General features: G+C 67.8%; 200 protein-coding genes, 1 tRNA gene and 2 riboswitches (2 of these 203 running past the window's edge). Of the genes, 90 read left to right on the forward strand and 111 right to left on the reverse strand.

The genetic code is table 11. From position 1 onward, the window contains the following. The 7 genes from N8888_RS13365 to N8888_RS13395 all read right to left on the reverse strand — a co-directional run. Window positions 1-419, reverse strand: the 5' portion of a protein-coding gene (locus N8888_RS13365) for a rhomboid family intramembrane serine protease (protein WP_197572535.1). Its footprint begins 256 nt before the window's first position; 419 of the gene's 675 nt are visible here — the first part of the coding sequence; its start codon is at window positions 417-419; the stop codon falls past the left edge of the window. A 93-nt stretch (window positions 420-512) separates the two neighbouring features. After that, complete coding sequence (locus N8888_RS13370; RefSeq protein ID WP_253118674.1) at window positions 513-941, reverse strand: MGMT family protein; 429 nt, start codon at window positions 939-941, stop codon at window positions 513-515. Next, window positions 848-1768: a DMT family transporter gene (locus N8888_RS13375; protein ID WP_197572721.1), complete on the reverse strand. Its 921-nt coding sequence runs from the start codon at window positions 1766-1768 to the stop codon at window positions 848-850. Before N8888_RS13375 ends, N8888_RS13370 begins: the two co-directional genes overlap by 94 nt. A gap of 84 nt (window positions 1769-1852) precedes the next feature. Continuing rightward, complete coding sequence (gene gorA / locus N8888_RS13380; protein ID WP_065181838.1) at window positions 1853-3211, reverse strand: glutathione-disulfide reductase; 1359 nt, start codon at window positions 3209-3211, stop codon at window positions 1853-1855. After that, window positions 3208-4458, reverse strand: a complete 1251-nt coding sequence (locus N8888_RS13385; RefSeq protein ID WP_263175210.1) for an NAD(P)/FAD-dependent oxidoreductase — start codon at window positions 4456-4458, stop codon at window positions 3208-3210. The genes gorA and N8888_RS13385 overlap by 4 nt, the downstream gene beginning before the upstream one ends. Window positions 4459-4461: 3 nt before the next feature. Next, window positions 4462-5706 (reverse strand): DUF418 domain-containing protein, encoded by a 1245-nt coding sequence (locus N8888_RS13390; RefSeq protein ID WP_263175211.1) that lies wholly within the window; start codon window positions 5704-5706, stop codon window positions 4462-4464. 99 nt (window positions 5707-5805) lie between these two features. Next, a complete protein-coding gene (locus N8888_RS13395) occupies window positions 5806-6288 on the reverse strand; it encodes an FKBP-type peptidyl-prolyl cis-trans isomerase (RefSeq protein ID WP_053516805.1) in 483 nt (160 codons plus the stop codon). A gap of 111 nt (window positions 6289-6399) precedes the next feature. On the opposite strand from N8888_RS13395, the gene N8888_RS13400 reads away from it, so the two are divergent. Next, window positions 6400-6939, forward strand: coding sequence for a C40 family peptidase (locus N8888_RS13400; protein WP_263175212.1), 540 nt, complete (start codon window positions 6400-6402; stop codon window positions 6937-6939). 131 nt (window positions 6940-7070) lie between these two features. Continuing rightward, entirely contained in the window at window positions 7071-7844 is a 774-nt protein-coding gene (locus N8888_RS13405; RefSeq protein WP_429001022.1) for a C40 family peptidase, read from the forward strand. Window positions 7845-8026: 182 nt separating this feature from the next. On the opposite strand, the gene N8888_RS13410 is transcribed toward N8888_RS13405, so the two are convergent. Next, on the reverse strand, window positions 8027-9361 hold the full coding sequence (locus N8888_RS13410; protein ID WP_263175213.1) for a dicarboxylate/amino acid:cation symporter: 1335 nt from the start codon (window positions 9359-9361) through the stop codon (window positions 8027-8029). 154 nt (window positions 9362-9515) lie between these two features. Between N8888_RS13410 and N8888_RS13415 the strand changes: the two genes are divergently transcribed. The 4 genes from N8888_RS13415 (at window position 9516) to N8888_RS13430 (ending at window position 13775) form a co-directional block, all read left to right on the forward strand. Continuing rightward, on the forward strand, window positions 9516-11222 hold the full coding sequence (locus tag N8888_RS13415; protein WP_053516800.1) for an alkaline phosphatase: 1707 nt from the start codon (window positions 9516-9518) through the stop codon (window positions 11220-11222). A gap of 101 nt (window positions 11223-11323) precedes the next feature. Continuing rightward, a complete protein-coding gene (tilS, locus tag N8888_RS13420; protein ID WP_197572518.1) occupies window positions 11324-12610 on the forward strand; it encodes a tRNA lysidine(34) synthetase TilS in 1287 nt (428 codons plus the stop codon). A gap of 36 nt (window positions 12611-12646) precedes the next feature. After that, complete coding sequence (locus N8888_RS13425) at window positions 12647-12907, forward strand: exodeoxyribonuclease VII small subunit (protein WP_065174877.1); 261 nt, start codon at window positions 12647-12649, stop codon at window positions 12905-12907. Then, on the forward strand, window positions 12897-13775 hold the full coding sequence (locus tag N8888_RS13430; protein WP_197572519.1) for a polyprenyl synthetase family protein: 879 nt from the start codon (window positions 12897-12899) through the stop codon (window positions 13773-13775). The genes N8888_RS13425 and N8888_RS13430 overlap by 11 nt, the downstream gene beginning before the upstream one ends. A gap of 62 nt (window positions 13776-13837) precedes the next feature. Here the strand turns inward: N8888_RS13430 and N8888_RS13435 are convergent, their stop codons facing one another. Further along, window positions 13838-14212 carry a DUF4870 domain-containing protein gene (locus N8888_RS13435; RefSeq protein ID WP_053516791.1) on the reverse strand — a complete coding sequence of 125 codons (375 nt, stop codon included), beginning with the start codon at window positions 14210-14212 and terminating at the stop codon, window positions 13838-13840. Window positions 14213-14299: 87 nt separating this feature from the next. After that, window positions 14300-15667 carry a metalloprotease PmbA gene (pmbA, locus tag N8888_RS13440; RefSeq protein ID WP_263175214.1) on the reverse strand — a complete coding sequence of 456 codons (1368 nt, stop codon included), beginning with the start codon at window positions 15665-15667 and terminating at the stop codon, window positions 14300-14302. Window positions 15668-15734: 67 nt separating this feature from the next. On the opposite strand from pmbA, the gene yjgA reads away from it, so the two are divergent. After that, window positions 15735-16325 (forward strand): ribosome biogenesis factor YjgA, encoded by a 591-nt coding sequence (yjgA, locus tag N8888_RS13445; protein ID WP_263175215.1) that lies wholly within the window; start codon window positions 15735-15737, stop codon window positions 16323-16325. Window positions 16326-16366: 41 nt separating this feature from the next. On the opposite strand, the gene tldD is transcribed toward yjgA, so the two are convergent. The 4 genes from tldD to N8888_RS13465 are packed head-to-tail and all read right to left on the reverse strand — an operon-like array spanning window position 16367 to window position 23846. Next, the gene (gene tldD / locus N8888_RS13450) at window positions 16367-17812 is read right to left on the reverse strand and encodes a metalloprotease TldD (RefSeq protein ID WP_065174873.1); all 1446 of its coding nucleotides are present in this window, start codon (window positions 17810-17812) and stop codon (window positions 16367-16369) included. A 60-nt stretch (window positions 17813-17872) separates the two neighbouring features. Beyond that, window positions 17873-21727, reverse strand: coding sequence for a YhdP family protein (locus tag N8888_RS13455; RefSeq protein WP_263175216.1), 3855 nt, complete (start codon window positions 21725-21727; stop codon window positions 17873-17875). 30 nt (window positions 21728-21757) lie between these two features. After that, window positions 21758-23245: a ribonuclease G gene (rng, locus tag N8888_RS13460; protein WP_053516779.1), complete on the reverse strand. Its 1488-nt coding sequence runs from the start codon at window positions 23243-23245 to the stop codon at window positions 21758-21760. After that, a complete protein-coding gene (locus N8888_RS13465) occupies window positions 23238-23846 on the reverse strand; it encodes a Maf family nucleotide pyrophosphatase (RefSeq protein WP_053516777.1) in 609 nt (202 codons plus the stop codon). The genes rng and N8888_RS13465 overlap by 8 nt, the downstream gene beginning before the upstream one ends. 129 nt (window positions 23847-23975) lie before the next feature. Between N8888_RS13465 and N8888_RS13470 the strand changes: the two genes are divergently transcribed. The 4 genes from N8888_RS13470 (at window position 23976) to N8888_RS13485 (ending at window position 30172) form a co-directional block, all read left to right on the forward strand. Further along, window positions 23976-24710, forward strand: coding sequence for an SIMPL domain-containing protein (locus N8888_RS13470; RefSeq protein WP_053516775.1), 735 nt, complete (start codon window positions 23976-23978; stop codon window positions 24708-24710). 254 nt (window positions 24711-24964) lie between these two features. Continuing rightward, entirely contained in the window at window positions 24965-25615 is a 651-nt protein-coding gene (locus N8888_RS13475; protein WP_065174870.1) for an energy transducer TonB, read from the forward strand. Window positions 25616-25810: 195 nt separating this feature from the next. Further along, complete coding sequence (locus N8888_RS13480) at window positions 25811-28618, forward strand: TonB-dependent receptor (protein ID WP_065174869.1); 2808 nt, start codon at window positions 25811-25813, stop codon at window positions 28616-28618. Window positions 28619-28747: 129 nt separating this feature from the next. Continuing rightward, window positions 28748-30172 carry a basic amino acid/polyamine antiporter gene (locus N8888_RS13485; RefSeq protein ID WP_111186401.1) on the forward strand — a complete coding sequence of 475 codons (1425 nt, stop codon included), beginning with the start codon at window positions 28748-28750 and terminating at the stop codon, window positions 30170-30172. A 42-nt stretch (window positions 30173-30214) separates the two neighbouring features. Here N8888_RS13485 and N8888_RS13490 read toward each other — a convergent pair. The 8 genes from N8888_RS13490 to N8888_RS13525 form a co-directional block, all read right to left on the reverse strand. Beyond that, window positions 30215-30291 (reverse strand) — tRNA-Asn (locus N8888_RS13490). Between the two features lie 22 nt (window positions 30292-30313). Then, window positions 30314-30784 carry a 23S rRNA (pseudouridine(1915)-N(3))-methyltransferase RlmH gene (rlmH, locus tag N8888_RS13495; protein WP_019662111.1) on the reverse strand — a complete coding sequence of 157 codons (471 nt, stop codon included), beginning with the start codon at window positions 30782-30784 and terminating at the stop codon, window positions 30314-30316. Window positions 30785-30848: 64 nt separating this feature from the next. After that, window positions 30849-31259, reverse strand: coding sequence for a ribosome silencing factor (gene rsfS, locus N8888_RS13500; protein WP_053520119.1), 411 nt, complete (start codon window positions 31257-31259; stop codon window positions 30849-30851). A 58-nt stretch (window positions 31260-31317) separates the two neighbouring features. After that, window positions 31318-31983, reverse strand: a complete 666-nt coding sequence (gene nadD / locus N8888_RS13505; protein WP_053520120.1) for a nicotinate-nucleotide adenylyltransferase — start codon at window positions 31981-31983, stop codon at window positions 31318-31320. Window positions 31984-31986: 3 nt separating this feature from the next. Continuing rightward, window positions 31987-33024 carry a DNA polymerase III subunit delta gene (gene holA / locus N8888_RS13510; RefSeq protein WP_053520121.1) on the reverse strand — a complete coding sequence of 346 codons (1038 nt, stop codon included), beginning with the start codon at window positions 33022-33024 and terminating at the stop codon, window positions 31987-31989. An 11-nt stretch (window positions 33025-33035) separates the two neighbouring features. Further along, complete coding sequence (gene lptE / locus N8888_RS13515) at window positions 33036-33620, reverse strand: LPS-assembly lipoprotein LptE (RefSeq protein WP_053520122.1); 585 nt, start codon at window positions 33618-33620, stop codon at window positions 33036-33038. Window positions 33621-33758: 138 nt separating this feature from the next. Further along, window positions 33759-36401 carry a leucine--tRNA ligase gene (leuS, locus tag N8888_RS13520; protein WP_263175217.1) on the reverse strand — a complete coding sequence of 881 codons (2643 nt, stop codon included), beginning with the start codon at window positions 36399-36401 and terminating at the stop codon, window positions 33759-33761. Between the two features lie 105 nt (window positions 36402-36506). Further along, complete coding sequence (locus N8888_RS13525; protein ID WP_065181828.1) at window positions 36507-37109, reverse strand: DUF998 domain-containing protein; 603 nt, start codon at window positions 37107-37109, stop codon at window positions 36507-36509. A 123-nt stretch (window positions 37110-37232) separates the two neighbouring features. Between N8888_RS13525 and trxA the strand changes: the two genes are divergently transcribed. The 13 genes from trxA to rnfB all read left to right on the forward strand — a co-directional run bounded on the left by trxA (window position 37233) and on the right by rnfB (window position 50977). Further along, window positions 37233-38090, forward strand: coding sequence for a thioredoxin (trxA, locus tag N8888_RS13530; RefSeq protein WP_053520124.1), 858 nt, complete (start codon window positions 37233-37235; stop codon window positions 38088-38090). Between the two features lie 154 nt (window positions 38091-38244). Continuing rightward, the gene (locus N8888_RS13535; RefSeq protein WP_231108664.1) at window positions 38245-39909 is read left to right on the forward strand and encodes a FecR family protein; all 1665 of its coding nucleotides are present in this window, start codon (window positions 38245-38247) and stop codon (window positions 39907-39909) included. Next, window positions 39906-41531 (forward strand): CHASE2 domain-containing protein, encoded by a 1626-nt coding sequence (locus N8888_RS13540; protein WP_263175218.1) that lies wholly within the window; start codon window positions 39906-39908, stop codon window positions 41529-41531. Before N8888_RS13535 ends, N8888_RS13540 begins: the two co-directional genes overlap by 4 nt. An 81-nt stretch (window positions 41532-41612) precedes the next feature. Continuing rightward, window positions 41613-42065, forward strand: coding sequence for a DUF4442 domain-containing protein (locus N8888_RS13545; protein WP_053520130.1), 453 nt, complete (start codon window positions 41613-41615; stop codon window positions 42063-42065). Between the two features lie 54 nt (window positions 42066-42119). After that, entirely contained in the window at window positions 42120-42803 is a 684-nt protein-coding gene (locus tag N8888_RS13550; RefSeq protein WP_263175219.1) for a DUF502 domain-containing protein, read from the forward strand. Next, on the forward strand, window positions 42800-43585 hold the full coding sequence (locus tag N8888_RS13555; protein ID WP_263175220.1) for a queuosine precursor transporter: 786 nt from the start codon (window positions 42800-42802) through the stop codon (window positions 43583-43585). Before N8888_RS13550 ends, N8888_RS13555 begins: the two co-directional genes overlap by 4 nt. Before the next feature lie 94 nt (window positions 43586-43679). Further along, entirely contained in the window at window positions 43680-45611 is a 1932-nt protein-coding gene (locus N8888_RS13560) for a DUF885 domain-containing protein (RefSeq protein WP_263175221.1), read from the forward strand. A gap of 16 nt (window positions 45612-45627) precedes the next feature. Continuing rightward, window positions 45628-46698, forward strand: coding sequence for a serine hydrolase domain-containing protein (locus N8888_RS13565; RefSeq protein WP_263175222.1), 1071 nt, complete (start codon window positions 45628-45630; stop codon window positions 46696-46698). Further along, on the forward strand, window positions 46695-47099 hold the full coding sequence (gene gloA2 / locus N8888_RS13570; protein WP_053519946.1) for an SMU1112c/YaeR family gloxylase I-like metalloprotein: 405 nt from the start codon (window positions 46695-46697) through the stop codon (window positions 47097-47099). Before N8888_RS13565 ends, gloA2 begins: the two co-directional genes overlap by 4 nt. A 148-nt stretch (window positions 47100-47247) precedes the next feature. Beyond that, window positions 47248-47691, forward strand: a complete 444-nt coding sequence (locus N8888_RS13575; protein WP_053519945.1) for a DUF2147 domain-containing protein — start codon at window positions 47248-47250, stop codon at window positions 47689-47691. Between the two features lie 102 nt (window positions 47692-47793). After that, complete coding sequence (metG, locus tag N8888_RS13580; RefSeq protein ID WP_263175223.1) at window positions 47794-49872, forward strand: methionine--tRNA ligase; 2079 nt, start codon at window positions 47794-47796, stop codon at window positions 49870-49872. Window positions 49873-49947: 75 nt separating this feature from the next. Continuing rightward, the gene (locus N8888_RS13585; protein ID WP_053519943.1) at window positions 49948-50538 is read left to right on the forward strand and encodes an HAD family hydrolase; all 591 of its coding nucleotides are present in this window, start codon (window positions 49948-49950) and stop codon (window positions 50536-50538) included. Between the two features lie 25 nt (window positions 50539-50563). Further along, window positions 50564-50977, forward strand: coding sequence for an Rnf electron transport complex subunit RnfB (gene rnfB, locus N8888_RS13590; RefSeq protein WP_080375344.1), 414 nt, complete (start codon window positions 50564-50566; stop codon window positions 50975-50977). A 49-nt stretch (window positions 50978-51026) separates the two neighbouring features. Here the strand turns inward: rnfB and N8888_RS13595 are convergent, their stop codons facing one another. Continuing rightward, window positions 51027-51374: a RidA family protein gene (locus tag N8888_RS13595; protein WP_049426796.1), complete on the reverse strand. Its 348-nt coding sequence runs from the start codon at window positions 51372-51374 to the stop codon at window positions 51027-51029. 158 nt (window positions 51375-51532) lie between these two features. On the opposite strand from N8888_RS13595, the gene mprF reads away from it, so the two are divergent. Continuing rightward, entirely contained in the window at window positions 51533-54097 is a 2565-nt protein-coding gene (gene mprF, locus N8888_RS13600) for a bifunctional lysylphosphatidylglycerol flippase/synthetase MprF (protein ID WP_065174859.1), read from the forward strand. Window positions 54098-54149: 52 nt separating this feature from the next. Here mprF and N8888_RS13605 read toward each other — a convergent pair whose 3' ends face one another. From N8888_RS13605 to N8888_RS13620, 4 genes are all read right to left on the reverse strand, one after another. Beyond that, complete coding sequence (locus N8888_RS13605; RefSeq protein WP_253118657.1) at window positions 54150-55493, reverse strand: virulence factor family protein; 1344 nt, start codon at window positions 55491-55493, stop codon at window positions 54150-54152. Window positions 55494-55586: 93 nt separating this feature from the next. Further along, on the reverse strand, window positions 55587-56204 hold the full coding sequence (locus tag N8888_RS13610; protein WP_053519940.1) for a DUF998 domain-containing protein: 618 nt from the start codon (window positions 56202-56204) through the stop codon (window positions 55587-55589). After that, window positions 56201-56374: an oxidoreductase-like domain-containing protein gene (locus tag N8888_RS13615; protein ID WP_065174857.1), complete on the reverse strand. Its 174-nt coding sequence runs from the start codon at window positions 56372-56374 to the stop codon at window positions 56201-56203. The genes N8888_RS13610 and N8888_RS13615 overlap by 4 nt, the downstream gene beginning before the upstream one ends. Before the next feature lie 50 nt (window positions 56375-56424). Beyond that, entirely contained in the window at window positions 56425-57027 is a 603-nt protein-coding gene (locus N8888_RS13620; protein WP_263175224.1) for an HD domain-containing protein, read from the reverse strand. Window positions 57028-57256: 229 nt separating this feature from the next. Between N8888_RS13620 and N8888_RS13625 the strand changes: the two genes are divergently transcribed. Beyond that, on the forward strand, window positions 57257-58405 hold the full coding sequence (locus tag N8888_RS13625; protein ID WP_263175225.1) for a transglutaminase domain-containing protein: 1149 nt from the start codon (window positions 57257-57259) through the stop codon (window positions 58403-58405). Window positions 58406-58412: 7 nt separating this feature from the next. Here the strand turns inward: N8888_RS13625 and N8888_RS13630 are convergent, their stop codons facing one another. Further along, window positions 58413-58748, reverse strand: coding sequence for a zinc ribbon domain-containing protein YjdM (locus tag N8888_RS13630; RefSeq protein ID WP_053519938.1), 336 nt, complete (start codon window positions 58746-58748; stop codon window positions 58413-58415). 167 nt (window positions 58749-58915) lie between these two features. On the opposite strand from N8888_RS13630, the gene N8888_RS13635 reads away from it, so the two are divergent. The 3 genes from N8888_RS13635 (at window position 58916) to N8888_RS13645 (ending at window position 60994) form a co-directional block, all read left to right on the forward strand. Further along, on the forward strand, window positions 58916-60277 hold the full coding sequence (locus N8888_RS13635) for an Hsp70 family protein (RefSeq protein ID WP_263175226.1): 1362 nt from the start codon (window positions 58916-58918) through the stop codon (window positions 60275-60277). A 265-nt stretch (window positions 60278-60542) separates the two neighbouring features. Then, window positions 60543-60800, forward strand: a complete 258-nt coding sequence (locus N8888_RS13640) for a YkgJ family cysteine cluster protein (RefSeq protein ID WP_430542988.1) — start codon at window positions 60543-60545, stop codon at window positions 60798-60800. Between the two features lie 11 nt (window positions 60801-60811). Then, window positions 60812-60994 (forward strand): hypothetical protein, encoded by a 183-nt coding sequence (locus N8888_RS13645; RefSeq protein WP_053519936.1) that lies wholly within the window; start codon window positions 60812-60814, stop codon window positions 60992-60994. A gap of 48 nt (window positions 60995-61042) precedes the next feature. Here N8888_RS13645 and N8888_RS13650 read toward each other — a convergent pair whose 3' ends face one another. From N8888_RS13650 to N8888_RS13660, 3 genes are read right to left on the reverse strand one after another with little or no spacing between them, the layout of a single operon-like run. Continuing rightward, complete coding sequence (locus N8888_RS13650) at window positions 61043-61924, reverse strand: DUF4097 family beta strand repeat-containing protein (RefSeq protein WP_053519561.1); 882 nt, start codon at window positions 61922-61924, stop codon at window positions 61043-61045. An 8-nt stretch (window positions 61925-61932) separates the two neighbouring features. After that, window positions 61933-62466 carry a hypothetical protein gene (locus N8888_RS13655; RefSeq protein ID WP_053519560.1) on the reverse strand — a complete coding sequence of 178 codons (534 nt, stop codon included), beginning with the start codon at window positions 62464-62466 and terminating at the stop codon, window positions 61933-61935. Beyond that, a complete protein-coding gene (locus tag N8888_RS13660; protein WP_065174854.1) occupies window positions 62463-63041 on the reverse strand; it encodes an RNA polymerase sigma factor in 579 nt (192 codons plus the stop codon). Before N8888_RS13660 ends, N8888_RS13655 begins: the two co-directional genes overlap by 4 nt. Before the next feature lie 124 nt (window positions 63042-63165). Here N8888_RS13660 and N8888_RS13665 point away from each other — a divergent pair, with 124 nt between their 5' ends. After that, window positions 63166-63345, forward strand: a complete 180-nt coding sequence (locus tag N8888_RS13665) for a hypothetical protein (protein ID WP_053519558.1) — start codon at window positions 63166-63168, stop codon at window positions 63343-63345. Between the two features lie 35 nt (window positions 63346-63380). Continuing rightward, window positions 63381-63974: a mechanosensitive ion channel family protein gene (locus N8888_RS13670; RefSeq protein WP_080375333.1), complete on the forward strand. Its 594-nt coding sequence runs from the start codon at window positions 63381-63383 to the stop codon at window positions 63972-63974. A 10-nt stretch (window positions 63975-63984) separates the two neighbouring features. On the opposite strand, the gene N8888_RS13675 is transcribed toward N8888_RS13670, so the two are convergent. Both N8888_RS13675 and N8888_RS13680 read right to left on the reverse strand, forming a co-directional pair. Next, window positions 63985-64251 (reverse strand): DksA/TraR family C4-type zinc finger protein, encoded by a 267-nt coding sequence (locus N8888_RS13675; protein WP_053519557.1) that lies wholly within the window; start codon window positions 64249-64251, stop codon window positions 63985-63987. A gap of 125 nt (window positions 64252-64376) precedes the next feature. After that, window positions 64377-64934, reverse strand: a complete 558-nt coding sequence (locus N8888_RS13680) for a DUF2058 domain-containing protein (protein WP_053519556.1) — start codon at window positions 64932-64934, stop codon at window positions 64377-64379. Between the two features lie 63 nt (window positions 64935-64997). Here N8888_RS13680 and N8888_RS13685 point away from each other — a divergent pair, with 63 nt between their 5' ends. Genes N8888_RS13685 through N8888_RS13695 form a run of 3 tightly spaced genes read left to right on the forward strand, consistent with a single transcriptional unit; the run spans window position 64998 to window position 67856 of the window. After that, window positions 64998-65498, forward strand: coding sequence for a M48 metallopeptidase family protein (locus tag N8888_RS13685; RefSeq protein WP_053519555.1), 501 nt, complete (start codon window positions 64998-65000; stop codon window positions 65496-65498). A 48-nt stretch (window positions 65499-65546) separates the two neighbouring features. Continuing rightward, complete coding sequence (locus N8888_RS13690) at window positions 65547-66245, forward strand: RNA pseudouridine synthase (RefSeq protein WP_065181817.1); 699 nt, start codon at window positions 65547-65549, stop codon at window positions 66243-66245. Window positions 66246-66287: 42 nt separating this feature from the next. Next, window positions 66288-67856 (forward strand): phospholipase D family protein, encoded by a 1569-nt coding sequence (locus N8888_RS13695; RefSeq protein ID WP_263175228.1) that lies wholly within the window; start codon window positions 66288-66290, stop codon window positions 67854-67856. A 3-nt stretch (window positions 67857-67859) separates the two neighbouring features. On the opposite strand, the gene N8888_RS13700 is transcribed toward N8888_RS13695, so the two are convergent. Continuing rightward, window positions 67860-68942: an HDOD domain-containing protein gene (locus tag N8888_RS13700; RefSeq protein ID WP_065174851.1), complete on the reverse strand. Its 1083-nt coding sequence runs from the start codon at window positions 68940-68942 to the stop codon at window positions 67860-67862. Window positions 68943-69222: 280 nt separating this feature from the next. Between N8888_RS13700 and N8888_RS13705 the strand changes: the two genes are divergently transcribed. Further along, window positions 69223-70320, forward strand: coding sequence for a Glu/Leu/Phe/Val dehydrogenase dimerization domain-containing protein (locus N8888_RS13705; protein ID WP_053519551.1), 1098 nt, complete (start codon window positions 69223-69225; stop codon window positions 70318-70320). A gap of 58 nt (window positions 70321-70378) precedes the next feature. On the opposite strand, the gene N8888_RS13710 is transcribed toward N8888_RS13705, so the two are convergent. Continuing rightward, on the reverse strand, window positions 70379-73207 hold the full coding sequence (locus N8888_RS13710; RefSeq protein ID WP_263175229.1) for an autotransporter serine protease: 2829 nt from the start codon (window positions 73205-73207) through the stop codon (window positions 70379-70381). A 182-nt stretch (window positions 73208-73389) separates the two neighbouring features. Here N8888_RS13710 and N8888_RS13715 point away from each other — a divergent pair, with 182 nt between their 5' ends. The 3 genes from N8888_RS13715 (at window position 73390) to N8888_RS13725 (ending at window position 75586) form a co-directional block, all read left to right on the forward strand. Next, complete coding sequence (locus tag N8888_RS13715) at window positions 73390-74565, forward strand: thiolase family protein (RefSeq protein WP_053519550.1); 1176 nt, start codon at window positions 73390-73392, stop codon at window positions 74563-74565. A gap of 122 nt (window positions 74566-74687) precedes the next feature. After that, entirely contained in the window at window positions 74688-75029 is a 342-nt protein-coding gene (locus N8888_RS13720; RefSeq protein ID WP_053519549.1) for a hypothetical protein, read from the forward strand. A gap of 146 nt (window positions 75030-75175) precedes the next feature. Continuing rightward, window positions 75176-75586, forward strand: coding sequence for a hypothetical protein (locus tag N8888_RS13725; RefSeq protein ID WP_053519548.1), 411 nt, complete (start codon window positions 75176-75178; stop codon window positions 75584-75586). Window positions 75587-75645: 59 nt separating this feature from the next. Here the strand turns inward: N8888_RS13725 and N8888_RS13730 are convergent, their stop codons facing one another. Further along, window positions 75646-77283: an acyl-CoA dehydrogenase family protein gene (locus N8888_RS13730; protein ID WP_263175230.1), complete on the reverse strand. Its 1638-nt coding sequence runs from the start codon at window positions 77281-77283 to the stop codon at window positions 75646-75648. A gap of 112 nt (window positions 77284-77395) precedes the next feature. On the opposite strand from N8888_RS13730, the gene N8888_RS13735 reads away from it, so the two are divergent. The 4 genes from N8888_RS13735 to pdeM are packed head-to-tail and all read left to right on the forward strand — an operon-like array spanning window position 77396 to window position 83085. Beyond that, window positions 77396-78394, forward strand: a complete 999-nt coding sequence (locus tag N8888_RS13735) for a ligase-associated DNA damage response exonuclease (protein ID WP_197571803.1) — start codon at window positions 77396-77398, stop codon at window positions 78392-78394. Further along, window positions 78391-79998 carry an ATP-dependent DNA ligase gene (locus N8888_RS13740; protein ID WP_263175231.1) on the forward strand — a complete coding sequence of 536 codons (1608 nt, stop codon included), beginning with the start codon at window positions 78391-78393 and terminating at the stop codon, window positions 79996-79998. The genes N8888_RS13735 and N8888_RS13740 overlap by 4 nt, the downstream gene beginning before the upstream one ends. Beyond that, a complete protein-coding gene (locus N8888_RS13745; protein WP_263175232.1) occupies window positions 79995-82454 on the forward strand; it encodes a ligase-associated DNA damage response DEXH box helicase in 2460 nt (819 codons plus the stop codon). The genes N8888_RS13740 and N8888_RS13745 overlap by 4 nt, the downstream gene beginning before the upstream one ends. Next, a complete protein-coding gene (gene pdeM, locus N8888_RS13750) occupies window positions 82444-83085 on the forward strand; it encodes a ligase-associated DNA damage response endonuclease PdeM (protein ID WP_263175233.1) in 642 nt (213 codons plus the stop codon). Before N8888_RS13745 ends, pdeM begins: the two co-directional genes overlap by 11 nt. Before the next feature lie 18 nt (window positions 83086-83103). Here the strand turns inward: pdeM and N8888_RS13755 are convergent, their stop codons facing one another. From N8888_RS13755 to rlmD, 9 genes are all read right to left on the reverse strand, one after another. Continuing rightward, on the reverse strand, window positions 83104-83376 hold the full coding sequence (locus N8888_RS13755; protein WP_053519542.1) for a hypothetical protein: 273 nt from the start codon (window positions 83374-83376) through the stop codon (window positions 83104-83106). 178 nt (window positions 83377-83554) lie between these two features. Then, complete coding sequence (locus tag N8888_RS13760; RefSeq protein ID WP_263175234.1) at window positions 83555-84823, reverse strand: FAD-dependent oxidoreductase; 1269 nt, start codon at window positions 84821-84823, stop codon at window positions 83555-83557. A gap of 221 nt (window positions 84824-85044) precedes the next feature. Further along, on the reverse strand, window positions 85045-85251 hold the full coding sequence (locus tag N8888_RS13765; RefSeq protein ID WP_005410590.1) for a cold-shock protein: 207 nt from the start codon (window positions 85249-85251) through the stop codon (window positions 85045-85047). 88 nt (window positions 85252-85339) lie between these two features. Continuing rightward, a complete protein-coding gene (locus tag N8888_RS13770) occupies window positions 85340-86086 on the reverse strand; it encodes an S-methyl-5'-thioinosine phosphorylase (protein ID WP_053520226.1) in 747 nt (248 codons plus the stop codon). Window positions 86087-86168: 82 nt separating this feature from the next. Then, entirely contained in the window at window positions 86169-86723 is a 555-nt protein-coding gene (locus tag N8888_RS13775) for a hypoxanthine-guanine phosphoribosyltransferase (protein ID WP_053520227.1), read from the reverse strand. Further along, on the reverse strand, window positions 86723-87730 hold the full coding sequence (gene nagZ, locus N8888_RS13780; protein ID WP_111186713.1) for a beta-N-acetylhexosaminidase: 1008 nt from the start codon (window positions 87728-87730) through the stop codon (window positions 86723-86725). The genes N8888_RS13775 and nagZ overlap by 1 nt, the downstream gene beginning before the upstream one ends. Before the next feature lie 102 nt (window positions 87731-87832). Then, the gene (locus N8888_RS13785; RefSeq protein WP_253118649.1) at window positions 87833-88525 is read right to left on the reverse strand and encodes a DsbA family oxidoreductase; all 693 of its coding nucleotides are present in this window, start codon (window positions 88523-88525) and stop codon (window positions 87833-87835) included. A 49-nt stretch (window positions 88526-88574) separates the two neighbouring features. Then, a complete protein-coding gene (locus tag N8888_RS13790) occupies window positions 88575-89060 on the reverse strand; it encodes a CYTH domain-containing protein (RefSeq protein WP_197571814.1) in 486 nt (161 codons plus the stop codon). Window positions 89061-89093: 33 nt separating this feature from the next. Next, window positions 89094-90428, reverse strand: a complete 1335-nt coding sequence (rlmD, locus tag N8888_RS13795) for a 23S rRNA (uracil(1939)-C(5))-methyltransferase RlmD (RefSeq protein ID WP_065181808.1) — start codon at window positions 90426-90428, stop codon at window positions 89094-89096. 129 nt (window positions 90429-90557) lie between these two features. Here rlmD and N8888_RS13800 point away from each other — a divergent pair, with 129 nt between their 5' ends. Beyond that, window positions 90558-91286 carry a response regulator gene (locus N8888_RS13800; RefSeq protein ID WP_053520232.1) on the forward strand — a complete coding sequence of 243 codons (729 nt, stop codon included), beginning with the start codon at window positions 90558-90560 and terminating at the stop codon, window positions 91284-91286. A 98-nt stretch (window positions 91287-91384) separates the two neighbouring features. On the opposite strand, the gene recO is transcribed toward N8888_RS13800, so the two are convergent. The 9 genes from recO to rpoE all read right to left on the reverse strand — a co-directional run bounded on the left by recO (window position 91385) and on the right by rpoE (window position 100034). After that, window positions 91385-92104 carry a DNA repair protein RecO gene (gene recO / locus N8888_RS13805; RefSeq protein WP_053520233.1) on the reverse strand — a complete coding sequence of 240 codons (720 nt, stop codon included), beginning with the start codon at window positions 92102-92104 and terminating at the stop codon, window positions 91385-91387. 18 nt (window positions 92105-92122) lie between these two features. Beyond that, complete coding sequence (gene era, locus N8888_RS13810) at window positions 92123-93019, reverse strand: GTPase Era (RefSeq protein ID WP_053520234.1); 897 nt, start codon at window positions 93017-93019, stop codon at window positions 92123-92125. Then, entirely contained in the window at window positions 93016-93696 is a 681-nt protein-coding gene (gene rnc, locus N8888_RS13815; protein ID WP_053520235.1) for a ribonuclease III, read from the reverse strand. The genes era and rnc overlap by 4 nt, the downstream gene beginning before the upstream one ends. After that, window positions 93686-94069, reverse strand: coding sequence for a DUF4845 domain-containing protein (locus N8888_RS13820; protein WP_053520236.1), 384 nt, complete (start codon window positions 94067-94069; stop codon window positions 93686-93688). Before N8888_RS13820 ends, rnc begins: the two co-directional genes overlap by 11 nt. A 37-nt stretch (window positions 94070-94106) precedes the next feature. Next, window positions 94107-94901 (reverse strand): signal peptidase I, encoded by a 795-nt coding sequence (gene lepB / locus N8888_RS13825; protein WP_053520237.1) that lies wholly within the window; start codon window positions 94899-94901, stop codon window positions 94107-94109. A 54-nt stretch (window positions 94902-94955) separates the two neighbouring features. Continuing rightward, a complete protein-coding gene (gene lepA / locus N8888_RS13830) occupies window positions 94956-96749 on the reverse strand; it encodes a translation elongation factor 4 (RefSeq protein WP_053520238.1) in 1794 nt (597 codons plus the stop codon). A gap of 173 nt (window positions 96750-96922) precedes the next feature. Beyond that, window positions 96923-98455 carry a DegQ family serine endoprotease gene (locus N8888_RS13835; RefSeq protein WP_263175256.1) on the reverse strand — a complete coding sequence of 511 codons (1533 nt, stop codon included), beginning with the start codon at window positions 98453-98455 and terminating at the stop codon, window positions 96923-96925. Between the two features lie 74 nt (window positions 98456-98529). Continuing rightward, window positions 98530-99417 carry a sigma-E factor negative regulatory protein gene (locus tag N8888_RS13840; protein ID WP_053520401.1) on the reverse strand — a complete coding sequence of 296 codons (888 nt, stop codon included), beginning with the start codon at window positions 99415-99417 and terminating at the stop codon, window positions 98530-98532. Beyond that, window positions 99414-100034 carry an RNA polymerase sigma factor RpoE gene (rpoE, locus tag N8888_RS13845; RefSeq protein ID WP_065174837.1) on the reverse strand — a complete coding sequence of 207 codons (621 nt, stop codon included), beginning with the start codon at window positions 100032-100034 and terminating at the stop codon, window positions 99414-99416. The genes N8888_RS13840 and rpoE overlap by 4 nt, the downstream gene beginning before the upstream one ends. A gap of 235 nt (window positions 100035-100269) precedes the next feature. Between rpoE and N8888_RS13850 the strand changes: the two genes are divergently transcribed. From N8888_RS13850 to N8888_RS13870, 5 genes are all read left to right on the forward strand, one after another. Further along, a complete protein-coding gene (locus tag N8888_RS13850) occupies window positions 100270-102333 on the forward strand; it encodes a 3-hydroxyacyl-CoA dehydrogenase NAD-binding domain-containing protein (RefSeq protein WP_053520399.1) in 2064 nt (687 codons plus the stop codon). Between the two features lie 224 nt (window positions 102334-102557). Then, window positions 102558-102809 (forward strand): hypothetical protein, encoded by a 252-nt coding sequence (locus N8888_RS13855; RefSeq protein ID WP_263175260.1) that lies wholly within the window; start codon window positions 102558-102560, stop codon window positions 102807-102809. A gap of 143 nt (window positions 102810-102952) precedes the next feature. Next, window positions 102953-103816: a pirin family protein gene (locus tag N8888_RS13860; RefSeq protein ID WP_053518997.1), complete on the forward strand. Its 864-nt coding sequence runs from the start codon at window positions 102953-102955 to the stop codon at window positions 103814-103816. 121 nt (window positions 103817-103937) lie between these two features. Beyond that, window positions 103938-104657, forward strand: a complete 720-nt coding sequence (aqpZ, locus tag N8888_RS13865; RefSeq protein WP_263175264.1) for an aquaporin Z — start codon at window positions 103938-103940, stop codon at window positions 104655-104657. Window positions 104658-104854: 197 nt separating this feature from the next. Beyond that, window positions 104855-105313 carry a hypothetical protein gene (locus N8888_RS13870; RefSeq protein ID WP_053518999.1) on the forward strand — a complete coding sequence of 153 codons (459 nt, stop codon included), beginning with the start codon at window positions 104855-104857 and terminating at the stop codon, window positions 105311-105313. Window positions 105314-105507: 194 nt separating this feature from the next. Here the strand turns inward: N8888_RS13870 and N8888_RS13875 are convergent, their stop codons facing one another. After that, window positions 105508-106359, reverse strand: coding sequence for a pirin family protein (locus N8888_RS13875; protein ID WP_263175266.1), 852 nt, complete (start codon window positions 106357-106359; stop codon window positions 105508-105510). Window positions 106360-106628: 269 nt separating this feature from the next. Between N8888_RS13875 and N8888_RS13880 the strand changes: the two genes are divergently transcribed. Together N8888_RS13880 and N8888_RS13885 are read left to right on the forward strand one after the other, a co-directional pair. Further along, window positions 106629-108710: a carbon starvation CstA family protein gene (locus N8888_RS13880; protein WP_053519002.1), complete on the forward strand. Its 2082-nt coding sequence runs from the start codon at window positions 106629-106631 to the stop codon at window positions 108708-108710. Continuing rightward, window positions 108710-108934: a YbdD/YjiX family protein gene (locus N8888_RS13885; protein WP_053519004.1), complete on the forward strand. Its 225-nt coding sequence runs from the start codon at window positions 108710-108712 to the stop codon at window positions 108932-108934. The genes N8888_RS13880 and N8888_RS13885 overlap by 1 nt, the downstream gene beginning before the upstream one ends. A gap of 70 nt (window positions 108935-109004) precedes the next feature. Here N8888_RS13885 and N8888_RS13890 read toward each other — a convergent pair whose 3' ends face one another. Continuing rightward, complete coding sequence (locus N8888_RS13890) at window positions 109005-110255, reverse strand: DUF819 family protein (RefSeq protein ID WP_111186347.1); 1251 nt, start codon at window positions 110253-110255, stop codon at window positions 109005-109007. A 131-nt stretch (window positions 110256-110386) separates the two neighbouring features. On the opposite strand from N8888_RS13890, the gene N8888_RS13895 reads away from it, so the two are divergent. Further along, window positions 110387-110773 carry a VOC family protein gene (locus N8888_RS13895; RefSeq protein ID WP_263175269.1) on the forward strand — a complete coding sequence of 129 codons (387 nt, stop codon included), beginning with the start codon at window positions 110387-110389 and terminating at the stop codon, window positions 110771-110773. A gap of 14 nt (window positions 110774-110787) precedes the next feature. On the opposite strand, the gene N8888_RS13900 is transcribed toward N8888_RS13895, so the two are convergent. Beyond that, window positions 110788-112074: a sensor histidine kinase gene (locus N8888_RS13900; RefSeq protein ID WP_065174832.1), complete on the reverse strand. Its 1287-nt coding sequence runs from the start codon at window positions 112072-112074 to the stop codon at window positions 110788-110790. Then, the gene (locus tag N8888_RS13905; protein WP_065174831.1) at window positions 112061-112774 is read right to left on the reverse strand and encodes a response regulator transcription factor; all 714 of its coding nucleotides are present in this window, start codon (window positions 112772-112774) and stop codon (window positions 112061-112063) included. Before N8888_RS13905 ends, N8888_RS13900 begins: the two co-directional genes overlap by 14 nt. Window positions 112775-112905: 131 nt before the next feature. On the opposite strand from N8888_RS13905, the gene N8888_RS13910 reads away from it, so the two are divergent. The 4 genes from N8888_RS13910 (at window position 112906) to N8888_RS13925 (ending at window position 119549) form a co-directional block, all read left to right on the forward strand. After that, complete coding sequence (locus tag N8888_RS13910) at window positions 112906-114609, forward strand: ArnT family glycosyltransferase (protein ID WP_263175272.1); 1704 nt, start codon at window positions 112906-112908, stop codon at window positions 114607-114609. A 111-nt stretch (window positions 114610-114720) separates the two neighbouring features. After that, on the forward strand, window positions 114721-115473 hold the full coding sequence (locus N8888_RS13915) for a phosphatase PAP2 family protein (RefSeq protein ID WP_193396925.1): 753 nt from the start codon (window positions 114721-114723) through the stop codon (window positions 115471-115473). Next, complete coding sequence (locus tag N8888_RS13920; protein WP_053519018.1) at window positions 115470-117119, forward strand: phosphoethanolamine transferase; 1650 nt, start codon at window positions 115470-115472, stop codon at window positions 117117-117119. The genes N8888_RS13915 and N8888_RS13920 overlap by 4 nt, the downstream gene beginning before the upstream one ends. Before the next feature lie 462 nt (window positions 117120-117581). Then, window positions 117582-119549 (forward strand): M2 family metallopeptidase, encoded by a 1968-nt coding sequence (locus N8888_RS13925; RefSeq protein WP_262218603.1) that lies wholly within the window; start codon window positions 117582-117584, stop codon window positions 119547-119549. A 118-nt stretch (window positions 119550-119667) separates the two neighbouring features. Here the strand turns inward: N8888_RS13925 and N8888_RS13930 are convergent, their stop codons facing one another. Further along, complete coding sequence (locus N8888_RS13930; protein ID WP_053519021.1) at window positions 119668-120060, reverse strand: hypothetical protein; 393 nt, start codon at window positions 120058-120060, stop codon at window positions 119668-119670. Window positions 120061-120152: 92 nt separating this feature from the next. Further along, entirely contained in the window at window positions 120153-121379 is a 1227-nt protein-coding gene (locus tag N8888_RS13935; protein ID WP_263175277.1) for a multidrug effflux MFS transporter, read from the reverse strand. A gap of 301 nt (window positions 121380-121680) precedes the next feature. After that, window positions 121681-121783: riboswitch (glycine riboswitch) on the forward strand. Window positions 121784-121845: 62 nt separating this feature from the next. Between N8888_RS13935 and gcvP the strand changes: the two genes are divergently transcribed. After that, window positions 121846-124713 (forward strand): aminomethyl-transferring glycine dehydrogenase, encoded by a 2868-nt coding sequence (gcvP, locus tag N8888_RS13940; RefSeq protein ID WP_065174824.1) that lies wholly within the window; start codon window positions 121846-121848, stop codon window positions 124711-124713. Between the two features lie 83 nt (window positions 124714-124796). Here the strand turns inward: gcvP and N8888_RS13945 are convergent, their stop codons facing one another. The 3 genes from N8888_RS13945 to N8888_RS13955 form a co-directional block, all read right to left on the reverse strand. After that, on the reverse strand, window positions 124797-125207 hold the full coding sequence (locus N8888_RS13945) for a VOC family protein (protein WP_053519027.1): 411 nt from the start codon (window positions 125205-125207) through the stop codon (window positions 124797-124799). 100 nt (window positions 125208-125307) lie between these two features. After that, window positions 125308-126678, reverse strand: coding sequence for an amino acid permease (locus N8888_RS13950; protein ID WP_263175282.1), 1371 nt, complete (start codon window positions 126676-126678; stop codon window positions 125308-125310). Window positions 126679-126760: 82 nt separating this feature from the next. Then, window positions 126761-127471: an AraC family transcriptional regulator gene (locus tag N8888_RS13955; protein ID WP_053519032.1), complete on the reverse strand. Its 711-nt coding sequence runs from the start codon at window positions 127469-127471 to the stop codon at window positions 126761-126763. 113 nt (window positions 127472-127584) lie between these two features. Here N8888_RS13955 and N8888_RS13960 point away from each other — a divergent pair, with 113 nt between their 5' ends. Continuing rightward, a complete protein-coding gene (locus N8888_RS13960; protein ID WP_065182651.1) occupies window positions 127585-129675 on the forward strand; it encodes a catalase in 2091 nt (696 codons plus the stop codon). Between the two features lie 35 nt (window positions 129676-129710). After that, complete coding sequence (locus N8888_RS13965; RefSeq protein ID WP_111186355.1) at window positions 129711-130157, forward strand: hypothetical protein; 447 nt, start codon at window positions 129711-129713, stop codon at window positions 130155-130157. 100 nt (window positions 130158-130257) lie between these two features. Here the strand turns inward: N8888_RS13965 and N8888_RS13970 are convergent, their stop codons facing one another. Beyond that, complete coding sequence (locus N8888_RS13970; RefSeq protein WP_111186356.1) at window positions 130258-131049, reverse strand: hypothetical protein; 792 nt, start codon at window positions 131047-131049, stop codon at window positions 130258-130260. A 108-nt stretch (window positions 131050-131157) separates the two neighbouring features. Between N8888_RS13970 and N8888_RS13975 the strand changes: the two genes are divergently transcribed. Next, window positions 131158-131949: a hypothetical protein gene (locus N8888_RS13975; RefSeq protein ID WP_263175286.1), complete on the forward strand. Its 792-nt coding sequence runs from the start codon at window positions 131158-131160 to the stop codon at window positions 131947-131949. A 55-nt stretch (window positions 131950-132004) separates the two neighbouring features. Here N8888_RS13975 and N8888_RS13980 read toward each other — a convergent pair whose 3' ends face one another. The 5 genes from N8888_RS13980 to hflK form a co-directional block, all read right to left on the reverse strand. Continuing rightward, complete coding sequence (locus N8888_RS13980) at window positions 132005-134131, reverse strand: methyl-accepting chemotaxis protein (RefSeq protein ID WP_263175288.1); 2127 nt, start codon at window positions 134129-134131, stop codon at window positions 132005-132007. Window positions 134132-134320: 189 nt separating this feature from the next. Beyond that, window positions 134321-135613 (reverse strand): adenylosuccinate synthase, encoded by a 1293-nt coding sequence (locus tag N8888_RS13985; protein WP_053518619.1) that lies wholly within the window; start codon window positions 135611-135613, stop codon window positions 134321-134323. Between the two features lie 276 nt (window positions 135614-135889). Continuing rightward, complete coding sequence (locus tag N8888_RS13990) at window positions 135890-136075, reverse strand: DUF2065 domain-containing protein (protein ID WP_053518621.1); 186 nt, start codon at window positions 136073-136075, stop codon at window positions 135890-135892. A gap of 65 nt (window positions 136076-136140) precedes the next feature. Then, the gene (gene hflC, locus N8888_RS13995; protein ID WP_053518623.1) at window positions 136141-137004 is read right to left on the reverse strand and encodes a protease modulator HflC; all 864 of its coding nucleotides are present in this window, start codon (window positions 137002-137004) and stop codon (window positions 136141-136143) included. After that, window positions 137001-138134, reverse strand: a complete 1134-nt coding sequence (gene hflK / locus N8888_RS14000; protein WP_074899529.1) for an FtsH protease activity modulator HflK — start codon at window positions 138132-138134, stop codon at window positions 137001-137003. The genes hflC and hflK overlap by 4 nt, the downstream gene beginning before the upstream one ends. Before the next feature lie 151 nt (window positions 138135-138285). Here hflK and N8888_RS14005 point away from each other — a divergent pair, with 151 nt between their 5' ends. Then, on the forward strand, window positions 138286-139281 hold the full coding sequence (locus N8888_RS14005; RefSeq protein ID WP_053518628.1) for a YhdH/YhfP family quinone oxidoreductase: 996 nt from the start codon (window positions 138286-138288) through the stop codon (window positions 139279-139281). 88 nt (window positions 139282-139369) lie between these two features. After that, window positions 139370-139741, forward strand: a complete 372-nt coding sequence (gene pilH / locus N8888_RS14010) for a twitching motility response regulator PilH (protein ID WP_053518630.1) — start codon at window positions 139370-139372, stop codon at window positions 139739-139741. Between the two features lie 118 nt (window positions 139742-139859). Here the strand turns inward: pilH and N8888_RS14015 are convergent, their stop codons facing one another. Beyond that, window positions 139860-140744, reverse strand: a complete 885-nt coding sequence (locus tag N8888_RS14015) for a DnaJ C-terminal domain-containing protein (RefSeq protein ID WP_053518631.1) — start codon at window positions 140742-140744, stop codon at window positions 139860-139862. A 261-nt stretch (window positions 140745-141005) separates the two neighbouring features. On the opposite strand from N8888_RS14015, the gene N8888_RS14020 reads away from it, so the two are divergent. Together N8888_RS14020 and N8888_RS14025 are read left to right on the forward strand one after the other, a co-directional pair. Then, window positions 141006-141488 (forward strand): peroxiredoxin, encoded by a 483-nt coding sequence (locus N8888_RS14020; protein ID WP_065182640.1) that lies wholly within the window; start codon window positions 141006-141008, stop codon window positions 141486-141488. Between the two features lie 29 nt (window positions 141489-141517). Then, window positions 141518-142093: a ferritin-like domain-containing protein gene (locus tag N8888_RS14025; RefSeq protein WP_197572018.1), complete on the forward strand. Its 576-nt coding sequence runs from the start codon at window positions 141518-141520 to the stop codon at window positions 142091-142093. 43 nt (window positions 142094-142136) lie between these two features. Here the strand turns inward: N8888_RS14025 and pbpC are convergent, their stop codons facing one another. The 7 genes from pbpC to prpB all read right to left on the reverse strand — a co-directional run bounded on the left by pbpC (window position 142137) and on the right by prpB (window position 157255). Then, window positions 142137-144518 (reverse strand): penicillin-binding protein 1C, encoded by a 2382-nt coding sequence (gene pbpC, locus N8888_RS14030; RefSeq protein WP_263175297.1) that lies wholly within the window; start codon window positions 144516-144518, stop codon window positions 142137-142139. 49 nt (window positions 144519-144567) lie between these two features. Then, complete coding sequence (locus N8888_RS14035; RefSeq protein ID WP_263175298.1) at window positions 144568-149475, reverse strand: alpha-2-macroglobulin family protein; 4908 nt, start codon at window positions 149473-149475, stop codon at window positions 144568-144570. A gap of 179 nt (window positions 149476-149654) precedes the next feature. Further along, window positions 149655-151115, reverse strand: a complete 1461-nt coding sequence (locus N8888_RS14040) for a bifunctional 2-methylcitrate dehydratase/aconitate hydratase (protein ID WP_263175299.1) — start codon at window positions 151113-151115, stop codon at window positions 149655-149657. Between the two features lie 99 nt (window positions 151116-151214). Further along, on the reverse strand, window positions 151215-152399 hold the full coding sequence (gene prpF / locus N8888_RS14045) for a 2-methylaconitate cis-trans isomerase PrpF (RefSeq protein WP_263175300.1): 1185 nt from the start codon (window positions 152397-152399) through the stop codon (window positions 151215-151217). A gap of 51 nt (window positions 152400-152450) precedes the next feature. Further along, window positions 152451-155069 carry a Fe/S-dependent 2-methylisocitrate dehydratase AcnD gene (gene acnD / locus N8888_RS14050; protein WP_164151582.1) on the reverse strand — a complete coding sequence of 873 codons (2619 nt, stop codon included), beginning with the start codon at window positions 155067-155069 and terminating at the stop codon, window positions 152451-152453. Window positions 155070-155167: 98 nt separating this feature from the next. Continuing rightward, a complete protein-coding gene (prpC, locus tag N8888_RS14055; protein ID WP_053518648.1) occupies window positions 155168-156325 on the reverse strand; it encodes a bifunctional 2-methylcitrate synthase/citrate synthase in 1158 nt (385 codons plus the stop codon). A 36-nt stretch (window positions 156326-156361) separates the two neighbouring features. Further along, window positions 156362-157255, reverse strand: a complete 894-nt coding sequence (prpB, locus tag N8888_RS14060; RefSeq protein ID WP_053518670.1) for a methylisocitrate lyase — start codon at window positions 157253-157255, stop codon at window positions 156362-156364. Window positions 157256-157410: 155 nt separating this feature from the next. On the opposite strand from prpB, the gene prpR reads away from it, so the two are divergent. After that, window positions 157411-158994 (forward strand): propionate catabolism operon regulatory protein PrpR, encoded by a 1584-nt coding sequence (gene prpR / locus N8888_RS14065; protein ID WP_193396775.1) that lies wholly within the window; start codon window positions 157411-157413, stop codon window positions 158992-158994. 47 nt (window positions 158995-159041) lie between these two features. Here prpR and N8888_RS14070 read toward each other — a convergent pair whose 3' ends face one another. Both N8888_RS14070 and pdxH read right to left on the reverse strand, forming a co-directional pair. Next, window positions 159042-159509 carry an aminoglycoside 6'-N-acetyltransferase AAC(6')-Iap gene (locus N8888_RS14070; RefSeq protein WP_262697082.1) on the reverse strand — a complete coding sequence of 156 codons (468 nt, stop codon included), beginning with the start codon at window positions 159507-159509 and terminating at the stop codon, window positions 159042-159044. After that, window positions 159506-160105, reverse strand: a complete 600-nt coding sequence (gene pdxH, locus N8888_RS14075; protein ID WP_263175306.1) for a pyridoxamine 5'-phosphate oxidase — start codon at window positions 160103-160105, stop codon at window positions 159506-159508. Before pdxH ends, N8888_RS14070 begins: the two co-directional genes overlap by 4 nt. A gap of 40 nt (window positions 160106-160145) precedes the next feature. Between pdxH and N8888_RS14080 the strand changes: the two genes are divergently transcribed. Next, a complete protein-coding gene (locus N8888_RS14080; RefSeq protein ID WP_263175308.1) occupies window positions 160146-160973 on the forward strand; it encodes a kinase in 828 nt (275 codons plus the stop codon). Window positions 160974-160979: 6 nt separating this feature from the next. Here N8888_RS14080 and N8888_RS14085 read toward each other — a convergent pair whose 3' ends face one another. Beyond that, window positions 160980-161183 (reverse strand): dodecin family protein, encoded by a 204-nt coding sequence (locus tag N8888_RS14085; RefSeq protein WP_053518657.1) that lies wholly within the window; start codon window positions 161181-161183, stop codon window positions 160980-160982. A 98-nt stretch (window positions 161184-161281) separates the two neighbouring features. On the opposite strand from N8888_RS14085, the gene N8888_RS14090 reads away from it, so the two are divergent. From N8888_RS14090 to mdtD, 5 genes are all read left to right on the forward strand, one after another. After that, on the forward strand, window positions 161282-161824 hold the full coding sequence (locus N8888_RS14090) for a shikimate kinase (protein WP_065174808.1): 543 nt from the start codon (window positions 161282-161284) through the stop codon (window positions 161822-161824). Next, window positions 161821-162933 (forward strand): 3-dehydroquinate synthase, encoded by a 1113-nt coding sequence (gene aroB / locus N8888_RS14095; RefSeq protein WP_263175310.1) that lies wholly within the window; start codon window positions 161821-161823, stop codon window positions 162931-162933. The genes N8888_RS14090 and aroB overlap by 4 nt, the downstream gene beginning before the upstream one ends. Before the next feature lie 79 nt (window positions 162934-163012). After that, window positions 163013-163252, forward strand: coding sequence for a WGR domain-containing protein (locus N8888_RS14100; protein ID WP_053518663.1), 240 nt, complete (start codon window positions 163013-163015; stop codon window positions 163250-163252). Between the two features lie 36 nt (window positions 163253-163288). Then, window positions 163289-164362, forward strand: a complete 1074-nt coding sequence (hemE, locus tag N8888_RS14105; RefSeq protein WP_164151574.1) for a uroporphyrinogen decarboxylase — start codon at window positions 163289-163291, stop codon at window positions 164360-164362. Window positions 164363-164453: 91 nt separating this feature from the next. Then, entirely contained in the window at window positions 164454-165863 is a 1410-nt protein-coding gene (gene mdtD, locus N8888_RS14110; RefSeq protein ID WP_263175312.1) for a multidrug transporter subunit MdtD, read from the forward strand. Window positions 165864-165884: 21 nt separating this feature from the next. Here the strand turns inward: mdtD and N8888_RS14115 are convergent, their stop codons facing one another. Next, window positions 165885-169415: a hybrid sensor histidine kinase/response regulator gene (locus N8888_RS14115; RefSeq protein WP_065182626.1), complete on the reverse strand. Its 3531-nt coding sequence runs from the start codon at window positions 169413-169415 to the stop codon at window positions 165885-165887. Window positions 169416-169511: 96 nt separating this feature from the next. Further along, on the reverse strand, window positions 169512-173060 hold the full coding sequence (locus N8888_RS14120; RefSeq protein WP_263175314.1) for a sensor histidine kinase: 3549 nt from the start codon (window positions 173058-173060) through the stop codon (window positions 169512-169514). A gap of 164 nt (window positions 173061-173224) precedes the next feature. Here N8888_RS14120 and N8888_RS14125 point away from each other — a divergent pair, with 164 nt between their 5' ends. From N8888_RS14125 to N8888_RS14135, 3 genes are read left to right on the forward strand one after another with little or no spacing between them, the layout of a single operon-like run. After that, window positions 173225-173869 carry a YceI family protein gene (locus N8888_RS14125; RefSeq protein WP_053519879.1) on the forward strand — a complete coding sequence of 215 codons (645 nt, stop codon included), beginning with the start codon at window positions 173225-173227 and terminating at the stop codon, window positions 173867-173869. After that, on the forward strand, window positions 173866-174438 hold the full coding sequence (locus tag N8888_RS14130) for a cytochrome b (RefSeq protein ID WP_053519880.1): 573 nt from the start codon (window positions 173866-173868) through the stop codon (window positions 174436-174438). The genes N8888_RS14125 and N8888_RS14130 overlap by 4 nt, the downstream gene beginning before the upstream one ends. Before the next feature lie 3 nt (window positions 174439-174441). After that, window positions 174442-175014, forward strand: a complete 573-nt coding sequence (locus N8888_RS14135; protein WP_053519881.1) for a YceI family protein — start codon at window positions 174442-174444, stop codon at window positions 175012-175014. A 69-nt stretch (window positions 175015-175083) separates the two neighbouring features. On the opposite strand, the gene N8888_RS14140 is transcribed toward N8888_RS14135, so the two are convergent. After that, window positions 175084-175269, reverse strand: a complete 186-nt coding sequence (locus tag N8888_RS14140; RefSeq protein ID WP_053519891.1) for a thioredoxin domain-containing protein — start codon at window positions 175267-175269, stop codon at window positions 175084-175086. Between the two features lie 141 nt (window positions 175270-175410). On the opposite strand from N8888_RS14140, the gene N8888_RS14145 reads away from it, so the two are divergent. Then, a complete protein-coding gene (locus N8888_RS14145; protein WP_074899552.1) occupies window positions 175411-176793 on the forward strand; it encodes an L-serine ammonia-lyase in 1383 nt (460 codons plus the stop codon). A gap of 74 nt (window positions 176794-176867) precedes the next feature. Further along, entirely contained in the window at window positions 176868-177863 is a 996-nt protein-coding gene (locus N8888_RS14150; RefSeq protein ID WP_065174805.1) for an alpha/beta fold hydrolase, read from the forward strand. Between the two features lie 48 nt (window positions 177864-177911). Here N8888_RS14150 and N8888_RS14155 read toward each other — a convergent pair whose 3' ends face one another. The 3 genes from N8888_RS14155 to metX are packed head-to-tail and all read right to left on the reverse strand — an operon-like array spanning window position 177912 to window position 181239. After that, entirely contained in the window at window positions 177912-178979 is a 1068-nt protein-coding gene (locus tag N8888_RS14155) for a homoserine dehydrogenase family protein (RefSeq protein ID WP_197601062.1), read from the reverse strand. After that, complete coding sequence (locus N8888_RS14160) at window positions 178976-180211, reverse strand: O-succinylhomoserine (thiol)-lyase (protein ID WP_053519885.1); 1236 nt, start codon at window positions 180209-180211, stop codon at window positions 178976-178978. Before N8888_RS14160 ends, N8888_RS14155 begins: the two co-directional genes overlap by 4 nt. Then, the gene (gene metX, locus N8888_RS14165) at window positions 180208-181239 is read right to left on the reverse strand and encodes a homoserine O-succinyltransferase MetX (protein WP_263175319.1); all 1032 of its coding nucleotides are present in this window, start codon (window positions 181237-181239) and stop codon (window positions 180208-180210) included. Before metX ends, N8888_RS14160 begins: the two co-directional genes overlap by 4 nt. Window positions 181240-181316: 77 nt before the next feature. Next, window positions 181317-181435, reverse strand: a riboswitch (SAM riboswitch). Between the two features lie 135 nt (window positions 181436-181570). Between metX and N8888_RS14170 the strand changes: the two genes are divergently transcribed. From N8888_RS14170 to N8888_RS14185, 4 genes are all read left to right on the forward strand, one after another. Continuing rightward, window positions 181571-182455: a peptidoglycan DD-metalloendopeptidase family protein gene (locus N8888_RS14170; RefSeq protein ID WP_263175321.1), complete on the forward strand. Its 885-nt coding sequence runs from the start codon at window positions 181571-181573 to the stop codon at window positions 182453-182455. 66 nt (window positions 182456-182521) lie between these two features. After that, a complete protein-coding gene (locus N8888_RS14175) occupies window positions 182522-184126 on the forward strand; it encodes a peptide chain release factor 3 (RefSeq protein WP_065174802.1) in 1605 nt (534 codons plus the stop codon). Between the two features lie 113 nt (window positions 184127-184239). Continuing rightward, window positions 184240-184878 (forward strand): PAQR family membrane homeostasis protein TrhA, encoded by a 639-nt coding sequence (trhA, locus tag N8888_RS14180; protein WP_053519889.1) that lies wholly within the window; start codon window positions 184240-184242, stop codon window positions 184876-184878. Window positions 184879-184963: 85 nt separating this feature from the next. Next, a complete protein-coding gene (locus N8888_RS14185; protein ID WP_111186378.1) occupies window positions 184964-186937 on the forward strand; it encodes an AsmA family protein in 1974 nt (657 codons plus the stop codon). 427 nt (window positions 186938-187364) lie between these two features. Here N8888_RS14185 and N8888_RS14190 read toward each other — a convergent pair whose 3' ends face one another. From N8888_RS14190 to mtgA, 3 genes are read right to left on the reverse strand one after another with little or no spacing between them, the layout of a single operon-like run. After that, window positions 187365-187796: a CBS domain-containing protein gene (locus N8888_RS14190; protein ID WP_053520201.1), complete on the reverse strand. Its 432-nt coding sequence runs from the start codon at window positions 187794-187796 to the stop codon at window positions 187365-187367. Beyond that, window positions 187756-188775: a glycosyltransferase family 2 protein gene (locus tag N8888_RS14195; RefSeq protein ID WP_065174800.1), complete on the reverse strand. Its 1020-nt coding sequence runs from the start codon at window positions 188773-188775 to the stop codon at window positions 187756-187758. Before N8888_RS14195 ends, N8888_RS14190 begins: the two co-directional genes overlap by 41 nt. 45 nt (window positions 188776-188820) lie before the next feature. Then, window positions 188821-189570 (reverse strand): monofunctional biosynthetic peptidoglycan transglycosylase, encoded by a 750-nt coding sequence (gene mtgA, locus N8888_RS14200; protein WP_053520199.1) that lies wholly within the window; start codon window positions 189568-189570, stop codon window positions 188821-188823. 77 nt (window positions 189571-189647) lie between these two features. On the opposite strand from mtgA, the gene N8888_RS14205 reads away from it, so the two are divergent. The 3 genes from N8888_RS14205 (at window position 189648) to N8888_RS14215 (ending at window position 194636) form a co-directional block, all read left to right on the forward strand. Continuing rightward, window positions 189648-190541: an Hsp33 family molecular chaperone HslO gene (locus N8888_RS14205; RefSeq protein WP_263175326.1), complete on the forward strand. Its 894-nt coding sequence runs from the start codon at window positions 189648-189650 to the stop codon at window positions 190539-190541. A 117-nt stretch (window positions 190542-190658) separates the two neighbouring features. Further along, window positions 190659-191507: an XOO1806 family protein gene (locus N8888_RS14210; protein ID WP_128990771.1), complete on the forward strand. Its 849-nt coding sequence runs from the start codon at window positions 190659-190661 to the stop codon at window positions 191505-191507. Between the two features lie 384 nt (window positions 191508-191891). Then, window positions 191892-194636, forward strand: a complete 2745-nt coding sequence (locus tag N8888_RS14215) for a TonB-dependent receptor (RefSeq protein WP_065174797.1) — start codon at window positions 191892-191894, stop codon at window positions 194634-194636. 139 nt (window positions 194637-194775) lie between these two features. On the opposite strand, the gene N8888_RS14220 is transcribed toward N8888_RS14215, so the two are convergent. Next, the gene (locus N8888_RS14220) at window positions 194776-195378 is read right to left on the reverse strand and encodes a TetR/AcrR family transcriptional regulator (protein ID WP_053520195.1); all 603 of its coding nucleotides are present in this window, start codon (window positions 195376-195378) and stop codon (window positions 194776-194778) included. 141 nt (window positions 195379-195519) lie between these two features. Between N8888_RS14220 and N8888_RS14225 the strand changes: the two genes are divergently transcribed. From N8888_RS14225 to N8888_RS14235, 3 genes are all read left to right on the forward strand, one after another. Continuing rightward, a complete protein-coding gene (locus tag N8888_RS14225; protein WP_065174796.1) occupies window positions 195520-196437 on the forward strand; it encodes an alpha/beta fold hydrolase in 918 nt (305 codons plus the stop codon). After that, window positions 196434-198911: an acyl-CoA dehydrogenase gene (locus tag N8888_RS14230; RefSeq protein ID WP_065174795.1), complete on the forward strand. Its 2478-nt coding sequence runs from the start codon at window positions 196434-196436 to the stop codon at window positions 198909-198911. Before N8888_RS14225 ends, N8888_RS14230 begins: the two co-directional genes overlap by 4 nt. A 74-nt stretch (window positions 198912-198985) precedes the next feature. Beyond that, entirely contained in the window at window positions 198986-199453 is a 468-nt protein-coding gene (locus N8888_RS14235) for a hotdog fold domain-containing protein (protein WP_263175332.1), read from the forward strand. A gap of 472 nt (window positions 199454-199925) precedes the next feature. Here N8888_RS14235 and N8888_RS14240 read toward each other — a convergent pair whose 3' ends face one another. Both N8888_RS14240 and N8888_RS14245 read right to left on the reverse strand, forming a co-directional pair. Next, window positions 199926-200276, reverse strand: a complete 351-nt coding sequence (locus N8888_RS14240) for a DUF1304 domain-containing protein (RefSeq protein WP_263175334.1) — start codon at window positions 200274-200276, stop codon at window positions 199926-199928. A 29-nt stretch (window positions 200277-200305) separates the two neighbouring features. Continuing rightward, on the reverse strand, window positions 200306-201634 hold the full coding sequence (locus N8888_RS14245) for an NTP/NDP exchange transporter (RefSeq protein ID WP_053520263.1): 1329 nt from the start codon (window positions 201632-201634) through the stop codon (window positions 200306-200308). A gap of 284 nt (window positions 201635-201918) precedes the next feature. Between N8888_RS14245 and N8888_RS14250 the strand changes: the two genes are divergently transcribed. Then, window positions 201919-203319: a serine hydrolase domain-containing protein gene (locus N8888_RS14250; protein ID WP_263175336.1), complete on the forward strand. Its 1401-nt coding sequence runs from the start codon at window positions 201919-201921 to the stop codon at window positions 203317-203319. 139 nt (window positions 203320-203458) lie between these two features. Here N8888_RS14250 and N8888_RS14255 read toward each other — a convergent pair whose 3' ends face one another. From N8888_RS14255 to nudE, 10 genes are all read right to left on the reverse strand, one after another. Beyond that, the gene (locus tag N8888_RS14255; RefSeq protein WP_065174792.1) at window positions 203459-203959 is read right to left on the reverse strand and encodes a histone; all 501 of its coding nucleotides are present in this window, start codon (window positions 203957-203959) and stop codon (window positions 203459-203461) included. A gap of 774 nt (window positions 203960-204733) precedes the next feature. Next, the gene (gene gcvH / locus N8888_RS14260) at window positions 204734-205129 is read right to left on the reverse strand and encodes a glycine cleavage system protein GcvH (RefSeq protein ID WP_053520260.1); all 396 of its coding nucleotides are present in this window, start codon (window positions 205127-205129) and stop codon (window positions 204734-204736) included. A gap of 93 nt (window positions 205130-205222) precedes the next feature. Beyond that, the gene (gcvT, locus tag N8888_RS14265) at window positions 205223-206335 is read right to left on the reverse strand and encodes a glycine cleavage system aminomethyltransferase GcvT (RefSeq protein ID WP_193396747.1); all 1113 of its coding nucleotides are present in this window, start codon (window positions 206333-206335) and stop codon (window positions 205223-205225) included. Window positions 206336-206437: 102 nt separating this feature from the next. Next, entirely contained in the window at window positions 206438-206872 is a 435-nt protein-coding gene (locus tag N8888_RS14270; RefSeq protein ID WP_053520258.1) for an NfeD family protein, read from the reverse strand. 1 nt (window position 206873) lies between these two features. Then, entirely contained in the window at window positions 206874-207833 is a 960-nt protein-coding gene (locus N8888_RS14275) for an SPFH domain-containing protein (protein WP_053520257.1), read from the reverse strand. Window positions 207834-207899: 66 nt separating this feature from the next. Then, entirely contained in the window at window positions 207900-208202 is a 303-nt protein-coding gene (locus tag N8888_RS14280) for an Mpo1-like protein (protein WP_053520256.1), read from the reverse strand. Window positions 208203-208270: 68 nt separating this feature from the next. Continuing rightward, window positions 208271-208597 (reverse strand): YnfA family protein, encoded by a 327-nt coding sequence (locus tag N8888_RS14285; protein ID WP_065182615.1) that lies wholly within the window; start codon window positions 208595-208597, stop codon window positions 208271-208273. Beyond that, window positions 208594-209433 (reverse strand): nucleoside triphosphate pyrophosphohydrolase, encoded by an 840-nt coding sequence (mazG, locus tag N8888_RS14290; RefSeq protein ID WP_053520254.1) that lies wholly within the window; start codon window positions 209431-209433, stop codon window positions 208594-208596. The genes N8888_RS14285 and mazG overlap by 4 nt, the downstream gene beginning before the upstream one ends. Window positions 209434-209445: 12 nt before the next feature. Beyond that, window positions 209446-210249: a 3'(2'),5'-bisphosphate nucleotidase CysQ gene (gene cysQ / locus N8888_RS14295; protein ID WP_053520253.1), complete on the reverse strand. Its 804-nt coding sequence runs from the start codon at window positions 210247-210249 to the stop codon at window positions 209446-209448. Then, window positions 210246-210809 carry an ADP compounds hydrolase NudE gene (gene nudE / locus N8888_RS14300; RefSeq protein ID WP_053520252.1) on the reverse strand — a complete coding sequence of 188 codons (564 nt, stop codon included), beginning with the start codon at window positions 210807-210809 and terminating at the stop codon, window positions 210246-210248. Before nudE ends, cysQ begins: the two co-directional genes overlap by 4 nt. 77 nt (window positions 210810-210886) lie before the next feature. Between nudE and bioA the strand changes: the two genes are divergently transcribed. Further along, a complete protein-coding gene (gene bioA / locus N8888_RS14305) occupies window positions 210887-212278 on the forward strand; it encodes an adenosylmethionine--8-amino-7-oxononanoate transaminase (protein WP_262218575.1) in 1392 nt (463 codons plus the stop codon). Further along, window positions 212269-213006, forward strand: a complete 738-nt coding sequence (locus N8888_RS14310) for a 16S rRNA (uracil(1498)-N(3))-methyltransferase (protein WP_111186719.1) — start codon at window positions 212269-212271, stop codon at window positions 213004-213006. The genes bioA and N8888_RS14310 overlap by 10 nt, the downstream gene beginning before the upstream one ends. A gap of 70 nt (window positions 213007-213076) precedes the next feature. Here N8888_RS14310 and N8888_RS14315 read toward each other — a convergent pair whose 3' ends face one another. The 7 genes from N8888_RS14315 to pilG form a co-directional block, all read right to left on the reverse strand. Beyond that, complete coding sequence (locus N8888_RS14315; RefSeq protein WP_053518915.1) at window positions 213077-213541, reverse strand: chemotaxis protein CheW; 465 nt, start codon at window positions 213539-213541, stop codon at window positions 213077-213079. After that, a complete protein-coding gene (locus tag N8888_RS14320) occupies window positions 213538-214857 on the reverse strand; it encodes a chemotaxis protein CheB (RefSeq protein WP_263175344.1) in 1320 nt (439 codons plus the stop codon). The genes N8888_RS14315 and N8888_RS14320 overlap by 4 nt, the downstream gene beginning before the upstream one ends. Continuing rightward, window positions 214844-221386 carry an Hpt domain-containing protein gene (locus tag N8888_RS14325; RefSeq protein WP_263175346.1) on the reverse strand — a complete coding sequence of 2181 codons (6543 nt, stop codon included), beginning with the start codon at window positions 221384-221386 and terminating at the stop codon, window positions 214844-214846. Before N8888_RS14325 ends, N8888_RS14320 begins: the two co-directional genes overlap by 14 nt. A 100-nt stretch (window positions 221387-221486) precedes the next feature. Next, complete coding sequence (locus N8888_RS14330) at window positions 221487-223523, reverse strand: methyl-accepting chemotaxis protein (RefSeq protein WP_053518921.1); 2037 nt, start codon at window positions 223521-223523, stop codon at window positions 221487-221489. Between the two features lie 41 nt (window positions 223524-223564). Then, the gene (locus tag N8888_RS14335; protein WP_053518924.1) at window positions 223565-224095 is read right to left on the reverse strand and encodes a chemotaxis protein CheW; all 531 of its coding nucleotides are present in this window, start codon (window positions 224093-224095) and stop codon (window positions 223565-223567) included. Continuing rightward, window positions 224095-224457, reverse strand: coding sequence for a response regulator (locus tag N8888_RS14340; protein WP_053518925.1), 363 nt, complete (start codon window positions 224455-224457; stop codon window positions 224095-224097). Before N8888_RS14340 ends, N8888_RS14335 begins: the two co-directional genes overlap by 1 nt. Window positions 224458-224475: 18 nt before the next feature. Then, window positions 224476-224877: a twitching motility response regulator PilG gene (gene pilG, locus N8888_RS14345; protein ID WP_005418455.1), complete on the reverse strand. Its 402-nt coding sequence runs from the start codon at window positions 224875-224877 to the stop codon at window positions 224476-224478. Window positions 224878-225118: 241 nt separating this feature from the next. Here pilG and gshB point away from each other — a divergent pair, with 241 nt between their 5' ends. Continuing rightward, window positions 225119-226066 carry a glutathione synthase gene (gene gshB, locus N8888_RS14350; protein WP_263175378.1) on the forward strand — a complete coding sequence of 316 codons (948 nt, stop codon included), beginning with the start codon at window positions 225119-225121 and terminating at the stop codon, window positions 226064-226066. Continuing rightward, on the forward strand, window positions 226066-226950 hold the full coding sequence (locus tag N8888_RS14355; RefSeq protein WP_053518928.1) for an energy transducer TonB: 885 nt from the start codon (window positions 226066-226068) through the stop codon (window positions 226948-226950). Before gshB ends, N8888_RS14355 begins: the two co-directional genes overlap by 1 nt. Window positions 226951-227087: 137 nt before the next feature. On the opposite strand, the gene tsaB is transcribed toward N8888_RS14355, so the two are convergent. Beyond that, window positions 227088-227801 carry a tRNA (adenosine(37)-N6)-threonylcarbamoyltransferase complex dimerization subunit type 1 TsaB gene (gene tsaB, locus N8888_RS14360; protein ID WP_263175380.1) on the reverse strand — a complete coding sequence of 238 codons (714 nt, stop codon included), beginning with the start codon at window positions 227799-227801 and terminating at the stop codon, window positions 227088-227090. A gap of 9 nt (window positions 227802-227810) precedes the next feature. Continuing rightward, on the reverse strand, window positions 227811-229761 hold the 3' portion of the coding sequence (locus tag N8888_RS14365; RefSeq protein ID WP_263175381.1) for a DNA repair helicase YoaA. The gene runs 92 nt beyond the window's last position; the window shows 1951 of its 2043 coding nt (coding positions 93-2043); its start codon lies beyond the right edge, outside the window; the stop codon is at window positions 227811-227813.

A 229761-nucleotide genomic window follows, 5' to 3' on the forward strand; every position in this document is an offset into this window, starting at 1 on the left:
AACATGCCGTACGCCAGCAGCAGGCCGAACACACCACCGGACGCGCCCAGCACCGTGGCCGGATTCTCCAGCAGCGTCCCCACCAGCAGCTGGCAGACGCCGGCGCCGGCCACGCACACCAGGTAGTAGAGCAGGAAGCGCTTCTCGCCCCAGGTCTGTTCCAGCGGCGCACCGAACATGAAAACGGCCAGCATGTTGAAGAACAGGTGGCCGAAGCTGCCGTGCAGGAAGCCGTAGGTCAGCAGCTGCCACGGCTGGAAGTTGCCACCCGGGGAGAACGCATCGAAGCCCTGCTGCAGCGGCTGCAGCATGAACGGCTCGAAGGTCTGGTCGCCGAGCAGGAACGGCTGCTGCAACAGGAACAGGATCGCGTTGGCGATCAGCAGGGCCTTGGTGACGGTTGGCAGTCGCGGGAACATGGGGACACCGGCATGGAACGGTCTCCATCATAGCCGCACCGTCGTGTCGTGTCGGCGACTGCCGCGTGCGGCCCGTTCAGACCCCGGTCGCGCTCAGCCCGGTCCCCACACGGCGGCATCCAGCGCCGCCGCCGGGTCGGACGCCGGCATCCGCACCCGGCCGTTCTCCACCACCACGCCTTCCGCGCGCAGCCGCTGCGACTGTTCCCGCCAGCCCGCCGACCCCTCCGCCATGGCGATGCGCCCGTCAGAGCGCAGCACGCGGTGCCAGGGCAGTGTCGGGTCATCGTTCTGGCCGAGAATGCGTGCCGTCAAGCGTGCCCGCCCCGGCAGGCCCGCGCGCATCGCCACCTGTCCATAGCCCATCACGTGTCCCGGCGGGATCGCGTGGATCACCGCCAGGATGCGCGCGCGCGCCTGGTCCGGCGTCAGCGGCGCAGACGCGTCACCAGCAGCACGCCGAGCAGGACCAGCACGGTGCCGGCGATCTGCGCCGGCCCCATCGGTTCGTCGAGCAGCCATAGGCTCATCACGATGGTGGAAACAGGCCCCAGCATACCGACCTGCGCTGCCAGCGAGGAACCCACGCGCTGCACCGCCAGCATGATCGCCAGCACCGGCAGCACGGTGCAGACCGTGGCGTTGATCAGCGACAGCCACTGCACCGGTGCAGGTGCCTGCCACAGCAGTGGCAGCGGATGGGTGATGGCGAAATGCAGCAGCACCAGACCGCTGGCCACGCAGCTGGCATAGGCGGTCAGACGCACCGCGCCGATCCGTGCCACCACCTGGCCGCTGCCGAACAGGTACAGCGCATAGCTGAGCGCGCTGCCCAGCACCAGCAGGCTGCCGACGATGATCTGCCCGCCCTCCCGCTGCAGATCGTGGCCGAACGCCAGCAGCACCCCCAGGTAGCTCAGCACCAGCGCGACGACCTGCCAGCGCCCTGGCCGCTGCCGCGCCAGCAGCACGTTGATCAGCAGCACCAGCGTCGGGTTGAGGTAGAGGATCAATCGTTCCAGCGTGACGCTGATGTACTGCAGACCCTGGAAATCCAGCAGGCTGGACAGGTAGTAGCCGGTGAACCCCAGCCACAGCACGCGCGCCCGGTCTGCCCACGACAGCGGCTCGACACGGCGCGAAGCCCACACCGCCATCAGTGCGAACAGGGGCAGTGCCATCAGCATGCGCAGCGCCAGCAGCGTGGTCGCATCGACACCGTGGCGCAGGCCGAGCTTGACGATCACCGCCTTGCCGGATGCGGCAACGGCGCCGATCGCCGCCAGGCCGATTCCCCCCAGGGCGATGCGTGGGGATGCGGTGGCGATGCGCGGGGAGGAGCTTGACATGGGAACAGCGGCGGGCCGCGCAGGGCGGCCCGGGGGTGCGTGTGGACGCCCATTGTCGCATGGCCCGACGCGGCAACCGCAGCGTCAGCGCATCAGCACCACTTCCTCTGCGGAGGTCGGGTGGATCGCCACCGTGTCATCGAACTGGGCCTTGGTCGCTCCCATCTTCACCGCCACCGCGAAGCCCTGCAGGATCTCGTCCGCGGCCTCGCCCAGCAGGTGCACCCCCACCACGCGCTCTTCCGGCCCGGCGCAGACCATCTTGAACAGGCTGCGCTGGGTACCGTTGGCCAGTGCCTGCAGCATCGGCCGGAAACGGCTGTGATAGACCGTCACCTGCTTGAAGCAGGCACGCGCCTCCTCCTCACCCATGCCCACCGCCCCCAGCGGCGGATGCGAAAACACCACGCTGGCCACATTCTCATAGTCCATCTTCGACTGTGGGCGGCCACCGAACAGACGGTCCATCAGCCGACGCGATGCAGCCACCGCCACCGGGGTCAGGCCCACCTTGCCCGCGATATCCCCCACGGCATGGATGCTGGGTACCGCCGTGGTCTGCCATTCATCCACCTGCACCTGCTCGTGCTCGCCGATGTCGATGCCCAGCGCCTCCAGGCCCAGGCCCCGGCTGTTGCCACGGCGGCCGGTGGCGAAGAACACCGCGTCGAACACGCTGTCCATGGGGCCATCATGGCCGAAGGCGCGGACGCGCTCACCGTCGCGCTGCAGTTCGCGCAGGCGGTAATCAAAGTAGATGCGCACGCCCTGCTGGCGGAGGTTTTCTGCCAGCTGATCGGTCAGCTCGTAGTCGAAGCGTTCCAGCAGGCGCTTGCCGCGTACCAGCAGGCTCACCCGGCTGCCCAGCGCCTGCAGCAGCCCGGCCAGCTCCACCGCGATGTAGCCGCCGCCGATGATCGCGACCTCGGCCGGGGCCGCACGCAACTCGAAGAAGTCGTCGGATACCAGGCCCAGCTCCGCGCCGGGGATGTCCGGACGCTGCGGGTGCGCTCCGGTGGCGATCAGGATGTGGTCGGCGGTGTAGCGCACCCCGTCGCTGCAGGCCACCGTGTGCGCGTCGAGCAGGTGGCCGCGCGCCGGGATGCGGACGACGCCGGTTTCATCCAGACGCTTGTGGTAGCTGGTATGGATGTTGCTGATATAGGCCTGGCGATGGATCACCAGTTCCTTCCACGACAGTGCCGGTCGTGGCGGCACATCGAAGCCCATCGCGCTTGCCAGGCCGATACGCTCGTGCAGATCGGCGGCCAGCCACATCGCCTTCTTCGGTACGCAGCCAACATTGACGCAGGTCCCGCCCAGTTCACCGGGTTCCAGCAGCGCTACGCGCTTGCCGTACTGCGCGGCACGGATGGCGCCGGCCAGGCCGGCAGAGCCGCCGCCAAGGACGATCAGGTCGTAATCATGTGAAGCCGTGTTCATCGGAATCGCTCGGGTCGGTAAGGGGCAGGATCGATCGCTGGCGTGCGGCCACAGACGAGATCGGCGATCAGCTGGCCGGTGCCGGCACTCATGCTGATGCCGAGCATGCCATGCCCTGCCGCAAGCCAGACGTGAGGATGCGCAGGCGCGCGGCCGATCAACGGTACATCGTCCACGCTCATCGGACGCCAGCCGCACCACTGCTCCTGCAGCTGCGCGCCACGAGGCATGCGCAGGTGGCGATCAGCGGCCAGCTGCAACGTCTGCAGGCGCTGCGCACGCAGCTGCGGGTCGGCACCGGCGAATTCCATCGTGCCCCCCAGTCGCAGCGCGTCGCGCCAGGCGATCACGAACACGGAGTGATCTTTCAGCACCACCGGACGGGCCGGCACCAGCGGCGGGCGTGACCAGGTCAGCGAGTACCCCTTGCCGGGCTGGATCGGCACCCGCAGGTCGAGCAGCCGTGCCCATCGCGGCGACCACGGGCCGGTGGCCAGCACCAGTTCGCGCGCGCGCAGCGTGCGTCCGCCGGCCTGTACCCGGACCCCGTGTACGTCGCCGCTGAAACCCTGCATCTCGACCTGCTCGTCGATCTCGACGCCCTGCGCACGCAGTACCCGCGCCAGCTCCGCAGTGAAACGGTCCGGGCGCAGCTGGGCGTCGCCGGGGAAATGGATCGCACCGGCAAGCCGATCATGGAACGCCGGATTGTCGCGTGCGTAGTGGCCGCCATCGATGCAGCGGGTCGCAATGCCGTGCGCATCCAGCGCCTCGCACTGGGCGATATGCTGATCGAAGCTGCGTGCATCACCGAACACGTAATCCAGGCCGCGCGTCTCGAATTCACAGTCCAGCCCATGGGTTCCCACCCATTCGGCCAGGCGCACACGGGAATCATTCAACAGCGCAGCGCGCGCGCGCGTGGCCTGCAGCCAATGCCGCGCATTGCAGCGCGCGCTGAACTGCAGCAGCCAGCGCCACAGCGCGGGATCGAGGCGGCTGCGCACATACAGTGGCGCGCGTGGGTCGAGCATCCAGCGCAACGCACGCAGCGGCACACCCGGCGCGGCCAGGGGCGGTGCATGACTGGGCGTGACGGTGCCGCAGTTGCCGTACGACGTCGCTGCGCCCACGCGGCCACGATCGATCACCCGTACCTGCCGTCCCTGTCCGCACAACGCCAGCGCAGTCGCCAGGCCGATGGCACCGGCACCGATCACGATCACGTCATCGCGCGCCCCCTGCATCGGTCAGCCCCTTCCAGCCTCGCGGCGCATCGGCGGCCACTGGCGATAGGTCATCGCCCGCCACAGCCACTCCATCGGTCCGAAGCGGAAGCGGCGCAGCCAGGCATGGGAAAGCGCGACTTGCGCGGCGAACAGCAGCACAGCGAAGAGCAGCTGCACGCTGCGCGGCATCACGTCGAAATAGCCCAGGCCATGGTGGTAGAACACCCAGGTGCACAACAGCGACTGCCCCAGGTAGTGGGTCAGCGCCATCCGGCCGACCGGCGCCAGCCAGCCCAGCCGCGCGCGCCACTGCACGATCCAGGCGAGGTAGCCCAGGCACATCGGCAGCGCGCCGATCATCACCAGCGCCATCGCCGAGGTCACACCAAGGTCGTAGGCACCGGGTGCCAGGTAGGGTTTCCAGGCCACACCCAGCACGGTGACCAGCAGGCCCAGCGGCAAGGCGACCCAGCGCAGCGCCGCGAACAGGCGCGGATGGCGTTCCGGCGCGGCCAGCGCGCCACTGCCGGCCAGTCCACTGCCGATCAGGAACATGCCCAGTACCGCCGGGCCGGTGATCAGCAGCGCCCCCATCGACGAACCAAACTCATGCAGGCGCTGGATGCAGGCCTGGATCCAGTTGCCGTGTCCGTAGACCATGCGCTCCCGGGCGATGCTCTGCTGCGCGTCGACCAGCATCTGCTGCGCGTCTTGCGGCGTCGCCAGTGAAACCATGGCACCGAGCAGCATCATCATCGCCGCGCCACCGAGGTAGACGATGACGCCCATCCACGGCAGCCAGCTGCGCGGTGCCTCGCGGCACGCCAGCAGGGGCAGCGACGCCAGCGCGTAGAGCACCAGGATGTCGCCGGACCAGACCAGCAGCGCGTGGCACAGGCCGATCAGCATGAGCCCGGCGCTGCGGCGCAGATAGAACGGAGTGAACTCGCGGCCGGCGGTCTCGGCGCGCTGTGCCATCACTGCGAATCCGGCGCCGAACAGCAGCGAGAACAGGGTGAAGAACTTGCCCTGCACGAACACATAGACGAAGGCGTCGGCCCCGTAATCGATCCCCTGCCAACGCACGTCGATACCGGTGAATGCCAGGTCCAGCGGTCCGCTGAAGGCCTCCATGTTCATCAGCAGGATGCCCAGCAACGCGGCCCCGCGCAGTATGTCCAGCACGGCGATGCGGTCGCCGGAGGCGACCGGCTGCAGGGAAGACGAAGCGCTGTTCACAGGACATCCGGCGGGCAGGTCCTTCATTATGCAGCCCGCCTGCGCGCCGTGGACGAGCGCGCGGTGTTCCAGACATGCAACGGCCCGCCGAAGCGGGCCGTTGCTGCCGTCACGATCGCAGGGCGATCAGTGCGCGTGACCGCCGTCGCCGTGAACGTGGCCGTGCTCGATCTCTTCCTTGCCGGCTTCGCGCACGTCGACGATTTCCACGTCGAAGTGCAGGTCCTTGCCGGCCATCGGATGGTTGAGATCGACGTCGACCACGCTCATGCCGACCTTCTGCACGGTCACCGCACGCGGGCCGAAGTTGGTCTGCAGCACGACCTGCTGGCCCGGCGCCAGCTTGGTATTGCCGAAGTGCTTCTTCGGCACGCGCTGGGACAGGCCTTCGCGGCGCTCGCCATAGGCGTCGGCCGCCGTGACGTCGACACTGAAGGTGGCGCCGGCTTCCTTGTCCATCATGGCGTTTTCCAGGCCCGGGATGATGTTGCCGTGACCGATCAGGATCGCCAGCGGCTCGCCGCGGTCCTTGGACGATTCGATCGGCTCCTGGCCGACTTCGGAAACGGTGTAGTGGAAGCGGACAACGCGGTCTTTTTCGATCTTCATGCGCGACTCTGTCTGGTTCTGCCGGAGGCAGACGGGTTGGGGCGGGTTGTCGCCCGGCGGGGACGCCGCCATCATGACGGCCAATCCAAGGTGGCGCATTATCCGGAGAACATGCACATCACGCCAGTTTCGTCCGGCCCGCGCCGGCTGTCCGCGCCCGCCCTGCTGCTGGTCCTGCCCCTGCTGCTGACCGCCTGCGGCGGCGGCAAGGCCACCCGGACGGCGGCGCCCCCGCCGTCGGCGCACTGGCCGGCGACCACCCCGGACAATCCCGAGGCCGCCAATTCAGTACTGATGCGTGCCATCAGCCTGGTCGGCACGCCCTACCGTTACGGCGGCAACACCCCCGAATCGGGCTTCGACTGCAGTGGCCTGGTCGCCTATGTCTACCGCGAGATGCTGGATCTGAAGCTGCCGCGCACCTCGCGCGACCTGGCCGCCGTACAGGGCCCGAGGATCGATCCGAAGCGTCTGGCCACGGGTGACCTGGTGTTCTTCGGCAGCCGCGGCAACGTCACCCATGTCGGCATCTATGTCGGCGAGGGGCGCTTCGTGCACGCCCCCAGCACCGGCGGCACGGTGCGCCTGGACTCGCTCAGCGGGCCCTACTGGAAGGACCACTACACAGGGGCCAAACGCGTCCTTCGCTAAAATGAACAGGCGACATGTTCAAAATTGAGAATTACGTCACAGTGGAAATAACGGTTTTATAACGGAATTTTTAACTTATCAGTGCTTTTACAGGGCATGATGCCCCATCGTTTTTTTTCTGTGACCGACGCGTGACGACTGACGACCTGACGTGCAAAGGCCAGACCGCCGCTTCCCCGCGTAGTGTCCGCCCTGTTCTTCTGGGCTTGGCACTGTGCCTGACCAGCCTCCCCGCCTGGTCGCAGACCGTTCCCTCACGCGCCGACGCTGCTCCGGTCCCGGCGACCGACAATGGCGTACGTGTGACGGGCAAGACCGACACCGCGGCCCCCCAGCGCAGCCGCACCGATGCAGCCGCCAGTGCCACGCTGGCCGCCCTGCTGCCGCACCTGGCCGCCAACGACACCATTCCGCTGATGGACCGCTCGGCCATGGTCGCCGGCGATCTGAGCCGCCTGCTCGCCAACTACGACACCAGCAGCGCTGCCAATGGCAGCGTTGTCGGCAGCGCCGCCGACAATGGCAAGGTGCAGTCGCTGCTGCGGCGGGCGATGACCCTGCTCGGCACCCCCTATCGCTGGGGTGGCAGCAATCCGGACAGCGGCTTCGACTGCAGCGGCCTGGTCGGCTACGTCTTCCGTTCGGCGCTGGGCATCGAACTGCCGCGCGTCTCCCGCGAGATGGCACACGACAACAACGCCGAGCTGATCAACGACCGTGCCGCCCTGGCCGCGGGTGACCTGGTGTTCTTCGGTCGCAAGGGCCGGGTCGACCACGTCGGCATCTATGTGGGTGACGGCCGCTTCCTGCATGCCCCGAGCGCAGGCAAGGATGTCCGGGTCGACACCCTGCTCAGCGGCTACTGGGGCAACAAGTTCATGCAGGCGCGCCGCGTCGAGCTCTGACGCCGCCTTTCCAGGCACCGCCTGATAGCTGAAAGCCGCTGCCCTGCAGCGGCTTTTTCGTTGCCCGCGGAATGCCTGGGATGCGTCTTCCCTTCCCTGGCCCGGCGGGCACGCCCACAACGAAAAGGCCCGCCAGTCCGGCGGGCCTTCATCTCTCGCATGACAGGCCGCTGCGCGGCGTCTCAGCTGCGTGGCGGCGTAGGGTCCGGGTCATCCACGCCCACGTTGCTGGAGGGATTGTCGTACACCGACTGGTCGAGCAGGCCGGTCTCCTTGGCCACCAGCACCGGCACCAGCATCTGACCGGTCACGTTGGTCATGGTGCGCATCATGTCCAGGATACGGTCGATGGCATACAGGTAACCGATGGTCTCCAGCGGCAGATTGGCGGCACTGAGCACCACGGTGGCCATGATCACGGCCGTACCCGGCACACCGGCAGTACCGAAGCTGCCCAGCACCGAGGCGATCAGCACCACCACGTACTGCTCCGGCGTCAAAGGCACGCCGCTGTACTGGGCGATGAAGACCGCGCACAACGCGGGGTAGATCGCGCCGCAGCCGTCCATCTTGATGCTCGCACCCAGTGGCACCGCGAATGCACCGTAGTCCTTGTTGACGCCCAGGTTGTGGGTGATCGAACGCAGCGCCACCGGCATCGCGGCGAAGCTGGAGGAGCTGACGAAGGCGACCTGCATGCCTGGCGCCGCGCCGCGGAAGAACTTCAGCGGGTTCAGGCCGTGCGCCAGCAGCAGCGCGCTGTAGACGACCACGATGTGCAACGCACAGGCCACGTACAGGGCCAGCACGAAATGCCCCAGCGGCAGCAGCTTTTCGAAACCGTAACTGCCCACCAGGCCGGCAATCAGGCCGAAGGTACCGATCGGGGTGACTTCCAGCACGAAGCGGGTCACCTGGATCATGATGTCGCTCATCTGGCCGACCAGCTTCCGCGCCTCGGTCACCTTCTCGCCCAGCTTGACGATGGCAAAGCCCACCAGGCCGGCGAAGAAGATCACCGGCAGGATCGAGCCCCTGCCAGCGGCCAGCACGGTCTCGCCGGCGGCAGTGACCCGGGTGCCGATGCCGGACAGTGCATAGAAGACGTTGGCCGGCACCACATCCAGCAGCACCTGTACCACGCTGGGAACCTCGCGCGGTACATAGTTGCTGGCCATGGACAGCTGCAGGCCACCGGCACCGGGCTGCAGCACGGTGCCCACGCCCAGGCCCACGCACACCGCCAACGCCGCGGTAATCACGAACCACAGGAAGGTGCGGCCACTGAGCGCTGCAACCGACTTCTGGCCATGCAGTGACGAGATCGCGTTGATGACCGCGAAGAACACCAGCGGCACCGCGATCATCTTGATCAGGGTGACATACAGCTCACCGAGCGGACCGAACCACGTTTCCGCAGCGGGGCCGAGCGCCCAGCCGGCCAGCGCACCAAGCACGAAGCCGCCGACCACGCGCTGCCAGAATGGAATCCGCAGCCAGGCAGAGACCAGCGTCATAGGCAATCCAGAGGGGAAGGAAGGGATGCTGGCACGATAGCCCAAGGCGGCCCGCAGAACGACCGTCCGCCCGGCAAATCAGTGTGTCATCGGCGTGCCTTGCGAGGGCGGGCATAATGAACGTCCCGTTACAGTTTGTGAGATCCCAGCGTCCATGCGCCGTTCCGTCTCCCTGTTGGCCACGTGTGCCACCACCCTGCTGCTCGGCGCCTGCGCCAGCACCACCCCCGCTTCCGCGCCGGCAGGCCTGAAGGTCGCCGTCGAGCCGGTTGCACACCCGGCCGGCGAGACGCCGCAATGGTGGTACCGCAGCGGCGCCGCCCAGGCCGCCGCCAATGGCGCGATGGCCGGCAAGGCCCGGAATGTCATCCTGTTCCTCGGCGACGGCATGAGCCTGACCACCGTGGCCGCTGCGCGCATCTACGAAGGCCAGAAGAAGGGCGGATCGGGTGAAGAGAACCTGCTGTCCTGGGAACGCTTCCCCGCCACCGCGTTCAGCAAGACCTACAACACCGACTCGCAGACCCCTGATTCGGCGGGCACCATGACCGCCATCACCACCGGCGTGAAGACCCACATGGGCGCGATCGGTGTCAGCGCAGGCGCCCGCACCGATTGTGCCGACAGCCTGTCCAAGGGCCTGCTCACCTGGCTGCAGCTGGCCGACAGCGCCGGCCTGGCGACCGGCATCGTGTCCACCGCGCGCCTGACCCACGCCACCCCGGCCGCCACCTACGCGCACTCGCCGGAGCGCAACTGGGAGAATGACACCGATCTGACCGAAGCGGCCAAGGCCGCCGGCTGCAAGGACATCGCCCAGCAGCTGCTGTCCACGTCGCGCTATGGCCGCGGCCCGCTGGTCGCGCTCGGCGGTGGTCGCGGTGAATTCACCACCGTGGAAGAGCGCGATCCGGAATACGACGACAAGGTCGGCCAGCGCCTGGATGGCCGCAGCCTGGTACAGGAATGGCAGCAGGCGCATCCGCAGGGTGCCTACGTGTGGAACAGCAGGCAGCTGGCCGCCGCCGCAAATGCGCCGGCCATCCTCGGCCTGTTCGAGCCGGACCACATGCGCTACGAGTACGAGCGCCCACAGGATCCGGCCGGTGAGCCGAGCCTGGCCGAGCTGACCGCTGCTGCGATCACCAATCTGTCGCGCCATCAGGAAGGTTACGTGCTGATGATCGAAGGCGCTCGCATCGACCATGCCAACCACAGCGGCAATGCCTATCGCGCACTGACCGAAACCGTGGCGATGTCCGATGCGGTGCGGGTGGCGTCGGAAATGACGTCGGCCGACGACACGCTGATCATCGTCACCGCCGACCACTCACACACCCTGAACTTCGTCGGCTACCCCGCACGCGGCAACCCGATCCTGGGCAAGGTGAAGGACAAGGGCGGTGAGGACGGCGCCGGCAAGCTGGACTACGCGCTGGACGGCAACGGCCAGCCTTACACCACCTTGAGCTACGCCAATGGACCGGGCCACACCGGCAGCACCAACCAGCAGCCGGCGGGCAGCAAGCGCTACCCGCACAACCCGAGCAGCTTCGAGCCGGCCAAGGGGCGTCCGGACCTGCATGATGTCGACACCGAGCATCCGGACTACATGCAGGAAGCGCTGGTGCCGATGAAGTCTGAATCGCATGGTGGCGAGGACGTCGGCATCTGGGCGCGCGGTCCCGGCAGCAAGGCGATCCGCGGCACGCTGGAGCAGAACACGATCTATCACATGATCGTGCAGGCAACGCCGGCGCTGCGCGATCGCCTGTGCCAGGCGGGCACCTGCGATGACAAGGGCGTACCGGTGCAACTGCCGGCGCCCAAGGCCTTCGAACGCAGCGTCGACGGAAAGTAACGGCACGGCGGACGCAGTGTGCAGCCGGGCCATGCCCGGCTGCATCCCGCCCGTGAGTCGAAGGCGCGGCGCGACCCCGCCGATCACCCTACACTTCACCCGTGACTGCCTTCCCCGCCCTGGTTTCCCTCGATGCACCGCTGCTGGTCGGCTACAGCGGCGGCTTGGATTCGACCGTCCTGCTGCACTGGCTACGGCGCTGCACGCAGGCGGCCGGCGTGGGACTGCGCGCTGTACACGTACATCACGGGCTGCAGCCCGACGCCGATGCCTGGGTCCAGCATTGCCAGCAGCAGTGCGCGGCCCTGGGAATCGAACTGGTCGTACACCGCGTGCAGGTCGAGACCGGCACCGGTCTGGGCCTGGAGGGTGCAGCCCGGCAGGCGCGTCGCGCTGCTTTCGTCGCCTCTCTGCGCGACGGAGAGACGCTGGCCCTGGCCCAGCATCAGGACGATCAGGCTGAAACTTTCCTGCTGCGCGCGTTGCGCGGTTCCGGTGTTGATGGCCTGGCGGCAATGAGCAGGGACAGCATGCTCGCCGGCCACCGGCTGTGGCGGCCGCTGCTGCAGGTCCCGCGCGACGCTCTGCATGACTATGCGCGGGCCCACGATCTGCACTGGATCGAAGACCCCAGCAACGACGACGCGTACGCCGACCGCAACTTCCTGCGCCTGCAGGTGCTGCCGCTGCTGCGCCAGCGCTGGCCGCACGCCGCAGCGGCCCTGGCCGGCAGTGCCGATCATTGCGCGCGCACCCGTGGCCTTCTGCAGGAAGAGGACACCGAGCTGCTCGCGCACCTGGAAGCAGCCCCGCGCGTGCTGTCCTTGCAGCTGCTGCGGCAGGTATCGCCGGAACGCGCCGCACGCGTCCTGCGCACCTGGGTGGCCAGCCATGGCGCGGCACCGCTGCCGGGGCGGGTGCTGCAGCAGATGCTCGAGGAAATGCTGCCCTCCGCTTGCGACCGGCAGGCGCAGGTGCGCTGGCAGGATCACGTCATCCAGCAATGGCGCGAGCATGCCTATCTGCTGCCGGCCGAGCTGCCTGCCCTGCCCCTGGACTGGCAGGAGGAGTGGGACGGCCGGGTGCCTCTGGCCTTGCCAGATGGCGGCCAGCTGCGCCTGCTGGGCGCCGCGATGTTCCAGCAGCCGATGCAGGTGCGTGCACGGCGTGGCGGCGAGCGCATCGTGCTGCCGGGACGCAGCCACGCACATGCCTTGAAGGACTGCCTGCAGCGTGAACATCTGGCCCCCTGGCGGCGCGCGCAGCTGCCGCTGCTGTTTGCTGACGGCAACCTGCTGGCCGCCGCCGATGTGGTGATCGCCGCACCGCTGCAGGCCTGGCTGCACGCTCACGACGCCCAGCTGCGGTGGCAGCCGGGTGGCTGGTGAATTGACCCCTGCGCGCGTGCCGTCCACACTTGCCGCATGGCCAAGAAGTCCCCCGAAAACGCCTCCCCTGTTGCCCAGTTCGAGCAGTCGCTCGAATCGCTGGAGCAGCTGGTGGAGCAGATGGAAACCGGCGAGCTGAGCCTGGAAGCGTCGCTCAGTGCTTACGAACGTGGCGTGGGCCTGTACCGCCAGTGCCAGCAGGCGCTGGAGCAGGCCGAACTGCGCGTCCGGCTGCTCAGCGATCCGGCACAGCCCGATACGGCAGAACCCTTCGATCCGCCCAGCCATGACGGCTGAGGCGGCGTTCGCGCGCTGGCGCGACCGGATCGAAAGCCTGCTCGATGCCGCCCTGCCCTCGCCGGCCGATGCACCGCAGCGGCTGCACCAGGCCATGCGCCATTCCGTCCTCGGCGGTGGCAAGCGCATGCGTCCGCTGCTGGTCTATGCCACTGGCCAGTTGTTCGGCGCTCAACCGGAAAGGCTCGACGCGGCCGCGATGGCGGTGGAACTGATCCATGCCTATTCGCTGGTGCACGACGACCTGCCGGCAATGGACGACGATGCCCTGCGCCGTGGCAAACCCACCACCCACATCGCCTTCGACGAAGCCACCGCGATCCTGGCCGGCGACGCCCTGCAGACCCGCGCCTTCAGCCTGCTGGCCGAGGCACCACTGCCGGCAACACTGCGCGTGGACTGCCTGCAGGCGCTGGCACACGCCTCCGGTGCCGCCGGCATGTGCGGCGGCCAGGCGCTGGATATCGATGCCACCGGACAGCAGCAGTCGCTGGCCGCGCTGACCCGGATGCATGCGCTCAAGACCGGCGCGCTGATCCGTGCCGCGGTACGCATGGGCGCATTGTGCGGCGATGCGCCGGAGCCGCAGCGGATGCAGCTGGACGCATTCGCCGATGCACTCGGCCTGGCGTTCCAGGTCCGCGATGACATCCTCGATGTCGAAGCCAGCTCCGAGCAGCTGGGCAAGACGGCAGGCAAGGACCAGGCGCAGGACAAGAGTACCTTCCCCGCCCTGCTCGGCATGGAGGGAGCGAAGGCGCAGCTGCGCGAACTGGCGGCCCGCATGCAGGCTGCTCTGGCGGGCTACCACGAAGAGGCCGATGCGCTGCGCGCGCTGGCCAGGCTTGCGGTGGAGCGCGATCACTGACGTGGTGCGCAACGAAAACGCCCGGCAATGCCGGGCGTTTTCATGTCCGCATGCAGCCGGTCTTACTTGATCAGGCGCAATGCGAACGGGTAGCGATAGGCTTCGCCGTTGTTGGCCTTGACCGCGGCAATGATGCAGAACACCAGGCTGACCAGTCCGACGATCGGCATCAGGATCGCGCCGATGACCACGATGGTCAGGATGATGCAGACCACCATCGCGATGGCCACGGTGATCTGGAAGTTCAGCGCTTCCTTGGCCTGGTCGGTGACGAAGGACTTGCCGGCGTCGTCCTTGTTGATCAGCCAGATGATCAGCGCGCCGATGAAGCCGGTGAAGATGCCCAGCAGGTGCGCGGCCAGGGCCATGGTGCGCTGGTCTGCCGGGACATCGGCGGTGACCGGCGGCGGCGGCGGGACGTTATCGAATTCACTCACGACAAAACTCCTTTTCATTGGGTGGTCTTGACCCACCGGCATCAGGCCGGTTGCGTCAGGCGGCCATAGCTTACGCCATCGACGCCATCAATCATTACCGGCGATGGTCATCCGCCCCACCAGGATCGAACCGGTCCGGATGTGCGAGCGCGGATCGACATCGCTGCCCACCGCTTCGATCGCCATGAACATCTCGCGCAGGTTGCCGGCAATGGTGATGCCGTCCACCGGGTACTGGATCTCCCCGTTCTCGACACGGAAGCCACCGGCCCCCCGCGAGTAGTCACCGGTCACACCATTGACACCCTGCCCCATCAGCTCGGTCACCAGCAGGCCGCTGCCCATCTGCCGGGCGATGTCTTCCAGCGGCCCGGCGTTGGCCGCCAGCTGCAGGTTGTGCACGCCGCCGGCATTGGCCGTGGTCTGCAGGCCCAGCTTGCGGGCCGAGTAACTGCCCAGTACGTAGCGCTGCAGCACACCGTCGCGGACCAGTGCCGACGCGCGGGTCGCCACGCCATCGCCGTCGAAGGCGGCCGAGCGCAGGCCGCGGCGCAGGTGCGGCAGCTCGTCGATCTGCATCCAGTCCGGGAACAGTCGCTGTCCGGCGCTGTCCAGCAGGAAGCTGGCCTGGCGGTAAAGCGCGCCACCGGACACGGCCGACAGCAGATGGCCCACCAGACTGCGCGCCACTTCCGGGGCGAACAGCACCGGCATGCTGCCCGTAGCCAGCGAGCGCGGCTGCAGGCGGGCGACGGTACGCGCGGCGGCCTGGCGGCCGACCTGGGCCGGATCTTCCAGGTCCTGCCTGGCCAGCGCGCTGGTGTACCAGCCGTCGCGCTGCATGCCATCGCCCTGGCCGGCGATCAGCGCACAACCGATCGAATGGTGGGTGCCGCGCTCACGGCCAATGAAGCCGTGCGAATTGGCGTACACCGACAGGCTCTGCGAGCTGGACACCGCCGCGCCATCGGAGTTGCGGATCTGCGCGTCGGCCTCGCGCCCGGCGGCCTCGCAGGCCAGCGCCAGGTCCACCGCTTCATCGGCCTGCAGGGCCCAGGGATGCCAGCCGTCCAGGTCGGGAAAGTCCTTGGCCATCAGGCCGGCATCGGCCAGTCCGGCGGCCGGATCATCCTCGGTGTGGCGGGCGATCGCGCAGGCCTGCTCCACGGTGGCCGACAGGCTGGCCTCGTTCAGGTCGCCGGTGCTGGCGCTGCCCTTGCGCTGGCCGAAGTACACGGTCACTGCAATGCCGCGGTCGCGGGTGGACTGTACGGTTTCCACTTCGCCCAGGCGCACATTGACCTCCAGGCCGCGGTCCTCGCTGCAGCTGACCTCGGCTTGGCTGGCCCCCAGCGCACGGGCACGCTCGAGCAGCTGCTGGGAAAGGTCGGCCAGCCGTTCCAGGCGGGCCGGGCTGTCGTCGCCGACAACCACTTCAGGGGCGATCACGTTCAATGCTTTATCCTGTACAGGTTGGGCCCGGCATCACGCCGGGCGACTTTTTTGAAAGCAGGTGTGGACGATGCGCGGACGCGACGAAGAAACCGGTGAATTCCTTGACAAGAGCCGCAAGCAGAAGCGCGGCGAAGCCCTGGAAATCCTGGCCCTGGGTGAGAAGCTGGTGTCGCTGACCCCGGCCCAGCTGGCGCGCCTGCCGATTCCAGAGGATCTGCTGCCGCACATCGCCGAGTGCAAGCGCATCACGGCCCACATCGCCCACAAGCGGCAGCTGGCGTTCCTGGCCAAGCACATGCGCCGCGAGGAAGACGAAACCCTGGAGGCGATCCGCGATGCGCTGGACGCCAACAGCGAAACCTCGCGCCGCGAAGTGGCGATGATGCACCGCGTGGAAGACTGGCGCGAGCGCCTGCTGGACGACGGCGACAAGGCGCTGGCCGCGCTGCTGGACGAGTATCCGCAGGCGGATCGCCAGCAGCTGCGCACGCTGGTGCGCAACGCCCAGGCCGAGAAGGCGAAGAACAAGCCGCCGCGCGCCTACCGCGAGATCTACCAGGTGCTGCGCGGGCTGATGCTGCCGGCCGCGCTTGGCCTGAAGGTCGCCACCGACGACGACACCGGCGCCGATCTGGACGACGCGACCGACGAGGACTGAGTCCCCGCCGGCCGGGGCGCTGGCCGGGGCCGTTGCCATGTTCAGGCCTGGGTGCCGCCGACGGTCAGGCCCTCGATCAGCAGCGAGGGCTGGCCGACACCCACCGGCACGCTCTGCCCGTCCTTGCCGCAGATGCCCACGCCCTCGTCCAGGGCCAGGTCGTTGCCGACCATGCGCACCTTCTGCATGGTTTCCGGGCCGTTGCCGATCAGGGTCGCGCCCTTCACCGGCGTGGTGATGCGGCCATCCTCGATCAGATAGGCCTCGGTGGCCGAGAACACATACTTGCCACTGGTGATGTCGACCTGGCCACCGCCAAAGTTGACCGCGTACAGCCCCTTCTTCACCGAGCGGATCATCTCCTGCGGATCGTGCTGGCCGGCGCGCATGTAGGTATTGGTCATCCGCGGCATGGTCAGGTGCGCGAACGACTCGCGGCGCGCGTTGCCGGTCGGTGCCATGCCCATCAACCGTGCATTGAGGCTGTCCTGCATGTAGCCGACCAGGATGCCGTCCTCGATCAAGGTCGTGCACTGGGTCGGATGGCCTTCATCATCGACGTTCAGCGAGCCGCGACGACCGTCCAGGGTGCCGTCATCGACGATCGTCACCCCCGGGGCCGCCACGCGCTCGCCGATGCGACCGGCGTAGACGCTGGTGCCCTTGCGGTTGAAGTCGCCCTCCAGCCCATGGCCGACCGCTTCATGCAGCAGCACGCCAGGCCAGCCCGGGCCGAGCACCACCGGCATCACACCGGCCGGCGCCGGCACCGCGTCCAGGTTCACCAGCGCCTGGCGCAGCGCCTCGCGGGCGAACGCTTCCGGCCGGCCATCGGCGAACAGTTCTTCGTAGCCATAACGGCCACCACCGCCGGCATAACCGGACTCGCGGCGACCGTTCTGCTCGACGATCACCTGCACGTTCAAGCGCACCAGAGGGCGGACGTCGGCACCCAGAACGCCGTCGCTGCGCGCGATGAGCACGGTGTCAACGCCACCGGACAGGCTGACCATCACCTGCTTCACCCGCGGATCGGCGGCACGCAGATAGCCATCCAGGCGCTTGAGCACTTCAACCTTGGCCTCGTTGCCGAGCCCATCGATCGGATCCAGCGCCGGATACAGCGCGCGTGCATTGCCGCGCAGCAGCGAGCGGCCCGCCTGGGCACCGCCCTCGCGCGAAATCGCGCGTGCCGACTGCGCCGCCGCCAGCAGCGCATCGGCATGGATGTCATCGGAATAGGCGAAGCCGGTTTTCTCGCCGGCAATGGCACGCACGCCGACCCCCTGCTCGATGGAATGGGCACCGTCCTTGACGATGCCGTCTTCCACGCTCCAGCTCTCACGCCGGGCGTGCTGGAAATAGAGGTCGCCGAAATCGACACCGGGGCCGAGCAGCTGGCCGAAGGTGCGCTCCAGTCCAGCGGTATCCAGGCCGCCGGGGCGCAGCAGGCGGTCTTGGGCAAGCGTCAGGGCGATATCAGTCATGGCTCTCGATCTGGGGATGCAGGGGCACTCAGGCAAGCCCCGGGGAATGGGAGGCCGCGCTCAGCGCGACCGCGGCAGGTCGGTCACGGCCGGTGGAAGGGTCGGCGCAGGTGCGGGAGCCGGCGGGGTCCGTTCGCGGCTGCGTTCGATCACCTCCACCTTCGGCTCCTTCCAGGGACCGGTCACCTTGTAGGTACGGGCGCCGATCTCACCCAGCGGCTTGGACAGCACCGCATTGGTCGCCGCCCCCAGCGCCGCCCCGACCGGGCCACCGGCCACTGCGCCGACCACGGTCAGCAGATTGCCGGCACGCGGATTGACGTCGATGGTCTGGTCGAACTGCTGCTGGCGCAGGTCGGCCTGACCGCGGATGGTGATGTTCGCCGCAGGCCCTTCGATCAGCACCTTGTCGGTGCGGGCCACGCCCTGGCCGAACTGCAGGCTGCCCTCGATCTGATTGAACGCGAAGCCCTTGGAGAAGAAATCACGGAAGTCGAACATCAGCCGCCGCGGCAGCTGGGCCACGCTGAGCAGACCCAGCACGCGACCGGCACCGGGGTCCAGTTCCAGCAGCTGACCGTTGCGCGCATGGATATCCAGCTGGCCCTGCAGATTGCCCAGCTGGAAGTCCGACGGCCCGCCATTCCACGACGCCTGCAGCTGCGCCTGGCCGGCGCCGCCACGCAGCTGGCCACCGTAGTCGAGATTCTGCATCAGCGCGCCGAGATCCTCGCTGCGCACCTGCGCGTTCAGCTCGGTGCGGGCGCCGCTGCTGCTGCCCAGCCAGCGGCCGGTGATATCGATCTCCTGGTCGGGCGCGCGGAAGCGCAGGGTCTGCACCTCCAGGCCGTTGCCCCGCGGGCGGGTGCGCAGCACGGCCTGGCCGAGCGCCACCTTGCCGAACTTCAGGTCGGCGATGTCCAGCGCGAACGGCGGCAGTCTGGCCGGATCCATGTCGTTGGCGCCGGCCTGCACCCGGGCCGGTGCCGCTGGCGCACCGGACGCGGCCGGCGGTGACTGCCAGTACACCCGGTCGAGCTGGCCGCTGATGGTGCCGCCCTCGGCATTGGGCACGCTCAGGCGGCCAGCCAGCGAAGGGCCGTCCAAGCGCACATCCAGCGCCTGCGCGCCCGGGCGCAGTTGCAGGCGGGTCTGCTCGAACACCCCTCCGATCAGCATCAAGCGGCCGACCTGCACGTCGATCGCCCGCAACGGCATCGGATCGCCGTCGCCGTCTCCGCCGCGGGCCAGGCCGATCCACTCCAACGCGTCCAGGGTCGGGCTGTGACCGTTGACCGCCAGCCCGCTGGAAGGCGGCTCGCGGTCGACCTGGCCGCTGCCCAGGGTCACCTGCACGCCGGTCTGATTGTTATGGCTGCGCGCGGCCAGGGCCAGGCGCTGGCCAAACGCCACGTCGATGCGGCCATCCCCCATCGGCAGCTGCGCAGTCACGGTGGTGGCCAGTGGCTCGTCGGCGGGCTTGTCCAGCGGGGCGGGAAGATCCAGGCGCGTGCCTGCCAGATCCGAGCGCAGGCGCAGTTCGCTGGGAGGAGCGGGCGCGCCTGGCGCGACCTTCGGCAGGTTGACGGCGATGGTCCAGGGCGAGGTACCGGTGATGTAGGGCTTGAGCCAGGCCATTTCCGGCGCGCGGTCAATCAGCACGCCTGCATCAAGGCGCGCCGAAAGCTCCGACTCGAAGGCCAGCTTCGGGTCACGCACGAACCCACCCGCGCGCAGGCTCAGTTGGCCGTCCTGGCCCAGATGGCGCACCGCCAGTTGCTCGGCGGCAAAACCACCGTTGCCGTAGCGGGCCAACCCACGCATGTTGTCGAATTCCAGCGCGAAGCGCTTCTCCACCAGCTTCACGCCGGCCAGATCGACCGTGCCCTGCAGGTGCCCCCCCCCTTCGTCGGCATGCAGCGGCTGCAGCAGGTCGAAGGTCACCTGCGCCGGCCCGGTGGCGGTCAGGTTGTCCAGCGTCTCGCCGTATTCCTGGTGCAACGGGCTCTGCCGCAGCAGCGCCAGCAGCTTTCCGGCTTCGCTGCGGGTATCGGCACGCACGTACAGCGGCTGCTGGCCGAAATCCTTGATGCCGGCCTCGAAGTGCTGCACCGGCACGCCTGCCAGGTCACCGCGCCCCTGCATGTGGAAGCCAGGACCGATGAAGGCGATGTCGGCGTCAACCTGGCTCATCAGCGGCCAGTCGCGCTGGAAGCGGATGTCGCCGCGGGTGATATGGCCGGTGGCCTCGAACCGCCCGTCGTTGTTGTCGAAGGGCCAGTCGTCGAGGTCACCGGTGACCAGGCCGATACCATCACGCACCTGGCCGCCGGCCAGCGCCATGTCCAGCCAGTCGGTGGCTCCCTTGCTCATCCTGGAATGGATCCAGAAGCGCTTGGCGGCCGTCATCGGTACATCGTCCAGCTTGGCCGCCAGCTGCAGCCACGGACGCGTGCCATTGCCCTGGAACCAGACACCACCGCGCAGATCGGCTGCGTAATCCGTGCCTTCCACACGCAGGGCGGCCGTGCCGATGCGCCAGCCGCCGCCTTCGTCGCGCCACCCCACCACCTGGCCTGCCAGGTGCAGGTCATGGCGCACGCCGAAGCCGGTCGGCCAATCGAACTGAAGCTCGCGCTGCGGCTGCAGCTGCAGGCGGAAGCCATCGGCGTCGCCTTCGAAATGGCCGCCCAGCCCACGCAAGCCAGGTGCGTCACCGACGCTGGCAAAACCCAGCGACTGCAGCTCGCCCTGGGCCCACAGCGGACCGTTGCGCGTGCCGGCCAGCTGCAGTTCCCGCAGATCCAGCTGCGGCTTTGACAGGAACAGCCAGCGCCGCAGGCCAGGTTCCAGGCGGTCACTCAGCGCCAGCGCACGCAGCGCGGTGCCGGCCTGCACCGCCCCGCTGCGGATGCCCAATTGCGTGCCGACCTGCAGTTGCAGTCCATCAAGCTGCTGCGCGCCGGTGTCGTCCACCAGCCGCAGGCGCGGTACCTGCATCGCCCATCCGTCCGCCTGCCGCTGCCAGCGCAGCAGCGCCTGCATGCGCTGCAACTGCAGCCGGGGCACTGCCAGCCCCGGCATCGGTGCGCCGTCGATGCGCAGATCCCGCAGATCCGAATCGGTGGTCAGCGCTACGGGGACGAAATCGCGCAGGGTCAGCCACACATTGAGTTCGCCGCGTCCTTCACGCAGGCGCACGCCCCCGGCCGCCAGCAACGGCGACCAGGCGCGGAAATCGATGGGATCGGCGCCCAGCCATGCCTCGCCGTCGCCACGCACACGGTCCACATCCAGCACGGCGGTCAGCGGAAGTGCGTCGGTCTGGGCCCAGGCCCGCACGCCTACCCGCAGGCGGTCGCCGTTGACGCGCAGGCGCAGATCGACGCGCGGCAATACGGTGTCGATGCCGAGTGCCGGGGCCTGCACGCCCAGCCGGCCGCCGATCACCTGCAGCTCGCCCAGCCGGCGCAGCGCCTCCAGCGGGTCCCCCCCGCTGCTGGGCTGCGGCAGGCCACGCACCGACCAGCGACCGTCCTGGCTCTGCTGCAGATCCAGGGCCAGGCCGCGCAGACGCAGCTCGGTCAACGAACGGCCCGGCAGCAGGCCGCTGTACATCGACACCAGGATTTCAGCCTCGCCGACCGCCAGGCCCTGCCCGGCGCCGATGCGCAGGCCCTTCAGCTGCAGCAGCGGGCCACGACGGGTCCACGCCGTGTCCAGCTGGTCGAAACGGACCGGCTGGCCTGCGCGCTCGCTCAACCAGGCGGCGATCCTGTCGGGGTGTCGCTCGGCCAGCGGCAGCAGCTGGCTGAAGGTGCCCACCAGCAGCGCCAGCCCGACCAGGGCCACCGCACAGGCAGCAATGAGATGACGGCGGATCCTTCGCAGTCGCAGGCGCGGCGGCGCGCTCATCGGCCGCCGCCGACCTTCGGCCGGCGTGGATCAGAGCAGCACAACATCGAACTGCTCCTGCAGGTACTGCTCATCCGCCTGGAAGCGGATGCTCTTGCCGAGGAACTCTTCCAGCTCGGCCACCGCCGCGGATTCCTCATCGGTGATGCGCGCCACCACCTTGGTCGACGCGATCACCAGCAGGCGCGCGGCATCGAACTGGCGCACCGCGCGGGTGATCTCGCGGAAGATCTCGTAGGTGACCGTTTCGGTGGTCTTGATGGTGCCGCGACCGCTGCACTGCGGGCAGGTCTCCGACAGCTGGCGCTCCAGGCTTTCGACCGTGCGCTTGCGGGTCATCTCCACCAGGCCCAGCGGCGAGAAGTCGTAGACCGTGGTCTTGGCATGGTCCCGCGCCAGCGCCTTTTCCAGGGTCCGCAGCACCTGGCGGCGGTGCTCGGCATCGTCCATGTCGATGAAGTCGATGATGATGATGCCGCCGAGATTGCGCAGGCGCAGCTGCCTGGCCACGGCCTGCGCCGCCTCCAGGTTGGTGCGGAACACCGTCTCCTCCAGGTTGCGCTGGCCGAGGAACGACCCGGTGTTGACGTCGATGGTGGTCATCGCTTCGGTCTGGTCGATCACCAGGTAGCCACCGGACTTCAGCGGCACCTGCTTGTCCAGCGCGCGGCCGATCTCGTCCTCCACGCCGAACATGTCGAAGATCGGGCGATCGCCGGAGTACAGCTCCAGCTTCTCGGCCAGCACCGGCATGTACTTGGCCACGAAAGCCTGCAGCTGCGCGAACGTTTCCTTGGAATCGACCTTCACCTTGTCCACGTCCTTGCGGATCAGGTCGCGCACCGAACGCAGCGGCAGGCTCAGGTCTTCATAGATCACGCTGCAGGGGGTGGCGTCGCGGCCGCGGCGCTCCACCACGTTCCAGACCCGCGACAGATAGGCGATGTCCTCGGCGATGGCTTCGGCCGGCTGCCCTTCGGCGTTGGTGCGCACGATGTAGCCGTAGCCGCCGTGCTGTGCCGACAACTCGGTCACCAGCGCCTTCAGACGCGCGCGCTCGGCCTCGTCCTCGATGCGCGCGGACACGCCCACCACTTTCGATTGCGGCAGCAGCACCATGTAGCGCGACGGGATGCTGATCTGCGTGGTCAGCCGCGCGCCCTTGGTACCGATGGGATCCTTCACCACCTGCACCACGATGTCCTGGCCGTCGCGCAGCAGCTCGACGATCGGCACGCTGGCCGGTGGTGGCAGGGTGGTGTTCTCGGTGTCGGCACTGGCCACCGGCGCTGGCCGCACCACGTCGTTGGCATGGAGGAACGCAGCGCGCTCAAGGCCGACCTCGACGAAGGCGGCCTGCATGCCCGGCATCACCCGCTGCACCTTGCCCTTGTAGATGTTGCCGACCACACCCCGGCGCCAGCCGCGCTCGATGTGCAGTTCCTGCAGCATGCCATTCTCGATCACCGCGACCCGGGTCTCGCGTGGGGTCACATTGACCAGGATTTCCTCAGACATCTGCAGCCTCCCTGGCGGCGTTGGCAATGGGAGCCGGCACGCCGCAGCGCGCCAGCAGACGATCGGTGTGCAGCAGCGGCAGCCCCATCACACCGGAGTAGCTGCCGGACAGGTGTTCGATCCAGCGCTCGGCCCCACCCTGGATGGCGTAGGCCCCGGCCTTGTCCAGCGGCTCACCGGTGGCCACATAGGCGGCGATGTCGGCGGTGCCGATCGCAGCGAACGTGACCTCGGACACCACCAGTTCGCTGTCCAGCCCGGCCGCGCCGACCACCACCACGGCCGTCATCACCTGGTGCGTGCGTCCGGCCAGGCGCGCCAGCATTGCCCGGGCATCGGCGGCATCGACCGGCTTGCCGAACACCTCGCCATCAAGCACGACCTCGGTGTCCGAGCCCAGCACCCGTGCGTCCGGGTCGTCGGCCAGCACCCGGGCCAACCCGGCACGCGCCTTGTCGGCCGCAACCCGGCAGACGTACTGTTCGGCGCTTTCACTGGGCGCGCGCTGCTCGACAACCTCCAGGTCAAGCGCCTGGAAGGGGCGTCCGAGTCGGGCCAGCAGCTGGTTGCGTCGGGGGGAGCGGGAAGCAAGATAGAGCATCGGCACAGCATAACCTGAGGCCGCCGCCTGAATCGTCGGCAACCTGCTCCCGCGTGCCTTCAACCCCGAATGGACTCACAGCGCGTTCATCGCTACGACACCACCCTCACGCCACAACAAGGAGATCCCATGCGCCTGACCGCCTCCCCGCTGCTGCTTGCCCTGTCCCTCGCCCTTGGAGCCTCGATGTCCGCCCATGCCGCCCCGCCGCCGCCGATCGCCGCCCCGGCCGAGGGCACCCTGCTGAACATTTCGGCCAACGCCGAAGCGACCCGTGTGCCGGATGTGGCCACCCTGTCGGCCGGCGTGGTCACCCAGGCCGCCGACGGCAACAGCGCCATGCGCCAGAATGCGCAGCAGATGGACAAGGTGCTGGCCGCGATCAAGGCGGCCGGCATCGCCGAGCGCGATGTGCAGACCAGCGGCGTCAGCCTCAACCCGCAGTACCGCTATGCCGACAACGAAGCACCGAAGATCACCGGCTACCAGGCCAGCAACACCGTCAGCCTGAAGGTCCGCGACATCGCCAAGCTGGGCCGGGTGCTCGATGCGCTGGCCGCCCAGGGCGCCAACCAGATCAACGGCCCCAGCTTCGAGATCGACCAGCCGGAGCCGGTCTATGACGAAGCCCGCCTGGCCGCGCTGAAGAAGGCACAGGCGCGCGCCCAGACCTATGCCAAGTCGCTGGGCCTGCAGGTGCGCCGCATCGTCAGCATCTCTGAAAACAGCAACGGCGGCTTCCGCCCGGTGCCGATGATGCGGGCACAGATGGCCTCGGCCGCCATGGACAAGGCCACGCCGGTCGCGCCGGGCGAATCCACCGTTTCGGTCAACCTGGACGTGGTGTTCGAGCTGGGTCGCTGACGACCCGGCACGGCGGGGGCACTGTCCGCCGGACAGCGCCCTGCCCTGATCTGCTGCCCACGGGGCCGGATGCCTTTCCAGCGGAAAGGTCTCCGGCCCCGTTGCGTAGATGAAGGCCAGATCAACATCGCCTGACATGCCTCTAGGCAATGGCGGCCACGACGCGCTAATGCTTGGCTGCCAGCCGCGTGCGGCAAACCCCGATGGCGGCCCTGGTGCGTTGACGTCTTTCGACACTGGCACGGAGGTGGACCATGGTTCGTACGTATCCCGTTGCATCCGCGCACTTCGACCCCGCCCGCATCGCCGCCTGGAGCGCGGCCATCGCACTGCATCTGCTGGCGTTGCTGCTGCTGCTCATCCCCGCCACCTACCAGGCGGTACAGGCCCCGCGTGACACGACCACGGTCCGCTGGATCGAAAAGGTCGAGACACCGGAACCTCCGCCGATCCTGCCCACCGAACCCGAACAGGTGAAGGTCGCCCCCCGCTCCCAGGCGGTGCCGACCGCACCGGCGCTGCCAGCCCCCACCGCAACGGTCGAAGACGCGCCGGGCATCGTCCTGCCGGCCGCCGAACCGACCGCCGTGATGGCGCCGCCGACGCCGACGGCAGCTACGCCGCTGGCGGGAGCCCAGCTGCAGTACCGCAGTGCGCCGCCCCCGGCCTATCCCATCCCCGCGCTGCGCAACCGCGAACAGGGCACGGTCCTGCTGCGCGTGGAAGTGGACAGCAACGGCCAGCCTGTTGCGGTCAGCATCGAACGCAGCAGCGGTTCGCGCAGCCTGGACCAGGCCGCACGCCAACAGGTGCTGCGCCACTGGCGGTTTGAGCCCGCCCAGCATGACGGCGTGGCGGTGCCTGCCATCGGCATGGTGCCGGTGCAGTTCTCGCTGCCCGACTGACCGCTGCACCGGCCCGGCCTCAGGCCGGGCCGGAATCCGCGACCGGGTTTGCGAATCCGCACACCGCCCGTCCGCTCGCTGCCGATTAAGCAAAATTTCACGACTCCGTCACCTGCCGGAAACCTAGATTGGCCCGTCCCGGACCTGATCCGGCGACAGCCCTCAACGCAAGGTTTTCCAGTTAGGAGAGAAGCTGTGAAACACCCGATCCATCGGCCCGCCAGCCGCCGTGACACCCTGGCATCGTCCATCACTCACATCCTTACCGGCAGCACCCTGCTGCTGGCCGGCGCCGTGGTTTCCTCCTCCGCCTTCGCCCAGGAGCAGGCCACCAATCTCGACCGCATCACGGTCACCGGCTCGAACATCCCGCGCACCAATACCGAGACACCGTCCCCGGTGCAGGTGGTGACCCGCCAGGAGATCGACCGCACCGGCAAGACCACGGTCGCCGAATACCTGCAGACCCTGACCGCCGACGGTTCCGGCTCGATTCCCAAGACCTTCGGCAACGGCTTTGCCGGCGGCGGCGCCGGCATCTCCCTGCGTGGCCTCGGCGCCGGCTCGACGCTGGTGCTGTTGAATGGCCGCCGCATGGCCACCTACGGCCTGGCTGACGATGGCCAGAAGGTCTTCACCGATCTGAGCACCATTCCGCTGGATGCGGTGGAGCGCGTGGAAGTTCTGAAGGACGGCGCATCGGCGATCTATGGCTCCGACGCCATCGCCGGCGTGGTCAACATCATCCTGCGCAGCGATTTCCAGGGCGCGATCCTGCGCGGTTCCTACGGCGTCTCCGGCGACGGCGACGGCGATGCCAAGAAGGCGACGCTGACCGCAGGCACCGGCGACCTGGCCACCGATGGCTGGAACGCATTCTTCAGCCTGGACGTCGGCAAGACCGACGCGATCAAGATCGGCGACCGCAAGAACCGCAAGTGGATCGGCACCGGTGACATCCGTCGCTGGGGCTATTCCGCCGCCGACGCGCAGTTCCTGGGCGGTGCCTACCTGTCCGGTGGTACTGCCGGTGGCGTGGGCCCGAACGGCTCGGTGTTCGACGACCGCAATGTCGACGACGACAATCCCGCGTTCCTGGTGGCTCTGCCGGGCTGTGCCAATCTGACCAGCATTCCCGGCCAGACCGATGCGACCGCACAGCAGCAGGGCTGCCTGTGGGATCCGGCGCAGAAGTTCCGTGACCTGAGCCCGGAAGAGAAGTACATCAACGTGTTCGGACGTGCCAGCTTCGCCTTCGGCGAAGGCGGCGAGATCTACACCGAGATCGGCTACTCGAAGAAGGAAACCACCTTCAGCAACACGCCCTCGGGCGTGTCCGGCGGCTGGGGCTATCCGGAAGGACCGGTCAACGCCAACAGCGGTTCCGGTGCCACCGTGCTCGGCCCGGATCATCCGGACAACCCGATTCCCGGCCAGGCCTCGCGCCTGCGCTATTCGGCCTGGGACGTTGGTCCGCGCGTGACCAACAACACCAACGAGTTCAACCGCTTCCTGGTGGGCGTCAAGGGCAACTGGGGCGACTGGAACTATGACACCGCCTACCTGCACTCCGGCACCGACCTGATCAACCGTCGTACCGGCTTCCTGCACTACGACAACGTCCGCTGTGCACTGGCCAACCCGAACTGTGCCGGTGGCGTATGGCGCATCGGCGACAACGCCAACCTCAACTCGCAGGCGCTGTACGATTTCATCTCGCCGGAGATCAGTGCACGCGCCAAGTCCAGCCTGGACATGTTCGACTTCACCGTGTCGCGCAGCCTGATGGACCTCAAGGGTGGCCCGCTCGGCCTGGCGATGGGCACCGAGTGGCGCAAGACCAGCAACAGCCTGACCCCGCAGACGTTCACCGACACCGGCGACATCATCGGCCTGGGCTACTCGGCCTATGACGGTACCCAGAACGTGTACGCCGGATACGTCGAACTGTCCGCGCCGGTGCTGGAACAGCTGGAGCTGTCCGGTGCACTGCGCTACGACAAGTACGAGAGCGGTGAAGGCAAGGCGACGCCGAAGCTGGGCGTGAAGTGGACCCCGGCCGACTGGATCGCGCTGCGCGCCAGCTACGCCGAAGGTTTCCGCGCGCCGAACCCGGCCGAGAACGGCGACGGTGGCCTGGCCGCCTTCTCCAACGCCCGCGACCCGGTGCGCTGCGCCATCAGTGAAGCCGAATGCACCGCACGCTCGGTGGCGATCATCACCCGCCCCAACAGCGACCTGAAGCCGGAGGAATCCAAGAGCTATTCGGTGGGTATCGTGCTGCAGCCGACCTCCTCCACCTCGATGACGGTGGATGCGTGGCAGATCAAGCGCACCAACGAAATCGCCCAGGGCAGCACCGCCGACGCCATTGCCGCCGGCAACGTCCTGCGCGACACCAACCTGCTCAACGGCATTGCCGGCACCGGCAGCATCCTGGCGGTCAACACGCAGTACATCAACGCCGCTTCCACCCGCGTGCGCGGTATCGACACCGATATCCGCCAGACCTTCGATATCGGTCCGGGCCAGCTGGAAATGGATCTGCAGTGGAGCCATGTGCTGAAGTTCGAGCGCACCGATGCCGATGTGACGGTCGACTACGCCGGCACCCACGGCAACTGCGACGTCACCAACTGCATCGGCACGCCGAAGGACCGCATCAACTTCGGCACCACCTGGAGGCAGGGCCCGTGGAGTGTCAGCGGCGTCGCCAACTACATCAGCAAGCTGGAGAACAAGGACCGCCGTGGCGGCGACTACCTGGCGTTCTACGAGGATGGCTCGCCGGTCGAGAAGATCTCCTCGTTCACCACCTTCGACCTGTCCGGTCGTTGGAACATCACCGAAGCCTTTGAACTGAACGCATCGGTGCAGAACGTGTTTGATCGCATCGCACCGCTCGATCCGACCACCTATGGCGGCGTGAACTACAACCCGCTGCACTTCAGCGGAGCCATCGGCCGCTACTTCACGGTCGGTGCCAAGTACACCTTCAACTGATCGTCGCTGCAGCATCACCTTCGGAGGCCCGGGCACATGCCCGGGCCTCCGTCGTTGCAGATGTTGCATGCGGCTTCACGGCACTGCCGCTACTGTGCCCCTGCGGCCGCGCTGCCGCAGGGGAGATTCATGGCTGCGACCTCACAACGGCTGGGCCTGGCTGCACTGACCGCTCTGGTGGTCGGCTCGATGGTCGGCGCCGGCATCTTTTCCCTGCCACAGAACGTGGCGCGCAGCGCCGGTCCGGCCGCCGCGATCATCGGCTGGGCGGTGAGTGGCGCCGGCATGCTGATGCTCGCCTTCGTGTTCCAGGCCCTGGCCAACCGCCGGCCGGACCTCGATACCGGCATCTACGCGTATGCGCGGGAAGGCTTCGGCAACTACATCGGCTTCTCCGCGGCATGGGGCTACTGGGTTGCCTCGGTACTCGGCAACGCCAGCTTCTTCGTGCTGATCTTCAGTGGCCTCGGCCACTTCATGCCGGTGTTCGGTGAAGGCAATACGCCGGCAGCGGTGGCCGCCTCGTCGCTGTTGCTATGGACCGTGCACCTGCTGGTGCTGCGCGGCCTGCGCACTGCCGCCATCGTCAACGGCCTGGTCACGGTGGCCAAGCTGCTGCCCATTGCGTTGTTCCTCATCCTGGCCGCCGGCGCGTTCCGCATGGACGTGTTCGGCGCCGATTTCCTGGGTACCCCCGCACTTGGCGATCTCGGCCAGCAGCTGCGCGGCATGATGCTGGTGACCGTATGGGTGTTCATCGGCATCGAAGGCGCCAGCATCTATTCCCGGCGCGCTGCGCGTCGTGCCGATGTAGGGCGCGCGACCGTGATCGGCTTTCTCGGCGTATGGCTGCTGCTGGTCCTGGTGAGCCTGTTGTCGATGGGCGTGCTGTCGCAGGCCGAGCTGGCCGCCCTGCCCAATCCATCGATGGCCTACGTGCTGCGCGCCATCGTCGGCGAATGGGGCGCGACCGTGATCATCATCGGTTCGATCATCTCGGTGCTTGGCGCCCTGCTGGCCTGGGTACTGCTGTGCGCCGAGGTGCTGTATGCGGCTGCCGGCGACGGCACCATGCCCGCGTTCCTTGGCCGCGAGAATGCGCGCGGCGTGCCGGCCAATGCGCTCTGGCTGAGCAACGGCCTGATCCAGTTGTTCCTGCTGCTGGTGCTGGTGAATTCCGGCAGCTATACCGGCCTGGTACTGCTGGCTGCATCGATGAGCCTGGTGCCCTATTTCCTGTCCACGGCATTCGGCGTGCAGCTGGCCTGGCGTGGTCAGGCCTATGCGGGCGGCGAAGCAGGAATCCGCTGGCGCGACTTCAGCGTCGCGCTGCTGGCGAGCGCATACGCGCTGTGGCTTGTTTATGCCGGTGGCCTGCACAACCTGCTGCTGTCGGTGCTGTTGTATGTACCGGGCGTAGCGCTGTTCACGCTGACCCGTCGCCAGCGTGGCGAACAGGTGTTCACGCCTTGGGAGTGGGTGCTGTTCGGCGCCATCCTGGCCGTTGCGATCGCCACACTGATGGCGTTCTGGCGAGGAGCGCTGACTCTGTAGAGCAAAAAGAAACCTGCATCTCGCGATGCAGGTTTCTGAAAGTGGCGCCCGAAGTTGGACTCGAACCAACGACCCCCTGATTAACAGTCAAGTGCTCTAACCGGCTGAGCTATTCGGGCAGACGAACAGTATAACGGCTCTTCACGCGCGATGGTAGGGGTGATTTGCAATCATTGCGGCGGCCCGGTACAGCTGTTCCGCCACGACCAGCCGCACCAGCATGTGCGGCAGCGTGAGCGGACCAATCGACCACTTCTCGTCGGCCAGTGCCGAAACTTCGGGCGAATGCCCCTCGGGACCGCCGATCAGGAACGCCAGGTCCCTGCCCTGTCCCCGCCAATGCTCCAGGCGCTGCGCCAGCTGTTCGGAACTGAGCTGGCGGCCGGGCACATCCAGCGCCACGACGTAGGCATTCTTCGGCAGCGCGGCGATCACCCGCCGGCCCTCGTCCTCGGTGGCACGGCGTGGATCGCGGCCTTTGCCGCGCAGGCCGGGCTCGATCTCGACCAGCTCGAACGGCAGCCAGTGCGAGAGCCGCTTCTGGTACTCGGCGAACCCCTGCGCGACCCAACTGGGTGCGCGTTCACCGGTGGCGATCAGGCGGGCTTTCATCAGCGCTCCTCGAAAACGTCGACGGCGCCATCGGCGCCGTCGAAGGGATGCATCAACGTGCGGCTCAGGCCACTTCGTCGTCGCTGGACGGCGGCTGGTCACCGACCGTCCACAGGCGCTCGAGGGCGTAGAACTCACGCACGCGCGGCAGCATCACGTGGACGATCACGTCGCCCAGATCGACCAGTACCCACTCGGCTTCGCGCTCGCCCTCAACCCCGAGCGGCATCACGTCGATCTTCTTGGCGAAGCGCACGACCTCGTCGGCGATCGACTTGACGTGGCGGGTCGAAGTACCCGAGACGATCACCAGGTAATCGGCAACGCTGGACCGGCCGCGCACGTCGATCTCGACCAGGTCCTTGGCCTTCAGGTCTTCGGTGGCTTGACGGACACTGGCCAGCAGTTCCGGCACGGACGGCGGCGGGCTGGGCAGATCGACCTTGATGGTCTGGGGCTGGGTCTGGTTGCTCAAAGTGGATCGACTCGATAAACGTGGGGGCGATTATACGGGGATGGCGCGGTCGCGGCATTCACGGTGTTGCCGGATGGTACAGCCGCTGCGCGGCCACGTAGTCGGCCACCGCCGGCGGCAGCAGGGCACGCCAGGGCCCTGCCGCGGCGATCTGCGCGCGCACTGCGCTGGCCGATTCCCCGCGCAACGGATGGTGCAGGCGCAGGATGCGGCCGGCCGGACTGGCAAACAGGTCCTGTTCGCTGTCGGCCCACCGCCCTTCCAGGACACGGCCGAGCTCGCCGTCGACCGAGGCCTGCAGTGGACTGCCCGGCCGCTCCGCCACCACGAAGTGGGCCAGGCCGAACAGCGCCTCCCACTCATGCCAGCCGGGCAGGCCCAGCAGGCTGTCGGCGCCGACCAGCCAGGCCAGGGGCCGGCTGGGACCGAGCTCGCCGCGCAGTTCGCGCAGGGTATCGACGGTGTAGGACGGGCGACCGGGAAAGCGCGCGGCCCGATCCAGTTCGTGCCGGTCCAGCAGCAGCCCCGGCTCGTCGCCGATGGCCAGCGACAGCATCGTGCAGCGCTGTTCGGCGGTCGCGCCGGGAACCGGGCGGTGCGGTGGATCGGCCGCCGGCAGCATCCGCACCGCGACCTGCAGCTCATCGCGCGCGGCGCGCGCGATCGCCAGGTGCCCCAGGTGCACCGGGTCGAAGGTGCCCCCGTAATAGACCCGCAGGCTCATCGATCAGGCCCGGGCCAGCAGCCGCACGGCGCGCGGCTCGGCCACGGCCACCAGCAGGCGCTCCAGCGCCAGCCAGGCGTCGCCGTCGGCGCGCCCCTTGGCGATGCGGTCGACCAGCCCGGCCTCGGCCACGAAACGTTCCCAGCGCTTGCCTTCCGGATGCCGCTGCAGCGCACGCTTGTACGGTGCCTGCCGCGACTCCCAGATGCCGCGCGATTTCATCTCGGCGGCAAGGTTGCCACCGCGCGCCTGCACCCGCGCCAGCCCGGCACCTGCCAGCAGTTCCCGGATCACGATCGGCATCAGCGCGGCCACCGCCTCGCCTTCGCCGCGCAGGCCGGCAAGCATGCGCAGCACCGCCGCCGGTTGCCCGGAGAACGTGGCTTCCACCAGCCGGAATACGTCATAGCGGGCGGCATCGGCCACCAGCGATTCCATCCGTTCCACGTCCAGCGCGTGACCATCGGCCAGCAGCGCCAGCTTGTCGATCTCCTGCGCCGCGGCAAGCAGATTGCCTTCCACGCGCTCGGCCAGGCGCTGCACTGCGGCCGGATCCGCGCGCAGGCCTTTGCTGCGCAGGCGACGCTCGATCCAGTCGGGCAGTTCATGCGGCTTGATCGCCCAGGCCACCGACAGCACGCCGACCCGGCCCACCGCTTCAGCCCACTTGCCCTGGTGCGCCTTGCTCCATTCGTTGGCGGTGATCATCAGCACGACGTCCGGTGCCGGATCGGCGCAGAACCGGCTGATCACCTCGGCGCCGTCCTTGCCCGGCTTGCCACTGGGCAACCGCACTTCCACCAGGCGACGGGCACTGAACAGGCTCGGCGCGTTGAAGCTGGCGTCGAGCTGGCCCCAGTCGAAGTCGCGACCATCGGCGTCGAACACCTCGCGCTCACCGATGCCGGCGGCGCGCGCCCGCGCACGGACCGCGTCGGCGGCTTCCAGCACGCGCAGCGTCTCAGGACCGGCGATCAGGTACACCGGCGACAGCGGGGTATCAGCGCCCTGGCTGGCCAGCTGCTCCGGACGCAGTTCCATGCCGGTCCCGGTCAGGGCTTGATGGCCGGTGCCGGTGTCGGCTCGGCCGGAACCGCAGGATCGACCGGCTTCGGCGCGGACAGGCTGCCCCCCTTCGCGACTTCGGCACGGACCACGCTGTCGATGCGGCGGATGATCGAGGCCGACATTTCCCGGCGCAGTTCATCGGCCAGGATCTCGCGCTCGGTGGTGGTACCGGTCGCGTCGGTGGGCGGCGACACGTAGTCGCGCGACAGTTCGATCACCTGCTGCGGCACCAGTTCGCTGCCATCCTCGCGACGGAAGATGAAGATCACCGCGTAGCGCAGGCTGTATTCCTGCGCACGACCCTGCGAGTCGATCGCGATCGGCAGGTCGCCCCAGCGTTCGGACAACACCTGCAGCTGGGTGCTGGGTTCGTTGCCATCCTCGCTCGCCAGCTTGGCGCCGGACGCCTGCAGACTGCGGTTGAGCAGCTTGACCAGTTCACTGTACGGGGCCGTGGAGACCACCTTCACCGGCGCGGTGTCGGTCGGCAACATCAGCTTGTTGCGCAGATGGAAGCCACAGCCGGCAAGGCCGAGGACAAGAACGAGGGCAAGCAGGAGTCGGGTCATGGAGAACAGTCTGGCGGAGCCGGGCGATCACGGCAACAGACAGCGTGCCCGAGACCGCGTGAACGCAGGGCCATCAACCGCATGCCCCCCGCGTTGCTGGAACACCGGCCGCCGGGAGGGCGGCCGGTGCGGGGTACATCAGGCGGCGACGATGTTCACGATCTTGCCCGGGACGATGATGATCTTGCGCACCGTCAGGCCTTCCATGAACTTCGCTGCATTCGGCTCGGCCAGGGCCAGCGCCTCGACCTGCTCGCGAGCGGCGTCGGCGGCCACTTCGATGGTGCCGCGCAGCTTGCCGTTGACCTGCACGGCCAGGGTCAGCGCGTCGCGCACCAGCGCGCTGGCGTCGGCCTGCGGGAACGGCTGGTCCTCCAGCAGCGTCTCGCCATGGCCAAGCACCTGCCACAGGGCGTGGCTGGCATGCGGGGTGATCGGATTCAGCAGCAGCACGATGGCCTGCAGTGCTTCCTGGCGCACCGCGCGGCCCTGTTCGCTGCCGTCCTCGAACTTGGCCAGCGCGTTCATCAGTTCCATCACCGCAGCGATCGCGGTGTTGAAACTGTGGCGGCGGCCATAGTCGTCGCCGACCTTGCCGATGGTCTCGTGGGTCTTGCGGCGCAGCGCCTTCTGGCCACCGTCCAGCGCGGCCACGTCCAGCGCCGGGGCGGTGCCCTCGGCGGCATGCTTCTGCACCTGGGCCCACAGGCGGCGCAGGAAGCGGGCCATGCCGTCCACGCCGGCCTCGTTCCACTCCAGCGACTGTTCCGGCGGTGCGGCGAACATCGAGAACAGCCGCACGGTGTCGGCGCCATACTTGCCGACCATCGCCTGCGGGTCCACGCCGTTGTTCTTCGACTTGGACATCTTCTCGGTGCCACCGACCACCACCGGCTGACCGTCGGCGATCAGGGTCGCGCCGGTGATGCGGCCGCGCTCGTCACGCTGCACTTCCACGTCGGCGGGATTGATCCAGTCCTTGGAACCGTCCGGGTTCGGACGGTAATAGGTCTCGGCGATCACCATGCCCTGGCACAGCAGATTGCGGGCCGGTTCGTTGCTGTCCACCATCCGCGCGTCACGCAGCAGCTTGTGGTAGAAGCGGAAGTACATCAGATGCAGGATCGCGTGCTCGATGCCACCGATGTACTGGTCCACCGGCAGCCAGTAGTTGCCGCGCTTGTCCACGGCATCACGCGCGCCCGGCGAAGTGTAGCGCGCGTAGTACCAGCTCGACTCCATGAAGGTGTCGAAGGTATCGGTCTCGCGCTCGGCTGCACCGCCGCACTCCGGGCAGGTGGTCTTGCGCCACTCCGGGTCGGTCTTGATCGGCGAACCGGTGCCGGAGAACGCGACGTCCTCCGGCAGCACCACCGGCAGCTGCTCTTCCGGCACCGGTACCGCGCCGCACTTGGCGCAGTAGATCACCGGAATCGGGCAGCCCCAGTAGCGCTGGCGGCTCACGCCCCAGTCGCGCAGGCGGTAGTTGACGCGGCGCTGCCCCTGCGCCTTGCGCTCGAAACGCTCGGCCAGGGCTTCAAAGGCGCCCTGGAAATCCAGCCCGTCGAACTCGGCCGAATTGATCAGTTCGAAGGCACGGTTCTTGTCGCTGTACCAGTCCTGCCAGCGCGCGCCATCCCAATTGCGCTCGTCGTCATTGCGCGGATCCTTCAGCGCGATGACCTGCACGATCGGCAGGCCATACTTGTTGGCCACTTCGTTGTCGCGCTGGTCATGGCCGGGCACGGCCATCACCGCACCGGTGCCGTAGCCCATCAGCACGAAGTTGGCGACCCACACCGGCACCTTCTCGCCGGTGACCGGATGGATGGCGCGCAGGCCGGTATCCATGCCGCGCTTTTCCTGGGTTTCCAGCTCGGCCTCGGACACGCCGCCCTGCTTCATTTCCGACAGCAGCGCGGCCAGTTCCGGATTGTTCTTCGCTGCGTGCAGCGCCAGCGGGTGCTCGGCGGCGATCGAGACGAAGGTCACGCCCATCACGGTGTCCGGGCGGGTGGTGAACACGCGCAGCGGATCCAGCACGCCGCCATCGACGTCACGCACGTCGAACTGGATCTCCAGGCCCTCGGAACGACCGATCCAGTTGCGCTGCATGGTCTTGACCGATTCCGGCCAGCCGTCCAGCTCGTCCAGGCCGTCCAGCAGCTCCTGGGCGTAATCGGTGATGCGCAGGAACCACTGCGGAATCTCACGCTTCTCGACCAGCGCACCGGAACGCCAGCCACGGCCGTCGATGACCTGCTCGTTGGCCAGCACGGTCTGGTCGACCGGGTCCCAGTTCACCACCGCGTTGCGACGGTAGGCCAGGCCCTTGCGCATCAGACGGGTGAACATGCGCTGCTCGTGGACGTAATAGTCCGGGCGGCAGGTGGCGAACTCGCGCGACCAGTCGATGGCATAGCCCAGCGACTTCAGCTGGCTGCGCATGTGGTCGATGTTCTTGTAGGTCCACGCCGCCGGCGCGGTTTTGTTCTTGATCGCCGCGTTTTCCGCCGGCAGGCCGAACGCGTCCCAGCCCATCGGCTGCAGCACGTTGTGGCCGGTCATGCGCTTGTAGCGGCTGATCACGTCACCGATCGTGTAATTGCGCACGTGCCCCATGTGCAGCGCACCGGACGGGTACGGAAGCATCGACAGGCAGTAGTACTTCGGCTTGTCGGAAGTCTCGTCGACCTCGAACGCGCGGGTGGCGTCCCAGTACTGCTGGGCGGCGGATTCAACCTGCTGCGGGTCGTAGGCGTTGGGTTCAGCGCTGGTCATGGAACACGCGGATGCGGCGGCAAAGCGGTACAGCGTACCGCAGTGCGGCAAACGTCTCCAATCCTGTCCGACGGCTGTGGGCCCGGTTGCGGCCCCGCGACCGTCTCAACGGGCCCGCGACAGCGGCAGCGCCAACGCCAGCCAGACCGCCCAGCAGGCGAAGGCCAGCCGCTGCGACAGAGGCGCCGGCAGCACGCCCTGCAGGGCGAAGGCTGCCAACGCGGCAACCACACCACAGGCCAGCGCCACCCCGCCCAATGCCCGGCCCTGTGTGTCGCGCAGGCGCGCCGTGCCCAGCAGCAGGGCGCCGGCAACGAAGCCCAGCACCCATACCATCCAGGCGCTGGCATGCAGCTGGCTGGCCAGCCCGTGCAGGTCATCCACATCCAGCGGCAGCACGCCCATGGCGGCGAACGCCAGGCCGGCCAGCAGCAGCATCTGGCTGCCCACACGCGGGGCCCAGCCCGCGGTGGCCGGCAGCTGCCGGCGCAGGCATTCGGCCACCACCACCGCCAGCAGGCCCGGCAGCATGAAGCCCAGCAGATTGAAGCCCAGGGCATGCGGCATCCCCTGCGCGCCCAGCAACGCCACCGGGTGGCGGGCCTGCGCATAGCCGTCGAGGCCGGCACCGAAGCCGATGACCGCAGCCACGAAGACGAGTGCGGCGATCACGCCCGACAGGCGCAGCAAGGGGGACGGCGACGACATGCAGGCTCCACGACAGCGGCAACAGGAAGGCCGCATTGTCGGCCATTTGCAGCGGCCCGGGTTGAGACGGACAGGTTCCGCCACCATAGAATCCCTCTCCAGATGCCAAGCGATGCCTCCTCCATGACCGAGACGACCTACGTATTCGACGCCACCACTGCGACCTTCGAGGCCGAAGTCCTGCAGAAGTCGCTGCAGACGCCGGTGCTGGTCGATTTCTGGGCCACCTGGTGCGGTCCGTGCAAGACGCTGGGACCGATGCTGGAAAAGCTGGCCGGCGAGTACAACGGCGCCTTTGAGCTGGCCAAGGTCGATGTCGACAAGGAACAGCAGATCGCTGCCGCCTTCCAGATCCGCTCGGTGCCGACCGTGTTCCTGGTCAAGGACGGGCAGCTGGTGGACGGCTTCCCCGGCGCCATCCCGGAGGGCCAACTGCGCGAGTTCCTGGCCCAGCACGGCATCGTCCCCGCCGATGTCGGCGATACGGTCAGCGAGGAGGAAGCACCGCTGGACCCACAGGCACAGGTGGACGTGCTGCGCGCGCAGATCGCCGCCGAACCGGACAAGGACGAGCTGAAGCTCGACCTGGCCCTGGCCCTGCTGCAGATCGGCGGCGTGGATGAAGCCGGTACGCTGATCGACCGCCTGCCGGCCAACCTGGCCACCGACGACCGCGCCGTGCGCGCCCGTGCACGCCTGGCCTTCGCGTCCGCACTCAAGGACGCCCCGGCCGCCGAGGTGCTCGAATCACGCATCGCCGCCGATGGCAGCGACCTCAAGGCGCGCCATCTGCGGGGCGTGCAGCTGCTGCTGGAGGGCCAGGACGAGGCGGCCCTGGCCCAGTTCCTGGAAATGCTGCGGATCGACCGCGGTTTCGAGGACGGATTGCCGCGCAGGACCCTGATCGACGCCTTCAATGTGATCTCCGACGAGGACCTGGTCGGGCAGTACCGCAGGAAGATGGCCTCGCTGCTGTTCTGAACGGAAGCCTGTCCCGTTCAGAATCCCTGCACTGAACGCGGGCGATAATGTGATCGATGGCGGCCGTTCGGCCGCCGCGATCCATTCGGGGGGGATGAGGGTCGGGGCCATTGGGTCTTGCTGCTGCGCCTCCGCATTGCCGGGACTGCAAACTGTGACCTTCGTCCGCACTTCGCCTTTCATTACGCGTCTCCAACGTGTCCTGCTGTGTGCCCTCCTGCTGCTGCCGGCCATCGCCGCCGCACAGGACTGGAACTACCGGGTCCGTCCCGGTGACACCCTCTGGGACCTGGGTGGCCTGTACCTGAAGCCTTCCGTGCCCTGGCAACAGCTGCAGCAGCACAACCGCATCGCCAATCCCTATCAGCTGCCGCCGGGCCAGCTGCTGCGCTTCCCGATCAGCTGGCTGCGCACCGAGCCTGCGCCGGCACGGGTCCTGTCCGTGCGCGGCAAGGTCGGGCTGGTGGGCGGCGATGGCAGCGCCACCCGCGCGGTGCGGGCCGGAGAGCAGCTGCGCATCGGCGACACCGTGGAAACCGAAGGCGACTCCAGCATCACCCTCGAATTCGCCGATGCCTCGCGGTTGCAGCTGCGCGAGTATTCGCGCCTGCGCCTGGACCAGCTCAGCCGCTACGGCCGCACCGGCATGGTCGATACCCGCCTGCGCCTGCAGCAGGGCCGCGCCAGCAACCGGGTCACCCCGGCACGCGGCCCGGCATCGCGCTACATCATCGATGCACCGACGGCGACCAGCAGCGTGCGCGGCACGGTCTTCCGCGTCAGCGCCGGCGATGGCGATGCCGGCCGGATCGGTGCCACCGAAGTGCTGGAAGGACGGGTGCAGGTCGCCAACACCCACGGCCAGCGCCTTGTCCGTCCGGGCCAGGCCAGCCGCAACGCCAGCGCCGACAAGGCGCCCGCCGCCGTGGCCGCGCTGCTGCCGGCGCCGACGCTGCGCCAGGATGAGCTGAGACTGGCCCCCCTGCCGAGCCTGCTGGCCTGGGACCCGGTCGCCGGGGCCGACCACTACCGGGTGGAGGTGGTGCAGGCGGCCACGCCGGAAATCCTGCTGTTCGCCGCCACCACCGCCGACACGCGACTGGCGATCGGCGATCTGCCGCCCGGCGAGCTGCGTGTGCTGCTGCGTGCGGTCGACGCACAGGGCGTGGAGGGCCTGGACGCCAGTGCCGACTTCGAACTCAGCGACCAACCGCCGCCGCCGTTGACCGTCTCTCCGCTGCACGGCCAGACCGTCAACAGCGATCGCCCCCGGTTCCGCTGGACCCAGGCCCCGGGCGCGAGCAGCAGCGTGCTGCAGGTCGCTGCAGAACCGACGTTCACGCAGCCGCTGCAGGAGCAGGCCAGCACCGGTACCGACCTGCGCCTGGCGCAGCCCCTGCCGCCGGGCCAGTACTACTGGCGCGTTGCCTCGCGCGATGACAACGGCCACCAGGGGCGCTATGGACAAGCACTGCCACTGCAGCTGACCAACGAACCGGTGGACCCTGCCCTGCAGCCGCCCGAGGCGGCGCATGGCCAACTGACCCTGCGCTGGCAGGCCGGCAGCGAAGGCCAGCGCTACCGCGTGCAGGTGGATCGTCGTGGCGACTTCGCCAGCCCGATGCTCGATGAAACCGTCGAGCAGCCCCAGGTCAGCTTCAAGCGGCCATGGAGCGGCACCCTGCACGTGCGCGTGCAGTACATCGACGACGACGGGCACGCAGGCGATTTCTCGCCCGCGCAGCAGGTCAAGCTGCCCTGCCGCCTGTGCTACGGCGCCGGCGGCGGCGGTGCGCTGCTGCTCTGGCTGTTGTTATGAGGCGTTCGCCGCTTCCATGGTCCCGACGGATCGCACTGGCCGTGCTGGCCGGTGTGCTGACGGCCGTGGCCAGCCATGGCCAGTGGCTGTGGCGCCAGGATGAAGCGGCCTACGACGCGATGGTCGGCGGCTGGGACTATCGACCCGACCCCAGCGTGCTGATCATCGCCATCGACGAAGGCAGCCTGCAGCGCATCGGCCAATGGCCATGGCCGCGCTCGGTCCATGCGCGCCTGCTTGATCGCCTTACCGACGCCGGCGCCGAACGCATCGCACTGGACCTGATGCTGTCAGAACCCGACCGCCGCGACAGCCGCCAGGACGAAATCCTGGCCGCCGCGATCCGGCGCAATGGCCACGTCGTACTGCCCGTACTGGCGGCGCCGGCAGCCGGCGACCGCATGGCCGAGGAACTGCTGCCCATTCCACTGATCGCGGCCAGCGCTGCGGCGATCGGCCACAGCGATGTCGAAGTGGATGGCGATGGCGTCGCCCGTGGGGTGTACCTGCGCGCCGGCATCGGCCAGCCGCATTGGCCTGCGCTGGGCCTGGCCCTGGCCGGACTGCCCGCCAGCGCGATCGACGGCCTGCCGGATCCCGAGCCGGAGGTCGATTCCCCTTATCAGTGGCGCCGCGACGATTACGTGCGGGTGCGCTACGCCGGCCCGCCGGAACGATTGCCGCAGGTGTCCTATGCCGACGTGCTCGAGGGCCACGTGGACATGGCGATGCTGCATGGGCGCCGCATCGTGGTCGGCATGACCGCCAGCGGCATCGCCCCGCGCCTGCTCACGCCGACCACGCGCGAGTACTGGATGAGCGGCAGCGAGTACCAGGCCAACATCGCCTCGATGCTGCTGCAGGGCAGGCAGATCCACGTCCTGCCACGGCTCTGCCAGGACGCCATCGGTGGCCTGCTGGTGGCGCTGTGCGTGATCCTCCTCGGCCTGCGCCTGCCCTGGCTGACGGCGCTCTGTTCGCTGCCGCTGGCCCCGCTGCTGAGCTGGGCGCTGCTGCGCGCCGGCAACCTGTGGTGGGCACCGGCCAGCGCGATGCTGGGCATCGTGCTGGTGCTGCTGGCCTGGGCGATATGGCGGATCGCGGCCTGGCACCGGCTGGCCAACCGTGATGCGCTGACCGGCCTGGGCAACCGGCTGCGTTTCGAACAGTCGCTGCAGCAGGAATGCGATGCCGCACGGCGCAGCGGCAAGCCGCTCACGCTCGCGCTGATCGACGTCGATCACTTCAAGCACCACAACGACCGTCACGGTCACCAGGTCGGCGATCGCGTACTGCGCGAAGTGGCGCGGCAGATCGCCGCCCACGCGCGTCGCCCGCGCGACAAGGCGGCACGCTACGGCGGTGACGAGTTCGCGCTGGTGCTGCCGGATACGCCGGCCGAGGGCGCGCGGCAGGTGATCGAAGGCCTCATCCAGAGCATCCGCGCCCTGCCCGCACCGGGTGAAGGCCATGGCGGCGGCATCACCCTGACCATCGGCGTCTATACCCGCATCCCCAACGGCGAGCTGCAACCCCACCATTTCGTGGAAGGTGCCGACGCGGCGCTGTACCAGGCCAAGGCCAATGGTCGCGACGGCTACGTGATCGACGCCGCAGGGTGACACGCGCCGCGCCGCGCACAGCTACAACATACGCATGCGAATGGTTAGACTTGGGGCCCGCCCTCCGCCCTCGCGATGCACATGAACGCCCGCCTGTTCCGTTTCGGCATCAACCTGTGGCCGCCCTTCCTGTTCACCGGCATCCACGTCACCCGGGTCAGCCCGGACTACCGGCAGATCGACGTCGAGCTGCGCCAGCGCCCCTGGAACCGCAACTACGTGGGCACCCACTTCGGTGGCAGCCTGTTTGCGATGACCGACCCGTTCTGGATGCTGGGCCTGCTGCATATTCTCGGCCGCGACTACTACGTGTGGGACCGCGCCGGCGCGATCGACTTCCTCAAGCCGGGGCGCGGTACCGTGCGCACATCGTTCCGCATCGACGATGCGCTGCTGGACGAACTGCGCGCCGACGCTGCCGGCGGCGGCAAAGTGCTGCGCTGGTTCAGCAACGAGGTGGTCGACGAAAGCGGCGAGGTGGTCGCCCAGGTGCGCAAGCAGGTCTACCTGCGGCTGAAGCCGCACGCACGCTGATCCCGGCCGCATTCCCCCGCATCATCGGCAAGCGCTGGCCGCTACAATGCGCCCATGTCGCTCGAAGCCCCCTCCCTGGTCCCCCGCCCCTCCCTGCAGCGCCTGTTCCTGACCGGCCTGCTGACCCTGCTGCCGATCTGGCTCACCTGGGTCGTGGTCAAATTCGTGTTCGTGCTGCTGTCGGGCATCTCCAGCCCGCTGGTGGTGCCCCTGTCGGAGCAGATCGCGACCAGCTTCCCGCATTACCTGGGCTGGGTGCGCGCGGAGTGGATCCAGAACACCATCGCGCTGCTGGCGACGCTGCTGGTGATCCTGGCCGTGGGCGTGGCCAGCCGCCGCGTGCTCGGCCAGCGCCTGCTGCGCTGGATCGGTGCGGTGATCAAGCGGATCCCGCTGGCCAGCATCATCTACGACAGCGCCAAGAAGCTGCTGGACATGCTGCAGACCGAACCCGGCAGCACGCAGCGCGTCGTGCTGATCGACTTCCCGCACCGCGACATGAAGTCGGTCGGCCTGGTCACGCGGGTGATCAAGGAACACGGTACCGACCGCGAACTGGCAGCGGTGTACGTGCCGACCACGCCGAACCCGACCTCCGGCTATCTTGAAATCGTGCCGGTGGAACTGCTCACACCCACCGACTGGACCGTGGACCAGGCGATGAGCTTCATCATTTCCGGTGGTGCTGTGGCGCCAGCCAGCGTGCCGTTCACCCGCGCGGGCGACCGCACCGAATGAGCACGACGCCGGTCGAGCGCCCGCTGCAGGACCGCGCGGTCCTGCTGTTCATCGTGCTGGCCGCGTTCTTCTGCGGCAATGCCGTGCTGGCCGAGCTGATCGGAGTGAAGATCTTCGCGCTGGAAGACACGCTCGGCATCGACCCGCTGAACTGGAATCTGTTCGGCCAGACCGGATCGTTGAGCTTCACCGCCGGCACACTGCTGTGGCCGGTGGTGTTCATCATGACCGACACCATCAACGAGTTCTTCGGCAAGCGCGGGGTGCGTTTCATCTCGTGGTTGGCGGTGGTGCTGATCGCCTACGGCTTCCTGTTCGCTTTCGCGGCGATCTCGCTGGCGCCGGCCAGCTGGTGGGTCACCTCGATGAACGCCCATGGCGTGCCCGACTACCAGGCCGCGTTCGCCGCGGTGTTCGGCCAGGGCATGTGGACCATTGCTGGTTCGCTGGTGGCCTTCCTGCTCGGCCAGCTGATCGACGTGGCCGTGTTCCACAGGATCCGGCAGGCCACCGGCGAGCGCCACGTCTGGTTGCGCGCTACCGGTTCCACCGCGGTCTCGCAGCTGGTGGACAGCTTCGTGGTGATCTGGATCGCTTTCGTGCTCGGCCCGCAGCAGTGGCCGACATCGCTGTTCCTTGCGGTGAGCAGCGTCAACTACGTCTACAAGATGGGCTTTGCGATCGCCCTGATTCCCCTGCTGTACCTGATGCGGCGTGCGATCACCCGATACCTGGGTGTCGAGCGCGCGGCCGCGCTTCGCACTGCGGCCGCGGCTGACTGAAGGCCCAGCGGGCGCCAGCTGACTGCGCCCCCGCGCTGGCCGTACGCGGCCGGATCGTGCAAGCTCCACGGTCTGTGTTCCACGGAAGCTCCTGATGCCGTATTCCACCCGCGCCCTGGCCGCCGCCATTGCCGCGTTGTTCCTGTTCAGCGCCGTTCCGTCGGCCGAAGCTGCAAAGAAGAAGGCCAGCCGGCCCGCTGCGACGCAGAGCCGTCCGGCGGCCAAGCCCAAGGCGCGGCCCAGCGCGCGCGCCACCGCACCGGCACGCAGCGCCACCCGCTCCCCCGCGCGCCCGGTCGCCGCCGCCCGCACTGTGCCCAAAACGGTCCAGCTGGAGCGCCTCTATGACGAATACTGGGATGCGTCGATGCGGTTGAACCCGCTGCAGGCGACCTTCCAGGGCGAAACCCGCTACAACGACCAGCTGCCGAACATCCTGTCCGCGGCGTGGCGCCAGCAGTCGCATGACTTCACCGTGGAGTGGCTGGGCAAGGTCGAGAAGATCGGCAGCGACGGCCTGCAGGGCCAGGACCTGCTGAGCTACGAGATCTTCGTGCGCGACGCGCGCGCGACCTTGGCCGCCGAGCCGTATCCCAGCTGGATGATGCCGATCAGCCAGTACTACAACGTCGGCAGCATCATGGCCATTCTCGGTGCCGGCGCGGGTGCGCAGCCGTTCAATACCGTGCAGGACTACGACACCTGGTCGCGCCGCTCGCTGGGCATTCCGGCGCTGTTCGACCAGGCCATCGACAACATGCGCCAGGGCATGAAGGCCGGTGTGGTGCAGCCGCGCGACCTGATGGAAAAAGTGCTGCCGCAGCTGGATGCGGTGATCAAGCCGACCGCCGAGGAAAGCATCTTCTGGTCGCCGATCCGGACCATGCCGGAGTCGATTTCCGCCGAGGACAAGGCGCGCATCAGTGCCGAGTACAAGCGCATGATCGAACTGCGCATCATGCCGTCCTACCGCGCCCTGCGCGGCTTCATCGCCACCGAGTACCTGCCGGCCACGCGGACCAGCAGCGGTCTGGGCGCCCTGCCCAATGGCCAGGCGTGGTACGCCAACCTGATCGTGCAGACCACGGCCAGCGAACAGACACCCGCGCAATGGCATGCGCTCGGCGAACAGCGCGTGCAGGAGCTGCAGGCGCAGATCGCCGCAGTGATGAAGGATGCGAAGCTGCGCGGCACGCCGACCAAGCTTCTGCGCAGCATGCGCAGTGATCGCCAGTTCCAGTATGGCGACGCCAACGCGCTGCTCGGCCGCTACCGCCAGGTGCAGCAGCAGGTCGCCACGCGCCTGCCGCAGGTGCTCGACACGCTGCCGAAGGCTGCCCTGGACATCCGTGCAGTGGAGCCCGAGCGTGCGCTCACCGCGGCCGCGGCCTCCTACCAGCCGACACAGCCCGGCGAGGCCGGGGTGCTGTATGTGAACACCCGCGACCTGCCCAGCCGCAAGCGCTGGAACGTGCCGGTGCAGTACCTGCATGAAGGCATTCCCGGCCACCACGTGCAGTTGGGTCTGCAGCAGGAGCTGGCCAAGCAGCCGCGCTTCCGGCGTGCCGGCGGCGACCTGGCCTTCATCGAAGGCTGGGGCCTGTACTCGGAAACGCTGGGGGAAACGCTGGGCGTCTACACCGATCCCTACGACCGCATCGGCTATCTCTCCTCGCGCCTGCTGCGCGCAGCGCGCGTGGTCGCCGACACCGGCGTGCATGCCCAGGGCTGGAGCAAGCAGCAGGCCGTCGCCTACCTGCAGAAGACCGTGGACATGAGCAGCGATGATGCCAATGCCGAAGTGGAGCGGATCATGGCCCAGCCCGCGCAGGCGCTGTCCAATGTGGCCGGCCTGACGACCCTGCTGGCACTGCGCGACAAGGCCAAGGCACGCCAGGGTGCGGCATTCGACCTGCGCCGTTTCCATGCCGAACTGCTGAAGGACGGCTCGATGCCGCTGGACGTGCTGGAGCGGAAGATGGAACGATGGCTGTCACAACCGCCGGGGTCCGCGCCCACCCCCTGATCGCCACGGAGCCCTCATGCGTCCCGCCACCGTCGTGTTCGCTGCCGTACTGGCCCTGCTGCCGCATGCCGCGCCTGCCGCACCGGCGGTGATGCCGCCGGATGCGGGCATCGATGGCCTGATGCAGGCCTACGATGGCCAGGTGCCGGGAGCAGCGGTACTGGTGCTGCACGACGGGCAGGCGGTGTTCCGCCGCGGGTACGGCCTGGCGGTGGTGGAAGATGGCACCGCGGTGACCGCGGCCAGCAATTTCCGGCTGGCCTCGGTGAGCAAGCAGTTCACCGCCGCCGCCGTGCTGCTGCTGGTGGAAGAGGGCCGCCTGGGCCTGGACCAGCCAGTGCGACGCTGGCTGCCGGAACTTCCCACTGCGGCGTCCTCCGTCACCCTCCGTCACCTGCTGTCGCATACCAGCGGTCTGCCCGACTATGAGGGCCTGATGGACCCCGCCGACAGCCGCCAGGTGCACGATGCGGACGTGCTGGCGCTGCTCGCACGCGAGGACCGGCTGGATTTCACACCGGGCACTGCGTACCGCTACAGCAACAGCGGATATGCGCTGCTGGCGCTGATCGTCGGGCGCGCGTCGGGCCAGGATTTCGCCACCTTCCTGCAGCAGCGGATCTTCGGCCCGCTGCACATGACCCACACCGTCGCCCACCAGGACGGCGTCGATATGGTCACTGCGCGGGCCTACGGCTACAGCTGGCTCGACGGTCGCTGGCAGCGCACCGACCAGAGCACCACCAGTGCCATGCTGGGTGATGGTGGCATCTATTCCTCGCTGGACGACCTCGCCCGCTGGGATGCCGCACTGTACGACGACCGCCTGCTGTCAGCCGCATCGCGGCGGGCCATGTTCAGCCCGGCCACCGCAACCACCGAACCGGACGTACCGCATTACGGCTTCGGCTGGCGCCTCAACGGCCGCATGCAGTGGCACAGCGGCGAAAGCATCGGCTTCCGCAACGTCATCCTGCGCTATCCGGACCGGCATCTGACAGTGATCGTGCTGAGCAACCGCAACGACCCCGAACCCTATCCGCTGGCGCTGAAGATCGCCCAGCGCTGGCTGGACATCCTGCAATGACCGACGATCCGACCGCCCTGCTGGGCATCCATCATGCCGCGCTGATCTGCAGCGACTATGCGCGCTCGAAGGATTTCTACGTGCGCATCCTCGGCCTGCGCGTACTGGCCGAGAACCACCGTGCCGCGCGCGATTCGTGGAAGCTGGACCTGGCACTGCCCGATGGCGGCCAGCTGGAACTGTTCTCGTTCCCGTCACCACCGCCCCGGCCCAGCCGCCCGGAGGCACAGGGCCTGCGTCACCTGGCCTTCCGCGTGGCCGCGCTGGAGCCATTCATCCAGCGCCTGGCCAGCTGCGGCGTGGACTGCGAACCGGTCCGCGTGGACGAATACACCGGCCGCCGCTTCACCTTCTTCGCCGACCCGGACGGCCTGCCGCTGGAACTCTACGAAGTCGGCTGATGGCTTGGGGTCAGATCCCTTTTCCATCGGGAAAGGATCTGGCCCCACTCACCTGCTCGACCCGGCACCCCCTTCCCCATACCCCGCCGAATGGGTATACAGTCGGCGTGTACCGGCACCGTGCCGGAATGAACCCTGGGAGGGGACCATGCGCAAGACCTTCAAGACCCTGCTGCTGGCGCTGCCGCTGTGCCTGGCGGCGCTCTCGGCGCAGGCCGCCGATGGCGCGGCCGGCCGCTGGAAGACCATCGACGACAAGACCGGCCAGGTGAAGTCCATCGTCGAGATCAGCCAGGCCGCCAACGGCACGCTGTCCGGCAAGGTGGTGGACATCCTGCACTCGGACAAGGGTCCGAACCCGGTCTGCGATGGCTGTGAGGGTGCCAACAGGAACAAACCGGTGAAGGGCATGACCATCCTCTGGAACCTGAAGGCCGACGGCGCCAGCAAGTGGTCCGGCGGCACCATCCTCGACCCCGCCAACGGCAAGACCTACAAGTCGAAGATGGAACTGCAGCCGGGTGGCAACAAGCTGGACGTCTCCGGCTGCATCGCCTTCATCTGCCGGGCGCAGACCTGGGTACGCGAGTAAGCCACCGGCCCGTCCGTGCATTCCCGTGACCCGGCCCCGGCCGGGTCACCTCGTTGCGGGCATGCGATAATCTGCGGTTCCCCTCGGCTTCACCCCGCGACCATGACCCGTACCGCGCTCGTCACCACCGCCCTGCCCTACGCCAACGGCCCGCTGCATCTGGGCCATCTGGTCGGCTACATCCAGGCCGACATCTGGGTGCGTGCACGGCGAATGAGCGGCGGCAGGACCTGGTTCGTCTGCGCCGATGACACCCATGGCACGCCGATCATGCTCGCAGCCGAGAAGGCCGGGGTAACCCCGGAGGCCTTCATCGCCAGCATCCAGGCCAGCCACGAACGTGATTTCGCCGAATTCGGCGTGGCCTTCGATCACTACGATTCGACCAATTCGGCAGCCAACCAGGCGCTGACCGAGGCGTTCTACCTGAAGCTGGAAGCGGCCGGCCACATCAGCCGCCGTTCGGTGGCCCAGTTCTACGACCCGGCCAAGGGCATGTTCCTGCCGGACCGCTACATCAAGGGCATCTGCCCGAACTGCGGCAGCGCCGACCAGTACGGCGACAACTGCGAAGTCTGTGGCGCGACCTACAGCCCCACCGATCTGAAGGAGCCGAAATCGGTGATCTCCGGCGCTACGCCCGAGATCCGGGATTCGGAGCACTTCTTCTTCGAGGTCGGCCGCTTCGAGGGCTTCCTGCGCGAATGGCTGGCCGGCGACGTCGCGCTGCCCGGGGTGAAAGCCAAGCTGATGGAGTGGCTGGACGCGGAGGGCGGCCTGCGCGCGTGGGACATCTCGCGTGACGCGCCGTACTTCGGCTTCCAGATCCCGGGCCATCCGGGCAAGTACTTCTACGTCTGGCTGGACGCGCCGATCGGCTACCTGTCCAGCTTCCAGACCCTGTGCGGCACGCTCGGCGAGGATTTCCAAGCCCACCTGCGCGCCGACACCGCCACCGAGCTGCACCACTTCATCGGCAAGGACATCGTCAATTTCCATGGCCTGTTCTGGCCGGCGGTGCTGCACGGCACCGGCCACCGCGCGCCGACCCGCCTGCACGTCAACGGCTATCTGACCGTTGACGGCGCCAAGATGAGCAAGTCGCGCGGCACCTTCGTGATGGCGCGCACCTTCCTCGATGCAGGACTGGAACCGGAAGCGCTGCGCTACTACTACGCGGCCAAGTCCGGCGGTGGCGTCGACGACCTCGACCTGAACCTGGGTGACTTCGTTGCCCGCGTCAACGCTGATCTGGTCGGCAAGTTCGTCAACCTGGCCAGCCGCTGCGCCGGCTTCATCAGCAAGCGTTTCGATGGCCTGCTCGCCGCGCAGCTGCCCGATGCCGCCCAGTACCAGCGCTTCATCGACAGCCTGGCGCCGATCCGCGAAGCCTACGAGCGCAACGATCCGGCGGCGGCGATCCGCCTGACCATGACCCTGGCCGACGAAGCCAACCGCTACATCGACGACGTCAAGCCGTGGGTGATCGCCAAGCAGGAAGGAGCCGACGCGCAGCTGCAGGCCGTGTGCAGCCAGGGCCTGAACCTGTTCCGTGTACTGGTCACCGCACTGAAGCCGGTACTGCCTTCCACCGCCGCCCAGGCCGAGGCGTTCCTGGCCGCGCCAGTGGCCGACTGGACCGACCTGGCGCAGCCGCTGCTGGCCCATCGAATCGCTGACTACACCCCACTGTTCACCCGTATCGACCCGAAGAAGATTGACGCCATGATCGACGCCTCCAAGGACACCCTGCAGCCGACCGCCGCTGCCCCCGCCGCCAAGGCCGACGCTGCCAAGCCGGCGGCTGCCGTGCCGGCCAGTGCCGCAACGGCCAGCGCCGAGGCACCGGCCTACATCGGCATCGACGACTTCGCCAAGCTCGACCTGCGCATCGGCAAGGTGCTGGTGTGCGAGTTCGTGGAGGGTTCGGACAAGCTGCTGCGCTTCGAGCTGGATGCCGGCGAACTGGGCAAACGGCAGATCTTCTCCGGCATCCGTGCCAGCTACGGCGAGCCGGAAGCGCTGGTCGGCCGCAGCGTCGTGTTCATCGCCAACCTGGCCCCGCGCAAGATGCGCTTCGGCCTGAGTGAAGGCATGATCCTGTCGGCAGGTTTCGATGGTGGCGCGCTGGCGCTGCTGGACGCCGACAGCGGCGCGCAGCCGGGTATGCCGGTCCGCTGATGCACTGCGCGGGTGCGGCCACGGCCGCTCCCGCCGGTCACGGCAACGACGGGACGCACCACGGGAGGCATCGGAATGGAACTGGCGCTGTTCGACTTCGACCATACCGTCACCACCTGCGATACCTATGGCCGCTTCCTGCGCCGCGTGGCCACCGCCGAGCAGCTTGCGCAGGCGTGGTGGAAGGTGGGTCCGTGGCTGGCGGCGTACCGGCTGAAACTGATCTCGGCCGAACGCATCCGCGCCCGCGTCACCCGCCTCACCTTCAGCGAGCGCCACGCCGACGACATCGCAGCGCTGGCCACCGGCTTCTCGCGCGAATTCCTGCCCGAGGTGGTGCGCCCGGAAATGCTGGAACAGATCCGCTGGCACAAGGAACAGCAGCACACCGTGGTGGTCGTGTCCGGTTCGCTGGATCTGTACCTGCGTCCCTGGTGCGAAACGCTGGGTCTTGAACTGATCTGCAACCGCCTTGAAAGCCAAGACGGACGCCTGACCGGCCGTTACCACGGCGGCGATTGCGGTCCTCGCAAGGTCGAGCAGATCCGTCGCCGTTTCGATCTGTCGCGTTACACGCGCATCCACGCTTATGGCGACAGCGCAGAGGACCGGCCGATGCTGGCCCTCGCCCACGAACGCTGGTTCCGTGGCAAACCCCTGAAGTGATCCATACGCGCAGCCTTCGCCACGCATGAGCCTGATTCCGCCGCTGACCGAACGCCTGGACCGACTGTTGCCGCAGACGCAATGCGGACAATGCGGCTATGACGGTTGCCGCCCCTATGCGCAGGCGATGGCGCGCGGCGAGGCGGGCGTGGACCGCTGCCCGCCGGGCGGCGATGCGGGCGCGCGTGCACTGGCCCAGGTACTGGGTGTGCCGGCACTGCCGTTTGATCGTACGCGCGGCGAACACAAGGCGCCGCAGGTTGCGGTGATCGTCGAGGCCGACTGCATCGGCTGCACCAAGTGCATCCAGGCCTGCCCGGTGGACGCGATTGTCGGCGGCGCGAAGTACATGCATACCGTGATCGCCGACCTGTGCACGGGCTGCGAGTTGTGCATTCCACCGTGTCCGGTGGACTGCATCGTGCTGCGGGAAAGGTAGCGGTGCCAGCTCCCTTCCGGCAGGAAAGGGAGCTGACACCCGCCCGCCGTTACGGCACGGCCGCCGTCACCACGATCTCGACCTTCCACTCGGCGTGTGCCAGCTTGGCTTCGACCGTGGCACGGGCCGGGGTCGCACCCTCGACCACCCATTCGTCCCATGCCTTGTTCATGCCGTCGAAGTCGGCCATGTCGGCCAGGAACACTTCCGCGCGCAGCACATGCTGGCGATCACTGGCGACCAGTGCCAGCAGCTTGTCGATCTCGGCCAGCACCTGCCGGGTCTGTCCGGTGATGTCCTGGCTGGTGTCCTCCGGAATCTGGCCGGAGAGGTAGGCAACCTTGTTGTACACGGTCATTTCGGACATGCGCGGTCCGACGTCGTAACGCTCCATCATGGGCGTGGCTCCTGCGGGTGATCAGGCCTGCATTGTCCTCCAAACCGGCGGCGGGTGGGGCTCCTGCACCACCGCTGTTCAAATGCCTTCGAGAGGCGCACGATGCGCCACGCCCGCGTTGACACCGCCCTCGCCCTCCCTGCCGCACCCTTGCGCCGATGACCGTCCCTTCCGATCCCGCAACCGCTCCGTCCATCCCGGTCTGGAAGCGGCTGCTTACCATCTTCGTTCCCCTGCTGATCCTGGCCCTGGCCCTGCATGGCCTGGCCGGCGAGTTCGACGAACATGGCTACCGCGCCATCCGCCAGGCGTTCCATGCACTCAGCGCAACGCAGATCGCACTGACCGTGACGCTGGGCCTGGCCAGTTATGCCTGCCTGATCGGCTTCGATGCCATCGGCCTGCGACGCAGCGGCATCCGCGTGCATCCCGCGCGCATCGGTATCACCGCGTTTCTCGCCCACACCCTGGGCCAGACCGTCGGCTTTGCGGCCTTGACCGGCGGCGCGGTGCGCCTGCGGGGCTATCGCGGTGCCGGGCTGGATCTGGCCCAGATCGGCCAGGTCGTGCTGATGAGCACGCTCGGTTTCATGTTCGGTGCATGGCTGTTGATCGGCCTGGCGTTATGCCTGGAACCCTCAGCGGCGGCGCTGGCGCTGCCGTTGGATTCCGGCGCCGTGCGCGCGGTCGGCATTGCCGCCCTGCTCGCCTATCTGGCCACGGTGCTGCTGGTCGGCCGCAGCGGACGCCAGTTCCGTGTGTTCGGCCACGCCCTGTGGCTGCCCGACCGGCTGACCATGCTCGGCGTCACCGCGCTCAGCGTGATCGAACTGGTGCTGGCCAGCGCAGCGTTCTACGTGCTGCTTCCGGACTCCACGCCCACCGGGCTTCCCGGCTTCGTCGGCCTGTACCTGGTGGCGGTGCTGGCAGGCCTGGTCTCGACCGTTCCGGCCGGCCTGGGCGTGTTCGAGTGGAGCCTGCTCAAGCTGCTGCCGCAGGTGGCACCGGCGGCGGTGCTGGCGGCCGCGCTGATCTACCGCGTCACCTACTACGTCCTGCCGCTGCTGCTGGCCACCGTGCTCGCGCTTGCGCCTGCACTGCGGCGACCGCTGCGGGCCAGCGCCGGCGCCACCCGCGCCGGCTGGAACGCGCTGCGCCCCTGGCTGCCGCAGATCATCGCGCTGGCGGCTTTCAGCATCGGCGCCGCCCTGGTCATCGATGGCACCTTGCCGACCCCGCGTCGCCATCTGCTCAATGCATCGCTGCCGATCCTGGAAACATCGCACCTGATCGGCAGTCTTGGCGGTGTCGCCCTGCTGCTGATCGGCCAGGGCCTGGCCCGGCGCAGCCACGCCGCTTGGATGCTGGCGATGGCGGTCTGCGTGATCACGCCGCTGCCGCTGTGGCTGCGCGGCGGTCAACCGTTGATCGCGGTATCGGCCGTACTGGTCGCGATGGCACTGTGGGCCGCACGCCGTGAGTTCTACCGCCAGGGTGCGCTGCTGGATGAGGCATGGTCGTGGCCATGGTTGCGCAACCTGGGGCTGGTCCTGGTCGCGGTCACCTGGCTGCTGTTCTTCACGTACAGCCATGTCGAGTACCAGAACGAACTCTGGTGGCAGTTCGCACTGTCCGGCAACGCACCGCGTGCGCTGCGTGCGCTGCTGGTGGTAGCCATCGCCCTGGTGATGTTCGGCCTCGCCCGCCTGCTGCACAGCACGCGCAGCCCGCTGCCGGCCGCTGACGAAGCCACGCTGCAGGCGTTGGCACCGGTGCTGGCCAGCGCCACCGACACCCAGGCCTGCCTGGTGCTGACCGCCGACAAGGCAGTGCTGCGCGACGATGCCCGGCAGGGCTTCGTGATGATGCAGCGCTACGGCGGCTCGTTGATCGCGATGGGTGATCCGGTCGGCCCGCCGGAGGTCGCACGTGCGTTGATCTGGCGTTTCCGTGAGGAAGCCGACCGCCTCGGCCTGCGCCCGGTGTTCTACCAGGTGGGCGAAGCCTACTGGCAGACCTATCTGGATCTCGGCCTGGGCCTGGTCAAGCTGGGCGAGGAAGCGATCGTGCCGCTGCACGACTTCGGTCTGGAAGGCCGCGAACGCGCCGACCTGCGCCAGGCATGGAACCGGGGCAAGCGCAGTGGCCTGTCGTTCCGGGTGGCGCCGGTGGAAGAGGTCCCCAGCCTGCTGCCGCGCCTGCATGCGATCTCCAATGCCTGGCTGGAAGACAAGTCCGGTGACGAGAAAGGATTCTCGCTGGGCAGCTTCGATCCCGATTACCTGGTGCGGTTCCCGGTCGCGCTGGTCGAGGCCGAAGGTCGGATCGTCGCCTTCGCCAACCTGTGGCAGGCGCCAGCCGGTGCCGAGCTGTCGGTGGACCTGATGCGGCACGTCAGCGACGCGCCGAAAGGCACGATGGATTTCCTGTTCATCGAACTGTTCCTGTGGGGCCGGGCGCAGGGCCATGCGCGTTTCTCGCTGGGCATGGCGCCCCTGTCTGGGCTGGCCCAGCATCGCCTGGCGGGCCGCTGGAATCGTCTTGCCGGCCTGCTGGCACGGCATGGTGAGCGCTTCTATGGTTTCAGTGGCCTGCGCCGCTTCAAGTCGAAGTTCGATCCGCAGTGGCGCCCGCGCTACCTGGCGGCGCCCGGTGGCATGCACCTGCCGGCAGCCCTGCTGGACGCCACCCGCCTGATTTCGCTGGATCCACGCCGCGGCTGAGCCACCCGACCGCCGGGCATGGCCCGGCGCTGCTCCTGCAGGCGTGTGCTGATTACGTGCCGCCCTTGAGGATGACCTCGGCCAGACGATCGTAGTCGCCACCGAAATGGTGGTCGCCAGGCAACCGGATCCTGCGCACGCCCTCGTTCGCAGGCAGGTCCGGACACAGCGCGTCCTCATCCTTGTCGCCATAGACGCACAGGGTCTTGGCCGCCGGCAGCCTGGCCACTTCCGGCGCGATCGGCAGGCCATCGCCGCCACCGCCCAGCCAGTTGCTGACATGGAACTCGAAATCGGCCTTCCGCCCCACGGAGAGCAGCACGATGCGCTCGAGTGCTTCGCGGCTGCCGGCATCGAGCCGGTTGATGGTGGCCGGCAGCACGTCGGCGCCCTGCGAGAAGCCGATCAGCATCACCTTGTCGCGCCGCCATTGCTGGCGGTAGTGGTCGATGATCTTCTGCAGGTCAGCGGCAAACCCCTCCGGCGTGCGTTCGCTCCAGAAATAACGCAGCGAATCGATGCCCACCACGGCCACGCCGTGTTCGGCCAGCGACGAGGCCACGTCCTTGTCCAGTCCCGCCCAGCCGCCATCACCGGAGACGAAGATCGCCAGCGTATCGCCGTCACCGTGCGCGGGGACTTCCACCACGGGCAGGCCCTTCAACGCCGCCGGCGGCGGTGCCAGGCTGATGCCGGCCTGCGCACCGATCACCCGCGCGGCAGCCACCAGTCCCGGCGTGGCATCGCCGCGGGCGCTGCGCTTGAATCCGCGCGCCATCGCGACCTGCTGCACGAACGGACCCGCGCCCTGGCCCCTGCAGCCCATATCGCCGATGGCATTCAACCAGGGAAAGTTCAGTTCGGCCGGTTGCAGCCGCCCCTCCTTGACGCCGTCTCCGCAGACCATGCGTTCGTGGGCATGGTCGGGACAGAAACCGGAGGTCAGCAGGCCGGCGAACACCTGGGTGTCGGCCTGTGCGGCCAGGCTGTAGGCCAGCTCGGCACCCTCACCATCGCCGCCGACCAGCGGCAGGTGATATCCCGGCAGGTGCAGGAACGCCTGCACCCAGCGCGAGAAATTCTCGACGTCGCCAGCACCGAACGAACAGGTGCTGTCGCCTTCGCGTTCAAGCACGCCCCGCAGGTGCGCCACATCCACCGCCGCCACCAGCGCACCGTCGGCACGCAGTGCTTCGATCGGCGCCAGGCTGGCAGCGCCATAGGGACCTTCGTGGAACCAGATCACCACCCGCTGCGGCACTCCCGCCGGCAGATGCACCGGCACCTGCTCGAATCGGCCATGGCTGACCTGCTGCACGGATGCCGCGGCCACCGCCGGCAACGCCGCCAGTGCCATCACCAGTCCCATCGCCCTGCCCAACCCTGCACGCGTCATGTCGCAACCCCAGTGGAATGCGCACACGATACGCCGCCACCGCGTGCACGACACGTACCGGTCACGGCCGTTCGCCGGGCCCGCGGCCAGGGTTCAGGCGCGTGTGCGCGCCAGACCGCGCCGGTACAGGGTGACGGCCAGCCAGAGCAGCCAGCCGACGATCACGGCGATCACCAGCTTCTGCCCCAGCCCGCGCGGCGGCCCGTCACGCCAGAGCACATGCAGCCACAGCAACGCGAAGGCCAGCCAGGCCCAGCCCCACAGCAGGGCAGCACTGCGCTGCCAGCCCGGCTCGCGACGCAGGTACCACGCCTGCAGCAGCATGCCGACGCTGGCACACAGGAAGGCCGTGTTGGCAGCCACGCCATGCACCAGCGGCGCCAGCAGCGGCGTCGCCTGCGGCAGCCAGCTGTCGCCGATGGCGACCGTCGCCAGGCCCAGGGCGGACACGGTGAACAGCAGCGGCGCGGCCGCGCTGCGGCGGGGCCCCACGCTGTGACGATAGAGCGCGATGCCGAGCGCGGCGATCGCCACCGCCAGCAGGCAGTAGGCGGCGCGCAGCGCCAGACCCCAGGGACCGTGCAGGTACAGGCTCAGGGTCGCGCGCATCCAATCCAGATCAGCGCGCGCGAACTGCGTCCACAGGGCCGTCGCCACGAACAACAGGAGCGCCACCAGGGCCAGCAGCGCAGCCGGACGCGCTCCGGTCATGGCGTGGCCTCCGGGTGGCGCGCCTTCCATTCGGCCAACGCCTTGCGGTAACGCTGCAGCTCTTCGGCATACAGATCGAGTACGCACAGCGGGCAGCCGCTGCCGCAGCACTCGTTGGGACCAGGTTCTTCCGGTGCGGTCGGCCGGGGATCAGGATCGGGAACGGACACGGTGGGCGGCGCTACCTTGCAGATGCAGGCCGCCAGTGTAACTGCCCCGCTCAGGTGTCCAGCCGGCGGCGCAGGTTCGCGCGTGCCGCGGCATCCAGGCGCTGGTGGAAGAAGTCGCTGAGGAAGATCCGCGGTGTGCGCAGCAATCCCTGCAGGAAGCGGCGGCGGCCGGCGCGGTACAGGAAACCCGGGACCACCCCCTGGTACTCCTCGGCCACACCACGATCGTAGGCATCGAACACCGGTGCAGGCGCGCCCAGGATCGCCATGTCGCAATCCAGGAACAGCGCCGCTTCGACGTCGACATCCGCAGGACCGAGTTCGCCATGACGGGCAGTCAGCAGGATCAGCTGCTCGACGCGGGCGGCGTCGATTCCCGCCAGCGCAGGCTCCTGCGCGATGGCCTGCACGGCCAGTGCCGCCGAGCGTGCCTCGTTGTCCTTGCGTCCCGCCTCGTAGACCGCATCGTGGTAAAGCGCGGCCAGAAAGACCTCGGCGGGCTGCCGCCAACCCGGTCCATCGGCGACGTCCTGGCAGTGCTGCAGCACCGCGCGCACGTGGCCAAAGTGATGGTACGCGCGTGGCGGCGTGGCATATCGGTCCTGCAACGCCTGCCACTGCGCCGGATCGAGCGGGATCGGGGCGAAGTCCATGCCGGCATGATCCTGCCAGACGCCCCGGCCAGCAAGCTGGACAATAATTCACCACGCACTCGCAGCCGCCGTCCGGCAAGGGCGGAGCACAGTTGTCCACAGCTTTGCCGAGCGCTGGTCCACATCGCCTGTGGATGACCGCGCCGCCGACCGGCGGTCGATGCACGGGCGCACGGGCAGGACTACACTCGGCGGCAGGCGGATGCGCCCGCCGCTGCCGGGAATTGCCATGCAACGTCCTGCCACCCGATTCCTGCTGCTCGCCCTGCTCGCGCTGGCAGCGCCGGCCGCCGTCGCCCTGGACGGTCCTGCCGCCGCACCGGCCGCTCAGTACCGCCCCGCCCCAGCGAGCGTGCCGACCGCAGACGAAGTGCTGGCGATTCCGCCGGCGCTGCGCGCGATGCTGACCCGACAGGTGATCGCGCGCAGCCACTCGCGCGACCAGCGCCTGCAGGCCCTGGTGGAGATGATCTTCGATCGGCAGGGACTGGATCTGCAGTACGACGCCGACGCGACCTATACCGTCGGCGAAGTCTGGCAGTACCGCCGCGCCAACTGCCTGGCATTCACGCTGCTGTTCGTGTCGCTGGCACGCGAGGCCGGCATCCAGGCCCGGGTGCAGGAAGTCGGCAGCGTGGTGTCCTGGTATCAGGAGCAGGACCAGGGCGTGGTCTACAGCGTCGGCCACGTCAATGCCGGGGTCGACGTCGGCGGCCGCTTCGGCACGGTCGATCTGGACCGCAACGTGCTGTACGACCGCCACGGCCCGCAGCCGATCGACCGTGCCCGTGCGTTGGCGCACTTCTACAACAATCGTGGCGCCGAACGCATGGCCAGCGACGATCTGGATGGTGCCCGGGTGTTCTTCGATGCAGCGGTGGCGCAGGACGCGCGATTCGCACCGGCCTGGAACAACCTGGGCGTGCTGGACAACCGGAAGGGAGACACCGTCGGCGCACGTCGTGCGCTGGAAATGGCATTGCGCCTGGACGGCCGTCAGGATGCGGCACTGAACAACGCCAGTGCGCTTTACCGGCGGTTGGGCCTGGTGGCAGCAGCGCAGCAGCTGGAGCGCCGCCTGCGCGCCGTACAGCGCGAGGATCCGTTTACCCAGTACATGCTCGGGGCCCGCGCCGAACGCGCGGGCGACCTGGCGGAGGCCATCCGCTGCTACCGCCGGGCCGTGCGCCTGTACGATGCCGCACACCAGTTCCATTTCGGCCTGGCGAGGGTGTACTTCCTCGCCGGCCAGCTGGCCCGCGCCGACAAGGAACTGACACGGGCCCAGGAACTCGGCGGGGCGCCGCAGCAGGCCCGCTACCAGGCCAAGCTGGACAGCCTGGCCCGCTGGCGGGCGCAGCAGCAGGCCAGGCGCTGAGGGCCCGTCAGGCCTTCTTGAGGAAGCAGGTTTTCAGCACCAGGCCCTTGATCTTGTCCGAGTTGCCTTCGATGTGCTCCGCATCGTCCTCGACCAGCCGGATGTTGCGGATCACCGTGCCCTGCTTGAGCGGAATCGAGGAGCCCTTGACCTTCAGGTCCTTGATCACGGTCACGGTGTCGCCGGCCTGCAGGGTGTTGCCGTTGCTGTCACGCACGACCAGCGCCTGCCCCGCGCCCTCCTCGGCGGTCCATTCGAAGCCGCAATCGGCGCAGATCCACAGCGCGCCATCGGCATAGGTGTTTTCCAGGGTGCACTGCGGACAGGCGGGAACGGACGACATTGCAAGTACCTCAAAATGAATCAACGGCCGCCATTGTAACCGCCCGCTCTTTTCACCCGTTCTCCCGCGGCCGCTCCCCCTGCCCGCCCGAGCTGGCCGGCGGGCGCTTGCAGCGGACCGCAAACTGCAGCAGAGTGCGCGGCCCTTGTCCGTCCCTGGAATTCCGCATGCGCCTCGGCATCGACTTCGGTACCAGCAATTCTGCCGCCGCCATCGTGCACGAGGGCCGCCTGTTGCCGATCCGCTTCGGCGATGCCGAACAGTTCCGCACCAGCGTCTACTTCCCAGGCGTGGTACCCGATCCGGACGACTTCCAGCCCGATACCAGCCAACAGCATGCGCTGGAGCAGATGATCGACAGCGCGGCGCGTGCCGCCCGCGCTGCCGGCCAGGAGCGCCCGCCGCAGGCGCTGCGCCGCGAAGCATTGCGCGCACTGCGCCGCGAATGGATGGAAGCCCGTGCCCGCGAAGCGCGCAGCGCCAGCGACCTGCTGCAGAACGCGATCTACGGCGATGACGCGCTGGAAGCCTATTTCGAGGAGCATGAAGGCAACCTCGTGCAGAGCCCCAAGTCGATGCTCGGCTACAACCTGCACCCGCGCGCGAAGCAGACCATCACCGGCATTGCCGCGCATATCCTTGAGCACATCCGCCTGACCGCCAGCGCGCAGCTCGGCCAGCCGCTGCGCACCGCCCTGCTCGGCCGCCCCGTGCAGTTCCGCAGCTCGATCGGCGAGGCCGGCAACGCGCAGGCGCTGGACATCCTGCGCGAGGCGGCGGCGCAGGCCGGCTTCGACCGCATCGATTTCCTGGAAGAACCTGCCGCAGCGGCGATGCACTATCACGCCGGAAGCGCGACACGGCACCAGGCCGTGATCGTCGACATCGGCGGTGGCACGACCGACATCGCCCATGCCGAAGTGGGGGGACCAGTGCCCCCGCATATCCACCGTGCCTGGGGCATCGCCCGTGGCGGCACCGACATCGACCTGGCCCTGAGCCTGTCCAGCTACATGCCGCTGTTCGGTCGTGGCATCACCCGCGTGCCCGCCCACCACTACGTGGAAGCCGCCACCGTGCAGGACATGACCCGCCAGCGCGACTTCCGCCAGCACAACTACGATGCGGTCGACGCACCCTGGGGCCCGCGCCTGCAGGCACTGCAGGACACCGGCAACACCGCGCGCCTGTACCGTGATGTCGAGCGCGCCAAGATCGCCCTGAGCAGTTCTGCCACGCACCGCAGCACGCTGGACTACATCGGCCGCGACCTGCACGCCGACAGCAGTGCCGAGGGCCTGGCCAGTGCGGCCCATGGCTACCTGGAACAGATCCGCACGCTGCTCGCCCAGGTGCGCAGCGACATCGGCGGCGACCCGGACGCGGTGTTCCTGACCGGTGGCATGTCCCGTGCGGGTTACCTGCGCCAGGCCGTGGCGGACGCGTTTCCGGGTGCCCGGATGGTCCACGGGGAGCCTTCACTCGGGGTGGTACAAGGCCTGGCGCTGGCCGCAGCCAGCCGGGATTAACAAAACGTTACGCAGGGTTTGCTACCCTCGGTAGGCTTGATCCACAGCTGTACCTTCCATCGGCCCTGCCGGTGTGTGTTCCGGGTGCAGCGCGGCCCGCCACGCGGGTCTTGCGGCCGTGCCTTCCTGGCTCGTTCATGGCCGCGCATCACCCGAGCCGCCATCGAGACCCGCTTTGGGCACCCGCCAGGCCCCTGTGGCCTTACAACCTGACGCCGCACCTGCACCCATCGACTGCCGCCGTTGTGACGCGGTCTGTTGCCGGCTGCCGGTACTGCTGCAGCCCGGCGACCACGTGCCCGGCCAGTTCCTCGCGCGCGACGCCCACGGCCAGGCCGTGATGGCGCGCAACGAGGAAGGCTGGTGCGCGGCGATCGATCCCTATCACCTGCGCTGCACGATCTATTCGCAGCGCCCGGCGATCTGCCGCCAGTTTTCGATGGGCGGCGATGACTGCCGCCGCGAGCGGCAGGATTACCTGCGCCAGGCCGATGCCTGTGCGCTTTCCTCCCCTTCCACCTGACAGGAGCAACCATGCCCCGCAAGGCAAAGACCCCCGCGAAGGCTAACAACAGCATCCGTAGCGAACGCAAGGGTGCAGCCGCCAGTACTGTGGTCAGCAGCGACTCGATCGCGTCTGACCTGGCCGCTTTCCGCAAGGCCGGTGGCAAGATCGAAGTGCTGGGTACGACCTGGGCGCTGAAGAAAGCCAGCTGACCCTCCCTGACCGCGGCGGCGCTGCCGCCGCGGCCTGCCGGTCGATGCTCAGCGGTCCAGTCGGACCCGCACGCTGCCCGAATGAGACTGGATGCGGATATCGCCGTCACCGCCCCCCAGCCGCGTGTCGAGATTGCTGCCCGGCCCATAACGCGGCCGCTCCACCGTGCCGGCATCACTGTTGATCGAGCCGCTGAAGCTGTTCACCGACAGCTGCGCCGATACGGTCCGCGGCAACCGCAGATTGACCGATGCGCTCACCGATTCGACGTTGATGCGCCCCCCCGGCGCCAGACCGGCAGCGGCCAGTTCGATGCTGCCTGACACCGTCTCCACCGCCAGGCGCTGGATGCGCCCCGCATCGACATCCACGCGTCCGGACACGGTCTGCGCACCGATGTCGCCGGACACGCCTCCCCCCGCGTCAATGCGGCCGCTGACGGTGTTCACGTCCAGCCGCGGCGTCTGCAGGCGGGCAGTGACGCTGCCGCTGACCGTGTTGAGCTTGGTGTCGCCGCTGCGGCCTGCCGCGGACAGGCTGCCGCTGACCGTATCGGCCTGCAGCCGACGCACATCGATGCCACTGATGTCCTGGCTCGCACTGACGGTGCTGAGCAGCAGTTCCGCCGAGCGCGGCACGTTCAACACCAGGGTGGCCCCGCCATTGTTGCTGCGGCGTGGATATTCCACCTCCCACCGCACGCGGTTGGCACTCTTCTCCTGACGCAGCTGCAGGCCGTCGCTGAGGCTGCCGGTGAGCTGGACCTCGTTGCGGTCCCAGCCGCGCACGGTGACCTTGCCGGCCACGTTGCTCAGTTCAATCCGGCCACCGGTGGCGAGTGCATGGCGTTCGTCGACACGCGTGTCGGCCAGTGCCACAGCCGGTACCAGCAGCAGCGCGGCGCAGCAGAAAAGAAGGGGTCGCATCATGGGTCTCCTCAGGTTGTCAGTCCGGCGGCGGCCTGCGCCGCCTGCCGGGTCAGTTCCAGCCGCAGCGCATAGGTGCGCTTGAGCTGTCCAAGCAGGTGCGGCGCACGTGGATCCTGCGCCATCGCCGCGCGGATCTGCTCCGCGCTGCGGTCGAGTTCGTGCAGGGCCGGTTGCCACTCCGCTGCCCCACCCTGCGGCAGGGAGGCCACCGCCTGCTGGTACTGCTCGGTCATCGCTGCGGCCTGCAGCTGCAGCCCGGAAGGCGCCGGCGTGGCCTGCGGCGGCTGCCACCACGGTGCCACCGCGTAGACCGCCAGGCTGGCGGCCAGCGCCGCGCCCACCGGCAGCCACCAGCGCCGTCGCGGACGCGGCGTCATCGCCACCACCTTGCCTGCTGCCGGGAGCGGTCCGGGGGCGGACCCGCGCGGTGGCAGGCTGGCCGACAGCCGCGCCCAGCCGTCCTCCGGAACGCTGCGCTCGCGGGGCAAGGCGCGCAGGCGCGCGAGCAGATCGTGGTCGTAGTCGGGGTCGTTCATCGTCATGTCATGTCTCCCAGCCGTGCACGCAGCAAGCCACGCGCACGATGCAACTGTGCCTTGGAACTGCCGACAGCCATCTGCAGCTGCTCGGCGATTTCCTGGTGTTTCCAGCCTTCGATGTCGTGCAGCACCAGCACCGCCCGCGCCCGTGGGGGCAGCGTCGCCAGCGCACGTTCCAGGTCGCGCTCCGTGCCGGCGCAGCGGTCATGCACGGCCAGCTCCGGTACACCACCGTCCACGTCATCCAGGCTGTCGTGATCGTGTCCTCCCGCCCGGCCGCGCAGTTCCATCAGCGCGGCATTGACCCCGAGACGATGCAGCCAGGTCGACAGGCTGCTTTCGAAGCGGAACCCGGGCAGTGCCTTCCACGCCTGCAGGAACGCTTCCTGCAGCGCATCCTCCGCACGTGCCTGCTGGCCGCCACACAGCCTCCACAGCACGGCGAACACCCGTGGCGCATGGCGTCGATACAGCAGTTCGTAGGCCGCTGTATCGCCACCGGCTGCCGCCCGTACCAGGGCAGGTTCGTCGACGGCGTCGGAGGCAGCAGGCGGTGCGGGCATGGTGGTGTCGAGCATAGTCCTTGGATGCGCCAGTCCCGCAGAAGGTTTAGATCCGATTCCTGCCAGGCACGATGCAACCTTTTCGGCGGCCGCTGCATCCATGGAGGGTCCTTCGTGAAATACCGTCCGGGAGCCCGCCATGTCCAGCCCATCGTGTGCCGCCCTGCTGGCCGTCGCTGCCTGCGTCGCGCTGCAGGTGCTTGGCCTGTCGCTGCAGCTCCACCCCGAGCGCGGCCGGGCCTGCCTGCAGCAGCAGCGCCAGGAGCTGGTGTGCCTGGCGTGGAGGCCGATGGTCGAATCGCCGGCACGTGCCGGGTAACATCGGCGACCACCACCGCTACCTGCTGTCGCCCCATGATGTTGTCGCTGAAGGATCACCTGCCGGCCTGGACCCATCCCTGGCTGCACAACATGGGCATCGCCCTGCAGATCGCGCTCGTCCTGCTGGCCGCCTGGCTGCTGCGGCTGCTGGCGCGCCGCCTGATCCGCCGATTCGCCGACCACTACACCCTGCCGCCGGAAATGGTGATGGGCGCGCGCCGCATCACCAGTTTCGTGGTCTATTTCAGTGCACTGCTGTACATCCTGAGCCTGCTGGGGGCCTCACCGGCAGTGCTGTGGACGGCATTCACGGGCTTTGCAGCCGTCGGTGCGGTGGCCTTCTTCGCGGCCTGGAGCGTGCTCTCCAACATCTTCTGCACGCTGCTGATCTTCACTACCCGCCCGTTCCGCCTGCATGACTACATCGAGGTGCTGGAGAACGGCGAGAAGCCCGGACTGAAGGGCCGGGTGATCGATGTGAACCTGATCTACACCACGTTGCAGGAGACCGGCGAAGGCCACGAAGGCACGGTGCTGCAGCTGCCGAACAACCTGTTCTTCCAGCGCACCGTACGCCGCTGGCGCGATCCGGCACAGGCGCCGGGCGGCATCCAGGGCGACGGCTGAGCCGCCCACATCAACGCAGCTGGCTGTCTTTGCTGCCGCGACGGTTGTAGCTGCTGTGCGCCTGCTCTTCCTCATCGTGCGCCTGCTGGCAGGCCACGCACAGCCGTACGCCGGGCACGGCGTTGCGCCGCGCCAACGGAATCGGTGCGTCGCATTCCTCGCAGTGCTCCAGACCCGGGCCCTGGCGCAGCTGGCGCCGCGCGCGGGCAATCGCATCGTCTACCGTCGCGTCGATCTGGTCCTGGACCGCGCCATCTCCCGCCCAACCGGTAGCCATGTCCGTCCTCCGCAGGTGTGTGGCCTGATATGGGGACGATACACCCACGGAAAAGGCCGGGCAGTGCCCCGCCCGGCCCGTGCTTCAGCTACCTGTCTGCCCGTGGGGACGCCTGCGGCAGCGACTTACCAGACCAGATCGTCAGGAATCTGGAACTGCGCGTAGTAGGCATCATCTTCGGCGTTGCCGGTGGAGATCTCCTCCGTCGAGCCCGGCTGCCCGTGGTCGACCACGATGGCTTCCGGCGCGCGCTCGCGCACCTTTTCCGCCGCAGCACGGGGCAGCAACGCGTAACCCTCGCCCTGGGCGACGATGACCAGCACGCCCACCGACAGCGCCTTGCGCAGCTTGGGGTCGATCAGCAGGGTGCGGATCGTGCTGCCATCGCTGAAGCGATACTCGTCCTCGCCCTTATGCGGCACGGCATGGGCAGCGATGATCTGCTTTGCCTGCGCCTTCTGCTCGGCCAGCCTGGCCTGTGCGTTGCGCTCGGCGGCCAGGGCACGATCACGCTCGATCTTCTCGGCGCGGGCGCGTTCAGCCTCACGCTGGACCTCGGCCGACGTCGATTCAGCCTTGCCCTGGCGCGCCTTGGCCTGTTCGCGTGCGGCGGCGCTGGCCTGCGACTTCTTGGCCAGGCCGGCCTTGAGCAATTGTTCCTGCAGCGCGTTGGGCTTTGCCATGGTCGGTGCGTACCGCGTGTAATCTTGGATGCCCCCATTCTACCGACGCCCCGCCGCCCCTGCATGGCAGTCCTGAAGTACCTCACCGGTTATCCCGAACCCCTGGTCGCCCAGGTCAGCGAACTGCTGGCGCAGGGCCGGCTCGGCCCGTGGCTGCAGCAGCGCTATCCCGAGCCCCATGAGGTGCGCAGCGACCGCCAGCTCTACGACTACACCCAGGAGCTGAAAGACCGCTACCTGCGCAAGTCGGTACCGCTCAATAAGGTCTGCTACGACAACACGCTGGAAGTGATCAAGCATGCATTGGGCACGCATACCGCCATTTCCCGCGTGCATGGCAGCCGCCTCAAGGCCAGCCGTGAGATCCGCATCGCCACGGTGTTCCGGCAGGCGCCGGCCGCCTTCCTGCGCATGATCGTGGTGCACGAACTGGCGCATCTGAAGGAAGCCGACCACAACAAGGCCTTCTACCAGCTCTGCCAGCACATGGAGCCCGATTACCTGCAGCTGGAATTCGACACCCGGCTGTACCTGACCGAGCTGGCCAACCGCAGCCAGCGCTGACCGCGCGCAGGGGCTACACTGCGCGGCCCCCGCCCGACCTGCCCGCCCATGGAACCGATACGCCTCGACAAACGCTTGTCCGCCCTGCTCGGCATCCCGCGCGGCGAAGCGCGGCGCTACATTGAAGGTGGCTGGGTCACGGTCGATGGCGAGGTGGTCGAACAGCCACAGCGCCCGGTCGATGACACTGCGGTGATCGTGGTCGATGAACAGGCCAATGACAGCAAGGCCGAGCGCGTGGGCATGCTGCTGCACAAGCCGGCTGGTGCTGCCGCCGAAACCCTGTGTGCGCTGGTCAGCAGCAACAGCCACAGCGCTCTGGACGCCAGCGGCATCCGGCCACTGCAGCGCCATTTCCACGGCTTGCAGCTGGCTGCGTCCCTGCCCGCGGCAGACAGCGGCCTGGTCGTGGTCAGCCAGGACCCGGCCACGCTGGCCCACCTGCAGCGCAATCTTGGCCGCACCGAACAGGAGTATCTGGTCGAAGTGGCAGAAGGCGGGCCGGAACGGGGCCCCTGGCTGCTGGCCCGGCTGCAGCAGGAGTCGGGCGGGGCCAAGGTGAGCTGGCAGAGCGAGCAGCGGCTGCGCTTCGCCGGCAAGGGGCTGACGGCCAAGGGCCTGAAGACCGCGGTGGCTGCCGCTGGCCTGCAGGTCACCGCCCTGCGCCGCCTGCGCATCGGCCGGGTGGCACTGGGCCCGCTGCCGCCGGGACAGTGGCGCTACGTGGGCAGCGACGAACGGTTCTGACGCCCGCCGCCGCGCGGCACGCCGATCCACTAGCATGGGGCCATGAGCCCGCCTGCGCCTGTGTGGCGACGCCTGTTGCGCGTCGTTGCGATCATCTTCGCCATCCTCCTGCTGCTGGTCCTGTCCGGACTGCTGCTGGCCGACCACCTGACGCCACAGGCGCACGGTGAGCCGTCGCACGTACTGCCGCTGCAACCGGCGCAGACCCGCATCGACCAGCAGGTCGTGCCGCTGCAGGAGGCGCACCCCGGGCAATCCGGCGTGGCCTTCCTCGGCGATGGCATGGATGCATTCGCGGCGCGCGCGATGATCACCGCGCAGGCCGGGCGCAGTCTGGACCTGCAGTACTACATCTGGCACGACGACCTGATCGGTCACCTGATGGCCAGAGCGCTGCATGACGCCGCCGAGCGCGGGGTGCGCGTGCGCATCCTGCTCGACGACATGAATGCCAAGGACAAGGACGCGCTGATGATGGCGCTGGACCGGCATCCGAACATCGAGATCCGGCTCTACAATCCGTTCCGCAACCGCAGCGGCATCCTGCGCATGGTGGAGATGGTGCAGCGCTTCTTCAGCGTGAACCACCGCATGCACAACAAGAGCTGGATCGCCGATGGCCGTGTTGCCATCGTCGGTGGCCGCAACATCGGCGAGGAGTATTTCAGCGCGCGCACGGATGTGAACTTCCAGGACCTGGACCTGCTGGTCGCCGGCCCTGCCGTTGCACAGGCGAACCGGATATTCGACGACTACTGGAACAGCCCGGCGGCGATTCCGGTCTCCGCGCTGGCCTTCCATACCGACGCGCAGCTTCGCCTTCTGGTGCGTGAGTCCGACCATGAAGCGCAGCGCGATGCTGCCCGGCCCTTTCTTGCGCGCGTGGCCGAATCACGCCATCGGCAGCGTCCCAGCCCCGAGCCGCTGCACTGGAGCAGCACCGTGCGCATCGTCTCGGATCCGCCGATGAAACACCGCAACGACGACCGCGGCAGCTGGCTCGTTACCGGGCTGATCGGTGAACTGGAGTCCGCGCGCAGCAAGGCCTTGTTGATTTCGCCCTACTTCGTGCCGGGCAACGAGGGCCTGGACGGGCTCTCGGCAATGGCGTCGCGCGGCGTGCACGTGGGCATAGTGACCAACTCCCTTGCCGCCAACGACGTTGCGGCCGTGCACGGCGGCTACATGGGCTACCGCGTGCCCCTGCTGAACGCCGGCGTGCACCTGTATGAGCTGAAGGCACAGGGCCAGCCGGGCGATGCAGTCCTGTTCGGCAGCAGCGGGGCCAGCCTGCACACCAAGGCCTTCCTGGTGGACGACCGCCGTGGCTTTGTCGGTTCCTTCAACCTCGACCCGCGCTCGGCCTATCTCAACACCGAAATGGGGGTGCTGTTCGACGATCCCGTGCTGGGCGCGCAGCTGCGCGACGAGTACCTGCGCCTGGCCGACGCCAGGCACAGCTGGTGGCTGGCAGTGGACAACCGCGATCGGCTGCGCTGGCTGGAGCGTGAGCCTCCGCCGCGCTGGGTGGAGGACGAGCCAGGTGCTACGCGGCGCCAGCGCTGGCTGTCGCGGATCATCAGCTGGCTGCCGGTGGAATCGCAGCTGTAGCGCTCAGTGTGCCCTGGCCTCGCCTTCATGCGGGGCGTCGTCCAGTGTTTCCACGCTGCGACCATGCAGGCGCCGCCAGATCCAGCGAAGCGCATGGGGCGGAGCCGACGGCAGCTGCTCCAGCAGGGCCAGCATGCGGCCCTGGGTGGAGTGGCCATGCCGGCACAGCAGGCTCGCCGCCGCCGCTGCGCTGCCCAGCCGCAGGCTGTCGGACAGAGGGCCCGAGGCGTCGGCCGCCAGGGTCTGGTGTACCGGGTCGGGCAGCTCCCAGGCGGCGGCCACCCGCTGTGCCAGCGGCAACGACCACTGCTGCAGCAGCTGCAGGGCCAGGGCCGGCTGCACGTCCTCGCCGCGCGCCTGGGCTTCCTGCAGCAGCTGGCGCATCACCAGCGCCGCACCGAGTCCCTGCACCAGGCCCAGCCACTGCGCAGCGAAGGCATCGCCGGAGTTCACGCTGCGTGCGTGGTCGGCAGCAGCACGCGATGCCAGCAGGGCGTGCTCCCAGGTGATCGTGCTGAACTGCGGGAACCGCTCGCACTGAACCTGCATCACCGGCTGCACCAGCACCGCACTGATGATCTGCCGCACGCCTTCCGTGCCGACCAGGGTCACCGCCCGCTGCAGGCTCTCGACCGGGCGTTCGTGCACCTTGTACGCGGGACTGTTGGCGATACGCAGCAGGTTGCCCGTGAGTACCGGATCCTGGCCGATGATCGCCGCCATCACCCGTGCCGAGGCGGCATCATCGTTGACGGTCTGGATCAGCTGCGGCAGCAGCTGCGGCCGGCGCGGCAGCTGCCGCGTCGCCCAGTCGCGATCCTGCAGCGCGTCCGCCACCGCCTGCGCCAGTCCGGCGCTGGCGGCATCGACAGGGCCGGGCTCGCCCGCCAGTCGCGGGTACAGCGCCAGCGCGTGCAGGCCACGCTGCAGCTGCGCGGCGATCTCTCCCGGGGGCACTGGGTCTCCCTGCAGGCGGGCAGCCGCAGCGGCCACCGCCTGACGCGGCCCCGCCGACAGACGCGACGGCGCCGCGCCGGTCAGCGACGCAAGCCAGCCGCGTACCCTGCGTGCCCAGGCCAGCGTCACCGGCCGTGATCCTGTCGATGTCGTACTGCGCTCGCCATGGCCCGTCTCTGTCTCTTCACACGATCCGGCCACTGGCCATCGACGCAGCATCGGCCGCGCTTTCATCTTCTTTAACCCGCAGTGCCCGTCGACGTCGACGGCAGACACTCGGGGAATGGACTAGAATGGCGCCGCGCGACCCGTCCCCCTGCACCGACGACGTCGCTTTTTTTGTTTTGGGACCCTACCGTTCACTGGTCGTTCGCTGCAGTTCGCCGCCGTTCGCACCATCGGAGACGCCATGCTATTCGAAACCCTCGCCACCACCGGCCACGAACAGGTGGTGTTCTGCCACAGCCATGACGCCGGCCTGAAGGCGATCATCGCCATCCACAACACCACCCTGGGCCCGGCCCTGGGCGGCGTGCGCATGCGTCCCTATGCCAGCACCGACGAAGCGCTGGCCGACGTGCTGCGGCTGAGCCGGACGATGACCTACAAGAATGCGCTGGCCGGCCTCAATGTCGGTGGCGGCAAGGCGGTGATCATCGGCGATCCGAAAGCGGACAAGACCGAAGTCCTGTTCCGCGCCTTCGGTCGCTATGTCGATTCGCTGGGTGGCCGCTACATCACCGCCGAAGACGTCGGTACCGACGTCAACGACATGGAGAACATCTACCTGGAAAGCCAGTTCGTGACCGGCGTCCACCAGGTGCATGGCGGCTCCGGAGATCCCGCACCGTTCACCGCCTACGGCGCGCTGCAGGCGTTGATGGCGTCGATGCGTTTCAAGTTCGGCCACGAGGAAGTGGGCAAGACCAGCATCGCAGTGCAGGGCCTGGGCCACATCGGCATGGAACTGGTCAAGCTGCTGCGCGACCGCGGCGCGAAGCTGTATGTCACCGACCTGGACGCGGCTCTGGTCGATCGCGCAGTCAGCGATTTCGGCGCCGAAGCAGTGAAGCCGGACGAGATCCACGAAGTGAATGCCGACGTCTTCGCGCCGTGCGCGCTGGAAGGCTCGATCAATGCCGACACCCTGCCGCGGATCAAGGCCAAGATCATCTGTGGCACCGCCAACAACCAGCTGTCCAGCCTGGAAATCGGCGATGAACTGCACGCGCGCGGCATCCTGTACGCACCCGATTACGCGGTCAATGCCGGTGGCGTGATGAACGTGTCGCTGGAGATCGATGGCTACAACCGCGAGCGCGCGATGCGCCTGATCCGCAGCATCTACCACAACCTGACACGCATCTTTGAACTGTCGCAGCGCGAGAACATCGCGCCGCAACGTGCGGCCGACCGAATCGCCGAGAGCCGCATCCTGTCGATCGGCAAGCTGAAGATGCCGCTGGGCCGCAGCACCCCGCGCCTGGGCAATCTGCGCGGCGGTTGACCGCCCCTGCCGGGCCTCGGCACGGCGCCCCTCCGGGCGCCGGCAACCCCATGATGGATCAGAACCCGGCGCTGTAACGCAGCGCCGCTTGCCGTGCGTCATCACCGCCGACACGCTGATCGATGCCCAGGCTCAGACGGCCACTCCGTCCCCACCACGACTCCAGCGCAAGCCCGAGCAGGGCGCTGCCACGCGGTGAGTCGGCACCGGGCAACGGTGCCCACGCGTCGACACCGACGAAGCTGGCCTGCCACTCCCCGGCGGCGCCCTGAAGGCGCTGCTGCCATTCGGCGTGCCCGCGCAGCGTCCAGCGTCCCCAGCCACGCTCGCCGCGCAGCCCCGCCAGCAGTTGACTGCGCTGCGCACGATTGGCTTCACCCCGCAGGCCGAAACCGAAGCCGCCGCGCTCGTTGAACGCCGCGGTATCCACCCGCGTGCCACTGGCACCGACATACGGTGTCAACGACGCGCCGACGGTGCCGAAGCGATAGCCGCTTTCGACACTGGCGCTGCTGAATCGACCGCCGTAGCGCGCGGAAACGCCGTAGGCACCTGCACCCAGCAGCAGCTGCCGGTCCAGTTCGCGGGTGAACCGCCCTGCGCCGAACTGCGCCAGTGCATAACCGCGCCCAACGCTCCAGCCGGCATACAGCTGCGCCTGCGCCTGGCGGTCCTGCCCGCGATCACCGTTGAAGGCACTGCCACCGTTGCTGCGTGTTTCACCGAACGCCATGCCCAGCAGGCCATGGCTGCCCAGCGGCACGTCCTGACCGGCCATCCAGCCCCGGCTGTCGGTGGCGCTGCCAGCGAAACTGCCCTGCCCTGCCTCGCCCAACGTGCTCTGCCAGGCACCGCGCAGCGCAGGCAGAGCCTGCACGCGATCGAAACGGGCGGCCACCGCGCGTCGCGACATGTCGATGCTGTCGAAGGTCGCCGCCTCGGCACGCGCGTGGGCCTTGCCGGACAGGCTCTCCAGCGTGGCCGCCAGGCCCGTGCTGCGCTGCAGGCCGGCCGCTGCACCACCGAATGGCGAATCCTGCAACGCGTGGTTGCCGTCCAGTTCGACGAACGCGCCTTCCAGCCGCGCCGCAGTTGTCTGCACACCGGCATCGAGCCCACGCGCAGCGGCGGTGACACTGATCCGGGTCAGGTTCAACCATGCGTTGTTGCTGTCATAGCCATAGCTGGTCTGCAGCAGGGCCAGCCCCTGCAGGCCACTGGATGTGGCCGCGGTGCTGAAGGTGCCGGTCAGGCCGGCTGCAGCATGGATCAGATCCTGCCGGGTACCGTCCTGCGGCACGTAGCCATCGACGAATCCGTGGACGTGCACGCCACCGTCCAGACGGGCGCTGCCGGTGACCTGCAGCGCGTTGGCCCCCAGCGCGATCATCAGCTGTGCGCCGGCCTGCTGAACGTAGTTGCCTTCGATGGTCGCCGTGGTGTTGGCAGTGGTCAGGAACACGCTGCTGCCGTTGGTCACATTGCCGACCACGCGGGGCGTGCCGCCATTGAACTGCAGGCCGCTGGATGATGGATCGGCCTGCGGCAGGATGCTCACGCCGGAACGGATCACGCCGCCGTCGCGCAGCGACAGCACACCGCCTTCGATGCGGGTGGCACCGCTGTAGCTGCTGTTGCCGGTCAACGCCAGCACGCCGGCGCCCTGCTTGACCAAGCCGCCACTGCCGACGATGTCGTTGCTCCAGACCGAACCGGTGGATGCTGCGTCGACATTGGCAATCACGTCGCCCCAGTCGAAACGTCCCGGCCCGTTGATGGCCCTGCCGATGTCGAGCAGGCCGTAGCCGAACACCGGGTCCACGCCGGCGGCGCCGATGTCCTTGGCCGTGCCGAGCAGGGTCTGCCGTACCAGGTTGTTGTCGAAGTACGGATACCGCTCCCACACCAGCGCGGCCGCGCCCGACACCAGAGGTGCGGCGAAGGACGTGCCGTAGTTCCAGAAGTAGCTGGTGCCCGCGTCATCCGGATAGACCGCGCTGCCCGGCGCCGCCAGACAGTAGCGCGCCGCCTGGCCGCAGGCATTGGCGTAACCGGCCAGCGTGTCCGGCGCGTAGGGATCGACGGCCGTGGCCACCAGCCAGCCGCGCTCCAGATCCGCAGCCGGTCGCGAGCCTGCCACGCCCGCCTGGCCCGGCAACGCCGCCAGGCTGCTGGGCTCGCTGCGCGCGTCGTTGCCCGCGGCGAACACCACCAGCCCGCCGTGATTGATGACGAAAGGCCGGTACTCGCCGGCGACCTGGGCGGTGGTGGGCAGGTCGGTCCAGTACAGACCGCCCCAGGAATTGTTCATCACCTTGACGTTGTAGCTGATCAGGTCGCGGTGCACCTGGGCCACTCCGAGGGTGCCGCTGAAGGAATTGCCCTGGCCGCTGCCGTCGTCTGCCGGCGGCTTGTCGGAGATGATCCGCGCCGACACGATCTGCGCACCGGGCGCGATGCCGCCGGGCCAGCGCCCGACCGCTGCGCCCGCGGCCAGGCTGGCGACGGCAGTGCCATGGCCGACCACATCGTCCACGCCCAGATTGTTGCGGGCAGGGTCGATGTAGGTGAGGTTGGCCACTACCCGCCCGTTCAGCGCGGCGGCCGCGCGCAGCACGCCCGAATCGACGATGCCGATGCGCACGCCCCTGCCGGTGGCACCGGTGGCCTGCGCGGCACCCGCATGGGTGACCGACAGGTGCGCATCGAAGGCCGGCTCCAGCGGTTTGGGCGGGGGCGGCGTGGTCGGCGGCGGCGGTGCAGGCGGCGGCGTGGTGGGCGGCGGGTCAACGCGCACGTTGCCACCGCCACCTCCGCCCCCACACGCCGTCAGCGCCATCGCCAGCGCCGCTGCCAGGACCGACCGTGCCATCGTCGTGCGTTCCATCGATTCCATCCCATGAACGTTGGCCCGCCTTCATCCCGGCGGGCATGCGGCGCCATCCAGCGGCAGCCATCCCCGACCCTCTATACTTGGGCCGACCCCCACGCAGTCTGCCGGGAAACCGGAGCGCATCCAACGCCCCCGGTCTCCTTTCCGAACATTGCTTACGCATCAACGAGATTGCCATGTCCAACATCGTCATCGCCGCCGCCAAACGCACCGCCATCGGCTCCTTCCTCGGCCAGTTCAACGGTGTGCCGACCCCGACCCTCGGCGCGGCCGCCATCGCCGCAGCGCTGGAGCAGTCCGGTGTCCCGGCCAGCGACGTTTCCGAAGTCCTGATGGGCTGCGTGCTGCCGGCCAACCTTGGCCAGGCGCCCGCCCGCCAGGCCGCGATCGCCGCCGGCATCCCGCTGTCCGTCGGTGCCAGCACCCTCAACAAGGTGTGCGGCTCGGGCATGAAGACCATCATGCTCGGGCATGACCTGATCAAAGCCGGTTCGGCCAAGGTCGTGGTTGCCGGCGGCATGGAGTCGATGTCCAACGCGCCGCACCTGCTGCCCAACTCGCGCACCGGCAACCGCTTCGGCAACTTCCAGGCGGTGGACCACATGGCCCACGATGGCCTGGTCAACGCCTACGACGGCAAGGCCATGGGTGAATTCGCCGAGTGCGCCGTGGACAAGTACCAGTTCAGCCGCGAGGAGCAGGACGCCTACGCCATCGAATCGGTCAAGCGCGCGCAGGCGGCGCAGGCCAACGGTGCGTTCGCCGACGAGATCGTCGCGGTGAAGGTGGCCACCCGCAAGGGTGAGGTCGAGGTCGACACCGATGAACAGCCCGGCCGCTCGGACATCGCCAAGATTCCGACCCTGCGCCCGGCGTTCAAGAAGGACGGCAGCGTGACCGCTGCCAGCTCGTCCAGCATTTCCGACGGCGCCGCCGCCGTGGTGCTGCTGACCGAGGAAGACGCCAAGGCCCGCGGCATCACCCCGCTGGCACGCATCGTCGGCCACGCCACGCATTCGCAGGAGCCGGAGTGGTTCACCACCGCACCGATCGGCGCCATCCACGCATTGCTGCAGAAGACCGGCTGGTCGCTGGACCAGGTGGATCTGTTCGAAATCAACGAAGCCTTCGCCGTGGTGGCGATGGCCCCGATGCGCGAACTGGGCATTCCCCATGACAAGCTCAACGTGAATGGTGGGGCCTGCGCATTGGGCCATCCGATCGGCGCATCCGGGGCACGCCTGGTGGTGACCCTGGTCAACGCCCTGCGCACGCGCGGTGGCAAGCGCGGCATTGCCACCCTGTGCATCGGTGGTGGCGAGGCGACCGCAATTGCCATCGAATTGATTTAAAAAGGTTTAACTGCGATTTCGCAAAAATGAATGCGGGATCGCTTGACAGCCAAACGTGGCTTGTCATCATGTTGTCGGCGCGCAGTTGCGCGTTGCCTAATCTAACGACGAGGATTCACACAATGAGCATCAACAAGCTGCTGGTCGCGATGTCCCTGGCTCTGGCCCTGGCCGCCTGCTCGAAGCAGGAAGCTGCCCAGGACGCCGCTGCTTCGGCCAACGAAGCCGCCACCGAAGCCCAGGCTGCTGCCGATCAGGCCGCCGCTGCTGGCGCCCAGACCGCCGACGCTGCCCAGCAGGCCGCCGACACCGCCGCCACCGCTGCTGACGCTTCGGCTGACGCCGCTGCCCAGGCTGCTGGCGCCGCTACCGACGCTGCTGCTGAACAGGCCAAGGACGCTGCCAAGGCTGCCGAAGGCACCGCCGAGCAGGCCAAGGACGCTGCTGAAGAAGCCAAGAAGTAATAACTTCTTTCTTCACGCTGTTCTGGAAAAGCCGCTGGTTCGCCAGCGGCTTTTTCTTTGCATCGCGTTCCGCGACCCCGCCTTCACAAGGGCGTGAATAGGCTGGCGTCCCCATCCATTGCCGCAGTGCACTACCGGAGATCGCCATGAAGATCCGCTCGCTGACCCTGTCCCTGCTGGCCGCTTCGCTGCTGATCGGCCTGGCCGCCTGCAAGGGCCCGGAAGCCGAACAGGCCCGCCAGGATGCGCGGCAGGCTGCCGACAGCGCAGGCGCCGCCGCCCGTGACGCAGTCGACCAGGCCGCCGCAGCTACCCGCGAGGCCGCCGACAAGACGGCAGCTGCATCCGAGCAGGCGGCGGCCGATACCCAGCAGGCGCTGGACAAGGCGGCCGACGCTACCGCCAATGCCGCTGACCAGGCCAAGGTCGCCGCCACCGACGCCGCTGCACACGCCAGCGATGCGACCGCGGACGCCGCACAGAAGGTCGCCGACAAGGCGCGTGATGTCGCAAATGACGCGAAGGCGAACGCGGCCAAGGAAGAAGCCAAGCACTGAGCCGCGTCCGGTACTGCAGAGCGCCGCAGCCACGCTGCGGCGCTCTACAGAATTCCACGCTACGGCAGCGCGCGCGCCAGGATTTCCGGCAGGTCCAACCCGGCCGGCAGGGTGCCGAACACCCATCCATGTTCACCGCCGAGCCGGCTGCGGATGAACGCATCCGCCACCGGACTGCGTGCACGCAGCAGCAGTGCCGCCTGCAGCAGCAATGCGGTGCGCTCGCAGAACATCCGCGCCTGCGACTCTTCCGGTGCCGGGGTCGTTACCCAGCGCTGCAGCGCAGCGGCATAGCGCGCATCGCGATCAGCCACCGCCGACAGCTCGCCCTGCAGTGCGGCCAGCGTCTCCGGTTCGCGGGCCAGTGCCCGCAGCACATCCAGGCACTGGATGTTGCCACTGCCTTCCCAGATCGAGTTCAGCGGCGCCTGCCGGTACAGGCGCGGCAGCATTGATTCCTCCACATAGCCCGCGCCGCCCAGGCATTCCTGCGCCTCGTTGACGAAGGTCGCCGCCCGCTTGCACACCCAGTATTTGCCCAGCGCCGTGCCCAGCCTGGCCAGCGCCGCCTCGCCGGCATCGAAGGACGCACGGTCCACCGCACGCGCGATGCGCATCGACAGCACCGTCGCCGCTTCCGATTCCAGTGCGAGGTCGGCCAGCACGTTGGCCATCAACGGATGCTCCACCAGCAACCGGCCGAAGGTGCGGCGGTAGCGGGCATGGTGCAGCGCCTGCGCCAGCGCCATGCGCATTTCCGCTGCGGCACCCAGCATGCAGTCCAGGCGGGTCATCATCACCATGCCGATGATGGTGGCCACGCCACGCCCCTCTTCGCCCACCCGCCACGCCTGCGCGCCGCAGAACTCGACCTCGCTGGACGCGTTGGCCCAATCGCCCAGTTTGTCCTTCAGCCGCACCAGGCGGAATGCATTGCGGTCGCCATCGGCAAGCCGGCGCGGCATCAGCAGACAGGTCAGTCCGCCCGGTGCCTGCGCCAGCACGAGGAAGCCATCGCACATGGGTGCCGAGAAGAACCACTTGTGGCCGACCAGCCGATAGCGCTCGCCGTCGATGGGCTCTGCTCGCGTGGTGTTGGCGCGCACATCCGAGCCCCCCTGCTTCTCGGTCATGCCCATGCCCAGGGTGATGCCGGCCTTGTCGGCCACCGGTACGTCGCGCGGGTCGTACACCGGTGCGGCGGCCTTGCGCGCCCATTCGGCCAGGTTCGGCTGCGACCGCAGCACCGCTACCGCCGCATGGGTCATCGTCAACGGGCAACTGGTACCCGCCTCGGCCTGGTGGTGCAGATAGCTCAGCGCCGCGCGTGCAACATGCGCACCCGGCTGCGGCTCATGCCAGGACAGGCCGGCCACGCCATGCGCCTTCGCGGCGGTCATCAGCTGGTGGTAGGCCGGATGGAACTCCACCGTATCGATGCGATGCCCCTGCGCGTCATGGGTGCGCAGGCGCGGGCGGTCGCGGTTGGCATCGAATCCGAGCCGGTACAGCTCGTCACCGGCCAGCGCACCGTACTGCGCCAGGCGCGGGACGAAGGCTGCGGCGCCTTCGCGATGCACCGCCTCCATCAACGCTGCGTCATCGGTGAACAGCTGGCGCCCGGCGAACGGTGGCGGCTGATTGAGCACCACATGGGTCTCGAAGGGGGCAGTGCTGCTGAAACCCGGTCCACTCATGCGATCCATCCGGCGGCAAGAGGTATGCGATCCGATTGTGCCGCATGCTGCGCCAAGCCCGCGTTCAGGCCGGTTCTCACCCCGTGCACGAGCCGCGCGCCACAGTGCAGCCATGGCAGGCAACGACGATCTTGTGGTGCTGCGCCCGGAAGGGCTGTACTGCGCTGCTGGCGATTTCCACATCGATCCCTGGCGGCCGGTGCCGCGCGCGGTCATCACCCATGGCCATGGTGACCACGCGCGCCCGGGCATGGGCGAATACCACTGCAGCACGGGCAGCGCGCCGATCCTGCGCTGGCGGCTGGGCGACGTGCCGCTGCACGCGCATGCCGAGGGCGCACCCTTTGCGCTGGGCCGGGTGCAGGTGTCGCTGCATCCGGCCGGTCATGTGCTCGGCTCCTCGCAGGTGCGCATCGATGATGGCCGGCAGGTGTGGGTCGCCTCCGGTGACTACAAGCGCCAGCCCGACCCCACCTGTACGCCGTTCGAAGTGGTGCCCTGCGATACCTTCATCACCGAGGCGACCTTCGCCCTGCCCATCTACCGCTGGCCGGACACCGCAGCCGTGGCTGCCGAGATCGCGTCCTGGCGCGAGGAATGCGCGCAGCGCGGTGAAGCCGCCGTCCTGCTCTGCTATGCATTGGGCAAGGCCCAGCGCGTGCTGGCCGAGCTGCTGGCACGGGGCGAACCGCCGGCATGGCTGCACGGTGCCATCGCCAATGGCGTGGCCGTCTATCGCGCTGCGGGCATCCCGATGCTGGACGCGATCGCCGTCGCCGAACAGGGGCGCCAGGCCGATGCGGCCGGACGGCTGATCCTCGCCCCGCCCTCGGCCGCCGGCACGCCCTGGCTGCGCCGCTTCGGGCGCCACCAGCTGGGTTTCGCCTCCGGTTGGATGCAGCTGCGCGGAAACCGCCGGCGCCGCAACGTCGATCGTGGCTTCGTGATTTCCGACCACGCCGACTGGCCCGCGTTGCTGCGTACCATCGAGCAGACCGGCGCACGCCGCGTCATCGCGACGCATGGCAACACCGATGCGCTGATTCCGTTCCTGCGCGAACGCGGCGTCGCCGCGGAGGCTTTCCGCACCGATTTCGGGAGCGAGGAATGAAGGCCTTCGCCGCGCTGTACCAACGCCTTGATCGCAGCACCGCCACGCTGGACAAGCGCGCGGCGCTGGTCGATTACTTCCGTCACGCGCGACCGCACGATGCGGCCTGGGCCCTGTTCCTGCTCAGTGGTGGCAAGGTCGGGGGGGCGCGCCGGAAGATCGCTGCCAGCGGCGAGCTGCGCCGCTGGATCGGCGAGGAAGCCGGACTGCCTGCGTGGCTGGTCGAGGACAGCTATGCGCAGGTCGGCGATCTGGCGGAGACACTGACCCTGCTGCTGGACGACCCAACGGCAATGGCGCCGGACCGCCCTCTGGCCGACTGGATCGAACAGCATCTGCTGGCCGTGGCCAATCAGCCCGAGCCCGAGCGACGTGCAGCCGTGGTCGAGGGCTGGCGCCAGCTGCCCGCGAACGAACGCCTGGTGTTCAACAAGCTGCTGACCGGTGCACTGCGCGTCGGCGTGTCGCAGCGGCTGGTCCAGCAGGCACTGGCCGAACTGTCCGGACTGGACATCGCGCGCATCGCGCAGCGCATGCTGGGCACCTGGGTGCCCTCGCCCACCCTGCTCGCACAGTTGCTGTCGCCGGAAGAACTGCCGCTGGACCGTCAGCAGCCGTATCCGTTCTTCCTCGCTTCGCCGCTGGAAGGTGAGCCCGGTGATCGCCTGGGCAGCATCGACGACTGGCTGCTGGAATGGAAATGGGACGGCATCCGCCTGCAGCTGCTGCGTCGTCGCGGCGAGGTGGCGCTGTGGTCGCGTGGCGAAGAGCGCCTGGACGGCCGGTTCCCCGAGATCGAGCAGGCCGCCGCACTGCTGCCGGAGGGATCGGTGCTGGATGGCGAACTGCTGGCCTGGGATGAGCCGGCCGATCTTCCGAAAGCTTTCACCGCCCTGCAGACCCGCATCCAGCGCCGCAAGCCGGGCGCCACCACGCTGCGTACGACACCGGTGCGGATGCTGGCCTACGACCTGCTCGAACGCGACGGCAACGACCTGCGTGCATTGCCGCTTCAGCAGCGGCGCGTGCAGCTGGCGGAACTGCTCGGCACGCTCGGCGATGCGCGCATCCAGCTGTCGCCGGAGGTGCCCGGCGGGGACTGGGCACGGGCGGCCGCGCTGCGCGACGCGGCGCGCGAGCGCGGCGTGGAGGGCCTGATGCTGAAGCGCCGCAACTCAGCGTATCAGTCCGGCCGGCGCCGTGGTGACTGGTGGAAGTGGAAGGTCGATCCACTCACCATCGATGCCGTGCTGCTGTACGCACAGGCCGGCCATGGCCGGCGCAGCACGCTGTACACCGATTACACCTTCGGCGTATGGGACGGCGATGCGCTGGTTCCGGTGGCCAAGGCCTACTCGGGCCTGGACGATCAGGAAATCCTCGCCCTCGATCGCTGGATCCGCGCCAACACCCGCGAGCGCTTCGGGCCGGTACGCAGCGTCCGCGCCGAGCAGGTGTTCGAACTCGGCTTCGAGGCGGTCAACCGCAGTGCACGGCACAAATCAGGAATCGCCGTGCGTTTTCCGCGCATCCTGCGCTGGCGCCACGACAAGCCGGCCAGCGAGGCCGATCAGCTGGCGACGCTGCAGGCCCTGGCACGATGACGCGGAGCGAGGCCCTGCAGCGGCTGAACGGCTGGTTTGCCAGCCGCGGCTGGAAACCCCTGCCCTTCCAGCGCGCCATGTGGCGTCACTACCTGGCAGGCGAATCGGGCCTGCTGCATACCCCCACCGGCAGCGGCAAGACGCTGGCGATGTTCGGCGGACCGCTGCTGCAGGCGATGATCGCGCCCGCACCCGCACCCGCCCGCCCCAGCGCGGTGCGCCCATTGCAGGTGCTGTGGGTGACCCCGCTGCGTGCCCTGGCCAGCGACACCGCACGCGCACTGCAATCGGTCGTCGATGGCCTGGGCCTGGGGTGGCGCGTGGGCCTGCGCAGCGGCGACGCCAGCCAGCGCGAGCGGCGCCTGGCGCGCGAAGGGCGCATCGACGTGCTGGTGACCACGCCCGAATCACTGGCACTGCTGCTCACCTACCCCGATACCCTGCCACGCATGCATCAGCTGCGCTGCGTGGTGGTCGACGAATGGCATGAACTGCTGGGCAACAAGCGCGGCGTGCTGCTGCAGCTGAATCTTGCACTGCTGCGCGACACCACGCCTGCGTTGCAGCTGTGGGGATTGTCGGCCACGCTGGGCAATCTGCCGCAGGCGCGCGACGTGCTGCTGCCGGACCGGCCGGACGCACCCATCGTCGAAGGCGCGCGCCAGCGTCCGGTCACCGTCAGCAGCCTGCTGCCGGCACCGGGCGAGCGCTTTCCCTGGGCCGGACATCTTGGCCTGGCGCAGCTTCCGCGCGTGCTGGAAGCGCTGATGACCGCGCGCAGCAGTCTGCTGTTCACCAACACGCGGGCGCAGGCCGAACTGTGGCACCAGGCGCTGGCGGCGGTGTGGCCGGAGGATGCCGCCACGCTGGCGTTGCACCACGGTTCGCTGGACCCCGCACTGCGTCAGCAGGTGGAAGACGGCCTGCGCGCCGGTGCGATGCGCTGCGTGGTTGCCACCTCCAGCCTGGATCTGGGCGTCGATTTTCCCGAAGTGGACCAGGTACTGCAGCTTGGCAGTCCGAAGGGCGTGGCGCGGCTGCGCCAGCGCGCCGGCCGTGCCAGGCATCGCCCCGGCGCCAGCGGCAGAATCCTGTGCGTGCCCAGCCATGCGCTGGAACTGGCCGAGTACGCCGCCGTCCGCCGCGCGCTGCGCGACGGCGTGGTTGAAGCCAGGCGACCGCCAACTCTGTCGCTGGACGTGCTCGCCCAGCATGCGGTCAGCCGCGCGTTGGCGGGGGGATTCACCAGCCGCTCGCTGCTGGCGCAGGTGAGGCGCACGCACGCATTCGCGCAGCTGGGCGACGCGCAATGGCAGGCTGTCCTGGACTTCATCGTGCAGGGTGGACGGGCACTGGCGCAGTACCCGGACTTCCACAAGGTCGTGCTCGACGCGGACGGCTACCATCGCGTGCACGACCGCCGCCAGGCCCTGCGCCATCGCTTGTCAATCGGCACCATCAGCAGCGATGGCGCCGTGCGTGTGCAGTTCCTGCGCGGCGGTGGCCTCGGCTCGGTGGAAGAACAGTTCGCCAGCCGCCTGCGCAGAGGCGATCGATTCCAGTTCGCCGGGCGCATGCTGGAGCTGGTGCAGCTGCGCGACATGACCGCCTATGTGCGCCTGGCCCGCAAGGGCGGTGAAGGCACCGTCCCGCGCTGGCAGGGTGGCCAGCTGCCCCTGTCGATGCCGCTCGGGCGCGAACTGGAAGCGGTGCTGTCCGGCGCGGACGACAGCGCCGAGTCGCGCTGGCTGGCCCCTCTGATGGCACTGCAGTCGCGCCTGTCTGCCCGGCCATCGCCTGCGCACCTGCTGCTGGAAGATGTGCGGCGCCGCGAAGGCCAGTTCGTGTTCGTCTATCCCTTTGCCGGACGCCACATCCACGAGGCACTGGCGGCGTTGCTGGCGCTGCGCTGCACGCGCCGGCAGCGCAACAGCATCGGCTATGCCGTCAATGACCACGGGCTGGTGCTGGCACCGACGCAGCCGATCGAGCTGCAGGCGGAGCAATGGAAGGAACTGTTCACGGCCGATCAGCTGCTTGAGGACCTGCGTGCCGCCGTCAATCTGGGCGAGCTCGCGCGACGCCAGTTCCGCGGAATCGCACGCGTCGCTGGCCTGCTGGTACCCAGCCTGCCCGGCGGCGCGCCGCGCTCGCTGCGCCAGCTGCAGGCCTCGGCTGGACTGCTGTACGACGTGCTGCGCGAGCACGACCCCGATCATCTGCTGCTGGCATTGGCCGAGCATGAAGTGCTGCAGGACAGCCTGGATCTGCCGGGCCTGCAGCAGGTGCTCAAACGCATCGGTACGCAGTCACTGTCACTGCAGCATCCCGCCTCGCTGACACCGCTGGGCTTCCCGCTGTGGGCCGAGCGCCTGCGCGGACAGTTCAGCAACGAAGACTGGCGCACCCGCGTGCTGCGTGCCGCACAGCAGCTGGAGCGACGCCATGGCCGATGAGCTGGCCGTGACGCTGGGCGGTGAACCCATGCTGCTGCTCGGTGCGCGCGCACTGTGGTGGCCGGCCCGGCAGGCCTTGCTGATCGCCGACCTGCACCTGGGCAAGGCCGACCTGTTCCGCCGCGCCGGCATCGCGCTGCCGTCCGGCGGCACCCGCGACGACCTGCAGCGCCTGCAGAGGCTGGTGCAGGCCAGGGCCTGCCGCGAGCTGTGGATACTGGGCGATGTACTGCATGGGCCGGCGCATCGTGCGGCGTGGTACCGGCAATGGCTGGGATGGCGAGAGCAGCACTCCGCGCTGGCGGTGCATGTGATACGCGGCAATCATGATCGGCACCTGCCGCACGCGGCGCTGCAGGTGGAGCTGCATGACGAGGTGCAGCTGGGCGCGTTCCTGCTGTGCCATGAACCACGGCACGTGCCCGCAGCGCACGTCATTGCCGGCCATATCCATCCGCAGATCGCACTGCCGGCGCTGCGCCGCCGCTTTCCGGCGTTCTGGCTGCGCGAAGGATTGACGGTGCTGCCGGCATTCTCCGCCTTCACCGGCGGCTGGGTCATCGCACCGGCGCAGGGTGAACGGCGCATCGCCTGTGTCGAACAGGGTCTGGTGGCGATGCCTGGCCGGTAAGGCCAGCGGGCGCGACAGTCAGGCCGGCCGGACGCCCGCCAGCGCCGGCATCAGATGGAAATCGGGCGTGTCGTTGCTTTGCCGGCGCGGCAGTGCCTGGACGGCCGAGAGCATTTCCTGCGCACAGGCGCGGATGTGCGTGTGGTGTTCCGGCAGCGCATGACTGATCAGGCTGCCCACATGGAACTCGAACACATCCTCCAGAACGTCGGGCTGGTCCTCGTGCAGCATCTGCAGCAATCCCCGCAGCTTGCAGATTTCCGATTCCAGCTCTTCGACCGCGAACAACATGGCATCCTCCTCGTGAACTCGCAGCACATCCGGGCCGCAGCAGGCCGCGACGGCGGCGCCACCCGGGCCACGCGATGTTCGAATCACGGAGAGGAAAACGGGCGACGCAGCTGTGGCGTGCTTCACTCTTGTCGCACAGACGCGGTGAGGTAACCGTTAATTCACGTGATGATGCGATTCACGCAGCCGCCGTGGCAGCCTGCGTGGCAAGCGCAACGGGCGGCCGGGCCAGGGCTTCGAGGAAGGCTGGATCCAGAGCAAGCGAACCGAACCAGCCGTGCTGGGTTCCACTGAGCACCCGCAGCATGTGGCCGCGTCCCCCCGGCAGCCGCCCCATCGGGCCAAGCAGCGCGTCGCGCGCCTTGGCCCACGCATCGCGATCGGACTGGAACAGCGGCGTCAGCCAGCGGCTCCAGCGCTGGTACACCGCCACATGCGCACGTCGCTGCGCCTGGTAGGCCTGCAGTGCCGTCTCACCAGCGCCATGCACACGCAGCGCGTCTCGCAGCGCCAGCGCATCGAGCAGCGCCATGTTCACCCCCTGCCCCAGCTGCGGGCTCATCGCGTGCGCTGCATCGCCGACCAGGACCATGCGCCCCTGATGCCAGCGGGTCATCACCGCATCGCGGTAAACCGCCCGGGACAGCTGTCCGGCATCGTGCAGGTGATCGAAGCGTGCGCTGGCCTCGGGCCAGAGCGCATGCAGTTCCTGCAGCCACGGTTGCATGCCTTCATCTTCCCAACGCGCGAAGTCGGCGCGTGGCAGGCTCCAGAAAAAACTCAGGCGCGGCGTGTCATCACCCGGACACGTGCCCACCGGCAACAGGCCGATCATCTTGCGCGCGGCGACGTAGCGTTGGCGCAGCTGCTGCACGTGCGGCCACTCTCCTGCCGGCAGCAGGCACCACAATGCACCCCACGGATAGACGCGGTCGAGGCCAGCGCCGCCGGCAATGGTCGCGCGCAGGGACGACGCTGCGCCGTCGGCCGCCACCACCAGGTCAAACGGGCCATGCGTGCGGCCTTCGTTGTCGCGCAGTTGCCCCCGCGCGGTATCGACCGCGTCGATGGTGGTCCCCGCATGCAGTTGGCCGGCGCCATCGCGGGCCTGGTCCAGCAGCGAGAACAGGGCGCCGCGCTGCATGCCCAGACCGTGCAGGCGGACATCGAGGCCGCCATAGCCCATGTCCATCACCGCACGCCCGCACGGCGTGTCGCCATAAAGCCGATGCACCGGCGCGGCATGCGCGCGCACGGCCTCCAGCAGTCCCATCTGCCACAGCACCTGCAGGCCGCTGGGCTGCAACAGGAAACCGGCGCCGACCGGCCCAGGGGTCGGCACGCGCTCGAAGATCTCCACGTCGTGCCCGTCACGGGTCAGCAGGATGGCCATCGCCTGGCCAGCGGTGCCGTATCCAATCACGGCAATGCGAAGTCGTTCCGTCATCCGCACATTGTGCCCCAGCCGGATCCGGATCGTTCTCCAGGCCGCGCGCGGGCGGGCCGCCCTGCCGGCGAAGTAAAGGAGGAGGCGACGGTCGAAGGCCGGCGCCGGGGGACATTCGCCGGCAGGGCGGCCCGCCCGCGCGCGGCTTGGGTTCGGTCCCATGCGATGGGCGCAAAAAAAAACCCCGCCGGAGCGGGGTTCTCAACGCACTGTCGAGTGGATCACTCGGCCGGCGTGATGTTCGAAGCCTGGGCACCCTTCGGGCCCTGGGTCACGTCATAGGTGACACGCTGGCCTTCCTGCAGGCTGCGGAAGCCCTTGGAGTTGATGGCGGAGAAGTGCGCGAACACGTCGGCGCTGCCATCCTCCGGCGAGATGAAGCCAAATCCCTTGGCGTCGTTGAACCACTTGACGGTACCGTTCGGCATGGTGATGCGAGACCTTATGCAATGAATGGGTGGTGTACGCTGAACCCGCGTACCGGCTGAGTATGCAAAGCTTGCTCGGCGAAGACAATCACCCCCGTGCCAATTCGCCGATCAGTTCCGGAAGTCCATTGCTCGCCGCCTGCACATTGGCCAGCACTTCGGCCATCGTGATCTCCTCGCCATCACCACAGCCCGCGGCCCAGTTCGCCACGATCGCCAGGCACGCGTAATCCAGTCCCAACTCCCGCGCCAGCGCGGCTTCGGGCATTCCGGTCATGCCCACCAGATCGCAGCCATCGCGCCGCATGCGGGCGATTTCCGCGATGGTTTCCAGCCTCGGCCCCTGCGTCGCACCGTAGCAGCCACCGTCATGGACCGTGACACCCGTCACTTTGGCCGCGGCCAGAATCTTGCTCCGCAGCATCGGCGTGTACGGGTGGCCGAAGTCCACATGCAGCACTTCGGTACCCTCTTCTTCACAGATCGTGCTGATCCGGCCCCAGGTGTAGTCGATGATCTGGTCCGGGCAGGCCAGCACGCGCGGCCCGACCTGCTCGGTGATGCCCCCGACGGTGTTCAGCGCCAGCACACGCTGGGCGCCGATCTGCTGCAGCGCAGCCAGATTGGCGCGGTAGTTGATCTTGTGCGGCGGCAGCGAGTGGCCCTCGCCATGGCGCGCAAGGAACGCCACGCGGTTGCCCAGCAGCGTGCCCACGCGCACCGGGCCGGAGGGACGGCCGAAGCGGGTCTCGACCTCGTGGGTCTGCACATCGTCGAGCTTGGCCAGGTTGTAGACACCGGTACCGCCGATCACGGCCAGGGCGATCTGTTGCATCGAAAGCACTCCAGAGAAAGACGAACGCCGGCACCCGAGGATGCCGGCGGCGGCAAAGGACGGTCGCGGACGGCCGTGCCTGTTATTCCTTCATCGCGTAGATGGCCGGCACGCAGCGCAGGGTCTCGTTGACGTCCATGCCGAAACCGAACACGTAACGGTCGGGCAGTTCGATACCGGCGTAGTCAGCTGTCACATCCGGCAGCCCGCGATCGTGCTTCTTCACCGTCATCGCTGCGATGCGCACGTCGGTCGCGCCCTGTTCCAGGCACCAGGTGCGCACGCCCTGCAGGGTGTAGCCCTCATCGAGGATGTCATCGACCAGCAGCACACGGCGGCCGAACAGCGCGGTGGCCGGCTTGTGCTTCCACACCAGGTCGCCGCCGGTGGTTTCACCGCGATAGCGGGTGGCGTGCAGGTAATCGAACTGCACGTCCTGGCCGCGCGCACCCAGCTCCAGCGCCAGCTGGCCGGCGAACGGCAGCGCACCGTGCATGATCGACAGGAACAGTGGCACCTCGCCCTTGTAATCGCGCGCGATGGCGTCGGCGATACCGGCGATGGCCTTGTCGATGGTGGGGCGGTCAACCAGCAGGTCGGCCTGGGCCAGGGCCTGGGAAATGGTGAGGTTCGGCATCAGACGGTTCTTCCAAGGGTTTCAAGCAGACGGGATTGAGTGTCGCCATGGCGGGCATCGGCCAGCAGGCCATCCCAGCCAAGCGCGCCGCGGCCGAGCAGGCCAAGCAGCGCAGCGGTATTGAGGGAGCGTCCCTGCACCGCGTGCAGGGCTTCATCGACCAGCTCCGGATGGCAGACCAGCACGACGTCGCAGCCCGCATCCAGGTGCGCGTGCACGCGTGCCGCAACGCCACCGGCATGGTGCGAAGCGGCCATGCCGATGTCGTCGGAGAACACCACGCCGCGGAAGCCCAGCTCGCCACGCAGCACCTCCTGGATCCAGCGCGGCGAATAGCCGGCCGGTTCCGGCGCCACCTGCGGGTAGATCACGTGCGCCATCATCACGGCGTCGGCACCGGCGGCAACACCGGCCCGGAACGGCACCAGGTCCTGCGCGCGCAGTTCGTCCAGCGTCCGCGGATCGACCGCGGTATCGACATGGGTGTCTTCCAGCACGGTGCCATGGCCGGGAAAATGCTTGAGGGTGGCCGCCATGCCGGCCGCGTGCATGCCGCGTACGTAGGCCTCGGTGAACGCAGCCACGACCTGCGGGTCTTCACTGAAAGCGCGGTTGCCGATCGCAAGGTTGCCACGGCCCAGGTCGACCACCGGGGCAAAGCTCAGGTCCACGCCACTGGCGCGCACTTCGCTGGCCATCAGCCAGGCGTGCTGCTCGGCCAGCGCCAACGCGGCGCCGGGATCCTTCGCATAGCCGGCACCGATCTCCTGCAGCGGCGGCAGATCGCTGTAGCCCTTGCGGAAACGCTGCACGCGACCGCCTTCCTGGTCGACGCAGATCAGCTGCGGGCGCGGCGCGGCCTCGCGGATCGCGGCGCTGAGCTCGCTCACCTGCTGGCGGGAGGCGAAGTTGCGCGTGAACAGCACCACCCCGGCAACGGCATCGTGCTGCAGCCAGTCGCGTTCCTGGGGGGTCAGTTCAGTGCCGGCAACGCCGATCAGCAGCATGGTCGTTCTCCACAACGGGCGCCCGCATGGCGCAGTGCCGCATTGTCGCAGAACCGGCCGTTGGACGCAGGTGGGGGCGTCCATCGCGCGCCCCTCGAAGGATCAGACCCTGCAGCCGTCCGCACCACAGGCGTCGTCGCCACTGCGTCCGGTTGCCGTGCCCTGCTCCGCCGCGATCTGCCGCAGCGCCTGGGCGAAGGCTTCCGGAGGCTGGGCGCCGGAAATCGCCCAGCGGCCGTCGATGACGAAGGTCGGCACCGAGGAAACACCCAGCGCACGGGCCTGGTCCAGTCCCGCTTCAACCTCGGCCAGGCCCCGTGAGGAGGCCAGCATCTGGGCGATCTCTGCCGCATCCAGTCCGCCTGCCACACCGGCCCGGGTCAGCACCTCTGTGTCCGCCAGATTCTGGCCGTGCTCGAAATGGGCGCGGAACAGCGCCTCTCCGACCGCGTCCTGCACACCGTGCTGGCCGGCCAGCCACAGCAGCCGGTGCGCTGGCAGGGTGGTCACCCGCACCTGGCCCTGGCTGAAGTCCATGGGCAGGCCTTCGCCACGGGCGGTGGCCTGGGTCTGGCCGAGAATCTGCTCTGTGCGCTCGACACCGCCGAACTTGCGCGCATACGCCTCGCGCAGCGGCACCGGCGTGGTGCCCGCATCCGGGTCCAGCTGGAACGGCTGCCAGTGGATGTCGAGTGCTGGGGCATCGGCCCCCAGCAACTGCACCCCCTGCTGGAAACGGTGCTTGCCGATCCAGCACCAGGGACAGACCACGTCGGAGTAGATGTCGATTCTCATCCCACCGACATGGGGTCCGGGCGCCCCGAAAAAAGGGGGAATGCCCCTTTCACCAGCGTGAATAGGGATGACTGGCCAGTGCGACGTTGTAGTAGCGCGGGTCGTCGGTGACCTCCGCGCCGGCCCAGTCCGGCAGGGCGATGGCCTGCCCGGCGCTTTCCAGCTCGACTTCGGCCACCACCAGGCCGGCGTTGTCGCCCAGGAACTCATCCACTTCCCAGGTCAGGCCGGCATGCTCGACCAGGTGGCGACGCTTGTCGATCAGGCCCCCCACGCACAGCGCCAGCAGCGCGCGCGCATCCTCCACCGGAATCGGGTAATCAAACTCCTGGCGGGTATGGCCGATCGTGCGCGACTTCAGGTTCAGCGCGGCGTGCTCACCTTCGATGCGCACCCGCACGGACGCGTTCTGGCGGCCGCTGTCGAGCGCGCCCAGATCGTTGATGTAGCCCTGCGCCATCGGAATCACCCGGTGTGCGGCCGCACGCCAGCCGTCGCTGCTGACGAGGAATTTGCGTTCGATCTCGATGCCCATCGCGCCATTATGCGCGATGGGCATGACAGCGGGTCAGCGCTTTTCGAACACCGCGATGCTTTCCACGTGCGCGGTGTGCGGGAACATGTCCATGGCGCCGGCACTGACCAGGCTGAAGCCCTGCTCGTTCACCAGATAACCCGCGTCCCGGGCCAGCGATCCCGGATGGCAGCTGACGTACACGATGCGCTTGAACTGCTTCAACGGCAGCTGCTGCAGCACCTCGATCGCGCCCGAGCGCGGCGGGTCCAGCAACAGCTTGTCGAAGCCCTGGCGCATCCACGGCGTGGCGCGCTGGTCCTGGGTCAGGTCGGCGCTGTAGAACTGGGCGTTGCCCAGCCCGTTGCGCTCGGCGTTCTCACGTGCGCGGGCAACGAGGCCCGCGTCGCCTTCCACGCCCACCACCTCGCGCACTCGGCGCGCCAGCGGCAGGGTGAAGTTGCCCAGCCCGCAGAACAGGTCCAGCACGCGCTCGTCCTCACCCGGCTCCAGCAGATCCAGGGTGTGAGCGATCATCTTCTCGTTGAGCTTGGCATTGACCTGGATGAAATCCAGTGGCCGGAATGCCAGTTCGACATCCCACGGCGCCAGCCGGAACGACAGCGGCACGCCCTGCCCGTCCAGCGGATGGACGGTGTCCACGCCACCGGGTTGCAGGTAGATGGCGAATCCGTGCTGCTGGCCGAAGCTGGCCCATGCGGCGCGGTCGGCATCACTGAGCGGCTGCAGATGACGCACGGTCAGCGCGATGGCCTGGTCACCGCCGATGAACTCGATCTGCGGGATGTCGCGCTTGCCGTCGAGCGACTCGATGAAGGTCGACAGCGCCTGCACCTTGGTGCCCACTTCGGGGATCACGGTCAGGCACTGGCTGAGATCGGCGACGAAGCGCGGGTCCTGTTCACGGAAGCCGACCAGGGTCTTGTCCTTCTTCTCGACGCGGCGCACCGAGAAGCGCCCCTTGCGGCGGTAACCCCAGCTGTCGCCGACCAGCGGTGGCAGCACGCGGCCCGGCTTCACGTGACCGATGCGTTCCAGGTTGTCCATCAGCACGCGCTGCTTGGCAACGATCTGCTGGTCTTCATCCAGGTGCTGCAGCACGCAGCCGGCGCAGGTGCCGAAATGCGGGCACTTCGGCGTCACCCGCTGTGGCGAGGCCTGCAGCACTTCCACGGTGCGTGCTTCGTCGAAATGGCGGCTGCGGGCCGTCTGTTCAGCCATGACCACTTCGCCCGGCAGAGCGCCGCTGATGAAGGTGACCTTGCCACCTTCGCCTTCACGGCGGGCGACGCCGCGACCATCATGGCTGAGGTCGAGGATCTCGGTCTGGAACGGGGTACGGTCGATGCGGGAGCGGGATCGGGCCACGTGGCAACAGGCTGCGGGCGAAAATGGGCGCGTATTGTCGCAGATCCTGACCGGCGGGGCCTGCCGCCGCTTGCGCCAGCCGCCGCCGTGCTTGATGATGTCAACCAGCTGACATGGAGGCAGCCCCTGATGCAGATGACCCCGCGGGCCGGTCGGCCCCGCTTCCTGCTTGTCGAGGACGACATCATCAGCCGCGGGTTTTTCAAGGCGGCGTTGGAAACCCTGCCGGCGGACGTCGATACCGCGGACTCCCTTGCCAGTGCCCTGGCAAGCGCCGAGCCCGGGGCCCACGACCTGTGGCTGATCGACGTCAACCTGCCTGACGGCAATGGCGCGCAGCTGCTGCGCGAACTGCGCCGTTCGCATCCGGACACGCCTGCGCTGGCGCATACCGCCGACGGCGACACGTCCATCCATGCGCGCCTGCGTGAGGCCGGTTTCAGCGACACCCTGGTCAAGCCGCTCGGCCGCGACCAGTTGCTGAAGGCGGTCCGCCGCGCCCTGGTCAACTCGCCGGCCGGCATCGCCGTCGCTCCGGCCCCCGCTGCGATCGAGCTGAACGGGCAGGACTGGGACGAGACCGCCGCTCTGGCCGCTCTCAATGGCCAGCGCAACCACCTGATCGCCCTGCGCGAGCTGTTCCTTGCGGAACTGCCGGGCGTCCGCGATGCGGTGGAGCAGGCCGTGGACCAGCATGATGAACGCCAGCTGCGCAGCCAGCTGCACCGGCTGCAGGCAAGCTGCGGCTTCGTCGGTGCCGCACGGCTGGGCCGCGCGGTGCGCCAGCTGCACCACATGCCGGAGTCGGACCTGGCCCAAGCGGGCTTCCGCGCCGCGGTAGCGGCACTGCTGCACTGAGGGTTGCCCGGCACGGGTGCGCCCTGCCCCGTCAGATATCGAAATCAATCCGGGGTCAGATCCCTTTCCCTGCGGAAGACGGTTCTGACCCCGCCCGCCTACCGCCGGGGGGCCAACTGCTCCAGCAGCTCCCAGGACTTCAGCCCCCGTGGCCCCAGGTGGTGCGCCAGCACCCGCCGCATGGGCAGCCGCAGGCTCGCCAGATCGGCAGGCCCCGGCTCCTCGTCGGCCGCCAGCGCCAACAGCGCCGAACCGGTGGCCGCCGCACTGCGCTCTCCACCGCGCTCGCTGAGCAGCCGTTGCGGCCCTTCCTGCGGATCCAGCGCATAACGCGCTGCCGGATCGATCGGCTGACCATCGCTGGCGCTTTCCAGATCGAAACCGAGCCCCAGTGCGGCAAGCAGCTCGCGCTCGAAGCGGCGCAGCGTCCAGGCCAGTCCGGCGCCCACTGCCAGCCGCGCGCGTGCCTCGCCGTACGCCAGGTACACCTCCGGCAACGGATCCTGGCGTGGCGCCAGCCGCAGCGTCAGTTCACTCAGGTAGAAGCCGGCCAGCATGGCCTGGCCGACCAGCCGCGGCGCCGCGTCCAGCGCTTCGGCGGCACGCAGCTGCGCCAGTTCGCCGCGCTGCTGTGCGCTGAAGCGGATCCACTGCAGCGGCTGCAGGGCCGCGCGCAACACCTGGCCCTTGGCCGTGGACACGCCGCGCGCAAGCAGGCCGATCCGGCCATGCTCCGCGCTCAGCACCTCCACCAGCAGGCTGGTTTCGCGATAGGCCCGTGCATGCAGCACGAACCCCGTGTCGTCCTCGATGATCACCGAAGCGATCGCCGTGGCTTACTCGTAACCGAAGGCCTTCAGCGCGGCCTCGTCGTCGGACCAGCCTTCACGTACGCGCACCCAGGTTTCCAGGAACACCTTGGCACCGAACAGACGCTCCATCTGCAGGCGCGACTTGGCCCCGATCTCCTTCAGGCGCGCGCCCCCCTTGCCGATCACGATGGCCTTCTGGCCTTCCCGCTCGACCCAGATCACCGCGCCGATGCGCAGAAGATTGCCATCCTCGGTGAAGCGCTCGATCTCCACGGTGGTGGCATAGGGCAGCTCCTCGCCAAGCTGGCGCATCAGCTGCTCACGTACCAGTTCACCGGCAAGGAAACGTTGGCTGCGGTCGGTGATCTCGTCCTCGCCGAACATCGGCGGGGCTTCCGGCAGCAGCTCCAGCACGTCACGCACCAGGGCGTCCAGGCCGTTGCGCTTCTGCGCCGAGATCGGATGCACGGCGGCGAAATCACGGCCGGCGGTCACCTCCTGCAGAAACGGCAGCAGCGCGCCCTTGTCCTTCAGGCGATCGATCTTGTTGACCACCAGCACCACCGGGATGCCGGCATCGCGCAGCACGTTGAAGGCCAGGCTGTCTTCGTCATCCCAGCGCCCGGCCTCGATCACCAGCAGGCCTGCATCCACGCCTTCCAGCGAGCCGCGCGCGGCGCGGTTCATCACCCGGTTCATCGCCCGCTTCTGCACCTTGTGCAGGCCCGGGGTATCGACCAGCACCAGCTGGCCTTCCGGATAGGTGGCGATGCCGAGCAGGCGGTGGCGGGTGGTCTGCGGCCGGTTGGAGACGATGCTGACCTTGGCCCCGACCAGGGCATTGGTCAGGGTCGACTTGCCGACGTTCGGGCGGCCGATGACGGCCACGCTGCCGCAATGATGGGAAGTTTGTTCGCTCACTTGGAATCCAGTTGTTCTAGGACGGCTGCAGCCGCCTGTTGTTCGGCAAGCCGCCGCGAGGCGCCTTCGCCCTCGGTGCTGGCGGCCGGGTCGGCCACGTTGCAGCGTACCCGGAAATGTTTGGCGTGGTCGTCACCGGATTCTGACACCAGTTCGTACTGGGGCAACGCCTTCTGCCGGGCCTGCAGCCATTCCTGCAGGCGGGTCTTGGGATCCTTCTCGGGGCGGCCGGTGGCCGGCAGCGCCTCCATCGAGGCCGTGAACCAGGGCAGCACGGTCTCCCGGCACGCGTCAAAACCGGCGTCCAGGTAGATCGCGGCCACCACCGCCTCCAGTGCATCGGCCAGGATCGAGTCGCGGCGGTGCCCGCCCGACTTCATCTCGCCCGCGCCCAGGATCAGCCGTTCGCCCAGCTGCAGGGTACGGGCGATCACTGCCAGCGCCCCTTCACGCACCAGCTCGGCGCGGGCGCGGGTCAGTGCGCCCTCGTCGGCCTTGGGCCAGCGCTGGTACAGCGCCTCGGCGACCATCATGTTGACGATGCTGTCGCCGAGGAATTCCAGGCGCTCGTTATGCGGCACGCCGGCACTGCGATGGGTCAGCGCCTGCTTGAGCAGCGCCGGGTCGCGGAAGGCATGGCCGATCAGGTCGCCACGTTGGATGAATTTACTGGGCACCGCTTCGGGTCAGGTCCTGGGAAGAATCGAATTTGCCAACCACATCGAGGTTGCCGATCAACGGGCGACGCACTTCGTAGTTGACCTTGAGGGTCCAGCCATTGTCGCGGCGATCGAACTTGACGTTGCCCGGCTTCACGTTGTCCGAGTAGTTGATGTACAGCCGCTTGAAGAACAGATCCTGGATCCGTGCCGGCTCCATGCTGGCCACGCCCGGCTGGCTGGCCAGGCTCTTCATCGCCGAGCGTACCGCGTAATACTCCTGGTACATCGGGAACAGCTTCATGCCGATGTAGATGAAGAAGCCAACCACGACCAGGACCACCAGAAACGAGGTCAGGGTGATGCCGCGCTGCGTGTTCATCGTCTTCATTGCGTTCTCCCCAGATACGCGTTGGATGTGAAAATACTCAGTTGATGCCCGAGCCGATCCGCGACGGCTCGAAACCGTCCTTGCAGAACCAGCCCTGGCAGTTCAGCCAGATCAGGAATGCCTTGCCCCGCAGGTTCTCTTCCGGCAGCAGCCCCCAGAAGCGTCCATCATCGCTGTTGTCACGGTTGTCGCCCATCACCAGGTACTTGCCGGCCGGCACCGTCCACTGGCCCTGGCCACGCGGATAGTCGGTCTCCAGCACGGTATGGGTGCGGCCCGGGAGATGCTCGACCAGCAGGTTGGCGCCCTCGCCCTGGCCCTTGTGGCCGGCATAGATGCCCTTGTTGTCGTACTTCACCGGCTCGCCGTTCAGCACCAGGCTGTCGCCCTCGAACACCACGGTGTCACCCGGCACGCCGATCACGCGCTTGATGAAGTTCTCGCCCTTGGCCGGGTCGTTGTCGCCGTGGCCCGGGAAGTGGAACACCACCACATCGCCGCGCGCGGGATCACCCACCGGCACGAAGCGGGTATTGGTGATCGGCAGGCGCAGGCCATAGGCGAACTTGTTGACCAGGATGAAATCACCGATCAGCAGGTTCGGCATCATCGAGCTGGACGGGATCTTGTACGGCTCGGCGATGAAGCTGCGCACGACCAGCACGATCGCCAGCACCGGGAAGAATGCACGCGAGTAATCCACCAGCACCGGCTCGGTGTCGAGCAGGCCTGCACGCTGGGCGCGGCGCCTGGCGAAGTACAGCTTGTCCGCAAGCAGGATCAGGCCCGAGGCCAGGGTCAGCACGACCAGGAGGATCTCAAACAGTTTCATTCAGGGTCCTTTGCAACGTCACCGGACGACCGGCCCCGGAGGGCCGGTGCGCGCTTACTTGTTGTCCATCTGCAGCACGGCCAGGAACGCTTCCTGCGGGATTTCCACGCGGCCGACCTGCTTCATGCGCTTCTTGCCTTCCTTCTGCTTTTCCAGAAGCTTCTTCTTGCGCGAAACGTCGCCACCATAGCACTTGGCCAGCACGTTCTTGCGCATGGCCTTGACCGTGGTACGGGCGATGATCTGCGAGCCGACAGCCGCCTGGATCGCCACGTCGAACATCTGCCGCGGGATCAGGTCCTTCATCTTCTCGCACAGCTCGCGGCCGCGGCGGTCGGCATGGCTGCGGTGGACGATCAGCGACAGCGCATCGACCTTGTCGCCATTGATCAGCACGTCCACGCGCACGAACGGGCCGGCATCGAAGCGCACGAAGTGATAGTCCAGCGACGCGTAGCCGCGGCTGACCGACTTCAGCTTGTCGAAGAAGTCCAGCACCACTTCGGCCATCGGCAGCTCGTAGCTGATCTGCACCTGGCTGCCCAGGTAGTTGATGCCGATCTGGCTGCCGCGCTTTTCCTCGCACAGCTTGATGATGTTGCCGATGTACTCCTCGGGGGTGAGTACGTTGGCACGGATGATCGGCTCGCGGATCTCCTGGACCTGGTTCACCGCCGGCAGCTTGGCCGGGTTGTCCATGTTGATGATCGAGCCATCGGTCTTCAGGACCTCGTACACCACCGTCGGCGCGGTGCTGATCAGGTCCAGGTTGTATTCGCGCTCCAGCCGTTCCTGCACGATCTCCATGTGCAGCATGCCGAGGAAGCCGCAGCGGAAACCGAAGCCCATCGCCTCCGAGCTTTCCGGCTCGAAGCGCAGCGCGGCATCGTTCAGGCGCAGCTTGTCCAGCGCCTCGCGCAGGTCCGGATAGTCCTCGGCGTCGACCGGGAACAGGCCGGCGAACACGCGCGGCTGCATTTCCTGGAAGCCCGGCAGCGGCTTCGGTGCCGGATCACCGGCCAGGGTCAGGGTGTCGCCCACCGGCGCACCATGCACGTCCTTGATGCTGGCCGTGACCCAACCCACCTCACCCGCGCGCAGCGCCGGCAACACCTTGCGCTTGGGGGTGAACACGCCGACGTTGTCGACCTGGTGGTTGCGGCCGGTGGACATCACCTGCAGCTTGTCGCCGGCCTTGATCTCGCCCTGCATGACGCGCACCAGCGAGACCACGCCGAGGTAGTTGTCGAACCAGGAATCGATGATCAGCGCCTGCAGCTTGTCGGTATCGCGCGGCTGCGGCGGCGGAATGCGGTGGACGATGGCCTCCAGCACGTCCTGCACGTTCAGGCCGGTCTTGGCGCTGACCGGCACGGCGTCGGTGGCGTCGATGCCGATCACGGCCTCGATCTCGGCCTTGGCGCGCTCGATGTCGGCCGTAGGCAGGTCGATCTTGTTGATCACCGGCACCACTTCCAGACCCTGCTCCACCGCGGTGTAGCAGTTCGCCACCGACTGCGCTTCCACGCCCTGGGCAGCATCGACCACCAGCAGCGCACCTTCACAGGCGGCCAGCGAGCGGCTGACTTCATACGAGAAATCGACGTGGCCCGGGGTGTCGATGAAGTTCAGATGATAGGTCTGCCCGTCCTTGGCCAGGTACGGCAGCGATACCGACTGCGCCTTGATGGTGATGCCACGCTCGCGCTCGATCGGGTTGGAGTCGAGTACCTGCGCTTCCATCTCGCGGGCCTGCAGGCCACCACAAAGCTGGATGATGCGGTCGGCCAGCGTGGACTTGCCGTGGTCGACGTGGGCGATGATGGAGAAGTTGCGGATGTTCCGCATCGAATCAGATGACATAGGTGGCGGCGGCGCGCGGCGTCGTCAGGGTAACGGTGGATTATCGCACGCCCGGGGCCCGCCCGCGAAAGGCGCCTCGCCGGGCCAGGGCCGGAACGACCGAAGCCCCGCCTGAGCGGGGCTTCGGGGGGCAGCGGCTGCCGGAGCAGCCCCGGTCCTTACTCGCCGGCCTTGACCGCCACGAAGGCGCTGTTGCCGTTGCCGGTGCGGACCAGCAGCATCACCACATCGCCCTTCTTGTAGCTGGACAGCGCGCGGTTCAGCGACTCCACGCCGCTCACCTGGGTGCTGGCCACCTGCAGGATCACCATGCCCGGGGACAGGCCGGCATCCCGGGCGCCCTGCCCCTTGACGCCGGTGATGCGCACGCCCTCGCCCGATTCCAGGCCCAGCTGCTTGCGCTGCGGCGCGGTCAGATCGCTGACGTCCAGGCCCAGCAGGGCATTGGCACCACTCTGCGGAGCGGCATCGGCCCTGGCGGCGGCGGGGCTGCGGGCGCTGGCCTGGTCATCCTCGGCCAGCGCGGTCAGGGTGGCGCTCAGGTCGCGCGGCTTGCCGTCACGGATCACGCCCAGGGTGACCCGGCTGCCCGGGGCCATGGCGCCGATCAGCGGCGGCAGATCGGACCAGCTGTTGACCGGTGCGCCGTTCACGGTGCGGATCACATCCCCCACCTTCACACCGGCGCGGGCGGCCGCCGAATCCGGCACGATCTGGTTGACCAGCGCACCCCGGCTGTCCGGCAGGCCCATGGCCTGCGCCTTCAGGCCGTCGATCTCCTGCACCACCGCGCCCAGCTGGCCGCGGGTGACCCGGCCGGTCTTCTTGATCTGTTCGACCGCGCTCATCGCCAGGTCGATCGGAATCGCGAAGCTGATGCCCATGTAGCCACCGGACGCAGAGAAGATCTGCGAGTTGATGCCGACCACTTCGCCCCGGGTGTTCAGCAGCGGACCGCCGGAGTTGCCCTGGTTGATCGCCACGTCGGTCTGGATGAACGGCACGTAGCGCTGGTCCGGGCCGCCGGTGCTGCGGCCGAGGGCGCTGACCACGCCGGCGGTGACCGAGTGGTCGAGGCCGAACGGCGAGCCGATCGCGACAACCCACTGGCCCGGCTTCAGGCTGTTGGAATCGCCGACACGGACGGTCGGCAGGTTCCTGCCTTCGATCTTCAGCAGGGCGACGTCGTACTGCTGGTCGCTGCCCACCACCTTGGCGGTGAACTCACGGCGATCGCCCAGCTTGACCTTCACCTCGCTGGCGTCGGCTACCACGTGGTAGTTGGTCAGCACGTAGCCGTCGGGCGAAATGATGAAGCCCGACCCCATGCCGCGGCCCTTGATGCTGGGACCGCCGTCGGGGCCGCCCGGCCCCTGCCCCGGCATCGGGAAGTCCGGGCCGAAGAAGCGACGGAAGAACTCCGGCATGTCGTCGTCCCCCATCGGCCCACGCGCCTGGCGGTTGCTGCGGACGATGGTGGTGTCGACGTTGACCACGCCCGGGCCGACCTGCTCGACGAGGTTGGTGAAATCGGGCAGGCCGGTGACCAGCGGCTGCGCCGGAGCGCGCGGCGCGGCCGCGGCCGCGGCCGGCGCGGTCTGGGCAGCCGGGGACGGCGCCTGGGCACAGGCCACCAGCGGCAGGGTCAGGGCCAGCAGGCCGATGGCCTGCGTGCGGAATCGGGGAGTCATCGGACGGCAACCTCCGGATCGGATGGAAGGGAGAAGAAGGGCCCCGCGATCGGCGGGGCGTGGCGGCACCCGGCTCAGTCGCGCGGGCGGGGCGGCGGCGGCAGGTCGTCCTGCAGGCGCGGCTCGAAGGGGTAGAACGTGGCGCTGTCGGCATGCGCCGGGAAGCTGGCGTTGAGCGCGCCCCCCGCGGCCGGAGCCAGGCTGGAGCGCGGCCACGGCCGGGCCTGCAGGCCGGCCACCTCGCCGAACGGCAGGTTGCGGCTGGCACCGGCCGGCACGGTCGGCACCAAGGGCGCCTGGGCGGCGGCCACAGCCCGCTGCGCCCCGTCGTCACGCTGTGCCACCCGCGCAGCCTGCTGGCCGCGGGTGGCACTGGCGCTGGCGCGGCGTGCGTCCTGGCGACGGCTGGCGGCCAATGCGGCCGCCGGAACACTGGCCACCGCCACCACCGCCGGATCGACCGAGGCTTCGGTCACCGTCGCGGGCGATACCGGTGCCGGCGGCAGCTCGGCCTGGCTGGCCACCACCTGGGGTGCCAGCGGCTCTCCGGGAGGGGTCTCCTTCAGCTTCTCGCCGCCGATCAACAGGGCCACCGCAGCGACCGAGGCAGCCAATGCGGCACCGCCCCCCCAGGTACGCCAGCCACTGCGGCGCACCTGCCGGTCCTGAGGCCCGGACCGGGGCGTGGGTTCGGCGGCGATGGCAGAGGCAACCGCGGCGCTGAAGCCGGCGGGCGCAAGCACCGACGCCTGCCCGCGCATCACGTCGCCCAGCAGCTGCCAGCGCTCCTGGCAGCCGGCCAGTTCCGGGTCATGCTCCATGCGGCGCAGCAGGAAGCGGGCCTCGTCGGCCCCCAGCTCGCCATCGACCAGGGCCGACAGCTGTTCCCGATGGCGCTGGTCAAGCCGCAGCCCGGCCGGCGATTGATGATTCTGCGATTCGTTGAATGGATGACTGGTCATACGCGGCTCTTCTCGCGGGTGGCGCTGCCGATGTCCAGCAGCGGCCGGAGTTCGGTGTCGATCGCCTCGCGCGCCCGGAAGATCCGAGAGCGCACGGTGCCGATCGGGCACCCCATCTTCTGCGCGATTTCCTCGTAGCTCAGGCCTTCCACCTCGCGCAGGGTGATCGCCGACCGGAGTTCTTCCGGCAGCGCGTTGACGGCCTTCATCACTGTCTGTTCCAGCTCCTGGCGCATCAACTCGCGTTCGGGCGTGTCGGTGTCGCGCAGGCGCGTGCCGCTGTCGAACTGTTCGGCATCGCCGATGTCGATGTCATCTGTCGGCGGACGTCGATTGTGTGAAGCCAGGTAGTTTTTGGCGGTGTTCACGGCGATCCGATGCAACCAGGTTGAGAACTGGGCATCGCCGCGGAAGCTTCCGATCGCGCGGTAGGCGCGTATGAAAGTGTCCTGGGCGACGTCCTGACATTCACTCCAGTCGGCGATGTAGCGACCGACCAGGGCCACGACCCGATGCTGATACTTGCGCACCAGTACATCGAAAGCCGCGCTCTCGCCGCGCTGCACGCGCCGGACCAGTTCCAGATCCAGCTCCTGTGGTGTTTCAACCTCGGCCATGGGGGGCCGCACTCCTGTCAGCCCAACCGACGTCGGGCAATGAGACTGCCAATCCCGGGAAAAGTTCAGTCGCCGATCACCCGGCGCCGCACCAGCTTTTAACCACTGTTCCGTTAGCGTTCTGTTCCACGGCCATGGATCCGGAACCGCCACTCCCCTGCTATAGGGATTTGACGCGGGGGAAACAACCTCTGGATCATAGCCGCTTCTCCATACACAACCGGATGGAACGTCCATGCTCTCAGGCTTCGATGGTCTCCGCTTCAGCCACTGGCACCCCGAGATCCGCGACGACGGCGTGGTGGTCCTGTCCCTGGATCGTCAGGACAGCAGTGTCAACGCGATGTCGCAGGACGTGCTGCTGGAGCTGGGCGATCTGCTCGAACGCATCGCGCTGGATCCGCCGAAGGGCGTGGTGATCCAGTCCCTGAAGAAGGCCGGCTTCATCGCCGGCGCCGATCTGAAGGAATTCCAGGAGTTCGACCGGCGCGGCACCGTCAACGATGCCATCCGTCGCGGCCAATCCACCTACCAGAAGCTGGCGGAGCTGCCCTGCCCGACCGTTGCAGCCATCCATGGCCACTGCCTGGGTGGCGGCACCGAGCTGGCCCTGGCCTGCCGTTACCGCGTGGCCTCCAACGACAGCAGCACCCGCATCGGGCTGCCGGAAACCCAGTTGGGCATCTTCCCCGGCTGGGGTGGCAGCGCGCGCCTGCCGCAGCTGGTCGGCGCCCCGGCGGCGATGGACATGATGCTGACCGGCCGCACCCTCTCGGCCTCGGCCGCGCGTGGCATCGGCCTGGTCGACAAGGTGGTGGCACCGGCGGTGGTGCTCGACACCGCCGTCGCACTGGCGCTGGCCGGCACCACGCGGCCGTTCAAGCAGCGTGCGCTGGCATGGGCCAGCAACACCTGGCTGGCGCGCAAGGTACTGGCACCGCAGATGATCAAGCAGGTCGCGCGCAAGGCGAAGAAGGACCAGTACCCGGCGCCCTATGCACTGATCAGCACCTGGCAGCGCAGCGCCGGCAAGCCGGTGCAGGCCCGCCTGGATGCCGAACGCCGCGCGGTGGTCAAACTGGCCAGCACGCCGACCGCGCGCAATCTGATCCGCATCTTCTTCCTGACCGAGCGCCTGAAGGGTCTGGGCGGCGGCGATTCCGGCATCCGCCACGTGCACGTGGTCGGCGCCGGCGTGATGGGCGGTGACATCGCCGCGTGGGCGGCCTACAAGGGCTTTGAGGTCACCCTGCAGGATCGCGAGCAGCGCTTCATCGATCCGGCGATGGAACGCGCGCAGGCACTGTTCGCCAGGAAGGTGAAGGACGAGAGCAAGCGTCCGGCGGTGGCGGCGCGGCTGCGGGCGGATCTGGAGGGCAAAGGCGTGGCCGCCGCTGATCTGGTGATCGAGGCGATCATCGAGAACCCGGAGGCCAAGCGCGCGCTGTACCAGACGCTGGAGCCGGGCATGAAGGCCGATGCGCTGCTGACCACCAATACCTCGTCGATTCCGCTGGTGGAACTGCGCGACCACATCCAGCGCCCGGCGCAGTTCGCCGGCCTGCACTACTTCAATCCGGTGGCACAGATGCCGCTGGTGGAAATCATCCATCACGACGGCATGGCCCCGGAGACCGAGCGCCGTCTGGCAGCGTTCTGCAAGGCGCTGGGCAAGTTCCCGGTACCGGTGGCGGGCAGCCCGGGCTTCCTGGTCAACCGCGTGCTGTTCCCGTACATGCTGGAGGCGGCCACCGCCTATGCCGAAGGTATCCCGGGCCCGGTGATCGACAAGGCAGCGGTGAAGTTCGGCATGCCGATGGGCCCCATCGAGTTGATCGACACGGTCGGCCTGGATGTCGCCGCCGGCGTGGGCCGCGAGCTGGCGCCGTTCCTCGGCCTGCAGATTCCGGCGGCACTGCAGACGGTGGAAGCCGACAAGCGCGGCAAGAAGGATGGCCAGGGCATCTACACCTGGGAGAACGGCAAGCCGAAGAAGCCGGATGTCGCCAGCGACTACCAGGCCCCTGCGGACCTGGAAGATCGCCTGATCCTGCCGCTGCTCAACGAAGCCGTGGCCTGCCTGCACGAAGGCGTGGTGGCCGATGCGGACCTGCTGGATGCGGGCGTGATTTTCGGCACCGGATTCGCGCCGTTCCGCGGGGGTCCGATCCAGCACATCCGCGCGGTGGGTGCCGATGCGATCGTCGAGCGCCTGAAGGCGCTGCAGCAGCGTCACGGTGACCGCTTTGCCCCGCGCCCGGGCTGGGACAACCCTGCCCTGCGCGAACCAGTGGTGTGATGTGATCGGCCGGGCCTGCGGCCCGGCACCCGCAGAGGCAACGTCAAGTTCCACAGCAGAAGCCAGAGCCAAAGCGGCTCTGGCTTTTCTGTTTGTCGGGCGGGGCGGTGTCGGGTTGCGGGGACGCCGTAAACCCGTCCCTGGGGGCTTGGCCGCGGCATCCATGCCGCGGACACCCCGCAACCCGACACCGCCCCACCCCCGACAGTTTCCCGGTGACGGTGGTGAATCTCGATTCCGGTGTGGATCACTACGAACTGGTGGGTGTCGACCTTGGTCGCCACCAGGAGCGAAGCGACCGGCGTTTGATGTTGATTTTCTTTTTTCTTCTCCGTGGCTGGACGCACACGGAAACTGTCAGGGGCCGGGCGGGTGGGTTGCGCGGGACCGATGGCGCCATGGATGGCGCCATCGAGCCCCCATGGATGGGTTCACGGCGCGTCCTGCGCAACCCACCCGCCCGGCCCAAACACTGACTCGCATCCTGACCCGCATCCAGCAACCCAGCCACGAGGGGCTGCGCCGTTGGCTGGAACACCCTGTTACCCGCATGGGGCATGTGCCCGTCACGGCCGCATGCCATGCTGGCACTCTTGATCCCTGCCAGCGAGACGCCCGCATGACCACCATCATCGCCCCGCGCGTACACGACATCGGCGGCCTGGAAGTCCGCCGCGCCGTCCCCACCCTGCAGGCCCGCAGCATCGGTTCGTTCGTATTCGTCGACCAGATGGGCCCGGCCGTCCTTACCGCAGGTACCGGCATCGACGTGCGTCCCCATCCGCATATCGGCCTGGCCACCGTCACCTTCCTCTGGTCCGGCGCCATCGGCCACCGCGACACGCTCGGCTCGGACCAGGTGATCCGTCCCGGCGACGTCAACTGGATGACCGCCGGCCGCGGCATCGCGCACTCCGAACGCACGCCCCCGCCGGAGCGCGGTCACGACCATCCGATCCACGGGATGCAGACCTGGGTGGCATTGCCGAAGTCGCACGAGGAAGTGGAGCCGGCGTTCTATCACCACGCCGCCGCGACCCTCCCGGAGCAGCGCCGCAACGGTGCCTGGCTGCGCGTGATCGCAGGCCGCGCCTATGGCGAGGAGTCGCCGGTGAAGGTCTTCGCCGACACGCTCAATGTAGCCATCGACCTCGATCCCGACGCGGAGATCGACATCGATGACGGCCACCGCGAGCGGGCGCTGTACATCCTCGAAGGCCAGGCGCAGCTGGATGGCGTGGACATCCCGGCGCAGCACCTGGTGATTCCCGAGGCCGGCGCGCGCGGCCGGTTGCGCGCGAAGACCCCGCTCAAGGCCATGCTGTTCGGCGGCGAACCGCTGGATGGCCCGCGTCACCTGTGGTGGAACTTCGTTTCCAGCTCCAAGGAGCGCATCGAACAGGCGAAACAGGACTGGGAAGCCGGCCGGTTCGGCAGCATTCCCGGCGACGACAAGGAGTTCATCCCGCTGCCGCAGTACTGAGCATCGCGCGCTGCACACACCCTGAGGTGTATCCCTGCACCGGCCTTTGACGCTATCGTCACTCGCCGGTCACTGAAATGTGACCTGTTTCACATTTTAGTTCATCAAAGGAGTGCAGTTCATGAGCATGGGTAAACGCTTGGCCGCCGAGTTCCTCGGCACTTTCTGGCTGGTTCTGGGTGGCTGTGGCAGTGCGGTACTGGCTGCCAAGTTCGGCGGCGACGGCAATCCGCTGGGCATCGGCTTCCTGGGCGTGGCACTCGCGTTCGGCTTGACCGTGGTCACCGGCGCCTACGCGTTCGGTCACGTGTCCGGCGCGCACTTCAATCCGGCAGTCAGCGTGGGCCTGTGGGCCGGCGGCCGCTTCCCGGCCCGCGACCTGGTGCCGTACATCATCGCCCAGGTCGCGGGCGGCCTGCTGGCCGGCTTCATCCTGCTGCAGATCGCTTCCGGCGCCAGCGGCTTCGCCATCGACGGCAGCCAGGCCGGAGCCTTCGCCAGCAACGGCTACGGTGCGCTGTCGCCCGGCGGGTACAGCGTGGCGGCCGCCTTCCTGTGCGAAGTGGTGCTGACTGCGGTATTTCTGGTCGTGATCATGGGCGCCACCCATGGCAAGGCACCGGCAGGGTTCGCTCCGCTGGCGATCGGTCTGGCATTGACCCTGATCCATCTGATCAGCATCCCGGTCACCAACACGTCGGTGAACCCGGCTCGGTCCACCGCGGTGGCGTTCTTCGCCGGCAGCGGCGCGGTCGGCCAGCTCTGGCTGTTCTGGATCGCCCCCCTGCTGGGCGGCATGATCGGCGGCATCATCTACAAGTGGGTCGGTAACGACCGTTGAGTGCTGCCCGGACCATTGCGGCCGACAGTCGGCCGCAATGGTTACGGTTGTAACCGCAATTTGTGCGGGCACTCACGTTCCGTTAAGGTCTGTTTGACCGCCCGTGCACATGCCGGGCGGGGATGGCATCCGGGGATGGGATGCCACGGCCGCCAGCAGCATGGCGGCGTCACACGACACGCCACCTTGGGGGATGCATGAAGTTCGCGCCTGTTGTCCTGTCGAGCCTGTTGTTTGCTGCGGCCCAGGCCGCCGCGCAGGCACCCGCCGAATGTCCTTCGCTGCCGGCGAGCAGCGGCCTGAAATGGCAGCAGCAGGTGCAGTCGGACTTCCTGCTCTGCCGCGCCAGCACCGAGGATGGACGGGAAGTACTGAGCCTGATGCTGAGCGCACGCGATCCGGCGATTCCGCTCAGCCGCTCGCTGCGCCAGGAAAAAGGCAGTTTCGCCGGCGAGTCACTGTACTGGTACCAGCCCGATCTGGGTGGACAGCAGCCGCCGGGATACGCCGAACGACGCATCAGCGTGATCAAGCTGGACAAGGGCCGGTATGCGCAGATTGCCCTGTACCCGGGCAGCACGCAGGAACTGGGGTCGCTGCAGCAGCTGGCGCAGGGCATGAGCCTGACGCCCTCGGCCGTAGCCGCCGGACGTTGACGGTGATGGGGATGACTGCCTGGCAGCATCCCCGCCGGATCCGACGCGTTGGCAGCAACGCCGGGCATGGCCTGATGGATGTGCGTTGCGCGTGTTGTGCCGGAGATCCGCCGGGCATGGCCCGGCGCTACCGACCTCTTCCGCCGGGCATGGCCCGGCGCTACCGGCTTTCTTCGGAGGGGCGGCGTCGGCCCTCAGAACCTGCCTTCCTGGAAATCGACGAAGGCCTGCATCAGTTCCTGGCGCGTGTTCATCACGAACGGGCCATGCCGCATCACCGGCTCCCGCAGTGGTCGGCCGGCCACCAGAATCAGCCGCGCCCCTTCGCTTCCAGCCGAAACGTGCAGCTGTTCACCGCCACCGAGCACCGCCAGCTCCTGGCGGGCCACATCACGTGCGGCATCCTGCTCGCCGACCGTCATCGCGCCTTCGAAGACATAGGCAAACGCGTTGTGGCCTTCCGGAAGCGTGTAGGTCCAGGCACGATCGGCCTCGAGGCGGACGTCCAGATACAACGGATCGGTGGCCGGCTGCACGATCGGGCCGGTGGTGCCATCGACAGTACCGGCGATCACCTTCACCTCCACGCCCGGCTCCGGCTGCACCACCGGAATGCGTTCCGGCGCGAACTCCTGGTACTTCGGGTCCGTCATCTTCTCGCGCGCGGGCAGGTTCACCCACAGCTGGAAACCGCGCATCTGCCCGCTTTCCTGTTCCGGCATCTCCGAATGCACCAGGCCCCGGCCTGCGGTCATCCACTGCACGCTGCCCGGGGTCAACAGGCCCTCGTTGCCGTGGTTGTCGCGGTGGCGCATGCGTCCGTCCAGCATGTAGGTGACCGTCTCGAAACCGCGGTGCGGATGCTCCGGGAAACCGGCGATGTAGTCTTCGGCGCGGTCCGTACCGAATTCATCCAGCAGCAGGAACGGATCCAGATCCGGCAGCGTCGGGCCGCCGATGACACGGGTCAGGCGCACGCCGGCGCCGTCGGACGTGGGCATGCCACGGATGGTGCGCAGGACGCGGACCGGTTCGGGAAGGCTCATGGCGACTCCTGTTGGATGGATGCCACTGAAGATGGACGCCGCGGCGCCGTCCGCCAATGGATGACGCCGCAACCGATTGTTCCATCCCTGGTGTTCGCCGGGCGTCATGCCGGCGGTTCCACGACACGGATGTCTGCCCGCAGCCCATGCCGCACACGCGGTCACCACCTTCGTACGACCAAAGTACTACCGCCGATGGGCCCCGCACGCATTGACCCTGTAAAGGGCACGCGGGACTCTTTGACTGTCTTTCCGGGAGAGAGCACCTCATGAAAGGGTTTGCCAAACTGGGTTGGGCGGCACTCGCCCTGCTCGGCGCGTTCTGTCTGGGCACCGTGGCCTTGCGCCGCGGCGAACACATCAACGCGCTGTGGATCGTCGTCGCCGCTGTTTCGATCTACCTGATCGCCTATCGCTTCTACAGCCTGTTCATCGCCAACAAGGTGATGCAGGTGGATCCGACCCGGGCTACGCCGGCGGTGATCAACAACGATGGCCTGGACTACGTGCCGACCAACAAGCACGTGCTGTTCGGCCACCACTTCGCGGCCATCGCCGGCGCCGGTCCACTGGTGGGCCCGGTGCTCGCGGCGCAGATGGGCTACCTGCCCGGACTGCTGTGGCTGGTGGTGGGCGTGGTGCTGGCCGGTGCGGTACAGGACTTCATGGTCCTGTTCCTGTCCAGCCGGCGCAACGGCCGCTCACTGGGCGATCTGGTCCGCGAGGAAATGGGACAGGTGCCCGGCACCATCGCGCTGTTCGGCGCGTTCCTGATCATGATCATCATCCTGGCGGTGCTGGCGATGGTGGTGGTCAAGGCGCTGGCGGAAAGCCCGTGGGGCATGTTCACGGTGATAGCCACGATGCCCATCGCGATCCTGATGGGCATCTACATGCGCTACATCCGGCCGGGCAAGATCGGCGAGATCTCGGTGGTGGGCCTGGTGCTGCTGCTGGCCGCGATCTGGTACGGCGGCAAGGTTGCTGCAGATCCGGTGTGGGGCCCGGCCTTCACCTTCACCGGCACGCAGATCACCTGGATGCTGATCGGCTACGGCTTCGTCGCTTCGGTGCTGCCCGTGTGGCTGTTGCTGGCACCGCGCGACTACCTGTCGACCTTCCTCAAGATCGGCACCATCGTCGCTCTGGCCATCGGCATCCTGATCGTGATGCCCGAGCTGAAAATGCCCGCACTGACCCAGTTCGCCGCCAGTGGCGATGGCCCGGTGTGGAAGGGCGGCATGTTCCCGTTCCTGTTCATCACCATTGCCTGCGGCGCGGTATCCGGTTTCCACGCGCTGATTTCCTCGGGCACCACGCCGAAGCTGCTGGCCAATGAATCGCACATGCGCTACATCGGCTATGGCGGCATGCTGATGGAATCGTTCGTGGCGGTGATGGCGCTGGTGGCTGCGTCGATCATCGATCCGGGCATCTACTTCGCGATGAACAGCCCGGCGGCGGTGATCGGTGCCGATGCGGCGTCTGCCGCGCACTACATCACCAACACCTGGGGCTTCACCATCACGCCGGAACAGCTGACCGCCACGGCCGCCGCGATCGGCGAACCGACGATCCTGCACCGCGCCGGTGGTGCTCCGACGCTGGCGGTGGGCATCGCAATGATCCTGCATGAAGCCATTCCCAGCGGCAGCGACGCGATGATGGCGTTCTGGTACCACTTCGCCATCCTGTTCGAAGCGTTGTTCATCCTGACCGCCGTGGATGCGGGCACCCGCGCAGGCCGCTTCATGCTGCAGGATCTGCTGGGCAACTTCATTCCGGCGCTGAAGAAGACCGAGTCGTGGACGGCCAACATCATCGGCACGGCCGGCTGCGTGGCGCTGTGGGGCTACTTGCTCTACACCGGCGTGGTCGATCCGTTCGGCGGCATCCAGACCCTGTGGCCGCTGTTCGGCATCTCCAACCAGATGCTGGCCGGTATCGCGCTGATGCTGGGGACGGTGGTGCTGTTCAAGATGAAGCGTGACCGCTATGCCTGGGTGACCGCAGTACCGGCCACCTGGCTGCTGATCTGCACCACCTATGCCGGCTTCATCAAGATCTTCGACAGCAACCCGGCGCAGGGCTTCCTGGCGCAGGCGCACAAGTTCCAGGCCGCCATCGCCAGCGACACCATCACCGCACCGGCCAAGTCGGTGGCGCAGATGCAGCAGATCGTGGTCAATGCCTACGTCAACACCGGCCTGACCGCGCTGTTCCTGCTGGTGGTGGGTGCGGTGCTGACCTATTCGATCCGCACGATCCTGGCCGCACGCCGCAATCCGCAGCGCAGCGACCGCGAGACCCCGTACGTGGCGCTGAAGCCGCATGAAATGGTGGATCTGTAATGAGCACGCAACTGGTTCCCGTTGGCCAGTACCAGGCGCACCGCCGCGTGTGGCGACGCCTGGTGCAGACGGCACGCCTGTGCTGTGGCATCCCTGATTACGACAACTACGTCCGGCACATGCTGGAGAAGCATCCGGACCAGGAACCGATGGACTACAAGACGTTCTTCCGCGAACGTCAGGAAGCGCGGTACGGCGGACGCAACGGCGGACGCTGCTGCTGAAAGGCATGACGCGGGCGCCGGGCATGAAACCCGGCGCCCGTTGCAGGGAGACGCAGGGCGCGACCCGCGCTCAGCCGTTGGCCATCCACTTCAGGATCAGGCCGGTGACGTAGGCCAGCCCGGTGCCGGTGGCATAGCCCACCGTGCCGAGCAGCACGCCGACCGGTGCCAGTGTCGGATGGAAGGCCGCAGCCACCACCGGCGCCGATGCCGCCGCACCGATGTTGCCCTGCGAACCAATGGCGAAGAAGAACAGCGGTGCACGGACCAGCTTGGCCACGGCCCACAGCACCAGCACGTGGGTCGCCATCCAGATCGCGCCGAGCAGGAACAGCCACGGCCGATCCAGCAGCGACAGCAGGTTCATCTGCATGCCGATGCAGGCGATCAGGAAGTACAGGAACACCGTGCCCAGGCGCGAGGCACCCGCCGCTTCCAGACGACGTGCACGGGTGAAGCTCAGGCCCAGGCCCATCGCGGTGGACAGCAGGATCACCCAGACGAACTGGCTGTCCAGGCTGAACTGGCTGGCCCAGCTCACGTTGGCCTTGAACCAGCCCGACAGCGGCGCGGCGATCGCGTGCGCCAGGCCGACACCGCCCAGGGCAACGCCGACGATCACCATCAGGTCGGTCATGCTGGGAATACGTGCGTTCTGCGCTTCATAGGCGCTGATGCGCGCCTTCATCTCGTCGATGGCACGGGTGTCGGCACCGTTGCGCGTGTCGATCTGCTGCGCGCGGTTGGCCAGGAACAGCAGGATCGCCATCCACAGGCTGGCGCAGGCCACATCGACCACGGCGAACTGCCCGAAGGTCGTGGCATCGGTACCGAAGATCTCGCGCATGGCGACCATGTTGGCGCCACCGCCGATCCAGCTGCCGGCCAGCGCCGCCATGCCAGCCCAGGTGTCACCGGCCACGGTTTCCGGGTGGATCAGCTTCATCACCTGGAACGAGACGATGGCGCCGAGCATGATGCCGGCGGTACCGGCACAGAACACGAGCAGCAGCTTCGGGCCGAGCTTGATGACCCCTTTGAGGTCGATCGACAGGGTCAGCAGGACCAGCGCGGCAGGCAGCAGCACATCGCGTGCGACCGGGTTGTACAGCGACGTGTTGTGGCCATCGATGACACCGGCGGTGTTGTAGATGGCCGGGATGAAGTAACACAGCAGCAGGGCCGGCACCCAGGCGAAGATCTTCTTCAGCAGCGGGGTGGGACCACTGGCGGCCCAGAAGATCAGGGCCAGGGTGGCGGCAATCAGGCCCAGGCCAACGATGTCGTTGCTGATAAGGGCAGTAGCGGGTTCGGTCGGCATGGGATCCTCTGTCGATCGAAAGAGCGGAAAAAAAAGCGCCGCATAAGGCGGCGCGGGTCGAGATTAACACCCTCTTCACGGCGGGTCATGCTGCAGTGCCGGCCTCGCCTTTCCCGAAACGGAGCGTGTCCATGCAACTGGGTGCCTTCTCGGTCAGCCTTTCGGTCAAGGACCTGGCCGCCTCGCGCGCGTTCCATGAGGCGCTGGGCTTCTCGATCACCGGCGGCGATGCGACGCAGAACTGGCTGGTACTGCGCAACAACGGTGTCGTCATCGGCCTGTTCCAGGGCATGTTTGAAGGCAACCTGCTGACCTTCAACCCGGGCTGGGACCAGCACAAGCAGGAACTGCCGCGTTTCCAGGACGTCCGCGAACTGCAGGCAGCGTTGGATGCGCAGGGTATCGCGCTGCAGGTCCGGGCCGATCCCGACAGTGAAGGCCCCGCCTTCCTGCAACTGATGGATCCGGACGGCAACGTGATCCTGGTCGACCAGCATGTGCCGCGGCCGAAGGCCTGACCCCGCGACTGCGATCATCCGCCTGGGCGCGAAGCACCGAAATCCAGCGTGGCCTGCGTCCCGCGCGGCTCGCAGGGCTGCAGCTGCAGGGTCCAGCCAAGGTGCTCGCACAGGCGCGCGATCAGGTCCAGGCCGATCCCGCCACGATCGACACGCTCTCCCCGGGCCATGCGTGCGTGGATCGCAGCGATCTCCTCCGGGCTCATGCCATGCCCCGGGTCCTGCAAGGTCAGCACCGCCGAAGCGCTCAGGCGCAGTTCGATGTGCCCGCGGCCGCTGTTCTCGATCGCGTTGCGCAACAGGTTGCCGATCGCCGCCTGCACCACCGCCAGCGGGGCAACGATGTCCACCGGCGCGGCCTGGATACCGATGCTCAGGTCCTTGTCGCCCAGCAGATGGCGATGATGCTCGACGATGTCCGGCAGCAGCTGGTCCAGTGCGATGCGCTCGGCACGCGCCGCCAGCCGCGCCGGATCGCGCGCAAGCACCAGCAGCAGTTCGATCAGCTGCTCCACGCCCTGCGCGGTGCGCAGCACGCGCTGGATCTGCTGCCGGGCACGGTCTGGCAGGCCCGGCTGCTCCAGTGCCAGCTCGGCGGCGCCGGTCATCACCGCAATCGGGGTGCGCAGCTCATGGCTGGCAGTGCTGATGAACACCCGCTCGCGTTCAACGAACTGCTCGTTGCGTTCGAGGTAGTCATTCAACGCATCGGCGATGGTGTGCAGCTCGGAACTGCCACGCGGGTCGACATCGATGCGCTGGCCCTGCGCGCCCGGCCGCAACGCGCCGATGCGCTGCGCCAGCAGGCTGAGCGGACGCACCATGCGCTCCATGCCGAAGGACGCCATCAGCACGGTGACGAAGATCATGATCACCCCGGCCAGCATCACCCACCGCGTGGCGAACTGCTCAAGGTCGTGGAAGTCGGAGATGTCCAGCACCAGCGCAACGCGCCCCATCGAGTCCGTATCACGCACCATGACCGCCGTTTCGCGGTCCTTCACCATCACCCCGTCATGCAGGCCGGGATGCAGGGTGCGCAGGCTGTCAGGCAGGTTCACCGCGTCGAAACGGTACAGGCTGAGCGTGTCCGAGTCCTGCCATCGATAGTGTGGCTCGTGCTCGACATGCTCGACGATGCTGTCCAGTTCGGAGTTGAGCAGCGCGCGCCAGGCGGCGTGTTCGGCGTGCTCGTGCACATAGTTGCCCACGCTGAACACCGCCAGCGAAAGCAGTGCCAGGTAGCCCAGCAGCCACCACAGCACGCGGCGGTACAGCGGGCCGGGTCTACGCACCTTCATCGTCATTCCTGCCGGCCTCGGCGGCGGTGGGCAAGGCCAACCGGTAGCCGACCCGCGGCAGCGTGTGGATCAGCTTGTCCACGAACGGTCCATCCACGCTGCGGCGCAGTTCGTAGACATGCGAGCGCAGCAGGTCGCCGTCCGGTGGCTCGTCGCCCCACAGGGCGAATTCGAGCTGCTGGCGGGTGACCGCGCCGGGGCTGGCGCGCATCAGCACTTCCAGCAGCTTGCGGCAGGCCGGATACAGATGCAGGACCTGTCCGGCGCGCTGCGCCTCCAGGGTCGCCAGGTCCAGCACCAGATCACCCACCTGCAGCCGCTTGCGGGGGTTGCGTCCCTGTGCCCGCAGCAGCAGGGCCTCCAGCCGCACTTCCAGCTCCGGCAACGCGAACGGCTTGGTCAGGTAGTCATCGGCGCCGGCACGGAAGCCGGCAATCTTGTCCGGCAGTTCGTCGCGTGCGGTCAGCATGATCACCGGCACCTCCGAGCCATGCTCGGCACGCAGGCGGCGAAGCACTTCCGGCCCCTCCATCCGGGGCAGCATCCAGTCCAGGATCACCGCGTCATAGGGATGGCTGCCCGCCAGATGCAGGCCGGTGATGCCATCGGGGGCCACATCCAGCACATGGCCGCGCGACTCGAAGTAGTCGAACAGATTGGCCACCAGCTGCCGGTTGTCCTCGATCACCAACAGGCGCATGCATGAAAGTTCCACGGAAGTTCGTACCATGGTAGCGCCACGCATGTCGGAATGAGGTCGCCCCGGCGATACTCCGACGCTTTTCCCACCCCCGCCGCCTCAAAATGGCCGTTTTGCTCCCGGAGCCTGCCGTGCCCGTAGCCCTGCCCCGCCGTTGGCGCCTGCCCCTGCTCTGGCTGTTGATCATCGCGGCGCTGGCTGCCGGCATCGGCATGCGCCAGCCGCAGCCACCGGACGAACCCCGCTTCGTACTGGCCGCCAGGACCATGGTGGAAAGCGGGGAATGGCTGCTGCCGCACCGTGGCAGCGAGCTGTATGCGGAGAAGCCGCCGGTGTTCATGTGGCTGCAGGCGGCGGCCTACGAAGTGGTAGGCAGCTGGCAGTGGTCGTTCCTGCTGCCTTCGCTGCTGGGGGCCCTGCTCAGTCTGTGGTTGGTGTCGGATCTGGCACGCCGACTGTGGTCGCCGCGCCACTCCCTCTATGCCATCGGCGCCCTGTTCTGCACCCTGCAGTTCGGCCTGATGGCCAAGCGTGCGCAGATCGATATGGTGCTGGTCGGGATGACGACGCTGGCCCTGTGGGGCCTGCTGCGGCATCTGTGCGAGCGACGCAACGTGCCGGCGCTGTGGCTGGCCGGCTTTGCCGCCGGCCTGGGCACGGTGACCAAAGGCGTAGGTTTCCTGCCGCTGCTGATGGTGCTGCCCTGGTTCGGCTGGTGGCTGTACCAGCATCGCCGCGGCCGTCGCATCGAGGGCCCGCACCCGGCGACCCTGCTGTGGCTGATCCCTGCATTCCTGCTCGGCGTGGCCGTCTGGCTGGCCCCGCTGGGCTGGGCCCTGCTGCACGAACCCAGTGCCTCGCTGCAGTCCTATGCGCATGAACTGCTGTTCAAGCAGACCGGCACCCGCTATGCCAACGCCTGGCACCACCGGCAGCCGGTCTGGTACTACCTGCAGGTGATCCTGACACTGTGGCTGCCGGGTGCCCTGTTGCTGCCGGTGCTGGCCCGCCCGTGGTGGCGGCGCCTGCGCCGTGGCGACCGCCGGCAGTGGCTGCTGCTGGGGTGGGCGCTGCTGGTGCTGGTGTTCTTCAGCGCCAGCCCCGGCAAGCGCGAGGTCTACCTGCTGCCGATGCTGCCTGCCGTGGCCCTTGCCGCCGCGCCCCTGCTGCCCGGCCTGCTGCGCAGGCTGTGCGTGCGCCGGTATCTGTTCGGTTACAGCCTGGTGCTGATGCTGGCAACCGCCGTGCTGGGCGTGATGCTGCTCACCGAAAGTCACTGGGCGCAGGCGCAGCTGCAGCGGCGTGCGATGCCCGACACCCTGCTGCCGGTGCTGGGCGACGGCCTGCTGACGTTCGCGATCGCCGTGGCTACCCTGGCCGTGTGGTTGCGCGTGCGGCGCGCCGCCCCCCTGGTACTGCTCACCCACGGCCTGCTGTGGATGCTGTACGGCCTGGTGCTGATTCCGGCGCTCGACCCCTACGCCTCGTCGTCGGCGCTGATGCGCCGGGTCGGCGCGAGGATCGGCCCCGATGCCGAACTGGCACTGGTGGCCTGGCGCGAACAGAACCTGCTGCAGGCCGACCGCGCCGTGCGCGAGTTCGGCTTCAAGCGGCCCTGGCCTGAACAGTGGCACGACGCCGGCCCCTGGCTGGCCGAAGCACCCGACCGGCGCTGGCTGCTGGTACTCGACAAGGCCATGAGTCCCTGCGTGGATGCCGCCCAGGTGATCGACATCGGCGTCGCCAACCGCAACCGCTGGCAGCTGGTGCCCGGCACTGCCTGGGATGCCGGCTGCCACGCCGAGCGGGCCGGCGCCAACGAAGAAGAAGACTGAATCATCCCCCACGCGGGCCGGCGGTTAACCCGGCCCGAACGCAGGTCCGACCCTTCTCCGACATCAACCTGACGAGCATGGCGCCGGTTCATCGTCACGGTGTTTTCCTGCATGTCCGTCCGTCCTCCCGTCTCCGGGGTTGCTTCGGCCTACTCCACGCTGGCATCGCGGTTCGCCGTGACCCACCTGTGGCTTCCACTGCTCATCGTGCTGCCCCTGTTCGCCGTGTTCATGGAGGGGGGAGCCGATCAATGGCTGGCTGACCACCTGTTCCGGTTGGAGGGCGGCCGCTGGGCACTGCAGGACGCGTGGTTCACCCGCTCGCTGGTGCACCGGGGCGGCAAGTGGTTCAGCACCGCCGCGGCGCTGGTGGTGATACTGCTGAGCTTTCACCACTGGCGCCGCGGACGTGATCGCACCCTGCGATGGGCGCTGCTTTATGTCGTAATTGCCCTGGCGCTGGGAACCGGCGGCGTGTCTCTGCTGAAGTCGCTGGTGCCGATGGACTGCCCGTGGGATCTGCTGCGCTACGGCGGCCACCAGCCTTATATCGGGCTTTTCAGCCATCGTCCGGCCGACATGCCGATGACCGCGTGCTTTCCCGCCGGCCATGCCAGTGCCGGCTATGCCTGGCTGAGCCTGTACTTTTTCGCCCTGCTGTGGCGTCCTGCCTGGCGCTGGACCGGCCTGGCACTGGGCCTGGGCAGCGGGCTGCTGTTCGGCATCAGCCAGCAGCTGCGGGGTGCACATTTTCTGTCGCATGACCTTGCCACAGCCCTGCTGTGCTGGCTGCTGTCACTGGGGCTGTACGTTCTGGTCCGCCATCACCTGGACCGCACCAACCGCCTGGAGGCGAACGCATGAATGCTTCGGTCCAACGCTCGTTCCGTGTGCCATCGCTGGCCGTCCTGCGCAGCTGGCGGCCACAGCTGTCCACCGAGGCGTTGATCGCGCTGACCAGCCTGTTCTTCGCCCTGGCCGGCAACGGCCTGTTCTGGCGCAGCGCGATGGCCAGCCACCCGGAGAGCCTGCGCTACGCGGTGTCGCTGCTGCTGTTGCTGCTCGGCACGCATGGCCTGCTGCTGGGCCTGCTGGTCTGGCGCTGGAACGCCAAGGTGGTGATCAGCGCGCTGCTGCTGGTAACGGCCTTCGCCGCCCACTACATGAGCCGTTACCACATCTATCTGGACGCGGACATGCTGCGCAACGTGCTGGCGACCGATCCGAAGGAAAGCCGCGAACTGATGACGGTCTCGCTGCTGTGGCCGGTACTGCTGCTGGCGGCACTGCCGATGGTGCTGGTGTGGCGGGTGCAGCTGCAGCGGCGCAGCTGGGGGCGCAGCCTGCTGTGGCGCCTGGGCTTCCTGGCAGTGGCTGCGGTGACCGCTGTTGGCGGTGCACTGATCTCGTTCCAGGACGTCTCCGCACTGATGCGCAACCAGCGTGAAGTGCGTTACCTCGCCACCCCGGCCAACGTGCTGCTGGGTCTTCCACGTGCACTGCGCGGCGACAACCCGGTGCAGCGCGCGCCGAAACTGCCGATCGGCACCGACGCCAAGGCCACCCCACGCGCTCCGGCAAGCAAACCGCGGCTGCTGGTAATCGTGATGGGCGAGACCGTGCGTGCACAGAACTGGGGCCTCAACGGCGGCCGCAATACCACGCCGGAACTGGCCCAGGCACCGGTGATCAACTTCCCCGACATGCACTCCTGCGGCACCAGCACCGAAGTTTCGCTGCCCTGCCTGTTCTCGCCATGGGGACGCCACGACTACGACGAGAAGAAGATCCGCGCGCACCAGTCGCTGCTGCACGTACTGAACCGCGCCGGCATCGCACCGCTGTGGCGTGACAACCAGTCCGGCTGCAAGGGCGTGTGCGAGGGGCTGGACTTCCAGTCGCTGTCCGATGCGACCACCCCGGGCCTGTGCGCCGACGGCCGCTGCATGGACGAGATCCTGTTGCAGGACCTGGCCACCCAGGTGCGTGCCAAACCCGGCGACCGCGTGGTCGTGCTGCACCAGCTGGGCAACCATGGCCCGGCGTATTTCGAGCGCTATCCGGCCGCCTTTGCCCGCTTCAAGCCAACCTGCGACACCCGTGACATCGGCCGTTGCTCACGCGAAGAGATCACCAACAGCTATGACAATGCCGTGCTGTACACCGATCATTTCCTGAGCAAGACCATCGGCACGCTGCAGGGCATGCAGGACTACGACACGGCGATGATCTACCTGTCCGACCATGGCGAGTCGCTGGGTGAGAAGGGCCTGTACCTGCACGGCGTGCCCTATGCGATCGCCCCGGCCGAGCAGACCCGCGTACCGATGACGATGTGGTTCTCGCCGGGCTTCGCCAGCAGTCGCGGGCTGGACCTGCAATGCGTGCGCAAGCGTTCGGCAGCGTATACCGACCACGACAACCTGTTCCCGTCGGTGCTGGGCCTGATGCAGGTGAAGACGGCGCTGTACGAGCGCGATCGCGACGTGTTCGCCGGCTGCGAGAGCTGAGGGGCGGGGGCGGAAGGGCTTGCAGCCCTGCACCTGCAGAAGCCAAGGCAACGTCAACGTCAAAAGCCGAAGCGGCATTCCGTGGGATGGCGGGTTCACTCCGCTGTTGGTAGGTGAAATTCCGGGGTCAGATCCGTTTTCCTGCGGAAAACGGATCTGACCCCAAGAGCATTTCCGACAGATCGCAGAGAACTGTCGAAGGCGGGGTGGGTCCGGTTGCGGGGGCGTGAGCGCCATGGATGGCGCGACCGAGCCTACAGGGACGTATTTACGGCGTCCCCCGCAACCGGCCCCACCCCGCCGACTCATAGGAAACCCGCTTTTGCTCCGGCCGTTGCCGTCGCAGTTGCTTCTGCGGGTGCAGGGCTGCAAGCCCTGCCGAACCCCACCAACCTTCCCCACTTGCGGTGGGCACGCGCGCCCACTAGCCTTCGGCCGTCGTTCACCACCCAAGGACCGCCCGTGAAACACCGTCATCTCCTGCTGGCCGCTGCTGTCGCCGCCGCCACGCTGGCCCTGGCTGCCTGCAAGAAGGAAGCTTCCCCCGGCGCCGAGAGCGCCGGCAGCAGCGCACCGGCCGGCGAGACCGCCGACCAGTTCGTTGCCCGCATCAATGCCGAATACAAGGCTGCCTATCCGGAGATGACCTCGGCGCAGTGGCTGTCTTCCACCTACATCAACAGCGATTCGGAGCGCATCGCGGCCAAGGCCAACGAGCGTTCACTGACCCAGCTCAACAGCTGGATCGAGCAGGCCGCGAAGTTCGAGGGCCAGCCGATGAGCGCAGACAGCAAGCGTGCGATCCATCTGCTGAAGCTGATGTCCTCGATGCCGGCACCGCGCGACCCGGCCAAGCTGGCCGAGCTGACCCAGATCGCCACCCGCATGGAGGGCAGCTACGGTGCTGGCAAGTACTGCACCGATGCCAACGACCCGGCCTCCTGCCGCCAGCTGGGGGAACTGGAACAGGTGCTGGCACGCAGCCGCGACTACGACGCGCAGCTTGATGCCTGGCAGGGCTGGCACAGCACCACGCGGAACATGCGTGGCGACTACCAGAAGTTCGTCAGCCTGGTGAACGAAGGTGCCAAGGGCATGGGCTTCACCGATGCCGGGCAGATGTGGCGCAGCGGCTATGACATGCCGCCGGAGCAGATCGGGCCGGAAACCGACCGCCTGTGGGAGCAGGTCAAGCCGATGTACGAGCAGCTGCACTGCTACGCGCGCGGCAAGCTGGACAAGACCTACGGCAAGGACAAGGCCGAGGTGGGTAATGGCCTGATCGCCGCGCACCTGCTGGGCAACATGTGGCAGCAGGACTGGTCCAACCTGTGGGACCAGCTGGAGCCCTATCCCGGTGCCGGAAGCCTGGACATCACCGCCGCACTGGAAAAGCAGTACCAGACCAACCTGAGTGCTGCGCTGGCCAAGGCTGGCAGGGATGCCAGCGTCGCGGGCCAGTACAGGGCACAGCGCGAAGCCGAACTGCGTACCGCGAAACAGATGACCGAGCGCGCACAGGATTTCTACGTGTCGCTGGGCATGCCCTCGCTGCCGCAGTCGTACTGGGACAAGACCCAGTTCATCAAGCCTGACGACCGTGACGTGGTCTGCCACGCCAGCGCCTGGGACATGAACATGGAAGGCGATGTGCGCACCAAGATGTGCATCAAGCCGAACGAAGAGAACTTCACCACCATCTATCACGAGCTGGGCCACATCTACTACGACCTGGCCTACAACCCGTTGCCGCCCCTGTTCCAGGGCGGCGCCAACGATGGCTTCCACGAAGCAATCGGCGACACGATCGTGCTGGCGATGACGCCCAAGTACCTGAATTCGATCGGTCTCGTTGATGCACCGCAGGAAAGCCGCGAGGCCGTGATCAACGCGCAGATGCGCATGGCGCTGTCGGGCGTTTCATTCCTGCCCTTCGGCCTGATGATCGACCGCTGGCGCTGGGGCGTGTTTGACGGATCGATCACCGCCGACAACTACAACAAGGCATGGTGGGACCTGAAGGCCAAATACCAGGGCGTTGCCCCGGCCAGCACCCGCGGCGAGGAGTTCTTCGATCCGGGCGCGAAGTACCACGTGCCGGGCAATACGCCGTACACCCGCTACTTCCTCGCCCGCATCCTGCAGTTCCAGTTCTACAAGGGCCTGTGCGATGCATCGGGTTACAAGGGCCCGCTGCACGAGTGCACCTTCTACGGCAACAAGGAAGCCGGCCAGAAGTACTGGGCGATGCTCAGCAAGGGCGCCAGCCAGCCGTGGCAGGCCACGCTGAAGGAGCTGACCGGCACCGACAAGCTGGATGCCGGCCCGATGATCGAGTACTTCAGCCCGGTCAATGAGTGGCTCAAGCAGCAGAACGAAGGCCAGATGTGCGGCTGGCAGGCCAGCGCTGCGGCCCCGGTGGCGAAATGAGAAAAGGGGCGGATCCGCGAGGATCCGCCCCTTTCGTTCCGGTGGCGCCGGGCCATGCCCGGCGGCCTTGATCACACCGCTGCGTTCGCCGCGCATGGCCCGGCGCTACCCACACGGGTCAGCTGTTCTTCTTCGCCGCCATCGCGGCGGCCAGCTCGGCCTTGTATTCCTCGAAGGTCTGGCCCTTCTCCCTGGCCTCGGCCTGCGCGGCATCACGCAGCGCGTCGGAATACATCAGACGCACCGGCGTACCGTTGCGCTCGTGCAGTTCACCGGCCTGCATGATCAACGCCAGCACCTGCGCGGCGCTCTCGCTATGCCCGGCGATACGGCCATCCATGCCCAGCACCCACTCGCCATCGCGGCGCACGACACCTGCCAGCAGCGTGCGCTGCGCATCGCGCAGTTCGGCATGCGGCTCCACCGGCGAAGTCTGGGCAGCGGCCTTGTTGGCAGCCTTCTCTTCCTGGCGGCGGCGCTGGTCGCGACGGGTCTTGGAGGTGGTGGACATGGGGGGCGGCATCGCTACGGGGGGGCGCAAGGATAGCGCACCCCGGCCGTGGCGCCGCTTCACGGGTCGCCCGCCACCGCCCCTGCGGCCGGTCAGAGGTCCGTGACCACGGCCTGCACTGCGCGCTCACGGCGGTGTTCCCAGTACCAGAACACAAACCCGGCGGCGAAGAAGCCGGCCTGGCCCAGCGCCAGATGCAGCGGGCTGGCACTGAGCAGGGGCGAGACGACACCGGCCACCACGGTGCTGACCATCAGCTGCGCGAAGGCCTGCAGCGACGAGGCCAGGCCGCGCTGGTGCGGATACATGTCGAGCACGGCCAGCGCCAGGATCGGGAAGATCAGCGCCATGCCCATGCCGCCCAGGAAAATGGGCAGTACCGCCCACGGCAGCGCGAACTGCGGCGCCAGCACCACGTAGCCGACGTTGAGCAGTGCCGACAGCGCGCACAGGGAGAAGCCGATGGTCACCTGCCGGGTCGGCGTGGTGTGCCCGGCCATGCGCCCGGACAGGAACGCGCCGGCCGTCATGCCACCGATGGTGGGAATGAACAGCCAGGCGAAGTCGCCTTCGCCCAGATGCAGGTGCTGCATCACGAACACCGGCGCGGACGCGATGTACAGGAAAATGCCGCCGAAGCCGATGCTGCCGGCAAGTGCCAGGCGCAGGAAACGCGGGTTGAAGCCGATGCGCACATAGTCACGCAGCAGTGCGCGCGGCGACAGCGGTACCCGCGCCTCCGGCGGATGCGTTTCCGGCAGGAAGCGCGCGGTGGCCACCAGCAGCAGCAGCGAGAACACCACGAGGAACCAGAAGATCAGCGGCCAGCCGGCACCGCTGAGCAGAATCCAGCCACCGATGATCGGGGCGATGGCCGGCGCGATGCCGAACAGCATCGAGACCTGGCTCATCAACCGCTGGGCGTCATGGCCGTGGTACAGGTCACGGATCACCGCGCGGCCGACGATCATGCCCACGCCCGCCGACAGGCCCTGCAGCGCGCGGAACGCCAGCAGGGTCGGCAGATCGGTGGACAGCGCGCAGCCGACCGAGGCCCCGGCAAACACCACCAGGCCGCCGAGAATCACCCGCTTGCGGCCCCAGGCATCGGACAGCGGCCCGTGCGCCAGGCTCATCAGGCCATAGAACAGCAGGTAGACGCTGATGGTCTGCTGGACGGCCACCTCATCCACCGACAGGCGCTGGGCCAGCTGCGGGAAGGCCGGGAAAATGGTGTCGATGGAGAACGGGCCGAACATGGCCAGGCCCGCGAGCAGCAGAGCCATGCGACGGGTGGACGGAGCAACAGCGGCGGTCATGTGAACGGTGTCCGGCAAGGCCATGCGCGGCACGCACGGCGGGCGCCGGTCCCGCTGCAGCAGGGACGGCGCCAGATGAATTCGGGTATCCGCCCATCATAGGCGGGGAATGCGCCCGATGCCATGCAGCACCGCACAAAACGCACGCCCCGGGCCATCGGCCATTCAGGCGCCGGCCCTGCCCGGGCGGCCCCGGCAGCGGGCCATAACCGGCTATAATTGGCGGGCAACACGGTGGGAGAAGCGGAACACCGCTGCCGAAGGCGCAACGCCCGTAATCGCTCAGGCCCGATACCACCCGCAACACAACTCTGGAGAGACCGGTTCGATCCGGCGCCGAAGGGGCACGAAGCTGCGGCCAGCCGCGCTTCCAAACTCTCAGGCAAAAGGACAGAGGGGCGCCCCGCAGCCCGCCATCCGGCGGCTTGTGCCCGTGCGTGTGCCCTTTCCTGACGGATCCTTCGCCATGTCCCAGAACACCCCTTCCCTGCGTGAGCTCGAGCACCACAGTGCGTTCGTCGAGCGCCATATCGGCCCCAATGACGCCGAGATCGCGCAGATGCTCGACGTCGTCGGCCACGCGTCGCTGGATGCGATGACCGATGCCATCGTGCCGGCCAAGATCAAGTCGCCGGCAGCGCTGGCGCTGCCGGAGTCGATCACCGAAGTGGAGGCGCTGGCGAAGATCCGCGCGATCGCCGACAAGAACACCGTGCTGCGCAGCTTCATCGGCCAGGGGTATTACGGCACCCACACGCCGAACGTGATCCTGCGCAACATCCTGGAAAACCCGGCCTGGTACACCGCCTACACCCCGTACCAGGCAGAGATCTCGCAGGGCCGCATGGAAGCGCTGATCAACTTCCAGACCCTGTGCGCCGACCTGACCGGCATGGAGATCGCCAACGCCTCGCTGCTGGACGAAGCCACCGCAGCGGCCGAAGCGATGACCCTGGCCAAGCGTTCGGCCAAGTCGAAGTCGGACACCTTCTTCGTGCACGATGCCGTGCACCCGCAGACCCTGGAGCTGCTGCGCACCCGCGCCGAGCCCATGGGCATCGTGCTGCGCGTCGGCACCCCGGCCGAAGCGCTGGAAGCAGACAGCTTCGGCGTGCTGCTGCAGTATCCGGATACGTTCGGCCAGGTGGCCGACTACCGGGCACTGGTCGAGGCCGTGCATGCACGCGGCGGCCTGGTCGCCGTGGCCACCGATCTGCTGGCGCTGACCCTGCTCGCCGCACCGGGCGAATGGGGCGCGGACATCGTGGTCGGCAACAGCCAGCGTTTCGGCGTGCCGTTCGGCTTCGGTGGCCCGCACGCGGCGTTCATGGCCTGCCGCGATGCCTACAAGCGCTCGATGCCCGGCCGCCTGATCGGCGTCTCGATCGATGCGCAGGGCAACCCGGCCTACCGCCTGACCCTGCAGACCCGCGAGCAGCATATCCGCCGCGAGAAGGCCACCTCCAACATCTGTACCGCACAGGTCCTGCTGGCGGTGATGGCCTCGATGTACGCCGTCTACCACGGTCCGGAAGGCCTGACCCGCATCGCCCGCCGCACCCACCGCCTGGCCGCGATCCTGGCCGCCGCACTGCGCAAGGCCGGCGTGCAGGTTGCTGGCGACTTCTTCGACACCCTGCACGTCACCGGTGTGCACGCCGATGAGATCCACGCCAAGGCGCGCGCCGCCGGCTACAACCTGCGCGCGATCGACAGCGACTCGGTCGGCATCAGCCTGGACGAGACCGCCACCCGCGCCGATGTGGTTGCGCTGGCCGCCGTCTTCGGTGCCCAAGCCGATGTCGATGCACTGGATGCCAGCACCGCCGACGCGCTGCCGGCCGGGCTGCTGCGCCAGTCCGCGTTCCTGACCCATCCGGTGTTCAACACGCACCACAGCGAGCACGAACTGCTGCGCTACCTGCGCTCACTGGCCGACAAGGACCTGGCGATGGACCGCACGATGATCCCGCTGGGCTCGTGCACCATGAAGCTCAACGCCACCGCCGAGATGATCCCGGTGACCTGGCCGGAGTTCTCGCAGATCCATCCGCTGGTGCCGGCCGACCAGGCACTGGGCTACAAGGAACTGATCGAGTCGCTGGAAGCGATGCTGGTCGAATGCACCGGCTACGATGCGGTCAGCCTGCAGCCGAACTCGGGTGCACAAGGCGAGTACGCCGGCCTGCTGGCGATCCGCGCCTACCACCGCTCGCGTGGTGAGGAGCATCGCGACATCTGCCTGATTCCGGATTCGGCCCACGGTACCAACCCGGCCTCGGCACAGATGTGCGGCATGAAGGTGGTGGTCACCAAGACCGATGCCAACGGCAATGTCGATGTCGAGGACATCCGCCTCAACGCCGAGAAGTACAGCGACCGCCTGGCCGCGATCATGATGACCTACCCGTCCACGCACGGCGTGTTCGAGGAGGAGGTGGTCGAGATCTGCGAGATCATCCACAAGCACGGCGGCCAGGTGTACACCGACGGTGCCAACATGAACGCCCTGGTCGGCGTGGCCAAGCCGGGCAAGTGGGGTTCGGACGTTTCCCACCTGAACCTGCACAAGACCTTCTGCATCCCGCACGGCGGCGGCGGCCCGGGCGTCGGCCCGTGCGCGGTCAAGGCGCACCTGGCCCCGTTCCTGCCGGGCAAGCTGGGTGACAACGGCCCCGTCGGCATGGTCAGCGCCGCCAGCTTCGGCAGCGCCTCGATCCTGCCGATCAGCTGGATGTACATCGCGATGATGGGCCGCGAGGGCCTGCGCAAGGCGACCCAGGTCGCGCAGCTCAATGCCAACTACATCGCCAAGCGCCTGGCGCCGCACTTCAGGACGCTGTACACCGGCCGCAACGGCCTGGTGGCGCATGAGTGCATCCTCGATGTGCGCCCGCTGGAGAAGAGCAGCGGCATCGGCGCCGAGGACGTGGCCAAGCGCCTGATCGACTTCGGCTTCCACGCGCCGACGCTGAGCTTCCCGGTGGCCGGCACGCTGATGGTCGAGCCCACCGAAAGCGAGTCGCTGCATGAGCTGGACCGCTTCATCGACGCCATGATCCAGATCCGCGAGGAAATCCGTGCGATCGAGGATGGCCGCCTGGACCGCGAGGACAATCCGCTGAAGAACGCGCCGCACACCGCCACCGCGGTGACGGCCAGCGAGTGGACCCACGCCTACCCGCGCGAGCTGGCCGCCTTCCCGCTGCCCAGCCTGAAGCTGCAGAAGTACTGGCCGCCGGTGGCCCGCGTCGACAACGTCTACGGCGACAAGAACGTGATGTGCGCCTGCATCCCGGTCGACGCCTACAAGGACGATGAAGTCGAAGCGTGATTGACAGAACGGCCCGCGCAAGCGGGCCGTTTTCGTTTACGGTAGCGCCGGGCCATGCCCGGCGAGCGCAGCGGCTGAACCGATCACGGATCCGGCATCTGCCCCAGGCTCAACTGCCAGGACACACCGAACCGGTCCTGCACCCAGCCGTAGCGATTGCTGAAATCGTAGTCGCCCACCGGCATCAGCCAGTGCCCGCCCTCGCCCAGCACGCGCGCCGCGCGCTCGAACTGTTCGGCGCCACCGCACTCGACGAACAGCGAGATCGACGGACTGAAGGTGAAGTCGTGCACATCCAGGCTGTCGAAGCACAGATAGTTGGTGCCGCCGAGCATGAAGGTCGCCTGCCGCACCTGGCCGGGCACTCCCGCCCCTGCGCCGTCGGGATGGCGTTGCAGGGCAAGCAGCCGGAAATCGGCGAACGCCTCGGCGTACAGGGCCAGGGCCGCCTCGGCCTGGCCGGTGAACATCAGGAACGGACGACTGCGCAGCATGGGGTGCTCCAGTTCAGCGGGCCGATGACGGCCCCACGAACAGGATGGCACGCAGGATGTATGCCCGCTGTAGAGCCGAGCCCACGCTCGACTGTACGGATCAGGCCTCGCGCATGCGGCGCGCGATGGCACTGCCGGCCGCGATCGTGGCGGTCAGGGCCACCATCGATAGGAACTGCAGGCGCGTATGCGCCTCGCTCAGCAGCAGGCCGAAGATCAGTGCCAGGATCGCCAGGGCGCAGCAGGTCAGCCACGGGAAACCGGCCATGCGGAACGGCAGGCGCGAGCCGAGGCGGTCCGCACGGCGGCGCAGCACCAGTTGAGAAAGCAGCGACAGCGTCCACACCAGCAGGCAGGTCGAGCCGACGATGTTCAGCAGTACCGGCAGCACCTTGTCCGGGAACAGCAGTTCCATCACCGTCGCGGCAAACCCGAACAGCACGCTGGCCAAAACGGCGATCACCGGTACCTGCCGCGGGTCGGTCCAGCCCAGCACGGCCGGTGCCTCGCGGCGCTGCGCCAGCGAATACATCATCCGCGACGCGCCGTAGAGGTTGGCGTTGAGGGCCGACAGCAGGGCGATCACTGCGATCAGCGTGATGGCCGTGCCCGCCCCCGGAATGCGGGCCGCATCCAGCACCGCGGCGAACGGCGACTTCAGCGCTTCGCTGGTCCACGGCACCACGGCGATGATCACGCTCAGCGAGCCGATGTAGAACACCAGGATGCGCCAGGCCACGGTGCGGATGGCGCGGGCGATGCTGCGCTCGGGATCCTCGGTCTCGGCCGCGGCAACGGCCACGATCTCGGTGCCGCCGAAGGCGAACACCACCACCAGCAGGGCTGCGCCGATACCGGCCAGGCCCTGCGGTGCAAAACCGCCGTGTGCGGTGAAGTTGCTCAGTCCCGGAGAGGTCACCTGCGGCAGCCAGCCCATCAGCAACGCGAAACCGATGGCAATGAACGCCAGGATCGCCGCCACCTTGAGAATGGCGAACCAGAACTCGAACTCACCGAAATTCCTGACCCCCAGCAGGTTGATCGCGGTGAAGAACAGCATGAACGCCAGGGCGGCCATCGGCACCGGAATGGCAGGCCAGACGGTGGCCAGCAGGCCCGCCGCTCCCACGGCCTCGGCGGCGATCACGATCACCAGCTGTACCCACCAGAGCCAGCCGACAGTCGCCCCTGCCGTGGCGCCCATGGCGTCGGCGGCATAGACCGAGAACGCGCCGCTGGTCGGCTTGGCCGCCGCCATTTCGCCCAGTGCGTTCATCACGATGATCACCAGTGCGCCGGCCACCAGGTACGACACCAGCACCGCCGGGCCGGCCGCCTGTACGCCCACACCGGACCCCAGGAACAGGCCCGCGCCGATGGCGCTGCCCAACCCCATCATGATCAGCTGGCGTGGCTTGAGCGAATGGCCCAGGCGGGAGGGCGAGGCAGGCGTAACAGGGCTGGCGGGCATCGGCAGGAGTGGGCGGCGGCTACAGGGGCGTCACCTTACCCTGTCCCGCGCCTGTGGGGATAGGCACAGTGCAGCAGGCCGCTCAGGCCAGCGCCGGCTCGCCGATGCGGGCGCGGTAGGCGCGCGGCGAGAAACCGGTTTCGGCCTTGAACTTGCGGGTGAACGCGCTCTGGTCACTGAACCCGCAGGCCTGGCCGATGCAGGCGATGCTGTCGTCGCCATGCAGCAGATGCATGGCCATCTGGATCCGCAGCCGCGTCAGCACCTGCTGCGGGGTCATCTGGAACACCTTGCGGAAGCTTCGCTCCAGCTTGGACAGCGAGAACCCGGTGATGTCCAGCAATGTCTGCATGCGCACGTTCTCGGCGTAATGCGCGTTGAGATGGGCCAGGGCCAGCCGCAGCTGCTCGTACTGGGTTCCCAGGCTGTCTTTCTGGCCCAGGTCGCGCGAGATGCCGATCAGGCCCTCGATGCTGCCGTCGACCACCAGCGGCCGCTTGCAGGTCAGGCACCAGCCCGGCTCGCGGTTGGCGAACAGGTGCAGCTCCATCAGGTTCTCGATCACCTCGCCGGACAGCACGCGTGCGTCCTGGTCGACATAGTCCGCACTGAGGCCGGTCGGGTAGATCTCGGCCGCGGTACGCCCGATCACGTCCTTGCGCGCGCGCAGGCCCAGCCGCCGCAGCATGGTCTGGTTGACGTGGGTGTAACGGCCCTGGCGGTCCTTTATGAAGAACAGCACGTCCGGGATGGCGTCGAACAGGGCTTCGATGTCGGCAGGCTCGACTCGCATGCGCCAAGCATAGCCGAGGCGCCCTTGTCCGCGCGATCACCTGCGCGGGACCGGGGCTTAACGTCTGGCGCGCGAGGGTAGACGTTGACTTCCCCGCTACAGGACCTGAACCCATGGCCGCCAGCAAGCCCTCCGGCAAGCGCGCACCCGCCCCCTCCCCCGACCATCGCCGTGGCGACGGCGACGAACTGCACCTGCACGCCGGCGGCACGCACCCCCCGATGACCACGGCCCAGGGCATCCCCGTCGCCGACAACCAGAACTCGCTGCGCCAGGGCCCACGAGGCCCCACCCTGCTGGAGGACTTCATCCTCCGCGAGAAGATCACCCACTTCGACCATGAGCGCATCCCGGAGCGCATCGTGCATGCCCGCGGCAGCGCCGCCCACGGCTATTTCGAACTCACTCACTCGCTGGCCAAGTACACCCGTGCGCGCATCCTTGGCGAAGTCGGAAAGAAGACTCCGGTGTTCACCCGCTTTTCCACCGTGGCCGGCGGTGCCGGGTCGGTCGACACCCCCCGCGACGTGCGGGGTTTCGCGGTGAAGTTCTACACCCCTGAAGGCAACTGGGACCTGGTGGGCAACAACATCCCGGTGTTCTTCATCCAGGACGCAATGAAGTTTCCCGACCTGGTGCATGCGGTGAAGATGGAACCGGACCGCGCGTTCCCGCAGGCAGCGAGCGCGCACGACACGTTCTGGGACTTCATTTCGTTGATGCCCGAATCGATGCACATGATCATGTGGGCGATGAGCGACCGCGCCATTCCACGCTCGCTGCGCATGATCGAAGGCTTCGGCGTGCACAGCTTCCGCCTGTTGAACGAGGCCGGCGACTCCACCTTCGTCAAATTCCACTGGCGGCCGAAGCTGGGCATCCAGTCCACGGTGTGGGACGAGGCGTTGAAGCTGCAGGCCGCGGACAACGATTTCCATCGGCGCGACCTGTTCGAGGCGATCGAGCGTGGCGACTTCCCCGAATGGGAACTGGCCGTGCAGCTGTTCACGGAAGAGGAGGCCGACGCATTTCCGTTCGATCACCTGGACCCGACCAAGATCATTCCCGAATCGCTGGTGCCGCTGAAGGTGATCGGGCGCATGGTGCTGGATCGCTGGCCGGACAACTTCTTCGCCGAAACCGAGCAGGTGGCCTTCTGCCCGGCCAACGTGCCGCCCGGCATCGACTTCAGCAACGACCCGCTGCTGCAGGGCCGGTTGTTCTCCTACCTGGATACCCAGCTGATCCGCCTGGGCGGGCCCAACTTCCACCAGATCCCGGTGAATGCGCCAAAGTGCCCGTTTGCCAACCACCAGCGCGATGGGCATATGCAGATGCAGGTGCCCAAGGGCCGCGTGGCCTACGACCCCAGTTCGCTGGAGGACGACAGCCCGCGCGAGACACCGGCCGGATTCCGCAGCCATGCCAGCGCGGATGACGGCCGCAAGGGGCGCACGCGTGCCGAGAGCTTCGCCGACCATTACAGCCAGGCACGGATGTTCTTCCGCAGCCTGGAAGCACCCGAGCAGGCCCATCTGGCCTCGGCGCTGGTGTTCGAGCTGTCCAAGGTGGAAACGCTGAAGGTGCGGGTGCGTACCGTCAGCCACCTGCGCAACATCGACGAAACCCTCGCGCAGCGGGTGGCGGAAGGACTGGCGCTGCCCGCCCTGCCCGACCCGGCGCCCACTGCTACGCCGGCACAGGACATGCCCCCCGCACCGGAAGTCCGCGTGATTGGCCGCAACAAACCCACCCTGCAAGGGCGCTGCATCGGCATCCTGTTTGATGAAGGCTCCGATGCCGGTGTCATCAGCAGCCTGCGCAAGGCCGCAGAGAAGGCCGGCGCGGCGGTGAAGCTGGTGGCTCCCAAGGTGGGCGGCGCCACCCTGAGCAACGGCAAGCTGCAAGCGGCCGACGGGCAACTGGCGGGGACTCCATCGGCGGTGTTCGATGCGGTCGCGATCGTGCTCAGCGAGGAGGCCGGCAAGCGGCTGTCCAGCGACAGCGCGGGGCTGGAATTTGCCAGCACCGCGTGGGCACACCTGAAGGCCATCGGCAGCGATGAAGGAGGCCGGGTGCTTCTCAAGGCGGCGCGCGTGGGCAAGGATGCAGGCATCGTCGACGCGGGCGATGCCGGCGCTTTCCTCGCCGTCGCCGCCACCCGCCAGTGGGCCCGCGAACCGAAGCTGCGGCAACTGGCCTGACCGCCTCACCCCCATCGCCTGCAAGGAGACGTGTCATGCCCCGTGGAGACAAATCCGCCTATACCGACAAGCAGAAGCGCCAGGCCGAACACATCGAGGAAAGCGAGCGCGAGCGTGGTGCCAGTGAGAGCACCGCCGAGCGCATCGCGTGGGCCACCGTGAACAAGCAGGATGGCGGAGGCAAGCGCAGTGGCAGTGCCCGCAAGGGCGCCAAGAAGACTGCGAAGAAGGCGGCGAAGAAAACTGCGAAGAAGGCGGCGAAGAAGGCACCGGCAAAGAAGGCCGCAACGAAGAGCACTGCGGGAAAAGCACCGGCGAAGACTGCCGCAAAGAAGACTGCCGCGAAGAAAGCGCCCGCGAAGAAGTCCACCGCCAGCACGCGCAGTGCAGCCGCAAAGAAGGCAGCGGCAACCCGGGCGGCAAAGAAGGCGGCACGCTCGACCGCCGCGAAGAAGGCGGCGCGCACCCGCGCAGGCGGTTGAGATGCACCCGGCAGCGCAGCGGGCACACGATGCCTGCGGCCCTGCACGGTGACGTGGCGCACGCCGGGCAGCATCAGCACCCGGCGGCGCCACGGCTCAGTCAATCGCCGGCCCGGCCCTTGGGCGCGGGTGCCGCCACGGCCACCGCCTGCAGCTTGCGCACCGCAGCGATCGGAATCGCTTCGGCCCGTCGCTGCTGCGGCCACCAGACGAACAGGAATGCGCTGCTGGAGCCCAACAGGCGCGCGGTGCCGGGCAAGGGCGCCGCGTCGCCGTTCAACTGCAGGCGGATCACTTCCCCACGTCCCTCGTTGCGGATCTGCTGCCCCCGCACCTGCACGTAGTTGGCCGCGCCGATGGCCATGAACGCAGCCACGGCCAGGGTCATCGCCGTCAGCGGCCGCAGACCTACGCCCTCCCAGCTGGTCAGTACCGAGCGCATGAGCACCGCCCGCCATGCCCAGTTGCGTGCGCGCAGTTGCTCGAGCTTGGCCGCATTGCGCATACGTAGCGTTTCCGGCCAGCTCACCAGCAGCACCAGCAGCACGCCCGCAGCCAGCAGCAGTGCATAGGCCGGGTCACGGATGCCGGCCACCAGGAAATCGCTGGGCTGCAGGTAATCCAGAATCGACAGCTCGAATCCCCGGTAGAACCAGAAGCTGCACCACAGCCCCAGCAGCGACACCAGCAGATAGGCAGTGGAGAACAGCAGTGCCGGCTCACGGCGCATGCGGGACAGCGCCTGCATCACCGCCGAGTCATCATCGCCACGGGTCAGCGGCAGCATCGACCAGTCGGTCGCTGCTTCCGGCTCCGGTGGCGCCGCAGCCACCTCGATGCCCTGCACCCGCGGCACATCGCCATAGGTCCCTTCCGGTTCCCTGTTGTCCATGCCCGCTCCCCTTTTCAGCGAGCATCGCCGAAAAAGGTGGCGCGCGGTAGACCACCGGCCTGCGGCATACTCCACGGTGCCGCAGGGCGCAGAGCGGAGGAAAGGGCCATGAAACGATGGACTGGCATGTTGGGGCTGCTGGTGTGGCTCTGCGCCGCGTCACCGGCCGTTTCCGGCAATGCGCGGGCTCCCGCCGCGCCAGCGGACGATGTGGGTACCGCGCAGGCCGTCGCACAGGCTGAAGCGCGTGGCCGGCAGATGTTCGAGCACGACCTGGCGGCCGAGCGCGCAACTGACGCCCTGCTCGAACAGGGCATGCGCGGCGACACCCGGGTAAGGGGCTGGATAACCGAACAGCGCGGCAGCCACTACGAAGTCAGCATGATCGGCGACGGCGCAGTGGTCCTGTATAGGGCCGCCACCGACGCGCAGGGAAGGATGACCGGCGCAACCGAGACTCTGGATGTTCCAGCGGCGCCAACGACCTACCAGGCCGGCGCTGCCGCCGCACGGGCGCTGGCGCTGAACAGCGCCTTCGACGCCTGCGCGCAGACCTACAACAGCGTGGTTCTTCCGGCGCCCGGTACGGCCGCCGATGCGTGGACGGTCTACCTGCTGCCCGCCACCACCGATCCTGCCGTAGTTCCGCTGGGCGGCACGCATCGTCTCGACATCGCCCACGGTCGGATCGTCTTCCGCCGCGCCTTCACCCACAGCTGCATCCAGCTGAAGCGTGCGCCACCCGGTGCGGCGATGTTCATCACCCATCTGCAGGACCCGACACCGACCGAGATCCATGTGTTCTGGAGCCTGTGGGCCCGCTCGCCGATGTACGTCTCCACGGGTAAGGACGTGATCTGGAAGATCGAGGACGGCCGCATCCGCCGCATGCAGGACTGACCGGCCACCACGCGCGAACACGTGGCGGCCCGTACCTTCAGGCGGCTGCCGACGGTCAGGCCGCGCGTGCTGCCACCGTGCGGACTACACCGCTCTGCTCGATATGGAACACCGCGACCGACGCGGTCAGCGCATTGGCCTGCTCTTCCAGCGCGCGGCTGGCGGCAGTGGCTTCTTCCACCAGTGCGGCATTCTGCTGGGTCACCTGATCCATCTGCACCACCACCTGATTGACCTGTTCGATGCCGGCCGCCTGTTCCTTGCTCGCCGCAGCGATGTCACTCATCAGCTGGTTGGTGCGTGCGCTGGCCTGTGCCAAGCGGGCAATGGCTGCTTCCGACTCGACCGTGACCGCCAGACCGCTCTGCACCTTGCCTGCCGCCTCTTCGATGAGTTCCTTGATCTCCTTGGCGGCGATGCCCGCACGCTGCGCCAGCGTGCGCACTTCACTGGCGACCACGGCAAAGCCGCGGCCCTGCTCACCCGCGCGGGCAGCTTCCACCGCAGCGTTCAAGGCCAGGATGTTGGTCTGGAAGGCGATGCCATCGATGACCGTGGAGATTTCCGAGATGCGCGCCGAGGACTGATCGATCTCTCCCATCACAGATGCCATCTGTGCCATTGCCTGTTCGGTGGCCCGCACCGCCGCGCCGGCAGCGTGTGCCTCGCTGTCGGCCTGGCGGGCCAGCTCGGCATTCTGGCGGACGGTCGAGGTCAGTTCTTCCATCGATGCCGCCGCTTCTTCCAGGTTGGCGGCCTGCTGTTCGGTACGGCGCGACAGGTCGCTGTTGCCGGCGGCGAGCTCCTGCGCGGCATTGTTGATGCTGTCGGCAGCGTCCTGGATGCCGCGCACGATGCCGGTCAGCTGGGCCGTGGTGGTGTTGGCATCGTCGCGCATGCGGGCGAACACGCCGTCGTAGTGACCGTCCATGCGCGCAGTGAGGTCGCCCCCGGAGACCGCGCGCAGCACATCGGAGACGTCGGCGATGCTGGCCTGCGAACTGGCCATCATGCCGTTGAGCTGCTCGACCATCGCCCTGAACTGATACTGGAACGCACTGGCATCCCCACGCACGCTGAAATCTCCGGCGCGCGCCGCGCGGACCAGGTCGTCAATCTGGGTGTTGACTGCCAGCAGGCTCTGTTTCACTGCGGCCAGGGTGCGGGTCAGCGTACCCTTCTCGCCGGGATAGTCCGGAAGGTCGCGGCTGAGGTCGCCGATGGCATAGCGCTGCATGACCTCGGCCATCAGCAGTTCCACCTGCACGTGTGATTCCACCAGGCTGTTGGTGGCCTGCACCATGCGCCCGAAATCGCCCGGAAACGCGCTGGCGTCCATGCGGTAGCGGATCGCACCCGCCTCGTGCTGCTCGGCCATGTGCATCTGCGCCCCGATGGCGGCCTGCACGCTCTGCCGCACGCTGGCCATCGCCTCACCCAGCCGGGTCAACTCGTCACGGCCGCCGAGGCGGAATTCCTGGTCCAGCTGGCCCTTGGACAGGCGCTCGGCCAGGTTCACCGCGCGTGCCAGCGGACCGGTCAGGCTGCGACCGATCATCACCGAGGCGGCAATGCCGACCAGCAGGGCCACGCCTCCCAGCACCAGCAACTGCAGCAGACTGCGTTCACCCAGGCGGATCGCCTCGGCGGCGGCCTCGCGGCTTTCCTTCTCTTCGAAGTCGACTCCCTCGGACAACGCCTTGTTCCAGCCGTTGGCCGCTTCCTGCACCGGCCCCAGGGTCAGTGCCACGGCAGCGGGGTAGTCGCCCTGCTCCATCAGTTCGCTGGTCTGCTTGTTGAGCGGGCGCGCAAGGGCGCGCTTGGCCGCGATGGTTTCAGCGATGGCCTTGCCCTCTGCATCGCCCGGCAGGGCCTGATAGGCGGACCAATCCGCCTCGTAGCGCTTGACCAGGTCGGCAATGCGCTTCTCGTCGCTGCCGCGCTCTTCGCCCTGGCGGATCAGCATTTCGCGGCGCACTACCATCATCTGGTTGTTGGCATCGAGCATCTGCGACAGCAGGCGTACCTTGGCCACACTGACGTCGACCACCTGCTGCATCGCGCGCTTCTGCACGACACTGGCGGTGGCGCCGGTGGCCACCACGGCCGCGACCAGCAGCAGCAACAGGCCAAAGCCCAGCCCAAGACGCCAGGCAACCCTGACATTCCTCAAGTAATCCATGGGTACATCCAAAACGGGGGGATGTGGGCATATCGGCGCTCCCCCCCTTACCTTGACCCGTGGCGGCAGGAGGCTTCGGGCTCGGTTCACGTTGGTGAGGCAGGCCGACCCAAAACGAAAAAGCCCCGCTTTCGCGGGGCTTTTTCATCCAGCGACACCGGACCGGGCCCGGCGTGGCCTGGCGGACACTCAGGCGAACGGATCCTGCAGGACCATGGTGTGGTCGCGATCGGGGCCGGTCGAGACGATGCTGATCGGGCAGCCCGCCAGCTCCTCCAGCGAACGCAGGTAGGCGCGCGCGGCCGGCGGCAGGTCATCCCACTGGGTGATGCCGTGGGTGTTCTCGCTCCAGCCCGGGAACTCCAGGTACACCGGGGTGCACTCTTCCCAGCCCTGCGCGTCCAGCGGTGCGTACTCGGTACGCTTGCCGCGGTATTCGTAGGCGATGCAGACCTTCAGCTTCTCCATGCCGTCCAGCACGTCCAGCTTGGTGATGCACAAGCCGCTGATGCCGTTGATGGCCACGGCGCGCTTGAGCGCGACGATATCCATCCAGCCGCAGCGACGCGGACGGCCGGTCGAGGCGCCGTACTCGGCACCGCGGTCGCGGATGCCCTGGCCGATCTCATCGTCCAGTTCGGTCGGGAACGGACCGCCGCCGACGCGGGTGGCATAGGCCTTGGCGATGCCCAGCACGTAGTCGATCGCATCGGCACCCACGCCGGCGCCGGCCAGTGCGCCGCCGACGGTGGTGTTGGAGCTGGTGACGTACGGATAGGTGCCGTGGTCGATGTCCAGCAGCGCGCCCTGCGCGCCTTCGAACAGCACGCGCTTACCCTGCTTGCGCAGGTCGTGCAGGATGCCGGCGACGTCGGACTTCATCGGCTCGACGTACTCGCCGAAGGCAAGTGCCTCGTCGTAGGTCTTCTGGAAGTCGATCGCGTCGGTGTTGAGGTACTTGGTCAGCACGAAGTTGTGGTAATCCAGCGCGGTGCGCAGGAGTTCTTCCAGCTGCTTGGGGTAATGCAGGTCGGCAATGCGGATGCCGCGACGTGCCACCTTGTCTTCGTAGGCCGGGCCGATGCCACGCCCGGTGGTGCCGATCGCCTTGCCGCCGGCAGCGCGTTCGCGCGCCTGGTCCAGGGCGATGTGGTACGGCATGATCAGCGGCGCGGCCGGGGAGATCTTCAGGCGCGAACGCACTTCCACGCCGGAGGTTTCCAGCTCGGCGATTTCCTTCTGCAGCGCGGCCGGCGAGATCACCACGCCGTTGCCGATCAGGCACAGTGCGTCGTCGCGCAGGATGCCGGACGGGATCAGGTGCAGGACGGTCTTCTTGCCGTTGATGACCAGCGTGTGGCCGGCATTGTGGCCGCCCTGGAAGCGCACGACCGCGCCGATTTCCTCAGTGAGCAGATCGACGATCTTGCCCTTGCCTTCATCGCCCCACTGGGCACCCAACACTACGACAGACTGACCCATGACGGGCTCCTCGATTTGTTGCGGCCATCGGGGCCGCGGACGGGTAAACCGTGGCGGGGGTGGCCAGCGCGGTCATGGCGGCTCCAAACGGGGAGCGGCCGGCGATGGATGGCCCAGACACGGAAAAAGCCGAACGGGGGAGGCCCGTCCGGCTTTTGTGCATTATCCGGGTTTCCGGGGTCGGGTGCCACCTTTCCGACGGACGGCTTCACCCAGCGGTCAGGGGCCCGAAACGGGGTCAGATCCCTTTCCTGCGGAAAGGAATATGACCCGCTGCTAATGCCGTGCCCACCACAGCAGGCTCAGGCCGGCCAGCAGGATCAGGCCGCCAAAGCTGCGCAGGGCCGGTCCAGGCAGGTCCAGCAGGCGCTCGGCCATGCGCTTCCAGGCCAGCGGGGCCGCGAACAGGAACAGGCCTTCCAGCACCGCGACCAGGCACACGGCCGCGAACAGGTCTTTCATCGGGAACTCCAGAAATGGCACGGGGCCCGGCATCTGGCCGGGCCCCGTGGGTAGTGCGTGCGACCTCAGCGATCGCTCTTGAGGTACTGCAGGAACGGGTCGTTCTTGTCGAGCACGATCACGCCGTTGCCGTCGGTCATGGAGCCACGGTAGGCCTCCAGGCTGCGGTAGAAGGCGTAGAACGCCGGATCGGCAGAACCGGCCTTGCCATAGATGCGCGCGGCATCGGCATCACCTTCACCGCGCAGGCGCTGGGCATCACGCTCGGCTTCGGCGATCAACACGGTGCTGTCGCGGTCGGCCTGGGCGCGGATCGTCAGCGACTGTTCCTCGCCTTCGGCGCGCAGCTTGGCAGCCTCCTGCTTGCGCTGGGCGCGCATGCGCTCATACACGTCGTTGATGACCTGGCTGTCGGTCGGCAGATCGACCTGCTTGATGCGCAGATCGATCATCTGCATGCCCAGCCCCGCCACCGCCTCGTTGATGCCCTTCAGCTGCTCGGCGATCAGCTCGCTGCGGTCGCCGGACACCAGCTGCTGCAGGGTGCGCGAGTTGATCTGGTTGCGCAGCGAGTCAGTGATGATCGGTGCCAGGCGGGCATTGGCGATGCGCGGATCGCCGCCGGTGGCACGGAAGTAGTCACCCACGTTGGAGATGTAGCCGATCGCGAAGAAGTCGACGCTGACGTCCTTCTGCTCGGCGGTGAAGTAACGCGCAGGGGCGGTATCAAGCACCTGGAAGCGGCGGTCGAAGACCTTCACCGTTTCCACGATCGGCAGCTTGAAGTGCAGGCCCGGCTTGATGTCCGAGCGCACCACCTTGCCCAGGTTCAGGACCATGGCGGTCTGGTCCTCGCGGACCACGTACACCGAGCCCAGCAGGCCCAGCACCACCGCCACGATCACGGCGATCCAGATTGGACTCTTCATCGGCTGCCCTCCTCACGGCCGCTCGGTCGCCCGGTCGGGCGGCCCGTGGGCCGGCCCGGGTCACGGGAAGGTTCCGCTGCCGTGGTACCCGGCAACGAAGGCATCACCACGTCCGGATTCGGCACGCCGGAGGCCGACGTCGCAGGACGGGTATCGCCGGTCATCGGCACGTAGATCAGCTGGCGGCCATCGCCGCCGATCACCTTGCGGTTCTCGCTCAGCACCTGCTGCACCGTTTCCAGCCACAGGCGCTTGCGGGTCACGTCCGGCGCATCCTTGTACTGGGCCTGCAGCAGGCTGAAGCGCTGTGCATCACCCTCGGCCTTGGACACCACGGCCTGCTTGTAGCCTTCGGCGGTGGTACGGGCGCGCGAGGCCTGGCCTCGTGCTTCCGGCACGACCTTGGCAGCGTAGGCCTGGGCTTCGTTGATCAGGCGTTCCTTGACCTGCTGCGCACCGTTGACCTCGTCGAAGGCCGGCTTCACTTCCTCCGGCGGACGGGCGTCCTGCAGGGTCAGGCCGGTGACGGTCAGGCCGGTCTTGAACGCGCGCAGCAGCGCCTGCAGGCGCTCCTCGGCAGCCGCGGCCAGCGGTCCACGGTTGTTCAGCACGGCGTTGAGATCGGCACGGCCGACTTCCTCGCGCACGGCACTCTGGGCGGACTGTTCCAGCACCTGGTTGGCATCGACCGTGCCGAACAGGTACTGCTGCGGATCATCGATGCGGTACTGGACGTTCAACGACACGTTGACGATGTTCTCATCGCGGGTCAGCACCGGAACCTGGATCGAGAAGGTCTTGATCTCGGTCGCGTTGACCTTGGTGACCGACTCGATCGGCCACGGCAGCTTGAAGTTCGGTCCGGGCTGCAGGATGCGCGAGAACTGGCCGAAGCGCAGCACCACGCCACGCTGCTGCTCGCCGATCAGCTGGAAGCTGGAGAACAGCACCAGCAGCACCAGGGCTGCCACCACCCAGCGGACGATGCCGCCATCGAACAGATCCTTCAACGGCCCGGGCAGCCCGCCCCAGCCACCACCATTGCCACCGCCGCGCGACCCGAACGGCCCGCGTCGATTGTCCTCGGGGCCTTGTCCGCCCTTGTTGCCGCCGGGTGTATTCCAGGCCATGCACGCTCCATCAAGATATGGGCTGCGGCGCGGGCCCTTCCCGCGGCGCCAGCCGTGAACCATCACCGATCATACAAGATGGGGCGGATCGGCAGGATCGAAAGGGGGCGAACGGGGTAAGGTGGCGTTTTCCTCGAAGTCAGGCACGCCGATGGTCCCCACCACCCCGTTCACCGCCTTCCGCATCGAGAGCGACGACGCCGGCTACCGCAGCGGCCTGACCCGGCTGGGGGTCGACGACCTCAACCCCGGGCAGGTGCTGATCCGCGCCCGGTGGTCCTCGGTCAATTACAAGGACGCCCTGGCCGGCACCGGCAAGGGCCGGATCCTGCGCCGCTTCCCGCTGGTGGGCGGCATCGATGTGGCCGGCACGGTCGTGGCCTCCACCGACCCCGCCTGGCGCGAGGGCGACGCCGTGCTGGCCACCGGCTGCGGCCTGAGCGAAACCCGCGACGGCGGCTACAGCCAGTACGTGCGGCTGGAGTCGAGTGCGGTGATCGCGCAGCCGCCCGGGCTCAGCCCGCGCGAGGCGATGGTGCTGGGCACGGCCGGTTTCACCGCCGCGTTGGCGCTGCTGCGCCTGCAGGACAATCGGCAGACCCCGGATCTGGGCCCGCTGGCGGTGACCGGCGCCAGCGGTGGCGTGGGTGCCCTGGCGCTGTCGATCTTCAGCCGCGCCGGCTATACCGTGCACGCCGTCAGCGGCAAGCCGGAGCAGGCCCGCTTCCTGCGCGACATCGGCGCCAGCGAGGTTCTGCCACGCGAGGCGTTGGCCGATACCGGCCCGTTGCAGACCGGGCGCTTCGGCGGGGGCCTGGACAATGCCGGCGGCGACATGCTGGCCAGCCTGCTGGCGCAGACCGTGCCCTACGGCAGCGTGGTCAGCGCAGGCCTCGCCGCCAGCCCGAAGCTGGACATGACGGTGATGCCCTTCATCCTGCGTGGCGTATCGTTGCTGGGCGTTTCTTCGGCCAACGCGCCACGCGCCCTGCGCGAAACCGTCTGGGCGCGGTTGGGCGACGACTGGAAGCCGCAGCATCTGCAGCAGATCTGTACGGCGGAAGTCGGCCTGGAGGCGCTGCCGGAGGTGTTCGAGCGCATGCTGGCCGGCGGCTCGCTGGGACGCACGGTGGTACGGATCGACTGAACGTTGCAGGCAGGCGACGGACGGCAGGCGCCGCCCTCCCGCCGGTAATCCGCCCGCACTACACTGCGGGCATTACCTGGGGAACAACATGGCACGCATTCTGATCGTCGACGACTCACCGTCGCAGCTGTTGGGGATACAGCGCATCGTCGAGAAGCTCGGGCACCAGATCCTGACCGCCACAGATGGCGCCGCCGGGGTGGAAGCCGCCCGTGCCGAGCTGCCCGATCTGGTGCTGATGGACGTGGTCATGCCCAACCTCAACGGTTTCCAGGCGACCCGCACCCTCGCCCGCGACGAGGCGACCCGGCACATCCCGGTGATCCTGGTGACCACCAAGGACCAGGACACCGACCGCATGTGGGGCATGCGCCAGGGCGCCAAGGCCTACATCACCAAACCGTTCTCGGAAGATGAGCTGTCCGAGGTGCTGGAGCGGGTGTTCGCCGGGCAGGGCTGAAGCCGCAGCATGCGCGGGTAGCGCCGGGCCATGCCCGGCGAGCGCAGCGGGTCAGGAGCCGCCGGGCATGGCCCGGCGCTACCCTTGGGTTGATTCACCGAGGGCCCTGCACAGGGCGTCAGATTGATTCGCCGAAGGCCTTGGCCAGGTTGCGGTATGCCTTCTTCTGCGCTTCGTCGGTGGCGGCCGGGGCAATGATCTCCAGCTCGACGATCTGATCGCCGTCGGGATTGCCCGGCAGGCCGCGGCCGCGCAGGCGAAGCTTGCGACCGGCTTCGGAATCGGCCGGAATCTTCAGCTCCACCGCGCCGCCCAGCGTGGGCACGCTGATGCTGGTGCCCAGCGCTGCCTGCCAGGGCGTGACCTGCAGCGAATACAGGATGTTGCGGCCATCGACCTCGAACTGCGGGTGTGCGGCGTACTCCACCTCCAGCAGCAGGTTGCCACCGTGGTTGCCCTGCCCCGCCAGACGGATCACCTGGCCGGGACGGATGCCCTTGGGCACGCGCACATCCAGCTGCCTGCCGTTGACGGTGATGCGCAGGCTGTCGCCGTTGTAGGCGGCCTCCAGCGGCACCGACAGCTTGGCGCGGGTATCGCGGTTGGGTGCATGCCCCTGGCTGCTGAATCCCGGGCCCGGTCCCTGGCCACCGCGCTGGCGGGCGAACAGGCTCTCGAAGAAGTCGCTGAAGCCGCCATTGGGGCCACCACCGCCGAACACTTCCTCGAAATTGAAGCCACCGCCACCGTAGTTCGGCGGCACATTGAATTCCTCGCCCGGCCGGTAGCCCTGCGCGCGCAGCTGGTCATAGGCCGCGCGCTTTTCCGGATCGCGCAGCGCCTCATAGGCTTCATTGACCGCCTTGAACCTGTCTTCGGCCCCGGCCTCCTTGCTGACGTCCGGGTGGTACTTGCGTGCCAGCCGGCGGTATGCGGTCTTGATCTCCGCATCACCCGCACTCGGTTCCACCCCCAGGGTGGCGTAATAATCCTTGAATTCCATCCAGCTACCTCGATTCGCTTCGGCCGCGCCGGTGGCGCCGCCCCGGGTTCATTCTACGCGCCGGCGATGCTACGCCGCCCCTCGTGCGGCCCCGGTGAGGCCGACTGATCCTGCGCAATGCGCCTGCCATCGGCCTGCGCCACGCTGTGGCTGGAACCCTGGCGCGTGCCCCCTGAAGATGGGGCCTGCACGCGGGGTTTCCAATGTCTTGACGCCCCTGTCCCATCCCGCCCACTAGCCTGCCCCAGCAAGGAGTCCATCATGACCATCCATGTCGGCGACCGCATTCCGGAAGTGACCCTCAAGCGCATCCGCGAGGGCATCGAGACGCTCGATACGCACTCGCTGTTCGACGCCCGCAAAGTGGTGCTGTTCGCCGTGCCCGGCGCCTTCACCCCCACTTGCTCCGCCCGCCACCTGCCCGGCTTCGTCGAGAAGTTCGAGGCGTTCCGCCAGCGCGGCATCGAGGTCTACTGCATGGCGGTCAACGATCCGTTCGTGATGAAGGCCTGGGCCGCTGACCAGCACGTACCCGAGGGCCTGCTGATGCTGTCCGACGGCAATGCCGAACTGACCCGCGCGCTGGGCCTGGAACTGGATGCCAGTGCTTCGGGCATGGGCATCCGCTCGCGCCGGTTTGCCCTGTACGTGGACGACGGCGTCGTCCGCGCGGCCTGGATCGAGCAGCCCGGGCAGTTCGAAGTGTCCTCTGCCGAATACGTGCTGGAGCACCTGCCCACCTGATCTTCCACCGCAAGAGGAAACGGCCAGCCATGTCCAATACGCCAGCCAACGCCACCACGTCTGCCCACCCGCTTCCCGGCATCAGCGACCGCAAGGTCCTGCGCGAACGCGCGCGGCGCAATATTGAAGATGGCGCGATCACCGAAAGCTACAGTGCCGACCGCAAGGCCGTGATCAAGCTGCTCAACGACGCCCTCGCCACCGAGTATGTCTGCGTGCTGCGCTACTACCGGCATTACTTCACCGCCAAGGGGATGCTGGCCGATGCGGTCAAGGCCGAGTTCCTTGAGCATGCGCAGCAGGAACAGGCGCATGCTGGCAAGCTGGCCGAACGCATCGTCCAGCTCGGCGGCGAGCCGGACCTCAATCCGGACACGCTGAGCGCGCGTTCGCATGCCGAGTACAAGGAGGGCAGCGACCTGCGTGACATGGTCCGCGAGAATCTGGTCGCCGAACGCATCGCCATCGACAGCTACCGCGAGATGATCGACTTCATCGGTGATCGCGACACGACCACCAAGCGCATCCTCGAGGAGATCCTGGCGCAGGAAGAAGAGCACGCCGATGAGTTCGCCGACCTGCTGGACGGGTGGATCGGGGAATAGCGCTGCGCGTATCGGATACCGCGTGCCGGCCGTGGGCCGGCACCTACCGGAGGACGTTGAAACGCACCTGCGTCCACGCGCCATCGACAGCCAGCGCGGTCAGCGTATGGCTACCCGGTTCGGCGAACTCGCGCTGCATCAGCTGAGATCCCCGGGTCTGTGCGATCCAGCGGCCATCCAGCAGCCAGTCCACTGCCTGCTCGCTGCCCAGCGCGCGCAGCTGCAGGCGCACGCCGTGTTCGGCATTGGGCGCGCGCGCCAGCGTGGCCCCGTCATTCAGACCGTCCACGTGCAGCGCCACGCTGGCCTCACGGCCATCGTCGCGGCAGTCCGGTGACAGCGCCGGCAGCTGCGACAGCTCCCGGGTCGCCTTCGGCAGCCACGGCGACAGCAGCGCCGGCCAACGGGCGATTTCGCGCGCCACCTCCTCATGGGGCAGACGACAATCGGCCGAGACGCGCAGACCGGTGCGTGCATCTGCCAGGTAGCGCTGACGGCCCGGTTGCCAACGCCGGGCTTCGCGCTCGGGGAACGTGAGCGGTACGGCGCCGTCGAGCAGGTACGCCGGCATCCGCCGCTGGCACACGGCCGGCGGCAATCCTTCGGCGCGTTCACCGGTCGGCCAGCAGATGTCGCCCTGGCTGACGCTGGCCGGCATCGGTACCGCCGCCGAATCGCCACGCTGGCGCGGCAGACTGTCGACCACCTCGAACATCAGCGGCAGTGCGGTGACCGCGCCGTACTGGCCCGGCAGGGGCGTGCCGTCGGGCCGCCCCACCCATACGCCCACGGTGTAATGCCGCGTGCTGCCGATGGCCCAGGCATCGCGGTAGCCGTAACTGGTCCCGGTCTTCCAGGCAACGCGGGGGCGCCCTCCCACATCGAAGGTGCCCACGCCATACCCCGGACGCGGGTTCGACTCCAGCATCTCGCGTACGATCCAGCTCGCCCCCGGCGACGCCAGCCGCCGCTCGATCATCGGCGCGTCATCGGTGTAGCGCACGCGGCCGGCGATACCGTTGCGGTTCAGTGCGGCGAATGCCCCGACCAGATCTTCCAGCCTCGCGCCGGTGCCACCGAGTATCAGCGAGAGATTGGGGGGGCTGCCCGCGGGAAACCGCAGCTGGATGCCGGCGTGTGACAGGCGCGCGGCAAAGCGCGCGGCGCCGACCCGCTGCAGCAGGTCCACCGAGGGTACGTTGAGCGACAGACGCAACGCACTGGAGGCGCCGATCGGGCCATTGAACGCCATGTCGAAGTTGCCCGGGCGGTAGCTGCCGAAGCTCTGCGGCGCGTCCACCAGCAGGCTCTCCGAGTGGATCAGGCCGTCATCCAGCGCCATCGCGTACAGGAACGGCTTGAGGGTCGAACCCGGCGAGCGCCAGGCCTGCACCATGTCGACGTGGCCCAGGCGCTGGCGGTCGCCGAAGGACAGCGTTCCCACGTAGGCGCGCGCCTGCAGGGTCTGGTTGTCGACCACCAGCAATGCCGCCGACGTCCGCTCCGGCAGGCTCGAGAAATAGCTGGCCACGCGCTCTTCCAGTGTACGCTGCAGGCCGATGTCGATGCTGCTCCGGATGCGCGCCTGGCCGGGGTGTGCCGCATGCAGCCGCTGCGCCAGCAATGCCGCATGCAGCGGCGGTCGCAGCGACCGCGCCACCACGTTCTCGATGCGTGCATCCTCCACCTCATCCGGTGTCCACGCCCCCCGTTCGGCCATGCGTGCCAGCACCTTGTCACGTGCCTTCTGCGCCGCTTCCGGATGGCGGTCCGGGCGCAGGCGGCTGGGTGCCTGTGGCAGCACCGCCAGCAACGCGGCCTCGGCATGTGACAGCTGCGCGGCCGGCTTGCCCAGGTAGGCCCAGCTGGCAGCCTCCACGCCCTCGATGGTGCCGCCGTAGGGCGCACGCTCCAGATACAGGGCCAGGATCTCCCGCTTGGAAAGATGCGCTTCCAGCTGCAGGGCACGCAGCACCTGCTTGAGCTTGCCCCAGGGGGTACGCGAATGCGGGTCGAGGATGCGTGCCACCTGCATGGTCAGGGTCGAGCCACCAGAAACGATGCGTCCGCCGCGCAGCAGCTGGCCGCCGGCACGCAGGATCGCCAGCGGATTGATGCCCGGATGGCGCCAGAACCAGCGGTCCTCGTAGGTCAACAACGCCTGCAGGTACAACGGCGAGACGCTGTCGATCGAGGCCGGATAGCGCCACACGCCCTCGGCATCGGCGAACGCACGCAGTGGCGTGCCGTCGGCAGCCACCACCAGGGTGCTGGTGTCGCGCTGCTTCGGCAGTGGCGGCGGGAAAACGACGTCCAGTACCAGCAGCAGCGTCAGCAGACCCGCCGTTCCCCAGCGCAGCCACGGCCACAGCGGCCGCAGCCGGCGGCGCAGGTCCGCCCGCCGGGTCGTCATCGCGCTCTTCATTGCAGGATGCCAGCAGGACGGGCCGCGCCGTCGCGGCCCGTCCGCGCGGTCACGGCTGCACCACCGTGATCGTGGTCGGGTTGCTGCGGCCGACGCCACGCAGCTGCGGCCGGTACATGTCTTCCACCAGCGGCGGCGGCACCGAGTAGGTGCCCGGGGTCACCGCACGCACCAGGTAGAACACATTGGCCTTTCCGCCGCGCGAGAGCTTGAGCGCAGCCACGTAGCGGTCGTCGCGGAACTCCTCATGCTTGGTATCGGCCGCGTCACCGCGGTCGCTGATGGTGATGCCATCGACCACCACGTCTGCCCACTGCTTGGCATCGCCCAGGTTGAAGTTCTCGATCTCCAGGCCGGCCGGCAGCAGATCGGTCAGCAGCGCATCCGGCATGGTGGTGTCGGCACTGACGGTGACCCGCACGATCAACGCTTCGCCTTCCTTCAGCGGGCGCGGCGACCACGGCTTGCCGTCGGTACCGAAGTAGCTGCGCTCGACACCGATCACACTGTTGTCCGGCGCGGGCGCACTGCGCGGGATGCCCGCCACATCGATGCTGGCGAACATCGGGGGCTGGCCCTGCGGAGTGAAGCGCACTCCGCTGGCCAGTTCGCTGGCGCTGAAGGTGCGGCCGAACAGCTTGCGCTCGCTGATCGATTCACTGTTGCCACCGATCACCAGCTCGCCGGCCACCAGTGCCTTCTGGTTGGCCGCCAGCGCCTTGCCGAGGCGGGCAATGGCGACCTGCTCCTGCGTGCTCAGCCACATCCAGCCGGCGTTGCGGCGCGCATCCAGGCCGCGGCCGAGATCGACCGCACGCGCATCCCATGCCGGCTTCGCCAGCTTGTTCTCGTGGGTCAGCGCGATCATCAGCGCATCATCACGGATCGCGCTGCCGTAGTCGCCGAAGTACGACGGGCGCTCGCTGCTGGACTTGGCGAAGGCAGCTTCCAACGCGGCCTGGCCACGCTTGGCGTCGCCCTGCAGCGACAGCGCCACGCCCAGGTGGACCAGCGACAGGCCGCCGACCGCCTTGCTGCGCTCGTTGTCGTACAGCGTGCGCAGCGTACCCAGCGGCGCACGGTTGACCCGGGCCAGCACGTAGCCGGAATACGCCTGGTTGGCGAACTTCAGTTTCTCGCGCTCATCCTGCCCGTAGAACGGGTTGCCGCCGGACAGCAGATCCTCGCTGAGACGGTTCAGTGCCTTCTGCAGCACGTTGTCCGGTACGGCGAAGCCGGCATCCCGGGCATCAAGCAGGAACTCGGCGATGTACGGGGTCAGCCACGGGTTCACATAACCATCGTCGCCCCACATCGAGAAGTTGCCGTTGGCCACCTGCATCGACGCCAGGCGGCCGAACGCGCCCTCCATGCGTTCGCGGCGGGTCTTGGCATCCAGGCCGTCTGCGCCGAGCATCGACGACGTGGCCTGATCCAGGATCAGCGCAGCGTAGCCCTTGCTGGTGGTCTGCTCGGCGCAGCCATACGGGTAATTCAGCGCGCCCTGCAGAGCACTGGCAAACGGAATCGGGGGCAGCGGGCTGACCAGCAGGCGCGCATTGACCGACTCGGACATCAGGCCATCGGCCAGACCGCTGTCGAGGCTGACCGCCGCCAGCGGGTCGAGCGTGCGTACCTGCGAGCGCAGCACCTGCGGCCATGCCGCACGCACCGGCAGGTCGTAGCGGCGGTCGGCCTTGAAGCCATTGCCTTCCACACGCACCCGCACCTTGGCCACGCTGTGGCCTTCGCGTGCCAACAGCGGGAAGCTCAGCGTGGTCTTCGCATCGGCGTTGAGCTGCACGCTGCGGCTGCCCTCGCCCAGGGCCAGCGGTCCCTCGCTGTCCACGCGCACATTGAACTGGCCGGGCTTGCCGGTGAAGTTCTGCACGTCCAGCGTCACGGTGCTGCGGTCGCCCGGGGCGAGCACGCGCGGCATGCTGGCCTCGGCCAGGATCGGTGCGCGCACCACCGTTTCCACGTCGCGCTTGCCGTACTGGTCATCGCTGTACACCAGCGCCGACACGCGCAGCGTGCCGTTGAAGTCCGGCACCTTGAGGCGGATGCGGGCATTGCCCTTGGCATCAAGCTGTACCGGGCCGGAGAACAGATCCACGGTCTGCACGCGCGCGGTCGGCCGCTTGGCCTGAGGCAGGGACTGCAGCGCCATGTCACCGCCGAACTTCAGCTTGCCGGCGCCGCCGTCGAAGCTCTCGATCACCCGGCTGTAGATGTCATAGGCATCGATGCCGAGGCGGCGCTGGGCGAAGAAGTGCGCGCCGGCATCGGGCACGGGGAAACGGGTGATGTTGAGGATGCCCACATCCACCGCCGACACGGTGACGTGCGCGGCCTTGCCGGCCAGCTGCGGTGCGCTGACCGTCACCGGCAGATCCTGTTCCGGGCGCATCTGCTTCGGCGCCACCAGGCCGACGGCCACGGTGCGGCCCCTGCGGTCCATCGGTACGTGCACCACGCCGACAGCGCGCGCCGGGGTGATCTTGCTCGGCGCACTGCCACCCCGGAACACCAGCGCGGTGATGTAGACATCGTGGCGCTCCCAGTCAGCGGTGACCGGGATGTTGAAGGTGGCACCGGGTTTGGCGTCGATGTCCTGCACGTACAGCATGCGATCGGTCTCGACCATCAGGATGCCCTTGCCGGCATGCGGCGGCGTCACCGTCACCTGCAGGGTGTCGCCCGCCTTGTAGCCGGTCTTGTCCAGGCCCAGCTTGACCTTGTCCGGGCGCGCATCGAGACCGCGATTGTCATCGCCCCAGCTCCAGCCGGCACGGAACGGATAGCGGCTGGTCAGGCCGGTGCCCGGATCGAACACGTCCACCCGGTACTCGCCCCACTCGACCGGGACATCGAACGCCACCGCGCTGCTGCCGGCATCGACCGTGCGGGTTTCCTTGTTCTCGAACCGACGGGTGAAATCGTAGTCCCAACGGTTGTCGTTGAAGGTCCAGTGATAGTCACGCAGCTCGCGCACCAGGGTGATCTTCAGGCCCTTGGCCGGCTGCGGCCGGCCGGCCGCGTCCACGCGCACCAGTTCGAAGCGTGCGTTGCTGTTGGAGTCGGCACCATCGTCGGGGTTGAACAGCGGACGCACGCCGACCAGTGCATTGGCTGGCCACATCACCCGCTTCAGGGTGCGGGTCACGGTCCGCCCACCGGTCTCGTACAGGCTGCCGGACAGCACCACCGCGATCGGCGCCTTGGCCTTGGCCGCTTCTTCCGGCAGCGTCACGTCCTCGCGCAGCTGGCCGTTGGCCGGCAGCGTCGTGTCGATCACGTCCTTGGCCTCGCGCGGCAGCTGCAGGGTCGGGTCGCCGAAGAAGTAGCCCGGCAATCCCTCGACCGGCTGCTGTTCGGCTGCCACAGCCAGGCGCGCGGTGAAGCGGTTGCCGTCAGCCGGCGCGCCGTACAGATACGCGCCATCGGCCTGCAGACGAAGATCTTCGCCCGGCTTGAGCGTCTTCTGCGGGCTGTCCAGGTCCAGCTTCATCCGTTCGGGCAGGAACTCTTCGATGCGCAGGGTCATGCCCTGGATCGCTTCCTTGCTGGCCGGATCAGTACGGAACTCCACCTGCCAGCGTCCCGTCGGCGCCTCGGCCGGGATGACCTGCTCGAAGGCGATGTAGCCCTGCTCGCCCGGCTGCAGGCGGGTCTCGCGGAAGGTCTTGCCGTCGGGCTGCTTCAGGCGCAGGAACACCGGCTGCGACTTGACCGGCTTGCCATCATTGTCGCGCAGCAGCGCGGACAGGCGCACGGTCTCGCCCGGCCGATAGAGGTCGCGGCCGGACCATGCGTAGACATCGAACCAGGCATTGTCACGGCCGGCAACGGCGAACTCGCTCAGGTCCAGGGCCGGCTGGTTGAAGGGCAGGAAGCTGGTATCGCGACCACTGCTGGCCACCAGCACGTGGGTGGCGTCGAGCGTGTAGTTCAGCAGCGCATTGCCGTTGCCATCGGTACTGCCCTTGAGCACCACCTCGCCTTTGCCGTCGAGCACGCGCAGCTCGACGTTCTTCAGCGGTGCTCCGTCCTTCAGTCCGGCGGTGTGGACGAACAGCTTGTCCTTGTAGGCGCGCGTGTGCAGGCCGATGTCGCTGACCGAGAAGAACGCGGTGTCGAACTCGCCCTCGTAATCGCCCGTGCGCTTGAGCAGTGCGAAGTACAGGCCCGGCTCCTGCAGCTCCTTGATGTCCTGGGTTGGCAGGTAGGTCAGCACCCGCTCGTTCTGCTTGCCGCCGAGGATGAAGCGGTTGACGTAGACCGGCTCGGCCAACGCATTGATCGGGCTGCGCTCGTAGTCGCTGCTCAGTTCCCAGCTGCCACGACGGCCGCCGCGCTGGTACTGGCTGAAGAAGGTCGGCAGATCCTTCTCGCGCACGCGCAGGAATTCGACGTCGACCTCGGGAACATTCACGGAGACAACCGGCAGGCCGCGGCTGTCCTTGGCCGGCAGCACGCTGCCCTGCGAGGCGAAGCCGGCCACCGGCTTCAATTCGCCACTGAACACCTTCTGCTTCAGCTCCTTGCCCAGCCGGCTGCCATCGGCGGCCAGCAGGTCCGGCGATACCACCAGGCTGAACTCCTTGCCGGCTTCGACGAACGGATAGCGCAGGGTCAGTCCGTCATCGGACAGGGTCCAGCTGCTGTCGTCGGTGCCGACCTTCTCCTCGAAGCGCACCAGCGTGTCGAAATCCTGCGTGCCGACCAGCGGGCGCGAGAACTCCAGCGCCAGCGACAGGCCGTCATTCTTCTGGTCCGGGTAGGCGCGCAGCAGGGTGAAATCCTTCACCTGCTCGGCCTGGGTGGCAATGGCCTCGCCACTGGCCTTGGGCAGCTGCCCGCTGTCGTTGCGGCAACCGGCCAGACCCAGCAACAGGCCTCCTGCCAGTACCGCCGCCGCCCATCCCCACCGCTTGCGCCGTGCCGGACCGCTCATGTCGTCACTCCTTGATCGAGGCGGCCATTATAGGCGCGCCGCGTCAAGGTGTTGGCGCGGATCCGGCAGGAACACATCGGAACGGTAACGCCGGGCCATGCCCGGCGGTCCCGGTAGCGGCCAACCTTGGTTGGCGTTGGGCCCGTGCCAACCAAGGTTGGTACCTACCAAGGCGCGCCCTACCCCGGCCGGTACAGATCCACGTAGTCGGTCACCGGCATGGCCGCCAGCGCCACCGGGTCCAGCGAGGCCGCCAGGATGCGCTGCTGCTGGGTGGTAGGGAACCGATGGGCCAGATGCCGCCGGAACTTGTCCATCAACAGGGGCATGCCCTCGTCGCGTCGCCGGGCGTGGCCGAGCGGGTACTCGACCAGGACCTCCGGCAGTTCGCTGCCGTCGTTGAAGCGGACGGTCAGGCCGTTGGCGATGCTGCGCTTGTCCGGGTCCAGGTAATCCGCGCTGAGCTGCGGGTCTTCGTGGCAGGTCATTCGCGCGCGCAGCGCATCGATGCGGGGGTCAGCAGCAACATCGTCCTCGTAGTCCTCAGCCACCAGCCGCCCATGCAGCAGCGCGATGGCGACCATGTACTGCACGCAGTGGTCGCGGTCGGCCGGATTGTGCAGCGGGCCGCGCTTGTCGATGATGCGGATGCAGGCCTCCTGCGTGCGGATGGCGATATGCGCGATGTCATCGACGCTGCGCCGGCCTGTCCGCAGCTGCGCGTGCAGCGCGACCGCGGCCTCCACTGCGGTCTGGCCGTGGAACTCGGCGGGAAAACTGATCTTGAACAGCACGTTCTCCATCACGTAGCTGCCCAGCGGCCGCCCCAGCGTCACCGCCTGACCATGCATGGAGACCGCTTCGAAGCCCCAGGTGGGAGCGCTCAACACGCTGGGATACCCCATCTCGCCGCTGGCCGCCATCAGCGCCAGGCGCACGCCGCGACTGGTGGCATCGCCGGCGGCCCAGCTCTTGCGCGAACCGGTGTTGGGCGCATGCCGGTAGGTCCGCAGCGCCTGGCCATCGACCCAGGCCAGCGACAGCGCATTGAGCATGCGCTCGCGATCCAGCCCAAGCAGGCGGGCGACCACGGCGGTGGTGGCGACCTTCACCAGCACCACGTGGTCCAGCCCGACCCGGTTGAAGGAATTCTCCAGAGCCAGCACGCCCTGGATCTCGTGCGCCTTGATCATCGCCACCAGCACATCGTGCACGGTCGGCGGTGGACGACGCAGGGCCGCGGCATTGCGCCCCAGCCAATCGCAGACGGCCAAGATGCCGCCGAGATTATCCGACGGATGACCCCACTCGGCGGCCAGCCAGGTGTCGTTGAAGTCGAGCCAGCGCACCATCGCGCCGATATTGAACGCCGCCTGCACCGGATCCAGCACGTAGTGCGTTCCCGGCACGCGCGCGCCGTTGGTCACGCTGATGCCCGGCACCAGGGGCCCGAGCAGCTTGCTGCAGGCCGGGAAGGACAGCGCTTCCAGGCCGCAACCGAGGGTATCCAGCAGGCAGTAATGCGCGGTCTGGAATGCCAGTGGCGAGTCGATGCGCACGTTGCGCACGTAATCGACGATGTCCTCCAGCAGCGCATCCCACGCGGCACGTTCGTTGGACGGGGTGTGGCTCTCGGACATCGTCTGTTCTCCGCTAACGCCGGACCACGCCCGGCGGTTCATGGGCGGGCCCTGCCGCGCTCGCCGGGCATGGCCCGGCGCTACCGCCATGGTCCCGCGTTACAAGGTGTCGGCCGGTACCCGCACGCTGCCTTCCATCAATACACGGGCGCTGCGGCTCATGATGGCCTTGGTCACTGTCCACTGGCCGTCAACGAGACCGGCCTGGGCGCCCACGCGCAGCGTGCCGGACGGATGCCCGAAGGTCACCGCCTCGCGCTGGCCACCGCCGGCGGCACGGTTGACCAGCGTGCCCGGAATCGCAGCAGCGGTACCGATCGCCACAGCGGCAGTGCCCATCATCGCGTGGTGCAGCTTGCCCATCGACAGCGCACGCGCATGCAGATCGATGGCCGATGCCGGGATTGCCTTGCCGCTGGACGATACATAGTCCTGTGCCGGTGCCACGAACGCCACTTTCGGCGTGTGCTGGCGGGTCGCCGCCTCTTCCAGCGTCGAGATCAGGCCCATGCGCAGCGCACCGTGTGCACGGATGCTCTCGAACTTCTGCAGGGCAACCTTGTCGTCGTTGATCGCTGGCTGCAGCTCGGTACCGCTGTAGCCCAGATCGGCCGCATTGAGGAAGATGGTCGGGATGCCGGCGGTGATCATCGTCACCTCGAAACTGCCCACGCCCGGCACATCCAGGGTATCGACCAGGTTGCCGGTCGGGAACATCGCGCCCGCGTCGCCATCATCGGAGGGATCTATGAACTCAAGCTGGATCTCGGCGGCCGGGAAGGTCACGCCATCCAGCTCGAAATCACCGATCTCCTGCACCTCGCCATTGCGCATCGGCACGTGGGCGATGATGGTCTTGCCGATGTTGGCTTGCCAGATGCGCACGGTGCACAGGCCGTCGCGCGGCACCCGGGCCGGATCGATCAGGCCGTTGGCGATGGCGAACGGACCCACCGCAGTGCTGAGGTTGCCACAGTTGCCGCTCCAGTCGACGAACGCGGTGTCGATCGAAACCTGGCCGTACAGATAGTCCACATCGTGATCGGGCACGGACGCACTGGAGATGATCACACACTTGCTGGTGCTGGACGTGGCCCCGCCCATGCCATCGGTGTGCTTGCCATAGGGATCGGGCGACCCGATCACGCGCATCAGCAGCGCATCACGTGCCGGGCCCGGCACCTGTGCGGCTGCGGGCAGGTCCTGCAGGCGGAAGAACACCCCCTTGCTGGTGCCACCGCGCATGTAGGTGGCGGCAATGCGGAGTTGCGGAAGAAAGCTCATGGAACGGTTCCTTGCAATGAAAGACGGCCCGTTGCCGGGCCGTCGGTTGTCTCATGCCACCCGGGCACCTTCGAGGAAATCCTGGGCGAAGCGCTGCAGTACACCGCCCGCTTCGTAGATCGCCACTTCCTCGTCGCTGTCCAGGCGACAGGTGACCGGCACGATGATGTCCTGCCCATCGCGGCGGTGGATGACCAGGGTCAGGTCGGCGCGCGGCGTGCGCTCGCCCACCACGTCGAAGGTCTCGGTACCGTCGATGCCCAGGGTCAGCCGGGTGGTGCCCGGCTTGAACTCCAGCGGCAGCACGCCCATGCCGATCAGGTTGGTGCGGTGGATGCGCTCGAAGCCTTCCGCCGCGATCGCTTCCACGCCGGCCAGGCGCACGCCCTTCGCCGCCCAGTCACGCGAGCTGCCCTGGCCGTAGTCGGCACCGGCGATGATGATCAGCGGCTGCTTGCGCTCCATGTAGGTCTCGATCGCCTCCCACATGCGCATCACCTTGCCCTCCGGCTCCACCCGCGCCAGCGAGCCCTGCTTCACGCTGCCGTCGTCGTTGCGCACCATCTCGTTGAACAGTTTCGGGTTGGCGAAGGTGGCGCGCTGCGCGGTCAGATGGTCGCCGCGGTGGGTTGCGTAGGAATTGAAGTCCTCTTCCGGCAGGCCCATCTTCGCCAGGTATTCGCCGGCGGCACTGGAGGCCAGGATCGCGTTGGACGGCGACAGGTGGTCGGTGGTGATGTTGTCCGGCAGCACCGCCAGCGCGCGCATGCCCGCCAGCGTGCGTTCACCGGCCAGCGCCCCCTCCCAGTACGGCGGGCGGCGGATGTAGGTGCTCTGCGGGCGCCAGTCGTACAGCGGACTGACCGCCGCACCCTGCTCCACGCGCACGTTGAACATCGGGTTGTAGACGCTGCGGAACTGCTCGGGCTTCACCGCCGCCTTCACCACTGCATCAATCTCGGCATCGCTCGGCCAGATGTCCTTCAGGCGCACCTCGTTGCCGTCGGCGTCCACGCCAAGCACGTCCTTCTCGATGTCGAAGCGCATGGTGCCGGCAATGGCATAGGCGATCACCAGCGGCGGCGATGCCAGGAAGGCCTGCTTTGCGTAAGGATGGATGCGGCCATCGAAGTTGCGGTTACCCGACAGCACGGCCGTGGCATACAGGTCGCGGTCGATGATTTCCTGCTGGATCGCCGGATCCAGCGCACCGCTCATGCCGTTGCACGTGGTGCAGGCGAACGCGACGATGCCGAAGCCGAGCTTTTCCAGCTCCGGCAGCAGGCCGGCCTCTTCCAGATACAGCTGCACCGCCTTTGAACCCGGGGCCAGCGACGACTTGACCCACGGCTTGCGCAGCAGGCCGCGCTCGTTGGCCTTGCGCGCCAGCAGGCCGGCGGCGATCACGTTGCGCGGGTTGGAGGTGTTGGTGCAGCTGGTAATGGCGGCGATGATCACCGCGCCATCAGGCATCAGGCCCCGCAGCTGCTCGGCCTTGCCGGCATCGAGCTTGGCTGCGTCGGCGATGCCGCGCTCGGCCAGCTCGGCCACCGGCAGGCGGCGATGCGGATTGCTCGGGCCCGCCATGTTGCGGACCACGCTGGACAGGTCGAAGCGCAGCACGCGCTCGTACTGCGCCGTGGCCAGCGCATCGGCCCACAGACCGGTGCTGCGTGCGTAGTTCTCCACCAGCGCCACCTGCGATTCCTCGCGGCCGGTCAGGCGCAGGTAATCGATGGTCTGCCCGTCGATGTAGAACATCGCCGCGGTCGCGCCGTATTCCGGGCACATGTTGGAGATGGTGGCACGGTCACCGATGGTCAGCGCGGCCGCACCCTCGCCGAAGAATTCAAGCCAGGCGCCCACCACGCGTTCCTTGCGCAGGAACTCGGTCAGGGCCAGCACCACGTCGGTGGCGGTGATCCCTGGCTGTGGCCGACCGGTCAGTTCCACGCCGATGATGTCGGGCAGGCGCATCCACGACGCGCGGCCGAGCATCACGTTCTCGGCCTCCAGGCCGCCGACACCGATGGCGATCACGCCCAGCGCATCGACGTGCGGCGTATGGCTGTCGGTGCCCACGCAGGTATCCGGGAAGGCCACGCCGTCCTGCACGTAGATCACCGGCGACATCTTCTCCAGGTTGATCTGGTGCATGATGCCGTTGCCCGGCGGAATCACATCCACGTTCTGGAACGCCCGCTTGGTCCAGTCGATGAAATGGAAGCGATCCTCGTTGCGGCGATCCTCGATGGCGCGGTTCTTCTCGAATGCCTGCGGATCGAAACCACCGCACTCCACCGCCAGCGAGTGATCAACGATCAGCTGTACCGGCACCACCGGGTTGACCTTGGCCGGATCGCCGCCCTTGTCGGCGATCGCATCGCGCAGGCCGGCGAGATCCACCAGCGCGGTCTGACCGAGAATGTCATGGCACACCACGCGCGCCGGGAACCAGGGAAAATCCAGGTCGCGGCGACGTTCGATCAGCTGCGTCAGCGAGGCGGTGAGCATCGCCGGATCGCAACGCCGTACCAGGTTCTCGGCCAGCACGCGCGAGACATACGGCAGCGTGGCGTAGGCGCCGGGCTGGATCGCATCGACCGCAGCGCGCGCATCGAAGTAGTCCAGCGGGGTGCCGGGGAGGGTCTTGCGGTAATCGGTATTCATGGGCTGGCGGAATGCTTGGGGCGGGCCGGATGCCGGCGAGCGGCAATGAAGGCATCCGGCCGGCACCTGGCCGACCGGATGGATGGATCACGCGGCGGTCAGGCGCGCTTGTCGATGGCCACGAACTCGCGATCTTCCGGGCCGATGTAGTTCGCGCTCGGACGGATGATCTTGCCGTCGATGCGCTGCTCGACGATGTGCGCGCTCCAGCCGGCGGTGCGGGCGATGACGAACAGCGGGGTGAACATCGCGGTCGGCACGCCCATCATGTGGTAGCTGACGGCGCTGAACCAGTCCAGGTTCGGGAACATTTTCTTGATGTCCCACATCACCGTCTCCAGGCGCTCGGCGATGTCGTACATCTTCATGCTCGACTGCTCTTCGGACAGCTCACGGGCGACGTCCTTGATCACCTTGTTGCGCGGGTCGGACACGGTGTACACCGGGTGGCCGAAGCCGATCACCACTTCCTTGCGCTCGACGCGGGCCTTGATGTCCTCTTCGGCCTCATCCGGGCTGTCGTAGCGCTTCTGCACCTCGAAGGCCACTTCGTTGGCGCCGCCATGCTTGGGGCCGCGCAGCGCACCGATGCCACCGCAGATCGCACTGTACATGTCGCTGCCGGTACCGGCGATGACACGGCAGGTGAAGGTGGACGCATTGAACTCGTGCTCTGCGTACAGGATCAGCGAGGTGTGCATCGCCTTCACCCACGAATCCTGTGGCTTCTCGCCGTGCAGCAGGTGCAGGAAGTGGCCACCGATGGAATCGTCATCGGTTTCCACGTCGATGGCGCGGCCGTTGTGGCTCCAGTGGTACCAGTACAGCAGCATCGAGCCGAGGCAGGCCATCAGCTTGTCGGCGATGTCGCGTGCACCCGGATGGTTGTGGTCATCCTTTTCCGGCGCCACGCAGCCGAGCACCGACACGCCGGTGCGCATCACATCCATCGGGTGTGCCGACGGCGGCAGTTCTTCCAGCGCGGCTTTCACCGCGGCCGGGATGCCACGCAGCGACTTCAGCTTGGCCTTGTACGAAACCAGCTCGGCGCGGGTCGGCAGCTTGCCGTGCACCAGCAGGTACGCGATTTCCTCGAATTCGCTGGTGTTGGCCAGATCCAGGATGTCGTAGCCACGGTAGTGCAGGTCATTGCCGCTGCGACCGACGCTGCACAGCGCGGTGTTGCCGGCGGCAGTGCCGGACAGGGCGACGGATTTCTTCGGCTTGAAGGTCGGGGTTGCGGTCGTATCGTTCATGTTTCCCTCCGAAAACTTGATGGTGCAGGGTACTGCTTATTTCTTGGCGGCGAACAGTGCGTCGAGCTGCTGCTCGAACGCGTGGTAGCCGATGCGGTCGTACAGTTCTTCGCGGGTCTGCATGGCGTCGACCACGCTGCGCTGGTGACCGTCGCGGCGCACCGCCTGGTAGACGTTCTCCGCCGCCTTGTTCGCCGCGCGGAACGCCGACAGCGGGAACAGCTGGATGGCGACCCCGGCCGAGGCCAGCTCGTCGCGGCTGAACAGCGGCGTCGCACCGAATTCGGTGATGTTGGCCAGCACCGGCACCTTCACTGCATCGACGAAGCGGCGGTAGGTGTCCAGATCGTAGGCAGCCTCGGCGAAGATGCCATCAGCGCCCGCTTCGACACAGGCGATGGCGCGCTCGATGGCCTTGTCCACGCCATCCACCTGGATGGCATCGGTGCGTGCGATCAGGAAGAAATCCGGATCGGTCTTTGCATCAGCGGCGGCCTTCACGCGGTCGACCATCTCACCCTGCGAAACGATCTCCTTGCCGGGACGGTGACCACAGCGTTTGGCGCCGACCTGGTCCTCGATGTGGCAGGCGGCCGCGCCGGCCTTGATCAGCGACTTCACGGTGCGCGCGATGTTGAACGCGCTGGGTCCGAAGCCGGTATCGATGTCCACCATCAGCGGCAGGTCGCAGACGTCGGTGATGCGGCGCACGTCCACCAGCACGTCTTCCAGGGTGTTGATGCCCAGGTCCGGCAGGCCCAGCGAGCCTGCGGCAACACCACCGCCGGACAGGTAGATGGCGCGGAAGCCGGCGCGCTTGGCCAGCAGGGCGTGGTTGGCGTTGATCGCACCGATCACCTGCAGCGGCGATTCGGCGGCCAGAGCCTCGCGGAAGCGGGCACCGGCGGAAGAAGGGGCGGAAGCGGTCATGCGGCAATCCATGTTGAGGAACAGGTGGACAGGCGCAAGCACCATGCCAAGCTACAAGCGATTGATTTCAAAGGCATGATCGGCTGACAGCCATGAAACATATGAAACATTGAAACAGATGTATCATGAAACACTCCCGTGCCGGTGTCCGCCCCATGTACCTGCCCCGCTCGCCCCTGCGCCATGCCGATGCCGACCCCGGTCGCCCGGTGATCTGGACGGTCAGCGTTTCGCGGCTGACCGGCCTGCTGGGTGACGTCATTCCCGAGTTCGACCGCCGCGCGCGCATCGAGCAGATCAACCTCGGCTTCGAAGAGGCAGTGGAGGTGATCGGCCAACGCCTGCGCCGCGAGCACTGCGACGTGGTGATTGCCGGTGGCTCGAACGCGGCCTGGCTGCGCAGTCGGCTCGACCTGCCGCTGGTGCCGATCCAGGCCAACGGCTTCGACCTGATGGAGGCTCTGGCGCGCGCGCGCCGCATCGCCGCACGCATCGGCCTGGTCACCCATGCCAGCGACGTGCCGGTGTTCAGCGGCTTCCAGCAGAGCTTCGGCCTGGATATCGAGCACCGCCGCTTCGTCACCCGCGAAGATGCGCGCGACTGCATCGCCGATCTGCGTGCCAACGGCATCGAAGTGATCGTCGGCACCGGGATGGCCATCGACCATGCCGAGCAGGCCGGGCTGCCGGGCGTGCTGCTGTATTCGGCCGACTCGGTACGGCAGGCCTTCGAGCATGCGCTGGAACTGACCCAGACCCTGGCACGCTCGGTGGGTCCGCGCCCCACCACGCGGCGCAGTGCCGCCCCGCGCGGCGATGCATACGCGCTGCTCGGCGACAGCGAGGCGATGGCGCAGGTGCGCGCACAGATCGCGCTCTATGCACCGCACGACAGCACCGTGCTGGTCACCGGCGAGACCGGTACCGGCAAGGAACTGGTGGCACGGCAACTGCACGCCGCCAGCGGCCGGCGCGGTCGTTTCGTCGCGCTGAACTGCGGCGCGATCAGCGAATCGCTGCTGGAAGCCGAACTGTTCGGCTACAGCGATGGCGCCTTCACGGGCGCACGTCGTGGCGGCCGGGTCGGCCTGGTCGAAGCGGCCGATGGCGGCACACTGTTCCTTGACGAGATCGGCGAGCTGCCCTTGCCGCTGCAGACCCGCCTGCTGCGCGTGCTGGAAGAACGTGAAGTGCTGCGCGTCGGCGCCACCGAACCAACACCCGTGGACCTGCGGGTGGTGGCCGCGACGCTGCAGTCGCTGGAGCATCGCGCAGCTGCCGGCAGCTTCAGGCGCGACCTCTACTACCGGCTGGCGGCACTGCGCATCGCACTGCCCCCGCTGCGTGCCCGGCGCGCTGACATCCCGCTGCTGACCCGGCACTTCTTCCGCCAGCTGCGTGGTATCGACGCCCCCCTGGACCAGGACGCGATGGCAGTGCTGGGTGCCGCCGACTGGCCGGGCAATGTGAGAGAACTGCGCAATCTGGTCGACCGCCTGCGCATCCACTGGCAGCCGGCAGACGGGATGATCGACGCTGGGCGCCTGCTGCAGCTGGCGCCGGAACTGGCACGCGAAAGCACCCCGTCCCTGCGGCTGGAAAGCAATGGCAGGCGCCCGGCACGGGCCCAGCTGCAGGCGCTGCTGCAGGAGCACCGCAATGACCGCGAAGGCATGGCCCAGGTGCTCGGCGTGTCACGCACCACCTTGTGGCGCTGGCTGCGCGCGGAAGGAATGTAGGCAGGCGCCGCGCGGACCGCGCGGCGCGCCGCCAGCCAAGGTTGGCACTACCCCCGCGTGACCGCGTCCAGCGGCATGCGGAAATAGACCACCCGCTCGGTCTCTACAAAGCCACAGGCGCGGTGTGCCGCGTGCGCCTCTAAGTCCTCCAGGCGGCTGTCCGAGGCCAGCTCGCTGCAGCCCGCGTCCCGCGTCCACGCCTGCACTTCCGCCAGCAGGGCACGGCCGACAGCGCGGCCCTGCCACTGCGGCGTTACATACCAGCCTTCCAGGAACCCGACCGGCGAGGAACCGGTGCCGTTCACATAGTCGTGGCGCAGGCGTACCTCAGCGAAACCGACCGCCTCACCATCAGCCGCGCACGCCAGGAACACCGCACCTTCCGGATCGGCCAGCGACTGCGCCAGCTCCTCCAGTGGATCATCGGCGTCGGGCCACAGGCCCACGCGCAGCTGCGACCATGCAGCGGCATCGGCCGGTGTGGCCTGGCGGATCGTGGCAGCGCAGCCGCTCACGGATACAACAGGCGCTTGCTCCAGCGCCCCTCGGCGCCGGCTTCATAGCACCACCGCTCGTGCAGGCGGAACTGCGCGCCGTACCAGAACTCGATGCGGTCGGGCACCACGCGCAGGCCACTCCAGCCGTCCGGACGCGGCACGTCCTTGCCCTCGAAACGTGCCTCGACCTCGGCCACGCGCGCATCGAACTCTTCGCGCGTTGCAAGCGTCTTCGACTGCTGCGAGGCCCACGCGCCGATCTGGCTCATGCGCGGACGGCTGGCGAAATAGGCGTCTGCTTCCGCATCGGCCACCTGTTCGACACGGCCTTCGATGCGCACCTGGATGCCGGCCTCGCGCAGGCTGCGCCACAGGAACAGCAGGGCCGCCTGCGGATTGGCCCGCAGCTCCTGGCCCTTGTGGCTGTCCAGGTGGGTATAGAACACGAAGCCACGCTCATCGAAGGCCTTCAGCAGCACGGTGCGCGCCGATGGACGACCGTGCAGGTCGGCACTGGCCACGGTCATCGCGTTCGGCTCGACCTCGCGGCTCTGTTTGGCCTCGTCGAACACGGCCGCAAACGTGGACAGGGCTTCGGCGTACAGGTCGCTCATGATTGCGTTCTTCTCACACGGATTGATCTATTGTGGCGGCATGGTCGCTGCTGCGTATATGCCCCAGGTGAAAGGATTTCCCGAAACATTGGCCGAGCAGGCACTGGATGATGCGCTGGGCAGTGGCGCGGCGGTTCCAGTATTGGCGATCAGCGGGCTGCAGGGGAGCGGCAAATCGACGCTGGCCGAGCAGGTGGTGGCGCGCGCCCGGAACCGGGGCCTGAACGCCGCGACGCTGTCCATCGATGATGTCTACCTGACCCGCGCGCAACGGCAGCGGCTGGCACGCCAGGTCCATCCGCTGTTGATCACCCGGGGGCCGCCGGGCACCCACGACCTGCCGCTGGTCCACGCGCTGCTCGATGCCGCCGCCGCGCGCGAACCACTGGCGCTGCCGCGCTTCGACAAGCTGGCCGACGAGCGCCTGCCACAGGCGCAGTGGCCACGGCTGGAAAAGCCGCTGGACCTGCTGGTGTTCGAAGGCTGGTTCCTGGGCACACCGGCGCAGGACGAATCCGAACTGGCTCAGCCGTTGAACGCCCTTGAACGTGATGCCGACAGCGATGGCCGCTGGCGCCACTGGTGCAACCAGGCCCTGGGGCGCGACTACCCGGCATTGTGGCAACGCTGTGACCGCCTGTGGTTCCTGCAGCCGCCGGACTTCTCGGTAGTACCGCGCTGGCGCTGGCAGCAGGAGCAGAGCCTGCAGGCGGCCCAGCCCGGCCGGCATGGCATGAGCCGGCCGCAGCTGGAGCGCTTCGTGCAGTACTTCGAGCGGGTCAGCCGGCAGGCGCTGCATGCACTGCCGGCCCTCGCCGACCGGGTGGTGGTGCTGGATGCGCAGCGCCAGATACAGGCACTGCGCTGAGCCCCCTCATTCCACCAGGAAGGTCACCCGCAGATTGACCCGCCATTCGGTGATCTCACCGCTGCCATTGGTGACCACCTTGGTCTCGTTGATCCAGGCCCCCTGGATGCCCTTCACGGTTCCGGAGACCTTCTTCAGGCCGCTGCGCACGGCATCCTCCACGCTGGTGGGCGAAGAGGCGGTGATTTCGATGACCTTGGCAACCGACATGGCCTGTACTCCGTTGAACGCGGGAATCCCCGCAGGAAGTCCCACCCTGACGTGAAGGACGTAAAGGCCGGGGCACGGAGGTGTTAGCATCAGGGTGCATGAATCCTGCTCCGAACCTGATCCTGATCGGCCCGATGGGCGCCGGCAAAACCTGCATCGGCCGCCGCCTCGCCGAGCGCTTCACGCTGGACTTCGTCGATGTCGACCAGTCCATCGTCGACGCCGCCGGAGCCAGCATTCCCACGATCTTCGAGCACTCCGGCGAAACCGGCTTCCGCAGCCTCGAGCGCGACGCGCTGGCCCGCCTCCTGCAGGGCCACGGCCAACTGGTCTCGACCGGCGGCGGAGCGGTACTGGACCCGGACAACCGGGCATTGATCGCCCGCCGTGGCTTCGTGGTCTACCTGCGGGTCAGCGTGACCGCGCAACTGGAACGGCTGGCCCGCGACAAGGCCCGGCCGTTGCTGCAGCGCCCCGACCGCGAGCAGGTGCTGCATGACCTGGCCGCCCATCGCGATCCGCTGTACCGCGAACTGGCCGACCTCACCCTTGATACCGACCCGTACACCGCTGCCGACGCCACCGCCCAGCTGGTCGTCAAGCTCGCCGCGCAATGGCAGCGCCAGGACCTGATCGCATGACTTCCCCCACTCCGCTGCAGGTCGCCGTTGGCGGTGACCGCCCTTACACCATCTCCATCGGCGCCGGCGTCCAGAGCAATGGCCCTGCCCTCGCCCGCCACGTGCGGGGGCGCCACGTCCTGCTGCTCAGCGACAGCGACGTCGCCCCGCTGTACCTGGCGCGGCTGAAGCAGACCCTGCTGGCTGCGCGTCCGGACCTGGTCGTCGGCGAACACGTGCTGGCCGCCGGCGAAGCCTCCAAGACCCTGGCCGAATTCGGCCGCGCCATCGAAGCGCTGGCAGCCCTGGGCGCCACCCGCGATGCCTGTGTGTTCGCGCTCGGTGGGGGTGTCGTCGGCGACCTGGCCGGCTTCGCCGCAGCCTGCTGGATGCGGGGCATCGACTGCGTGCAGCTGCCGACCACGCTGCTGGCGATGGTCGATTCGTCGGTGGGCGGCAAGACTGCCGTAGACATTCCTGCCGGCAAGAATCTGGTCGGCGCCTTCCATCCGCCGCGCGCGGTGGTGGCCGATACCGCGGTGCTGGCCACCCTGCCGCCGCGCGAGCTGCGCGCGGGGCTGGCCGAGGTGGTGAAGTACGGCGCACTGGGCGATGCGGATTTCTTCGACTGGCTGCAGCACCACGCCGACGCGCTGTCCGCTGGCGAGGACGCGGTGCTGGCCGAAGCCATCGCCCGCAGCTGCAGGCACAAGGCCGCCATCGTCGAGCGCGATCCGTTCGAGAAGGGGGAGCGTGCCCTGCTGAACCTCGGCCACACCTTCGGCCATGCCATCGAAACCGAACAGGGCTATTCGGCGCCGGGCCGCGATGCGCTGAACCATGGCGAGGCGGTGGCAGTGGGCATGGTGCTGGCGGCCAGGCTGTCCACCGATCTCGGCCTGGCCGACGATACCGACCGCGCGCGCCTGCAGGCGCTGCTGGAAAGGCTCGGGCTGCCGGTCGCGATCCCGGCCGGCCTGGATCCGCAGGCCCTGCTCGGCCGCATGAGGCTGGACAAGAAGAACGTGGCCGGTCGACTGCGCCTGGTGCTCTGGCGCGGCATGGGTCGGGCCGAGGTGGTGCCGGACGTGGATGAAGCAGCGGTGTTGAAGGTGCTGGGCCAGGGTTGATCGCTTCCGTGTCCGCCGGGCATGGCCCGGCGCTACCGCGTTGCGGCCGGGGTCACCCTGGCCCCGCTACAATCGGGCCATGCATGTCTACCTGCAACATCCCGAGGCCGGTGCGCAGGCACCGCGGTTCCTGCGCCTGAGCCTGCAGCCGGATCTTTTCGGCGGCTGGGAGCTGCTGCGCGAAAGCGGCCGCGTCGGTGGCCGCTCGCAGCTGCGCCGCGAGCTGTTCCTGCAGGCCGACGAAGCCCGCCACGCCTTCGAGAAAGCGCGCGATGCCGAACTGCATCGTGGCTTCCAGATCCTTTCGCACGGCGACTGACGCCGCTGCCCACCTTCGATCCAAGGAACGTTCAACGTGACCAGCCCTCTCCGCAACGATCGCCTGCTACGCGCTCTGCGCCGCGAACCGGTGGATTGCACGCCCGTCTGGCTGATGCGCCAGGCCGGCCGCTACCTGCCGGAGTACCGCGCGACCCGGGCCAAGGCCGGCAGCTTCCTGGCGATGGCCAAGAACCCGGAGATCGCCTGCGAAGTCACCCTGCAGCCGCTGCGGCGTTTCCCGTTGGACGCCGCCATCCTGTTCTCGGACATCCTCACCATCCCCGACGCGATGGGGCTGGAGCTGTACTTCGTCGAAGGCGAAGGCCCCAAGTTCCGCCACCCGGTACGTGACGAAGCCGCCATCGCCAGGCTGGCGGTGCCGGACATGGAGCAGGACCTGGGCTACGTGATGGATGCGGTGCGCCTGATCCGCCGCGAGCTGGATGGCCAGGTGCCGCTGATCGGTTTCTCCGGCAGCCCATGGACACTGGCCTGCTACATGGTGGAAGGCGGCGGCAGCAAGGATTTCTCGCGCATCAAGGCCATGGCGCTGAACCACCCGCAGGCGCTGCACCGCCTGCTGGAGGTCACCACCGACGCGGTCATCGCCTACCTGGGCGCGCAACGCGCCGCGGGCGCACAGGCCCTGCAGGTTTTCGACACCTGGGGCGGCGTGCTGTCGCCGGCGATGTACCGCGAATTCTCGCTGCGCTACCTGCAGCGGATTGCCCAGGGCCTGGACCGTGGCGAAGCCAGCGAGCGTACGCCGCTGATCCTGTTCGGCAAGGGCACCGGCCTGCACCTGGAAGCACTGTCGCAGACCGGTGCGGATGCACTGGGCCTGGACTGGACGCTGGACCTGGACGAAGCGCTGCGCCGCACCGGTGGTCGCGTTGCCCTGCAGGGCAACCTCGACCCCACCACGCTGTACGCTTCGCCCGATGCGATCGCCACCGCTGCCGCGCGCGTGCTCGATACCTACGCCGCCGGCAATGGCGGGTCGCGCGAGGGCCACGTGTTCAACCTGGGCCATGGCATGTCACCGGACATGGACCCGGCCCACGTGCAGGTACTGGTCGACGCGGTGCACGCGCACAGCCAGCGCTGAGCAGTGCGCATGCGGTTGCGGCGCGGTGTTGATCGCGCCGTGACCCGCAGTGCGCGATCATGGCGCCCCCACGTTGCACCGGCCACAACCCATGTCCACATCGCCATCGACCTACAACGGCCAGCGCCCCCTGCTGTGGCTGGTGTCCCTGGCGATCTTCATGCAGATGCTGGACTCGACCATCGTCAACACGGCGCTGCCGGCGATGGCGGCCAGCCTGGGCGAGAGTCCGCTGCAGATGCAGTCGGTGGTGTTCAGCTATGCACTGGCGGTCGCCACGTTCATTCCCGCCTCCGGCTGGATCGCTGACCGCTACGGCACCCGGCGCACCTTCCTGGTGGCGATCATCCTGTTCACCCTCGGCTCGCTGGCCTGCGCGCTGGCCCAGCACCTGCATCAGCTGGTGGGTGCCCGCGTGCTGCAGGGCATCGGCGGTGCGATGCTGCTGCCGGTTGGCCGCCTGGCGGTGATGCGTTCGGTGCCGCGCGAGGACTTCCTGCGTGCGATGAGCTTCATCGCCATCCCCGCCCTGATCGGCCCCTTGATCGGCCCGACGCTGGGCGGCTGGCTGGTCGAGATCGCCTCCTGGCACTGGGTGTTCCTGATCAACCTTCCGATCGGCGTGATCGGCTTCATCGCTGCGATGAAGATCATGCCGGACCATTACGCCAGCCACCGCACCCGCTTCGACCTGCGCGGCTACATCATGCTGGCCTTTGCGATGGTGGTGCTGTCGCTGGCGCTGGACGGCATCTCCGGGCTGGGTACGCCGCACGCGCTGGTGATGCTGATGACCGTGGCGGGGCTGGCCGCACTGGTGGGCTATTGGCTGCACGCGGCCAACTCGACCGCGCCGTTGTTCTCGCTGGCGCTGTTCCGTGTGCCCAGCTATCGCATCGGCATCCTCGGCAACCTGTTCTCACGCATCGGCAGCAGCGCAATGCCGATGCTGATTCCGCTGCTGCTGCAGGTGGGCCTTGGCCTGGGACCGATGAACGCCGGACTGATGATGGTACCGGTGGCCGCGGCCGGCATGGTCTCCAAGCGGCTGGCGGTGAAGCTGGTCGAACGCTACGGCTATCGGCGCGTGCTGATGACCAACACCGTGCTGGTGGGCCTGGCCATGGCCAGCTTCATCCTGATGACGCCGGGCCAGCACCTGGGCTGGCGCCTGCTGCAGCTGGCCTTCTTCGGTGCGGTCAATTCGCTGCAGTTCACCGTGATGAACACCGTGACCCTGCGCGATCTGGATCGGGAGTTCGCCAGTTCGGGCAACAGTCTGCTGTCGATGGTGATGATGCTGGCTGCCGGCTTCGGCGCGGCGGCGGCGGGCAGCCTGCTGGCCGCCTTCGGCACGCACCTGGAGGGCCACGGCGCGACGGCGGCGTTGCACGCCACGTTCCTGTGCGTGGGCGCGATCACACTGACTTCGACGATGATCTTCTGGCAGTTGCCGGACACCAAGCCCGAACCCCGCCAGGTCGAACACGTCGCGGAGTAGCCTGCCGGACTGTGCCCGGCCTCAGCGCCCCAACACCTTGGCGATGGCCTCCACCAGCAGCTCGCCCGTGACCGGCTTGCGCAGGAAACCGCCGATCCCGGCCGCTTCCACCTGCTTCTGCAGGTCCGGGTCCGTGCGCGCGGTCACCGCCAGCAACGGCAGCGTGTACCCCTGGTTGCGCAGATGCTCGGCCAGCTCGAAGCCGCTGAGGCCCGGCAGGTCCAGGTCAAGCAGGGCCACATCGAAATCACTCCCGCTGATCTCGCGCAACGCCGCCAACGCATGCCCGGCATGCACCACCTCATGGCCGCGCGCACTCAGAAGACCCTGCACGACATCGGCCACCGTCGCGTCATCCTCCACCAGCAGCACGCGCAGGGGGGGCATGTTCGCTACTGCATCCTCGCTCCGCGCGGCGCTGTCCGCATCGGCGTCGGCGTCCACTTCCAGCGGCAGGGGCAGCATCACTCCAAAGCAGGTTCCGCGCCCCAACTGGCTTTCGACCTGGATCCGGCCCTGCATCGCCTGCGCCAGCTCGCGGCAGATCGCCAGCCCCAGGCCGCTGCCACCATACTGCGCCGCGGTACGTGCACCGTCAGCCTGCTCGAACCGGCGGAACAGGCGCAGCTGCTGTTCCTGGCTGATGCCCGGCCCGGTGTCACGCACTTCGAACTGGAGTGCACGCATCGCCTCATCGCACCGGGCATGCAGGGTGATGGTGCCACGGCTGGTGAACTTCACCGCGTTGGACAGCAGGTTGAGCAGGATCTGCCGCACCCGGATCGCATCGCCGGTGGCCTGCAGGCCGGGCGGCAAGCGATTGTCCAGGACGAAACGCAGTCCCTTCTGCGCGGCCAGCGGCCCCATCAGCGCGGCCAGGTCCTGCAGCAGGCAATGGAGCGCGAACGGCCGGGACTGCAGTTCCAGGCGCCCCGATTCGATCCGCGCCAGGTCCAGCGCATCGTTGACCAGATGCAGCAGATGCTCGCCCGCCTGGCGGATGGACTGGGTGTAGCCGCGCTGCTGAGGATCCAGCGGCGAGGACAACAGCAGCTCGCTCATGCCCATCACACCGGTCATCGGCGTGCGGATCTCATGGCCCAGATTGGCCAGGAAGCGCGTCTTGGCCGCCGAGGCCTGCTCGGCAAGTTCCTGCTTGTGCAACGCCAGCTGGTAGGCGTGGCGACGCTGCAGGCGGCGACGGTACAGCCATGCAAACCAACTGGTCAGCAGCAACGCGATCGACGTCAGCACCAGCAGGCCCGACAGGCTGCGCCACCACGGCGGCTGCACGCGGAACTCCAGGGTCTGCACCCGCGACCAGACGTGGTCGGCCGAGCGCGCCTGCACTTCCAGCCGATAGCTGCCCGGCGGCAGCCGCGAGAACAGGCGTTCACCGGCGGGCCCGACCTCGACCCAGTCCGGGTCATAGCCGGCCAGGCGGTAGCGATACGAATTGGAGGCCGAATCGGCGAAGGACAGCAGGCGCGCCACGATGCGCAGATCGCGGTCGCCGTCGGCGATCAGCAACGGTGCGTCGTGGGTCAGGTCCAGCACCTGCTCGTTGCGGCGCACCTCCACCCGCTCGATCACCAGCGGTGCGCGGCGCACCGAAGGCCGCACCTGTTCCGGATCGAACACCACCACGCCGGCCGGGGTTCCTGCCACCAGCCGTCCCGAAGACGTCGCGATCAAGGTATGCGCGCGGAACTCCTGGCTGGGCAGGCCATCGTGCACGCCATACAGGCGCACGCTCTGGCCGTCCGCGCCGACCCGCACCAGGCCGCGTGCGCTGGTGGCCCAGGCCACACCCTGCGCATCGACCACCAGACCGGTGGCGGAAACCGCCGGATATCCCTGTTCGGCACCAATGACCCCCTGCCGCTCCAGACGCCCCTGGCTCCATCGATAGCGCGACAACCGGCCGTCCTCGGACAGCCACACCTGGCCGTCGCTGCCGGTATACGCCGCGTACAGTGCCGTTGCCGGCGCGCCGGGCACCGGCTGGAAGCGCTGCTGCTCAGGCTGCCACTGCAGCAGCCCGCGGCTGCTGGCCAGCCACAGCTGGTTCTGCGGACCGCATACCAGATCCTGGTTCAGCTGGCCGGTCTGCAGTCCGTTCTGGCCATTGTCCAGTTCGAGCAGCAGCCGACCTTCCAGATCGCGCTGCTGCAGGCCGGCGGGCATCATCAACCACAGGCTGTTGCTGTCGCAGATCATCAGTGCGTCGACATCGCCCTCCATCGCGGCATCGGCAGGCGCGTCGCGTCCCCAGCGGCGCAGCTCGTCGCGTGCCGGGTCATAGCGCAGCAGCGCTCCGGACGAACCGATCCAGACCCGGCCATGGCGGTCCTCGCGAACCGAGGTCAGCCAGTGGATGCCATTGACGCCGCGCCGGAACTGCTCGATCCGGCCGGTACGGGGATTGAAGCGATCCAGCGCGCCGTGGCTGCCGACCGTCCAGACACCTCCGTTGCTGGACGCACTGGTGCCGAGTACGTAGGCGTTGCGCAGTGACGATGCATCGTCCTCCAGACGCGAGAACACCGAGAACTGCCACCACCGTGGCAACAAATGCCAGAGACCGGCATTGGTGCTGGCCAGCCAGATGCCGCCCTCGCGATCCTCGTAGGCGCCGGTCCAGTTCGGCCGCACCTGGCCGCGCGCGATCGCGCTGTACAGCGGCACCGTCTGGTACTGGCCATCGACCGCACGGCCGAGTCCGCTGCGGGTGTCCAGCCAGTAGCCCCCCTGCTCATCGCGCAGCATCATGCCCAGCACCTCGTCGCCGGCCGGCACCGACCAGGGTTGCCGCTCGAAGCGACCATCCGGCCGGCGCACGAATGCGCCGGCCAGCGTGCTGATCCACAGGCTGCCGTCAGGTTCGGCGGTCAAACCGTTGATCAGCTGGCCGGGCACCTGCTCGTCGCCGACCCGCTCGAAATCGCTGCCGGTCCAACGCGCCACGCCATGCTTGGTGCCCACCCACAGGCTGCCGTCGGGCAGCGTGGCCAGATAGGGCACCGCAGCGGCCGGCAGGCTGCGCGGATTGTTCGCCTCGGGCAGGAAGCGCTGCACGCGATCATTGCCATCCACCCGGTACAGCCCGCCTTCGTGGGTACCGAACCAGATCGAGCCATCGGGGGTGGCGGCCAGGCTCCAGATCGTATTGGTGCTCATCAGCGGCTGGCTGCTGCGGTCGAAGAACCGCAGCTGCCGGCGGTCGGCCGACATCCTTACCAGGCCGGCATTCTCGGTGCCGATCCACAAGCGGTTGCGGGTATCGACCAGTACGGTCCAGATGCGGTTGTCGCGCAGGCCATCCTCGGAGCGCCAGACCCGGTAGTTGCGGCCGTCGTATCGTGCCAGCCCGTCATTGGTGGCGATCCACAGGTAGCCGTAGCGGTCCTCCGCCATGCGGTTGACGGTGTTGGACGGCAGGCCATCGAACACCGTCACCTGCCGGGGCGTGGGCGGTACCGGCTGTGCGGCAGCGGGCGCCAGGCAGCACAGCAGAAGCATCAGCAGCATCGCCGCCCGCAGATACGCCACTGATCGCCTCCTCACGCGTTCCCAGATGGTGCCCGTCCTGCGGGCGTCGGCATGGTAAACCGAAAGTCGCGCCGTTCACGCCCGGCGCCGGCGCAATCAGCCCTCACCCTGGCGCTTGCTGCGAGCCTGCACGATGGCCGCCACCAGCATGTCGCCCGTGACCGGCTTGCGCAGGAAGCCGTCGAAACCGGCGGCCAGCACCTGCGCCTCCGCATAGGCATCGGACCGCGCGGTCACCGCCACCAGTGGCAGCTCATAGCCCATGGCGCGCAGCTGACGGGCGATCGCCGTTCCGTCCAGGGCCGGCAGATCCAGGTCGAGCAGACCGACATCGAACCCCTCGGTCGCGATCTCCGACAAGGCCCCCAGGCCGTGCAGCACGTGCACTACGTCGTGGCCACGACCGCGCAGCAGGCCGGCGATGACGTCCGCTACCGTGGCGTCATCTTCGACCAGCAGGATGCGCAGCGGCGGCAGCGGCGGTGGCGACGCCCTGTCGGAACCACTGTGGGCAGCCTGGCGGGTCCACGGCAGCGGCAGCTGCACGCGGAACCGTGCGCCCCTGCCCGGCTGGCTGTCGACATCGATGCGCCCACCCATCGCCACGGCCAGTTCCTGGCAGATCGCCAGGCCCAGACCGCTGCCGCCATAGCGCGATGCTGTCCGCGGGCCATCGGCCTGCTCGAAGCGATGGAACAGACGCTGCTGCTGTTCGGCATTGATGCCGGGGCCGGTATCGAACACCTCGAAGCACACCCCGCCGCCATCCTCCTGCAGCCGCACGCCCAGGCCGACCTGGCCGCGCTCGGTGAACTTGATGGCATTGCCGAGCAGGTTCAGCAGGATCTGGCGGATGCGCATTTCATCGCCACTGACGCTGATCGGGCCGGGCAAGGCATCCTCGCGTACAAAATCGAGCTGGCGCTGCTGCGCCATCGGCCGCATCAGCATCTGCACCTGGTCCAACAGCGCGGCAAGATCGAACGGACGCAGGTCCAGCTCCAGCCGCCCGGCTTCGATCCGGGCCAGGTCCAGGGCATCGTTGACCAGACGCAGCAGATGGCTGCCCGCCTGCTGGATCGATCCGGCATAGCTGCGCTGTACCGGATCCAGTGATGTGGCCAGCAGCAGTTCGCTCATGCCCAGTACGCCGGTCATCGGCGTGCGCACCTCATGACCCAGCGTGGCCAGGAAGTGGCTCTTGGCCTGCGAGGCCTGCTCGGCGAGCTGCTGCTTGTGCACGGTCAGCTGCCACTGCTGGCGCCTTCTCAGACGGCTGCGGATCGCCCATGCCAGCACCAGCAGCAGCAACGAGCCCAGCAGCAGGTAGCCGAAGATCGCCATGCCGCTGCGCCACCAGGGCGGCAATACCTTCACCTGCAGTTGCTGCGACGGCGTCCACGGACCACTGTCGGTGGCCGCCTGTACTTCGATCACGTAGGCACCGGGCGCGAGGCGCGACAGCGTGCGCTGGCCGTCGCCGCCCTGCTCCACCCAGTTCTGGTCATAGCCCTGCACCCGGAACCGATAGCGGTTGCCCTGCGGGTTGCCGTACGAGAGCAGCCGCGCGTCGATCTGCAGATCACGGTCATCCGGACCCAGCAGCAGCACCCCGGTGGTCGGCAGGGGTTGCCAGCCGCGCGCATCGTCGCGACGTACGCGCACCTGCGCGATCACCAGCGCGGAGGATGGCAGTGGGGTGTCGGCGGCATTGACGTCGAAACCGACCGCGCCGGTCTGGGTCACCGCGAGCACGCGGCCATCGGCGTTCACCGCAGGCGGTCGGCCGGTGAATTCGGCATCGGGCAGTCCGTCGCGCTCGGTGAACTGCCTCAGCCGCTTCGTTCTCGGATCCCAGCGCAGCAGACCGCGCGGCGTGGTGGCCCACAGGCGGCCATCGTCGGCCAAGGCCAGCCCACCCATGCTCAGGGGTGGCACACCGGCGGCAGCATCGACGCGCTGCACCAGGCGCAGGCTCATGCCGTCCCACTGGTAGCGCTCGAAGGCGCCCTGGCGGGCGAGCCACAGCTGCTGCGGATCGATCCACACCAGGTCGTAGATCGATCCCCGCGAGACGCCAGGAACCGCCTCGAAGCGCTCACCCTGCTGGCGCCAGAGGCCCATGTCCCCCATCACCCAGGCCTGCCCGCGCGGATCGAATCGAATCTGCTCGATCGGCGCATCGCCCAGGCCGCGGAATCCCTCGACGGGGAAGCTGCGCAGCACCCGGCCATCGTCCAGACGCTGCTGCACGCCGACGTTCATCACCGACACCCAGGCGGTGCCATCCGGCGCCTGCCGCATCAGGTCGATGCGCTGGCGCAGGTCGGAGCCGCCGTCGATGCGCCACTCCCGGGTTGCGCGGGTGGCCGGGTCATAGACGGTGATGCGCCCGGCGCGGCCCAGCCAGAGGCGGCCGTCCGGCCGCGGCAATACCGACCAGACCGCGCCACTGCCCAGCTCGCGATCACTGGCAAGCAGACTCAGCACGCCCTGCGCATCGATCCGGTACACGCCGTGTGCCGAACTCACGTAGTAATTCCGGCCATCGGTGGCCGCGCTGAGCAGGTACTGGCTGTCCAGCGGTTTGCCGTCGAGCTGGTTCCAGGTGGAGAAGCGGCGCCAGTCCGGCGGCAGATAGGCCAACCCCTGGCTCAGCAGGGCCACCCAGACCCCGCCTTCGTGGTCCTGCAGCAGATCGAGCACGCCGCTGTGGGCGGTCAGGAAGCCGCTGCCGCGATCGCCCTCCAGGCGCCACAGTGTCTGCGCATCACCGCGCAGCAGCCCATCCGAGGTACCTGCCCAGTAGCCTCCCTGCCGATCCGCCAGCACCAGTGCCGAGCGAAAGCGATCACTGCCGGACCAGCGTGGACGGCTGACGCGGTCCTGGGCATCGATGCGGAACAGGCCTTCGTTCTGGCTGCCGACCCAGATCGATCCATCGGGGTCGCGGCTGAGACGCAGCACGCTGACCCTGCCCAGCTCGCGCGGCGCGATGGCCTCGAAGCCGTTGCCGTTCCAGCGGGCGACACCGGCCTCGGTACCGACCCACAGGCGGCCCTGCGCGTCGACCAGGCTGCTGAAGATGGTGTTGCTGGGCAAGCCGCCGGGGCGCTGCGGATCATGCTGGAAGAAGCGCAGGCTGCCATCCTCGCCGAAGCGGCACACGCCATGGCCGCTGGTGCCGATCCACAGCGCATCGTCCGCATAGGCCAGTGTCCAGAACTGGCTCTGGCATTCATTGTTCACCGTATCGAAGCTGGAGAAACGCTCGCGATCCGCGTCCAGCCGGGCGATGCCCTTGCCGTTGATGCCGACCCACACCCGGTCCAGCGGATCCACCAGCAGGGTCTCGATCTCGTTGCCCGGCAGCGAACCCGGCCGCTCCGGTTCATGCTGCCAGACCCGCAGCGTCGTGCCGTCATAGCGGGCCAGCCCACCATCGGTGGCCGCCCAGATGTACCCCTGGCGGTCCTCGGCCAGGGCCACGACCATGCGCGACGGCAAGCCCTCGGCGGCGCCGAAGCGGCGCAGTCGTGGTGTCTCCCCAGCCATGTCCAGAGTCGCGGCCACCGTGGCGCTTGCCAGCAGCAGCAGACCCGTTACTGCGATGCCTCGGCACCACAGACGCCAGCCACTCGTCATCCTGAACCCCCGATCCAGCCGCGATTGTCACACAGCCCAGGCTTCACGACTGCAACAGCCCGTTTCCAGTGGCATCGCCACCACGAACTGTTGCAGCCATGCACGCAGCGTTGTCAGGGGGCTGTGCGTATGATCGCAGCGTCCCCTCCCGGAGCCCGCCATCGATGCGACCCCGCCTGCTCCTGCTGCCGTTGCTGCTCGCCGCTGCGCCCGCCTGGGCACAGCTCGATACCTACCGGCTGGATCCGGTGCACACGCGGGTGCTGTTCACGATCGATCATGCCGGCTACTCGCAGGCCATGGGGACGGTATCGGGCAGTGAGGGCCACCTTCAGTTCGATCCCGACAACTGGCGCGAGGCAACCCTGCAGGTCGATGTGCCGGTCGCCCGGCTGGATCTGGGAGATGCCAAATGGAACCAGGCCACGCTGGCCCGCAGCCTGCTTGATGGCGAGCGGTTTCCCAGCGCCCGGTTCGTATCGTCGCGGGTCGAACCGATCGATGCGAACCACGCCCGTGTGTTCGGCACGCTGACCCTGCGCGGGGTCAGCCAGGAGGTCGCGCTGGATGTGACCCTCAATGCCATCAAACGCTATCCGTTGCCGCCGTTCCGCCGCACCGCGGGTTTTTCCGCCAGCACCACGTTGAGCCGCCGCGCGTTCGGCATCACCGCCTGGCCCGGGGTGATCGGCGACGCGGTACAGGTACGGATCGAGGCCGAGGCCTTCCTCGACCGCAGCGACAGGCCGGGAACTCCTGCCCCGGTTCCCCACTCCGACAGCAAGACGGCCCCCAAGGACCCCGCATGACCGCCAAGAACTCCCCTGCCGCCTGGGGCAGTGTCAGCCAGACCCTGCACTGGTTGATCGCACTACTGATCCTCGCCCTTGGCGTGGTCGGCCTGACCATGGGCGAACTGCCCAGGACGCCCAAATACTTCTGGGTCTACACCGCGCACAAGTCGATCGGCATCACCGTGCTGGCCCTGGTGCTGCTGCGCCTGGTCTGGCGCCTCTACGCCGGTGCGCCCAAGCCGGTGCCGGGTGTGCCCAGCTGGCAGGAGCGCATCGCCAGCGCCACCCACGTGCTGCTGTACGTGCTGATGTTCGCCATTCCGCTTTCGGGCTGGCTGTACGACTCTGCCAGCGGACTGCGGCCCTTCCGCTGGTTCGGCCTGGTCGATGTGCCCAAGCTCAGCGGACCGGATCCGCAGGTCGTCGCCGTGTCGCATGCGATCCATGAGTACGGCTTCTGGCTGCTGATCGCTGTGGTGCTGGCCCATGCCGGCGCTGCCCTTTACCACCACCTGTTCCAGCGCGACGCGACGTTGAGCCGCATGCTGCCGCGTGGCTGGCTTGCCTCTCCCCAGAAGGACTGACCGATGAATCTGAAACTGACCACCCCGGCGGCCGTGGCCGCTGCCCTGGCCGGCATGCTGGCCACTGCCCCGGCGTTGGCCGCGGACTATGCACAGGCTCCCGGCGCGGGCTCGATCCTGGTATTTGCCAGCAAGTACGACGGCGAAGTGTTCACCGGCAGCTTCCCGGGCTTCGCCACCAAGCTCAGCTTCGATCCCGCCAATCCGGCGGCCGGCTCACTCGACGTCGTGATTCCGCTGGCCGGCGCCAGGAGCGGCAACAGCGATCGTGACTCGACGCTGCAGAGCGCGGACTTCTTCAATGTCGGCAAGTTCGCCACCGCGCGTTACACCGCGAAGGGCTTCCGCGCCATCGGCAATGACCAGTTCGCCGCCGATGGCACGCTCGAGCTGCGTGGTGTCAGCAAGCCGGTGACGCTCACCTTCACCTGGAAGCCGGGCACGCAGCCGGTGCTGACCGGCAAGGCCACCGTCAAGCGCCTGGACTTCAGCGTCGGCGCCGGCGATTGGGCCGACACCAAGACCATCCCCGACGAAACCGCGATCAGCACGATCGTGAAGTTCGACGCGAAGTAAGCCACGGGCCATGCCCGGCTCCACCTTGGAACGGTGATACAGGGTGGCGCCGGGCCATGCCCGGCGGCTTCACCCCGCAGCCAGCCAGGCCCGCACCCGCGCCGCATCGAAGGGCCAGTCCAGTTCGCGGCCGCCCGCCTCGTCGCGCAGCACCGGTACCCGCGCGCCGTAGTGCGCCTCCAGCGCTGGATGGTCATCCAGGAACACCGATTCGAACTCGGGCGCGCGTGCCTTGGCCAGTTCGGCCAGGGCCATATCGCACAGGTGGCAGTCGTCACGCTGGAACAGGGTCAACACCGGCTTGCCTCGCTTGGCGGAAATGCTGCGCCGCAGCCATCGGAGGGCCCGGCAAGCCGCTAGAATAGCCGCTTGTCCGGTACCCGCAGTTTGGCATCCATGGCTGTCAGCACGTTCGACGTCTTCAAGATCGGCATTGGCCCGAGCTCTTCCCACACCGTCGGACCGATGAAGGCCGCCGAGCGGTTCATCCATCGCTGGCTGCTCGACCCCGGCCGCCTGCACGAGGTCGCACGCATCCGCGCCGACGTCTACGGTTCGCTGGCGCTGACCGGTCGCGGCCATGGCACCGACAAGGCGATCCTGCTTGGCCTGGAAGGCCAGCGCCCCAACCTGATCGATCCGGACATCATTCCGTCCACGCTGGAGCGCATCCGCAGCAGCAAGCGCATCCAGCTGATGGGCCAGCATGAGATCGCCTTCGACGAGAAGCGCGACCTCGGCATGAACAAGCGGCAGAAGCTGCCGTACCACACCAACGGCATGCGCTTCACCGCGTACAACGCCGACGATGAAGTGATCGCCACGCGCGACTATTACTCCGTTGGCGGTGGCTTCGTGGTCAACCAGGATGACGCGGCCGATGACCGCATCGTGCCCGACGAAACCCCGCTGCCCTATCCGTTCAAGAGCGGCGACGAGCTGCTCGCGCAGACCGCGCGCAGCGGCCTGAGCATCGCGCAGCTGATGTTCGAGAACGAGAAGTGCTGGCGCAGCGAGGACGAGATCCGCGCCCAGCTGCGCGAGATCTGGAGCGCGATGCAGTCATGCGTGACGCGCGGCATCCGGGAGGAAGGCGTGCTGCCGGGTGGCCTGAAGGTCGGCCGTCGCGCGCCGGCGCTGTACCGCGAGCTGTCGTCGAAGCCGGAAGCGGCGATGCGCGATCCGCTGACCACGCTGGACTGGGTCAATCTGTACGCGCTGGCCGTGAACGAGGAAAACGCCGCCGGTGGCCGCGTGGTGACCGCGCCGACCAACGGTGCGGCCGGCGTGCTGCCCGCGGTGCTGCATTACTTCGACCGGTTCTGCCCGGGTGCGAACGAGCAGCGTGTGTTCGACTTCCTGCTGACCTCGGCCGCGATCGGCATCCTCTACAAGGAGAATGCCTCGATTTCCGGTGCCGAAGTAGGCTGTCAGGGCGAAGTGGGCGTGGCCTGCTCGATGGCGGCCGGCGGCCTGGTTGCGGCGCTGGGCGGCAATCCAAGCCAGATCGAGAATGCCGCGGAAATCGGCATGGAACACAACCTCGGCCTGACCTGCGACCCGATCGGTGGGCTGGTGCAGATTCCCTGCATCGAGCGCAACGCGATGGGCGCGGTGAAGGCGATCAACGCCTCGCGCATGGCAATGCGCGGCGATGGCAAGCACAAGGTGTCGCTGGACAAGGTCATCAAGACCATGCGCGACACCGGCCGCGACATGCAGGACAAGTACAAGGAAACCAGCCGCGGCGGCCTCGCGGTGAATGTCATCGAGTGCTGATGACGGGCATCTGCCGGACGACACCGTCACCGCATTCCGGTTAGGCTCGGGCATCCCCTGTCACGGAATGTCCCATGCGCGTGATCGCCGCCGCATTGCTGGCCTGCCTGCCCCTCACCGCCGCTGCCGCTCCCGCCTATGGGCCGCGGCTGGAGGGCTTCGATTACGGCCATCCGGTACAGACCTTCACCCTGGAATCGCAGCAGCAACCGCTGCAGATGGCCTATCTGGATATCGCGCCGACGACCGCGCCGATCGGCGTGGTGGTGCTCCTGCATGGCAAGAATTTCTGCGCGGCGACCTGGAAGGAAACCATCCCTCCCCTGCTCGCCGCCGGTTACCGAGTGATCGCACCTGACCAGGTCGGCTTCTGCAAATCCAGCAAGCCCGAGCGCTACCAGTATTCATTCGGCCAGCTCGCCGCCAACACCCATGCACTGCTGCAGCAGCTGCAGCTCGGCGGCCTGCCCGTGCACCTGGTCGGCCATTCGATGGGGGGCATGCTGGCGGTGCGCTATGCACTGACCTATCCGCAGGACCTGCGCAGCCTGTCGCTGGTCAATCCGATCGGCCTGGAGGACTGGAAGGCGCTGGGCGTGCCGTGGCGAAGCGTCGATGCCTGGTATGCCGGCGAGCTGAAAACCAGTTACGAGAGCATCCGCCGCTACCAGCTGGACGTGTACTACGACGGCACCTGGAAGCCTGCCTATGAAACCTGGGCACGCATGCAAGCGGGCATGTACGAGGGCGACGGCAGGCAGGCGGTGGCCTGGAGCCAGGCACTTGCCTCGGACATGGTGTTCAACCAGCCGGTGGTATACGAGCTGAAGAATCTGAAGGTGCCGACCGCGCTGTTCATCGGCCAGAAGGACCGCACCGCGATCGGTCGTGACCTGGCACCGGCAGAAGTGAAGGCACGGTTGGGCAACTATCCGGCGCTGGGCAAATCGGCCGCTGCGGCGATTGCCGGCGCGACGCTGGTCGAATTCGCCGAACTGGGCCATTCGCCGCAGGTACAGGACCCCAGGCAGTTCAATGCCGCGCTGCTGAAGGTGTTGAAAGGGCGCTGAAACTGCGGATCCGCCGGGCATGGCCCGGCGGGCGCAGCGGGACGCTGCTCATCCCACGATGCGCAGCACGTCATCCAGCAATGCGGCAGCAGTGACTTCCGCGCCCGCTCCCGGCCCCTGGATCAGCAACGGCTGGGTGCGATAGCGGTCGCTGTGGATGGCGACGCGGTTGTCGGTGCCCGCCCCTTGCGCCAGTGGATGATCGGCCGGCAGTTCACGCAGCCCCACCTGTGCGCCGTCAGCGTCGACCCGGCCGACGAAGCGCAGAACACGGCCGCTGTCCGTCGCCTGCTGCCAGCGCGCCTGCAGCGGTGCGTCCAGCTGCTCCAGTTCGGCCAATGCGTCGTCCAGCGGCAGCGCAGCCAACGCCGAGGGCACCAGTGAATCCACGTGCACCTGTGCGGCATCCAGCGCCAGTCCGCTGCTGCGCGCCAGAATCAGCAGCTTGCGCCGCACATCCTCGCCGGACAGATCCAGGCGCGGATCCGGTTCGGTGTAACCCGCGGCCAGCGCCTCGCGCACTGCAGCCGAGAACGGCGAACGGCCGTCATAGCGATGGAACAACCAGGCCAGGGAACCGGACAACACCCCCTCGATCGCGTGGATGTGATCCCCCCCGGCCACCAGCGCGCGCAGGCTGCTCAACAGCGGCAGCCCCGCCCCCACGGTGGCACTGTCGCCGTACCGGGCGCCGCTGTCGGCGCAGCTCTCGGCGATGGCCTTCGCGCGTGACAGCTGCCCGCCCCGGCCCAGCTTGTTGGCCGTCACTACGTGCACCCCGCGCGCCAGCCACTGCGCATGGCGGGCGGCCACGTCTTCGCTGGCGGTGGCATCAACCACCACATCGCCACGCTCCAGCCCTTCGGCACCGGCCCACGGTGGCACGCTCTGGCCGCCGCGCGGTGCGCGCCGCGCCAGTTCGAGCGGCAGGGCCAGATCGCGGTCGATGGCCAGCGCAGTACGCGAGTTGGCCAGCCACTGCACGCTGGGCAGTTCCAGGCCGCGCGCCTGCAGGGCCTGGTAGCGCTGCACGAACGCAGAGCCCACCGTCCCGGTGCCCAGCAGTGCCAGGCGACCGCCGCCCAGCGCCGGAATCTCGGCAGCCAGCGCGCTCATGCGTCCACCACCTGTTTGCGACGTGCGGCAGCGTCGATCACCGCTTCGGCGCGGGCCAGCGCCGCACCCAGATCGGCCAGCAGGTCGCGCTCGGCCTCGATGCCGACCGACAGGCGCAGCAGCCCTTCGCTGATGCCAGCGGCAGCACGCGCCTCAACGCTCATCGCTGCGTGGGTCATGGTCGCCGGATGCGCGACCAGGCTTTCCACGCCGCCCAGCGATTCGGCCAGGGTGAAGCAGCGCAGTCCATCGACAAACGCGCGCACGGCAGCGTGCGGATCCTCGCCGGCGCAGTCGGCCAGCTCGAACGACAGCATCGCGCCGAAGCCGCTCTGCTGGCGTGCGGCGATGGCATGACCGGGATGGTCGGCCAGGCCGGGGTAATACACCCGGGCCACGGCGGGGTGCGCGTCCAGCAGCGCGACGATCGAGGCCGTGTTCTCCTGGTGCACACGCAGGCGTGCATCCAGCGTGCGCAGGCCGCGCAGGGTCAGGAAGGCATCGAAGGGAGAGCCGGTCAGCCCGAGTGCGTTGCCCCACCACACCAGCTGTTCGTGCAGCGCGGGATCACGTGCGATCACCGCACCGCCGACGACATCGCTGTGGCCGTTGATGTACTTGGTGGTCGAATGCAGCACCAGATCGGCACCGAAGGAGAGCGGCTGCTGCAGCGCCGGCGACAGGAACGTATTGTCGACCGCCACCAGCGCCCCGGCCTTGTGCGCCGCCTCGATGACGAAGCGCAGGTCGGTGATGCGCAGCAGTGGGTTGGACGGGGTTTCCACCAGCACCAGCCGTGGCTGGGTGGCCAGGGCCTGCGCCAGCGTGCGCGGGTCGGTGAGGTCGGCGGTGACCAGTTCGAAATGCCCCTTCTTCGCCAGCGCGTTGAACAGGCGCCAGCTGCCGCCGTAGGCATCGTGCGGTACCACCAGCGTGTCGCCCGGCTGCAGCAGGGCATTCAGCACCAGGTTGATGGCGCCCATGCCGGTAGCGGTGACCACGCCACCGGCTCCGCCTTCCAGTTCGGCCAGTGCTTCGCCCAGCAGGTCGCGCGTCGGGTTGCCACTGCGCGTGTAGTCGTACTGGCGCTTGTTGCCGAAGCCTTCGAAGCTGAAGTTCGACGACAGCACGATCGGTGGAGTGACCGCGCCATGGGCGGTGTCACGATCGATGCCGGCGCGGACGGCGGCAGTGGTGCGACAACAGGACGGCTCGGCGGCGTGCAGGCTCATGCGGTCTCTCCAGAAGTGCGGAAGGCGGTAGCGAGGATCGCGTCGATGCGATCGGTTTCTTTGAGGAAGGCGTCGTGGCCGTATGGGGAGCGCAGCACGCGCAGGCTGCCGCGCGGACCCAGCCCCTCGACCAGACCGACCAGGTCGGCCAACGGCACCAGCCGATCGCCTTCCACGGCCACCACCACGGTTGGCGGCAGGATGGCGGTGGGATCCACGCGGTGCAGGTCGATCGATTCGGACAGGCGCAGGTAGGCGGTCACCGGGGTGCGCGCGACGTACTGCGCGCCCGCCGCGTCGAGGTAGTCCTCGGCGGCCACACGGACGCGGCCGTTGACCACCTCGGGCGGAGCGTCGAAGCGCTCGCCGAACTCTTCCGGCGTGCGGTAGCTGAGCATCGCGAACTGCCTGGCCAGTGCCAGGCCATGGTCTTCACCGCATTGCAGCTGTCCCAGGGCGACCGCCCGGCGCTGCAACGCACGCCACGCCGCGGCATAGGGGTGCGGACGGTGCGCACCACTGGCCAGCACCAGCTGGCGCACGCGGGCGCGATGGCGGACAGCGAACTGCTGCCCGACCAGGGCGCCATAGGAGTAGCCGACAAACGCCTTCAGTGTGCGGATGCCCAGGTGATCCAGCAGCAGGGCCAGCGCGTCGGCCTGGTCGGCCGTGTCGATCGGCACGTCCAGCGCGCCATCCGCACCGATGAAGTCGAACGCCAGAACGCGCAGCTGCTGCGGATCGAGCGTGCGGCCACTGCCGACCAGTTCCTCGGCCCAGCCCTTCTCGGCGAACTGCGCGTTGGACGCCACATGGCGATGGGCGGAGATGCCGCCAGCCAGTACCACCACCGGTGCATCGACCGGTCCCGCCCATTCGTAGCGAACGCGTACCGGGCACGCGCCGGCGTGGCGCATCGACAGCACCGCGGCGAACTCGCCGCGCTCGGCGTGCACGCGGTCTTCGACCGGCACGCTGACGGGGACAAAGGGTTCGGGGCGAAGCGTGGTGCTGGGGGCGAAGCTCATGGCGGGATCCGTTAGGGGAATCGGCCATCGAGCCTTCGCGGGGCTCGCGTTCGAGATGCACCTGCGGTGCATGGTTCGAACCATCTTCCGGTGGACGCCACGGTCCCCGCAGGATTTGGCACCTACGCCGGCGCTTGCGCGCCTGCGGGCTGCCCCGGCTTCAAAGGGCCTGTCCCTCTGCCGGTCTCGATGGTGGAGCCACGATGCCATCGCTTTCCGTGCATGTCAATCCCTTCATGCGGATAAAGCGATGAATGCCCGGAGCGATCGCTGCGGCCCACCTTTTGCGGATCAGGTACAGTCGCGGCGGTCCCCCTGTCCGGAACGCCCGATGCCGCGCCTGCCCTTGTCCTGCCTGCTGCTGCCGTTGCTGATCAGCACCACCGCCGGAGCGGCCGACTGGCGGCAGGGCTGGGGCCTGGTGCCCTCACCGGCCCCCGCCCCCGGCACGCAGGGCATCGGCCAGGCGGCCCCCATGGCGCAACTGCGGCTGCAGCAGGTGGGCGAATACTGGCAGGCCCGGATCGACAACACCCTGGCCGGCCCATTACAGGTTGAACTGCGCGCTGGACCCGGGCGCCCCATCGAGGGCCTGCCGGTACGGTCGCTGGTGCAGGGCGACAGCAGCCTCGTGGTCGGTCACCTGCCCTCGCCCGTGGGCGGCAGCACGCTCGACGTACGCCTGCAGTCGGTACCGGGCCGTCCCGACGCCCGCGCCGAAGACGTGGCCTACCGCCTGCCGTTCGACGCCGCACGCCTGCGCGTGGACCAGGCGCCGCAGGGCCGGTTCAGCCACGATGACGAGGAGAACCGCGACGCCGTGGACTTCGCCCTGCCCGAGGCGACGCTGGTGCTGGCCGCGCGCGAGGGAACCGTGATGCAGATCCAGGACGGCTTCCGTGGCAACGGCCAGGACCGCGAGCGCGACGGCGGCAGGGCGAATTTCATCCGTGTCCTGCACAGCGACGGCAGCATGGCGCTGTACGGCCATCTGCAGGCAGGCGGCATGCGCGTGCGTCGTGGCCAGGCCGTGCAGGCCGGACAGCCGATCGGCCTGTCCGGCAACAGCGGCTACAGCAGCGCCCCGCACCTGCATTTCGTGGTGCAGGTCAACCGCGGCATGGCGCTGCGCTCGGTACCCGTGCGCATCTTCGCCTCCCAGGGACAGCTGCAGTTCGCCCGCCAGGGTGATGCCGAGGGCGCGGCCGGGCGCTGACCGGCCACGGCCGGTATAATCAGGCGCTTATCTCTTTGAAAAGCGCCCCGGGCGGGCGCCACTGCCATGTCCGAAGTCGCCACCGAAGCGTCGCGTCGCCGCACCTTCGCCATCATCTCCCATCCTGACGCCGGCAAGACCACGCTGACCGAAAAGCTGCTGCTGTTCGGAGGCGCGATCCAGATGGCCGGTTCGGTCAAGGGCCGCAAGGCGGCCCGCCATGCCACCTCCGACTGGATGGCGCTGGAGAAGGAACGCGGCATCTCCGTCACCTCCTCGGTGATGCAGTTCCCGTACGAAGGCAAGATCGTCAACCTGCTCGACACCCCCGGCCACGCCGACTTCGGCGAGGACACCTACCGCGTGCTGACCGCGGTGGACTCGGCACTGATGGTGATCGACGTGGCCAAGGGCGTGGAAGAGCGCACCATCAAGCTGATGGAAGTGTGCCGCCTGCGCGACACCCCGATCATGACCTTCATCAACAAGCTGGACCGCGAGGGCAAGGATCCGATCGAACTGCTGGATGAAGTGGAAACCGTGCTGGGCATCCAGTGCGCGCCCGTCACCTGGCCGATCGGCATGGGCCAGCGCCTGAAGGGCGTGGTCCACCTGCTGACCGGCGAGGTGCACCTGTACGAACCGGGTCGCAACTTCACCCGCCAGGATTCGACCATCTTCCCGTCGATCGACGCTCCCGGCCTGGCCGAGAAGATCGGCGCACAGATGCTGGCCGACCTGCGCGATGAACTGGAGCTGGTGCAGGGCGCCAGCCATCCGTTCGACCTGCAGGCCTATCGCGAGGGCAAGCAGACGCCGGTGTTCTTTGGTTCGGGCGTGAACAACTTCGGCGTGCAGCCCCTGCTGGACTTCTTCGTCGAGCACGCGCCATCGCCGCAGGCACGCGCCACCACCGGCCGCGAGATCGCCCCGGAAGAGAGCAAGCTGACCGGCTTCGTGTTCAAGATCCAGGCCAACATGGACCCGCAGCACCGCGACCGCGTCGCCTTCATGCGGGTGTGCTCGGGCCGCTTCAGCGCGGGCATGAAGACCTTCCACGTGCGCACCGGCAAGGAGATGAAGCTGGCCAACGCCCTGACCTTCATGGCCAGCGACCGTGAAATCGCCGCCGAGGCCTGGCCGGGCGATGTGATCGGCATCCACAACCACGGCACCATTTCCATCGGCGATACCTTCACCGAAGGCGAGGCCGTCACCTTCACCGGCATCCCCAACTTCGCCCCGGAGCTGTTCCGCCGTGCGCGCCTGCGCGATCCGCTCAAGCTCAAGCAGCTGCAGAAGGGCCTGGCCCAGCTCTCCGAAGAGGGCGCGACCCAGTTCTTCCGGCCGCTGACCAGCAACGATCTGATCCTGGGTGCGGTGGGCGTGCTGCAGTTCGACGTGGCCGCTTACCGCCTGAAGGACGAGTACGGCGTGGAAGCCACCTTCGAGCCGGTCAGCGTCACCACGGCGCGCTGGATCCACTGCAGCAACGAGAAGAAGCTGGAAGAGTTCCGCGAGAAGAACGCACTGAACCTGGCGCTGGACGCCGCCGGCCATCTGGTCTATCTCGCGCCGACCCGGGTCAACCTGCAGCTGGCACAGGAGCGCGCGCCCGACGTGCGCTTTGCCGCCACCCGCGAGGCCGCGCACACCCTAACCGCTGGCTGAATCCGGCCAGTCAGGACATCGGACTTCCGTGTGGAGGCGGGCGTGCATGCGCCCGCCATCGCGGCGATGATAGGGGGGCGCGGGTCCCCCTCCCCGCGAATGATGCCTACGCCATGTCCTCGACTTCCGTTGCTTCGATCCGCGAAGAAATCGCCAGTGCGCTGACCCACGGTCTCGGCGCCGTACTGGCGCTCGGTGCGGGTGCCGTGCTGATCACCCTGGCCGCCATCTACGGCGATGGTTGGCAACTGGCAGGTGCGATCGTGTTCGGCATCGCGCTGCTGCTGCTGTACACCGCCTCCACCCTCTACCACGCCATCCAGCATCCGGTTGCCAAGGGCAGGCTGAAGGTCTTCGACCACTGCGCGATCTATGTACTGATCGCCGGTACCTATACGCCGTTCACGCTGATCGGCCTGCGCGGCCCCTGGGGCTGGGGCCTGTTCGCCGCGATCTGGACGCTGGCCCTGGCCGGCGTGGTGTTCAAGCTGTTCTATACCGGCCGCTTCAAGCGCCTGTCCACCGCCATCTACGTGGCCATGGGCTGGCTGGTGATCGTCGCGGTCAAGCCCATGCTGGCCTCCATCGATGGCTGGACGCTGGGCTGGCTGCTGGCCGGAGGTATCTCCTACACGCTGGGAACCTACTTCTATCACCGCGAATCGATCCCCTATTCGCATGCGATCTGGCACCTGTTCGTGATCGGCGGCAGTGTCTGCCACTTCGTCGCGGTGACCATGCAGGTGCTGTAGAGAGCCGTGCCACACGCGTTCATGTGCACACCGCGCACATGAACGCTTCGCGCTGCGTCCACCCGCGCAGGGCAACCATGGCAGCGTGAATGCGACTGCCTCCCCTGCTCCGCCGCGTCCGTCGCGCTGGCGCTTCCGCCGCCCTGGCCCGCGAGGCCAGCGCTGGCTGGCGGTGCTGGTGTTCCTGCTGGCGGCCATCCTGGTATTGATCGCGCTCTGGGACTGGAACTGGTTCAAGGGGCCGGTCGAGCGGGCGGTACAGGCGCGGACCGGCCGCGTGCTGCAGATCGGCCACCTGGATGTCGACCTCGGCCGTACCAGCACGATCCGCGCCGACACCGTCACGTTCGCCAATGCGTCATGGGCGAAGCAGCCGAACATGGCCAGTGCCGACCGGGTCGAAATCGACCTGCGGGTGTGGCCCCTGCTGCGGGGCAGCGTGCAGCTCCCCGAGATCCGCCTGACCCGTCCCGACGTGCTGCTGGAAACCGCCCCACGCAAGGGCGAGCCGGGCAACTGGGATTTCCTGGGTGACAGCCGCGGCGGCGCCACGCCCCAGCTCAAGCGGCTGCGTATCGATGACGGCCGCCTGCAGTTCATCGACGCGGCGGGTCGCACCGACATCCATGTCAATGTGCGTAGTGGCCGGCCCAGGCAGGCGGATGCCGCGCCGCCCCTGCTGGTGCAGGGCAAGGGTCGTTGGCAGGGCAATCCTTTCACCCTTCGCGGCGGCACCGAATCTCCGCTGGAACTGACCGACAGCGATCATCCCTTCCGCATCCATCTTGATGGGCGTGCAGGTGCCACCCATGCCGTCGCCCGTGGCACCCTGACCAATCCCTTCCAGCTGCAGGTGCTCGACCTCGCTTTCGCGCTCAGTGGCCAGGATCTGGCCGACCTGTATCCCCTGCTGGGCATCGCCATTCCGCCTTCGCCGCCTTATGCCCTGGAGGGGCGCCTCAAGCGCGACCATAACGTGTGGCGCTACGAGCAGTTCACCGGCAAGGTCGGCGACAGCGATCTCGGCGGCAATGTGAAGTTCGAAACAGGTGGTGCGCGCCCGCGCCTGACGGCCACGCTGGAATCCCGTCGACTGGACTTCGACGATCTGGCCGGCTTTGTCGGCGCCCCGCCCAGAACCGGGAGCGGCGAGACCGCCAACGCCGAGCAGAAGGCTGAGGCCGCACGCGTGGCCGCGCGCACCAGGGTGCTGCCGGACACGCCGTACAATCTCGGCAAGCTGCGCGCGATGGATGCCGATGTGCGCTGGAAGGCACATCGCATCAACGCACCATCGCTGCCGCTTGACGATATGGATGCGCATCTGCTGCTGGACGATGGCGTGCTGCGGCTGGACCCGCTGAACTTCGGTGTGGCCGGTGGTGACATCCGCAGCACGATCCGCATGGATGCGCGGCAGCCGCAGATCGCCACCGCGCTCAAGGCCAGCGTGCGCGGCGTGCAGCTGGGACAACTGTTCCCGGATGCGAAGCTGGCCGAACAGGCCAAGGGCGGCATCGGTGGCGAAATCGACCTCAGCGGCCGCGGCAACTCGATCGCCGCCATGCTGGGCAGCAGCAATGGCGATGTGGGCCTGGCAATGGGACGTGGCCACGTCGGCAATCTGGTGATGGAACTGGCCGGGCTGGACATCACCGAGGCAGTCAAGTTCCTGGTGACCGGCGACAAGCAGATTCCGCTGCGCTGCGCCTTTGCCGACTTCGGCGTACGCGAGGGATTGATGACCAGCCGCACGTTCGCCGTCGATACCACCGACACGCTGATTCTCGGCGAAGGCACCGTCAGCCTGCGCGATGAGTCGCTGGACCTGCTGCTGAAGCCACGGCCGAAGGACCGCAGCATCCTCGTGCTGCGCTCGCCGCTGCACATCGCGGGAACGTTCAAGGATCCTTCGTTCCGCCCGGACTTCAAGGCGCTCGGCGTCCGCGGTGCGGTCGCCCTGGCGCTGGGAAGCATCGCGCCACCGGCCGCACTGCTGGCCACGATCGAACTGGGCCCCGGCAAGGACGCCGACTGCGGCGGGCAGTACGCGAAGTAGTAGCGTTTGTTGGATCGCGAAGTGAGGGGCACGCGCGGAACCACAAGGTGTTGCCAACCAAGGCTGGCCGCTACCCACCGCGTTCCCAGCAATGTATCCAGAAGCGGAGGGCATGGCCGTGCAGGACCGTTGGCGCCATGGATGGCGCCATCGAGCCCCCATGGAAGGGTTTACGGCGTGTCCTGCACGGCCATGCCCTCCGCCTTCCGGCGCATCAGCAAGGCGCCGCTTTGGCTTTGGCTTTGGCTTTGGCTTTGGCTTTGGCTTTGGCTTCGGCTTCGGCTTTGGCTTTGGCTTCGGCTTCGGCTTTGGCTTCGGCTTTGGCTTCGGCTTTGGCTTCGGCTTTGGCTTCGGCTTTGGCTTTGGCTTCGGCTTTGGCTTCGGCTTCGGCTCCGAACAGCGGGCCGGCGGGCCCGCCAGCGAAAACTCATCCCGCCACGATGTACTGCTGCAGCTGGTCCAGCTCGCGGCGCTGTGCATCGATCACCGACTTCACCAGATCGCCGATGGAAATCACGCCCAGCACTTGTCCCCCCTCCACCACCGGCAGATGTCGGATACGGTAATCGGTGACCAGCTGCAGGCAATGTTCGACCTGTTCGCCGGGCGCCACCGTCACCACCTTCGCAGTCATGATCTCGGCTACCGCCGTATCGCGTGAGGAACGATCGCGCAGCACGATCTTGCGGGCGTAATCACGTTCGGACAGGATGCCGACCAGTCGCGGCCCTTCCATCACCAGCACCGCACCGATGCCCTTCTCGGCCATCAGCCGGATCGCATCGATCACCGCCGCGCCGGGCGCGACCGCATGCACTTCAGGGGACTTGCCGTCCAACAGTTGCCGTACCGACGTCATCTGCCTGCCCTCCCAGGGTGGGTTGCACGACGGAGTCTGCCACGGACGATGCTAGCCAGGCGTCAACCAGGTACAGGGGACGCTGCTTGGACTCCTCATACAGGCGCCCCAGGTACTCGCCGATCAGGCCCAGCGCGATCAGCTGCACACCGCCCAGGAACAGGATCACCGCCATCATCGTCGGCCAGCCCGCCACGCGGTCGCCGTACATCGCGGCCTTCACGATCACCCAGACACCGAACACGAAGGCCACCGCCGCAGTGGCCAGGCCCAGATAGGTGGCCGCGCGCAGCGGCACGGTGGAGAAACCGGTGATGCCTTCCAGCGCGAAGTTCCACAGCCGCCACAGGCTGAACTTGCTGCTGCCGGCCACCCGCGGGTGGCGCTGGTACGGCACCGCCACCCGGCGGAAGCCAACCCAGCTGAAAAGCCCTTTCATGAAACGGTGACGCTCGCGCATTTCACGCAACGCGCTCAGCGCGCGTGGCGACAGCAGGCGGAAGTCGCCGGTATCGGCGGGAATCGGCGTGCGCGACAGGCGGCCGATCACCCGGTAGAACATCGCCGCGGTCGCACGCTTGACCCAGCTCTCGCCCGCGCGCGCCCGGCGCGTGCCATAGACGTTGTCATAACCCTCGCGCCACCGCGCCACGAACTGCGGCAGCAGCTCCGGTGGATCCTGGCCATCGGCATCGAGAATCATCGCCGCACCCTCGCGGACGAGATCCAGCCCGGCGGTCAGCGCGGCCTCCTTGCCGAAATTGCGCGACAGCTTCAGCGCCGACACGCGTGGCTCGGACTGCGCCAGCGCGGCGATCACCTCCCAGGTTCCGTCCTGGCTGCCGTCGTCCACGTAAAGGATGTGGCCATCGATGTCCGGCATCGCATCCAGTACCGCGCACAGGCGCGGGTGCAGTACCGGCAGCGCCAGAGCTTCGTTGCAGGCGGCAATGACGACGGTGAGGCGTTCACGGATCATGCCCGGATTGTACGTCGCCAGTGCGGAGCGGCGCAGACGCCCGCCTCAGTCCTCGGCCAGGTACGCAGCGCCGCCCAGCTGCCGGGCCTGGCGCTGGATCCACGCGGCGCGACGCTGTACGTAGGGACCGGGCGAGGCCGCGCTGTAGCGCCGCGGTGCCGGCAACACGGCCGCCAACCGTGCGCTCTCGGCCGGGCTGAGGCGCGCGGCGTCCTTGCCCCAGAAGGTCTTCGCCGCCGCCTGCGCACCGTACACGCCGTCACCGAACTCGGCGATGTTCGCGTACATCTCCAGGATCCGCTGCTTGGGCCACAACGTTTCGATCAGCACCGTGTACCAGACCTCCAGGCCCTTGCGGATCCAGCTGCGGCCCTGCCAGAGGAACAGGTTCTTGGCCACCTGCTGGCTGATGGTGCTGGCCCCGCGCAGCCGGCCGCCCCGCGCGTTGTGGTCACGCGCCTTCTCGATGGCCTGCAGATCGAACCCACTGTGTTCGGGGAAACGCTGGTCCTCGGCCGCCACCAGCGAAATCGGCAGGCTCGGCGCCATCTGGTCCAGATCCCGCCACTGGTAGTGCAGCCGGTAGGCCCAGTCGCCCGCACCCAGCGCCTCCCCGTAGCGCCACAGCATCACGCTGGAAATGGGCGGATCCACGAAGCGCAGCACCAGCACCTGCAGGCAGCTGAAGGCCACGAACAGCACCGGCAGCCACAGCAGCCGCTTCCAGTGCCAACGCCGGCGGCGCGGAACGTCCCCGGCCACCTTCACCTTGTCCTGCTCTCCCCCTGCCCCCATTAGTGGTGCATCCTTCTTCTGCCTGGCTGTCGGCGCATTATCCGGCAACCACCCCTGTTTCCGCGCGATGTGAGCCGATGACCGCCCAACCTGATTCCCTGATCCGCTTCCTGCTTCCCGACGCGGGTGTCCGCGGCGTACACGTGCGCCTGCAGGCCACCTGGCAGGAAATCCTGTCCCATGCCCATTACCCGGACGCCGCAGCCGAGCTGCTCGGCGAAGCCTGCGTGGCCTCGGCGCTGTTCACCGGCCACACCAAGGTCGACGGCCGCCTGTCCATCCAGCTGCGCAGCAGCACCACGCTGCGCACGCTGTTCGCCGAATGCACCGCCGCCGGCACCCTGCGCGGCATCGCCCAGCTCAGCGAGGGCGCCGACGCGCCGCGCGACCTGTCCAGCCTGGGCGATGACGCCCTCCTCGCCATCACCATCGAGAACCCCGGGCTGGACCCGCGCGAACCGCAGCGCTACCAGAGCCTGGTCGGGCTCAGCGCCGCGGAACTGGACGAGGCCTTCGAGGACTACTTCCGGCAGTCCGAGCAGTTGCCGACGCGACTGCTGCTGGCCGCCGACCGCACGGGGGCCAGCGGCCTTCTGCTGCAGAAACTGCCCGGCGACGAGGGCGACGAAGATGGCTGGTCGCGCACCAGCGCCCTGTTCGAGACCCTGGGCAGGGCCGAACTGCTCGCTACTCCCGCCGAGCAGCTGCTGCACCGCTTGTTCCATGAGGAGAACCCGGAGCTGATGGGCAGCAAGCCACTGTCCTTTGCCTGCTCCTGCTCGCGCGAGCGGGTCGCCTCGATGTTGCAGTCGCTGGGAGAGGAAGAGGCGCGGGCGGCGGCCGAAGCCACCGGCGAGGTCGAAGTCCGCTGCGAATTCTGCGGACGGGAGTATCACTTCCCGTTGACGGAGTTCGGCATACTGTTCCACGGTGCCGAGGGGGCTGTTCCGGCACCTGAACGCCTTCAGTAAGCGGCGGGTCTTGCACCTGGGGAGGATCAAGGCTTGTTAAGAAATCATAAACACCCTAGGATCGAGTCCCCGCCCCTGCGGGAACTTCCGTTGTCTGTCCCTGTCTGAACTGGTCCGATGCGTACCTATCTGCGTCTACCGCTGGCCCTGCTGATCGCCCTTGGCGCGGTCGCGGGCGCGCATGCGCAGAGCAAGGACACCCGCACGGTGCTGCCGGTGTGGAACAAGGGCAGCGGCAAGGTCGAAGCCCTGCTCTACCTGGAACCCACCGGTGAGCAGGCCGCTGGCGCCCGCTGGCATTTCGGCCGCAATTCGCTGGATGCGGCCTTTGGCTTGTCGTCGGGCGACTCGCTGGGCCTGCTCTGCAGCAACAGCAGCAGTACCAGCATCAGCGGTCTGGCCAGCCACTGCATGCTGGCCAGCCTGGGCGACGACGATGACCTCAGCAGCCGCCGCTTCACCGGCACGGCTGCCCTGAACCGGGGCAGCAGCCGCCTGGGCATCACCGCCGGTACCGGTCGCGAAACACTGCCCGCCTGGCTGGCCGGCCCGAACAAGACGCCGTCCCTGCGTGCCGAGCAGAACGACCTGACCGTGTTCGCGCAGAAGAACATCGGCCGCGAAGGATTCGTGTCCATCGCCGGCACCTACGCCAAGGCACGCCTGGTTCCGCTGGCCGATGCCTCGCCGGCCCTGGTCGATCGCTGGGACAGCAAGAGCCTCAGCCTCGGCGCCGGTTACGGCAACTTCACCGGCAGCATCATCGGCCGCGTGGTCGACGTACCCGGCCGCCCCGGCAAGTGGGAAGGTCTGGGCATCGGCCTGACCTGGCGGACGCCGTGGTCCGGCCAGCTCACCGTCGGCGCCGAGAACGTGATCAGCCGCGGCAAGAACCCCTTCTCTCCACGCAACGAGAGCAACGACGACGGCACCGTGCCGTATGTGCGTTACGAGCAGGATCTCTGACCGCTCGCACCTCCCTCATGCAGTGACATCGCGGGCGCCGGAAGGCGCCCGTTGCGTTTGCGTGTGCCGCACTCCCTCTGCGCCCCTCCGGCGCTGTCGCAATGTGTGCGTTTCTCGCCGCCGCGACATGTTTCGATACATATCAATGGAAACTTTTTTCATCATTTTTTTTTAACAAACGAGGCACCATGCCACAAACCCTACTGCAAGCCGTTGAAAAGTATTGACATTCCATGAATTTACACAAATCACAGCTTTGATTAACACAGCTTTAATTCTTTGCAGGCGCCCGCTACTATCGGCTCAGCCTCGCGATTTGGAAGCGCACTTTCGCTTCCCCGCCGGGCATAACCCCAGCCAAGATTTCTTGGAGAGAGAGAGCCAATGAATTTCCAGTCCAACAAGCTGCGTGACGCTGTTGTCGTCGCGCTGATCGCGGGTGCGGCCACGTCCGTAACCGCCCAGGCGCAGGAAGCGACCAACCTGGATCGCATTTCGGTGACCGGTTCGCGCATCAAGAGCACCGACATCGAAACCTCGCAGCCGGTCCTGAGCCTGACCCGCGCCGATATCGAAAAGCAGGGTGTGACCTCGGTTGCCGATATCCTGCAGCGCGTCGCCGCCAACGGTGCCGCACTGAACCGCACCTTCAACAACGGTGGTGACGGTTCGGCCGGCGTCAGCCTGCGCAACCTCGGCGCCGAGCGCACCCTGGTGCTGGTCAACGGCCGTCGCTGGACCACCGGTCTGGACGGCAGCGTCGACCTGAACACCATCCCGACCGCGATGATCGAGCGCATCGACGTCCTGAAGGACGGCGCTTCGACCATCTACGGTTCGGATGCCATCGCCGGCGTGGTGAACATCATCACCAAGCAGAACTTCGACGGCGCCGAGGCAAACTTCTACAAGGGCCAGTACAGCCAGGGCGACGGCGATCGTGAAGCCTATGACTTCACCATCGGCACCACCACCGACCGTGCGTCGCTGGTGCTGGGTGCGTCCTACGTGAACGAGAAGGAGGTCATGGCCGGCAATCGCAAGATCTCCGCTGGCGGCCCGCCGTTCTTCAGCGGCCAGAGCGGCACCGGCATCCCGGGCTCCTACGTCCGCAATGATCAGCGCTACGTCATCATCAATGGTGTGGAAACCCCGTTCGTCAGCAACGTGCACGGCTACAACACCGCGCCGGACAACTACCTGCTGACCCCGAACGAGCGCACCTCGCTGTTCGCCGTGGGTTCGTACAACATCACGGACAACATCTCCTTCCGCACCGAGGCGATGTACAACGAGCGCAAGTCCGAGCAGCTGCTGGCGGCCATGCCGGTGACGGGCATGACGCTCAGCGCGGACAGCATGTACAACCCGTACGGCCAGGACCTGACCGGCGTGAACCGTCGTTTCAATGAAACCGGCGGCCGTTCGTTCAACCAGAACGTCAAGAACTGGCACTTCTACGGTGGCTTTGAAGGCTTCTTCGAGTTCGCCGACCGCAACTTCGACTGGGATGTCGGCTACCGCTACGACAAGACCGACCAGAACGACCTGACCTACGGCCTGTTCAACATCCAGCGTCTGGATGAGGCGTATGGTCCGTCGGCGCTCCGCGATGGCCAGGCTGTCTGTCTGACCGCAGGCGGAGCCGTCATTCCGGGCTGCGCACCGATCAATCCGCTGGGTGGCGAAGGTTCGATCTCGCAGGCGGCACTCGACTACACCTCGTTCACCGCGCACGATTCGGCCAGCCTGGTGTCGAAGAGCTACTACGCCAACATCTCCGGTGAGATCGTGCAGCTGCCGGCCGGTGCGCTGGGCTTCGCTGCCGGTTATGAGAACCGCAGGGAAAGCGGCCAGTTCGACCCCGACGCCTTCATCGCAGCGGGCCTGAGCACCGGCAACGGCGCTGCGCCGACCAAGGGTGCTTACGACCTGGACGAGTTCTACCTGGAACTGTCGATCCCGGTCCTGGCCGATCTGCCGGGCGCCCAGCTGCTGGACTTCAGCGTGGCGACCCGTTACTCGGACTACAGCAACTTCGGTAACACCACCAACAACAAGTTCGGTTTCCGCTGGAAGCCGATCGAAGACCTGATGGTGCGTGGTAACTATTCCGAAGGCTTCCGCGCTCCGAGCATCAACAACCTGTACCGCGGCGACACCGATTCGTTCGAGACCTACGCCGACCCGTGTGCCCGGGCCAACAACCCGACCGGCGCAGTGCTGGCGCAGTGTATCGCCCAGGGCGTTCCGGCGAACTTCGTCCAGCCGAACACCGATGGCGAGTCTGGCCCGCTGCAGACCGTCGAGCCGTTCACCTGGAAGTCGAACCCGGATCTGAAGCCGGAAACCTCGACCAGCAAGACGCTGGGCCTGGTGTGGAGCCCGAGCTTCGTCTCCGGCCTGAACGTGACCCTGGACTGGTGGCAGATCAAGATCGAAGACGCCATCACCCGTCCGGCGATCGGCGACATCATGGATCGTTGCTACGGTGGTACCGCGCAGCAGCAGGCAGCCTACTGCGGTCTGATCACGCGTGACCCGAACTACGGCACCATCAACGAGCGCTACACCATCACCAACGTCGACATGCCGCTGATGAACCTGGCGTCGTACAAGGTGGAGGGCTGGGATCTGGGCGTGCTGTACAAGCTGCCGGAAACCTCGTTCGGCCAGTTCACCGTCAGCCTGGACGGCACCTACCTGAGCAAGTGGGAGACCAAGTCGACCGAAGATGCTCCGGTTGATGGCCGTCAGGGCCGCTATCTGGACCAGGATCCGTACTGGCGCGTCCGTTCCAACCTGTACGTCGACTGGTCCTACGGTGACTTCGGTGTCAACTACGGCCTGCGCTACAAGTCGGGCATGACCGAAGACTGCCTGCTGGGCGCATCCACCCGTGCCTACTGCTCGGATCCGGAAGGTCGCAAGAACCACATTGGTGCCACCACGTACCACGACATCCAGGTGCGCTACAACACCCCGTGGAAGGGCACCATCATGCTGGGCCTGAACAACGCGTGGGACAAGGATCCGCCGGTCTCGTACACGGTGTCCTACAACATGTTCGACCCGCAGTACGACCTGCCGGGCCGCTACATGTACATGCAGTACAAGCAGAAGTTCTGATCGGTTGATCGATCGATGACTGCAGCAACGGCCCCGCAAGGGGCCGTTGTTCTTTCTGCACTGCCGGCGCGTACCACCCTGCACCGGCAACAAAAAAGCCGCGATCAGGTCGCGGCTTTCTCGTGGGCAACGGAAACCGTCAGCCGTTCGGAATGAGCGTCTCGATCAGGTGTTCGACATAGGCCTCGAAATCCTCCCGCGCCTGCTTCGGCTGCTGCAGCTGCAGCGACAGCTGCAGGAAGCCCACATAGGCCGCATAGGCCAGGCGCGCACGATGGCGTGCGTCGGTGGAGCTCAGGCCTGCCTGACGGAACGAGGCGATCAGGTAATCGAGGCGACGCTGCGAAACGCGGTCGATCACCGGCCGCACCATCGGATGGTCCAGCGCCTTCAGCAGCTCGCTGTAGATGATGTGCGGCTGCACTTCGTGCGCCACCATCTGGAACAACTGACGCAGGCGCGCGCGCGGATCCGGCACGTCTTCCAGGCTGCCGAACACCTGCTCCTGCTCGAACAGCTCCCACCGCTCCAACGCCGCCTGCAGCAGGGCGTCGCGCGAGGGGAAATGCCAGTAGAAGCTGCCCTTGGTGACGCCGAGGCGCCGCGCCAGCGGTTCCACCGCGACGGCACCCACGCCTTGTTCAGCAATCAGATCGAGGGCCGCCTGGGCCCAGTCTTCGGCGCTCAGGCGGCTGTTGCGGCCGGCGCGCGGTTCGCCGGCAGAAGCGTCAGGTTGATTCATGGAGTGATTTAACCATACGGCGGGGTTCGTTGCAGTACGCGGATGCAGCCGAAGGGCTCCGCTGTGCAGACCGGCCACCTGACGCGCCGCACCATACCATGCAGTATTGACATCCCCCGCAACCGATCCATACTAGCAAGTATGGTTACTTCCCCCACACCCGTTGCGTTCCACGACCTGCGTCTGGAAGCCGCGCACGGCACACGGCTGGCCGCCACGGCCAGCGATCACGGCCGCCGCGGCCGGGTGCTGTTCGCCCACGGTTTCGGGCAGACCCGGCATGCCTGGAACGCCACGGCCCGCGCGCTGTCTGCTGCCGGCCTGCAGACGCTGGCCTACGACGCCCGCGGTCACGGCGATTCGGACTGGAATGCCGCCGACCTGCCCTATCACGGCGAGCAGTTCGCCGACGACCTGATCGTGCTGGCCGGCGAACAGCCGCGCCCGCCGGTGCTGGTCGCCGCCTCGATGGGCGGCCTGTTCGGCCTGCTGGCCGAATCGCGCTGGCCGGGCCTGTTCTCGGCGATGGTGCTGGTGGACATCACCCCGCGCTGGGATACCGCGGGCGTGGAGCGCATCCTCGCCTTCATGACCGCCCATCCCGATGGCTTCGCCTCGCTGGCCCAGGCCGCCGACGTGATTTCCGCCTACATGCCGCACCGGCCTCGCAAATCCGAGCAGTCGCTGCGCGCGCTGCTGCGCGAGGATGGTCACGGCCGCTGGCGCTGGCACTGGGATCCGCGCCTGGTCGCCGAGCTGGCCCGCGACAGCGAGCAGCACCAGGATGCGCTGGCCGATGCCGCGCGCCAGGTGAAGTGCCCGATGCTGCTGGTCAGTGGGGGGCGCAGTGACCTGGTCACGCCGCAGACCGTGGCCGAATTCCTGGCGCTGGCCCCGCACGCGCGCCACGTGCAGTTGCCGCAGGCCACGCACATGGTCGCCGGCGACGACAACGACGCCTTTACCGCTACTGTGTTGGACTATCTGGACGTGTTGCCTGCGGTGGACGCCGCAGCTTCGTCCGTCACAAACGAGCACGTCACCGGAGCACGCTCATGAGCATCGTTCTTCCCTTCCTTGCCCTGCTGCTGGCAGGTGCATTCGCCGCCTACCACCGCATGCGGCTGGTCACCTGGACGCTGATCAGCGCCGCGCTGCTGGTCGCCTGCTGGTTCATCCCCTACGTCAACCAGACCGCCACGATCGTCGCCGCCGCCGTGCTGGCCGTGATCGCTGTACCGCTGCTGCTGCCGTTCATCCGCAAGCCGCTGCTGACCGGTCCGATGATGAAGGTGTTCCGCAAGGTACTGCCGCCGCTGTCGCAGACCGAGCGCATCGCACTGGAAACCGGCTCGGTCGGTTTTGAAGGCGAGCTGTTCACCGGCGATCCGGACTGGAACATCCTGCTCAACTATCCCAAGCCGCAGTTGACCGCCGAGGAGCAGGCCTTCCTCGACGGCCCGGTGGAAGAGCTGTGCCGGATGGTCAACGACTGGGAGATCACCCACGTCCACGCCGACCTGCCGCCCGAGCTGTGGGCCTTCATCAAGAAGAACAAGTTCTTCGGCATGATCATCCCGAAGGAATACGGCGGCCTGGGCTTCTCTGCGCTGGCCCACCACAAGGTGATCCAGAAGCTGGCCTCGGTATCCTCGGTGGTCAGCTCGACCGTCGGCGTGCCGAACTCGCTGGGTCCGGGCGAACTGCTGGTGCATTACGGCACCCAGGAGCAGAAGGACCAGTACCTGCCGCGTCTGGCCGACGGTCGTGAAGTGCCCTGCTTCGGCCTGACCGGCCCGTTTGCCGGCTCCGATGCCACCTCGATTCCCGACTACGGCATCGTCTGCCGGGGCGAATGGAATGGCGAGCAGGTGCTGGGCGTCAGGCTGACGTTCGACAAGCGTTACATCACCCTGGCTCCGGTCGCATCGCTGATCGGTCTGGCCTTCCGCATGTACGACCCGGATGGCCTGATCGGAGAGACCCGCGACATCGGCATCACCCTGGGCCTGCTGCCGCGCGATACCGCCGGCGTCGAGATCGGCCGCCGCCACTTCCCGCTGAACTCGACCTTCCAGAACGGCCCGATTCGCGGCAAGGACGTGTTCATCCCGCTGACCCAGCTCATCGGCGGCGCTGCCATGGCCGGCAAGGGCTGGAACATGCTCAACGAATGCCTGGCCGTGGGCCGTTCGATCACGCTGCCGTCCACCGCCAGCGGTGGCGCCAAGGCCGGCGCTGCGGTGACCGGCGCCTACGCGCGCATCCGCAAGCAGTTCGGCCTGTCGGTCGGCCGCTTTGAAGGCGTGGAGGAAGCACTGGCCCGTATCGGCGGCAAGGCCTACAAGATCAGCGCGCTGTCGCAGGCCACGGCTGCCGCCGTCGACCGCGGCGACGTGCCATCGGTACCGTCGGCGATCGCCAAGTACCACTGCACCAGCATGAGCCGCGAGGTGATCTCGGACGTGATGGATGTCATCGGCGGCAAGGGCATCATCCTCGGCCCGCGCAACTTCGCCGGCCGCAGCTGGCAGGCTGCGCCGATCGCGATCACCGTGGAAGGCGCCAACATCATGACCCGCAGCCTGCTGATCTTCGGCCAGGGTGCGATTCTCTGCCACCCGTGGGTGCTGAAGGAGATGAAGGCTGCACAGGATCCGGATACCCGTGCCGGCCTGCAGGAATTCGACCGCAGCCTGTTCGGCCACATCCGCTACGGCATTTCCAACGCCGTGCGCTCGTTCTGGTTCGGCCTGACCGGCGCCCGCTTCGGTGCCGCCCCGGGCGATGCCTACACCCGCCGTTATTTCCGCAAGCTGGACCGCTATTCGGCCAATCTGGCGCTGATGGCCGACATCTCGATGATGACGCTCGGCGGCAAGCTGAAGTTCAAGGAATCGCTGTCCGGCCGCCTGGGCGATGTGCTGAGCCACATCTACATGACCAGCGCCATGCTCAAGCGCTACCACGATGAGGGCGCACCGCAGGCCGACCAGCCGCTGCTGGCCTGGGCCTTCCATGACAGCGTGCACAAGATCGAAGAATCGCTGTCGGCCGCCCTGCGCAACTTCCCGATCCGTCCGATCGGCTGGCTGATGTGGGCACTGATCTTCCCGCTGGGCCGCCGCGCCGAAGCACCGGGTGATCGCCTGAGCCGTCGCGTCGCCGCTCTGCTGATGGCGCCGAACGAAGCGCGCGACCGCCTGGCACAGGGTGTGTTCCTGACCCCGTGCGAGAACAACCCGGGCGGCCGCATCAACAGCTATCTGGCCAAGGCCATCATGGCCGAGCCGGTGGAGCGCAAGTTCCTGAAGGCGCTGAAGAGCAAGGGCATCGAGGCGCTGGACTTCCAGAGCCAGCTGGACGAAGCCGTGGCCGAAGGTGTGATCACCCAGGACGAGCGCACGCTGCTGGAAGAGCTGCGCACGCTGACCCTGGACACCATCACCGTGGACGACTTCGACACTCACGAACTGCGCGCGGCCAGCTACTACGACCGCCAGCACAAGGACCCGCACTCGCAGGCCGCCTGATCGCCCGCGACACGCGTTGCCTCGACGGCGGGCCTCGGCCCGCCGTCGCTTTATCCGCCCAACGGAATCCCACCATGTCCACGCCCCTGCTCTCGCTCTACAACCGCCTGCAGCGCTGGCCTGCCGGCACCTGGCTGTTCTCGCGCGCGGTGTGCTTCAAGGCGCCCTACTTCGCCAGCATCGCGCCGCGCATCACCCGCCTGGAAAACGGCCGCTGCGAAGGTACGCTGGCGGACCGACGCAGGGTGCACAACCACATCGGCACGGTGCACGCGATCGCGATGTGCAATCTGGCCGAACTGACGGCCGGGCTGATGGTTGATGCATCACTGCCGAAGGGCATGCGCTGGATCCCCAAGGGCATGCAGGTGCAGTACCTGGCCAAGGCACGCGGCACGCTGCAGGCGGTGGCACTGCCGGCGCAGCCGATCGTGGTCGCGGCCCAGGGCTATGCGCTGCCGGTGACGGTGAGCGTGCGCGACCGTGCAGGGACCGAAGTGTTCAGCGCGGTCATCGACATGTGGATGTCGCCGGCCAAGTGAGGTTTCGGCCAACGGCGCAGCCCCTCGTGGGTTGGTCGCGGCATGCGGTTATCGGTTGGGCCGGATGGGTCGAGCCAGGCGGGGACGCCGTGAACCCATCCCTGGGGGCTTAGCCGCGCCATCCATGGCGCGGATACCCCGCCCGGCCCGACCCATCCGGCCTCTGACAGATCTGTGCGGCGTCCAACCCACGCAGAAGAAAAAAGAAGAGCAGAAGCAAAAGCGGCCCATCGGTCGCTTTTGCTGTTGCTGTTGCTGTTTGCTCTTTTTTTTCTTCTCCGTGGGCTGGACGCCCGCGGAAACTGTCAGGGGCCGGGCGGGTTGGGTTCGCGGGGGTGTCCGCGGCATGGATGCCGCGGCCAAGCCTACAGGGACGTACTTGCGGCGTCCCCCGCGAACCCAACCTGCCTGGCCAAACCCATGACACGCTCTACGCGGCCAACCCACGAGGGGCTGCGCCGTTGGCCGGAACTCACACCAGCGCGCGCAGCATCAGCGCCAGGATCGCCGGCAGCGCCTGGATCATGAAGATCCGGCGGCTCACGCTGTAGGCGCCATAGCACCCCGCCACGACCACGCAGGCCAGCGAGAACGTCACCAGCACCGGCTGTGCCATCACCAGCCCCGCCACGATGCCGGCCGCCAGGAAGCCGTTGTACAGCCCCTGGTTGGCCGCCAGCACCTGTGTGGTCTGCGCCTTCTCTGGCGTGTTGCGGAACGTCTTCAGCCCCAGTGGCCGCGTCCACAGGAACATCTCCAGCACCAGGAAGTACACATGCAGTGCGGCAACCAGCAGCGTCAGCAGCAACGCGATCCATGACATCGTGGGTTCTCCTCAAATGGGGGGCGACCTCAACGGTCGCGGGGCAGCTTCTTCTCTTCGCGCAGCACGCCGAACGCGGCCAGCGTCATGAACGCGGCCACCGCGACGCCTCCGATGAACACCACGTGCGAACCGAACAATGCCAGTCCCTTGTGCACCCAGGTGAAGCTCAGGTCGGCCCCACGATAGACCACCGTGTCGATGGCCGCACCGGCCTTGTAGCGCCATTGACGGTCGACACGGGTATAGATCGTCTCGCGTGCCGGCTTGGCCAGGGCGAACTCGCTGGCCCGGGTCATCACCTGCACCACCGCCACCATCAGCGGCATCGGCGACGCCGCCAGCACCGAGAAGCCGATCAGGATCGCGAAGCCGGGAATCAACAGCGCCGGAGCGATGCCGTGGCGCGACAGCAGCCAGCGGGTCAGGCCCAGCTGCATCAGCAGGGCCAGCGCGTTCACCGCCAGATCGATGCGCGAGAAAAATGCGGTGCTCGCCGCAGGGTCGGTGAACGACGCGCGCACGATGCTGGCCTGCTGGTTGTACAGCAGCGTTCCCACGCCGACGCCAAACACCACCATGATGGCCAGCCAGCGCAGCAGGGGCTCGCGCGCGATCAGCTTCAGGCCATCAAGCACGCTGCCGCCCATCGGCTGCTCGCCGGAGACCAGTTGCTGCTCGCGTTCACGCAGCACCGCCCAGTGCCGCAGGCGCCAGATGCACAGCAGGCACACGATCAGGAAGCCGGCCGAGACCAGCATCAGGTTGGCGATACCCACCCGCTGCACCAGCGCACTGGTGATGATCGGGCCGAGGAACGCGCCGAGCGTGCCGGCCGCGCCGATGTAGCCGTAGTACGCACGGGCCTGCACGTTGGAGAACACATCCGCCATGAAGCTCCAGAACACGGCGACGGCGAACAGGTTGAACACCATGACCCAGAAGAAGAAGGCCATGCCCCGCCCCGGCACGCCACTGTCGAACAGTGCGTAGAAGCCCAGCAGGGTCGCGATGAAGAAGCCATACACGGCCGGCAGGAATACCCGCCGCGGAAAGCGGCTGACCAGCCAGCCATAGACCGGCTGCAGCACCAGCATGATCACGAACACGCAGGAAAACAGGAACTGCAGGACGAAATCCTTCAGTGCGATGCCGTGGCTGGCGAACCAGGCGATCAGCACCGGCGGGAACACCGTCTCCAGGTCGGCCGAAGCCGCCATCGCCTCGCGTACCGGTCGCAGCACGTAGTAGCCGCTCAGCAGGCAGAAGAAGTAGAGGAACGACCACCACAGTGCCGGGGACTCGCGCAGCGCTGCCAGCAGCCCGCGCAACGGCCTCCCGTCCTGCACCGAACTCATGCGGCGCCCCACGCCAGCAGGCAGCGGTTGGACAGCGGCATGGCAGGCTCCGGGGGGCGGCAAAGCGCGTACGTTAGCCAATGCACTGCAACATCGCCAGCGCGGCACGCAGGTGGCGCCGCAGGGGACTCGCACGGGCGACCGCCGACACGTTCGGATACACAATCCGGCAGCGTCAAAATTCCAACTTTTTCAACGAGATGCGCATTCATCTTCGCTTTGTTTGTGCACAGGCGAAAAGCGGCGCTAGAATCGCCATCAGCAGTCGCGCACGGGTCCAACCGATGAAAAAGAACAGCCTGCGTCGTCCGATCCGTTCGGCGGCCACCGGTTTGCTGGGCATGCTGATGCCCGTTGCCTTGTCCACCACCGCGCAGACCCCGCCGGCCTTGCCGCCGATGCCGGCCAACATCGAGTCCGCGGCCGCACCGGCCGTCGCGCATACCCAGCCGGCCGCTTACCGTACCGGCCTGACGCCGCAGGTGCAGGCGCCCGCCCCCGGCTTCAACGTTGCCAACATCGAATCGATGGCGCAGCAGCTCACCTATGGCGAGCGCGTGCCGGGCATGGCGGTGGCGATCGTGCAGGGTGGACGCGTGCTGAGTGCGCGCGGTTACGGCGTCACCGACGTCAACAATCCGCTGCCGGTCGATGCCCATACCGTGTTCCGGCTGGCCTCGCTGTCCAAGGCCTTCGCGGGCACCATGGCCGGCCTGCTGGTCAATGACGGCACGCTGCGCTGGGACAGCAAGGTCACCGACTATGTGCCCGGCTTCCGCCTCAACTCGCCGGAAGCCACCGAGCGTCTGACCGTCGCCGACGTGCTCAGCCACCGCGTCGGCCTGCCCTACAACGCCTACGACCGTGACATCGAAGGCAACGCCGAGTACTACGCACTGACCCAGAAGCTGGCCAACACCAGCCTCAAGTGCCTGCCAGGCGACTGCTACGCCTACCAGAACGTGGCCTTCAGCCTGATCGGCGACGTCGTCTACGCCGCCTCCGGCAGCTTCTACGAGCAGGCGGTCGAGCGCCGCATCTTCAAGCCGCTGGGCATGAACGATGCCAGCCTCGGCCTGGCCGGCATCCAGGCCAGTTCGCGGTGGGCACGTCCGCATGTGCGCAGCCGTAATGGCTGGGTGTCGCTGACGCCGAAGCCGACCTACTACCGGGTCGCGCCGGCGGCCGGCGTCAACGCCAGTGCCAGCGACATGGCACAGTGGCTGCTGGCCCACACCGGTCATCGCCCCGACGTGCTGCCGGCACCGCTGCTGGCCACCCTGCATTCGAGCCTGATCAACACGCCGGGCGAAATGCGGTCGGGCTGGCGCCGCGAGCGTCTGCATTCGGCCGGCTACGCGCTCGGCTGGCGCACCTTCGATTACGCCGGTCATGACGTGGTGTTCCACGCCGGCGCCGTGCAGGGCTACCGTGGCCTTGTCGCTCTGGTCCCGGAGCGTGATCTCGGCATCGCGATCATGTGGAACGGCGAAAGCGGCCTGCCCAGCGGCCTGCTGCCGACCGTGCTCGACTCCGCGCTTGGCCTTCCCTCGCAACGCTGGCTGGACGTGGATACCGACTTCGGCAGCGACAACCTGATGGCCGAGGGCGCAAGCCCGGCGCAGCAGGACAAGCGCAAGGGCAAGGGTGCATCCAGCAACCGCGCGGTCGCCTCGCCGCGCTGAACCGGCACTCCCTGGCATCACCGGAAGGGCGGCCCATCGGTCGCCCTTTTTTTTGCGGGCTGCAGGCAGGGGATAAAAAAACCCCCTCCTCGCTGGGCAGCCGAGGAAGGGGTTTCAGGGTACGGCTATCGGGAAGTACTTAGATCAGCGGCGCCGGGGTTGCCGGCAGAGCGACCGGAGCGGCCTTCTTCTTGCGGGCGGCCGGCTTGCGCTTGGCGACCTTCTTCGCTGCCTTCTTCGGGGCAGCCTTCTTGGTCGCCTTCTTGGCCGCCTTCTTCGCAACCTTCTTTACGGCCTTCTTGGTCGCCTTCTTGGCGACCTTCTTGGCCGGCTTGCGGGCAGTGGTCTTCTTGGCGGCCTTCTTTGCAGTCTTCTTCGCTGCCTTCTTGGCGACCTTCTTCACTGCCTTCTTCGCGGTCTTCTTCGCCGGCTTCTTGGCTACCTTCTTTGCCGCCTTCTTCACTGCCTTCTTCGCAGTGGTCTTCTTGGCGACCTTCTTCGCAGCCTTCTTCACCGCCTTCTTGGCGGTCGCCTTCTTTGCGACCTTCTTCACTGCCTTCTTGGCAGCGGCCTTCTTAGCGACCTTCTTCACCGCCTTCTTGGCGGCGGGCTTTTTCTTCGCAGCTTTCTTGGTTGCCATGGGATGGCTCCTCGTCAGTGATAGGGAGTTGAAACGCCCAGGTGGATCAAACCCGCGGATGCTGCGTGCGGGGACCGCCGGCGCGTCAGGCGCGCCGTTACGGATGCGGCAATGCCTGCCTCGATCGGCGGAGCAGGCATCGGAACGGGAGTTGCCTTGCATTTCTCCGGGGGAAGCGGGGCCATGTCCACCGTCTTGGGGATCGCGGTGGCTTTCGAGGGGCTGCTTCGCATCGGACGATTGATTCTGCGCACTCGGTTGGGCAGGCAAGGTCTGCTGAGGCGAAACCTAATCACGCTTTTTTTTACTGTCAACAACCCCCGCGAAAAATTTTCACATTGGCGCCGTCCCGGACACCGTCTCCAGCGTCCTCGTTTCGCTTCCGCAGACACCGCTGGCGTGCGCAACACGACCGCCACGCGCGCCACTGCGTGCGCGCGCGCTCAAGAAAAAACACTTGAAATAAGCACTCTGCGTAGATGCGTGCCATTCCTGCGCCACCTCGCGCACGCACCCGGGCTACGTATCGCAGCGGCCTGCCGCGCCACCACAACGGGGCCGCAACGAGGCAGGAAAAGTTTTCACATTCGAACGCGCCGGCGCGGGGTGGAAACGCGGATTTGCGCAAAACTGCGCGCGTCCGAAGACACCCTTCCGAAGCGTCTGATGCCGCGTCGTGGGTGTGCAGCGAACCGGGCGTCATGAGTCCGGCGCGGTCGCCGGAACGAAAACGGCCACCCGAAGGTGGCCGTTTTCAAACCAGGAAACAACGACTCAGTGGTCGTCGTTCTCCAGGACTTCGGCGTAAGCGTCCGGGTCCAGCAGCTCGTTGATCTCTTCGGCGTTGGACAGTTCGACCACGAACATCCAGCCCTCGCCGTAGGCATCTTCGTTGATGGTTTCCGGCTTGTCGGACAGCGCCGAGTTGACCTCGACGACCTTGCCGCTGATCGGGCTGTAGACGTCCGAGGCCGCCTTCACCGACTCGACGACAGCGATCTGCTCGCCGGCCTTGGCGTCGGCGCCGACCTCCGGCAGTTCGACGTAGACCAGGTCACCCAGCAGGCCCTGGGCGTGGTCGGAAATACCGACGGTAACGCGGCCATTGCCTTCGACACGGGCCCACTCGTGGGACTTGAGGAACTTGAGGTCGCCGGGGATCTCGCTCATGGGACTGCTCCAGGATTTGCAGGGGGTGGAAAAAACGGGGCTAGTGTAACCAACCGGCCGCCACTGCTGTCAGTGACGTCCGGCACGTTCGGATCAGGCGTCGGCGAGCACGCCGGGCTGGGCCTGGCCTTCGCGCACGAAGGGGAACTTGACCACGCGCACCGGCACCTGCCGGCCACGGATATCGACCGTGACCTGGCCGAGGTCACCTGCCGGCACGCGGGCAAAGGCGATGCCCTTGGCCAGCGTCGGCGAGAAGGTGCCGGACAGGATTTCGCCCTGGCCGCCGGCCGTGGTGACCACCTGGCCGTGGCGCAGGACACCCTTCTCGTCCATCACCAGGCCGATCATCTGCCGCGCATTGCCGGCGGCCTTCTGCGCTTCCAACACGTCGCGACCGATGAAGTCACGGCCTTCGTCCAGCGACACCGTCCAGGCCAGTGCGGCTTCGTACGGGCTGATGGCTTCGTCCATGTCCTGGCCGTACAGATTCATGCCGGCCTCCAGGCGCAGGGTGTCGCGGGCACCGAGGCCCGCCGGCTTCACGCCTGCAGACAGCAGGCGGTTCCAGAACCCGACCACGGCCTCCTGCGGCAGCAGGATCTCGAAACCGTCCTCACCGGTGTAACCGGTACGGGCAACGAACAGTTCGACGCCCTCATCGGACCGCACCTGCAGCGCGGCGAAGCGGCCGAGCTTGCCCAGCGCCTCGCGGTCGGCGGCGCCGACCAGGCCGATGACGAGCTCGCGCGCCTGCGGCCCCTGCACGGCGAGGATGGCCAGGTCAGGGCGCTGTTCAACGGACACGTTGAACGGAGCGGCCTGCGCACGCAGCCAGGCCAGATCCTTCTCGCGGGTGGAGGCGTTGACCACCATGCGGAAGAAGTCCTCGCCCAGGTAATAGACGATGAGGTCATCGATGACGCCGCCTTCGGCATTGAGCATGCACGAGTACAGCGCCTTGCCCGGCACCTTCAGCTTGTCGATGGAATTGGCCAGCAGGCGGCGCAGGAACGGCTTGACCTGCTCGCCGCGCAGGTCCACCACGGTCATGTGGCTGACATCGAACACGCCGGCCTCGCGACGCACCAGATGGTGCTCGTCCAGCTGCGAGCCGTAGTGGATGGGCATGTCCCAACCCCCGAAATCGACCATCTTGGCGCCGAGGGCGCGGTGGGTATCGTTGAGCAGCGTCTTCTGGGTCATGACCGTTCCGGCAGCAGAGGAAACAAGAACCCCCATTATCCCAGATCGATCGCCCACGGGCGTGCCGCACCGCAGCGGTTCGCGCACGTACCGCCCGCAGGCTCAGCTGGCCGCTTCAACCACCAGCGTGCTGCCCTGCACCGCGACCACCCGCACCCGTGCCCCGGCCGGCAGTTCCGGACCGCTGACCTGCCAGTACGCATCGTCGATGCTGACCCGACCCTGCCCGTCCGTGATGCCCTGCTGCAATGGCACCACCCGACCGATCAGCTGCTCGGCGCGGCGGTTCAGCAACGGCTTGTCGCTGGCGCGTGCCCGCGACCTGCCCCAGCGCCGGTAGCACTGGATCGAAAGCACGCTCAGCACGACGAAGGCGACCACCTGCCACAGCAGCGGGATGCCGGCAAAGATCGCCACCAGCACGAACACCGCTGCAGCGCCGATGCCGATCCACAGCATGAACGCGCCGGGCAGCAGAGCCTCCGCAGCGAACAGGAGCAGGGCCAGCGCCCCCCAGGCGACGACGTCCCAGCGCATGTCAGCCTCCGATCGGCGGCGGTCGCTTGCCGGCCGCCTTGTTGTCCTGGCTGGCCAGTGCCTGCTTGGCCAGCTCGGCCACGCCGGCGATGGAGCCGATCACCCCACTGGCCTCCATCGGCATCAGCACCAGCTTCTGGTTCGGCGAGCTGGCCAGTTCCTTGAACGCTTCCACGTACTTCTGGGCGACGAAGTAGTTGATCGCCTGCACATCGCCCTCGGCGATCGCCGCCGACACCACCTTGGTCGCCATCGCTTCGGCTTCCGCCAGGCGCTCGCGTGCCTCCGCATCGCGGAACGCTGCCTCGCGCCGCCCTTCCGCCTCCAGCACCGTGGCCTGCTTCTCGCCATCGGCGCGCAGGATCTCCGACTGCCGCGAGCCTTCCGCCTCCAGGATCTGCGCACGCTTCTCGCGCTCGGCCTTCATCTGCCGCGCCATCGCGTCGAGCAGATCGCGGGGCGGCTGGATGTCGCGGATCTCGATGCGGTTCACCTTCACGCCCCACGGGTTGGTGGCATGGTCGACCACGCTGAGCAGCTGGGCATTGATCACCTCGCGCTGGCTCAGCGATTCGTCCAGGTCCATCGAGCCGATCACGGTACGGATGTTGGTCTGGACCAGAGCGATCATGGCCACTTCCAGGTTGGCCACCTCATAGGCGGCCTTGGCGGCGTCCAGCACCTGGAAGAACACCACCCCGTCGACGCGCACGGCGGCGTTGTCCTTGGTGATCACTTCCTGGCTGGGTACATCCAGCACCTGCTCCATCATGTTCACCTTGCGCCCCACGCCGTACACGATGGGGATCAGGAAGTGCAGGCCGGGGGTCATGGTGTGGGTGTAGCGGCCGAACCGCTCGACAGTCCATTCATATCCCTGCGGCACCATGCGCACGGCCTTGAACAGGATGACCACGGCCACGAAGGCCAGTACCACGGTAAAGAACATGGTCGGGAACATCAGGCTTTCCTTATCGGTAGACGTCCAACCCCGAGCATAGCGTGTGAATGCGGCGTGCACACGTTCTCACCACCGCACCCGCCCGCGCAGGATGTCGATGAACATCACCCAGTCCCCCAGGAACGAGTACAGCGGATGGCGGAACGTGGCCGGGCGGTTCTTCTCGAAGAAGAAGTGCCCCACCCAAGCGAACCCGTACCCACAGACCAATGCCGTCAACAGCAGCAGCGGCTGGCCGCGCAGGATCGCCGCAGCGACCAGCAGCAGTACGCCGCAGCTGCCGATGAAGTGCAGGCGCCGCGACACCGGATGGCGGTGCTCGCTGAGATAGAACGGATAGAAGTCACGGAAGCTGGAGAAACGGGACATGTGCGCACTCCCAACGCCACGATCCGCCCCATCATGCCCCTTTCCGGCGGGCCTGGCACTGCCGGCGGTCAGCCCGGCTGGCGCGGCCCGAACATGATCACCGCCATGCCCGCCAGGCACAGTGCAGCACCCAGCAGATCCCAGCGGCTGGGCCGGACGCCATCGACCAGCCACAGCCAGAACAGCGCGGTGCCGATGTACACGCCACCGTAAGCGGCATAGACGCGGCCACTGGCGGTCGGATGCAGGGTCAGCAGCCAGGCGAACAGGGCCAGACTGGCCGCCGCCGGCAGCAGCAGCCAGACGCTGCCTCCTTTGCGCAGCCACAGCCACGGCAGGTAGCAGCCGACGATCTCGGCCAGCGCGGTCAGCAGGAACAGGCCGAGTGTCTTCATTCCTTCTCGGCGGCCTTGGCGTGCTGCCAGAGCGCTTCCTGCGCGTCCAGGTCCAGCGAGGCGAGGGATGTGCCCTGTGCCTCGGCCTGTGCCTCCATGGCCCGGAAGCGACGCTCGAACTTGTGGTTGGCACCGCGCAGCGCGGCGCCCAGGTCGATGTCGGCGTGGCGGGCCAGGTTGGCGCAGACGAACAACAGGTCGCCCAGTTCCTCCTGCAGCCGCGCCTTGTTGCCGGCGATGTCGCCGCGCTCGAACTCCTCGCGCAGTTCCTGCAGTTCCTCGGCGGCCTTGTCCAGGACCGGCAGCGGGCCCGGCCAGTCGAAGCCCACCTTGGCCGCGCGCGACTGCAGCTTCACCGCGCGTTGCCACTCCGGCAGGCCCCGCGAGATTCCAGCCAGGGCGGAATGGTCCTGTTCGCCCTTGGCTGCCCGCTCCGCGCGCTTGATCGCATCCCAGTTGCGCATGACCCCATCGGCATCATCGACGCTGACATCGGCGAAGACATGCGGATGGCGGCGCTGCATCTTGTCGCTGATCGCGCGGGCAACCTCTGCGAAAGCGAACGCCCCCTGCTCTTCGGCCATGCGAGCATGGAATACCACCTGCAGCAGCAGGTCGCCGAGCTCGTCGCAGAGATCATCGAGGTCACCGCGATCGATCGCGTCGGCGACTTCGTAGGCTTCCTCGATGGTGTATGGGGCAATGGTCGCAAAGTCCTGCTCCAGGTCCCACGGGCAGCCGCCCTGCGGATCACGCAGGCGGGCCATGATCGCCAGCAGGCGTTCCAGTTCGGTGCTGGCGGCACTGCCGGCGGTGGGGGTGTCATGCGCGCTCATGCGGCCTCCAGGTCAGTCGGACAACCAGTCGCGCCACGGCAGGCTGGTATCGCCAAGGGCGATGAAATCGCCGTTCAACAGCGTCTCGCGGCGGTTGTAGCGGAAGGGCTTGCCGGTCGCCGCCGAGAGGACCGCGCCGCCCGCCGCGTGCAGCACGCACTGGCCGGCGGCGGTATCCCATTCGGAGGTCGGGCCGAGCCGCGGGTACACATCCAGGCCCGCCTCGGCAATGCGGCAGAACTTCAGCGACGAGCCCTGGGCGATGGTCTCGATGCGGCCCATGCGCGCCAGCAGCGCTTCGGTTTCCGGCGAGCGGTGGGAGCGGCTTGCCGCCACCCGCAGCGGAGCGGTCGCCGGGCTGCGCGTGCGCAGCACGGTGTCGTGCAGTCCCTGCCGGCGGTACGCCAGTTCGCCGCGCATGGCGTGCCACAGAATGCCGGTGACCGGCGCCAGCACGACGCCAAACGCCGGGGCACCCTGGTAGATCAGGGCGATGTTGACGCTGAATTCGCCGTTGCGCTTGACGAACTCGCGGGTACCGTCAAGCGGATCGACCAGCCAGTAGGCGCCCCAATGGCGGCGCAGTTCCCAGGGCACCTGGGCCGACTCTTCAGACAGGATGGGCAGATCCGGGGTCAGTTGCCGCAGACCCTGCTCAATGACCTGGTTGGCGGCCAGGTCAGCGGCGGTCACCGGACTGTTGTCGTCCTTGATCCGCACGTCGAATCCTTCGGCGTAGACCTGCATGATGGCCTGGCCGGCTTCCTGCGCGATGGCGATCGCGGTCTCGCGCAGATCCGTGGTCAGCTTGATCATCGGGCTCCCTGCAGCCACTGGCGGGCGATGAACAACGCCGCCAGCGAGCGGCCCTCGGAAAAGTCCTCGCGCAGCATCAACCGGTCCAGCTCGGACAGCTTCCAGGGCACCACCTCCAGCTCCTCGGGCTCGTCACCGATCAGCTTTTCCGGATACAGGTCGCGCGCCACCACCAGCCACGACTGGTGGCTCATGTACGTCGGCGCCAGCGTCATGGCGCGCAGCACATCGACCCGATGCGCGCCATAGCCGGCCTCTTCCTTCAGTTCGCGATCGGCGGCCTGCTCGGGGGTCTCGCCGGCATCGATCCGGCCCTTGACCAGGCCAAGCTCGTACCGATGTACCCCGGCCGCGTATTCACGCACCAGCAGCACCGTCTCGTCGTCGAGCATGGGCACCACCACCACCGCACCGTGGCCACGACTGACCAGGCGCTCGAAGCGGCGGCGTTCACCATTGGAGAATTCCAGATCCAGATGCTGGCGCTGGAAGGGACCGTTCTCTTCATCGGTGATCCGATGGATGATCGGCAGGCGACGGCTGGCACGGTCATCGTTCATGCGGAATCTCCGCGGCGGCCGACGCGGGCGCCGGGGCCGATAGAATGTGCAGGCAGCAACATGTTCATGAGCCCGAAATGCTAGCAGACCCAACCCCCTCCCCGCTGGCCCTGCACTGGCGGCAACGCGACCTGCAGGTGCTGTGGCATCCGTGCACACAGATGCGCGAGCATCCCGACACCCTGCCGCTGGTGCCGATCGCGCGCGGCGAGGGTGCGTGGCTGATCGACCATGACGGCAACCGCTATCTGGATGCCGTCAGCAGCTGGTGGACGAATCTGTTCGGCCACGCCGAGCCCCGCATCGGCGCCGCCATCGCGGCCCAGGCCGGCCAGCTGGAACAGGTGATGCTGGCCGGCTTCAGCCATGAGCCGGCGATCACCCTGGCCGAACGCCTGCTGGCACTGGCCCCGCGGCAGGCCGGGCGCGATCCGCTGGCCAAGGTGTTCTACGCCGACAACGGCTCGGCCGGGGTGGAAGTGGCACTGAAAATGGCCTTCCATTACTTCCATAACCGCGGCGAGACCCGGCGTACGCGTTTCATCGCGCTGGAAAACGGCTACCACGGTGAAACGCTCGGTGCGCTGGCGCTGGGCGACATCCCACTGTACCGGCGGGTGTACGCGCCGTTGCTGGCCGAAGGGCTGTTCGCACCCTCGCCCGACGCCTACCTGGCCGAGCCAGGGCAGAGCGCCGCCGAGCGTGCGCGCCAGGCCGCCGATGGCCTGGCGACGCTGTTCGACCAGCACCCCGGTGAAGTATGCGCGGTGATCCTGGAACCCCGCCTGCAGTGCGCCGGTGGCATGCGCATGCATGATCCGGTGTACCTGCAGCGCGTGCGTGAGCTGTGCGACGCGCACGGTGCGTTCATGATCGCCGACGAGATCGCCACCGGCTTCGGTCGCACCGGTACGATGTTCGCCTGCGAACAGGCCGGGGTGATGCCGGACCTGATGTGCCTGTCCAAGGGCCTGACCGGCGGGTTCCTGCCGCTGGCCGCGGTCCTGGCCACGCAGGCCCTGTACGACGCCTTTCTCGACGACTCCCGCGAGCGTGCGTTCCTGCACTCGCACAGCTATACCGGCAATCCGCTGGCGTGCGCTGCGGCGCTGGCGACGCTGGACATCTTCGGCAGCGACGATGTGATCGCGCGCAACCGCGGCACCGCATCGGTGATGGGCACCCTCGCGGCACCGTTTGCCGACCACCCGCATGTGGCCGATGTGCGCCAGGCCGGCATGGTGGTGGCATTCGAACTGTCGCGCGGCGGCGACAGGCGCACGCCCTTCGACCCCGGACTGCGGCTCGGCCTGCACGCGTACAAGGCAGCACTGAAGCGCGGCGTGGTCCTTCGCCCGCTGGGCGATGTGCTGTACTGGATGCCACCGTACTGCGTGGACGACGAACAACTGGATCTGCTGGCGCATACCACGCTGGCCGCCATCGACGAGGCGATTGCATGCGCGTGACCCGCTGTCCCATCGACCTGCCGCTGCACAGCGGCCAGACCGTGACCCTGCCCGAGGAGACCGCCAACCACCTGGTGCGGGTGATGCGCCTGCGCGAAGGCGATGGCTGCGTCCTGTTCAACGGCGATGGCCATGACTACGCTGCGACGCTGACCGTGGTCGGCAAGCGCGAAGTGCAGGCACGCATCGACAGCGTGCAGGCCATCGACATCGAATCGCCGCTGGCCATCACCCTGATGCAGGGCATCGCGCGCGGCGAAAAGATGGACCTGATCCTGCAGAAGGCCACCGAACTCGGCGTCAGCAGCATCCTGCCGGTGAACGCGGAACGCACCGAGGTGAAGCTGGACGCGGCCCGCGCGGAAAAGCGCGTGGCGCACTGGAACAACGTCGTGCAGTCGGCCTGTGGCCAGTCCGGGCGCGCGCGCATTCCACGGGTGGGTGCCCCGCTGTCGCTGGCGCAGGCGACCGCTGCACTGCCCGCCGATACGCTGCGGTTGACCCTGGACCCGATGGGTTCGCACCGGCTGTCGACATTGGCAGCGGCGCCCGCGGGCGGCATCGTGATCGCGATCGGTCCGGAGGGCGGCTGGTCGCCACGCGACCGCGAGCAGCTGGCCGCCGCCGGCTTCCAGGGCCTGCAGCTGGGCCCGCGCATCCTGCGCACGGAAACCGCCGGGCTGGCCGCGATCGCCGCGTTGCAGGCGCGGCTGGGTGATCTCGGTTAGGTCCACCGACAACCTGCACGCCAACGGCAGCGCCGGGCCATGCCCGGCGGCCTGTGTCCGGGGGGCGGCCTCAGGCCGCCAGTGAAGCCAGCGCGCTTTCCAGTGCGTCCAGATTCGGCAGCAGCGCGCTCTGCTCACCCAGCAGTACGCGCATGTGCACGATCTGCGGCAGGGTCTCCTCCGACGCATCGGCCAGCAGGCCATCGCGCGGCACCGAGATCAACTGCGGGAAGTTCTGGGTCAGCAACGCGTAATACGGCCGCTGCTGATCGCCGCTGAGCGCCTTCAGTACCACCACCTTGTTGTGGACACCGGCTGCCTCGTCCCCCAGCCCCGAAAGCCGTGCGAATGACACCAGCGGCACCTGCCAGCCATGCCAGGCGATCTCGCCGACCAGCCAGCGGGGGGCGTCGGCCACCGGCTGCACCGGCACCCGCGACATCATTTCGGCCACCGTGGCATTGGGCAGCAGCACGCGTTCGTTGCCGGCCTGGATCAGGACACCACGGATTTCATCGTTGCTGGCGTAACTCATGGAGCTTCTCCGTTGTGGTCACCCTCGCCCCAGCGCGCGGCGATGATCTGCGCCAGTTCCTGCGGTTCGCCAGCGGCCATGCCGGCGGCGACCACGGCGGTGGCGGCGGCCGGGTCGTAGCATCCCTCCCCCACCTGCCCGGCCACCCACGCGCCCGCGGCAGCCAGGTCCAGCGCCGGCCCGACATGGCCCAGATCGGCACCGCTGAGCAGTACCAGTGCGGTGTACTGGGCCGGCAACGCGGCAATCGAGATGCCCTGCGCGTCGGTCAGGAAATGCAGACCGTCGCTGGCCGCGCGGACGCCGATGTCATCGGCCAGCACATGCACCTGCCCGGGCGTGGCGCGCTGGCCGGCTTCGGCCAGCTGCACCGGCAGCGGCGAGACACGCGCCATCTGCTTGACGAGATTGCCGTAGCGGCCCCCATCCAGGCGCATGTGCACCAGCACCGGCACCGCCAATGCCGAAGGCAGCGCGCCCAGCAGGCGACGCAACGCATCAGGGCCACCGATCCCGGCCAGCACCAGCAGCGCGCCCGCGCGTGCGCCGGGCGGGGCGGCCGCATCCAGGTCGACCAGGCTCAGGTGGTCGGTATCGAACGACGATGAGCGCGCCTCGACCTCCGCTGCGGCGTACGCCGGGGTGGCGGCATCGGCCGACTCGTCCACCAGCGACCACGCGGTGTGATCGAACGCCACCGACGGTGCCGCGGGGGGTTCTGTCCGTGCGACCGGCGCTTCCGGCGGTTCGGGCACGATCGGCTGCAGCGCGGCCAGAGCGTGTTCGAACGCGACCGGTTCATGCAGCTGCGCCGGCGGTGCGTACAGGCCATCGGCTGGCACGTCGTCGGCCCAGCGGTGTGCCTGTTGCAGGTGCGTCTGCAGCGCTGCCTCCTGCGGCGCAGGTGGCGGCGCAGGACGGCCTGGCTCCAGCTGCAGGGCCGGTTCGTCCTCGGCGCCCGGCGGCAGCACCTGCTGGTGTCCATGCAGCTTGGCGGCCAGGTGACGCCCCCAGCGCTGCGCCTCCCAGCCGTTCCGGCGCGCGGCCAGCTCGGCCTCGTCGAACACCAGGGTCAGGCCGGGTGCGGACAGCACCGGTTCCAGGCGTTCCAGGGCGTCCTCGACCGCCGCTTCCAGTGCGATCACCACGAACTGCGGCCGCGCGTCATGCAGCGCCTGCGGTTCAAGGCCATTCGGATCGTCTTCCAGCACGATCTGCACGTCGGCGTGCGCCAGCGCTTCGCGCAGGCGCTCACGCGCCGCGCCAGGCCGGGCCAGCAGGGCGACGGCCGGGTTGGCGGCTTCACTCTCGGACACGGGCGATCCCCAGCAGGTCGTACACGTTACGCATCAGGTCCAGCTCCTGATAAGGCTTGCCCAGGTAGCGCTGGACGCCGATCTCGAAAGCGCGCTGCCGGTGCTTGTCGCCGCTGCGCGAGGTGATCATCACGATCGGAACGTCCCTGTAACGCGGGTCGGCGCGCATCGCGGTGGCCAGCTCGTAGCCGTCCATGCGCGGCATCTCGATATCCAGCAGCATCAGGTCGGGAACACGCTCCTCCAGCCGCTCCAGCGCCTCCACGCCATCGCGGGCGACGCTGACCTCGAAGTTGTGGCGCTCCAGGATGCGGCCGGTGACCTTGCGCATGGTCAGCGAGTCGTCGACCACCATCACCAGCGGCACCTGCCGTTCCTGACGCGGCGCATTGACCAGCACCGGCGGCGTCGGGTTGGCCAGGTAACGACGCACCAGCGGCGCCACGTCCAGGATCACCACCACACGGCCATCGCCGGTGATGGTGGCACCGTAGATGCCCGGCACCGATGCGATCTGCAGGCCGACCGGCTTGACCACGATTTCGCGGTTGCCCAGCACCTGGTCGATCGCCACGGCAGCTCGCAGGTCGCCGGCGCGGACCAGCAGCAGCGGCACCTGCGCCTGGCCCTCGGCACGTGCCGGTGCCTGGCCGACCAGGCTGCCCAGGTCGTACAGCGGATAGTCTTCGCCGCTGTAGCGATAGCTGCTGTCGGCGGCCTCGAAGCGCTCGCGCGAGAGGCGGCCGATACCGCTGACCGAAGCCACCGGCACGGCAAAGGTGGTTTCGCCGATCTGCACGAACACGGCCTGGGTGACGGCCAGCGTCTGCGGCAGGCGCAGGGTGAAACGCACGCCCTGGCCACGCACCGACTGGATATCGACCGAGCCACCCAGCTGGCGCACTTCATTGCGCACCACGTCCATGCCCACGCCGCGGCCTGCCAGCTGGCTGACCTGGTCGGCGGTGGAGAAGCCCGATGCGAAGATCAGATTGTCCAGTTCGTGATCGGCAGGCTGCGCGTCGGCGGCCAGCAGGCCACGGTCGATCGCGCGGCGACGGATCGCCTCCCGATCCAGACCGGCGCCGTCATCGGCCACGTCCAGCACGATTTCCGAGCCTTCGCGATGCAGGCGGATGGCAATCTCGCCCTCTTCCGGCTTGCCGGCGGCACGGCGCTGCTCCGGCGCCTCCAGGCCATGGGCCACCGAGTTGCGCAGCATGTGCTCCAGTGGCGCGACCATGCGGTCGAGGACGTTGCGGTCCAGTTCGCCATGGGTGCCTTCCAGGGTCAGGTGGACCTGCTTGCCGGTGTCGATGCCGGCCTGGCGCACCACGCGGCGCAGACGCGGCACCAGGCCGTCGAACGGCACCATCCGCGCACGCATCAGGCCATCCTGCAGCTCCGAACTGACGCGCGACTGTTGCTGCAGCAAGGCATCGTACTGCCGCGAGAGATCGTCCAGCACGCCCTGCAGGCCGCCCAGGTCGGCGGCGGACTCGTTCAGCGCACGGCTGAGCTGCTGCAGGGTGGAGAAGCGGTCCAGTTCCAGCGGATCGAACTTCTGGTCGGCCTGGTCCTGCTCACGCTGGTAGCGGGCAACGATCTGCGCTTCGGTCTCCAGGTCGAGGCGACGCAGCTGGTCGCGCAGACGCGCGTTGGTGCGTTCAAGCTCGCCCATCGCGCCGCGGAAGGCGCCGAGCTGCTGCTCCAGGCGCGACCGGTAGATCGCCACCTCACCTGCGTGATTGACCAGGCGGTCGAGCAGATCCGCGCGCACGCGCACCTGCTCCTGCTGGGGACGTGCCAGCGGATCGTCCTCGACCGTGCTTTCGACCGGCAACGGCGCGGACAGCGGTGCATCGACCAGGGCAACGTTCGCGGGTACGACGGTGGTTTCAGTCTCCACCGGGCCAGCCGTGCCGACGGCGGCAGCCGCTGCCGGATCGGTGGCGGTACGTGCCTCGAAAGCATCGACCAGGTCCTGCGCCGGTTCCACCACACGATGCTCGCCGGTACGGGTCAGCAGCTGGTGCAGGCGATCGAAACCGCGCTCGAGCAGCTGCACGTCGCGGCGCTCGATCTCGGTGCGCCCCGCCGCGACCACCTCCAGCAGCGATTCGATGCTGTGGCCGAGGTCGCCGATGGCGTTGATGCCGGCCATGCGTGCGCCGCCCTTCAGCGTATGCAGGTCACGCTGCAGGCCGGCAAGCACTTCGCGGTCCTGCGGCGCATCGCGCAGCTCGCTGATCAGGCCATCGCAGTGATCAAGCAGGTCCTTGCCTTCTTCGACGAAGATGTCGACCAGCTCGCGGTCATACACGGTGAAGTCAAGCAGATCGGCAGGCTCCTCGCCCACGCTGCCTTCCGGTTCCGGTTCCGGTTCCGGTTCCGGCATCGGCTCGATCGGCTCGTGTGCCGGCACGTCATCTTCGGCAACCGGACCCTCGACCGGCGTGGAACCGCCCGGTCCGGCAGCGCCGCTGCCCTGGCCCGGCGCGTCTTCCATCTCGAAGAACGGCGACGGCGGCGCGGCTGCCGGCTGCGGATCGACCGCAGGCTCTGCAAGGGACTCCCCGGCATTCACCGTCGCCGGGGACGGCGGGTCGGCGCTCTCTCCTTCACCGACCGCCGTCTCCCCGCCGACGTCCGCATCCTCGGCAAAGGCATCCGCCTCGCCCGGCGCGAGTTCGCTGGCCTGCAGGCCGAGCACGGACCACTGCCCGTCGTCGGCCGGAGTCTGCTCTTCGTCGATCACATGCAGGCCGGCTTCGAGCGCAGCTTCCAATGTGACCGGTTCCGCAAAACCCGGCGCAGCCATGTCATCCTGCAGGCTCGACAGCGTGCTGTCGAGTGGCAGTGCAGCAGCGTCATCACTCGCATCGAACCCTTCCACGTCATCCCACGACGTATTCAGGTCGATCGTTTCGGTGAACGCAGCGGCGTCCGCCGCCTCATCCGCATCACGGTCGTCGACCGGCAGCGCGCTGGCGTCCAGGTACGGCGACAGGTCGTCCGCGCCTGTCAGCGCGGCGTCTTCGGCCAGCGCGGGGGGCGCATCGGCGACCGCCGATGACACTTCCGCTGCGGATTCATCGGCAGCGAGCGCGACCGGCGGCAGCGTGGCTGCGGCCTCCTGTCCGGTACCGCCCAGCGACGGCCAGCCGGCGTCGAAGTAGCGCGAAAGGTCATCACTGGCCGTGAGCTCGGCCACGTCCAGTCCGTCCTTCGCCGGATCGGCTGCGGGCACGTCATGGGTGTCAGCAGGTGCACTGTCGATCCCGGCGTTGGTGTCGGCGTCGATGTCGCTCTGCGCCTCGGCAGGAACCGGCGCGTCCACCTCGTGCGCAGGCTCTCCATCGGTCGCGAGCGCCTCTTCGTCATCCAGCCCCACCAGCGGCCAGCGCGCTTCCGGCAGCTCGCCGGCCAGGGTCTGCAGGCGCTGCACCAGCGCAGGCTGAGGTGCAATGCGCGGCTGCTCCGCCTGCAGTGCTTCCATGGTCGCGGTAATGGCCTGCGCGGTCGCGTCGAGCGCAGCAACGCCCTCGTCGCCCGGCACCACATCGGCAGCCAGGGCCCGCTTGATATAGGATTCGGCGCCGCCCGTGACCGCCGTGATCTCCGGCACCTCGGTCATCGCGAAGGCGCCATTCATGGTGTGCACGGCGCGCAGCAGCGCATCGCTCACCGGCTGTGGTGCCTGCTGCGCCGAGCGCAGCCACGCCTGCAGGGTTGCCTGGTGGACCTCCACCTCGGCTTCGAGGATCTCGCGCAGCACGCTGTCGATATTGGCCGGAGTCCCCTCGACCGCGGTCGCGTTCCCGGCGTCGTCTGTCGTCGCCGCTTCCGCTTCGAGAATGCGGCTGATCTCGTCCTCGCCCTCTTCCGCCGCCGGCGCCACCGGTGCGGGCGCCGCAGCCGGCAGCGGCACGTAGAACGTCTCTTCGCCGGCACCCACGCGATCGGCGACGGCCTGCATCGCCTGCAGATCGACACTGATGCGCTGGCCATGACGCAGTGCGTCGCTCAGCTGCGGCAAGGCGGCATGCGCGTGATCAACCATCGCCAGCACCGCCGGCGTGGCCGGACGGCTGCCGTCAAGCACACGGTTGAGCATGCCTTCGATCTTCCACGCGAACTCGCCCAGCGTCCGCGCACCGACCAGACGGCCGCTGCCCTTGAGGGTGTGGAAGATGCGGCGGATCGGCCGCAGCCGGTCCAGATTGTCCGGCTGCGCGTGCCATGCCGGCAGCAGCGTTCCGAGGTTGGCACGCTCGTCGTCGAACTCTTCCAGGAACACCTCGCGGATGTCCTCGTCGATGTTCTCCGCATCATCGTCGAAGCCGGCATCGAAGCCCGCTTCGGACGCAGCCGTGATCGCGACCGGCGCGTCGGCGGCCGATGGCATCGCCCGCGGGTTGAAGTCCTGCGCGGCGGCGCTCAGTTCAGCGAAGAACCGGGCATCGGCCTCGCTGAAATCGATCGGTGCGATGGTATCGATCTCGATCAGGGCCACTGCCGGTACTGCGTCTGCGGCAGGCGATGCGTCCGCGGCGAGGGTGATCGGATCCGCTGGCTCCGCATCATCGATGTCCAGCACCGGATGCAGGTCTGCGTCGTCTTCCAGCACCAGCGTTTCCATCGCATGCAGGGACAGCACGTCGTCGGCGTTGTCCAGTGCACCGGCGTCGAAACGGAATACGACCTCATCAGCCGCCACGTCCGCGGCGCCATGCTCGGCGGCCACCGGATCGAATACCGGCGCCGACGTGATATCCGGGGTACCGGATCCGGACGCGAACGTCACTGTGTCGTCGCCGGAGACCGACGGTGCATCCGCCATGTCGTCCACCTGGGACAGCGTCCACTGCGGCGCCTCGGCTGGTGCCGGATCGATCGTTTCGTCGCTGGCCAAGGCCGGCGCATGGGCATCATCCGCGTGCGTGGCACCGACCTCTACAGCCGCCAGGTCCCATTGCGGCACGGCCGGGGCCGGTGCGCTGGATGCAGCGAACACCAGCGAGCCACCCGCATCGGGCGTCGTCCCCGGTACCGCGACCGGTGCTGACAACCCACCGAACATCAGCCCGTTGTCGGTCACTGGCGGTGCCGGCGGCGGATCGAAGACGAAGTCCGGCAAGGCGGCAGCCACACTGCCGACGGCGGGCGCGGCCGTGCTCACATCGATGTCGACATGGCCGGGCTGCAACGGCATCACCTGCAGGTCTACCGCCTCGCGCTCGACCGCCTGCACGCCCTGCGGCGCCTCGTCGATCGCGGCGCGCTCCGGCAGCGGCCAGTAGCGCAGCGCTTCCAGGCTGCTGCGGGTGATCTCCAGAATGTCCTCACGGCCCGGACGACGATCACGCAGGGCTTCGAGGTAGTACTCCAGGCTGGCCATGGCGTCGGCGAGCGTATCCAGCTGGCGCCCGCTGGGCACACGCCGGCGACCGATCAGCTCGGCGTCGATGTACTGCTGGACGCCGCGCAGGTAGTCGGCGGCAGTCCCCAGGTCGAGCATCCGCAGTGCACCGGCGACGTCGCCGAGCAGGCGCGGCACGTCCTGCAGTTCCGCGTGGTTCCAGCTGGTTTCGATGAACGCGACAAAGTGCTCGCGGGCCGCAGCGAAATTGGCGATGGCCTCGTGTGCCAGCACCTCGACGGTACGACGGTTTTCCACGGCGGCAGGGTCATCCTCGCCGCTGCCATCCGCACCCAGATGGGCAACCTGGTCATCCAGCGACGCATCGACGTAGAGCAGCGCGCCGGCGATGTCCAGCAACAGGTTCTCGTCGATCTGCTGGCGGCCCTCGACCACGCCGCGCAGCGCGTCGCGCTGCTGCACGACCACGCCGCGGGCCACGCCCAAGCCCATCATGCCCAGCGTATCGGCCACGGCCCCCAGTTCGTCGGCCTGCGTCTGCAGCTGTTCCGCTGCACCGCCGGTGCGCAGATGCAGGTCCAGCGCATCCTTGATGCGCAGCAGCTCTTCCTTCACCGCGCTGCCGACCGTATCGAGCAGTTCGCGGTTGCGCCCGCTCAGGCTGCCGCGAGCATGGTCGAGCTCGGCTTCGGTGGCGGTGACGCTGTCGGGAGCGAACGCGAACAGGACACTCTCGTTGATGCCGGCCGCACCGCGCGCGGCGCGGATGTCATTGAGCAGCGGCAGCAGCACGATCGGAATGTCGCGGTGGCCGTTCTGCAGGCGCTCCAGATAGTCGGGCAGCAGCACGCTGCCGCGCATCAGCGTGGCGCAGGCCTCGTCGCGATCAGACGCCTGGCCGCTGCCGATCGCATTGGCGAGCTGCTCCAGCTCCTCGGCCACCATTGCCGGGGCGTACAGTTCGACCATGCGCAGGGTGCCCTGCACCTGGTGCAGGTGGCCGGCGCAGATACGCATGCGGCTGGCATCGGACGGATCCTCGGCGTAGTACTCGACCTCGTTGCGCACCTGGCGCAGGGTCTCGTCCAGCTCGGGCTTGACCCAACCCAGCGCTGCGTGGCTCATCGCATCGCGCAGAGTGCTCATTGACAGGCTCCGGTCGCCGCCGCGCGAAGGCCGCGCTGGATCTGGCGTGGGGAATGGAAATGCTTCATCGACGGGTTCCTTGCTCTTCGCCCTGCCCGCGTCACGCCGGCAGCTTGAAGTCGGCGACCGAACGACGCAGGTCGGCAGCCAGCTGCGCGAGGTGGCCGATCGACTCCGCGGTCTGTCCGGCACCCTGTGAGGTCTGGCCGGTGATCTGGCGGATCACGCCCATCGTGCGGGTGATGTCCGACGCGGCTGCGGACTGCTGCTGGGCCGCGATGGAGATGTTCTTGATGAGGGTGTTCAGTGCATTGGACACGCGCTCGATCTCGGTCAGTGCCGTACCGGCGTCTTCGGCCAGACGTGCACCGGACACCACTTCGGCGGTGGTCTGTTCCATCGAGGTGACGGCCTCGTTGGTGTCGGCCTGGATGGCCTGCACCAGGTTCTCGATACGGCGCGTGGCGCCCGATGTGCGCTCTGCCAGGCGCTGCACTTCGTCGGCCACGACCGCGAAGCCGCGGCCCGCTTCGCCCGCCGACGCGGCCTGCACCGCTGCATTCAATGCCAGGATGTTGGTCTGTTCGGAAATGTCGTTGATCAGTTCCACGATCGAGCCGATCTCCTGCGACGACTCACCCAGGCGCTTGATGCGCTTGGAAGTTTCCTGGATCTGGTCGCGGATCTGGTCCATGCCCTGGATGGTCTCGCGGACCACGCCGGCACCCTCGGCGGCAATCACCACCGAGCGCTGTGCCACGTCGGCCGATTCGGCCGAGTTGCGCGAAACCTGCTCGATGCTCGCTGCGATTTCGCCGATGCGGTCCGAGGCCGAGGTGATCTGGTTGGCCTGGTGGCCGGCTGCTTCTGCCAGCTGCATGGCCGTCGCCTGGGTTTCCTGGGTGGACAGCGCGACCTTGGCCGAGGTGTCGTTGATGGTCGTCACCAGGTGGCGCAGCTCGTCGACGGCGTAGTTGATCGCGTCGGCGATGGCGCCGGTCATGTCCTCGGTCACCGACGCCTTGACGGTCAGGTCGCCCTCGCCCAGCGAGGAGATTTCGTCCAGCAGGCGCATGATCGCCTGCTGGTTGCGGCTGTTGAACTCCACCTGGGTCTGGTAGCGCAGCTCCTGCTCACGCGAGCGGCTGCGCACGTTGGTGGAGACGAAACCGATGATCGCGATCAGCGACAGCGCACCGGACGCTACACCGATCCAGAAGTTCGGGAACAGGCGGGTATCGGACACCGAGCCGAACGAAGAGAAGGCTTCGAACAGCTTGCGGCTGTCATCCAGCATGTGCGCCGAGCCCTGGCCCAGCGCGGTGGCCGCCGACTGCGCGGCGAACAGCTGGCGCGAGCTGGCCAGGATCGCATCGGCATCGGCCTTCATCGCCTGCCACTGGGTGTGCGACTGCTCCAGCGCGGCCACGGCGGCCGGGCCACGCACTGCGGTGATGCCCAGTTCCTCGTTGCCGTTGCGCAGGCCGTCGAGCACCTGCGAGAACACGGTGATGTCACGCGCCAGTGCGTCGCCCGCGGCGGCCGCCGAAGAGCCGCCCGCACGCATTTCGGTGACCCGTCGGGCCATCGAGCCGGCCACCACGACCTGCTGCAGCGCGCTGTATACCTGCGCGGCCGGTGCACCCGAAGCCGACATCGCGCGCACCACCTCGTTCAGCTGCGCCTGCAGCCCCGGCACCGCGCCAGTGAAGTTGTTGGCATTGCCGGCCAGGGCCAGCACCGCCGGCTCGCTGGCGACCAGCTGCCCGGCCTGCTTGCCCAGCGGCGCCCAGGTTTCACCCAGCGTCGAGATCGCCCGCGACACGCCCGGTTCCTTGCCGTAGCGCCCCTGCAGCGTCGAGACATTCTGTTCGATCGCGTTGCGGGTGGCCTTGAAGGCAGTGAACGCCTGGGCATTGCCGCCCACCGCGTCACGCCCCTGGTTGGCCAGCTGCTGCGACAGCACCTGCAGGTCCGCGGCCTTGGAACCGGCATCGGCCAGGCGGCTGCCCTGCCAGGTCGCCACGCCGGTATTGACGCCGAACAGGATCATCGATGCCAGCAGCAGGGCCAGCCAGAGGTTGCTGCCGCCCAGCCGAAGCTTGCCGGTCTTGGTGGCGTCCGAAGCAGTACTCATCGTTCAACCTCGATCTTCAGTGCAGGGGGCGATGCCCGGCCTCAGGCCGCGGCTTGCCGGAATTCAGGAGTGCGCGACAGCAGCGAGAGCGAGAACACGCCCCAGTCCTGGCCGTCAGCATGGAAACCGCGCTCGACGAAGTGCCCGTAACGACCCTCGGCCAGGCTGCCGGCCTCGATCTGCTGGTCGGCTTCGAAGCTGCGCTGGCCGAACAGTTCGTCGATGGTCAGTGCGACGTCACCGCCGGCCTGGCGCATGATCAGCACGCGCTGCCCTTCCTGCTGCACGGTGCGTGTGCCTTCCAGGAAGTACTTCAGGTCGACCACCGGGAACAGGTTGCCGCGCAGGTTGCCCACGCCCAGCAGCCAGGGCTGCGCGCAGGGCACGGGCGTGACCGGCGGCATCGGCACGATCTCCACCACTTCGCGGAAATCGGACACCAGCCGGCGCTGGCCGACGCGATAGCCGACGCCTCGCCAGAGGTCCTGGACGAATTGCCGGCCCGGCAGCTGCACCGCATGGGCCAGGCTGCGCCGTTCGTAGGCTTCGAGAATGTCGAAAGGCGAGCGCATCAGGCCACCAGTTCGTTGATCCGCGCGATCAGTTCATCCTCGCGCGGCGGCTTGACGATGTAGTCGGCCGCACCCTGGCGCAGCCCCCACGCCTTGTCGGTCTCCATCGCCTTGGTACTGACGATGATGACCGGGATGTGCCGGGTCGCGGCGTCGCGGGCCATCGCCCGGGTGGCCTGGAAACCGCTCATGCCCGGCAGGACCACGTCCATCAGCACCAGCTGCGGCACCTGGTCGCGGACAAGCTGCAGGCCATCCTCGGCGTTGTCCGCTTCCAGCACCTCGTGGCCGGCACGGCGCAGCCACTGGGTGAACACCGCGCGGTCGGTCGGTGAATCCTCGATCAGGACGATACGAGCCATTGTGCCTTTCCCCCCTGGTCAGGCGTTGACGTATGTGCGGATGGCACCCAGCAGTTCTTCGCGCGTAAAAGGCTTGGTCAGGTACTGCTCCGACCCGACGATGCGCCCCCGCGCCTTGTCGAACAGGCCGTCCTTGGACGACAGCATGATCACCGGGGTCGCCTTGAACAGCTGGTTTCCCTTGATCAGCGCGCAGGTCTGATAGCCATCCAGACGCGGCATCATGATGTCGACGAAGATGATCTGCGGCTGCTGGTCGGCAATCTTCGCCAGCGCTTCAAAGCCGTCGGTGGCGGTGACCACCTCGCAGCCTTCGCGCTTGAGCAGCGTTTCCGCAGTCCTGCGGATGGTCTTCGAATCATCGATGACCATCACCCGGAGTCCTGCGAGTTCCCCGCCCGCAGTCGTGTTTTCAGTCATTGCCTATCCCCAAGCGCACGGCCCGGTCTCAGGCGGGGGCCGCTACGAAAGCGTATCTATATCGCACTTTCCGCGCCCGCTTCAAGGCCGGCCCATCACGCGGGCCGTGCTACCGGGCTGAACGTGACGGGGTTCGCATACGGTGCGCGGCCCGGCGGACGGACGCAGCGTTGCATCGCGGCAGGGAGGCGCACGGCGGGCGTTGCCGCTACCATCAACGCCTTGCCTGACAGGTGCGCCCATGCCGTTGAACGTCATCGTGGTGATGGACCCCATCGCCCACATCAAGATCGCCAAGGACACCACCTTCGCCATGCTGCTGGAAGCCCAGCGCCGCGGCCATGCCCTGCACTACGTGCGGCCGGGCGGACTGGCCCTGGAAGGTGGCGTGGCGGTGGCCCAGACCGCCCCGCTGCGGGTCCGCGACGACCCCGCCGGCTGGTACGAGCTGGGCGGGTTCAGCCGGACCGAGTTCGGTCCCGGCCAGATCGTGCTGATGCGCAAGGATCCGCCGGTCGATGCCGAATACGTTTACGACACCCAGGTGCTGGACGTGGCCGCTGCGGCCGGCGCCTGCGTGGTCAACAATCCGCAGGGCCTGCGCGACTACAACGAAAAACTGGCCGCGCTGCTGTTCCCGCAGTGCTGTCCGCCGACCCTGGTCAGCCGCGACGCCAAGGCATTGAAGGCCTTCGCGCTGGAACATGGCCAGGCCGTGCTGAAGCCCCTGGATGGCATGGGAGGGCGCTCGATCTTCCGCAGCGGCCAGGGCGACCCGAACCTGAACGTGATTCTGGAAACGTTGACCGACGGCGGACGCAGGCTGGCGCTGGCACAGAAGTTCATCCCGGACATCAGTGCCGGCGACAAGCGCATCCTGCTGATTGACGGCGAGCCGGTCGACTACTGCCTGGCGCGCATTCCGCAGGGCGACGAGTTCCGCGGCAACCTGGCCGCTGGCGGGCGCGGCGAAGGCCGTCCGCTGAGCGAGCGCGATCGCTGGATCGCCGCGCAGGTGGGACCGGAAATGAAGCGCCGCGGCATGCGCTTCGTTGGCCTGGATGTGATCGGCGACTACCTGACCGAAGTCAACGTCACCAGCCCCACCTGCGTGCGCGAACTGGACGCGCAGTACGGCCTGAACATCGCCGGCACGCTGTTCGACGCGCTCGAGGCCGGCCTGCACTGATGCCCGCCGCACCCGCCGTCCTGCCACCGCCGCCGCGCGAAGCGCAGCGGCTGGGTGCCACCCTCACCCTGTCGGTGCTGGTCCACGTCCTGCTGATCCTGGGGGTGGGTTTCGCCGTGAAGGGCGAGGCCCCACTGGTGCCCACGCTGGAAGTGATCTTCAGCCAGACCCGCACCGCGCTGACGCCGAAGCAGGCGGACTTCCTGGCCGCCGCCAGCCAGGAAGGCGGCGGTGACCACGACCGCGCGCAGCGTCCGCGCGACAACCAGGCCGGGATCGTGCCGCAGGCCCAGGCCGGGGTCAGCCCGGTGCCACAGCAGCAGCAATCCGCAGCGCCCGTGCCACCGCCGCAGGCCCGCGTGGTCAGCAGCCGCAATGGCCAGGACACGGTGGCACGTGCGCAGGCCCAGCCAACGCCACTGGAACCGGTGCCGGACGCACCGATGACCGCACGCGAGCAGCGCGATGCGGAGATGGCGCGGCTGGCAGCCGAGGTCCACCTGCGCTCGGCGCAGTACGCCAAGCGACCGAACCGCAAATTCGTCTCGGCCAGCACGCGCGAATATGCCTATGCCAATTACCTGCGCGCCTGGGTCGACCGCGCCGAGCAGGTGGGCAACCTGAACTATCCGGACGAGGCACGGCAACGCCGTCTCGGCGGCCAGGTGGTCATCAGCGTTGGCGTGCGTCGCGATGGCAGTGTGGAAAGCAGCCGCATCCTGCGTTCAAGCGGAACACCGCTGCTGGATGAGGCCGCGCTGCGGGTGGTGACGCTGGCACAGCCGTTCCCGCCGCTGCCGCGTACCGAGGACGGAATCGACATCCTGCAGGTCACCCGCACGTGGGTGTTCCTGCCCGGCGGCGAACTGCGCGACGACCGGTAGGGGGTGTTGCCCGGGCCTGCGGCCCGGGACCCGCTGAAGGCAACAGCAACGTCAACAGCAAAAGCGGCGGTCAGTGTAGTGACGCCTGGCGGGGCGGTGCCGGGCGGCGGGGACGCCGCAGGTACGTCTGTGCAGGCTCAGCCGTTGGCCTTCGCCTTGGCCTCGCGCGCGGCCTGCTGCTCGACCAGGGTCAAGGCCACGTTGTCGCGCAGGTAGGCCGGTTCCACCCTCTCCGGCGCGATGCCCTCGCCACGTGCCAAGGCCGGCACCGCCAACGCCAGCACGTCCGATGCCCGCGGCAGCGCCGCGGCGTCAAACCCCCGCAGGCCCGCCCCCAGCTGCGTGACCAGCGCGCCCTCGGCCGCACCGAATCCCGTGCCGACACCGAACACCGACAGATCGTCCGGCAACGCTACTGCGGCCGGTGCGCACACCCGCTCTGCATCGCACGGCATCGGCAGGCCGTCCACGCGCTTGAAACGCGCGACGTAGAGTTCGCCCATCCGTGCATCGATCGCCGACAGGATCTGCCTTTCTTCTGCCGGCGCACGCAGCGCCAGCACCTGCAGGGTCGATACCGGCAGCAGCGGACGGTCCAACGCCAGTGCGATGCCCTGGGCAAGGGCGATCGCCAGGCGCACCCCGGTGAAGGCACCCGGACCACGACTGAGTGCGATGCCATCGAGCTGGCGGCGGCTGATACCGGCCTCGGCCAGCAGCGCGTCGGCCCACGGCAGGCTCAGCTCGGCATGCCGGCGCGGGGCGATCTCGAAGCGTTCCAGGACCTGCCCGTCTACGTGCAGGGCAACGGAACAGGCTTCGGTGGCGGTTTCAAAGGCGAGCAGTTTCATCGGGTCGGATCAGAACAGGGGGAACGTGCCACCCGGGGCGGGGTGCGTGGCCGCCACAGGGGCGTCCGGCGCCCCAGCATCGGTGGCGGGGTGCCATTGTGGCGCAAAGAAGGACTGCACATCGGCCAGACTGCGGGTACGGCGGAAAGGTGGCAGCGAGTCGAGGAAGACCCGGCCATAGCCACGGTTGAGCAACCGCGGGTCGCACAGCACCAGCACGCCGCGATCACTCTCACTGCGGATCAGCCGGCCGACGCCCTGCTTCAGCGCGATCACGGCCTGCGGCAGCTGCTCGTCGCGGAACGGATTGCCCCCCTGGCTGCGGATCGCCTTCAGCCGCGCCTCGTAGACCGGATCGTCCGGCGCGGCAAAGGGCAGCTTGTCGATCACCACGACGCTCAATGCTTCGCCGACCACGTCCACCCCTTCGCGGAAACTGGCCGAGCCCAGCAGCACGCCGTTGCCGGAATCGCGGAACTGCTGCAGCAAGGTGGCGCGTGGCGCCTCGCCCTGCACGAACAGCGGCCACGGCCCATCGCGCAGCGCCTCAGCCGCTTCGCGCAGGGCCCGGTGCGAGGCGAACAGCAGGAATGCACGGCCCTGCGAGGCCTGCAGCACCGGCCGCAGGACCTGGATGAGCGAGGTGCCGAACCCCCGCGCGGCGGGATCGGGCAGGCCTTCGGGCAGGTAGCACAGTGCCTGCTCGGGCCAGTTGAATGGACTGGACTGGACCAGTGTCTGCGGATCATCCAGGCCGAGCCGGCGGGCGATGTGATCGAAGCCACCACCGACGGTCAGCGTCGCCGACGTGAAGATCCATGCGGCACGACTGCGCTCGCGATGCTCACGCAGCGGACCGGACACATCCATCGGCGTGCGCTGGCAGCGGAATCCGCGCGGGGTAAGTTCGTACCAGAGCACATCGGCGCTCGCCGCCTGCGCAGGGTCGGCATCGAAATCAAGCGCCGGTTCGTCATCGCCCAGCCATCGCCCCAGACGCGATACCGCCTCGCGCGCACGTGCGTGGCAGGCATCGAGGCCTGCGGCGGCTTCGCGCAGCGGCTGCAGCGCCTGCTCCAGATTCACCAGACCGGTCATCACCGCATCAAAGCCATCGCGCACCTGCGGCATCGCCAGTGCGCGCCACTGCGTGCCACGGGATGGCAGGCCATCCATTGCCGAGCGCAGCGCACGCAGTGCCTCCTGCAGATGATCGACCGGCGCCTGCAGCGCTGACTGTGCGCCACCGACACAGCGCGCCTCGGCCAGACAGTCCCGGCCCAGCTCCTGCCAGGGTCGCATGCCGAAGCCCTCACCGAAGAACTGCGCTGCCAGTTCAGGCAACTGGTGCGCCTCATCGATGACGAAGGCCTGTGCGCCCGGCAGCAGCTCTCCGAAGCCCTCCTGCTTCAGCGCAAGATCGGCCAGCAGAAGATGATGGTTGACCACCACCACGTCCGCAGCCTGAGCGCGTTGCCGCGCGCGCACCACGAAGCAGTCATCCCAGAACGGACACTCGGTGCCCAGGCAGTTGTCGACGGTGGAGGTAACCATCGGCAGCAAGGGTGAGTCATCGGCCAGGCCTTCCAGTTCCGCGATGTCGCCATGTTCGGAACGACCGGACCAGGCCAGGATGCGCTGGAACTGCGCCGCCTGCTCCGGGCTGGAGAAGCGTGGCTCGCCACGCGCCTGCTGCAGGCGGTAACGGCACAGGTAATTGCTACGCCCCTTCAGCAGCGCGCTGCGCAGGCCGACCCCCAGTGCCTGGCGCACGCGTGGCAGGTCGCGATGGTAGAGCTGGTCCTGCAGCGCGCGGGTACCGGTGGAAATGATCGTGCGCAGGCCGGACAGCAGCACCGGCACCAGGTAGGCGAACGTCTTGCCGGTACCGGTGCCGGCCTCGGCCAGCAGCAGGTCGCGCTGCTGCAGCGCATCGGCGATGGCCTCGGTCAGGCGCAGC

This window comes from Stenotrophomonas maltophilia, assembly GCF_025642255.1.
Lineage (GTDB): Bacteria > Pseudomonadota > Gammaproteobacteria > Xanthomonadales > Xanthomonadaceae > Stenotrophomonas > Stenotrophomonas maltophilia_P.

Excerpts from the sequence above, each read along its gene's own strand:
- N8888_RS13370 (WP_253118674.1), bottom strand. The coding sequence starts at position 941 with ATGGCTGCTCGACGAACCGATGGGGCCGGCGCAGATCGCCGGCACCGT.
- N8888_RS13375 (WP_197572721.1), bottom strand. The coding sequence starts at position 1,768 with ATGTCAAGCTCCTCCCCGCGCATCGCCACCGCATCCCCACGCATCGCC.
- gorA (WP_065181838.1), bottom strand. The coding sequence starts at position 3,211 with ATGAACACGGCTTCACATGATTACGACCTGATCGTCCTTGGCGGCGGC.
- N8888_RS13385 (WP_263175210.1), bottom strand. The coding sequence starts at position 4,458 with ATGCAGGGGGCGCGCGATGACGTGATCGTGATCGGTGCCGGTGCCATC.
- N8888_RS13390 (WP_263175211.1), bottom strand. The coding sequence starts at position 5,706 with ATGAAGGACCTGCCCGCCGGATGTCCTGTGAACAGCGCTTCGTCTTCC.
- N8888_RS13395 (WP_053516805.1), bottom strand. The coding sequence starts at position 6,288 with ATGAAGATCGAAAAAGACCGCGTTGTCCGCTTCCACTACACCGTTTCC.
- N8888_RS13400 (WP_263175212.1), top strand. The coding sequence starts at position 6,400 with ATGCACATCACGCCAGTTTCGTCCGGCCCGCGCCGGCTGTCCGCGCCC.
- N8888_RS13410 (WP_263175213.1), bottom strand. The coding sequence starts at position 9,361 with ATGACGCTGGTCTCTGCCTGGCTGCGGATTCCATTCTGGCAGCGCGTG.
- N8888_RS13415 (WP_053516800.1), top strand. The coding sequence starts at position 9,516 with ATGCGCCGTTCCGTCTCCCTGTTGGCCACGTGTGCCACCACCCTGCTG.
- N8888_RS13425 (WP_065174877.1), top strand. The coding sequence starts at position 12,647 with ATGGCCAAGAAGTCCCCCGAAAACGCCTCCCCTGTTGCCCAGTTCGAG.
- N8888_RS13430 (WP_197572519.1), top strand. The coding sequence starts at position 12,897 with ATGACGGCTGAGGCGGCGTTCGCGCGCTGGCGCGACCGGATCGAAAGC.
- yjgA (WP_263175215.1), top strand. The coding sequence starts at position 15,735 with ATGCGCGGACGCGACGAAGAAACCGGTGAATTCCTTGACAAGAGCCGC.
- tldD (WP_065174873.1), bottom strand. The coding sequence starts at position 17,812 with ATGACTGATATCGCCCTGACGCTTGCCCAAGACCGCCTGCTGCGCCCC.
- N8888_RS13455 (WP_263175216.1), bottom strand. The coding sequence starts at position 21,727 with ATGAGCGCGCCGCCGCGCCTGCGACTGCGAAGGATCCGCCGTCATCTC.
- rng (WP_053516779.1), bottom strand. The coding sequence starts at position 23,245 with ATGTCTGAGGAAATCCTGGTCAATGTGACCCCACGCGAGACCCGGGTC.
- N8888_RS13465 (WP_053516777.1), bottom strand. The coding sequence starts at position 23,846 with ATGCTCTATCTTGCTTCCCGCTCCCCCCGACGCAACCAGCTGCTGGCC.
- N8888_RS13470 (WP_053516775.1), top strand. The coding sequence starts at position 23,976 with ATGCGCCTGACCGCCTCCCCGCTGCTGCTTGCCCTGTCCCTCGCCCTT.
- N8888_RS13475 (WP_065174870.1), top strand. The coding sequence starts at position 24,965 with ATGGTTCGTACGTATCCCGTTGCATCCGCGCACTTCGACCCCGCCCGC.
- N8888_RS13485 (WP_111186401.1), top strand. The coding sequence starts at position 28,748 with ATGGCTGCGACCTCACAACGGCTGGGCCTGGCTGCACTGACCGCTCTG.
- rlmH (WP_019662111.1), bottom strand. The coding sequence starts at position 30,784 with ATGAAAGCCCGCCTGATCGCCACCGGTGAACGCGCACCCAGTTGGGTC.
- nadD (WP_053520120.1), bottom strand. The coding sequence starts at position 31,983 with ATGAGCCTGCGGGTCTATTACGGGGGCACCTTCGACCCGGTGCACCTG.
- holA (WP_053520121.1), bottom strand. The coding sequence starts at position 33,024 with ATGGAACTGCGTCCGGAGCAGCTGGCCAGCCAGGGCGCTGATACCCCG.
- lptE (WP_053520122.1), bottom strand. The coding sequence starts at position 33,620 with ATGACCCGACTCCTGCTTGCCCTCGTTCTTGTCCTCGGCCTTGCCGGC.
- leuS (WP_263175217.1), bottom strand. The coding sequence starts at position 36,401 with ATGACCAGCGCTGAACCCAACGCCTACGACCCGCAGCAGGTTGAATCC.
- N8888_RS13525 (WP_065181828.1), bottom strand. The coding sequence starts at position 37,109 with ATGTCGTCGCCGTCCCCCTTGCTGCGCCTGTCGGGCGTGATCGCCGCA.
- trxA (WP_053520124.1), top strand. The coding sequence starts at position 37,233 with ATGACCGAGACGACCTACGTATTCGACGCCACCACTGCGACCTTCGAG.
- N8888_RS13540 (WP_263175218.1), top strand. The coding sequence starts at position 39,906 with ATGAGGCGTTCGCCGCTTCCATGGTCCCGACGGATCGCACTGGCCGTG.
- N8888_RS13545 (WP_053520130.1), top strand. The coding sequence starts at position 41,613 with ATGAACGCCCGCCTGTTCCGTTTCGGCATCAACCTGTGGCCGCCCTTC.
- N8888_RS13550 (WP_263175219.1), top strand. The coding sequence starts at position 42,120 with ATGTCGCTCGAAGCCCCCTCCCTGGTCCCCCGCCCCTCCCTGCAGCGC.
- N8888_RS13555 (WP_263175220.1), top strand. The coding sequence starts at position 42,800 with ATGAGCACGACGCCGGTCGAGCGCCCGCTGCAGGACCGCGCGGTCCTG.
- N8888_RS13560 (WP_263175221.1), top strand. The coding sequence starts at position 43,680 with ATGCCGTATTCCACCCGCGCCCTGGCCGCCGCCATTGCCGCGTTGTTC.
- N8888_RS13565 (WP_263175222.1), top strand. The coding sequence starts at position 45,628 with ATGCGTCCCGCCACCGTCGTGTTCGCTGCCGTACTGGCCCTGCTGCCG.
- gloA2 (WP_053519946.1), top strand. The coding sequence starts at position 46,695 with ATGACCGACGATCCGACCGCCCTGCTGGGCATCCATCATGCCGCGCTG.
- N8888_RS13575 (WP_053519945.1), top strand. The coding sequence starts at position 47,248 with ATGCGCAAGACCTTCAAGACCCTGCTGCTGGCGCTGCCGCTGTGCCTG.
- metG (WP_263175223.1), top strand. The coding sequence starts at position 47,794 with ATGACCCGTACCGCGCTCGTCACCACCGCCCTGCCCTACGCCAACGGC.
- N8888_RS13585 (WP_053519943.1), top strand. The coding sequence starts at position 49,948 with ATGGAACTGGCGCTGTTCGACTTCGACCATACCGTCACCACCTGCGAT.
- rnfB (WP_080375344.1), top strand. The coding sequence starts at position 50,564 with ATGAGCCTGATTCCGCCGCTGACCGAACGCCTGGACCGACTGTTGCCG.
- N8888_RS13595 (WP_049426796.1), bottom strand. The coding sequence starts at position 51,374 with ATGATGGAGCGTTACGACGTCGGACCGCGCATGTCCGAAATGACCGTG.
- mprF (WP_065174859.1), top strand. The coding sequence starts at position 51,533 with ATGACCGTCCCTTCCGATCCCGCAACCGCTCCGTCCATCCCGGTCTGG.
- N8888_RS13605 (WP_253118657.1), bottom strand. The coding sequence starts at position 55,493 with ATGACGCGTGCAGGGTTGGGCAGGGCGATGGGACTGGTGATGGCACTG.
- N8888_RS13610 (WP_053519940.1), bottom strand. The coding sequence starts at position 56,204 with ATGACCGGAGCGCGTCCGGCTGCGCTGCTGGCCCTGGTGGCGCTCCTG.
- N8888_RS13620 (WP_263175224.1), bottom strand. The coding sequence starts at position 57,027 with ATGGACTTCGCCCCGATCCCGCTCGATCCGGCGCAGTGGCAGGCGTTG.
- N8888_RS13625 (WP_263175225.1), top strand. The coding sequence starts at position 57,257 with ATGCAACGTCCTGCCACCCGATTCCTGCTGCTCGCCCTGCTCGCGCTG.
- N8888_RS13630 (WP_053519938.1), bottom strand. The coding sequence starts at position 58,748 with ATGTCGTCCGTTCCCGCCTGTCCGCAGTGCACCCTGGAAAACACCTAT.
- N8888_RS13635 (WP_263175226.1), top strand. The coding sequence starts at position 58,916 with ATGCGCCTCGGCATCGACTTCGGTACCAGCAATTCTGCCGCCGCCATC.
- N8888_RS13645 (WP_053519936.1), top strand. The coding sequence starts at position 60,812 with ATGCCCCGCAAGGCAAAGACCCCCGCGAAGGCTAACAACAGCATCCGT.
- N8888_RS13650 (WP_053519561.1), bottom strand. The coding sequence starts at position 61,924 with ATGATGCGACCCCTTCTTTTCTGCTGCGCCGCGCTGCTGCTGGTACCG.
- N8888_RS13655 (WP_053519560.1), bottom strand. The coding sequence starts at position 62,466 with ATGACGATGAACGACCCCGACTACGACCACGATCTGCTCGCGCGCCTG.
- N8888_RS13660 (WP_065174854.1), bottom strand. The coding sequence starts at position 63,041 with ATGCTCGACACCACCATGCCCGCACCGCCTGCTGCCTCCGACGCCGTC.
- N8888_RS13665 (WP_053519558.1), top strand. The coding sequence starts at position 63,166 with ATGTCCAGCCCATCGTGTGCCGCCCTGCTGGCCGTCGCTGCCTGCGTC.
- N8888_RS13670 (WP_080375333.1), top strand. The coding sequence starts at position 63,381 with ATGATGTTGTCGCTGAAGGATCACCTGCCGGCCTGGACCCATCCCTGG.
- N8888_RS13675 (WP_053519557.1), bottom strand. The coding sequence starts at position 64,251 with ATGGCTACCGGTTGGGCGGGAGATGGCGCGGTCCAGGACCAGATCGAC.
- N8888_RS13680 (WP_053519556.1), bottom strand. The coding sequence starts at position 64,934 with ATGGCAAAGCCCAACGCGCTGCAGGAACAATTGCTCAAGGCCGGCCTG.
- N8888_RS13685 (WP_053519555.1), top strand. The coding sequence starts at position 64,998 with ATGGCAGTCCTGAAGTACCTCACCGGTTATCCCGAACCCCTGGTCGCC.
- N8888_RS13690 (WP_065181817.1), top strand. The coding sequence starts at position 65,547 with ATGGAACCGATACGCCTCGACAAACGCTTGTCCGCCCTGCTCGGCATC.
- N8888_RS13695 (WP_263175228.1), top strand. The coding sequence starts at position 66,288 with ATGAGCCCGCCTGCGCCTGTGTGGCGACGCCTGTTGCGCGTCGTTGCG.
- N8888_RS13705 (WP_053519551.1), top strand. The coding sequence starts at position 69,223 with ATGCTATTCGAAACCCTCGCCACCACCGGCCACGAACAGGTGGTGTTC.
- N8888_RS13710 (WP_263175229.1), bottom strand. The coding sequence starts at position 73,207 with ATGGAACGCACGACGATGGCACGGTCGGTCCTGGCAGCGGCGCTGGCG.
- N8888_RS13715 (WP_053519550.1), top strand. The coding sequence starts at position 73,390 with ATGTCCAACATCGTCATCGCCGCCGCCAAACGCACCGCCATCGGCTCC.
- N8888_RS13720 (WP_053519549.1), top strand. The coding sequence starts at position 74,688 with ATGAGCATCAACAAGCTGCTGGTCGCGATGTCCCTGGCTCTGGCCCTG.
- N8888_RS13725 (WP_053519548.1), top strand. The coding sequence starts at position 75,176 with ATGAAGATCCGCTCGCTGACCCTGTCCCTGCTGGCCGCTTCGCTGCTG.
- N8888_RS13730 (WP_263175230.1), bottom strand. The coding sequence starts at position 77,283 with ATGAGTGGACCGGGTTTCAGCAGCACTGCCCCCTTCGAGACCCATGTG.
- N8888_RS13735 (WP_197571803.1), top strand. The coding sequence starts at position 77,396 with ATGGCAGGCAACGACGATCTTGTGGTGCTGCGCCCGGAAGGGCTGTAC.
- N8888_RS13740 (WP_263175231.1), top strand. The coding sequence starts at position 78,391 with ATGAAGGCCTTCGCCGCGCTGTACCAACGCCTTGATCGCAGCACCGCC.
- N8888_RS13745 (WP_263175232.1), top strand. The coding sequence starts at position 79,995 with ATGACGCGGAGCGAGGCCCTGCAGCGGCTGAACGGCTGGTTTGCCAGC.
- pdeM (WP_263175233.1), top strand. The coding sequence starts at position 82,444 with ATGGCCGATGAGCTGGCCGTGACGCTGGGCGGTGAACCCATGCTGCTG.
- N8888_RS13755 (WP_053519542.1), bottom strand. The coding sequence starts at position 83,376 with ATGTTGTTCGCGGTCGAAGAGCTGGAATCGGAAATCTGCAAGCTGCGG.
- N8888_RS13760 (WP_263175234.1), bottom strand. The coding sequence starts at position 84,823 with ATGACGGAACGACTTCGCATTGCCGTGATTGGATACGGCACCGCTGGC.
- N8888_RS13765 (WP_005410590.1), bottom strand. The coding sequence starts at position 85,251 with ATGCCGAACGGTACCGTCAAGTGGTTCAACGACGCCAAGGGATTTGGC.
- N8888_RS13770 (WP_053520226.1), bottom strand. The coding sequence starts at position 86,086 with ATGCAACAGATCGCCCTGGCCGTGATCGGCGGTACCGGTGTCTACAAC.
- N8888_RS13775 (WP_053520227.1), bottom strand. The coding sequence starts at position 86,723 with ATGCCGAACCTCACCATTTCCCAGGCCCTGGCCCAGGCCGACCTGCTG.
- nagZ (WP_111186713.1), bottom strand. The coding sequence starts at position 87,730 with ATGCTGCTGATCGGCGTTGCCGGCACTGAACTGACCCCCCAGGAACGC.
- N8888_RS13785 (WP_253118649.1), bottom strand. The coding sequence starts at position 88,525 with ATGAGAATCGACATCTACTCCGACGTGGTCTGTCCCTGGTGCTGGATC.
- N8888_RS13790 (WP_197571814.1), bottom strand. The coding sequence starts at position 89,060 with ATGGGCATCGAGATCGAACGCAAATTCCTCGTCAGCAGCGACGGCTGG.
- N8888_RS13800 (WP_053520232.1), top strand. The coding sequence starts at position 90,558 with ATGCAGATGACCCCGCGGGCCGGTCGGCCCCGCTTCCTGCTTGTCGAG.
- N8888_RS13820 (WP_053520236.1), bottom strand. The coding sequence starts at position 94,069 with ATGAAGACGATGAACACGCAGCGCGGCATCACCCTGACCTCGTTTCTG.
- lepB (WP_053520237.1), bottom strand. The coding sequence starts at position 94,901 with ATGAAACTGTTTGAGATCCTCCTGGTCGTGCTGACCCTGGCCTCGGGC.
- lepA (WP_053520238.1), bottom strand. The coding sequence starts at position 96,749 with ATGCGGAACATCCGCAACTTCTCCATCATCGCCCACGTCGACCACGGC.
- N8888_RS13835 (WP_263175256.1), bottom strand. The coding sequence starts at position 98,455 with ATGACTCCCCGATTCCGCACGCAGGCCATCGGCCTGCTGGCCCTGACC.
- N8888_RS13840 (WP_053520401.1), bottom strand. The coding sequence starts at position 99,417 with ATGACCAGTCATCCATTCAACGAATCGCAGAATCATCAATCGCCGGCC.
- rpoE (WP_065174837.1), bottom strand. The coding sequence starts at position 100,034 with ATGGCCGAGGTTGAAACACCACAGGAGCTGGATCTGGAACTGGTCCGG.
- N8888_RS13850 (WP_053520399.1), top strand. The coding sequence starts at position 100,270 with ATGCTCTCAGGCTTCGATGGTCTCCGCTTCAGCCACTGGCACCCCGAG.
- N8888_RS13860 (WP_053518997.1), top strand. The coding sequence starts at position 102,953 with ATGACCACCATCATCGCCCCGCGCGTACACGACATCGGCGGCCTGGAA.
- aqpZ (WP_263175264.1), top strand. The coding sequence starts at position 103,938 with ATGAGCATGGGTAAACGCTTGGCCGCCGAGTTCCTCGGCACTTTCTGG.
- N8888_RS13870 (WP_053518999.1), top strand. The coding sequence starts at position 104,855 with ATGAAGTTCGCGCCTGTTGTCCTGTCGAGCCTGTTGTTTGCTGCGGCC.
- N8888_RS13875 (WP_263175266.1), bottom strand. The coding sequence starts at position 106,359 with ATGAGCCTTCCCGAACCGGTCCGCGTCCTGCGCACCATCCGTGGCATG.
- N8888_RS13880 (WP_053519002.1), top strand. The coding sequence starts at position 106,629 with ATGAAAGGGTTTGCCAAACTGGGTTGGGCGGCACTCGCCCTGCTCGGC.
- N8888_RS13885 (WP_053519004.1), top strand. The coding sequence starts at position 108,710 with ATGAGCACGCAACTGGTTCCCGTTGGCCAGTACCAGGCGCACCGCCGC.
- N8888_RS13890 (WP_111186347.1), bottom strand. The coding sequence starts at position 110,255 with ATGCCGACCGAACCCGCTACTGCCCTTATCAGCAACGACATCGTTGGC.
- N8888_RS13895 (WP_263175269.1), top strand. The coding sequence starts at position 110,387 with ATGCAACTGGGTGCCTTCTCGGTCAGCCTTTCGGTCAAGGACCTGGCC.
- N8888_RS13900 (WP_065174832.1), bottom strand. The coding sequence starts at position 112,074 with ATGAAGGTGCGTAGACCCGGCCCGCTGTACCGCCGCGTGCTGTGGTGG.
- N8888_RS13905 (WP_065174831.1), bottom strand. The coding sequence starts at position 112,774 with ATGCGCCTGTTGGTGATCGAGGACAACCGGCAGCTGGTGGCCAATCTG.
- N8888_RS13915 (WP_193396925.1), top strand. The coding sequence starts at position 114,721 with ATGTCCGTCCGTCCTCCCGTCTCCGGGGTTGCTTCGGCCTACTCCACG.
- N8888_RS13920 (WP_053519018.1), top strand. The coding sequence starts at position 115,470 with ATGAATGCTTCGGTCCAACGCTCGTTCCGTGTGCCATCGCTGGCCGTC.
- N8888_RS13930 (WP_053519021.1), bottom strand. The coding sequence starts at position 120,060 with ATGTCCACCACCTCCAAGACCCGTCGCGACCAGCGCCGCCGCCAGGAA.
- N8888_RS13935 (WP_263175277.1), bottom strand. The coding sequence starts at position 121,379 with ATGACCGCCGCTGTTGCTCCGTCCACCCGTCGCATGGCTCTGCTGCTC.
- gcvP (WP_065174824.1), top strand. The coding sequence starts at position 121,846 with ATGTCCCAGAACACCCCTTCCCTGCGTGAGCTCGAGCACCACAGTGCG.
- N8888_RS13945 (WP_053519027.1), bottom strand. The coding sequence starts at position 125,207 with ATGCTGCGCAGTCGTCCGTTCCTGATGTTCACCGGCCAGGCCGAGGCG.
- N8888_RS13950 (WP_263175282.1), bottom strand. The coding sequence starts at position 126,678 with ATGCCCGCCAGCCCTGTTACGCCTGCCTCGCCCTCCCGCCTGGGCCAT.
- N8888_RS13955 (WP_053519032.1), bottom strand. The coding sequence starts at position 127,471 with ATGCGAGTCGAGCCTGCCGACATCGAAGCCCTGTTCGACGCCATCCCG.
- N8888_RS13960 (WP_065182651.1), top strand. The coding sequence starts at position 127,585 with ATGGCCGCCAGCAAGCCCTCCGGCAAGCGCGCACCCGCCCCCTCCCCC.
- N8888_RS13965 (WP_111186355.1), top strand. The coding sequence starts at position 129,711 with ATGCCCCGTGGAGACAAATCCGCCTATACCGACAAGCAGAAGCGCCAG.
- N8888_RS13970 (WP_111186356.1), bottom strand. The coding sequence starts at position 131,049 with ATGGACAACAGGGAACCGGAAGGGACCTATGGCGATGTGCCGCGGGTG.
- N8888_RS13975 (WP_263175286.1), top strand. The coding sequence starts at position 131,158 with ATGAAACGATGGACTGGCATGTTGGGGCTGCTGGTGTGGCTCTGCGCC.
- N8888_RS13980 (WP_263175288.1), bottom strand. The coding sequence starts at position 134,131 with ATGGATTACTTGAGGAATGTCAGGGTTGCCTGGCGTCTTGGGCTGGGC.
- N8888_RS13985 (WP_053518619.1), bottom strand. The coding sequence starts at position 135,613 with ATGGGTCAGTCTGTCGTAGTGTTGGGTGCCCAGTGGGGCGATGAAGGC.
- N8888_RS13990 (WP_053518621.1), bottom strand. The coding sequence starts at position 136,075 with ATGAAAGACCTGTTCGCGGCCGTGTGCCTGGTCGCGGTGCTGGAAGGC.
- hflC (WP_053518623.1), bottom strand. The coding sequence starts at position 137,004 with ATGAAGAGTCCAATCTGGATCGCCGTGATCGTGGCGGTGGTGCTGGGC.
- hflK (WP_074899529.1), bottom strand. The coding sequence starts at position 138,134 with ATGGCCTGGAATACACCCGGCGGCAACAAGGGCGGACAAGGCCCCGAG.
- N8888_RS14005 (WP_053518628.1), top strand. The coding sequence starts at position 138,286 with ATGGTCCCCACCACCCCGTTCACCGCCTTCCGCATCGAGAGCGACGAC.
- pilH (WP_053518630.1), top strand. The coding sequence starts at position 139,370 with ATGGCACGCATTCTGATCGTCGACGACTCACCGTCGCAGCTGTTGGGG.
- N8888_RS14015 (WP_053518631.1), bottom strand. The coding sequence starts at position 140,744 with ATGGAATTCAAGGATTATTACGCCACCCTGGGGGTGGAACCGAGTGCG.
- N8888_RS14020 (WP_065182640.1), top strand. The coding sequence starts at position 141,006 with ATGACCATCCATGTCGGCGACCGCATTCCGGAAGTGACCCTCAAGCGC.
- N8888_RS14025 (WP_197572018.1), top strand. The coding sequence starts at position 141,518 with ATGTCCAATACGCCAGCCAACGCCACCACGTCTGCCCACCCGCTTCCC.
- pbpC (WP_263175297.1), bottom strand. The coding sequence starts at position 144,518 with ATGAAGAGCGCGATGACGACCCGGCGGGCGGACCTGCGCCGCCGGCTG.
- N8888_RS14035 (WP_263175298.1), bottom strand. The coding sequence starts at position 149,475 with ATGAGCGGTCCGGCACGGCGCAAGCGGTGGGGATGGGCGGCGGCGGTA.
- N8888_RS14040 (WP_263175299.1), bottom strand. The coding sequence starts at position 151,115 with ATGTCCGAGAGCCACACCCCGTCCAACGAACGTGCCGCGTGGGATGCG.
- prpF (WP_263175300.1), bottom strand. The coding sequence starts at position 152,399 with ATGAGCTTTCTTCCGCAACTCCGCATTGCCGCCACCTACATGCGCGGT.
- acnD (WP_164151582.1), bottom strand. The coding sequence starts at position 155,069 with ATGAATACCGATTACCGCAAGACCCTCCCCGGCACCCCGCTGGACTAC.
- prpC (WP_053518648.1), bottom strand. The coding sequence starts at position 156,325 with ATGAACGATACGACCGCAACCCCGACCTTCAAGCCGAAGAAATCCGTC.
- prpB (WP_053518670.1), bottom strand. The coding sequence starts at position 157,255 with ATGACCGCTTCCGCCCCTTCTTCCGCCGGTGCCCGCTTCCGCGAGGCT.
- prpR (WP_193396775.1), top strand. The coding sequence starts at position 157,411 with ATGTACCTGCCCCGCTCGCCCCTGCGCCATGCCGATGCCGACCCCGGT.
- pdxH (WP_263175306.1), bottom strand. The coding sequence starts at position 160,105 with ATGAGCGACCTGTACGCCGAAGCCCTGTCCACGTTTGCGGCCGTGTTC.
- N8888_RS14080 (WP_263175308.1), top strand. The coding sequence starts at position 160,146 with ATGGTCGCTGCTGCGTATATGCCCCAGGTGAAAGGATTTCCCGAAACA.
- N8888_RS14085 (WP_053518657.1), bottom strand. The coding sequence starts at position 161,183 with ATGTCGGTTGCCAAGGTCATCGAAATCACCGCCTCTTCGCCCACCAGC.
- N8888_RS14090 (WP_065174808.1), top strand. The coding sequence starts at position 161,282 with ATGAATCCTGCTCCGAACCTGATCCTGATCGGCCCGATGGGCGCCGGC.
- aroB (WP_263175310.1), top strand. The coding sequence starts at position 161,821 with ATGACTTCCCCCACTCCGCTGCAGGTCGCCGTTGGCGGTGACCGCCCT.
- N8888_RS14100 (WP_053518663.1), top strand. The coding sequence starts at position 163,013 with ATGCATGTCTACCTGCAACATCCCGAGGCCGGTGCGCAGGCACCGCGG.
- mdtD (WP_263175312.1), top strand. The coding sequence starts at position 164,454 with ATGTCCACATCGCCATCGACCTACAACGGCCAGCGCCCCCTGCTGTGG.
- N8888_RS14120 (WP_263175314.1), bottom strand. The coding sequence starts at position 173,060 with ATGACGAGTGGCTGGCGTCTGTGGTGCCGAGGCATCGCAGTAACGGGT.
- N8888_RS14125 (WP_053519879.1), top strand. The coding sequence starts at position 173,225 with ATGCGACCCCGCCTGCTCCTGCTGCCGTTGCTGCTCGCCGCTGCGCCC.
- N8888_RS14130 (WP_053519880.1), top strand. The coding sequence starts at position 173,866 with ATGACCGCCAAGAACTCCCCTGCCGCCTGGGGCAGTGTCAGCCAGACC.
- N8888_RS14135 (WP_053519881.1), top strand. The coding sequence starts at position 174,442 with ATGAATCTGAAACTGACCACCCCGGCGGCCGTGGCCGCTGCCCTGGCC.
- N8888_RS14140 (WP_053519891.1), bottom strand. The coding sequence starts at position 175,269 with ATGGCCCTGGCCGAACTGGCCAAGGCACGCGCGCCCGAGTTCGAATCG.
- N8888_RS14145 (WP_074899552.1), top strand. The coding sequence starts at position 175,411 with ATGGCTGTCAGCACGTTCGACGTCTTCAAGATCGGCATTGGCCCGAGC.
- N8888_RS14150 (WP_065174805.1), top strand. The coding sequence starts at position 176,868 with ATGCGCGTGATCGCCGCCGCATTGCTGGCCTGCCTGCCCCTCACCGCC.
- N8888_RS14155 (WP_197601062.1), bottom strand. The coding sequence starts at position 178,979 with ATGAGCGCGCTGGCTGCCGAGATTCCGGCGCTGGGCGGCGGTCGCCTG.
- N8888_RS14160 (WP_053519885.1), bottom strand. The coding sequence starts at position 180,211 with ATGAGCCTGCACGCCGCCGAGCCGTCCTGTTGTCGCACCACTGCCGCC.
- metX (WP_263175319.1), bottom strand. The coding sequence starts at position 181,239 with ATGAGCTTCGCCCCCAGCACCACGCTTCGCCCCGAACCCTTTGTCCCC.
- N8888_RS14170 (WP_263175321.1), top strand. The coding sequence starts at position 181,571 with ATGCCGCGCCTGCCCTTGTCCTGCCTGCTGCTGCCGTTGCTGATCAGC.
- N8888_RS14175 (WP_065174802.1), top strand. The coding sequence starts at position 182,522 with ATGTCCGAAGTCGCCACCGAAGCGTCGCGTCGCCGCACCTTCGCCATC.
- trhA (WP_053519889.1), top strand. The coding sequence starts at position 184,240 with ATGTCCTCGACTTCCGTTGCTTCGATCCGCGAAGAAATCGCCAGTGCG.
- N8888_RS14190 (WP_053520201.1), bottom strand. The coding sequence starts at position 187,796 with ATGACGTCGGTACGGCAACTGTTGGACGGCAAGTCCCCTGAAGTGCAT.
- N8888_RS14195 (WP_065174800.1), bottom strand. The coding sequence starts at position 188,775 with ATGATCCGTGAACGCCTCACCGTCGTCATTGCCGCCTGCAACGAAGCT.
- mtgA (WP_053520199.1), bottom strand. The coding sequence starts at position 189,570 with ATGGGGGCAGGGGGAGAGCAGGACAAGGTGAAGGTGGCCGGGGACGTT.
- N8888_RS14205 (WP_263175326.1), top strand. The coding sequence starts at position 189,648 with ATGACCGCCCAACCTGATTCCCTGATCCGCTTCCTGCTTCCCGACGCG.
- N8888_RS14210 (WP_128990771.1), top strand. The coding sequence starts at position 190,659 with ATGCGTACCTATCTGCGTCTACCGCTGGCCCTGCTGATCGCCCTTGGC.
- N8888_RS14215 (WP_065174797.1), top strand. The coding sequence starts at position 191,892 with ATGAATTTCCAGTCCAACAAGCTGCGTGACGCTGTTGTCGTCGCGCTG.
- N8888_RS14220 (WP_053520195.1), bottom strand. The coding sequence starts at position 195,378 with ATGAATCAACCTGACGCTTCTGCCGGCGAACCGCGCGCCGGCCGCAAC.
- N8888_RS14225 (WP_065174796.1), top strand. The coding sequence starts at position 195,520 with ATGGTTACTTCCCCCACACCCGTTGCGTTCCACGACCTGCGTCTGGAA.
- N8888_RS14230 (WP_065174795.1), top strand. The coding sequence starts at position 196,434 with ATGAGCATCGTTCTTCCCTTCCTTGCCCTGCTGCTGGCAGGTGCATTC.
- N8888_RS14235 (WP_263175332.1), top strand. The coding sequence starts at position 198,986 with ATGTCCACGCCCCTGCTCTCGCTCTACAACCGCCTGCAGCGCTGGCCT.
- N8888_RS14240 (WP_263175334.1), bottom strand. The coding sequence starts at position 200,276 with ATGTCATGGATCGCGTTGCTGCTGACGCTGCTGGTTGCCGCACTGCAT.
- N8888_RS14245 (WP_053520263.1), bottom strand. The coding sequence starts at position 201,634 with ATGAGTTCGGTGCAGGACGGGAGGCCGTTGCGCGGGCTGCTGGCAGCG.
- N8888_RS14250 (WP_263175336.1), top strand. The coding sequence starts at position 201,919 with ATGAAAAAGAACAGCCTGCGTCGTCCGATCCGTTCGGCGGCCACCGGT.
- N8888_RS14255 (WP_065174792.1), bottom strand. The coding sequence starts at position 203,959 with ATGGCAACCAAGAAAGCTGCGAAGAAAAAGCCCGCCGCCAAGAAGGCG.
- gcvH (WP_053520260.1), bottom strand. The coding sequence starts at position 205,129 with ATGAGCGAGATCCCCGGCGACCTCAAGTTCCTCAAGTCCCACGAGTGG.
- gcvT (WP_193396747.1), bottom strand. The coding sequence starts at position 206,335 with ATGACCCAGAAGACGCTGCTCAACGATACCCACCGCGCCCTCGGCGCC.
- N8888_RS14270 (WP_053520258.1), bottom strand. The coding sequence starts at position 206,872 with ATGCGCTGGGACGTCGTCGCCTGGGGGGCGCTGGCCCTGCTCCTGTTC.
- N8888_RS14275 (WP_053520257.1), bottom strand. The coding sequence starts at position 207,833 with ATGTTCCCGACCATGTTCTTTACCGTGGTACTGGCCTTCGTGGCCGTG.
- N8888_RS14280 (WP_053520256.1), bottom strand. The coding sequence starts at position 208,202 with ATGTCCCGTTTCTCCAGCTTCCGTGACTTCTATCCGTTCTATCTCAGC.
- N8888_RS14285 (WP_065182615.1), bottom strand. The coding sequence starts at position 208,597 with ATGAAGACACTCGGCCTGTTCCTGCTGACCGCGCTGGCCGAGATCGTC.
- mazG (WP_053520254.1), bottom strand. The coding sequence starts at position 209,433 with ATGAGCGCGCATGACACCCCCACCGCCGGCAGTGCCGCCAGCACCGAA.
- cysQ (WP_053520253.1), bottom strand. The coding sequence starts at position 210,249 with ATGATCAAGCTGACCACGGATCTGCGCGAGACCGCGATCGCCATCGCG.
- nudE (WP_053520252.1), bottom strand. The coding sequence starts at position 210,809 with ATGAACGATGACCGTGCCAGCCGTCGCCTGCCGATCATCCATCGGATC.
- bioA (WP_262218575.1), top strand. The coding sequence starts at position 210,887 with ATGCTAGCAGACCCAACCCCCTCCCCGCTGGCCCTGCACTGGCGGCAA.
- N8888_RS14310 (WP_111186719.1), top strand. The coding sequence starts at position 212,269 with ATGCGCGTGACCCGCTGTCCCATCGACCTGCCGCTGCACAGCGGCCAG.
- N8888_RS14315 (WP_053518915.1), bottom strand. The coding sequence starts at position 213,541 with ATGAGTTACGCCAGCAACGATGAAATCCGTGGTGTCCTGATCCAGGCC.
- N8888_RS14325 (WP_263175346.1), bottom strand. The coding sequence starts at position 221,386 with ATGAGCACTCTGCGCGATGCGATGAGCCACGCAGCGCTGGGTTGGGTC.
- N8888_RS14330 (WP_053518921.1), bottom strand. The coding sequence starts at position 223,523 with ATGAGTACTGCTTCGGACGCCACCAAGACCGGCAAGCTTCGGCTGGGC.
- N8888_RS14335 (WP_053518924.1), bottom strand. The coding sequence starts at position 224,095 with ATGCGCTCGCCTTTCGACATTCTCGAAGCCTACGAACGGCGCAGCCTG.
- N8888_RS14340 (WP_053518925.1), bottom strand. The coding sequence starts at position 224,457 with ATGGCTCGTATCGTCCTGATCGAGGATTCACCGACCGACCGCGCGGTG.
- pilG (WP_005418455.1), bottom strand. The coding sequence starts at position 224,877 with ATGACTGAAAACACGACTGCGGGCGGGGAACTCGCAGGACTCCGGGTG.
- gshB (WP_263175378.1), top strand. The coding sequence starts at position 225,119 with ATGCCGTTGAACGTCATCGTGGTGATGGACCCCATCGCCCACATCAAG.
- N8888_RS14355 (WP_053518928.1), top strand. The coding sequence starts at position 226,066 with ATGCCCGCCGCACCCGCCGTCCTGCCACCGCCGCCGCGCGAAGCGCAG.
- tsaB (WP_263175380.1), bottom strand. The coding sequence starts at position 227,801 with ATGAAACTGCTCGCCTTTGAAACCGCCACCGAAGCCTGTTCCGTTGCC.